General features: G+C 70.5%; 185 protein-coding genes and 3 pseudogenes. 103 read left to right on the top strand and 85 right to left on the bottom strand.

From position 1 onward, the window contains the following. The 3 genes from FGD71_RS33395 to purU form a co-directional block, all read right to left on the bottom strand. Positions 1-524 (bottom strand): serine dehydratase beta chain (locus FGD71_RS33395; RefSeq protein WP_276147171.1); only part of this gene is annotated, 524 nt, incomplete at its 3' end. Positions 525-581: 57 nt separating this feature from the next. Then, on the bottom strand, positions 582-1,847 hold the full coding sequence (gene glyA, locus FGD71_RS33390; protein ID WP_119104307.1) for a serine hydroxymethyltransferase: 1,266 nt from the start codon (positions 1,845-1,847) through the stop codon (positions 582-584). 97 nt (positions 1,848-1,944) lie between these two features. After that, positions 1,945-2,817 (bottom strand): formyltetrahydrofolate deformylase, encoded by an 873-nt coding sequence (gene purU, locus FGD71_RS33385; RefSeq protein WP_119104306.1) that lies wholly within the window; start codon positions 2,815-2,817, stop codon positions 1,945-1,947. A gap of 277 nt (positions 2,818-3,094) precedes the next feature. On the opposite strand from purU, the gene FGD71_RS33380 reads away from it, so the two are divergent. After that, positions 3,095-5,407, top strand: a complete 2,313-nt coding sequence (locus FGD71_RS33380; protein WP_119104305.1) for an FdhF/YdeP family oxidoreductase — start codon at positions 3,095-3,097, stop codon at positions 5,405-5,407. Positions 5,408-5,545: 138 nt separating this feature from the next. On the opposite strand, the gene FGD71_RS33375 is transcribed toward FGD71_RS33380, so the two are convergent. The 4 genes from FGD71_RS33375 to FGD71_RS33360 form a co-directional block, all read right to left on the bottom strand. After that, positions 5,546-6,892: a glycoside hydrolase family 43 protein gene (locus FGD71_RS33375; protein WP_420878371.1), complete on the bottom strand. Its 1,347-nt coding sequence runs from the start codon at positions 6,890-6,892 to the stop codon at positions 5,546-5,548. 189 nt (positions 6,893-7,081) lie between these two features. Next, the gene (locus FGD71_RS33370; protein WP_119104303.1) at positions 7,082-8,299 is read right to left on the bottom strand and encodes a right-handed parallel beta-helix repeat-containing protein; all 1,218 of its coding nucleotides are present in this window, start codon (positions 8,297-8,299) and stop codon (positions 7,082-7,084) included. A gap of 280 nt (positions 8,300-8,579) precedes the next feature. Next, complete coding sequence (locus FGD71_RS33365) at positions 8,580-9,656, bottom strand: mechanosensitive ion channel family protein (protein ID WP_119104302.1); 1,077 nt, start codon at positions 9,654-9,656, stop codon at positions 8,580-8,582. A gap of 335 nt (positions 9,657-9,991) precedes the next feature. After that, positions 9,992-10,966: a lysylphosphatidylglycerol synthase transmembrane domain-containing protein gene (locus tag FGD71_RS33360; protein WP_119104301.1), complete on the bottom strand. Its 975-nt coding sequence runs from the start codon at positions 10,964-10,966 to the stop codon at positions 9,992-9,994. Positions 10,967-11,119: 153 nt separating this feature from the next. On the opposite strand from FGD71_RS33360, the gene FGD71_RS33355 reads away from it, so the two are divergent. Further along, positions 11,120-13,105, top strand: coding sequence for an ABC transporter ATP-binding protein (locus FGD71_RS33355; protein ID WP_240436885.1), 1,986 nt, complete (start codon positions 11,120-11,122; stop codon positions 13,103-13,105). A gap of 43 nt (positions 13,106-13,148) precedes the next feature. On the opposite strand, the gene FGD71_RS33350 is transcribed toward FGD71_RS33355, so the two are convergent. Next, positions 13,149-13,940 (bottom strand): IclR family transcriptional regulator, encoded by a 792-nt coding sequence (locus FGD71_RS33350; RefSeq protein ID WP_119104300.1) that lies wholly within the window; start codon positions 13,938-13,940, stop codon positions 13,149-13,151. A 77-nt stretch (positions 13,941-14,017) separates the two neighbouring features. On the opposite strand from FGD71_RS33350, the gene FGD71_RS33345 reads away from it, so the two are divergent. The 16 genes from FGD71_RS33345 to FGD71_RS33270 all read left to right on the top strand — a co-directional run bounded on the left by FGD71_RS33345 (position 14,018) and on the right by FGD71_RS33270 (position 31,386). Further along, on the top strand, positions 14,018-15,193 hold the full coding sequence (locus FGD71_RS33345) for a cupin domain-containing protein (protein WP_119104299.1): 1,176 nt from the start codon (positions 14,018-14,020) through the stop codon (positions 15,191-15,193). After that, positions 15,190-16,053, top strand: a complete 864-nt coding sequence (locus FGD71_RS33340; RefSeq protein WP_240436884.1) for a fumarylacetoacetate hydrolase family protein — start codon at positions 15,190-15,192, stop codon at positions 16,051-16,053. Before FGD71_RS33345 ends, FGD71_RS33340 begins: the two co-directional genes overlap by 4 nt. Continuing rightward, the gene (locus FGD71_RS33335; RefSeq protein WP_119104298.1) at positions 16,050-16,694 is read left to right on the top strand and encodes a maleylpyruvate isomerase family mycothiol-dependent enzyme; all 645 of its coding nucleotides are present in this window, start codon (positions 16,050-16,052) and stop codon (positions 16,692-16,694) included. The genes FGD71_RS33340 and FGD71_RS33335 overlap by 4 nt, the downstream gene beginning before the upstream one ends. Positions 16,695-16,731: 37 nt before the next feature. Continuing rightward, positions 16,732-18,015, top strand: a complete 1,284-nt coding sequence (locus FGD71_RS33330) for an FAD-dependent monooxygenase (protein WP_119104297.1) — start codon at positions 16,732-16,734, stop codon at positions 18,013-18,015. Between the two features lie 104 nt (positions 18,016-18,119). Further along, on the top strand, positions 18,120-19,319 hold the full coding sequence (locus FGD71_RS33325) for an ABC transporter substrate-binding protein (protein WP_119104296.1): 1,200 nt from the start codon (positions 18,120-18,122) through the stop codon (positions 19,317-19,319). 9 nt (positions 19,320-19,328) lie between these two features. Continuing rightward, positions 19,329-20,201 (top strand): branched-chain amino acid ABC transporter permease, encoded by an 873-nt coding sequence (locus tag FGD71_RS33320; RefSeq protein ID WP_119104295.1) that lies wholly within the window; start codon positions 19,329-19,331, stop codon positions 20,199-20,201. Beyond that, complete coding sequence (locus FGD71_RS33315) at positions 20,198-21,337, top strand: branched-chain amino acid ABC transporter permease (protein WP_119104294.1); 1,140 nt, start codon at positions 20,198-20,200, stop codon at positions 21,335-21,337. Before FGD71_RS33320 ends, FGD71_RS33315 begins: the two co-directional genes overlap by 4 nt. Beyond that, positions 21,334-22,131, top strand: a complete 798-nt coding sequence (locus tag FGD71_RS33310) for an ABC transporter ATP-binding protein (RefSeq protein WP_205571172.1) — start codon at positions 21,334-21,336, stop codon at positions 22,129-22,131. Before FGD71_RS33315 ends, FGD71_RS33310 begins: the two co-directional genes overlap by 4 nt. Further along, positions 22,128-22,895 carry an ABC transporter ATP-binding protein gene (locus FGD71_RS33305; protein ID WP_119104293.1) on the top strand — a complete coding sequence of 256 codons (768 nt, stop codon included), beginning with the start codon at positions 22,128-22,130 and terminating at the stop codon, positions 22,893-22,895. The genes FGD71_RS33310 and FGD71_RS33305 overlap by 4 nt, the downstream gene beginning before the upstream one ends. A gap of 376 nt (positions 22,896-23,271) precedes the next feature. Further along, a complete protein-coding gene (boxC, locus tag FGD71_RS33300) occupies positions 23,272-24,936 on the top strand; it encodes a 2,3-epoxybenzoyl-CoA dihydrolase (protein WP_119104292.1) in 1,665 nt (554 codons plus the stop codon). A gap of 4 nt (positions 24,937-24,940) precedes the next feature. Next, positions 24,941-26,362 (top strand): benzoyl-CoA 2,3-epoxidase subunit BoxB, encoded by a 1,422-nt coding sequence (gene boxB / locus FGD71_RS33295; RefSeq protein ID WP_119104291.1) that lies wholly within the window; start codon positions 24,941-24,943, stop codon positions 26,360-26,362. A gap of 15 nt (positions 26,363-26,377) precedes the next feature. Continuing rightward, positions 26,378-27,961, top strand: coding sequence for a benzoate-CoA ligase family protein (locus FGD71_RS33290; protein ID WP_119104290.1), 1,584 nt, complete (start codon positions 26,378-26,380; stop codon positions 27,959-27,961). Between the two features lie 278 nt (positions 27,962-28,239). Further along, on the top strand, positions 28,240-29,256 hold the full coding sequence (locus FGD71_RS33285; RefSeq protein ID WP_119104289.1) for an NAD(P)/FAD-dependent oxidoreductase: 1,017 nt from the start codon (positions 28,240-28,242) through the stop codon (positions 29,254-29,256). Positions 29,257-29,278: 22 nt separating this feature from the next. After that, positions 29,279-29,620 (top strand): ferredoxin, encoded by a 342-nt coding sequence (gene fdxA, locus FGD71_RS33280; RefSeq protein WP_119104288.1) that lies wholly within the window; start codon positions 29,279-29,281, stop codon positions 29,618-29,620. Positions 29,621-29,653: 33 nt separating this feature from the next. Further along, on the top strand, positions 29,654-30,511 hold the full coding sequence (locus FGD71_RS33275; RefSeq protein ID WP_119104287.1) for an amidohydrolase family protein: 858 nt from the start codon (positions 29,654-29,656) through the stop codon (positions 30,509-30,511). Between the two features lie 20 nt (positions 30,512-30,531). After that, the gene (locus FGD71_RS33270) at positions 30,532-31,386 is read left to right on the top strand and encodes a 3-hydroxyacyl-CoA dehydrogenase family protein (RefSeq protein ID WP_119104286.1); all 855 of its coding nucleotides are present in this window, start codon (positions 30,532-30,534) and stop codon (positions 31,384-31,386) included. Positions 31,387-31,492: 106 nt separating this feature from the next. Here the strand turns inward: FGD71_RS33270 and FGD71_RS33265 are convergent, their stop codons facing one another. Next, positions 31,493-32,398, bottom strand: coding sequence for a PaaX family transcriptional regulator (locus tag FGD71_RS33265; RefSeq protein WP_119104285.1), 906 nt, complete (start codon positions 32,396-32,398; stop codon positions 31,493-31,495). 143 nt (positions 32,399-32,541) lie between these two features. Continuing rightward, a complete protein-coding gene (locus tag FGD71_RS47630) occupies positions 32,542-32,706 on the bottom strand; it encodes a hypothetical protein (protein ID WP_162931297.1) in 165 nt (54 codons plus the stop codon). Between FGD71_RS47630 and paaZ the strand changes: the two genes are divergently transcribed. The 3 genes and pseudogenes from paaZ to FGD71_RS33250 form a co-directional block, all read left to right on the top strand. After that, positions 32,705-34,297: a phenylacetic acid degradation bifunctional protein PaaZ gene (paaZ, locus tag FGD71_RS33260; RefSeq protein ID WP_119104284.1), complete on the top strand. Its 1,593-nt coding sequence runs from the start codon at positions 32,705-32,707 to the stop codon at positions 34,295-34,297. The genes FGD71_RS47630 and paaZ overlap by 2 nt on opposite strands. 4 nt (positions 34,298-34,301) lie before the next feature. Continuing rightward, entirely contained in the window at positions 34,302-34,961 is a 660-nt protein-coding gene (locus FGD71_RS33255) for a CocE/NonD family hydrolase (protein WP_119104283.1), read from the top strand. Then, a pseudogene (locus tag FGD71_RS33250) lies at positions 34,882-35,667 on the top strand (alpha-L-rhamnosidase-related protein); the annotation flags it as partial. The gene FGD71_RS33255 and the pseudogene FGD71_RS33250, both read left to right, overlap by 80 nt. A gap of 156 nt (positions 35,668-35,823) precedes the next feature. Here FGD71_RS33250 and FGD71_RS33245 read toward each other — a convergent pair. Further along, on the bottom strand, positions 35,824-37,368 hold the full coding sequence (locus FGD71_RS33245) for a fused MFS/spermidine synthase (protein ID WP_119104282.1): 1,545 nt from the start codon (positions 37,366-37,368) through the stop codon (positions 35,824-35,826). A gap of 382 nt (positions 37,369-37,750) precedes the next feature. Beyond that, entirely contained in the window at positions 37,751-39,430 is a 1,680-nt protein-coding gene (locus FGD71_RS33240; RefSeq protein WP_205571171.1) for an FAD-dependent oxidoreductase, read from the bottom strand. Positions 39,431-39,614: 184 nt separating this feature from the next. On the opposite strand from FGD71_RS33240, the gene FGD71_RS33235 reads away from it, so the two are divergent. The 10 genes and pseudogenes from FGD71_RS33235 to FGD71_RS33195 all read left to right on the top strand — a co-directional run bounded on the left by FGD71_RS33235 (position 39,615) and on the right by FGD71_RS33195 (position 49,731). Further along, a complete protein-coding gene (locus FGD71_RS33235) occupies positions 39,615-40,016 on the top strand; it encodes a cupredoxin domain-containing protein (protein WP_119104280.1) in 402 nt (133 codons plus the stop codon). 647 nt (positions 40,017-40,663) lie between these two features. Then, entirely contained in the window at positions 40,664-42,112 is a 1,449-nt protein-coding gene (locus FGD71_RS33230) for an MFS transporter (RefSeq protein ID WP_119104279.1), read from the top strand. Then, positions 42,109-43,452 carry a carotenoid oxygenase family protein gene (locus FGD71_RS33225; protein ID WP_119104278.1) on the top strand — a complete coding sequence of 448 codons (1,344 nt, stop codon included), beginning with the start codon at positions 42,109-42,111 and terminating at the stop codon, positions 43,450-43,452. Before FGD71_RS33230 ends, FGD71_RS33225 begins: the two co-directional genes overlap by 4 nt. A 45-nt stretch (positions 43,453-43,497) precedes the next feature. Next, a complete protein-coding gene (locus FGD71_RS33220; RefSeq protein ID WP_119104277.1) occupies positions 43,498-43,944 on the top strand; it encodes an SRPBCC family protein in 447 nt (148 codons plus the stop codon). Between the two features lie 198 nt (positions 43,945-44,142). Further along, a complete protein-coding gene (locus FGD71_RS33215) occupies positions 44,143-46,194 on the top strand; it encodes an ATP-binding protein (protein ID WP_140936004.1) in 2,052 nt (683 codons plus the stop codon). A gap of 173 nt (positions 46,195-46,367) precedes the next feature. Beyond that, positions 46,368-47,589 (top strand): annotated as a pseudogene (locus FGD71_RS50290) (FAD-dependent oxidoreductase); the annotation flags it as partial. Position 47,590: 1 nt separating this feature from the next. Beyond that, a partial coding sequence (locus FGD71_RS48070; protein WP_219925807.1) for a hypothetical protein occupies positions 47,591-47,863 on the top strand: 273 nt, incomplete at its 5' end. Between the two features lie 268 nt (positions 47,864-48,131). Further along, on the top strand, positions 48,132-48,560 hold the full coding sequence (panD, locus tag FGD71_RS33205; RefSeq protein WP_119104274.1) for an aspartate 1-decarboxylase: 429 nt from the start codon (positions 48,132-48,134) through the stop codon (positions 48,558-48,560). Positions 48,561-48,630: 70 nt separating this feature from the next. Beyond that, positions 48,631-49,041, top strand: a complete 411-nt coding sequence (locus FGD71_RS33200) for a GNAT family N-acetyltransferase (RefSeq protein ID WP_119104273.1) — start codon at positions 48,631-48,633, stop codon at positions 49,039-49,041. Positions 49,042-49,053: 12 nt separating this feature from the next. Further along, positions 49,054-49,731 carry an aspartate/glutamate racemase family protein gene (locus FGD71_RS33195; RefSeq protein WP_119104272.1) on the top strand — a complete coding sequence of 226 codons (678 nt, stop codon included), beginning with the start codon at positions 49,054-49,056 and terminating at the stop codon, positions 49,729-49,731. A gap of 446 nt (positions 49,732-50,177) precedes the next feature. On the opposite strand, the gene gndA is transcribed toward FGD71_RS33195, so the two are convergent. Continuing rightward, entirely contained in the window at positions 50,178-51,617 is a 1,440-nt protein-coding gene (gene gndA, locus FGD71_RS33185) for an NADP-dependent phosphogluconate dehydrogenase (RefSeq protein ID WP_119104270.1), read from the bottom strand. Positions 51,618-51,865: 248 nt separating this feature from the next. Here gndA and FGD71_RS33180 point away from each other — a divergent pair, with 248 nt between their 5' ends. Continuing rightward, positions 51,866-53,089 (top strand): transglycosylase family protein, encoded by a 1,224-nt coding sequence (locus tag FGD71_RS33180; protein WP_119104269.1) that lies wholly within the window; start codon positions 51,866-51,868, stop codon positions 53,087-53,089. A 26-nt stretch (positions 53,090-53,115) separates the two neighbouring features. Here FGD71_RS33180 and FGD71_RS33175 read toward each other — a convergent pair whose 3' ends face one another. Beyond that, complete coding sequence (locus tag FGD71_RS33175) at positions 53,116-54,360, bottom strand: DMT family transporter (RefSeq protein WP_119104268.1); 1,245 nt, start codon at positions 54,358-54,360, stop codon at positions 53,116-53,118. A gap of 239 nt (positions 54,361-54,599) precedes the next feature. Here FGD71_RS33175 and FGD71_RS33170 point away from each other — a divergent pair, with 239 nt between their 5' ends. The 5 genes from FGD71_RS33170 to FGD71_RS33150 all read left to right on the top strand — a co-directional run bounded on the left by FGD71_RS33170 (position 54,600) and on the right by FGD71_RS33150 (position 61,090). Then, the gene (locus tag FGD71_RS33170) at positions 54,600-55,328 is read left to right on the top strand and encodes a (2Fe-2S)-binding protein (protein ID WP_119104267.1); all 729 of its coding nucleotides are present in this window, start codon (positions 54,600-54,602) and stop codon (positions 55,326-55,328) included. Between the two features lie 81 nt (positions 55,329-55,409). After that, positions 55,410-56,570: a glycogen synthase gene (gene glgA, locus FGD71_RS33165; RefSeq protein ID WP_119104266.1), complete on the top strand. Its 1,161-nt coding sequence runs from the start codon at positions 55,410-55,412 to the stop codon at positions 56,568-56,570. A gap of 65 nt (positions 56,571-56,635) precedes the next feature. After that, positions 56,636-57,856: a glucose-1-phosphate adenylyltransferase gene (gene glgC, locus FGD71_RS33160; RefSeq protein WP_119104265.1), complete on the top strand. Its 1,221-nt coding sequence runs from the start codon at positions 56,636-56,638 to the stop codon at positions 57,854-57,856. A gap of 279 nt (positions 57,857-58,135) precedes the next feature. After that, the gene (locus FGD71_RS33155; protein ID WP_119104264.1) at positions 58,136-59,473 is read left to right on the top strand and encodes a wax ester/triacylglycerol synthase family O-acyltransferase; all 1,338 of its coding nucleotides are present in this window, start codon (positions 58,136-58,138) and stop codon (positions 59,471-59,473) included. 102 nt (positions 59,474-59,575) lie between these two features. Next, complete coding sequence (locus FGD71_RS33150; protein WP_181359321.1) at positions 59,576-61,090, top strand: SDR family NAD(P)-dependent oxidoreductase; 1,515 nt, start codon at positions 59,576-59,578, stop codon at positions 61,088-61,090. On the opposite strand, the gene FGD71_RS33145 is transcribed toward FGD71_RS33150, so the two are convergent. The 3 genes from FGD71_RS33145 to FGD71_RS33135 all read right to left on the bottom strand — a co-directional run bounded on the left by FGD71_RS33145 (position 61,069) and on the right by FGD71_RS33135 (position 63,664). Continuing rightward, positions 61,069-61,875 (bottom strand): SDR family oxidoreductase, encoded by an 807-nt coding sequence (locus FGD71_RS33145; protein WP_119104263.1) that lies wholly within the window; start codon positions 61,873-61,875, stop codon positions 61,069-61,071. The genes FGD71_RS33150 and FGD71_RS33145 overlap by 22 nt on opposite strands. Before the next feature lie 71 nt (positions 61,876-61,946). Next, positions 61,947-62,576, bottom strand: a complete 630-nt coding sequence (locus FGD71_RS33140; RefSeq protein ID WP_119104262.1) for an MBL fold metallo-hydrolase — start codon at positions 62,574-62,576, stop codon at positions 61,947-61,949. Beyond that, the gene (locus tag FGD71_RS33135; protein ID WP_119104261.1) at positions 62,576-63,664 is read right to left on the bottom strand and encodes an S-(hydroxymethyl)mycothiol dehydrogenase; all 1,089 of its coding nucleotides are present in this window, start codon (positions 63,662-63,664) and stop codon (positions 62,576-62,578) included. Before FGD71_RS33135 ends, FGD71_RS33140 begins: the two co-directional genes overlap by 1 nt. A gap of 413 nt (positions 63,665-64,077) precedes the next feature. On the opposite strand from FGD71_RS33135, the gene FGD71_RS33130 reads away from it, so the two are divergent. Further along, on the top strand, positions 64,078-64,254 hold the full coding sequence (locus FGD71_RS33130; RefSeq protein WP_119104260.1) for a hypothetical protein: 177 nt from the start codon (positions 64,078-64,080) through the stop codon (positions 64,252-64,254). Between the two features lie 59 nt (positions 64,255-64,313). Then, positions 64,314-64,796 (top strand): GNAT family N-acetyltransferase, encoded by a 483-nt coding sequence (locus FGD71_RS33125; protein WP_119104259.1) that lies wholly within the window; start codon positions 64,314-64,316, stop codon positions 64,794-64,796. A 52-nt stretch (positions 64,797-64,848) separates the two neighbouring features. On the opposite strand, the gene FGD71_RS33120 is transcribed toward FGD71_RS33125, so the two are convergent. Next, on the bottom strand, positions 64,849-66,192 hold the full coding sequence (locus FGD71_RS33120) for an amidase (RefSeq protein ID WP_119104258.1): 1,344 nt from the start codon (positions 66,190-66,192) through the stop codon (positions 64,849-64,851). 298 nt (positions 66,193-66,490) lie between these two features. On the opposite strand from FGD71_RS33120, the gene FGD71_RS33115 reads away from it, so the two are divergent. Further along, a complete protein-coding gene (locus FGD71_RS33115; RefSeq protein ID WP_181359320.1) occupies positions 66,491-67,234 on the top strand; it encodes a DUF4142 domain-containing protein in 744 nt (247 codons plus the stop codon). A 232-nt stretch (positions 67,235-67,466) separates the two neighbouring features. Here FGD71_RS33115 and FGD71_RS33110 read toward each other — a convergent pair whose 3' ends face one another. Continuing rightward, positions 67,467-68,000 (bottom strand): MarR family winged helix-turn-helix transcriptional regulator, encoded by a 534-nt coding sequence (locus FGD71_RS33110; protein ID WP_119104257.1) that lies wholly within the window; start codon positions 67,998-68,000, stop codon positions 67,467-67,469. A 112-nt stretch (positions 68,001-68,112) separates the two neighbouring features. Further along, positions 68,113-68,814: a FadR/GntR family transcriptional regulator gene (locus FGD71_RS33105; RefSeq protein ID WP_119104256.1), complete on the bottom strand. Its 702-nt coding sequence runs from the start codon at positions 68,812-68,814 to the stop codon at positions 68,113-68,115. Between the two features lie 236 nt (positions 68,815-69,050). Between FGD71_RS33105 and FGD71_RS33100 the strand changes: the two genes are divergently transcribed. The 8 genes from FGD71_RS33100 to FGD71_RS33065 are packed head-to-tail and all read left to right on the top strand — an operon-like array spanning position 69,051 to position 77,193. Continuing rightward, complete coding sequence (locus FGD71_RS33100) at positions 69,051-70,127, top strand: sugar ABC transporter substrate-binding protein (protein ID WP_119104255.1); 1,077 nt, start codon at positions 69,051-69,053, stop codon at positions 70,125-70,127. Beyond that, the gene (locus FGD71_RS33095; RefSeq protein WP_119104254.1) at positions 70,124-71,716 is read left to right on the top strand and encodes a sugar ABC transporter ATP-binding protein; all 1,593 of its coding nucleotides are present in this window, start codon (positions 70,124-70,126) and stop codon (positions 71,714-71,716) included. Before FGD71_RS33100 ends, FGD71_RS33095 begins: the two co-directional genes overlap by 4 nt. A gap of 1 nt (position 71,717) precedes the next feature. Beyond that, positions 71,718-72,746: an ABC transporter permease gene (locus tag FGD71_RS33090; protein ID WP_119104253.1), complete on the top strand. Its 1,029-nt coding sequence runs from the start codon at positions 71,718-71,720 to the stop codon at positions 72,744-72,746. Positions 72,747-72,793: 47 nt separating this feature from the next. Beyond that, entirely contained in the window at positions 72,794-74,197 is a 1,404-nt protein-coding gene (locus tag FGD71_RS33085; protein ID WP_119104252.1) for an L-fuconate dehydratase, read from the top strand. Further along, positions 74,194-74,958: an SDR family NAD(P)-dependent oxidoreductase gene (locus FGD71_RS33080; RefSeq protein WP_119104251.1), complete on the top strand. Its 765-nt coding sequence runs from the start codon at positions 74,194-74,196 to the stop codon at positions 74,956-74,958. The genes FGD71_RS33085 and FGD71_RS33080 overlap by 4 nt, the downstream gene beginning before the upstream one ends. Next, entirely contained in the window at positions 74,958-76,034 is a 1,077-nt protein-coding gene (locus FGD71_RS33075) for an aldo/keto reductase (protein ID WP_119104250.1), read from the top strand. The genes FGD71_RS33080 and FGD71_RS33075 overlap by 1 nt, the downstream gene beginning before the upstream one ends. Continuing rightward, on the top strand, positions 76,031-76,345 hold the full coding sequence (locus tag FGD71_RS33070) for an L-rhamnose mutarotase (RefSeq protein WP_119104249.1): 315 nt from the start codon (positions 76,031-76,033) through the stop codon (positions 76,343-76,345). Before FGD71_RS33075 ends, FGD71_RS33070 begins: the two co-directional genes overlap by 4 nt. Next, positions 76,342-77,193, top strand: a complete 852-nt coding sequence (locus FGD71_RS33065) for an amidohydrolase family protein (RefSeq protein ID WP_240436883.1) — start codon at positions 76,342-76,344, stop codon at positions 77,191-77,193. The genes FGD71_RS33070 and FGD71_RS33065 overlap by 4 nt, the downstream gene beginning before the upstream one ends. Here FGD71_RS33065 and FGD71_RS33060 read toward each other — a convergent pair. After that, positions 77,181-78,599, bottom strand: coding sequence for a lipase maturation factor family protein (locus FGD71_RS33060; RefSeq protein WP_119104248.1), 1,419 nt, complete (start codon positions 78,597-78,599; stop codon positions 77,181-77,183). The two genes, FGD71_RS33065 and FGD71_RS33060, sit on opposite strands and share 13 nt — an antisense overlap. A 194-nt stretch (positions 78,600-78,793) precedes the next feature. On the opposite strand from FGD71_RS33060, the gene FGD71_RS33055 reads away from it, so the two are divergent. Both FGD71_RS33055 and FGD71_RS33050 read left to right on the top strand, forming a co-directional pair. Continuing rightward, positions 78,794-80,872 (top strand): SpoIIE family protein phosphatase, encoded by a 2,079-nt coding sequence (locus tag FGD71_RS33055; RefSeq protein ID WP_119104247.1) that lies wholly within the window; start codon positions 78,794-78,796, stop codon positions 80,870-80,872. Positions 80,873-80,922: 50 nt separating this feature from the next. After that, the gene (locus FGD71_RS33050; protein ID WP_119104246.1) at positions 80,923-81,786 is read left to right on the top strand and encodes an Fpg/Nei family DNA glycosylase; all 864 of its coding nucleotides are present in this window, start codon (positions 80,923-80,925) and stop codon (positions 81,784-81,786) included. A 7-nt stretch (positions 81,787-81,793) separates the two neighbouring features. On the opposite strand, the gene FGD71_RS33045 is transcribed toward FGD71_RS33050, so the two are convergent. From FGD71_RS33045 to FGD71_RS33035, 3 genes are all read right to left on the bottom strand, one after another. Beyond that, the gene (locus tag FGD71_RS33045; protein WP_119104245.1) at positions 81,794-82,444 is read right to left on the bottom strand and encodes an anti-sigma factor family protein; all 651 of its coding nucleotides are present in this window, start codon (positions 82,442-82,444) and stop codon (positions 81,794-81,796) included. 154 nt (positions 82,445-82,598) lie between these two features. Then, positions 82,599-83,123, bottom strand: coding sequence for a hypothetical protein (locus tag FGD71_RS33040; protein WP_119104244.1), 525 nt, complete (start codon positions 83,121-83,123; stop codon positions 82,599-82,601). A gap of 135 nt (positions 83,124-83,258) precedes the next feature. Next, positions 83,259-83,804 (bottom strand): sigma-70 family RNA polymerase sigma factor, encoded by a 546-nt coding sequence (locus FGD71_RS33035; RefSeq protein ID WP_119104243.1) that lies wholly within the window; start codon positions 83,802-83,804, stop codon positions 83,259-83,261. Between the two features lie 277 nt (positions 83,805-84,081). Between FGD71_RS33035 and FGD71_RS33030 the strand changes: the two genes are divergently transcribed. Then, on the top strand, positions 84,082-85,272 hold the full coding sequence (locus FGD71_RS33030; RefSeq protein WP_119104242.1) for a CapA family protein: 1,191 nt from the start codon (positions 84,082-84,084) through the stop codon (positions 85,270-85,272). On the opposite strand, the gene FGD71_RS33025 is transcribed toward FGD71_RS33030, so the two are convergent. Beyond that, positions 85,259-86,710 (bottom strand): amino acid permease, encoded by a 1,452-nt coding sequence (locus FGD71_RS33025; RefSeq protein WP_119104241.1) that lies wholly within the window; start codon positions 86,708-86,710, stop codon positions 85,259-85,261. The genes FGD71_RS33030 and FGD71_RS33025 overlap by 14 nt on opposite strands. A 224-nt stretch (positions 86,711-86,934) precedes the next feature. Here FGD71_RS33025 and FGD71_RS33020 point away from each other — a divergent pair, with 224 nt between their 5' ends. Continuing rightward, positions 86,935-87,906 (top strand): polysaccharide deacetylase family protein, encoded by a 972-nt coding sequence (locus FGD71_RS33020; RefSeq protein ID WP_205571170.1) that lies wholly within the window; start codon positions 86,935-86,937, stop codon positions 87,904-87,906. A gap of 49 nt (positions 87,907-87,955) precedes the next feature. Here the strand turns inward: FGD71_RS33020 and FGD71_RS33015 are convergent, their stop codons facing one another. Further along, the gene (locus FGD71_RS33015; protein ID WP_119104240.1) at positions 87,956-88,618 is read right to left on the bottom strand and encodes a class F sortase; all 663 of its coding nucleotides are present in this window, start codon (positions 88,616-88,618) and stop codon (positions 87,956-87,958) included. Between the two features lie 335 nt (positions 88,619-88,953). Here FGD71_RS33015 and FGD71_RS33010 point away from each other — a divergent pair, with 335 nt between their 5' ends. After that, on the top strand, positions 88,954-89,442 hold the full coding sequence (locus FGD71_RS33010) for a hypothetical protein (RefSeq protein WP_119104239.1): 489 nt from the start codon (positions 88,954-88,956) through the stop codon (positions 89,440-89,442). Between the two features lie 153 nt (positions 89,443-89,595). On the opposite strand, the gene FGD71_RS33005 is transcribed toward FGD71_RS33010, so the two are convergent. Continuing rightward, entirely contained in the window at positions 89,596-90,360 is a 765-nt protein-coding gene (locus FGD71_RS33005; protein WP_119104238.1) for a bestrophin-like domain, read from the bottom strand. Positions 90,361-90,375: 15 nt separating this feature from the next. Then, positions 90,376-90,504 (bottom strand): hypothetical protein, encoded by a 129-nt coding sequence (locus FGD71_RS49765; protein WP_276147170.1) that lies wholly within the window; start codon positions 90,502-90,504, stop codon positions 90,376-90,378. A 691-nt stretch (positions 90,505-91,195) separates the two neighbouring features. Here FGD71_RS49765 and FGD71_RS32995 point away from each other — a divergent pair. From FGD71_RS32995 to FGD71_RS32985, 3 genes are all read left to right on the top strand, one after another. Continuing rightward, positions 91,196-92,179 carry an SCO0930 family lipoprotein gene (locus FGD71_RS32995; RefSeq protein WP_119104237.1) on the top strand — a complete coding sequence of 328 codons (984 nt, stop codon included), beginning with the start codon at positions 91,196-91,198 and terminating at the stop codon, positions 92,177-92,179. 229 nt (positions 92,180-92,408) lie between these two features. Beyond that, complete coding sequence (locus FGD71_RS32990) at positions 92,409-93,221, top strand: SAM-dependent methyltransferase (protein ID WP_119104236.1); 813 nt, start codon at positions 92,409-92,411, stop codon at positions 93,219-93,221. Continuing rightward, on the top strand, positions 93,218-95,362 hold the full coding sequence (locus tag FGD71_RS32985) for a putative bifunctional diguanylate cyclase/phosphodiesterase (RefSeq protein ID WP_119104235.1): 2,145 nt from the start codon (positions 93,218-93,220) through the stop codon (positions 95,360-95,362). Before FGD71_RS32990 ends, FGD71_RS32985 begins: the two co-directional genes overlap by 4 nt. A gap of 153 nt (positions 95,363-95,515) precedes the next feature. Here FGD71_RS32985 and FGD71_RS32980 read toward each other — a convergent pair whose 3' ends face one another. Continuing rightward, positions 95,516-96,412 (bottom strand): LysR family transcriptional regulator, encoded by an 897-nt coding sequence (locus FGD71_RS32980; RefSeq protein WP_119104234.1) that lies wholly within the window; start codon positions 96,410-96,412, stop codon positions 95,516-95,518. A 120-nt stretch (positions 96,413-96,532) separates the two neighbouring features. Between FGD71_RS32980 and FGD71_RS32975 the strand changes: the two genes are divergently transcribed. The 5 genes from FGD71_RS32975 to FGD71_RS32955 all read left to right on the top strand — a co-directional run bounded on the left by FGD71_RS32975 (position 96,533) and on the right by FGD71_RS32955 (position 101,904). Then, positions 96,533-97,204 (top strand): succinate dehydrogenase, encoded by a 672-nt coding sequence (locus tag FGD71_RS32975; protein WP_162931296.1) that lies wholly within the window; start codon positions 96,533-96,535, stop codon positions 97,202-97,204. A gap of 3 nt (positions 97,205-97,207) precedes the next feature. Then, the gene (locus FGD71_RS32970; RefSeq protein ID WP_119104232.1) at positions 97,208-99,154 is read left to right on the top strand and encodes a fumarate reductase/succinate dehydrogenase flavoprotein subunit; all 1,947 of its coding nucleotides are present in this window, start codon (positions 97,208-97,210) and stop codon (positions 99,152-99,154) included. Next, positions 99,151-99,900, top strand: a complete 750-nt coding sequence (locus FGD71_RS32965; RefSeq protein ID WP_119104231.1) for a succinate dehydrogenase/fumarate reductase iron-sulfur subunit — start codon at positions 99,151-99,153, stop codon at positions 99,898-99,900. Before FGD71_RS32970 ends, FGD71_RS32965 begins: the two co-directional genes overlap by 4 nt. Before the next feature lie 229 nt (positions 99,901-100,129). Next, a complete protein-coding gene (locus tag FGD71_RS32960) occupies positions 100,130-100,900 on the top strand; it encodes a GNAT family N-acetyltransferase (protein WP_119104230.1) in 771 nt (256 codons plus the stop codon). 134 nt (positions 100,901-101,034) lie between these two features. Further along, positions 101,035-101,904 carry a lysophospholipid acyltransferase family protein gene (locus FGD71_RS32955; protein ID WP_240436882.1) on the top strand — a complete coding sequence of 290 codons (870 nt, stop codon included), beginning with the start codon at positions 101,035-101,037 and terminating at the stop codon, positions 101,902-101,904. 19 nt (positions 101,905-101,923) lie between these two features. Here FGD71_RS32955 and FGD71_RS32950 read toward each other — a convergent pair whose 3' ends face one another. Further along, a complete protein-coding gene (locus FGD71_RS32950; RefSeq protein ID WP_119104228.1) occupies positions 101,924-102,946 on the bottom strand; it encodes an LLM class flavin-dependent oxidoreductase in 1,023 nt (340 codons plus the stop codon). A gap of 185 nt (positions 102,947-103,131) precedes the next feature. Between FGD71_RS32950 and FGD71_RS32945 the strand changes: the two genes are divergently transcribed. Together FGD71_RS32945 and FGD71_RS32940 are read left to right on the top strand one after the other, a co-directional pair. After that, positions 103,132-105,606: a SpoIIE family protein phosphatase gene (locus FGD71_RS32945; protein ID WP_119104227.1), complete on the top strand. Its 2,475-nt coding sequence runs from the start codon at positions 103,132-103,134 to the stop codon at positions 105,604-105,606. Positions 105,607-105,677: 71 nt separating this feature from the next. Further along, on the top strand, positions 105,678-106,166 hold the full coding sequence (locus FGD71_RS32940; RefSeq protein ID WP_119104226.1) for a phosphatase domain-containing protein: 489 nt from the start codon (positions 105,678-105,680) through the stop codon (positions 106,164-106,166). 24 nt (positions 106,167-106,190) lie between these two features. Here the strand turns inward: FGD71_RS32940 and FGD71_RS32935 are convergent, their stop codons facing one another. From FGD71_RS32935 to egtA, 5 genes are all read right to left on the bottom strand, one after another. Then, a complete protein-coding gene (locus tag FGD71_RS32935) occupies positions 106,191-106,406 on the bottom strand; it encodes a dodecin (protein WP_119104225.1) in 216 nt (71 codons plus the stop codon). A gap of 78 nt (positions 106,407-106,484) precedes the next feature. Continuing rightward, entirely contained in the window at positions 106,485-107,447 is a 963-nt protein-coding gene (gene egtD / locus FGD71_RS32930) for an L-histidine N(alpha)-methyltransferase (protein WP_119104224.1), read from the bottom strand. After that, complete coding sequence (egtC, locus tag FGD71_RS32925) at positions 107,444-108,235, bottom strand: ergothioneine biosynthesis protein EgtC (protein ID WP_119104223.1); 792 nt, start codon at positions 108,233-108,235, stop codon at positions 107,444-107,446. The genes egtD and egtC overlap by 4 nt, the downstream gene beginning before the upstream one ends. Continuing rightward, positions 108,235-109,572, bottom strand: a complete 1,338-nt coding sequence (egtB, locus tag FGD71_RS32920) for an ergothioneine biosynthesis protein EgtB (RefSeq protein WP_119104222.1) — start codon at positions 109,570-109,572, stop codon at positions 108,235-108,237. Before egtB ends, egtC begins: the two co-directional genes overlap by 1 nt. Next, positions 109,569-110,903, bottom strand: a complete 1,335-nt coding sequence (gene egtA / locus FGD71_RS32915; protein ID WP_119104221.1) for an ergothioneine biosynthesis glutamate--cysteine ligase EgtA — start codon at positions 110,901-110,903, stop codon at positions 109,569-109,571. Before egtA ends, egtB begins: the two co-directional genes overlap by 4 nt. 235 nt (positions 110,904-111,138) lie before the next feature. Between egtA and FGD71_RS32910 the strand changes: the two genes are divergently transcribed. Then, complete coding sequence (locus FGD71_RS32910) at positions 111,139-112,071, top strand: TIGR02452 family protein (protein ID WP_162931295.1); 933 nt, start codon at positions 111,139-111,141, stop codon at positions 112,069-112,071. On the opposite strand, the gene FGD71_RS32905 is transcribed toward FGD71_RS32910, so the two are convergent. Together FGD71_RS32905 and FGD71_RS32900 are read right to left on the bottom strand one after the other, a co-directional pair. After that, positions 112,056-112,514 (bottom strand): type II toxin-antitoxin system PemK/MazF family toxin, encoded by a 459-nt coding sequence (locus FGD71_RS32905; protein WP_119104219.1) that lies wholly within the window; start codon positions 112,512-112,514, stop codon positions 112,056-112,058. The two genes, FGD71_RS32910 and FGD71_RS32905, sit on opposite strands and share 16 nt — an antisense overlap. Positions 112,515-112,596: 82 nt before the next feature. Continuing rightward, positions 112,597-114,054 (bottom strand): amidase, encoded by a 1,458-nt coding sequence (locus tag FGD71_RS32900; protein WP_119104218.1) that lies wholly within the window; start codon positions 114,052-114,054, stop codon positions 112,597-112,599. Between the two features lie 188 nt (positions 114,055-114,242). Between FGD71_RS32900 and FGD71_RS32895 the strand changes: the two genes are divergently transcribed. Continuing rightward, positions 114,243-115,277, top strand: coding sequence for a LacI family DNA-binding transcriptional regulator (locus tag FGD71_RS32895; protein WP_119104217.1), 1,035 nt, complete (start codon positions 114,243-114,245; stop codon positions 115,275-115,277). 104 nt (positions 115,278-115,381) lie between these two features. Beyond that, positions 115,382-116,818, top strand: a complete 1,437-nt coding sequence (locus FGD71_RS32890) for a benzaldehyde dehydrogenase (RefSeq protein WP_119104216.1) — start codon at positions 115,382-115,384, stop codon at positions 116,816-116,818. Between the two features lie 52 nt (positions 116,819-116,870). On the opposite strand, the gene trxA is transcribed toward FGD71_RS32890, so the two are convergent. After that, positions 116,871-117,257 carry a thioredoxin gene (gene trxA / locus FGD71_RS32885; RefSeq protein WP_119104215.1) on the bottom strand — a complete coding sequence of 129 codons (387 nt, stop codon included), beginning with the start codon at positions 117,255-117,257 and terminating at the stop codon, positions 116,871-116,873. A 119-nt stretch (positions 117,258-117,376) separates the two neighbouring features. Here trxA and FGD71_RS32880 point away from each other — a divergent pair, with 119 nt between their 5' ends. Further along, on the top strand, positions 117,377-118,807 hold the full coding sequence (locus FGD71_RS32880) for a dihydrolipoyl dehydrogenase family protein (protein WP_119104312.1): 1,431 nt from the start codon (positions 117,377-117,379) through the stop codon (positions 118,805-118,807). Between the two features lie 58 nt (positions 118,808-118,865). Next, positions 118,866-119,393, top strand: coding sequence for a hypothetical protein (locus FGD71_RS32875; RefSeq protein ID WP_119104214.1), 528 nt, complete (start codon positions 118,866-118,868; stop codon positions 119,391-119,393). A gap of 68 nt (positions 119,394-119,461) precedes the next feature. On the opposite strand, the gene FGD71_RS32870 is transcribed toward FGD71_RS32875, so the two are convergent. Continuing rightward, the gene (locus FGD71_RS32870) at positions 119,462-120,115 is read right to left on the bottom strand and encodes a peptide deformylase (RefSeq protein ID WP_119104213.1); all 654 of its coding nucleotides are present in this window, start codon (positions 120,113-120,115) and stop codon (positions 119,462-119,464) included. Positions 120,116-120,302: 187 nt separating this feature from the next. On the opposite strand from FGD71_RS32870, the gene FGD71_RS32865 reads away from it, so the two are divergent. Beyond that, complete coding sequence (locus tag FGD71_RS32865) at positions 120,303-121,700, top strand: PepSY-associated TM helix domain-containing protein (RefSeq protein ID WP_119104212.1); 1,398 nt, start codon at positions 120,303-120,305, stop codon at positions 121,698-121,700. 107 nt (positions 121,701-121,807) lie between these two features. On the opposite strand, the gene FGD71_RS32860 is transcribed toward FGD71_RS32865, so the two are convergent. From FGD71_RS32860 to FGD71_RS32850, 3 genes are all read right to left on the bottom strand, one after another. Beyond that, complete coding sequence (locus tag FGD71_RS32860) at positions 121,808-122,155, bottom strand: tetratricopeptide repeat protein (protein WP_119104211.1); 348 nt, start codon at positions 122,153-122,155, stop codon at positions 121,808-121,810. A gap of 112 nt (positions 122,156-122,267) precedes the next feature. After that, on the bottom strand, positions 122,268-122,714 hold the full coding sequence (locus FGD71_RS32855) for a MarR family transcriptional regulator (protein WP_119104210.1): 447 nt from the start codon (positions 122,712-122,714) through the stop codon (positions 122,268-122,270). Next, positions 122,711-123,193 (bottom strand): MarR family winged helix-turn-helix transcriptional regulator, encoded by a 483-nt coding sequence (locus FGD71_RS32850; RefSeq protein ID WP_119104209.1) that lies wholly within the window; start codon positions 123,191-123,193, stop codon positions 122,711-122,713. The genes FGD71_RS32855 and FGD71_RS32850 overlap by 4 nt, the downstream gene beginning before the upstream one ends. 132 nt (positions 123,194-123,325) lie before the next feature. On the opposite strand from FGD71_RS32850, the gene FGD71_RS32845 reads away from it, so the two are divergent. Continuing rightward, entirely contained in the window at positions 123,326-124,291 is a 966-nt protein-coding gene (locus FGD71_RS32845; protein ID WP_119104208.1) for a pirin family protein, read from the top strand. Between the two features lie 77 nt (positions 124,292-124,368). On the opposite strand, the pseudogene FGD71_RS49285 reads toward FGD71_RS32845, so the two are convergent. The 3 genes and pseudogenes from FGD71_RS49285 to FGD71_RS32835 form a co-directional block, all read right to left on the bottom strand. Next, positions 124,369-124,625 (bottom strand): annotated as a pseudogene (locus tag FGD71_RS49285) (class III lanthionine synthetase LanKC N-terminal domain-containing protein); the annotation flags it as partial. A 301-nt stretch (positions 124,626-124,926) separates the two neighbouring features. Further along, positions 124,927-125,199, bottom strand: coding sequence for a hypothetical protein (locus FGD71_RS32840; protein ID WP_119104207.1), 273 nt, complete (start codon positions 125,197-125,199; stop codon positions 124,927-124,929). A gap of 32 nt (positions 125,200-125,231) precedes the next feature. After that, positions 125,232-127,403, bottom strand: coding sequence for an MMPL family transporter (locus FGD71_RS32835; protein WP_119104206.1), 2,172 nt, complete (start codon positions 127,401-127,403; stop codon positions 125,232-125,234). A gap of 296 nt (positions 127,404-127,699) precedes the next feature. Here FGD71_RS32835 and FGD71_RS32830 point away from each other — a divergent pair, with 296 nt between their 5' ends. Together FGD71_RS32830 and FGD71_RS32825 are read left to right on the top strand one after the other, a co-directional pair. Next, a complete protein-coding gene (locus FGD71_RS32830; RefSeq protein WP_205571169.1) occupies positions 127,700-128,926 on the top strand; it encodes a sensor histidine kinase in 1,227 nt (408 codons plus the stop codon). Further along, a complete protein-coding gene (locus FGD71_RS32825; RefSeq protein ID WP_119104204.1) occupies positions 128,923-129,600 on the top strand; it encodes a response regulator transcription factor in 678 nt (225 codons plus the stop codon). Before FGD71_RS32830 ends, FGD71_RS32825 begins: the two co-directional genes overlap by 4 nt. Before the next feature lie 48 nt (positions 129,601-129,648). On the opposite strand, the gene FGD71_RS32820 is transcribed toward FGD71_RS32825, so the two are convergent. Further along, entirely contained in the window at positions 129,649-130,653 is a 1,005-nt protein-coding gene (locus FGD71_RS32820; RefSeq protein WP_119104203.1) for a LacI family DNA-binding transcriptional regulator, read from the bottom strand. Between the two features lie 232 nt (positions 130,654-130,885). Between FGD71_RS32820 and FGD71_RS32815 the strand changes: the two genes are divergently transcribed. After that, complete coding sequence (locus FGD71_RS32815) at positions 130,886-131,230, top strand: ArsR/SmtB family transcription factor (RefSeq protein WP_119104202.1); 345 nt, start codon at positions 130,886-130,888, stop codon at positions 131,228-131,230. Between the two features lie 59 nt (positions 131,231-131,289). Here FGD71_RS32815 and FGD71_RS32810 read toward each other — a convergent pair whose 3' ends face one another. Both FGD71_RS32810 and FGD71_RS32805 read right to left on the bottom strand, forming a co-directional pair. Then, entirely contained in the window at positions 131,290-132,420 is a 1,131-nt protein-coding gene (locus FGD71_RS32810; protein WP_119104201.1) for a PP2C family protein-serine/threonine phosphatase, read from the bottom strand. 347 nt (positions 132,421-132,767) lie between these two features. Then, a complete protein-coding gene (locus tag FGD71_RS32805; protein WP_162931294.1) occupies positions 132,768-134,846 on the bottom strand; it encodes a SpoIIE family protein phosphatase in 2,079 nt (692 codons plus the stop codon). A gap of 590 nt (positions 134,847-135,436) precedes the next feature. Here FGD71_RS32805 and FGD71_RS32800 point away from each other — a divergent pair. Next, positions 135,437-137,896, top strand: coding sequence for a SpoIIE family protein phosphatase (locus FGD71_RS32800; RefSeq protein ID WP_119104311.1), 2,460 nt, complete (start codon positions 135,437-135,439; stop codon positions 137,894-137,896). A 246-nt stretch (positions 137,897-138,142) separates the two neighbouring features. Then, the gene (locus FGD71_RS32795; RefSeq protein ID WP_119104199.1) at positions 138,143-139,906 is read left to right on the top strand and encodes a DUF6055 domain-containing protein; all 1,764 of its coding nucleotides are present in this window, start codon (positions 138,143-138,145) and stop codon (positions 139,904-139,906) included. A gap of 27 nt (positions 139,907-139,933) precedes the next feature. Here FGD71_RS32795 and FGD71_RS32790 read toward each other — a convergent pair whose 3' ends face one another. The 4 genes from FGD71_RS32790 to FGD71_RS32775 all read right to left on the bottom strand — a co-directional run bounded on the left by FGD71_RS32790 (position 139,934) and on the right by FGD71_RS32775 (position 144,057). Beyond that, entirely contained in the window at positions 139,934-140,980 is a 1,047-nt protein-coding gene (locus tag FGD71_RS32790; protein WP_119104198.1) for a LacI family DNA-binding transcriptional regulator, read from the bottom strand. A gap of 73 nt (positions 140,981-141,053) precedes the next feature. Beyond that, complete coding sequence (locus tag FGD71_RS32785) at positions 141,054-141,887, bottom strand: ATP-binding cassette domain-containing protein (RefSeq protein WP_119104197.1); 834 nt, start codon at positions 141,885-141,887, stop codon at positions 141,054-141,056. After that, on the bottom strand, positions 141,884-142,879 hold the full coding sequence (locus FGD71_RS32780) for an ABC transporter permease (protein WP_119104196.1): 996 nt from the start codon (positions 142,877-142,879) through the stop codon (positions 141,884-141,886). The genes FGD71_RS32785 and FGD71_RS32780 overlap by 4 nt, the downstream gene beginning before the upstream one ends. Positions 142,880-143,031: 152 nt before the next feature. Then, a complete protein-coding gene (locus FGD71_RS32775) occupies positions 143,032-144,057 on the bottom strand; it encodes a sugar ABC transporter substrate-binding protein (RefSeq protein WP_119104195.1) in 1,026 nt (341 codons plus the stop codon). A 427-nt stretch (positions 144,058-144,484) separates the two neighbouring features. Here FGD71_RS32775 and FGD71_RS32770 point away from each other — a divergent pair, with 427 nt between their 5' ends. After that, positions 144,485-144,778 carry a putative quinol monooxygenase gene (locus tag FGD71_RS32770; protein WP_119104194.1) on the top strand — a complete coding sequence of 98 codons (294 nt, stop codon included), beginning with the start codon at positions 144,485-144,487 and terminating at the stop codon, positions 144,776-144,778. A 113-nt stretch (positions 144,779-144,891) separates the two neighbouring features. Here FGD71_RS32770 and FGD71_RS32765 read toward each other — a convergent pair whose 3' ends face one another. The 4 genes from FGD71_RS32765 to FGD71_RS32750 form a co-directional block, all read right to left on the bottom strand. Then, positions 144,892-145,776, bottom strand: a complete 885-nt coding sequence (locus FGD71_RS32765; RefSeq protein WP_119104193.1) for a hypothetical protein — start codon at positions 145,774-145,776, stop codon at positions 144,892-144,894. 98 nt (positions 145,777-145,874) lie between these two features. Further along, positions 145,875-146,558 (bottom strand): GntR family transcriptional regulator, encoded by a 684-nt coding sequence (locus FGD71_RS32760; protein ID WP_119104192.1) that lies wholly within the window; start codon positions 146,556-146,558, stop codon positions 145,875-145,877. Beyond that, positions 146,522-147,322 (bottom strand): cysteate racemase, encoded by an 801-nt coding sequence (gene cuyB, locus FGD71_RS32755; RefSeq protein WP_119104191.1) that lies wholly within the window; start codon positions 147,320-147,322, stop codon positions 146,522-146,524. The genes FGD71_RS32760 and cuyB overlap by 37 nt, the downstream gene beginning before the upstream one ends. Then, entirely contained in the window at positions 147,319-148,713 is a 1,395-nt protein-coding gene (locus FGD71_RS32750; RefSeq protein WP_119104190.1) for a dicarboxylate/amino acid:cation symporter, read from the bottom strand. Before FGD71_RS32750 ends, cuyB begins: the two co-directional genes overlap by 4 nt. 691 nt (positions 148,714-149,404) lie before the next feature. Here FGD71_RS32750 and FGD71_RS32740 point away from each other — a divergent pair. Both FGD71_RS32740 and FGD71_RS47625 read left to right on the top strand, forming a co-directional pair. Continuing rightward, positions 149,405-150,448, top strand: a complete 1,044-nt coding sequence (locus FGD71_RS32740; protein WP_119104310.1) for an alpha/beta fold hydrolase — start codon at positions 149,405-149,407, stop codon at positions 150,446-150,448. Between the two features lie 240 nt (positions 150,449-150,688). After that, the gene (locus FGD71_RS47625) at positions 150,689-150,847 is read left to right on the top strand and encodes a hypothetical protein (protein WP_162931293.1); all 159 of its coding nucleotides are present in this window, start codon (positions 150,689-150,691) and stop codon (positions 150,845-150,847) included. A gap of 78 nt (positions 150,848-150,925) precedes the next feature. Here the strand turns inward: FGD71_RS47625 and FGD71_RS32735 are convergent, their stop codons facing one another. From FGD71_RS32735 to FGD71_RS32715, 5 genes are all read right to left on the bottom strand, one after another. Further along, entirely contained in the window at positions 150,926-151,990 is a 1,065-nt protein-coding gene (locus FGD71_RS32735; protein ID WP_119104188.1) for a hypothetical protein, read from the bottom strand. Between the two features lie 276 nt (positions 151,991-152,266). Next, positions 152,267-152,995, bottom strand: a complete 729-nt coding sequence (locus tag FGD71_RS32730) for a GAF and ANTAR domain-containing protein (RefSeq protein ID WP_119104187.1) — start codon at positions 152,993-152,995, stop codon at positions 152,267-152,269. A gap of 105 nt (positions 152,996-153,100) precedes the next feature. Next, positions 153,101-154,765, bottom strand: coding sequence for a cellulase family glycosylhydrolase (locus FGD71_RS32725; protein ID WP_119104186.1), 1,665 nt, complete (start codon positions 154,763-154,765; stop codon positions 153,101-153,103). A 197-nt stretch (positions 154,766-154,962) separates the two neighbouring features. After that, positions 154,963-156,156 (bottom strand): GDSL-type esterase/lipase family protein, encoded by a 1,194-nt coding sequence (locus tag FGD71_RS32720; protein ID WP_119104185.1) that lies wholly within the window; start codon positions 156,154-156,156, stop codon positions 154,963-154,965. Positions 156,157-156,334: 178 nt separating this feature from the next. Continuing rightward, positions 156,335-159,538: a glycoside hydrolase gene (locus FGD71_RS32715; protein ID WP_119104184.1), complete on the bottom strand. Its 3,204-nt coding sequence runs from the start codon at positions 159,536-159,538 to the stop codon at positions 156,335-156,337. A 380-nt stretch (positions 159,539-159,918) separates the two neighbouring features. On the opposite strand from FGD71_RS32715, the gene FGD71_RS47620 reads away from it, so the two are divergent. Then, positions 159,919-160,107, top strand: a complete 189-nt coding sequence (locus tag FGD71_RS47620) for a hypothetical protein (RefSeq protein WP_162931292.1) — start codon at positions 159,919-159,921, stop codon at positions 160,105-160,107. Here FGD71_RS47620 and FGD71_RS32705 read toward each other — a convergent pair. From FGD71_RS32705 to rhaI, 8 genes are all read right to left on the bottom strand, one after another. Further along, positions 160,104-160,952, bottom strand: coding sequence for an SAM-dependent methyltransferase (locus FGD71_RS32705; protein ID WP_162931291.1), 849 nt, complete (start codon positions 160,950-160,952; stop codon positions 160,104-160,106). The genes FGD71_RS47620 and FGD71_RS32705 overlap by 4 nt on opposite strands. A 113-nt stretch (positions 160,953-161,065) precedes the next feature. Then, a complete protein-coding gene (locus FGD71_RS32700; protein WP_119104182.1) occupies positions 161,066-161,992 on the bottom strand; it encodes a lytic polysaccharide monooxygenase auxiliary activity family 9 protein in 927 nt (308 codons plus the stop codon). 164 nt (positions 161,993-162,156) lie between these two features. Then, positions 162,157-162,825, bottom strand: a complete 669-nt coding sequence (locus FGD71_RS32695; protein WP_119104181.1) for a LutC/YkgG family protein — start codon at positions 162,823-162,825, stop codon at positions 162,157-162,159. Then, positions 162,822-164,309, bottom strand: a complete 1,488-nt coding sequence (locus FGD71_RS32690; RefSeq protein WP_119104180.1) for a LutB/LldF family L-lactate oxidation iron-sulfur protein — start codon at positions 164,307-164,309, stop codon at positions 162,822-162,824. The genes FGD71_RS32695 and FGD71_RS32690 overlap by 4 nt, the downstream gene beginning before the upstream one ends. After that, complete coding sequence (locus FGD71_RS32685; RefSeq protein ID WP_119104179.1) at positions 164,306-165,094, bottom strand: (Fe-S)-binding protein; 789 nt, start codon at positions 165,092-165,094, stop codon at positions 164,306-164,308. Before FGD71_RS32685 ends, FGD71_RS32690 begins: the two co-directional genes overlap by 4 nt. 111 nt (positions 165,095-165,205) lie before the next feature. Continuing rightward, a complete protein-coding gene (locus tag FGD71_RS32680) occupies positions 165,206-166,645 on the bottom strand; it encodes a rhamnulokinase (protein ID WP_119104178.1) in 1,440 nt (479 codons plus the stop codon). A gap of 5 nt (positions 166,646-166,650) precedes the next feature. After that, positions 166,651-168,690 carry a bifunctional aldolase/short-chain dehydrogenase gene (locus tag FGD71_RS32675; protein ID WP_119104177.1) on the bottom strand — a complete coding sequence of 680 codons (2,040 nt, stop codon included), beginning with the start codon at positions 168,688-168,690 and terminating at the stop codon, positions 166,651-166,653. A 127-nt stretch (positions 168,691-168,817) separates the two neighbouring features. Beyond that, positions 168,818-169,978: an L-rhamnose isomerase gene (gene rhaI / locus FGD71_RS32670; protein WP_119104176.1), complete on the bottom strand. Its 1,161-nt coding sequence runs from the start codon at positions 169,976-169,978 to the stop codon at positions 168,818-168,820. 310 nt (positions 169,979-170,288) lie between these two features. Between rhaI and FGD71_RS32665 the strand changes: the two genes are divergently transcribed. The 10 genes from FGD71_RS32665 to sigJ all read left to right on the top strand — a co-directional run bounded on the left by FGD71_RS32665 (position 170,289) and on the right by sigJ (position 181,125). Continuing rightward, a complete protein-coding gene (locus FGD71_RS32665) occupies positions 170,289-171,806 on the top strand; it encodes a sugar ABC transporter ATP-binding protein (protein ID WP_119104175.1) in 1,518 nt (505 codons plus the stop codon). After that, the gene (locus FGD71_RS32660; protein WP_119104174.1) at positions 171,803-172,843 is read left to right on the top strand and encodes an ABC transporter permease; all 1,041 of its coding nucleotides are present in this window, start codon (positions 171,803-171,805) and stop codon (positions 172,841-172,843) included. The genes FGD71_RS32665 and FGD71_RS32660 overlap by 4 nt, the downstream gene beginning before the upstream one ends. Further along, positions 172,836-173,810 (top strand): ABC transporter permease, encoded by a 975-nt coding sequence (locus FGD71_RS32655; RefSeq protein ID WP_119104173.1) that lies wholly within the window; start codon positions 172,836-172,838, stop codon positions 173,808-173,810. The genes FGD71_RS32660 and FGD71_RS32655 overlap by 8 nt, the downstream gene beginning before the upstream one ends. Positions 173,811-173,910: 100 nt before the next feature. Next, positions 173,911-174,993, top strand: a complete 1,083-nt coding sequence (rhaS, locus tag FGD71_RS32650) for a rhamnose ABC transporter substrate-binding protein (RefSeq protein WP_119104172.1) — start codon at positions 173,911-173,913, stop codon at positions 174,991-174,993. A gap of 29 nt (positions 174,994-175,022) precedes the next feature. Further along, the gene (locus FGD71_RS32645; protein ID WP_119104171.1) at positions 175,023-175,343 is read left to right on the top strand and encodes an L-rhamnose mutarotase; all 321 of its coding nucleotides are present in this window, start codon (positions 175,023-175,025) and stop codon (positions 175,341-175,343) included. A gap of 80 nt (positions 175,344-175,423) precedes the next feature. Continuing rightward, positions 175,424-176,851: a BNR repeat-containing protein gene (locus FGD71_RS32640; protein ID WP_119104170.1), complete on the top strand. Its 1,428-nt coding sequence runs from the start codon at positions 175,424-175,426 to the stop codon at positions 176,849-176,851. A gap of 77 nt (positions 176,852-176,928) precedes the next feature. Beyond that, positions 176,929-177,954: a LacI family DNA-binding transcriptional regulator gene (locus tag FGD71_RS32635; RefSeq protein WP_119104169.1), complete on the top strand. Its 1,026-nt coding sequence runs from the start codon at positions 176,929-176,931 to the stop codon at positions 177,952-177,954. 55 nt (positions 177,955-178,009) lie between these two features. Continuing rightward, entirely contained in the window at positions 178,010-179,311 is a 1,302-nt protein-coding gene (locus tag FGD71_RS32630; RefSeq protein ID WP_119104168.1) for an alpha/beta fold hydrolase, read from the top strand. A 65-nt stretch (positions 179,312-179,376) separates the two neighbouring features. Beyond that, positions 179,377-180,120, top strand: coding sequence for a PIG-L deacetylase family protein (locus FGD71_RS32625; RefSeq protein ID WP_119104167.1), 744 nt, complete (start codon positions 179,377-179,379; stop codon positions 180,118-180,120). Between the two features lie 93 nt (positions 180,121-180,213). Continuing rightward, positions 180,214-181,125 carry an RNA polymerase sigma factor SigJ gene (sigJ, locus tag FGD71_RS32620; RefSeq protein WP_119104166.1) on the top strand — a complete coding sequence of 304 codons (912 nt, stop codon included), beginning with the start codon at positions 180,214-180,216 and terminating at the stop codon, positions 181,123-181,125. A gap of 30 nt (positions 181,126-181,155) precedes the next feature. On the opposite strand, the gene FGD71_RS32615 is transcribed toward sigJ, so the two are convergent. Further along, complete coding sequence (locus FGD71_RS32615; protein ID WP_119104165.1) at positions 181,156-181,365, bottom strand: DUF5999 family protein; 210 nt, start codon at positions 181,363-181,365, stop codon at positions 181,156-181,158. 206 nt (positions 181,366-181,571) lie between these two features. On the opposite strand from FGD71_RS32615, the gene FGD71_RS32610 reads away from it, so the two are divergent. Further along, positions 181,572-182,408, top strand: a complete 837-nt coding sequence (locus FGD71_RS32610; RefSeq protein WP_119104309.1) for a pentapeptide repeat-containing protein — start codon at positions 181,572-181,574, stop codon at positions 182,406-182,408. Positions 182,409-182,489: 81 nt separating this feature from the next. Further along, entirely contained in the window at positions 182,490-183,215 is a 726-nt protein-coding gene (locus FGD71_RS32605; RefSeq protein WP_119104164.1) for a DUF2470 domain-containing protein, read from the top strand. Here the strand turns inward: FGD71_RS32605 and FGD71_RS32600 are convergent. From FGD71_RS32600 to FGD71_RS32585, 4 genes are all read right to left on the bottom strand, one after another. Then, entirely contained in the window at positions 183,183-184,421 is a 1,239-nt protein-coding gene (locus FGD71_RS32600; protein WP_119104163.1) for a lactonase family protein, read from the bottom strand. The two genes, FGD71_RS32605 and FGD71_RS32600, sit on opposite strands and share 33 nt — an antisense overlap. Before the next feature lie 149 nt (positions 184,422-184,570). After that, positions 184,571-185,674: a hypothetical protein gene (locus FGD71_RS32595; RefSeq protein WP_119104162.1), complete on the bottom strand. Its 1,104-nt coding sequence runs from the start codon at positions 185,672-185,674 to the stop codon at positions 184,571-184,573. A gap of 58 nt (positions 185,675-185,732) precedes the next feature. Beyond that, complete coding sequence (locus tag FGD71_RS32590) at positions 185,733-186,983, bottom strand: aromatic acid exporter family protein (RefSeq protein WP_119104161.1); 1,251 nt, start codon at positions 186,981-186,983, stop codon at positions 185,733-185,735. A gap of 145 nt (positions 186,984-187,128) precedes the next feature. Further along, the gene (locus FGD71_RS32585) at positions 187,129-187,623 is read right to left on the bottom strand and encodes an FBP domain-containing protein (protein ID WP_119104160.1); all 495 of its coding nucleotides are present in this window, start codon (positions 187,621-187,623) and stop codon (positions 187,129-187,131) included. 134 nt (positions 187,624-187,757) lie between these two features. On the opposite strand from FGD71_RS32585, the gene FGD71_RS32580 reads away from it, so the two are divergent. Beyond that, positions 187,758-188,600, top strand: a complete 843-nt coding sequence (locus FGD71_RS32580) for a DUF3626 domain-containing protein (RefSeq protein WP_119104159.1) — start codon at positions 187,758-187,760, stop codon at positions 188,598-188,600. A 32-nt stretch (positions 188,601-188,632) separates the two neighbouring features. On the opposite strand, the gene FGD71_RS32575 is transcribed toward FGD71_RS32580, so the two are convergent. The 3 genes from FGD71_RS32575 to FGD71_RS32565 are packed head-to-tail and all read right to left on the bottom strand — an operon-like array spanning position 188,633 to position 190,873. Then, a complete protein-coding gene (locus FGD71_RS32575; protein ID WP_119104158.1) occupies positions 188,633-188,992 on the bottom strand; it encodes a hypothetical protein in 360 nt (119 codons plus the stop codon). Between the two features lie 55 nt (positions 188,993-189,047). After that, positions 189,048-190,301: an MFS transporter gene (locus tag FGD71_RS32570; protein WP_119104157.1), complete on the bottom strand. Its 1,254-nt coding sequence runs from the start codon at positions 190,299-190,301 to the stop codon at positions 189,048-189,050. Further along, positions 190,298-190,873, bottom strand: coding sequence for an ArsR/SmtB family transcription factor (locus FGD71_RS32565; RefSeq protein ID WP_119104156.1), 576 nt, complete (start codon positions 190,871-190,873; stop codon positions 190,298-190,300). The genes FGD71_RS32570 and FGD71_RS32565 overlap by 4 nt, the downstream gene beginning before the upstream one ends. 128 nt (positions 190,874-191,001) lie before the next feature. Between FGD71_RS32565 and FGD71_RS32560 the strand changes: the two genes are divergently transcribed. Continuing rightward, positions 191,002-191,976 (top strand): phosphotransferase family protein, encoded by a 975-nt coding sequence (locus FGD71_RS32560; protein ID WP_119104155.1) that lies wholly within the window; start codon positions 191,002-191,004, stop codon positions 191,974-191,976. Between the two features lie 125 nt (positions 191,977-192,101). Here FGD71_RS32560 and FGD71_RS32555 read toward each other — a convergent pair whose 3' ends face one another. The 3 genes from FGD71_RS32555 to FGD71_RS32545 all read right to left on the bottom strand — a co-directional run bounded on the left by FGD71_RS32555 (position 192,102) and on the right by FGD71_RS32545 (position 195,335). Further along, entirely contained in the window at positions 192,102-193,316 is a 1,215-nt protein-coding gene (locus FGD71_RS32555) for an FUSC family protein (RefSeq protein WP_420878370.1), read from the bottom strand. 97 nt (positions 193,317-193,413) lie between these two features. Then, entirely contained in the window at positions 193,414-194,079 is a 666-nt protein-coding gene (locus tag FGD71_RS32550; RefSeq protein WP_119104154.1) for an HAD family hydrolase, read from the bottom strand. A 218-nt stretch (positions 194,080-194,297) separates the two neighbouring features. Beyond that, positions 194,298-195,335, bottom strand: a complete 1,038-nt coding sequence (locus FGD71_RS32545) for a PHP domain-containing protein (RefSeq protein WP_119104153.1) — start codon at positions 195,333-195,335, stop codon at positions 194,298-194,300. A gap of 180 nt (positions 195,336-195,515) precedes the next feature. On the opposite strand from FGD71_RS32545, the gene FGD71_RS32540 reads away from it, so the two are divergent. Continuing rightward, positions 195,516-195,752, top strand: coding sequence for a hypothetical protein (locus tag FGD71_RS32540; protein WP_119104152.1), 237 nt, complete (start codon positions 195,516-195,518; stop codon positions 195,750-195,752). A 91-nt stretch (positions 195,753-195,843) separates the two neighbouring features. On the opposite strand, the gene FGD71_RS32535 is transcribed toward FGD71_RS32540, so the two are convergent. After that, complete coding sequence (locus tag FGD71_RS32535; protein WP_119104151.1) at positions 195,844-196,383, bottom strand: VanZ family protein; 540 nt, start codon at positions 196,381-196,383, stop codon at positions 195,844-195,846. Positions 196,384-196,611: 228 nt separating this feature from the next. Between FGD71_RS32535 and FGD71_RS32530 the strand changes: the two genes are divergently transcribed. The 6 genes from FGD71_RS32530 to FGD71_RS32505 are packed head-to-tail and all read left to right on the top strand — an operon-like array spanning position 196,612 to position 200,408. Continuing rightward, complete coding sequence (locus FGD71_RS32530) at positions 196,612-196,818, top strand: hypothetical protein (RefSeq protein WP_119104150.1); 207 nt, start codon at positions 196,612-196,614, stop codon at positions 196,816-196,818. Beyond that, positions 196,815-197,273, top strand: coding sequence for an MrpF/PhaF family protein (locus FGD71_RS32525; RefSeq protein WP_119104149.1), 459 nt, complete (start codon positions 196,815-196,817; stop codon positions 197,271-197,273). Before FGD71_RS32530 ends, FGD71_RS32525 begins: the two co-directional genes overlap by 4 nt. After that, positions 197,266-197,526 carry a Na(+)/H(+) antiporter subunit B gene (locus tag FGD71_RS32520; protein WP_119104148.1) on the top strand — a complete coding sequence of 87 codons (261 nt, stop codon included), beginning with the start codon at positions 197,266-197,268 and terminating at the stop codon, positions 197,524-197,526. Before FGD71_RS32525 ends, FGD71_RS32520 begins: the two co-directional genes overlap by 8 nt. Further along, positions 197,523-198,281: a hydrogen gas-evolving membrane-bound hydrogenase subunit E gene (mbhE, locus tag FGD71_RS32515; RefSeq protein ID WP_119104147.1), complete on the top strand. Its 759-nt coding sequence runs from the start codon at positions 197,523-197,525 to the stop codon at positions 198,279-198,281. The genes FGD71_RS32520 and mbhE overlap by 4 nt, the downstream gene beginning before the upstream one ends. Before the next feature lie 7 nt (positions 198,282-198,288). Further along, positions 198,289-198,639, top strand: a complete 351-nt coding sequence (locus FGD71_RS32510) for a sodium:proton antiporter (RefSeq protein ID WP_119104146.1) — start codon at positions 198,289-198,291, stop codon at positions 198,637-198,639. Further along, entirely contained in the window at positions 198,639-200,408 is a 1,770-nt protein-coding gene (locus FGD71_RS32505) for a complex I subunit 5 family protein (protein WP_119104145.1), read from the top strand. The genes FGD71_RS32510 and FGD71_RS32505 overlap by 1 nt, the downstream gene beginning before the upstream one ends. Before the next feature lie 11 nt (positions 200,409-200,419). On the opposite strand, the gene FGD71_RS32500 is transcribed toward FGD71_RS32505, so the two are convergent. Continuing rightward, positions 200,420-201,070 carry a DUF4230 domain-containing protein gene (locus FGD71_RS32500; protein WP_119104144.1) on the bottom strand — a complete coding sequence of 217 codons (651 nt, stop codon included), beginning with the start codon at positions 201,068-201,070 and terminating at the stop codon, positions 200,420-200,422. A gap of 142 nt (positions 201,071-201,212) precedes the next feature. On the opposite strand from FGD71_RS32500, the gene FGD71_RS32495 reads away from it, so the two are divergent. Then, entirely contained in the window at positions 201,213-202,406 is a 1,194-nt protein-coding gene (locus tag FGD71_RS32495) for a cytochrome P450 (protein WP_119104143.1), read from the top strand. 10 nt (positions 202,407-202,416) lie between these two features. Here FGD71_RS32495 and otr(A) read toward each other — a convergent pair whose 3' ends face one another. The 3 genes from otr(A) to FGD71_RS32480 all read right to left on the bottom strand — a co-directional run bounded on the left by otr(A) (position 202,417) and on the right by FGD71_RS32480 (position 205,542). Continuing rightward, complete coding sequence (gene otr(A) / locus FGD71_RS32490; RefSeq protein WP_119104142.1) at positions 202,417-204,357, bottom strand: tetracycline resistance ribosomal protection protein Otr(A); 1,941 nt, start codon at positions 204,355-204,357, stop codon at positions 202,417-202,419. 219 nt (positions 204,358-204,576) lie between these two features. Beyond that, on the bottom strand, positions 204,577-204,993 hold the full coding sequence (locus tag FGD71_RS32485; RefSeq protein ID WP_240436881.1) for an STAS domain-containing protein: 417 nt from the start codon (positions 204,991-204,993) through the stop codon (positions 204,577-204,579). Between the two features lie 120 nt (positions 204,994-205,113). Beyond that, the gene (locus tag FGD71_RS32480; protein WP_119104140.1) at positions 205,114-205,542 is read right to left on the bottom strand and encodes a MarR family winged helix-turn-helix transcriptional regulator; all 429 of its coding nucleotides are present in this window, start codon (positions 205,540-205,542) and stop codon (positions 205,114-205,116) included. A gap of 106 nt (positions 205,543-205,648) precedes the next feature. Here FGD71_RS32480 and FGD71_RS32475 point away from each other — a divergent pair, with 106 nt between their 5' ends. Together FGD71_RS32475 and FGD71_RS32470 are read left to right on the top strand one after the other, a co-directional pair. Beyond that, a complete protein-coding gene (locus FGD71_RS32475; protein WP_119104139.1) occupies positions 205,649-207,106 on the top strand; it encodes an aldehyde dehydrogenase family protein in 1,458 nt (485 codons plus the stop codon). Positions 207,107-207,141: 35 nt separating this feature from the next. Then, positions 207,142-208,248, top strand: coding sequence for an NAD(P)-dependent alcohol dehydrogenase (locus tag FGD71_RS32470; protein WP_119104138.1), 1,107 nt, complete (start codon positions 207,142-207,144; stop codon positions 208,246-208,248). Positions 208,249-208,358: the final 110 nt, after the last annotated feature.

The raw sequence follows: 208,358 nt of genomic DNA, 5'->3' as shown, positions 1-208,358 counted from the left end.
ACGGTGTCGTCGAGCTTGATCCGGTCCGCGCCGACCGCCTCCTCGTCCACGACGAAGCCGCCGCCCACCGAGTAGTACGTCTTCGAGAGGAGTTCCGTCCCGTCGGTGTCGTACGCCCAGAGCGTCATGCCGTTCGCGTGGTACGGCAGTGCCTTGCGCCGGTGCAGGACCAGGCTGTTGTGGAAGTCGAAGGCGATCTCCTGGGCGTCGCCGATCTCGACGCCCAACAGCCGCAGCCTTCCGGTCGACTTGATCCGCTCGACATCGTCCTCGGCCTGGGCGACGTCGACCGTGTGCGGCTCGTTGCCCTCCAGTCCCAGCAGTACGGCCTTCGGGGTGCCGTGGCCGTGGCCGGTGGCACCGAGGGAGCCGTACAACTCGGCGCGCACTGTGGCGGTCTGGGCGAGTACGCCGTCCTCCTTCAGCCGGCGGGCGAACATACGGGCCGCGCGCATCGGGCCGACCGTGTGGGAGCTGGACGGGCCGATGCCGATCGAGAACAGGTCGAAGACCGAGATGGCCACGGGGACTCCTCACTACGGGGGTGGTGGGGCAACCGGTCCGGGTGCCCCACCGGGGACTTACTTGTTCAGACCGGGGTACAGCGGGTGCTTGTCCGCCAGCGCCCTGACCCGGGCCTTGAGCGCCTCCACGTCGTACGACGGCTTGAGCGCCTCGGCCATGACGTCCGCGACCTCGGCGAAGTCCTCGGCCGTGAAGCCGCGGGTGGCCAGGGCCGGAGTGCCGATGCGCAGGCCCGACGTCACCATCGGCGGGCGTGGATCGTTCGGGACGGCGTTGCGGTTGACCGTGATGCCGACCTCGTGGAGGCGGTCCTCGGCCTGCTGCCCGTCCAGCTCGGACTCGCGCAGGTCGACCAGGATCAGGTGCACGTCGGTGCCGCCGGACAGGACGTTCACGCCGGCTTCGCGGGCGTCCGGCGCGGTCAGGCGCTCGGCGAGGATCCGCGCGCCCTCGACCGTACGGCGCTGGCGCTCCTTGAAGTCCTCCGAGGCGGCGACCTTGAAGGAGACGGCTTTGGCCGCGATCACGTGCTCCAGGGGGCCGCCCTGGAAGCCCGGGAAGACGGACGAGTTGAGCTTCTTGGCGAAGTCCTTCTTGGCCAGGATGATGCCGCCGCGCGGGCCGCCCAGCGTCTTGTGGGTGGTGGAGGTGACGACGTCCGCGTACTCCACCGGGTTGGGGTGGAGGCCGGCCGCGACCAGGCCGGCGAAGTGCGCCATGTCGACCCACAGGTACGCCCCGACCTCGTCCGCGATCCGGCGGAACTCCGCGAAGTCCAGCTGACGCGGATACGCCGACCAGCCCGCGATGATCACCTTCGGCCGGTGCTCCTTGGCCAGCCGCTCCAGCTCGGCCATGTCGACCAGGCCGGTCTCGGAGTCCACGTGGTAGGCGACCACATTGAACTGCTTGCCGGAGAAGTTCAGCCGCATCCCGTGGGTCAGGTGGCCGCCGTGGGCCAGGTCCAGGCCGAGGAGGGTGTCGCCGGGCTGGGCCAGCGCGAAGAGCGCGGCCTGGTTGGCGGAGGCACCCGAGTGCGGCTGGACGTTGGCGTACTCGGCGCCGAACAGCTCCTTGAGCCGGTCGATCGCGATCTGCTCGGCGACGTCCACGTGTTCGCAGCCACCGTAGTAGCGGCGGCCCGGGTAGCCCTCGGCGTACTTGTTCGTGAGGACCGAGCCCTGTGCCTCCATGACCGCTACGGGCGCGAAGTTCTCGGAGGCGATCATCTCGAGGGTGGACTGCTGGCGGTTCAGCTCGGCGTCGACCGCGGCGGCGACCTCCGGGTCGAGCTCGTGCAGGGGCGTGTTCAGAACGGTCATCTGCGGCTTCCTCGTGTTGGGGCGCAGGGTGCGCCGTACGCCTCGGCGGGGAGTTGTCGGGCTGCGGTGACGACAGTGGGGGCGCGGGACAGGGCCCTCAGCGGAAGACCACGGTGTGGTGGCCGTTGACCAGGATGCGGCTCTCGCTGTGCCACCGCACGGCCCGCGCCAGTACCCGGGCCTCGACGTCCCGGCCCACGGTGACCAACTCGTCGGGGTCGTGGGAGTGGTCCACGCGGACGACGTCCTGCTCGATGATGGGTCCCTCGTCCAGGTCGGGAGTGACGTAGTGGGCCGTGGCCCCGACCAGCTTGACTCCTCGTTGGTGGGCCTGGAGGTAGGGGCGGGCTCCCTTGAAGCTGGGGAGGAAGGAATGGTGGATGTTGATGGCCCGGCCGTCGAGCCGTTTGCACAGGTCGTCCGAGAGGATCTGCATATAGCGGGCGAGGACCACGAGGTCGATCTCGAACCGCTCCATCAGCTCCAGGAGTTCCGCCTCCGCCTCCGCCTTGGAGTGCGGCGTGACGGGGATGTGGTGGAACGGGATGCCGTGGCTCCGCGCGAGCGGCTCGAAGTCCCGGTGGTTGGAGACGATCGCCGGGACCTCGATGTTGAGAGCGCCGGTGCTCTTGCGGAACAGCAGGTCGTTCAGGCAGTGACCGTACTTGGAGACCATGATCAGGGTGCGCGTGGGGGCGGCCGCGTCGTGCAGCCGCCAGCCGATCCGGTACGCCTCGGCCACCGGGGCGAAATCGGCGCGCAGGCGCTCCAGTGATGTCTCCGGGTCGGCGACGTCGAAGTGCACGCGCATGAAGAAACGACCCTGCAGGCGGTCGTCGAATTGCTGGCTTTCCAGGATGTTCCCGGAGTGGCTGACGAGGAAGCCGCTGACGGCGTGGACCAGCCCGGCCTGGTCGGGGCACGAGAGGGTGAGGACGAACTCGCGGCCGGGGTGGGGGCGAGGTGGCATGGCATGCTCCAGCGGTGCGTAATGAGCAACAAGGCGAGCGATACGCAACATGGTCCAAGGGGGACGGGTTCCGGTCAAGGGTGCTGTCTTGACAGAAGGCGGCCAGGCGGCTTTCTTTGACGTGTTGCGCAATGAGGAATACTCAGCGTAATGAGAAACGTGCCGCCATCGCGGCCGTGCCACCGCCGCCCGGGCAGCGACGTCTGAAGCGGCGTGGTCCGTGGAGCCCAGCGGCAGCCGGCTTCCCTCGATTCCCACACACCGCGGAGCGCCATCGATGACCCGCAAAGCACCCGCTGAGGATCCCGGCGACGCCCGACTGCGGGTGGGTTCACCGAAGAACTACGCCGCCGGAATTCCGGCGGTCACCTCCTCACTGCGCCACGCGGGCACCCAGATGGGCGCGCGTCGTGGCCTGCTCACCCTGCTCCGGGTCAATCAGAAGGACGGCTTCGACTGTCCGGGCTGCGCCTGGCCCGAACCGGAACACCGGCATCGTGCGGAGTTCTGCGAGAACGGGGCCAAGGCCGTGGCGGAGGAGGCCACCCTGCGCCGGGTTACCCCGGAGTTCTTCGCCGAGCACGCTCTGGAGGAGCTCGCCGGCCGCAGTGACTACTGGCTGGGACAGCAGGGGCGCCTCACCCGTCCCATGTACCGTCCGGCGGGCGGTGCGCACTACCAAGCGATTTCGTGGGAGGACGCGTTCGCGGTCGTAGCCCGGGAGCTCGCATCCCTGGACCACCCCGACCAGGCCGCCTTCTACACCTCCGGCCGGGCGAGCAACGAGGCCGCCTTCGTCTATCAGCTGTTCGTCAGGCTGCTGGGCACCAACAACCTGCCGGACTGCTCCAACATGTGCCACGAGTCCAGCGGTTCGGCCCTGGTCGAGACCATCGGGATCGGCAAGGGCAGCGTCAGCCTGGAGGACCTCTACGAGGCGGACCTGATCCTTGTGGTCGGCCAGAACCCCGGCACCAACCATCCGCGGATGCTTTCCGCTCTGGAGCGGGCCAAGCATCGCGGCGCCCGCGTCATCGCCGTCAACCCGCTGCCCGAGGTGGGCCTGCTCCGGTTCAAGAACCCCCAGCGGCCGTCCGGCATGGTCGGCGGCGGTACGCAGCTGGCCGACCTCTTCCTGCAGATCAGGCTGGGCGGCGACCAGGCGCTGTTCCAGGCCTTCAACCGGCTGCTGCTGGAAGCCGAGGACGACGCGCCCGGCACCGTCCTCGACACCCCCTTCATCACCGCGCACACGCACGGCTTCGAGGAGTTCACCGAGCCGGCTCGCAAGACCTCCTGGGAGGACGTCCGGGAGGCCACCGGGCTGTCCGAGGAGGAGATCCGGGCCGCGTTCCGGGAGATACTCGCCGCCGAGAAGATCGTCGTCTGCTGGGCGATGGGCCTCACCCAGCACCGCCATTCCGTCCCGACCATCCGGGAGGTCGTCAACTTCCTCCTCCTGCGCGGCAACATCGGCCGTCCCGGCGCCGGGCTGTGCCCGGTGCGCGGCCACTCCAACGTGCAGGGGGACAGGACGATGGGCATCTACGAGAAGCCGAGCGAGGACTTCCTCGACGCACTCGGCGCCGAATTCTGTTTCGCACCACCACGTCACCACGGGCACGACGCGGTCGAGACCATCCGCGCCATGCGCGACGGCCGAGTGAAGGTCTTCGTGGGGCTGGGCGGCAACTTCGTCGCCGCCGCCCCCGACACCGAGTTGACGGAACGGGCGCTGCGCGGCTGCCGACTCACCGTGCAGATCTCCACCAAACTCAACCGGTCACACGCGGTCACCGGAGAACAGGCGCTCATCCTGCCCTGCCTCGGCCGCACCGAGGCGGACCTCCGGCCCTCGGGGCCCCAACTGGTAACGGTGGAGGACTCCATGGGTATGGTGCACCTCTCGCGAGGACGACTGGCCCCCGCCTCCGATCACCTCCTCAGCGAGGTGGCGATCATCTGCGGGATGGCCCGGGCCGCCCTCGGGGCCCACGACCCCCAGGTGCCCTGGGAGGAATTCGAAGCCGACTACGACCGCGTCCGCGACCGCATCGCCCGTGTGATTCCCGGCTTCGAGGAGTTCAACGACCGAGTGCGGCAACCGGGCGGCTTCACCCTGCCCCACCCGCCCCGCGACGAGCGCCGCTTCACCACCGCTACCGGCCGGGCCAACTTCACCGTGAACCCACTGGAGATCCTGCGCGTACCGGAAGGCCGGCTGCTGCTGCAGACGCTGCGTTCGCACGACCAGTACAACACGACCATCTACGGACTGGACGACCGCTACCGGGGCATACACCAGGGACGCCGGGTGGTGTTCGTGCACCGGGACGACCTCGCCGCCCGGGGCCTGGCCGACGGCGACCTCGTCGACATCGTCAGTGAGTACGAGGACGGGGTGGAGCGCAGGGCACCGGGCTTCCGCACGGTCGCCTTCCCGACGCCCCGCGGCTGCTGCGCGGCGTACTTCCCGGAGACCAACGTCCTGGTGCCCCTGGACTCCACGGCAGCCATCAGTAACACCCCCACCTCCAAGTCCATCGTGGTCCGGCTGGAATCGGATGCCGGGGCGTCCAGGGACCAGTGAGCTTTCGCGCTCCAGGATGCCGTCTGCGTCGTACCGCTGGCCCTTGAGCTTCGCGCGTGACCACCGACCTGGTGCACGAGGGAATCGTGCACCAGGTTGATGTGCGACGGCTCCGGTCAGACGAGGTTTCCGCGCAGGTCAGAGGGGATTTACGGGTACGAACGAGCTGTCCTGGCGGAACAGGGCGGTGCCGTCGGAGGGGTCCACGCGGAGCTGGTAGCTGTAGTGGCGCAGGTAGTAGCCCGGGTAGTTGTACGACTCGAAGCGGACGGAACCGCTCGCCGTGCCGGTGCGGGCGATGTACGTAGCGTCCCTGGCGAACGTGGACGAGCCGTTGTTCGCGTCGAAGCGGGCCCGGAAGTCCCAGTGGCGCAGGTAGTTCCCGGCCGCGTTCCGGAAGGAGTAGCCGTTCGCGTCGGCGAGGCCAGGGACGACGGTGAACGTGGAGGCCTGCTTCTCCGCGGCGCTGCTCGAGCCGCTCACCACCGGGAGGTTGAGCAGGGAGGACTGCTCCTGCCAGTAACGGGTGGTGAAGTTGGCCGACCGGAACGAGCGGGTGATGTTGGTCGACAGGTTCACGCCCCCGGAGACCGTCTCCTTGAGCACGGTGAAGTGGCGTGCCGTGCCGGAGATTCCCGGCAGCTTCTTGGGGGCGCTCCAGGTGGCGAACGTGTCGTAGCTGTCGCTGAAGTAGTAGCTGCCGTCGCCGTAACCGTCGAAGAAGATCCGCCATGCGCCGTTGTCGAGCTGCATCAGTGCGGCGCCCTCGCGCGTGCTGCCCCAGCCCGCCCAGTTGCCGGTCTTGCGGATCGTGTACGGGCCGGTGAGGGCGGTGGCGGTGGCGTACTCGATGTACTTCGCCGTCTCGTTCTTCGTGAAGGCATGGTAGGTGGAGCCGATCTTCACGATGAACGTGTCGATGTGGTTGGCGCCGATGCCGGACAGGGCCACGGGCGCGGACCAGGCGGTGAGCGCGGAGTTGGTCGCCCTCAGCAGGTACGGAGTGAAGATCCACTGGTCGTTGGCGGTCGAGCAGGACACGATGATGTTCACGCTGCCATCGCTGTCGACGAACCACTCGGGCGCCCAGGCACGGGACAGGTTCGCGATGGGAACGGTGTAGTCGTACAGGAAAGTCCAGTTGACCCGGTCCGAGCTGCGGGCGAAGCCGATGGTGGTGCTGGTGTCCTGCCAGGTGTGCGTGGTGTAGGTGAGGTAGTAGTTGCCGTCGGAGTGCCGGAAGATGCTGGCGTCACGGATCCGGTTGGCGGGTGGGGTGTAGGCGGACGCTTTCACGAGCCGGAAGTCGGTGGCGTCGTCGGACTCGTAGACGTTGACCGTGGCGTCGCTGCTGTTGAGGAACGGCACGATGGTGTACCGGGTGGCCGAGCCGCGGGGCGGTGCCGCCGCCAGGGCGGTGCCGAGCGTTCCGGGCAGTGCGCCCAGTCCGCCCAGGACGAAGCCCGCAGCGGGGAGGCCGGCCATCGCGCGCAGCACGCCGCGGCGGGACGGTGGCCGAGTGTCCGAGGGTCTGGTGCTGTGCGGTACGGCGGCGGGTCTGTCCGGTGTGTTCATGTGCGGCTCTCCTTGGTGCTCTCTTCTCGTGGTACGGCCCGTCCCCTGGGCCCTACGGTGGTTCAGGCCCAGGGGAACGGGCCGTTCGGAACGGTCAGTTCACAGTCGGGCCCCGATCGCGGTGCCGTCGCGCGGGACGAGGAACGCCGGAGCGGACGGCAGGGACCCGTCGGCGTCGCGGGGATTTGTGATCGCGCCCGTATCGGTGCTCTGGACGGACGATTCGCCCCAACTGCCGCCCAGATTCCAGGAGTTCCCCTGGGAGACGGTCGCCGAGCCCAGGGCGACGGCCCGCCCGTCCGCGATGGACAGGTTGCCGCTCAGCACCGCACGCGATCCCGAGCCGTCGGCGTCGAAGCCGGTCCCGGTGTTACGGAACGTGGAGTTCCGGCTCAGTGCGAGGGCACCCGGGTTGCCGTTGTCAGTGATGCCGTGCTTCGCGTTCTTGAACGCGACGCTGTTGCGCAGAGTGTGGGCCACCGCCGGGGCCGGGCTGCCGCCGCCCATCTTGAAGCCGTTGCCGTCGCCCGCGAAGTCCGGGAAGTTCCAGCGGTTGAAGCCGTTGCCGTACGTGATCGTGTCCTCGATGACGATCGGCGAGGTGAACTTCCAGGCGTCGAACCCGTCGTCGACGTTGTTCCACAGCCGTGCGCCCCGCACCACGTTGCCGGTCCCGCTGCCCTCCTTGATGGCGAGGCCGTCCGCACTCTCGCCGTTCTTGCGCGGATCGCGGTTGCCGTAACTGTCCAGGTTCAGGATCTGGTTGTTGCTGGAGGCGCCCTGCAGTTGGAAGCCCGACTCGTAGTTGTCGTGGGTGGTCAGGCGCGAGAAGACATTGTTGTTGCAGCCGTCGCAGTAGATGCCGTAGGGACCGTTCACGATCTCCAGTCCGGACATCCGCCAGTAGGACGCCTCCTGGTGGACGGCACCGCGCTCGGCGCGCGGGATGCTGCCGCCGACCGGCGTGTGGCTGGCGGGCAGCTTCTCCCCGTCGATGACGACCCGTTCACCCTGGTACGCCTCCAGGGAGATCGGCTGGGACGCCGTGCCCGAGGTGGTGACGGTGATGTTGTCGGTCAGGCCGTACGTACCGCCGCGTACGGCGATGACGTCTCCGGGCCGCGCCTTGTCCACGGCCTTCTGGATGGTTCGCAGCGGACGCGCGAGCGTACCGGGGGCGGAGTCGTCGCCGCTCACGGCCACCACGATGGTCGGCGTGGCGGAGACCGAAGCCTCGTCGGCGGTCGCCGTGGCCGACGTGGCCGGCACCACGGCGCCCAGCACGACCAACCCGGTGAGCACTCCCACTGCGCGCATGAGGCTTCCCTCTTCCCTGTCCGGACGCTGTCGCGGGTCTGTGGTCGCCCGAGGCGCGAACGTTGCCGCGCGACCGACGGACCGGTGCCGGGTGCTGCAGGGAATCCGCCACGCCGGTGACACCACATCGAACGCTCGATATTTCGAACGGAGTTCGGTAAACCGGTCAGACGCTAAGGGGCAGGTGGGGACACGTCAATAACTTGGGCACTCAATAACCTGGGCGCTCGATAACGTCGGCGGGGCGGCGTCATCGCACGCCGCCCCGCCCCACTCGCGCCTACGAAACCGAAGTGACGCCGTCCCACTGCTGTGGAATGGCCGCCGCCCCACTCTGCTGCAACGCGATCGTCCGCGCGGGGGAGGGAATCCTGATGCCCTCGACCCGGTAGCGCGTGTGCAGCCGCTTGATGAACTCGTGCTTGATCCGGTACTGGTCGCTGAACTCGCCGACACCCAGGATGACGGTGAAGCTGATCCTGGAGTCCCCGAACGTGTGGAAACGGATGGCGGGTTCGTGCTCGGGGACGGCCCCCTCGATCTCCGTCATCACCTCGGACACCACCTCGGAGGTCACCCGCTCGACATGCTCCAGGTCACTGTCGTAGCCGACCCCGACCTGAACGGTGAGCGTCATCTCCTGTTCCGGACGGCTGAAGTTGGTCATGTTGGTGCTGGAGAGCTGGGCGTTGGGAATGATGACGAGGTTGTTGGAGAGGTTGCGTACGACGGTGTTGCGCCAGTTGATGTCGACGACGTAGCCCTCCTCACCACTCGTCAGACGGATGTAGTCGCCGGGCTGGATCGTCTTCGAGGCGAGGATGTGAATGCCCGCGAAGAGGTTGGCGAGGGTGTCCTGGAGGGCGAGAGCGACCGCCAGGCCGCCGACGCCCAGGGCGGTGAGCAGCGGGGCGATGGAGATGCCCAGCGTCTGCAGGACGACCAGGATGCCGATCGCCAGCACGACGACGCGGGTGATGTTGACGAAGATCGTGGCCGATCCGGCGACGCCCGACCGGGACTGGGTCACGGCCCGTACCAGGCCCGTGATCACGCGCGCCGCCGTCACGGTGGAGGCGAGGATGAGGAGGACCGTCAGGACCTGGTTGACGTTGTGGTTGACCGGGCCCGTCAGCGGCAGTGCCGCCGCGGCGGCCGCCAACCCCCCGGTGAGGGCCGCGAGCGGCACCAGGGTGCGCAGCGCGTGGACGATGACGTCGTCCCCGCTCCATCGCGTGCGGGTGGCGTGCTTGCCCAGCCAGCGCAGGAGCATACGCAGCAGGAAGCCCGCCACGAGCCCGATGGCCACCCAGACGCCGGCGATGATCATGTCGTGCGCTGTGAGGTCGCGGTTCACCAGCTGCCTCCCGTCGATCTGAGAAGGGGGCGTACGCCCGGTATGTGATGTGTCGTCACCTTGCCACCTGCTGCTCGATTCCGAGATGTGCGTGCCCGCCGGGACGTCGACCGCCCAGCGGCAGGCTCGCTCATCCTGCCGCATGCACGGCGGTGCCTCGTCCCACGCCCGCTCCGGTCCGGCCAACTCGGCACGCCCAAGCGCTGCCTCGGACCTCGTCCGGCGCCCCGGCGCGACACGTCGTGGGACCTGGACGGACTATCCGTCGACTCCGACTTGGCCGGGCCCAAGATGGCCTGGATACGCCGTCGTACTCAAGCCGGACCGCGGGAGATTCAGATCACCTTCAGACGGACGAGCGCGCCCAGCGTCAACGCCCCCGGCAGCAGCGGCAACCACACCGTGATGATGCGGTAGGCGAGCACCACCGCCGTCGCCACGGCCACCGGGCCGCCCGCCGCCACCAGCGCGACGATCAGCGCGGCCTCCACCGAGCCGATGCCGCCGGGCGTGGGGATGACGGCGACGGCGGCGGTCGCCGCCAGATACACGAGCACCATGTGCAGCGGCGGCACCGGCAGCCCCAACGCCCGGCCCACCGCGGCCAGTCCGGCCGCCTGCAGCATCGGGAACGAGAGCGCGCCGCCCCACAGAGCGAGCGCGCGGATCGGCCGGGTGTGCACGGAGCGGGCCTCGCCCAGGGCGGTCCGCAGGAACGAGAGGACTACGGTACGCAGCCGCCGTACGAGCAGCAGAACCGTTACTGCCGCGCATGCCACCACGCCTGCGCCGAGCAGCAGGGGACCGGCCGCTCCGTCCGGGACGAGCGGGCCGATCTGCAGGGCGTCGGGAAGGGCGACCAGCATGACCAGCAGCAGGCCGATCCGGGCGACGAACCCGGCGAGCATGTAGAGCGCGAGCGCCGCCGAGGAGCGGGCCGGCGGAACACCGCAGACCGTCATGAACCGCAGATTCACGGCCGTCGCGCCCAGCCCCGTCGGCAGCAGGTGGTTCGCGGCGCCCGCCGCGAACTGCGTGGCCAGCAGCCGGCGCCTGGGAAGCCGTTCGACGAGCGCGCCCTGCCGGGTGACGGCCGCCGCGACCCACGTCAGGCAGGTCGCCGTCACGGCCGCCAGGAGCCACGGCCACTCGGCCGTCCCCAGGTGAGCGAAGCCCTCCACCAGTACGGACCGGTGGCGCGCCGCGACCCAGAGGACGAGCACGAGGGGGAGCAGGCAGAGGATCCTGCGGACCGCGAGGCGCCCGGAGAAGGTCCGGAGGACTCGCCTGGGGAGTCGTACGTCCGTCATATGGGGAGAGGTTCTCCGCGCCGCGCCAACAGCGGGTTGCGGGCGCGCGGACGGCGATTGACGTGGCGGGTACGTCCTCGGGCTGTTGGCCTCGGTGCAGGCCGTGAATCGTTCCTTGAGCTCAAGTCTGCTTGAGGTTCTACCGTGTCCCTCATGAGTATGGAGACCACAGCCTGGACGCAGCTGCACAGCGTCATGACCGCCCAGACGGAGCGGCGTCCCTTCGCCCGCGTGACGCTGCGCCGCATCGCCGGATTCGCCCGTCCGCACCGGCGTCGCATCGCGCAGTTCGTGCTGCTCAGCGTGGTGACCGCACTGCTCGCCGTCGCGACACCGGTCCTCGCCGGAAGTGTCGTGAACGTGATCGTGTCCGACGGCGACGAGGGCACCGTCGTACGGCTGGCCCTGCTCATCGCCCTGATCGCGCTGGCCGAGGCCGTGTTCGGGCTGGCGAGCCGCTGGCTCTCGGCGAACCTCGGGGAGGGACTCATCCTCGATCTGCGGACGGCGGTCTTCGATCATGTGCAGCGCATGCCGGTCGCGTTCTTCACACGTACTCGTACGGGCGCGCTCGTCAGTCGTCTCAACAACGACGTGATCGGCGCGCAGCGTGCGTTCAGCAACACACTGTCCGGAGTGGTCGGCAACGTCGTGACGCTGCTGCTCACCCTCGCCGTGATGCTCGCCCTGTCCTGGCAGATCACGCTGCTCGCGCTGGTGCTGCTCCCGGTGTTCGTGGTGCCGGCCCGCCGGATGGGCAGCCGGATGGCGAAACTCCAGCGCGAGGCGGCCGATCTGAACGCCGCGATGGGCACGCGGATGACGGAGCGCTTCTCGGCGCCCGGCGCCACACTGGTCAAGCTCTTCGGGCGGCCCGACGACGAGTCCAAGGAGTTCGCGGCGCGGGCTCGGCGGGTGCGGGACATCGGGGTCCGCACGGCTATGGCACAGACGGCGTTCATCACGGCCCTCACCCTCGTCTCCGCGCTGGCGCTCGCGCTGGTCTACGGACTCGGCGGCTGGTTCGCGCTGCGCGGCAGCCTGGAGCCGGGCGCCGTCGTGTCGCTGGCGCTGCTCCTCACCCGACTGTACGCGCCCCTGACGTCCCTGGCGGGAGCCCGAGTCGAGGTCATGAGTGCCCTGGTGAGCTTCGAGCGGGTCTTCGAGGTGCTCGACCTGAAGCCGCTGATCGAGGAGAAGCCGGGCGCACGCGAGGTGCCGGACGGCCCGGCCTCCGTCGAGTTCACCGACGTCCGTTTCGCCTATCCGTCCGCCGACAAGGTCTCCCTGGCCTCGCTGGAGGAGGTCGCCGCCCTCGACACCCGTGGCGGCGCCGAAGTCCTGCACGGCGTCTCCTTCCGCGCCGAACCCGGCCAGACCGTCGCGCTCGTCGGCTCCTCCGGCGCCGGAAAGTCGACCATCGCGCAACTACTGCCGCGGCTTTACGACACCGACGAGGGCGCCGTACGCATCGGGGGCGTCGACGTGCGCGACCTGAGCGCCGAGTCGATGCGGGCGACCCTCGGCATGGTCACCCAGGACGGGCACCTCTTCCACGAATCGGTCCGCGCCAACCTGCTGCTCGCCCGGCCCGAGGCCGGCGACGACGAACTGTGGGACGTCCTGCGCCGCGCCCGCCTCGACGACCTCGTCCGCTCGCTGCCCGACGGCCTCGAAACGGTGGTGGGCGAGCGCGGCTACCGGCTCTCCGGCGGTGAGCGTCAGCGCATGACCATCGCGCGGCTGCTGTTGGCCCGCCAGCGGGTGGTCATCCTGGACGAGGCGACCGCCCATCTGGACAACACCTCCGAAGCCGCCGTCCAGGAGGCGCTCACCCAGGCTCTGGAGGGGCGTACCGCGGTCGTCATCGCACACCGGCTGTCGACGGTACGGGCCGCCGACGCGATCCTCGTGGTCGAGGCGGGCCGGATCGTGGAGCGCGGCACTCACGAGGAACTCCTCGCGGCGGGTGGGCGGTACGCGGAGCTGTACCGGACGCAGTTCGCGAAGACCCCGCACGGCCCGGAGGCCGACGTGAGCGAGATCGCGGTGGGGGAGGAGCCACTGGGGAAGGAGCCGGTGGGGAAGGAAAAGGAAGCGGTGGGGGCGGAGACGGTGGGGAAGGAAGCGGTGGCGTAGGCGGCGTGCGGGTGCCGCAGCCGTGGAGTGGGCCGGTGTTTCGTCAGGCGCGGGTGGGGTCGGGGTTTCCGTTGCCGAGGGCGGTGGAGATCGCCCCCGCCGCGGTGGTCAGTGCCGCCACGACCTCGTTCAGCCGGTGCGGTGAGTGGCGCACGCTGGGCATGGAGACCGAGACGGCGGCGACCGTGTGCCCGCCGGAGTCGGTCACGCCACGCCCGACGGCGACGACACCCCGCTCGGAACGTTCCAGGTTGAGAGCCACGCCGCTCTGCCTGACCGCGCGGAGCTCGGTGCGCAGTCTCGTCAGGTCAGGGCGTTCCTCGGATCCGCCGGTGGGGGAGGGGGCGTAGAGCGCGGCCAGCTCCTCGTCGTCGAGGGCTGCCAGCATGACCAGACCGCCGGTCACCTGGTGCGCGGGGAACACCATGCCTTCGCGGCTCCCGACCCGGAGTGCCTGCGCGCACTCGACCGAGGCGATGAACCGTACGGTGCGGCCGGTGCGGATGCTGAGGTTCACGGTCTCGTCGAGGGTGTCGACCAGGGCCCGCATCGGGCCGAGGGCGGCGGCCCGGACGGCCGCGACGTTCGACTGTGTCCGGTCGGCGATCTCGAGGACGGGGCCGACGCGGTAGGTGCGGTCCTCGTTCCGGACCGCGAAGTCCCGGTACACCAGCGTGGAGAGCAGGCGGTGGGCGGTGGAGCGGGCCACGCCGAGCCGCTGAGCGGCCTCGGAAACCGTGAGAGGGCCCTCCACCTGCAGGATCACCGCGAGCTGCAGCGCGTGGTCCACGCTGGTGACGCCGTACGTCGGCGGGTTCTTCATGGGCTTGGCCATGACGACCTCTCGCTGGGTGTGTTCCGCTGTGCAGAATCTACTGTTCCCGAGCGATCCGTACGGCGCACGGTTCCCGTATGACCGACCACGACCCGCACGTCGTCTCCCCCGTCAAGCTGACCGCCGAGGACCGGCCCGACCAGCCGCCGGTGACCCCCGAGCTCGAGGACCTCTACCGGGGCTTCGAGAGCGCCCTGCTGGTGCCGCTGTGGACCCGGATCGGCGACCTGATGCCCGAGCACCCCCGGTCCAAGGCGCGGCCGCACCGGTGGGAGTGGAAGACGCTGCTGGACCTGGCCGGCCGGGCCGGCGACCTCGTGCCGGTGGGCCGCGGCGGCGAGCGGCGCGCGATAGCGCTGGCCAACCCGAGCCTGGGCGGCAGGCCGTACGCCACCCCGACACTGTGGGCCGCCATCCAGTACCTGATGCCCGGCGAGGACGCGCCCGAGCACCGGCACACCCAGAACGCCTTCCGGTTCGTCGTCGAAGGGGAGGGCGTGTGGACCGTCGTGGAGCGCGACCCGGTGCCCATGCGCCGCGGTGACTTCCTGCCGCAGGCGGGCCTGAACTGGCACGCGCACCACAACGCGGCCGACGAGCCGATGGCCTGGATCGACGGCCTCGACATCCCCTTCCAGTACGACGTCGAGGGGCAGTTCTTCGACTTCGGGCGTGACGAGCTGTCCGAGGAGGAGCACCAGGCGCCCGCCCGCTCCCGCGCGGAGCGGCTCTGGGGGCACCCGGGGCTGGTCCCGGTCTCGCAGTTCGAGTCCCGCCAGGGCACTCCGCTGCTGCGCTACCGCTGGGAGGACACCGACGCCGCCCTGACCGACCAGCTGGAGCTGGAGCGAGAGGGGCACCCCGGCACCGTGGAGCCCGGTCACGCGCTGGTGCGCTACACCAACCCCACCACCGCCGACGACGTCCTGCCGACCATCCGGGCGCAGTTCCACCGCGTCCGAAGCGGTGCGGAGACCGCTCCCCGCCGCGAGACGGGGTCCTCGGTCTACCAGGTGTTCGACGGTTCCGGCCGGGTGACCGTCGGCGAGGTCTCCTGGTCGGTCCAGCGCGGCGACCTCTTCGTCGTCCCTTCATGGATGCCGCTGTCGATCCGGTCCGAGGCGTCCCCGTCCGACTCCGACTCCGGAGCACTCGACCTGTTCCAGTTCAGCGACGCGCCGATCCTCACCAAGCTCAACCTGTTCCGCACCCATGTCACCCACGTCGCCCACGTCGAGGAGAAGCACGCGTGAAGCTCGCCACCATCCGTCTCGGTGAACCCGGTGAACCCGGTGAACCCGGTGACCGCACCACAGCGGTCCGCGTCGAGGGGGACTTCCTGGTCGACCTCGGCCTGCCCGACGTGGGCGCCGTCCTCGCCTCGGCCGGCGGTCTCACGGCCGCGGAGACCGCCGACGGTCCCCGGTACCCCGCCACCGGCGCGGAATTCGCCACGCTCGTCCCGCGCCCCAGCAAGGTGGTCTGCGTCGGCCTGAACTACCAGAACCACATCAAGGAGATGGGGCGCGACCTGCCCGAATACCCCACCCTGTTCTGCAAGTTCGCCGACACGCTCATCGGTGCCCACGACGCCATACAGCGCCCCGCCGAGACCGACGCGTTCGACTGGGAGGCCGAGCTGGCCGTCGTCATCGGGCGACAGGTCCGGCGTGCGGACGAGGCGGCGGCCAAGGCGGCCATCGCGGGCTTCACGGTGCTCAACGACGTCACCTGTCGCGACTGGCAGTTCCGTACGCGCGAGTGGCTGCAGGGCAAGAACTGGGACTCCACCACGCCGGTCGGCCCCTGCCTCGTCACGGCCGACGAGATCGGCGGCCCACGCCCGGCGCTCGACATCCGCTGTGAGGTCAACGGCCGCGTGATGCAGCAGGACAACACCGGCGACCTGCTCTTCGACCCCGTCGACCTGGTCCGCTACGTCTCCACGATGGTGCGGCTCAACCCCGGCGACATCATCGCCACCGGCACCCCCGGCGGCGTCGGCCACGCCCGCAAGCCCCCCGTCTTCCTGCAGGCGGGCGACCTCGTGGTCACCGAGATCGCGGGCCTGGGGCGACTGGAGAACCATGTGGTCGCGGAGGCGGCGCGATGAGAGACCTCCGCACGACGCTCGCCTGGGTCGTCGAGGGCACCGCGCTGTGCCGCCTGGCCATCGACGGCCTCGACGCGACCTCCTACGGCGCGCCCTCGCTGCTCCCCGGCTGGACCCGGGGGCATGTCGTCGCCCATCTCGCCGGCAACGCGGAGGCCATCGGGAACCTCCTGCACTGGGCGCGCACCGGTGAGCCCACACCGATGTACAGCTCGCCGGAGCAGCGCGGCGCGGTGATCGAGTCGGGCGCCGCTCTGCCCGGCGACCGGCTCACCGCGTGGTTCGAGCAGTCCGCGCAGACCTTGGCCGAGTCGATGGCCGCACTGACCGAACAACAGTGGAAGGCGGAGGTCGTCACCGCCCAGGGGCGGACCGTGCCGGCGAGCGAGACCCCGTGGATGCGCGGCAGGGAGGTCATGGTGCACGCCGTCGACCTCGGCACGGGGGTGCGCTTCGCCGACCTGCCCAAGGAGTTCCTCGCCGAGCTGCGCGACGACATTCTCGCCAAGCGCGGCAGGGACGGCGTGCCCGCCGTGCACGGCAGCCCCGCGGAAGTCACGGCGTATCTCGCCGGCCGTCCCTTCACGGGCGTGACGACCTCCGACGGTGCCCTCGCCGAGCCCCTCGCGCCGTGGCTGTGACGGCTGCGACCGCCGAGGAGTCACCGAGGAGAAGGCCATGAGCACCGTGGACACGAACCGCCCGAACCGCCCGAACCGCCCGGACGTCCTCGTGATCGGCGGCGGGATCGGCGGCCTCTCGGCGGCGCTGGCTCTCACCCGCACAGGGCTGCGAGTGCGCGTGTACGAGCGGGCCGCGGAGTTCGGCGAGGTCGGCGCCGGCCTCCAGATCGCGCCCAACTGCACGCGCATCCTGGACGACTGCGGGCTCCTCGACGAGGCCACCTCGCTCGGCGTGCGGCCCGAGCACATGGTCATGAAGGACGCCGTCGACGCCGGCGAACTGACCCGCCTGGACCTGACGGACCTTCAACACCGTTACGGCTTCCCGTACATGGTGATCCACCGCAGCGACCTGCACGGCATCTTCCTGCGCGCCTGTGGGCGGGCGGGCGTCGACCTGGTGACCAGCTCCCACTGTGTGGCGTACGAGAACACCGGGGGCGGGGCGCGCGTCAGGTTCGCCGACGGCAGGACCGACGAGGCCGAGGTCGTCATCGCCGCCGACGGCCTGCACTCGGTCGCGCGCACGCTCCTCGTCCACGACGATCCGGTCAACTCCGCGTACGTCGCCTACCGCGCCGCGATCCCCTTCGACCACGTACGCGGCAACGGCGTGCACGAGAAAGACGTCGTGGTGTACGTCGGCCCGCGCTGCCACTTCGTGCAGTACCCGCTGCGTGGCGGCCGGATGGTCAACCAGGTCGCCGTCTTCGAGTCGCCGAAGGCGCTGGCCGGCGCGGCGGACTGGGGCACTCCGGACGAACTCGACCGGGCCTTCGACGGCATGTGCGCCCAGATCCAGAAGGGTCTGCCGCTGATGTGGCGCGACCGCTGGTGGCGCATGTTCGACCGCGACCCGATCACGAACTGGGTCACCGGCCGGATCGCCCTGCTCGGCGACGCCGCCCACCCCCCGCTGCAGTACATGGCCCAGGGCGCCGTCATGGCCATCGAGGACGGCTGGGTGCTGGCCGAGCATGTCGGCGCCCAGCGGGCGGCGCGGTCCGAGCGCACGTCCGGTGTCGACTGGGAGGCGGCCCTCGCCGCCTATGAGGCCGTACGCCCCGAGCACTGCCGCCGCGTGGTCACCACCGCACGCGCGTGGGGGGAGCTCTGGCACCACGACGGCATCAAGCGACTACGACGCAACACGTTGCTGCGCTCCCGCGACCCCTATGACTACACCTTCACCGACTGGATCTACGGCCCCACGGCCCTGACGCCCGAGCAGGAGCCCGAGCTGTACCCGACGATCCCTCTGGGCACGGAGAACGGCTGACACGACCAATGCCAGACTCATCTATTACAGACTATTGACGTTACGCCAAAGACTTGTAGATTCTGAGCCCACCTTCCCACCCCAGGCCCACCTCAGGAGCTGCCATGGGTGTTGTCTCAGTCTTCTCTCTGTCCAGAACGATCGCGGGACTCGCGCTGGGTGCCCTGGTGCTGTCGGGCTGCGGGTCGAGCCTCGGCGAGTCCGACACCGCCGAACCCGGAGGGGGCCGGTCCGGCGGCGACGTCAAGATCGGGCTGCTGGTGCCGCTGTCGGGGGTCTACGCGCCCGTCGGCGAGGACATGAAGGCCGGCTTCGAGCTCTACCTCGACCAGCACGACGGCAAGCTCGGCGGGCACGATGTCGATCTCGTGACGGCCGACGAGGGCGAGGGGCCGCAGACCGGCGTGCCCGCCGCCCAGAAGCTCGTCACCCAGGACCAGGTCACCGCGGTCGCCGGAGTGGTCAACTCGGCCACCGCGCTGGGGCTGCGCGACTTCTTCCACGAGTCCAAGAAGCCGCTGCTGATCGCCAACGCCGGAGCCGACGCCATCACCGGAGCCCGCAAGTCCGACTACGTGTGGCGGACGAGTTTCAGCAACGGCGGGGTGTCCGGCGCCCTGGGGCCGGCCGTCGCCGAGGAGGCCAAGGGCAGCGTCTACCTCATGGCCGCCGACTACGCCGCAGGGAAGGAGATGGTCGCGGGGTTCCGCAAGAGCTTCGAGGCGGCCGGCGGCAAGGTCGCGGGCGAGAAGTACACCCCGTTCGGCAAGACCCAGGACTTCCAGCCCTATCTGTCGGCGATCCGCAAGTCCGGCGCCGATGCCGTCTTCGCCTTCTACGCCGGCGCCGAGGCGGTGAACTTCGTGAAGCAGTACAAGCAGTTCGGTCTCGCCGACAAGACACCGCTGTACGGCACCGGCTTCCTCACCGAGGGCGGGGTGCTCGCCGCCCAGGGCAAGGCCGCGGCCGGGGTGAAGACCTCGTTGCACTACTCGACGGAACTGAAGTCCGCGCGCAACAAGGAGTTCGTGGACGCCTACCGACAGAAGTCGGGAAAGCCGCCGACGGCCTACGCGGTGCAGGCCTACGACGCCGCCGCCGTCCTCGACAAGGCGCTGGCCAAGGCGAGCGGCGACAGCGGTGAGGACCTGGTGAAGGCACTGGGCGGAGTCGGCTCGATCGACAGCCCCCGGGGCGCATGGAAGTTCGACGCCGACCACAACCCACAGCAGCAGTTCTACCTGCGCGAGGTCCGTGCCGACGAGGGACCGGCCGTCAACGCGGTCGTCCGCGAGCTGGACTGAGGCGCCGGGATGGCTACCTATCTGGTGAGCGTCCTCAACGGGCTGGCGATGGGCTCCCTGCTCTTCGCCATCGCGCTGGGGCTGTCCCTGGTGTTCGGCATGATGGACGTGCTGAATCTGGCCCATGGCGCGGTCTACCTGGTCGGCGCCTACGTCGCGGTGGCGCTGGTCGCCGACGGCGCGGGGGTCGCGGCCTTCGTCCTCGCCGTACTGGCCGCCGCGGTGGCCGGAGCCGTACTCGGGGGACTGCTGGCCGCCTTGACGCGGGCCACCGCGCACCATCTCGACCAGGCCCTGCTCACGCTCGGCGTGGCCCTGGTGGTCGGTGAAGTGCTGACGCTGGCCTTCGGCACCGACGTGCACTCCATCGCCGCTCCCGAGCCGGTCGGCGGCGGCGTCACGGTGCTCGGCGAGACGTACCCGGTCTACCGGTTGCTCGTGATCGGGTTCGGCATCGTGCTGGCGGTGGCCGTCTACTTCCTGGTGGAGCGCAGCCCGCTGGGCTCGCTCATCCGCGCGACCGTCGCCGACCGCGCCATGGTGGCGGCACTCGGCGTCAACACCGGCCGGGTGCTGGTCGGGGTCTTCGCCGCGGGGGCGGCGCTGGCCGCGGTCGGCGGGGTCCTGGCCGGTCCGATCCTCGGGGCGCAGCCCGGCCTGGACGAGAAGGTGCTGCTGCTCGCGCTGGTCGTGGTCGTGATCGGGGGTCTGGGCTCGGTGCGCGGAGCGCTGCTCGGCGCCGTACTGATCGGGCAGGTGCAGGCGCTCGGCACCGCCCTGCTGCCCCAGTACGCGTCGTTCCTCGTCTTCGCGGCGATGGCCCTGGTGCTTCTGCTGCGGCCCACGGGTCTGCTCCCGGCGCGGACGGCGGTGCATGCATGAACATCAAGGCGGTGAAGGCGATGCGCGGTGGCACGCACGTGCCATCGGGCACGACCCCCGTAAGCGAACCGCTCGACGGCGACAGCGCCTGCGATAGCGGCAGCGGCAGCGAGCGCCGAAGCGGTGGACACGAAAGCGGAACCGGTGACAGTGCGAAGGGCCCGGGACGCCGACGGGCCGTGGTCGCCGTAGCGGTCGTCGCGTTGCTGGCGGCGGCCCCAGTGGTGCTCGCCCCCTATCCGGTGTCGGCCATGAGCCGGATGCTGGCGTTCGCGGTGCTGGTCCTCAGCGTCGACCTGCTCACCGGGGTCACCGGACTGCCCGCGCTGGGGCAGGCCGCGTACTTCGGTGCCGGCGCCTACACGGCGGTGCTCATCGGCATCCACATCACGTCGGACGCGCTGGTGCAGACGCTGGCGGGCCTGGTCATGGGCCTGGTGGCGGCCGCGGTCACGGGATGGGTCGCCGTACGTGCCAGCGGCATCGTGTTCCTCATGCTCACCCTGGCGATCGGCGAGTCGGTGCACCAGGTGGCCGACACCTGGCAGGCCGTCGGCGCCAGCAACGGCCTGGCCGGGATGCCCCCGATCACCCTGTTCGGCGGGCCGCCGCTGCTGGCCGCCGGGTTCGTCCACTGGTGGGTACTGGCCGTGGCGGTCGCCGTGTTCGCGGCGGTCGCGCTGGTCGTCCGTTCCCCCTACGGCCGGACACTGCGGGGCATCCGTGACAACGAGGCCCGGATGAGGGCGCTCGGCTACCGCCCGGCACTCGCCCGGTACGGCGTCTTCTGCCTGGCGGGGGCGGTCGCCGGCGCGGGCGGCGCCCTGTGGGCGCAGCAGGCCCGGTTCTTCTCGCCCGGGGACATGGGGTTCGAGGTCGCGGCGCTGGCTCTGCTCAGCGTCGTCATCGGAGGGCCGGGCAGCCTGTGGGGGCCCTGCCTGGGCGCGGCACTGGTGCTGCTCGTGCGCGACAACCTCTCCGCGTCGATCGGCGGGCACGGCCCGCTGGTGCTGGGCGCGGTGTTCATCGCCGTCGTCTTCCTGATGCCACGCGGCCTCGCGGGCCTCACCGGCGCCCGCCTCCGGGGCCTCATCGCTGCTCGTGGCGCCCGTCTCCGGAAGGAGAACGCCTCGTGACCCCTCAACGCGTGACCCCTCTGCTCGAACTGCGGGGGCTGACCCGCTCCTACGGCTCCCTCACCGCTGTCGACTCTGTGGATCTGGCACTCGCCCCGGGCGAGCGGCACGCGCTCATCGGGCCCAACGGCGCCGGTAAGTCGACCCTGTTCGCGACCGTGGCCGGGACCCTCCGTGCCTCAGGCGGGAGCGTCCTGCTGTCCGGTCAGGACGTCACGTCGCTGCCGGAGGGGGAGCGGGCCCGGCGCGGCATGGTGCGCACCTACCAGCACTCCAGCCTGTTTCTCGACTGCTCCGTGCTGGACAACGTCGCGCTCGCGGTGCAGCGCGTCCACCGGGTGGCCCACCGGTGCGACCGGGCGGCCCGGCGCTTCCGGCACATCGATACCGAGGCACGCCGCCACCTGGACTCGGTCGGGCTGTTGGGGCGTGCGCAGGACATGGCGGCCGCTCTGTCGCACGGCGAACGGCGACAGCTCGAAGTCGCGATGGTGCTCGCCACGGAACCCGCGCTGGTGATGTTCGACGAGCCCACCGCGGGGATGTCCGCCGCCGAGACCGAACGCTTCGTGGCCTTGATGGAGAGGCTCCCCGAGCGCCTGACCGTGCTCATCGTCGAGCACGACCTGGATGTGGTGTTCCGGCTGGCCGAACGGGTCACCGTGCTGCATCTGGGCAAGGTTCTCGCCTCCGGACCGCCGGAGGCGATCCGTGCCGACGAAGCGGTGCAGCGGGCCTATCTCGGTTCGGCCAGGACCGAGGACCTGTTCGCCGAGGCGGGAGGAGAGCGATGACCGACCTGCTCAGTGTGCGCGGCCTGCGCGCGGGATACGCGGGCACCACCGTGCTCGACGGCGTCGAGTTCACCGTCCCCGCCGGCACCGTGGTGGCGCTGCTCGGCCGCAACGGCGTCGGCAAGTCCACGTTCATCCACACGGTGATGGGCATGCTCAAGCCGTACTCCGGCAGCATCCGCGTGGATGGACGCGAACTCGCCGGAGCGGCGGCGCACACCGTGGCCCGCAGCGGCGTCGCCATCGTGCCCCAGGGCCGCCGCGTGTTCGCACCCCTCACGGTCGACGAGAACCTGCGCATCGCGGCCCGAGGGGCCAAAGCACCCACAGGCAAAGCGCCCACAGGCAAGGTGCCTACAAGCAAGGTGCCTACAGGCGCACGTGATCCCTGGACCCCGGAGCGCGTCTACGAGTTGATACCCCGCCTCGCCGAACGGCGGGCCCACCGGGGCGATCAGCTCTCCGGCGGGGAGCAGCAGATGCTGGCCATCGGCCGGGCGTTGCTGAGGAATCCGCGGCTGCTGCTCCTGGACGAGCCGTCGGACGGCCTGGCGCCCGCTGTCATCGACCGGATCGCCGAGGTACTGGAGGGACTGCGCGGCGAGGGAATCGCGGCCGTGCTGGTGGAGCAGGACCTGCACCTGGCGTTCCGCCTGGCCGACGAGGTGGCGGTGATGCAGAAGGGCCGCATCGTGCACCGGAGTTCCACCGCCGACTTCCGCCAGGACCGGCACCGGGCCCACAGCCTCCTCGGCGTGGGCTGACCCGGGCGCGCGGACGCACGGAGGCGCGGACGCACGGGGGGCACGGACCGTGGCCAGGGCCCGCCCGCCCTGGCCACCGTCCGCGCGCCCTCACGCCGCCCGACGTCGCCCGACGCCGTCACGAAGACGGCCTACGACGGCATCCTCTCCGCGGCCTGCAGGGCCCGAACCGGAACCTCACCCGCCCCCTGCGCCGCGCACCTGCCGTACCCCGTTGCGCGGGCAGCGGCAGCACGGACGATGCTGCCGACTTACCTTGCCCGCGACATACGGCGGCCCACCTCTCGCTATAGTTCTACAGAACCTTGACGCGCTGCGTGTCTTCTGTAGAAGATTCGTCTATCGGTACCTGCGCTAGCGCGAGGAGGCGCTCGTCATGGTGGTTTCCTTCGACCGAAGTCCGGACGCGTACCGGCACTGGAAGCTCCGTACGGACGGGCCGGTCGCGTGGCTGGAGTTGGACGTCGACGAACAGGGCGGCCTGGTCCCCGGCTACGAGCTGAAGCTCAACTCCTACGACCTCGGCGTGGACATCGAGCTGTACGACGCGCTGCAGCGGCTGCGGTTCGAGCATCCCGAGGTGCGGTCGGTGGTGGTGACCAGCGCCAAGGAGAAGGTCTTCTGCGCGGGCGCGAACATCCGGATGCTCGCGGCCTCGCCGCACGAGTGGAAGGTGAACTTCTGCAAGTTCACCAACGAGACACGCAACGGCATGGAGGACGCCTCGGAGCACTCGGGGCTCACCTTCATCGCCGCCGTCAACGGCTCCTGTGCGGGCGGCGGTTACGAGCTGGCGCTGGCCTGCGACCGGATCCTGCTGATCGACGACAACTCCTCGGCGGTGGCGCTTCCCGAGGTCCCGCTGCTGGGCGTACTGCCGGGCACCGGCGGCCTGACCCGGGTCACCGACAAGCGCCGCGTACGCAAGGACCTGGCCGACCTCTTCGCCACCCGCAGCGACGGCGTACGCGGCAAGACGGCGGTGGACTGGCGGCTGGTCGACGAGGTCGTCCCGCGCCGGGACTTCCGTACGATCGTCGAACAGCGCGCCCTTGAGGCGGCCGGGCACAGCACCCGCCCGACGGACGCCCAGGGCATCGAACTGACCCCGCTGGAGCGCGAGGTCACCGACGACGGCATCGCCTACCGGTACGTGCGCGCCGAGCTCGACCGCTCGCTCGGCCTGGTCCGCGTCACCGTACAGGGACCCTCGGAGCCCGCCCCCGCCGACGCCGCCGCGATCCACACCCAGGGCGCCGAGGGATGGTTGCTGGCCCTCACCCGCGAGCTCGACGACCTGATCCTGCGGCTGCGGACCAACGAGACCGAGCTGGGCACCTGGGTGCTGCGCACGGAGGGCGACCCCGATCTCGTACTGGCCCATGAGCGGGCCGTGCTGGGCGCCGCCGCCGATGGCGACTGGCTCGGCAACGAAATCGTGCACTACTACAAGCGCACCCTGAAGCGGCTCGATGTCACCAGCCGCAGTCTCATCGCGCTGATCGAGCCGGGCAGCTGCTTCGCCGGGCTGCTGCTGGAGCTGGCCCTGGCCTGCGATCTGCAGTACATGCTGGACGGCCCGCCGATCGAGGACCCGGACAGCGACGACCGGGCGGTCCTCACCCTCTCCGAGGCGAACTTCGGCACCTTCCCCATGGGCAACGGCCTGTCCCGCCTCCAGTCCCGCTTCTATCAGGAGGACGACCACCTCGACTGGCTGCGCCGCGAGGCCGGGCAGCCCCTGAGCCCCGCCCAGGCCCGCGAACTCGGACTCGTCACCGACGCACCCGACGACATCGACTGGGAGGACGAGATCCGCATCGTCCTGGAGGGCAGGGCGGCGCTGAGCCCGGACGCACTGACCGGCATGGAGGCCAACCACCGGTTCGTCGGCCCGGAGACCCTCGAGACCAAGATCTTCGGCCGGCTCACCGCCTGGCAGAACTGGATCTTCATACGCCCCAACGCCGCCGGCCCGGAGGGCGCGCTGCGCCGCTACGGCACCGGTCAGAAGGCGGTCTACGACCGGAAGCGAGTGTGAACCGATGCCCACGAACATCGACTACGACTCCAAGATCCCCAACAATGTCGCACTCGCCGACGACCGCCGACTGCAGCGGGCGCTGGAGGGCTGGCAGCCCAAGTTCCTCAACTGGTGGGGCGAGATGGGCCCGGAACTGGAGAACCAGGGCGTCTACCTGCGCACCGCCGTGTCGGTCGGGCGCGACGGCTGGGCCCACTTCGACCACGTCAACGTGCCCGACTACCGGTGGGGCATCTTCCTGGCCGAGCCCACGCCCGACCGCCGTGTCGCCTTCGGCGAGCACAAGGGTCAGCCGGTCTGGCAGCAGGTGCCCGGCGAGTACCGCGCCGATCTGCAGCGGCTGATCGTCGTCCAGGGCGACACCGAGCCGGCCTCCGTCGAGCAGCAGCGCCTGCTGGGGCTGAGCGCACCGAGCCTGTACGACCTGCGCAACCTCTTCCAGGTCAACGTGGAGGAGGGCCGGCACCTGTGGGCGATGGTGTACCTACTGCACGCCTACTTCGGACGGGAGGGCCGCGAGGAGGCCGAGGCGCTGCTCTACCGCAACTCCGGCAGCCCCGACTCACCGCGCATCCTGGGCGCCTTCAACGAGGAGACCGCCGACTGGCTGGCGTTCTACATGTTCACGTACTTCACCGACCGGGACGGCAAATACCAGCTCGGCTCGCTGAAGGAGAGCGCCTTCGACCCGCTGTCACGGACCTGCTCGTTCATGCTGAAGGAGGAGGCGCACCACATGATGGTCGGCACCACCGGCGTCGACCGCGTGGTGACCCGCAGCGCCCAGCTGATCCGCGAGCACGACACCCTGGACATCGCCGCCTGCGGTGGCATCCCGCTCGACATCATCCAGAAGTACATCAACTTCCACTACACGGTCTCCCTGGACCTCTTCGGCAGCGAGACCTCCACAAACGCGGCCAACTACTACACCGCCGGGCTCAAGGGCCGCTGGCAGGAGGAGCGCCGCAAGGACGACCACCGGCTCACCGACGACAGCGTCTTCATGGACAAGCCGGAGGGCGACGGCACCTGGTCCCAGGAGGAGGTCCCCACGCTGCTCGCCCTCAACCTGGACCTGCGCGACGAGTACATTTCCGACTGCAAGAACGGCGTCACCCGCTGGAACCGGATCCTGGAGGACCACGGGATCGACTTTCGGCTGAGGCTGCCCCACCCTGGCTTCAACCGGAACGTCGGCTTCGCCTCCGGCCACCACATCACCCCCGACGGCACGATCGTCGACGAGCAGACCTGGGAGGCCGGCCGTCACCACTGGCTGCCCACCACGGAGGATCTGGCGTTCGTCCGGTCGCTGATGCAGCCGGTGTACGAGCGCGGCAAGATCGCCCAATGGGTCGCGCCACCGGTCAACGGCATCAACGGCAAACCGTTCGACTACGAGTACGTCCGCCTGGTGTAAGGGTGCGTGAGCCACATGACTGAGGTGTTCAACACGGCGGACTACCTGGTCGACCGGCACCTGCGGGAGGGCAACGGCGCCCGCACGGCCGTCGTCACTCCCGGTCGGACGCTGACCTACGAGCAACTGTCCGCGGAGGTCCGCGCCGTGGCTGCCGGGCTGCGTGCCCTCGGCGTCAGGCCGGAGGAACGCGTCCTGCTGTGCATGGTGGACGACATCGAGCTTTTCACCGGCATCCTCGCCGCCTTCCACATCGGCGCCGTGGCCGTCCCCGCCTCGACCATGCTCACCGCTCCCGAGCTGGGCAAGCTGGTGGCCGACTCGCGCTGCCGGGTGGTGCTGGGCTCCGCCGAGTTCGCCCCGGTCATCCGGTCGGCGCTCCAGCAGGCACCGGAGGTCGAGCACGCCGTTCTGACCGGGGACCACGGCACGGGACTCCCGGGGCACGTCGAGGGCCACACCTGGGATCGGCTGTGGGACGCCGGCGCCGGCACGGACGACGGGCCGTATCCGACCTGGCCGGACTCGCCCGCCCTGTGGCTGTACACCTCGGGCACCACGGGCATGCCCAAGGCGGCCATGCACCGGCACATCGACATCAAGGTGGTCGCCGAGAACTACGGGCAGCGGGTGCTGGGCATCGGGCCCGAGGACCGCTGCCTGTCGGTCGCGAAGCTCTTCTTCGCGTACGGCATCGGCAACTCCCTGTTCTTCCCGCTGGCGGCGGGCGGGACGGCACTCCTGGAACCCTCCAGACCGTCGCCCGCGCTCTTCGTGAAACGGGCGGCCACCGACCGGGCCACGGTCCTGTTCGGCACGCCCAGCTTCTACGCGCCCCTGCTCGCGAGCGCCGACATCCCGGACGACGCCTTCGGCACGGTGCGGCTGGGCGTCTCGGCCGGAGAGGCACTGCCCGCGCGGATGTACGACGGGATGCTGAAGCGGTTCGGCGTGGAGGTGCTCGACGGCATCGGGTCCACCGAGATGCTGCACATCTTCATCTCCAACCGGCCGGGCCGGGTCCACCCGGGCTCCTCCGGTGAACCCGTCCCCGGGTACGCGGTGGAGCTGCGTGACGTCGAGGGCCGCGTGGTGGAGGGCGAGGGCACACCCGGCGAGCTCTACGTCCGCGGTGAGTCGGCCGCCATCGGCTACTGGTGCCGGGCCGCGACCACCCGCCAGGTCTTCCTCGGCGACTGGGTACGGACCGGCGACACCTACATACGCAACGCCGACGGCACCTACACCTGTATGGGCCGCACCAACGACCTGCTCAAGGCCGGCGGCATCTGGGTCTCGCCCGCCGAGGTGGAGGAGCGTCTCCTCGCCCATCCGGACGTGGCCGAGGTCGCCGTGGTCGGCGCGCCCGACGCGGACGGGCTGGACAAGCCGGTCGCGTGCGTGGTGGCGAAGCCCGGGGCCGAGGTTGATCCTGAGGCGCTGGTGGCCTGGTGCCGGGAGGGCTTGGCGGCCTTCAAACGGCCGCGCGGAGTGATCGGACTGCCCGAGCTGCCGCGGACGCCGACCGGCAAGATCCGCCGCAATGTGCTGCGCGCGATGGTGCGCGACGGCTCCTGGGCAGAGACCCCGTCGGGCTGAGCCGCAGGTTTTTCGCCCCTGCCGCCCCAAGGCGAACCTCCGCACCAACAGCCCGTCCGGCGTTCGAGGACGAGGCCGTTCAGGCCGAAGCGGGGGTCTGGGGGCGCAGCCCCCAGCGGGGGTCCGGGGCAGCGCCCCGGGGATGGGACGGGTAGGGGCGGCGGGGGCGAACAAACCCGGCCCGCACCCCGTGCACCCCACGGGAATACAGCTCCGCCGCGAAACGCCGCTCCTCAAACCCGGGAGGAGCCGAACCCAACAGCGTCAGGAGGACGTACATGCCCCCGCCCCCCGCGGATCACGACACGGACCTGCTCATCGTGGGAGCCGGCCCGACGGGCCTGTTCGCGGCCTACTACGCCGGCTTCCGCGGTCTGGCCGTCACCGTCATGGACTCGCTGCCCGAGCCCGGCGGCCAGATCAACGCCATGTACCCGGAGAAGCAGATCTTCGACATCGCGGGCTTCCCGGCGGTACGGGGCCGCGAACTCGTCGACCGGCTCCTGGAGCAGGCGGCACCGTACGACCCGTACCACCTGCTCGGCCACCGGGCCGAAACGCTGGAACGGACTGCGGAGGGCAGCTTCGCCGTGACTACCCAACAGGGCGTACGGGTGCGCGCCAGGGCCGTGCTCATCACCGGCGGCATCGGCACCTTCACCCCCCGCCCGCTGCCGGCCGCCGCCGCGTACGAGGGGGCGGGGCTGGCGTACTTCGTGCGCCGGCCGGACGACTACGCGGGCCAGGACGTCGTGATCGTCGGTGGAGGTGACAGCGCCTTCGACTGGGCCCTCACCCTGCACCCGTTGGCCGCCTCCGTGACCCTGGTCCACCGCCGCGACAGTTTCCGCGCGCACCCCACCACGGTGGCCGCCGTACGAGCGGCAGGCGTGGAGATCATCACCGAGGCGGAACTGACGAAGGTCGCCGACGACGGGCGCGGCATGGATGCCGTGGAGATCACCCGGCGCGACGGGCGGACGCACCGCCTGCCGTGCCGGCGGATCATCGCCGCCCTCGGCTTCACCGCCAACCTCGGCCCGCTCCTCGCCTGGGGCATCGACATCGCGAACAGGCGGCACATCCCGGTCGACTCCGCGATGCGGACCTCCGTGCCGGGGATCTACGCGGCCGGGGACATCAACGACTACCCCGGCAAGGTCCGGCTGATCGCGGTCGGCTTCGGGGAGGCCGCGACCGCCGTCAACAACGCAGCGCACCACATCGACCCCGAGCAGCCGGTCTTTCCCGGCCACTCCACCGACGTACCCACGGCGGCGCCCGCCGCCGCGTAGCACCGAAGAGGACCGAACGCCCATGCCCTACGTCATAGCCGAGCCCTGCATCGACATCATGGACCGCTCCTGCATGGAGGAGTGCCCCGTCGACTGCATCTACGAAGGCGACCGCAAGCTCTACATCAACCCGCTGGAGTGCATCGACTGCGGCAACTGCGAGCCCGTCTGCCCGGTCCAGGCGATCTCGCAGGACCGCCGGGTGCCGCCGGAGCTGAAGGACTTCGTCGCCGACAACAAGCGGTTCTTCACCGAGCCGCTGCCGGGCCGCGACGAGCCGGTCGGCACACCGGGCGGCGCCGGAGGCCACGGCCCGGTCGGCTCGGACACCGCACTCGTCGCCGCGTACGACCCGCGCGGCTGACCCGCCGCCACAACAGCACACTGAGGAGCCGCAGTGATCGACGGCGAGACCGTGGTCGACGCCCATGTCCACGTCCCGAGGCTGTCCACGCTCAAGCCTGCCTGGTTCGAGTGGGCGGAGACGTTCTCCGGCACCCATCCGTGGCGCGATGCCTACGACGAGCGGGGCGATCCCGTGCCCGAGCGGCTGGACGCCCTGCTGGAGGCCGAGGGCGTCGACCGTGCGCTCCTGTTCTGCGAGTACAGCCCGCGTGCCACCGGGATTCAGCCGATCGAGGACCTGCTGCCGATCGTCGCGTACAACCCGGTCCGCTTCCGCCTGGTGGCGAACGTCAACCCGCATCTGCACCATCCGGTGGTGACGGAGGCAGAGCGCCAGCTGGACCTGGGTGCGGTCGCGGTCAAACTGCACCCCGTGCACGGCGGATTCGACCCGGCCGACAAGGAGTTGTACCCCCTGTACGCACTGTGCGGCGAACGCGGTGTCCCGGTCGTCGTGCACTCCGGCACCTCCAGCTTCCCCGGCGCCCGCGCCCGGTTCGGCGACCCGCAGCTCCTGCTGGACGCCGTGGAGGACTTCCCCGACGTGCAGTTCGTCTTCGCCCACGGCGGGCGGGGATGGTGGTACGACACCGCGGCGTTCCTCGCCCTGGCCAGGCCCAATGTGTGGCTGGACCTCGCGGGACTGCCTCCGAGGAAACTGCCCGAGTACTACGCCCGGTTCGACCTGCCGAGGCTGGCCACCCGGTGGATCTTCGGCACCGACTGGCCGGGTGTGCCCGGCGCCTCCCGCAATATCGCCGCGCTACGCGCACTGGATCTGCCCGGGGACACCATGCGTGCCGTGCTGTCCGGCAACGCGGCCAAGATCTTCCCCGGCCTCGGTGTGTGAGGCGGTTCCGAGTTGCAGACATGACGATACGTCAGCAGGTCGGTGTCATCGGCGCCGGCACCATGGTAGTGGGCATCGCCTATGTCTTCGCCGCCCGTGGCTGCGAGGTCACGCTGGCGGAACCCGAACCGGCCCGCGCCGAGAAGGCGTTGGAGACCGTCCGGGCCCAGGCGGCCCGGGCGCGCGAGCGGGGAAGGCTCACCTCCGCGCAGGCCGGCCAACTGCCCGGCCGTGCCCGCACCGTCAGCGCGGTCGACGAACTGCCGGAAGAAATGGACCTGGTGGTCGAGGCGGTTCCGGAACGCCCGGAACTCAAAGGCCAGGTCCTCGCCGCTGCCGAGGAACGGCGGCCGCTGGTGCTGGCCGGCAACACCAGCGGGCTGAGCATCGACGACCTGGCCGCGCCGCTGCGACGACCCGGCGACTTCCTGGGCCTGCACTTCTTCAATCCGGTGTGGTCGATGCCGTTGGTCGAGATCGTTCGCGGGACGCGCACCGCGGAGCGGACGCTGAAGCGGGCACGCGAGGCCGCGGGTCTGATCGGCAAGGAGACCATCGTCGTCCGCGACTCACCCGGGTTCGCCACCAGCCGCCTGGGCGTGGCGATCGGCCTGGAGGCCATGCGGATGCTTCAGGACGGCGTGGCCTCGGCCGAGGACATCGACCGTGCGATGGAGCTGGGCTACCGCCACCCGATGGGGCCGCTGCGCCTGACCGACCTCGTCGGCCTCGATGTCCGGCTGGACATCGCCAGCCACCTCGCCGAGACGTACGGCCCCCGCTTCGAACCGCCCCGGATCCTGCTGGACAAGGTCGCGGCGGGGGACCTCGGCCGCAAGACCGGCAGAGGCTTCTACGACTGGGGCGAGACGTGACCGCGGCGGCCCCGCGCCTGCTGCCTTGCGGACCGGGACGCCCTGACGACCCGTACCGCATCGCACCGTGAAGCCGGGCGCGCCGGTACGGCGCGTCCGCGCGATCTCACCTCTTGCCGTGTCCCTCGGCCAGTTCCTCCCAGCGCCGCAGCGCCACCGGGCCCCATTCGGCGTGCCTGTCGTGGAAGAGTTCGGCCGCCTTGGCGCCGCTCCAGCCCGCCGGCAACAGCTTCGACGGAAGCCGCGGGTCGAGGAAGGGGAAACGGCGCCACTCGTGCACCAGCATGGTCTGGTCATGCAGGACGGCGTCGCCGTCGGCCGGGCGCAGCCCGGTGAACTCGTCGATGAACGTCTCGTAGCGGTCTTCCACCTCGCTGAGGTCCCAGGCGCGGGCCACCATGGCCGCCTCGCTGCCCACAGCACCGTAGGTGGCGGTGAAGGACATCGCGTCGTCGGCGAGCCCGAGTTCCTTCAGGACACCGAGCGCCTCCGCCTCGCGATCGGCGTGGGGCGTGATCCAGACCCCGGGCTCCGGGGAGCCGAAGCCGGCCCAGGTGAGCTGGGTGCGCACCCGGTGGCGCAGGTCCCGCTTGGCCTCCGGCACCGAGACGAGGACCACCAGCCAGGTGCCGTCCCAGGTGCGCTCGCCGCTGCCGAAGTCGTAGATGCGCTGGGCGCCTTCGGTCAGCAGCCGCCGCCCCGGCGGGGTGAGCGCCCAGCGCACCCGGCGGCCCACCCGCTCCGAGGCCAGCCAGCCCTCCGCCGCGATCCGGGCGAGCGACTGACGGGCCGACTTCTCCTCGACTCCGAACATCGCCAACGCGTCCACCAGCACCGAGGTCCACACCGGGCGGCCCTGTGGCAGTACGTACTCGCCGAGCATGGTCATCAGCAGCGACCGCGCGCTGACGTCACCGACTTCCCGGCGCCTGCTGACCACCGGCCGTGTGCCCCCGGCGGCCCGGTCGGCGCGTGTGCTCCGGCCCGGTCCGCGCGACGCACCATCGCTCATGGTCCTTCACTTCCCTTGCTGCCGGCCGATCCGATGTACCACGCCGTCGCGCGACACGGATGGCATCAGCGTATCCAGGTGCTCCGGCACTGCGGCGCGGACCCCGGCTCTCCTTACACAATATCTTGTCGTTGCGGAAAATATCAGTAGAGTGTCGACGCGTCGACGGCGGGGCCGCCGACCAGGACGAGCGAAGTGGCTGCCATGTCCGGGCCGGGCGCAGCCCTGCGCACAGGCTCGGACGCGGGGCCGGACACATGGCCGGGCACCGGCCGTATCCGGAAGCCGACGAAAGGTGGGCCGCTCATGGCCGCGACACTGCACAGCTACATCGCCGGTGACTGGTACGCCGCGCCCGACGAGGGCCGCCCCTTGCCGGACGCGACGACGGGCGCCGAGGTGGCCCGGATCTCGCGGCAAGGCATCGACGCCGCGGTCGTACTGCGACACGCGCGACAGGTGGGCGGCCCTGCTCTCCGCGACCTGACGTTCCACCAGCGTGCCGGTCTGCTGAAGGCACTGGGCAAGCACCTGGCGGCGCACACGGACGAGTTCCACACGCTGTCCACCCGTACCGGCGCCACCCGCCGCGACTGCGCACTCGACGTCGACGGCGGCATCGGGGTGCTCTTCGTCTACGCCAGCAAGGGCGCCAAGGAACTGCCTGAGGGTCGCTTCCTGCCCGACGGCGACATGGAACCGATCGGCAGACAGGGCACCTTCGCGATACGTCATGTCCATGTGCCGCGGCAGGGTGCGGCCGTACAGATCAACGCGTTCAACTTCCCCGTGTGGGGCATGCTGGAGAAGCTCGCGCCGGCTCTGCTGGCGGGCATGCCCTCCGTGGTGAAACCAGCAGGGCAGACGGCCTACCTGACGGAACTGGTGTTCCGCCGCATCGTCGAGTCCGGCATTCTCCCCGAGGGCTCCGTGCAGCTGGTCTGCGCCCCGCCGGACGGCATCCTCGACGCGCTCACCGGCCAGGACCTGCTCAGCGTCACCGGCTCCGCCGCGACCGCCCGCACCCTGCGCGGCCACCCGAACGTCGCGGGCCGCGCCGTCCGCTTCAACGCCGAGGCCGACTCCCTGAACTGCGCGGTCCTGGGACCTGACGCGATCCCCGGCACTCCCGAGTTCGACCTGTTCACGCGGACCCTGGTCACCGAGATGACCGTCAAGGCCGGGCAGAAGTGCACGGCGATCCGCCGCGCCCTGGTCCCCGCCGGCCTCATCGACGACGTACAGGAAGCGGTGTCCGCCGAGCTGGCCGGTGTACGCGTCGGCAACCCCGCCGATCCCACGGTCACCATGGGCCCGCTGGCAGGGCTCGGGCAGCGAGAGGAGGTGCTGCGCGCGCTGAAGGAACTCACGGCCGCGGCACGTGTCGTCCACGGCGACCCGCACCGGTTCGAGGTGGTGGACGCCGACCGGGAACGCGGCGCCTTCCTGCCGCCCCTGCTGCTGCGCTGTGACGACCCCGACCGGGCCGAACCGCACGAGATCGAGGCATTCGGCCCCGTCAGCACCCTCCTTCCGTACGACGGGACTCCCGCCCACGCGGTCGCCCTGGCCGCGCGCGGCGAAGGAAGCCTCGTCGGCTCGATCGTCACGCACGATCCCGGCTTCGCCCGCGAGACCGTGCTCGGGGCCGCCCCCTGGCACGGCCGTCTGCTTCTCCTCGACCGCACCGACGCAGCCGAGTCGACGGGCCACGGATCGCCGCTCCCGCACGCCGTGCACGGCGGCCCCGGCCGGGCCGGCGGCGGCGAGGAACTCGGCGGCATCCGCAGCGTCCTGCACCATATGCAGCGCACCGCCGTCCAAGGGCCGCCCGCCACCCTCTCGACGCTCACCGGGCCCGACCCGATCGCGACCACCGACCTTCAGGGCGGGGAGTGACACCATGGCCGATCTCGACGAGTGTGCTGCGGCCGCGCGGGAAGCGGCCGCCCCACTGCTGGCGGCGAAGCAGGCCAGATGGGGCAGCCGCCTCGTCCCGAGGCTGCTGCGTCTGCGGCCTCCGCTCACCAGGGATGTCGTCGTCCAGCGGGACATTCGGGTGCCGATGCCCGACGGGACGGTGCTGCTGGCCGACCGGTGGGCGCCGCGGAAGGGCGGCGACGCGCTGCCCACCGCCCTGATCCGCACACCGTACGGGCGCAGGGGCCCCATGGCGGCGATGTCGGCTCCGCCGCTGGCCGAACGCGGCTTCCAGGTGGTGGTACAGAGCACGCGCGGCACGTTCGGCTCCGGAGGCGACTTCGACCCGTTCCGGCACGAACGCGAGGACGGACTCGCCACACTCGACTGGCTGGTGAAGCAGCCGTGGTGCGGTGACTCGATCGTGCTCACCGGTGGCAGCTACCTCGGCTATGTGCAGTGGGCGGTGGCGGACGAACTGCCCCCGCAGGTCAAGGCCATGATTCCGGTGGTGACCGAGTCCGCGCTCACGCTGGACTTCCTCCGCGAGGACGCTTTCTCGCCCCGCCATGACCCGCTACCTGGACTGGATCCGGCAACAGACCGGCGACACCTACGCCGGACAAGGGTCACTCACCGGTGACTGGCTGGCGCCGCAGAAGACCAGCGCCCAGCTCATGAGCGACGTCTACTACGGCTACTCCGCGCGGCTGATGGCGCAGATGGCCCGCGCGATCGGCCGGACGGCAGAGGCCGAGGCGTACGAGCGGCTCTTCGGACGCATCAAACAGGCTTTCATCACCAAGTATCTGAGCACTGAGGGAGGCCGGGTCACGGTCAAGTCCAGTCGTGGCGACGCCTCCCCGATCGAACCGGGCGCCGATCCCATCCAGAAACACTCGTATGCCAAGGACGACGGGTTCGGCCCGGTCAGCATGAACTCCTTCAACCACTACGCCTACGGCGCGATCATGGAGTGGATGTACGCGTACATGGCCGGCATCGCCCACGACCCGGACAGCCCCGGCTTCAAGCGCTTCCTGCTGCAACCCCACATCGACCCCACCGGCAGGATCACCAAGGTGTCGGGCGCCTATGAGTCGCCGTACGGCGAGATCAGAAGTGAGTGGGATGTTGACGACGCGCGCCGGACCCTCGGGTACTACGCGGTCGTGCCCGCCAACAGCGAGGCGACCCTGCGCCTTCCAGCCGCCTCCGCCGATTCGGTCCGTGAGGGACGTACCCCGTTGGCGCGCGTGGACGGGGTGCGTTTCCTCGGCCACGCGGACGGTGTGTGCTCGTACCGGTTGCTGTCCGGCCAGTACCGCTTGACCGCCCTGCTGCACTGATCAGCGCATCCCGCACAGCGGAAGTGACCGGTCTGGGCACGCGTGCGGTACCGCAGACCGGTCACCTCGGCGGACGGGGCCCACCCGATGCGCCGGAGGGCTGGCTCGATGGGCAGCTTGTTCAGGTGCGTCGGCAGGGCTTGGACGTGTGTCCTGTCACTGGCTGCTCCGTGGGCTGTAGGGCTGGAGGAGCTGGTCGACGGGTGCGTAGTCGTCGGTGAGTAGTTGGGCATCGCCGATCCAGGAGGTGAGGTCGTCGCCGGTGGCGATCTTCCAGCTGGTTTGCCGGGCGTCCAGCGCTTCCTGGGTCGCGGCTAGGTCGACTGGTCGGTTGGAGGCGAGCACCACCAGATTGCCGCCCTCGGAGGTGGCGGTCGGGTCGAGACCGATATCGGCGGGTTCGCCGACGACGGCGACGTGCTCGAAGGTCTCGCTGAGGGTGGCTGCTTCGGCACGTGCGAAGGCCATACCACCGTGATCGATGAGGTTGGCAACGTACAGGCCGTCCTCGTTGAGCACCCGCCGTACGTCAGTCATCGCTTCCACCGTAGTGAGGTGCCACGGCACGCTGACGCCCCCGAAGGCGTCGCCGACGACGAGGTCACGACTGTCGGCGTCCAGTCGCCGCAGGCCGAGCCTGCCGTCCTCGGCGCGTACGTCGATACCGGCTTCTGATCTCAGACCGAGTTGGTCGCGGTTGATGCGCACGACCCCGCTGTCGATCTCGGACACAAGGCTGCGCGTCCCGGGCCGCGTGGCCGCGAGGTAACGGGGAAAGGTGAGCCCGCCGCCGCCCAGGTGGTGGGCAACAAGCGGCTCACGTTCGGGAAAGGCGGCATCGGCCACCGACGCGATGGCGCGCACATACTCGAACTCCAGGAAGGTCGGGTCGTCGACGTCGACGTAGGAGTGCCGCAAGCCGTCCAGAACGAGTGTGCGGCCGCCGTCCCGGTCGGGGTCTGCGACGACCCGTGCGCAGTGGTACTTGGTCTCCGTGTCGCAGCCACCGGGCGCGACCGTGGTGGCGAGGCCGCCGGCAACGACCACGAGCGCGAGGGCAGGGGTGCCGCTCCACCCACGCGTTCGCCATTCAACCAGGGCCGCGCCGACCACCAGAAGTGTTCCGAGGCCGATCAGTATGCCGCTGACCGGCAAACGCGATACGAGGACGAAGCCGGTGAGGACGGTGCCGACGATGGCGCCGACGGTGCCGACGCCGGACAGCCGGCCGACAACCGCTCCGGTCTCGGCGAGGCTGGTAAGACGCAACTTGGTCACGATCGGCGTCACCGCGGAGAGCAGCGCGCCCGGCACGAGGATGGTCAGCGCCGCGATCAACAAGAGCATCGCTGGTGCCCACTCCGCCGTGGTGCGCAGCACGGCAGGGGTGAGCGCCACGACCGCTCCCGACACCCCGAGCGAGGGGCCTATGAGCCGACGTGGATCGACCTGGTCGGCGATGCGCCCACCCAGCCAGGAGCCGACGGCGATCGCGGAGAGGGCGATGCCGATCACCATGGTGCTCGTCTCGAGGGTGAGGCCGAGATAGGGAGCCAGCAGCCGCAAAGCGACGATCTCGACCACCAGGACTGCGGCCGAGGACCCGAACACAAGCACGGCAGCGGCACGGGGACCCAGGCCGTCGTTGCGAGGCGTGCCCTCGTCGACAAGCGAGGAAGACGATTTGGTCACGGGCGACATCCTTGCACGCGACTCATCGACCATGGCTTGCCTGAAACCCTCGGAGCGAGCAGGCGTTCAGCGGCAGGCAGCCAGGTTCACAGCCGTCTCCCTGATCAGTTCGCGGACCAGGAGAAGGGCCTGGTCGCACATCTGAAGTACATCCTGTTGAGCGCGGATCAGGGGCTTCCGCGACCGCCTTGGCCACCTGGGCAGTAACCGCGACGCCGGGACCCGGCATCGTGACCTGTGCTGTGGCAACGGCAGTGCCGGCGTTCGCGGCTACCTCTTCCGGCTCAGCGGGTTCAGCGTTCATGGGCCGCCTCACGACGTACCGATCACCTCAGCGAACACCCTCAAGTCGCGCTCTGGGGACGGATGGTGTGCTTGCCGGCCGGGCCGGTCAGTTCGCAGGGGCATTCGGGCCGGCCGCGGCGTCGCGGGAACCGGCGTGTCGTGCCGCGCGGTAGCCGAACACGACGGCCGGCGCGATGGTCGACCCCGGCCCGGGGTACGTGCGGCCCATCACGGAGGCGCTCGTGTTGCCCGCGGCGTAGAGGCCGGGGATCGGCCGGTCCGACGTGTCGAGGACCCGCGCGTCGGCGTCGGTGAGCAGGCCGCCCTTGGTGCCGAGATCGCCCGGCACGATCTGGACCGCCGTGAACGGCCCCTTCTCAAGCGGGCCGAGATTCGGGTTGGGCCTGACCCGGGGGTCGCCGTAGTAGCGGTCGTACGCGGTACGTCCGCGGCCGAAGTCGTGGTCGGTGCCTTCTCGCGCGAAGGTGTTGAACCGGTCGATCGTGGCACTCAACCGGGCGGGTTCCATGCCGAGTTGGCGCGCGAGCTCTTCGATCGTGTCGGCCTTGCGGAGAATTCCGGCGTCCCGGAGTCTCTTCCCGCCCTGCAGAAGGGGGTTGAACAGGTACCGGCGGCGGTGGCGGGTCTCGACGATGAGCCAGGAGGGGATCGCGGGCACGGTCTTGTTCCGCTCCAGCATGGCGTGCCCGACGTCGACGTAACTGGCGGACTCGTTGGTGTACCGATCGCCTTGCGAATCGACGACGAGGCTGAACGGGAAGGACCGCTCACCCAGTACGAACATGGCCTTGCCGTCGGCGTCAGGGCTGGGCACCGAGGCTCCCCACCACGCGTCGTCCATCAGCGCGAGTTGCGCGCCGATCGCCTCGGCGAGGGCGATCACGGAGCCGAGGTCACCGTCGGCGGCCGAGCTGTACCCCGGAATCCCGTGGTACTTCTCGCGCCACTGCCGATTGTTGGCGAAGCCACCGGCGGCCAGCACCACACCGGCGGCGGCACGGACGCGGAACGTGGATCCGTCCGGACGGGAGGCGACCACGCCCGTCACGGCGCCCTCCTCCACGACAAGCCCGGTCAGCGGTGTGCTGAGCAGAACCTCGGTCCCCTGCCGTCGCACGATGGCCATCAAGCTCGATATCAAGGCGGAACCCAAGCCGTACAAGCGCTTGCCCCGCAGGAACCCGCCGAGGGTCCTGAAGACCAGGCGTGCTCCCCGGACGAAACCGGACGGCGTCGACCAGGCACGCGAGACCAGCCAGACGTCGTCGGTCTTCAGCGGGATGAGCGGCAGGCTCTCGTCGCTGCGCGACTTCTTGAACCAGTCGCCGAGGACCTTGGTGTCGAACGGCTCCACCTCGATGCCGCGGCCTGTCTTCCCGCCGGGGAGGTCGGGGTAGTAGTCGGGATAGTCCTTCGCGGCCGTCCACCGGACGCCGTACCCCTCCAGAAACCGGAACACCTCCGGGACGGTCTCGACGAACGCGCGCCTGCGTTCCGGAGAGCTTGCCGGTCCCGCATCGCCGATCGCGGCCCGCATATATGCCAGAGCCTCATCGACCGAGTCCGGGACACCGAGGGCCTCCATGAGCGGGTTCGTGGGCATCCACAGTCCGCCGCCACTGAGGTTGGTCGTACCACCCCATCTGTCGGTGCTCTCCAGCACCAGCGTCCGCAGTCCCGCGTCCACCGCCGTGATGGCCGCCGACAGCCCCGCCGCCCCCGATCCGACGACGAGGACGTCGACGTCCCTGTCCCACTCGTTCACGGCGCCCTCCCGGGGACGACCGGACCATGTTGTCCAGTCACTGTAGAGGGCCCTCGCGGGTGAGTCGGGGAAGCAGATGGCGGTACGACGCGCCCAAGCACCGCCAGAGGCGGCGAACCTGAATGCAACCGCCGACCACCGGCCGCGCTGACCACGCAGTCCTCGCCCGAAAGGCTCGCGCCGCATGACGTTCACCTCACTGCACCGGGGCCGCACCGCTGTTGCCCTGGGAGGAGCCTGCACTCTGCTCGCCCTGGTCAGCTGCTCGAACGGCGGCAACGGCAATGGCCCAGCCCCGACCAGCACCCCGCCTGCCGCAACCAGTGCCAGCCCCGCCGCGGCGCGCATCGTGATCGAGAACTTCGCCTTCACCCCGGCGAACCTTCGCGTCCGCCCCGGAACGAAGATCACCGTCGTCAACCGCGACTCCGTCCCGCACACCGTCACCGCCGGGGACAAGGCGTTCGACACCGGCAACATCGCGGGCGACGCAACCGCCACCTTCACCGCACCGTCCGCATCCGGCAGCTACTCCTACATCTGCACGATCCACCCGAACATGAAGGGCACGCTCACCGTGAGCTGACACCCAAGCGGCACACCCGCCCGCTGAGCCCAGGCCATGCCCCACGACGCTGCAGACGGCGCAGGGTGGGGATGTCGAGCATTACCCGTCGCCCCACCGGGGGCCGCCGGGGCGCTGGACGATTCGACAGGGCAGCGGTTGTCGCACGCGAACACGGCGGACACCCGCCAGCCAACACGGTGAGCACCCGCCTTGGCCCCACGGTGTCTCGTACACCGGCCCGTGCCCTAGGTGGGACATCAGGGAAGTCCACAGAGCGGCGTCGGGGCTGACGCCTCGGCAGCGCAGACCTGCCGACCTGCCGGTCTGCCGGTCTGCCGGTCTGCCGACCCTTTCGGGACCGTGCACGTAGAAGAAGGCCCCCGCCCCGGCTGCTGCGGCAGCGCGGCCAGGAAGCACCCCAGCGCCCCAGCGCGGCGGACCGTCCGACGAACGTCCAGTCCCGCGCGGAGTTCAGCCGCTCCGCCGGACTGCCGGACACCCGCTCCATCGCCCTCCAGCGGCGAGCACTACTGAGCACCAGTGAGCACCCGACTGACCTGGGGCCCGCCCCACGAGCCGGGACAGCATGGCAGCGCCGACGCGATCGACAGCCCGGGAGCCCGACCGGTGGCCCGTCTGTCCGGTCAGCCGACTGAAAGGCCGTCATGCGTGCTCTCACACCACTGCCGTACCCACCCGCACGGCGCTCCGGTGCCGTACTCGCCCTGCTCACCGCAGCGCAGTTCCTCGTCGTTCTCAACACGTCCGTCGTGAACGTGGCGTTGCCCGCCATCGGGAGTGATCTCGACGCCGGGCAGGCCGGGCTGACCTGGGTCGTGGGCGCCTACGTTCTCGCCTTCGGCGCCCTGCTGCCGGTGGGCGGACGACTGGCCGACCTGTTCGGCAGCCGCGGGGTCTTCCTCGCCGGGCTGGCCCTGTTCGCCGCCGGATCGCTCGCGGCGAGCATTCCCACGGGGGCGGGCCCGCTCATCGCCGCGCGGGCGGTGCAGGGAGTCGGCGCCGCCGCTGCGTCACCGGCCGCCCTGGCCCTCCTGCTCGCACAGTCCCCGCCGGGACCGGTCCGCGGCAGGGCGCTCGGTCTGTGGGGAGCTGCCTCGGCGGCGGGCGGCGCGGCGGGAGTGCTGCTCGGCGGGGTGCTGACCGACGCCCTGGGCTGGTGGTCGGTCTTCGCGGTGAGCGCGATCGCCACCGTTCCCGTGCTGCTGTGCGCGCCGCGCCTCGTTCCTCGCGACAGTCGCGGCCGCACCGGCCCGCTCGACCTGCCGGGGGCTGTCGTCATGACCGCCGGCCTGGTCCTGTTGGTGTACGGCCTCGGCACACGGGACGGGTCCACCGTCCTCGGCTTGTTGCTGCCGGCGGCCGGGGTGTTCCTGCTGCTGAACCTCGGCTCGATCGAACGCCGTGCGAAGAACCCGCTGATCCCTCCCGCGCTGCTGCGCAACCGGTCGGTCGTGGCGGGCAACCTGCTCATGCTGCCGCTCGGCATGGTGTGGCTCGGCACCTTCTTCTTCCTGCCGCTCTACCAGCAGAAGGTCCTCGGGCACGGGCCGGTGACGGCCGGGCTCACCCAACTCCCTCTGGCCGCGGCCCTCATGGGGGCCTCCGCCCTGGCCGGACGGTTACGCGGAACGCTCGTGCCCGGCTTCATGCTCCTTGCCGTGGGACTGTTCTGGCTGGCCCGCCTTCCGCTCGACGGAGCCTTCCTGACCGATCTGCTCGGCCCGACCGTGCTGATCGGCCTCGGCCTCGGTCTCGCCTTCGTGCCCCTGACCGCGCTCGGCGTGACCGGCGTCGACCCGGATCACGTGGGCGTGGCGGGCGGGCTCGTCAACACCACGCGGCAGGTCGGCGGAGCACTGGGCCTCGCGCTCCTCGGCTCCCTCGCCGCACCGGCGGTCGGCACCGCCGCGGCCGGCCCGGCAGCCCTGGCGTACGGCTACCGACGCGCGCTCGTCGGCGCAGCCGTCATCGCCGTGCTGGCCGCCATCGGCGCCGGCGCCCACCGAAGGATCGACGCCCGCGCTGACCAAAGGATCGACGTCGGCGCCAACACCCGTACCAGCAAACCGATCGCAGAGAAGGAACCGTCATGAAGCCCTACCTGACCGGCCACTACACCCCGCACGTCGACGAGATCACCGCCCATGGCCTGCGCGTCGAGGGGCATCTGCCCCCCGAACTGTCCGGGCGGCTGATCCGCAACGGCCACAACCCCAAACCGGGCGTCACCCCCACCCACTGGTTCAAGGGCAGCGGCATGGTGCACGGCATCCGGCTGCGCGAGGGGCGCGCCGAGTGGTACCGCAACCGCTGGGTCCGCACTCCGGCGCTGGACGGAGCGCCCTACATGACCGAGCAGGGACCCGACCTGACGGCCAGCACCGCGGGCACCCATGTCATCGAGCATGCCGGCCGGCTGCTGGCGCTGTGCGAGTCCAACCTGCCCTTCGAGCTGACAACGGAGCTGGAGACGGTCGGGCCGTACGACTTCGACGGAAAGCTCACCAGCGTCATGACCGCCCATCCCAAGCACGACCCGACCACCGGCGAACTGCACTTCTTCAGCTCCTCGCCCCTCCCGCCGTACCTGACCCATCACGTCGCCTCGGAGAAGGGGGAACTGATCCGCAGCGAGGACGTGCCGGGCGCCAGTGCGTCGCTCAAGCACGACTTCGCCCTCACCGAGCGGTACGTGGTCTTCGTCGAGGGCACGGTGACCTTCGACCCGACCGAGACCTCGGGCATCCCCTACGCCTGGAAGGACGAACAGCCGGCCCGGATCGGTGTGCTGCCGCGCGGGGAGGACGGGGCCGCACAGGTCCGGTGGTTCGGCATCGAACCCGGATCGATGCTGCACGCGGCCAACGCCTACGAGGACGACCGGGGCCGCGTCGTGCTGGAGGGGCCCGCCGTGGACCGGGAGGGCTTTGAGCGGTCCTGGAGCTGGTGGGTGGGCGCACCGGGGCGAGGGGCCACCCCCAACTCCCGTTCGTTCAACCGGCAGTGGGTCGTCGACCTGACAGCGGGCACCGTTCGCGAACGGACCGTAGACGACCTGGTCGTGGAGTTCCCCACCATCAACGAGGAGCTGACCGGCCGTCGGCACCGCTACCAGTACGCGATCTCCTTCCCGGACGACCGGGGCGTCGGGAACTTCGGCGTCGTCAAGTACGACCGGAGCACCGGAGCCCGTTCGGTCAGGAACGTCGGCGACGGGCGGCTTCCCAGCGAGGCCGTATTCGTGCCCGCCGAGCACGGCACCTCGGAGGACGACGGTTATCTGCTGACCGTCGTCAGCGACCTGCACGCGGACGCCTCCCAGCTCCTCGTCCTGGACGCCACCACCATCACGGCCGCGCCCGTCGCCATCGTGCACCTGCCGCGCCGGGTCGCCGCCGGAATCCATGGTTCCTGGATCGCTGACCGGGACTGACGCCTCGTAAACGAGCACGCCACACCACCTGGAGAGAAGGAAACCGTGAAGGACATCGACCGCTCGGCCCCCGTCATCGTCGAGCTGACCACCACGATCGACGCCGCTCCCGAAACCCTCTGGGCCCTGCACACCGACGTCAACGCCTGGCCGGTCTGGAACGCGGGCATCGACAAGGCCCATCTGCCCGGGGACTTCGCCGAAGGCCGCGTCTTCGACTGGGAGACGGCGGGCCTGAGCATCAGCTCGACGATCATGGAGGTACGGCCGCTGCGCCGCACCGTGTGGGGCGGCCCGGCCCACGGCATCGAGGGCGTCCACGTCTGGATCTTCGAGCCGACCACCGACGGTGGGGGCCCGACGGCTGTCACCACCCTCGAATCCTGGGCGGGCGCCCCCGTGGAGGCCGACCCGGAGGGGATGCGGGCGGCCCTGGAGAGGTCGCTCCTGGCGTGGCTGGAGGCCCTGAAGACCGCCGCCGAGCGGTCATGACCGAACTCCGCTGCCCGCGCGGCCAGTTCGGCAATCTCGGCCATCGCGGCAATCTCGGCCGGTTCGGCCAGTGACCATCGCGAAGTCGCCTGTTTCCAGCCATCTCTGAGGTGCGAGGGCCCGTCAGTTTGCTGACGGGCCCTCGTGGTGTGAGTCTTCCGCTGGCCGTACGACAGGCGGCCGGGGAGGGGGGGCTCCATGAGTGGCGGACCGAGCAGGGTGGGGGACCGGGTACAGCAGGCGCGGGACCGCGTCTTCGCGGGGAGGGCGGCCGAGTTGGGCGTCTTCCGATCCGCGCTGTCCGGTGATGAGAAGGCGCCCGCAGTGCTGTACGTGCACGGGCCCGGCGGCATCGGGAAGTCCATGTTGCTGCGCCGGTTCGCCGCCGAGGCGCGGGCGGCGGGACGTGAGGTGGTCGAGGTCGACGGCCGGCTCGTGGAGGCGGCGCCCGAGTCGTTCGAGAAGGAGGCCGGGGCGGTGCTCACCGACGAGCGGGCCGTCCTGCTCGTCGACACCTTCGAGCGCTGCCAGGGGCTCGAAGGCTGGCTGCGGGACCGGTTCCTGGTCCGGCTGCCGGTCGGGGTGCTGGTGGTCATCGCCGGGCGGCAGCCACCGGACGCCGCGTGGACGTCCGACCCGGGGTGGGCGGATCTGCTGCGCACGGTGGCTCTGCGCAACCTCGCCCCGGACGAGGCCACAGCATTCCTGCGCGCCCATGGGGTACCGCAGGGTACGCGGTCCGCCCTGCTGGCCTTCACCGGTGGCCACCCGCTCGCCCTGGCGCTCGCGGCGGCGGTGGCGGTCCGGGACGCGGCGGGGTCGGCGGGCTGGGAGCCCAGCCGGGACGCGATCGCCACCCTGCTGCCCCGGCTGATCGGTGAGGTCCCCTCTCCGGTGCACCGCCGGGCCCTGGAGGTGTGCGCCCGCGCGTACGTGACCACCGAGACGCTGTTGCGTGCCGTACTCGGGGACGAAGCGGCGCCCATGTTCGCCTGGCTGCGGGATCTGCCCTTCGTCGAGTCCGCCCGGCACGGCCTGTTCCCGCACGACGTGGTGCGAGAGGTGCTGGAGGCGGACCTGCGCTGGCGGGACCCCGAGGGGTACGCCGAGCTGCACGGCCGGCTCAGCCTCCATCTGCTCGAACAGATCCGGTCGGCTCCCGAGAGCGGGATGCTCCCCGCCGTGGGCGCGTTCATGTACCTGTACCGGACCGATCGGTACATGGCCGACTACAACAGCTGGCGCGGCGGCGAGGTGGTGTCGAGTACCTGCGAACCGGCCGACCATGCCACGGTTCTGGACCTGGTGACCGAGGTCGAAGGAACCGCTTCGGCGACCGCCGCCCGTTTCTGGCTGGACCGGCAGCCGGAGGCGTTCCGGGTCTGCCGCTCCACGCGGGACGGCGAGATCGTGGGCTTCTCGGCCTGGCTGCGGCTGACCGAACCGTACGGCGAGGACGTCGAGGACATAGACCCCGTGGTCGCGGCGGCCTGGTCGCACACCCGGAGCACGGCCGCGCTGCGCGACGGGGAGCATCTGGCGATGGCCCGCTTCTCCGTGACCTCGCCGCGCTACCCGAAGATCTCACCGGTCGAGGACCTCCATCAGTGGCGGGCAGTGGCCGAGGTCGCCCGCGCCGACGGGCGGCTGGCCTGGATGTACGTCGCCATACGTTCCGGGGACTTCTGGCGGCCCTATCTGACGAGCCTCGGCCTGACCACGATCGCGGACCGACCGAGGGTCGGGCACCTCACGTACGACCTGTACACGATCGACTGGCGGGCTCATTCGATACGGACGTGGGCGGAGGAGAAGACCCGGCTGATGCTGTCGGGCGTGTCCGGTGCCCCGGGGAAGCCGCCGGCCGCGGTCTCCGGGCAGAGCGCCGAGTACGCCGTACTGTCCCGGCCGGAGTTCGACACCGCCGTACGGGACGCACTGCGCGAGCTGTCACGGGCGGAGGATCTCGCGCTCAACCCGCTCGCCCGCAGCAGGCTGACCGCCGGGCCGGGAGCCGAACTGGCGGACCTGCTGGCCGAGGCCGTCGACGCGCTGCGCGCGGAGCGGGGTGGTGAGAAGTACCACCGGGCGGTGGCGGCGACGTATCTGCGTGGCGCGCCCACCCAGGAGGCGGTCGCCGCGCGGCTGGGGCTGCCCTTCAGCACGTATCGCAGACACCTGAGCGTGGGGATCGCGCGAGTCTGCGACGCGTTGTGGCGTCGGGAGATCTACGGGACGGACGCCCGCTGACACCGGAGTGGCGGGGTGACCGAGGCGATGGGGGTGACCAGGGCGACCGGGCGACCGGGGTGAGCAGCAACGAGCAGCAGCGAGCAGCCGCGGGCAACGGACCTGTCTGGTGGGTGAGCAACGAGCAGAACGAGGGTGGCTCCTGTCGCTGATCGACACCAGGAGGCACTGAGATGGACATAGTTGTGGTGGGAGCCGGGCCCGTCGGTATGACGGCCGCGCTGCTGCTGGCCCGTGAGGGGCACCGGGTCACGGTGCTCGACCGGGATCCGGGCGCTCCCCGGGGCGGTGCGGAAGAGGCGTGGGACGCGTGGGAGCGGCCCGGGGTCGGCCAGTTCCGGCATCCCCACATCCTGCTGCCGGCGGCGTTCCGGACGCTGGTGAACGAACTGCCTCAGGTGGTGTCCGAGCTGACGGCGCTGGGCGGCGTCCCGTGCAATCTGCTCAGTGGCGCGTGGGGTCTGGACGCCATCGGCGGGCGGCGTCCGGGCGACGAGCGGTTCGCCATGATGGCCGCCCGGCGCCCGGTCGTCGAGGCCGCGCTCGGTGCCGTGGCCGCCCGCACCCCGGGGCTCACCGTCCGCAGTGACACGGCCGTCTCCGCACTCCTCATCGGCCACGAGCGGGTGCCCGGGCGGCCTCATGTCGCCGGGGTGCTCACCCGGGGTGGCGTGGCCGTGCACGCCGACCTGGTCGTCGACGCGGGCGGCCGCAACTCGCCGCTGGGCGGGATGCTCCGGGACCTCGGCGCGCCCGGGCCGCTGGAGGAGCGGGCCGAGACCGGATTCCTCGCCTACACCCGGTACTTCCGCTCCGCCGACGGCAAGCTGCCCAGGATGCCGGTCTGGCGGGTGGGCCACTACGACAGCGTGACGACCGTCGCCATCGAGGGCGACGCGGGGACGTGGGCCTTGTCCGTGGGGGTGTCCCGCCGCGACCGCGCACTGCGGGGGCTGCGCGACGTGGGCGCCTGGCACCGGGCGGTGGCGCTGTTCCCCGACGTCGCGTATCTGGCCGAGGAGGGCGAGCCGATCAGCGGGATCATGGCCATGTCCGGCATGGAGAGCAGGCACCGGCGGTTCGTGATCGGCGGCCGGCCGGCGGCGACCGGAGTGCTGAGCATCGGCGACGCCTGGGCGACCACCAATCCGCTCTTCGGCCTGGGCATGTCCATGGGCGCCCTGCACGCCACGGCCCTGCGTGACCTCCTGCGCACGGCGGACCCCGACGAGCCGGAGAAACTCGCCCTGCGGTTCGACGAGTTCACCCGGACCTCCCTGGCCCCCATCCAGCAGGGCCTGGCCGACTGGGACCGGCACCGGCTCGCCGAGATCGACGCCGCCACGGGCGACGTCCCGGTCCCGTACGAGACCGACGACCGCGACTGGCACTTCANGACGCCGCCACGGGCGACGTCCCGGTCCCGTACGAGACCGACGACCGCGACTGGCACTTCAGGCGGGCGCTCGATTCCGCCAAGCTGCGGGATCCCGAGCTGCTGCGGGCCTTCGCGGACATCGGCTCGCTGCTGGCGACCGCCGAGGAGACCTTCACCGACCCCGGCCTGGCGGGAAAGGTCGCCGAACTCGGCCGCAAGGCGCCGCACTACTGCGATCCGGGCCCCTCACGCGCGGAACTCCTCACCGCGGTCGCCGACGCGGCGAAGTGAACCCCTGAGTCGCTCAGGGCCGGGGCGGCGCCCGCCGGGAGACGCCGGCTGAGGACCGGCAACGCCACCGAGGCACGGCCTCGGTGGCGTCGCCCAGGAAGCGGTCCCGTATCGACCTGATCGTTCATCAGGAGAGCCGGCGACGGGTCAGTGTGAGTCCTGGAACACCCAGGGACAGCTGACCGAACATGCGAATCGTTGTACGCTCCGGAGACGGCCCTTGACCTGCAACAAGCAGGCAGGGAGCAGACGATTCGGGAGTTTCTCCGTGTTTCGAACCATGTTCAAGTCCAAGATCCACCGTGCCACGGTGACCCAGGCCGACCTGCACTACGTCGGGTCCGTGACCATCGACGCCGACCTCCTCGACGCCGCCGACCTGCTGCCCGGCGAGCTGGTCCACATCGTCGACATCACCAATGGCGCCCGGCTGGAGACGTACGTCATCGAGGGTGAGCGCGGCTCCGGTGTCATCGGCATCAACGGTGCGGCAGCCCACCTGGTGCACCCCGGCGACCTGGTGATCATCATCAGTTACGCTCAGGTCCCCGATGCCGAGGCCCGTGCGCTGCGGCCGCGGGTCGTGCACGTGGACGCCGACAACCGGATCGTGGCACTCGGCGCGGACCCCTCGGAGCCGGTGCCCGGCTCGGACGCGCGGCGCAGCCCGCAGGCCGTGGCGGCCGCGACCGTCTGACCCCGACCGTCTGACCTCGACTGCCTGACCCCGACCGTCTGCCCCTCAGCCCCGAACTCACGGAGAGCCCATGCGCGAGATCACGATCCGCGACGACCGGGGCCGGGGGCGCCTGGAGGCGTACGCCGACGCCGGCTCCGCGGATTCCGGCTCCCCGGATTCCGGCCCTCCGGGCACCGGCTCCGCGGACGCGAGTGCCGAAGTGGTCGGCCATATCGCGTACTTCGTGCTCGACGCACCGGAACGGGCACTCGTTCCGGTCCACACGATCGTGGAGCCCGCCCATGAGGGCCGGGGCATCGCCGGTTCCCTCGCCCGCGAGCTGTACGCCGTCGCCGCTCGCGAGGACGTGCCGGTCGCTCCGCTCTGCCCGTACGTCGAGAAGTGGGCCGAACGCCACCGAGACGAGGCTCCGGCGCCCGACCCGGGACTGATCGACGCGGCGAAGCAGTGGCTGCGGGCGCATCCGGATCGATTCTGAGGACTGGTACCGATGGGACCTCTGAGGGGATCTCAACCGAAGGTGCCGCTCGCCCTGCTGCACACCTCGCCACTCCACATCCCCGTCTTCGACGCCCTGCGTGACGCCGCCCACCCGGACCTGGAGCTGCGGCACATCGTGGTCGAGGAGCTCCTGCAGCGGGCGCGGGACGAGGGGCCGGATGCCGTGGCCCACGAGGTGCGCGCGGTGCTGGACAAGGCGGTCGCGGACGGGGCGGGGGCCGTGCTCTGCACCTGCTCCACGATCGGCGGGGTGGCGGAGGCCGCCGACGCCGGGGTGCCGGTGCTGCGGGTGGACCGCCCGATGGTGGCCGCCGCGGTGGCCACCGGACCGCGCGTCGTCGTGATCGGCACCGTGGAGAGCACACTGGTGCCGACGCTCGCCCTGGTCGAGGAGGAGGCCGCCCGCGCCGGGGCCTCCGTCGACGCACGCACCCTGCTGGTGGCCGACGCCTGGGACCACTTCCGGGCAGGCGACACCGACGCCTATGTACGCGCGGTCGCTGCCGCCGCCGACACGGTCACCGACGCCGACGCGATCATCCTGGCCCAGGTCTCCATGGCCTCGGCCCAGCAGCTCACCACGACCGCCGTACCGGTTCTGTCGAGCCCTCGTCAGGGCCTGGCCGCCGGCGCGGCCGCCGTGCTGGGGACGGCGGGCAAGGCGTAGGCCCACCTGGTCCCGCCTCGGTCCCGCGCCGGGGTGAGTGTGCGCGCCGCCCACGGGTACGCGTGGGAGGAGTCCAGGGCCGACGTTTCGCATGGCTGGAGGACACCATGACGCACCCGAACCCCGATCCCACGCGACCGGGGCCCCCGCCAGGCCCGGGCCCCGAGCCGCCAGGCCCGGGCCCCGACCGTCCGGAGCCCCTCCCCGACCCGGTACCGAACCCGAAGCCCCACCCGGTTCCGGACCCGAGCCCATCCCCGGTCCCCGAGCCCCCGGGCCCCGAACCGCTCCCGAAGCCGGGCCCGCTGCAGCCCTGAGGGTGAACACAACAGTGACCCGCTCCCCGTGAGAGGGGGGCGGGTCACCGCGTGATCAGCCACGAACAACCTGCGGGTTGACGCACCGCACTACCCGCGGAACGCTCGGCGGAGCATCTCGCGAAGCGATCAGCCCGCCACCTCGGACCGGTCCCCGCCCCACAGCGTGTGGAACGACCCCTCCCGGTCCGTCCTCCGGTAGGTGTGCGCCCCGAAGAAGTCCCGCTGCCCCTGCGTGAGCGCCGCGGGCAGCCGCTCGGCGCGCAGGGCGTCGTAGTAGGCGAGGGCCGCGGCGAAACCGGGTGTGGGAACGCCCTGGTGGACGGCCGCGGCGAGGACCGCGCGCCAGTCGTCCTGGGCCGCGCCGATCTCCTGGGCGAAGGTGTCGTCGGAGAGCAGGCTCGGCAGGTCGGGCCGGGTGTCGTACGCGGCGCGGATGCGGTCGAGGAACGCCGCGCGGATGATGCACCCGCCGCGCCAGAGCGAGGAGACCGCCCCCAGGTCGATGTTCCAGTCGTACTCGGCGCTGCCCGCGGCGATCTCGTGGAACCCCTGCGTGTACGACACGATCTTCGAGGCGTACAGCGCCTGTTCCACCTGGTCGGCGAAGGCCGCCGCCTCGGACTCGCCGAGCGGCGTGGCCTTCGGCCCGGCGAGCGAGCGCGAGGCGTCACGCAGTTCCTTGTGGCCCGACAGCGACCGCGCGAACACCGCCTCCGCGATGCCCGACACCGGCACACCCAGGTCGAGCGCGATCTGCACGGTCCAGCGGCCCGTGCCCTTCTGCTCGGCCTGGTCCTGGACCACGTCCACGAAAGGCTTGCCGGTGGCCGCGTCCACGTGGGAGAGAACCTCGGCGGTGATCTCGATCAGGTAGGAGTCGAGCCGCCCGGTGTTCCAGGTGCGGAAGATGTCCGCGATCTGCGCGGGGGAGTAGCCCGCCACATCGCGCAGCAGCTGGTAGGCCTCGCCGATCAGCTGCATGTCCGCGTACTCGATGCCGTTGTGCACCATCTTCACGAAGTGACCGGCCCCGTCCGGGCCGACGTGCGAGACGCAGGGCGCACCGTCCGCCGCCTTCGCGGAGATCTTCTCCAGCATCGGACCGAGCGATGCGTACGACTCGGGCGAACCGCCCGGCATGATGCTCGGTCCGTGCAGTGCGCCCTCCTCACCGCCGGAGATGCCCGCGCCGACGAAGTGGATGCCCTGCTCGCGCAGTTCGCGCTCCCGGCGCCGGGTGTCCGCGAAGTGGGCGTTGCCCCCGTCGATGATCATGTCGCCGGACTCCAGGAGCGGGGCGAACTCCTGGATCACCGCGTCGGTCGGCTCACCGGCCTTCACCATGATCACCAGGCGGCGCGGACGCTCCAGGGCGGCCACGAACTCCTTGGCCGTCTCGGTCGCGATGAAGTCGCCCTCGCTCCCGAACTCCTCGACCAGCGCGTGCGTTCGCGACGCCGTGCGGTTGTGCAGAGCGACGGCGTATCCGTTGCGCGCGAAGTTGCGGGCGAGGTTGCGCCCCATGACCGCGAGACCTGTGACGCCGATCTGCGCTGAAGTGCTCATTCGGTTGGCTCCTATAGGTCCTGAAAATACGGTGGTGCCCGTCAGTATTGCCCCACTGACCATCCTGACTTGCCGAGGGTGTGTACGCACGGCGAGCCGTTCTGCCTCAGCCGACATGGGACCGAACACAGGAACAGGGGTGCATTCCTGGTCACTTGGCGGGACAGAGCGGCTGATTGCCGTCTTGTGGTGGCCTGTTCGCTGCGTTTACTTTTGCCGCTGCTGACGCATGTCGAGGGGGATTCTCCATGGCCGTACGAGGCCGGCACCGCCGGTATCAGCCGAGCAGGATCAACCGCGCCTCACTCACGGTCACGGCGGGCGGCGCCGGCATGGCGATGCCCCTCGTCGTCACGGGGGTCTCCCACGCGGCCGACGTGGACACCTGGAACAAGGTCGCCGCCTGCGAGTCCACCAACAACTGGAGCATCAACACCGGAAACGGCTACTACGGCGGCCTGCAGTTCAGCCAGTCCACCTGGGAGGCGTTCGGCGGCACGGTCTACGCGGCTCGTGCCGATCTCGCCACCAAGGACCAGCAGATCGCCGTTGCGGAAAAGGTCCTCAAGGGCCAGGGCCCCGGTGCCTGGCCGACGTGCTCCGTGCGCGCGGGCCTCACGCGGGGCGGCGACACCCCCGACATCAATCCGTCGGGCGCCTCGACGCAGACCACCAAAAGGACCGTCCGCGACGTCCAGCCGCAGACCACGCCCCAGTCCCGGGCGGGCACCGCGGAGATGTACACGGTCGTCCGCGGCGACACGCTCTCCGGCATCGCCGACTCCCGCCGTGTCCCGGGTGGCTGGCGGCAGTTGTACGACACCAACCGCGAGGCCATCGGCACCGACCCGGACCTGATCGTCCCCGGCCAGCGTCTGAACCTCCGCCCGAAGGCCACACCGGACGACAAGCCCGCTTCCGAAACGACCTCCACCGAGAAGAAGACCGAGAGGAAGACGGAGAGGAAGACCGAGAGGAAGACCGAGAGGAAGACCAAGGAGAAGGTCGAGAGGAAGACGGAGGAGAAGGCCGAGGAAAAGGCCGACAGGAAGACCCGCTCGTCGGCGCAGACCTTCACCGCCCCGGTGAGCGCCGGTACCGGGACGCCCTACCGTGCCGCAGGTTCCTCCTGGTCGAAGGGCTACCACACGGGCGTCGACTTCCCGGTCCCCACCGGCACGTCGGTCAAGTCGGTCGCCGCGGGCCAGGTCGAGACCGCGGGCTGGGGCGGTTCGTTCGGCTACCAGGTGGTGATCCGGCATGCCGACGGCCGGTACACGCAGTACGCCCATCTGTCGGCGATCTCGGTGAAGGCCGGGCAGCACGTGGTGAGCGGCCAGCGCATCGGCCGCTCGGGCTCCACGGGCAACAGCTCGGGCCCGCATCTGCACTTCGAAGTGCGGACGGGGCCCGGTTTCGGCAGCGACATCGACCCCGTCGCCTATCTGCGCGCGCGTGGCGTCAGGATGTGACGCGCGTCGTCAGGAGACGCGCGAGGTCAGGATTTGACGCGGGAGCCGACCACGAGCGGCGCCGGGAGCAGCGGCAGGAAGGGACCGCCGTAGTACGGACGGTGCAGGGGTGATTCGTCCCCGCCGTCCTGCGCATCGCCGCTCCCCGGCGGCCCGGTCGGCCCGGTGCGAGCCAGGCGGGCGTGGGCCCGTACGGACACCGGCGTCGGCACCAGCACCGGGGCAGGAGCCTCTTCCCGCGCCCCCGCCGGGGCCTCCTCCCGCACAGCTGCTGCGGTGATCAGCGAATCCACCACGGCAGTCTGCGCGGGCAGCAGCACCGGCTCCTCGGTCACCAGGCCCGAGTGGTCCTGGAGGTCCGGGTGGTCCTGGAGGTCCGGGTGCATGACCGGGACGGGCTCGGCCGCGACCGGCTCGGCCGAGACCGGCTTCGTACGCTCCGTGCTGCTGATCCGCTCCGTCGTCAGCAGGATCAGGCCACCCGCGGCCACGACCCCGCAGCCGAGCGCGAGGGCGGTGCCCGTCGTGCCGTAGCGGAAGCTCTCGCCGAACATCGTGATGCCCACCGCGGCCGCCACGACAGGGTTCACGACCGTCAGCGTGGCCAGCGGCGCCGCGAGACCGGCGCCCCGGTAGGAGGCCTGCGACAGCATCATCCCGGCCGTCGCCAGCACACCGATCGCCGCCAGGCTGGGCAGCTGACCGGGCGAGACGCCGCCCGTCCAGTCCACCGCGACCGTCTTCGTGAACACCGACGACATACCGAACGCGACACCGGCCGCCACCGCCAGCAGCACACTGCGCACCGCCGGGTGCCGGTGTGCCGCGCGGGCCGCGGTCATCAGCGCCACCACCGCGCCGCCCGTGACCAGGGCCGCCACCATGCGCTGGGTGTTGTCCAGGGACTGCGAGTCGGCCGTGCCGACCAGGGAGAGCAGTCCGGCCAGACCGATCGTCGCCATCAGCGCGCCTCGCCAAGCGGTCGCACCGGCCTTGCGGCCGACGAAGAGCGCCGCCATGGGGAGCGCGAACACGATGGTCAGCGCGCCCAGCGGCTGCACCACACTCAGGGGTCCGTAGGCCAGCGCCACGACGTGCAGCAGCCCGCCGAGGCCGTTGAGCCCCACAGCCGCCCACCAGGCGGGCTGGCGCATGGGTGCGTACGGCTGGTCCGGATTCGTCGCCGCGACCCGCTCCTGCACGATCGCGCCGCCGGCATAGGCAACAGCGGACACGAGCGAGAGCAGCACAGACAGTGCGAGGGCGCTCATGAGTCCCTCCTCTGTATGTGGCGGGCACGCTCCGGTCGGCAGGACGCCCGGCGCGGCGATCGGTCGGTTTTCATGGTTATTACGATGCCTGTCGAGCGCGTTCGTGTCGTCGTACCTGAGCAGGCATTGGGTCCTACTGCCGATGGAGTACGACTCGCGCCCGCTCATCCCCAAGTCGGGTGACACGGTGTACAACCCTCAGGGTCGGTCCCCTATGCCCAGTTGGTCTACTTGGTTTCGTGGACCCCGGCACCGACCCTGATCTCGACCCCGCCCTCGCCCGCCTCGCCGCGCTCGGCGGATTCTTCGCGCTGCGTACCGGCCTGCCGCCGCTGCCGACGCTGGAAGAGGCGTACGCGACACGGAGCGTCACCGACGCGCCGGATCCGCTCGCTTTCCGTGTCGACAAGGTCGTGCGGCTGCTCCGTGCCCCCGAGGTGCGGATCGGGGTCTCCGTGGCGCAGCAGGGGCTCGCAGCCCGCTTGTGGTCGGTGACGCTGGGTGCCGCCGTGCTGTACGGGCAGGTGCCCGACCTCGATCCGCGGCTGCTGCGCTGGGACGCGGACGGCAGCGCGCCTGACGACCTGTGGCTGGCCGAGGTGCGCTCCCTGCCCGGTGACGCGACGACGATCCGGCAGGTCGTACAGCACGGTCACCTCGAGGCCCTGTCGGCGGCCCTGCGAGCCCGCCACCTCGTCTCCGCGGGTCTGTTGTGGGGCAACGCGGGCTCCGCGCTCGCAGGCGCCGCGCGCGAGCTCGACCGGTGGGGCCGGGCCAGCGGGCGTGAGGATGTGGGCGAGCGGGCCCGCGAGCTGGCCGCCGAACTCCTCGACCACCCCGACCTGCGCGGCACCGGCACGCTCGAGGGCACGGCGTTCCGGCGGCGCAGCTGCTGCCTCTACTACCGGGTCCCAGGTGGGGGCGTGTGCGGCGACTGTTGTTTCACGCGTCCGCCGAGCCGATCTTGACCGGCTGCCCCTGCGGTCTTCCCCAGGAGGCCGCTTCTGGGTGACCATGAGAGAACCAACCGCTGAGACAGGGGGTTCCGGGTGCGTGTGGGACTGTTGACCCGGGAGTACCCGCCGGATGTGTACGGCGGAGCCGGCGTCCATGTCGAGTTCCTCGCCCGGGAGTTGAGGCCTCTCGCGGACCTGGACGTGCACTGCTGGGGCGAGGGCGCCGCGGACGGCGTCGTCCGCCATCGGCCCTGGTCCTCGCTCGACGGCGCCAACGACGCGCTGCGCACGTTCTCCGTGGACCTCTCCATCGCCGCCGCCCTCGAAGGCCGCGAACTCGTCCACTCGCACACCTGGTACGCCAACCTCGCCGGCCATCTCGCGAAACTGCAGCACGACATTCCGCACATCATGACCGCCCATTCCCTGGAGCCGCTGCGCCCCTGGAAGGCCGAGCAACTCGGCGGCGGGTACGCCTTGTCGAGCTGGGCGGAGCGCACCGCCATCGAGGCCGCGGACGCCGTGATCGCCGTCTCCGGAGCGATGCGCGAGGACATCCTCGGCTGCTATCCGGCCCTGGACCCGGCGAAGGTGCGCGTCGTGCACAACGGTATCGACACCTCCCTGTACCAGCCGGACCACGGCACGGACGTCCTAGAGCGGGTGGGCCTGGACCTCGACCGCCCCTACGTCCTGTTCGTCGGCCGCATCACCCGCCAGAAGGGCGTGCCCCAACTGCTCCGCGCGGTACGGGACATCGACCCGGCCGCCCAAGTCGTCCTGTGCGCGGGAGCCCCCGACACGCCGGAGATCGACCAGGAGTTCCGCTCGCTCTTCCAGGAACTGAGCCGCGTCCGCGCGGGCGTGTACTGGATCCCGCAGATGCTGCCGCGGCCCGACGTGATCCAACTCCTCACACACGCCGCCGTGTTCGTGTGCCCGTCGGTGTACGAGCCGCTGGGCATCGTCAACCTGGAGGCGATGGCGTGCGGCACGGCCGTCGTGGCCTCGCGCGTCGGCGGTATACCCGAAGTCGTCGAGGACGGCGAAACAGGCCTTCTCGTACCGGTGGAGGAGAACGCCGAGGACAACGTGGCGCGGCTCGCGCGCGCCCTCGACTTACTTCTCGCCGACCCCGCGGCCGCCCGACGTATGGGCGAGGCCGGAAGGGAGCGGGCGGTACGGGAGTTCGGCTGGGATGCGGTGGCCCGGCGAACGGTCCAGCTGTACGAGGAAATCCTCAAACCGGGGTGACCCTCGGACAGGCTGGCGGATGAAGTTCAGGAAAGTAGCTCAACCGGGCGTAAAGGGGCGGCAGCATGCGACGCGGTGGACCTTCGGTGCTGGGAATCGTACTGGCGGGCGGAGAGGGCAAGCGACTGATGCCTCTGACCGCCGATCGCGCGAAACCCGCGGTCACCTTCGGCGGAACGTATCGCCTCGTCGACTTCGTGCTATCCAACCTCGTCAACGCGGATATCCTGCGCATCTGCGTGCTGACGCAGTACAAGTCGCACTCGCTCGACCGGCACATCACCACGACCTGGCGGATGTCCAGTCTGCTCGGCAACTACGTGACGCCGGTCCCGGCCCAGCAGCGGCTCGGCCCGCGCTGGTACCTCGGCAGCGCCGACGCGATCCTGCAGTCGCTGAACCTGGTGAACGACGAACAGCCCGACTACGTCGCGGTGTTCGGCGCCGACCACGTCTACCGCATGGACCCGCGGCAGATGCTGCAGCAGCACATCGAGAGCGGAGCCGGCGTCACCGTCGCGGGGATCCGGGTGCCGAGGGGTGAGTCGTCGTCCTTCGGTGTCATCGCTCCCGGGTCCGACGGCCAGACCGTCCAGAGCTTCATGGAGAAGCCCGCCGACCCGCCGGGACTCCCGGACGACGCGGAGTCCGTCTTCGCCTCCATGGGCAACTACATCTTCTCCACCAAGGCGCTGGTGGAGGCGCTGCACCGGGACGCTGACGACGGGGACTCCGTGCACGACATGGGCGGTTCCATCCTGCCCGCGCTCACTGAGCTCGGCGAGGCCCAGTTGTACGACTTCAGCGCCAACCACGTACCCGGGGAGACCAGCCGGGACCGGGGGTACTGGCGGGATGTCGGCACCCTCGACGCGTATTACGACGCCCACATGGACCTGATCGCCGAGCGGCCCGCTTTCAACCTCTACAACCGCAGCTGGCCCATCTACACCCACTCCGGCCAGTTGTCGCCCGCCCGTTTCAACGCCGGCGGCATCGCGAGCGAGTCGATCATCAGCTCCGGCTGCCTCATCCGCGGCCAGGTCACGCGCTCGGTGCTCTCGCCGGGTGTCGTCGTCGACCCGGGTGCCGTCGTCCAGGGCTCGGTCCTGCATGACAACGTCCACATCGGGCGGGGTGCGGTCGTACGCGGTGCTGTCCTCGACAAGAACCTCCAGGTGCCGCCGGGAGCGACGATCGGCGTCAACCCGGACCGGGACCACGAGCTCTACACGGTCTCGAAGGGCGGCGTGATCGCGCTGGGAAAGGGCCAGCAGGTGTCTTAGGGGCACGTCCGGCGGACCAGGGCCGGGAGGGCCCTGGCTCCGCCGGGTGGCCCCCGGACGCACTCGGATGGCCCATGCGGATGGGCCGAATGGGCTCATCCGGCGGCGGATGTCGCTCCGACTGCTGTGAAATGACCTCATAGGTCACATGAGTCCCGCCCCTCTCGCGGGATCAGACTTAATCTGATGTTTACTGTGTGTAACGTGATCGTACTTGACCGTAATCACTAATCGGCGGTTGACTGCTTGCTCACCCGTCGTCGACGCGAGAGCAAGCCATTGACTTCTGACCTGCTTGCACCACTCGACCTGGCGTTCTGGAACATCGAGTCCTCCCAGCACCCGATGCACCTCGGTGCCCTCGGCGTGTTCGCGTCCCATTCGCCGGCCGCGGGCGCCCATGCCGCCGACCTGCTGGCGGCCCGCGCCGCGGGCGTACCAGGGCTGCGCATGCGAATCCGTGACGTGTGGCGGCCGCTGGCCTTCGGGCAGCCGCTCGCCTTCGGCGGCGCGGCCCGTGAGCCCGCACCCGACTTCGACCCGCTCGACCACGTCAGGCTGCACGCGCCGACCGCGGACTTCCACGCGGCCGCGGGCGCGCTCATGCAGCGCCCGCTGGAGCGCGGCAGGCCGCCGTGGGAGGCGCATGTGCTGCCCGGCGTGGACGGCACCTCGTTCGCCGTGTTCTTCAAGTTCCACCACGCCCTGGCCGACGGACTGCGGGCGCTGACGCTCGCCGCGGCGGTCATGGACCCCATGGACATGCCCGAGCCCCGTCCACGCCCCCAGGAGCCGCCACGGGGCCTCTTCCCCGACGTGCGCAAACTGCCGGGCCTCGTCCGCGACGCGGTCTCCGACGTGAACCGGGCCCTCGACATCGGCGCCTCCGTCGCCCGCGCCACCTGGGGCGTGCGCTCCTCGTCCGCTCTGGTGGCCGTGCCGACCGGCACCCGCCGCATCGCGGGCGTGGCCATCGAGCTCGACGAGGTGCACAAGATCCGCAAGAGCGTGGGCGGCACCGTGAACGACGTCCTGATCGCGGTCGTCGCGGGTGCCCTGCGCCGCTGGCTGGACGAGCGCGGTGACGGCAGCGAAGGCGTCGCACCCCGTGCCCTGATTCCCGTCTCCAAACGCCGCCCGCGCACCGCCCACCCACAGGGCAACCGGCTCTCCGGCTACTTGATACGGCTCCCCGTCGACGACGCGGACCCGCTCAGCCGGCTCGAAACGGTGCGTGCGGCCATGAACCGCAACAAGGACGCGGGCCCCAACCGTGGCGCGGGCGCCGTCGCCCTGCTCGCCGACCATGTGCCGCCGCTGGGGCACCGGCTCGGCGGTCCCGTCGTCGGCGCGGCGGCCCGGCTGCTCTTCGACATCCTCGTCACCAGCGTGCCGCTGCCCAGCCTCGGCCTGAAGCTCGGTGGCTGCCCGCTCACCGAGGTCTATCCGCTCGCCCCGCTCGCCGCCGGCCAGTCCCTGGCGGTCGCCGTCTCGACCTACCGCGGACGCGTCCACTACGGGCTCGTCGCCGACGCGGAGGCCGTGCCGGACCTCGACCGGCTGGCCAAGGCGGTGTCCGTCGAGATGGAGGAACTGGCCGTCGCCTGCGCTCCTTGATCACCGCGGGTTTGGTGCCTTCGCCCCGCGCTCCGTAAAATTCCGCCTTCGAAAGCGAGCGCGGTTCGAGCGCGGCGCGGAACCCGAGGAACGGCAACGGCGATGACGGTGACAGAGGACAGCCCGGCGACCCCCGCCGTGGACACGGCAGAGGTGGCAGAGGCCTCGTACGGTCCCGGTATCGACCCGGAGCGGCTGGCCCTCTGCCTCAGCGTGCTCGAGGAGATCGACAAGCTGGAGGTCGACCACCCCGACGCCATCGCCGTGCGCCGCGCCACGGCGGGGATCTACCGCACCGTGAAGCAGCGCCGCCGTCAGGAGCGCCGGGCCGCCAAGACCGCCCACGACAAGGCGGTCACGGAGGCCACCGCGACGGGCTCCGCCCAGCGCATCGACGACGAGACGGAGGGCATCCTGCCCTCGTCCGTGACGGACGCCGGAGAGATCGCGGGGATACTCCAGCGCCCGCGCTCCTGCTACATCTGCAAGACGCGGTACGTCGAGGTCGACTACTTCTACCACCAGCTCTGCCAGAAGTGCGCCGCCGAGAACCGCGCCCGCCGCGACGCCCGCGCCGACCTCACCGGCAAGCGGGCGCTGCTCACCGGCGGCCGCGCCAAGATCGGCATGTACATCGCGCTGCGGCTGCTGCGCGACGGCGCCCACACCACGATCACCACGCGCTTCCCGAACGACGCGATCCGTCGCTTCAAGGCCATGCCCGACAGCGCGGACTGGATCCACCGGCTGAAGATCGTCGGCATCGATCTGCGCGACCCCGCCCAGGTCGTCGCGCTCGCCGACTCGGTCGCCGCCGCGGGCCCGCTCGACATCCTGATCAACAACGCGGCCCAGACGGTACGCCGCTCACCGCAGGCCTACAGCGAGCTGCTCGCGGCCGAGTCGGCGCCGCTGCCCGCCGGTGAGCTGCCGCCGGCCGAAGTGATCGGCACCTTCGGGTCCGGCGCCGTGGCCGCGCTGCCGGTGGCCGGAGGCGGCGCGCTGACCGCGCAGGACGTCACCGACCTCGCCCTGGTCTCCGGTTCGGCCTCGCTGGAGCGCATCGCCGCCGGTACGGCCATCGACGCGGGCGGTCTCGTGCCCGACCTGCACGACACCAACAGCTGGATCCAGTCCGTCGAGGAGGTCACTCCGGTCGAGCTGCTCGAGGTCCAGCTCTGCAACTCCACCGCGCCGTTCATCCTCATCAGCCGGCTGCGCGCCGCCATGTCCGCGGCAGGCGCCGGGGCCGGGTCCGGGGCCGGGCGGACGTACATCGTGAACGTGTCCGCGATGGAGGGCGTCTTCAGCCGCGGCTACAAGGGCGCGGGGCACCCGCACACCAACATGGCCAAGGCCGCGCTCAACATGCTGACGCGCACCAGCGCCCAGGAGATGTTCGAGAAGGACCGCATCCTGATGACCGCCGTCGACACCGGCTGGATCACCGACGAGCGCCCGCACCCGGACAAGGTGCGCCTCGCCGACGCGGGCTTCCACGCCCCGCTCGATCTGATCGACGGTGCGGCCCGGGTGTACGACCCGATCGTGCGGGGCGAGCAGGGCGAGGACCTGTACGGGGTGTTCCTGAAGGACTACGCGCCCGGCAAGTGGTGATCTCGTAGGCGGTCGTGGACCGCGTACGCGGCGGAGCTGTACGCGGCCCGTACCCGGGTACCCCCGTCTACCAGCAGGTCCGTCCCGGTCACCCATTCGGCCGCGTCGGAGGCCAGCCACACCACGGCCCGGGCGATGTCCTCCGGCTCGCCGATACGGCCGAGGGGCAGCCCGGAGGCCACCTCGTCCTCGGCACGCTCCCATACGAAACGGGCCATCTCCGTGCGTACGAGGCCGGGGGAGACGGAGTTGACCCGCACCGTCGGCGCCAGCTCGCCCGCCAGCTGTTGCGTGAGATGGATCAGCGCCGCCTTGCTCGTGCCGTAAGCGCCCACGTTGGGCCCCACGTGGGCGGCCCCCTCGGTGCAGACGTTCACCACCGCGCCGCCGTGCTCGCCCATCCAGGCCCGCCAGGCGCACTGCACCAGCCGGAGCGGTGCCTCCACGTTGACGGTGAACGCCTCGCGCCAGCGGTCCGGGTCGGCGTCCATGAGCGGGCCGTACGGCTCGTTCGTCGCGGCGTTGTTCACCACGACGTCGATCCGCCCGAACGAGCGCAGTGTCAGCTCCGTCAGCTCCCACAGATGCGCCGGGTCGGCGACCGAGCCCGAGAGGCCGACGCCTCCGAGTTCCTCGGCGACCCGGCTCACCCCACCGGGATCACGGGCGGTCACGCACACCCGCGCGCCCGCCTGGACGAGTGCCTTTGCGACCGCCCGCCCGATCCCGCGCGAAGCTCCCGTGACGATCGCGGCCTTGCCCGCAAGCCCGTACGGCGAAGTCATCCGCGTACCGTCTCATGGCGGGCCGTCAGCCACCAGGCATCAGGCGACGGCTGCCTCGATGACTCTCCGCTTCAGTGGCCCCGGTCGATCCACTTCTGCAGGTGGGGGGCTTCGGCGCCGATCGTCGTGGAGTCGCCGTGTCCGGTGCGGACCTCCGTCCCGGGCGGCAGGGCGAGCAGCCGCTCCCGGATCGACGCGATGATCGTCGGGAAGTGGGAAAAGGATCGTCCCGTCGCGCCCGGTCCACCCTGGAACAAGGTGTCTCCGGTGAAGACGGTGTCCAGCTGCGGGGCGTGCAGGCAGACCGCGCCCGGGGCGTGGCCCGGGGTGTGCAGGACGGTGAGATCGGTGCCGGCCACGGACAGCCGTTGTCCGTCGGCCAGTTCACCGTCCGGCAGGCGGCCGGGGTGCGTCTGCTTCCACAGCGGGAGGTCGTCGGGATGGAGGAGGATCGGCGCGCCGGTGCGTGCGGCCAGGGCCGGGGCCGCGTCGATGTGGTCGTTGTGGGCGTGGGTGCAGACGATCGCCGTGAGCCGGCGGTCGCCGAGTGCCTCGGCGATGGCGTCGGCGTCATGGGCCGCGTCGATCACCAGGGCTTCGGAGTCGTCGCCCACGATCCAGACATTGTTGTCGACGTCCCAGGTGCCGCCGTCCAGGCTGAACGTGCCGGAGGTGACCAGGTGCTCGATACGGGCGGCCATCACAGCACCACCACCGAACGCAGCACATCGCCCTGGTGCATCCGGTCGAAGGCCTGCTCCACCGCGTCCAGCTCGATCGTCTCGGTGACGAACGCCGCCAGGTCGAGCCGCCCCTGCTGGTGCAGATCGATCAGCATCGGGAAGTCACGCGAGGGCAGACAGTCCCCGTACCAGGAGGACTTGAGCGCGCCACCGCGGCCGAAGACGTCGAGCAGCGGCAGTTCCAGCTTCATCTCCGGCGTCGGTACGCCGACCAGGACGACCGTGCCCGCCAGGTCGCGGGCGTAGAACGCCTGCTTGTACGTCTCGGGGCGGCCCACCGCCTCGATGACCACGTCGGCCCCGAAGCCGCCGGTCAGTTCGCGGACGGCCTCGACCGGGTCGGTCTCCTTCGAGTTCACCGTGTGCGTGGCGCCCATGGTGCGTGCGGTGGCCAGCTTCCGCTCGTCGATGTCGACGGCGATGATCCGCGCCGCGCCGGCCAACCGGGCCCCGGCGATCGCCGCGTCGCCCACGCCGCCGCAGCCGATGACGGCCACCGAGTCGCCGCGGCCCACCGAACCGGTGTTGATGGCCGCGCCGATGCCGGCCATCACCCCGCAGCCGAGCAGCCCGGCGACGGCCGGGGAGACGGACGGATCGACCTTGGTGCACTGCCCGGCCGCGACCAGCGTCTTCTCGGCGAAGGCGCCGATCCCCAGGGCGGGGGAGAGCTCCGTGCCGTCCTCCAGGGTCATCTTCTGCTGCGCGTTATGGGTGTCGAAGCAGTACCAGGGGCGGCCGCGCAGACAGGCCCGGCACTGGCCGCACACCGCACGCCAGTTGAGGATCACGAAGTCGCCGGGCGCCACATCGGTGACGCCCTCGCCGACCGACTCCACGATCCCGGCGGCCTCGTGGCCGAGAAGGAACGGATAGTCGTCGCTGATGCCGCCCTGCTTGTAGTGCAGGTCCGTGTGGCAGACCCCGCAAGCCTGAACCTGCACCACGGCCTCACCCGGACCCGGGTCCGGGACCAGGATCGTGCGGACCTGAACCGGCTCGTTCTTCCCTGGGGCGATGACACCGCGTACCTGCTGGGCGGCCATATCGGGCTCCTTCGCGTGACAAATGGGTGCGCGGATCATGTTGGCACAGGGCCGGAGGAGCGGATCCGTGCCTGTGGACAACCAAAGGGAAACCGGCGCCATCAATAGCCGGAATAGGCGAGACTGCCCATGTATGTCGCAGTATGACTTGAGACAGTTACCTCTTGTTTTCGGCCCCATCGAGCGGAGGGCCGCTCATTTGGTTACTCTGTACCGGACGGACAGCCTATATGGGTCCCACCCACACCCACGGTCCGTCCCGGGACAAGCCGGACACCACGGCCTGCTCTCAGATGAGTTGTCGGCGCCACCGCGTCCGTACTGCTTCCAATCAGACCCATGCGGACGTCAGGTGACCGGCAGCAGACTGGCCCGCCCGTCCCGAGGGTGACCCGACACATAAGGAGTGCGCGGTGACACCGGAGAAGACGAACAGCGATGACCGCCCCAAGGAACGCAAGGACCGGGCCGGCCGCCGGCCCGACGAGGCGCTCGGCAGCCTAGACGTGTGGGCCAGGTCCGCCCCGATCCGCCTGGCGGGTTACGAGGAAGACCTCGCGGAGCCCCACATCCTGCCCAGCGTGGACTGAGACGTTCACCGAGGGGTCATCGTGATCGCTGACGGCATGGGCGTGTCAGACTCACGTCCATGCTGATCAGAGAAGGCGCGGCCGACGACTGGCCGCGCATCTGGCCTTTCTGGCACCGCATCGTCGCCGCCGCCGAGACCTACGCCTGGGACCCGGACACCTCCGAAGAGGACGCCCGGGCCCTGTGGATGGCGCCGGGCAAGCGCGTGTACGTAGCCGAGGACGACACCGGAGCGGTCGTCGGCTCCGCCTACGTCACGGCGAACTACGGCGGCCCCGCCGGCCGTATCGCCAACGCCGGCTTCATGGTCGACCCGGACCACGCCGGGCGCGGCCTCGGCCGCCGCCTCGCCGAACACGTCCTGGCCGTCGCCAAGTCGGAGGGGTACCGGGGCATGGTGTTCAACGCCGTCGTGGAGACCAACCCGGCCGTGCGGCTGTGGACCTCGCTCGGTTTCAGCATCCTGGGCACGGTGCCGGACGCGTACGAACACCCGCGACACGGCCGGGTCGGCCTGCACATCATGTACCGGGCGTTGTGATCCCGGAGCGGCCCGGGCGGCACCGGCCCGCACCTCGGCATCGAGCCGCCCGCTACGCCAGGGGCGCGGTGCGCCGCCAGGGGCGCAGCTGCTCCAACTGCCCCGCGAGCTCCAGAAGGTCGGCCTCCGCGCCGGGCCGCCCCACCAGCTGTACAGCGCAGGGCGCACCCGACGGCAGTGCCCCGAACGGCACCGACATCGCCGGCCAGCCGGTCAGGTTCCACGGCGGCGTCAGCGGCGAGTAGTTCGTGTTGGCCAGCAGATTGCGAAGCCAGCCGCGGTCGTGCCAGGCCGCGGCGGCCGGACCCCGCCGGGCGAGGGCCGGAGTGAGCAGCACCTCGTGCTCGGCGAAGAACGGTTCCATGCGTCTGCGCAACTGCTCCCTGCGCGCGCCTTCGCGTACCGACCCCACGAAGCGGCGTCCCACGGCCGCGTGGACGCGCGTCCTTCGCGTGAGCGCTCGCCGGTCGAGGTCCTCGGCGTCCACCGCCGTCCCCGCCGTCCAGTGCGCGAGCGCGGTCGTTCCCAGCCACAGCGGGTACGGCGGGTCGGCGCGCCGCACCCGATGCCCCGCCCCGGCCAGCAGCCGAGCCGCCTCCCGGGCCGCGGCCGCGTAGGGGCGGCCGATCGTGACACCGACCAGCGGGCTGCGCACGGAGACGGCCACCTCGCGGGTGACGGGCTCTGCCGCCGGGACGACATCGGTGGCGGCCAGCACCGAGAACATCAGCCGGGCGTCCTCGACCGTCGTCGCGAGCGGACCGTTCTCCGACATGCCGAACCAGTCGCCGTGGCCGATGTCCGCCGGAACCGTGCCATGGCCCGGCTTCAGGCCGACGAGGCCGCAGTTGGCGGCGGGTATGCGCAGGGAACCCATGCCGTCGTTGCCCAGCGCCAGGGGCACCATTGCGGCGGCGACCGCGGCCGCGCTGCCGCCGGAGGAGCCGCCCGCCGTGCGTCTGGTGTCCCACGGGTTGCGGGCGGTGCCGTGCACGCCGTCCGTGGTGCCGAAGACACAGAGTTCCGGCACGTTCGTCACGCCAACGACGACGGCGCCCGCCGTGCGCAGCCGCGCCACCGTGACATGGTCGTGCTCGGCCGGGGTGTCCGGGGTCGCGGCGGAGCCGTTGCGGGTGGACTCGCCCCGTACGGACAGGTTGTCCTTGACCGCCACCGGCACGCCCGCGAGGGGGAGTTCGGCCAGGTCGGCCCGGGCCGCCACGTCGTCCGCCTCGGCGAGTGCCGCCGCCGCGCGCAGTCGGCGGAAGGCGCCCACTCGTGCGTCGAGCAGCTCGATCCGTGCGAGGTGCTCGGCCACCACCTCGCGGGGCGTGGCCCGCTTCTCGCGTACGGCTGCGGCGATTTCGGCGGCGGTCCGGCCGGCCCAGCTGGTCACGGGGTGCTCCTTGTCGGTGGTCCGGTACGAGCGGTGCGTGGCCCCACTCGTGAGTACCTGCTCAATTCGCCTGCCCGCACACCCCATTGAAGCCTCCCGTCGCCGGTTCCGGCCGGACTACTCTGGGAGCGTCAAACGGGCGTCATACGGGCGTCCCCCAACGCCCCATGAGCGCCACGGTCGTTCAGTGTGTGACACAAAACACACGGCTGGGTGCAAAATTTACCCGGTGCAATGATTGCCGCGCGTTGCGCATCCGTATCTCCTGGCGACCGCCCCAGTCACGCCAGGAGGAACCATGGGCATTTCGCAGAAAACCGCGGGCAGCGTCTTCGTGATCGGCGGCCTCACGTTGACCGTCGCCGCGCTCGCCTACCCGGCCATGCTGGGGGTGGAGAACACGGCCACGACCGGGGATCGCGTCATCGCCAACACCCGGTACGGCCCGCTGACCGAAGCCGACCGTGACTTCGTGGTGAAGGTACGTGCGGCCGGTCTGTGGGAGTACCCCCTCGGCGAGATGGTCATGGAGCGGGGCACGACCCCGGCCATGAAGGAGGCGGGCGAACACCTGATCGTCGGCCACGCCGGCCTCGACGAGATGAGCCGCAAGATCGCCCCGGAGTTGGGCATCACCCTGCCCAACCAGGCGTCCCCGCAACAGCAGCAGTTCGTGGCCACGATCGACTCCAAGACCGGCAAGGAGTTCGACTCAACCGCGGTCAACATCATGCGTGTCACCCACGGCCAGATCTACTCGACCATCGCGAAGATCCGTGCCTCCACGCAGAATTCCATGGTGCGTCAGCTCGCCAACCTGGCCAACTCCACCGTCCTCGACCACATGACCATCCTGGAGAACACGGGGATGGTGAACACCGATCAGGTCAACTTCCAGCAGACCGCCCCGCCGAAACTCCCCAAGGAAGAGATGACCCCGCCCGCGCCCCAGCCGGGAACACCAGTCACCGTTCTCAAGCCCCGCCCGGACCTGAACGTGAAGACTCCCGAACCGACAGGCAAGCCGACCACGTCGCAATGACGGGACGTCAGCCCCCCCCCGGGGACCGGGAGCGGCACGGCCACGCCGGCCGGCGCGCGTGCGCGCCAGGGCCGGCGCATGCGTACCTCTGCTCCCGGCGTCCACCGCTCTCAGATGGTCAGGAGGCTGTGCGGCTGGTCCGGAGACAGTGCTGGTCCCGGAGGCAGCGCGGCGGCTGGTCCGGCGGGGCGGCGCGGCGGAACCGGTGACCGCCGATGGGCGGCGCGGAAGGTCAGGCTTCCTGTCCCAGTTCGGCGTCCGTCCAGCCCAAGTGATGCGGCTCGGTGTCGTCCGCCGCTGCGGCAGACGGTTCCCCGCCCGCCTCGTTGAAGGCCGTGAGCGCGTCGATGAGCGCCGATCGCTGCTGGGGAGCGAGCCGTTCAACGATGGCGACGATCTCGGCACGGCGCCGGGCCATGACTTCCTGAACGGTGCGTCTGCCCTCTTCATTCAGCCGTAGCAGGGTCTCCCTGCGGTTGTCGGGGTTGGTCTGCCGGTCGGCGAGACCGGCCGCGATCAGCCGGTCCACCATGCGCATGGCGGTGGACGGTGCCACATGGAGCAGCTCTGCCAGCGTGACGAGATTGGTCGCACCCCTGGTGGACAGCGCCACCAGCATCCGGAACTGCGGGAGCGTCACCCGCTCTTCGACCGCGGACAGCGAGCGAGCGCAGACAGAAACCAGCAACCGCGACGCGGTCAGCACCGCGCGGGTCACCTCATCAACATCGTCCACGCCCCCTGCGGGGGGCTCGCGCTCCGGCATGGGTCCTTTCTATCGCGCCGAAGTGTCCGCGGACTCAACCGATGGGAACAGATTTTCTTTTCCATCATGTCCATCATGGCGGCGTTGCCATGAACCCTGAATCGTGCGCCGGTCACGAGCTCAGTTGGGTCCGCAGCCATTGCTCCACCTCGCCCACGTGCGCGGCCGCCGCCGCCCGCGCCGCCTCCGGGTCGTGGGCGACCAGGGCGCGGTGGATGGCCGCGTGCTCGCGGCGGGTGCGTTCGAAGGCGTCCTCCTGCTGGTAGCCACGCCACACGCGGGCGCGGAACGTGCGGGAGGACAGGCCCTCCAGGATCGCCGCCATCGACCCGTTGCCCGCGGCCGCCACGATCGCGCGATGGAACGCCAGGTCGTGGGAGAGGATCTCCTCCGGGTCGTCCGTCTCGTTCATCGCGGCCAAGTGCTTCTCCACCTCGGCGAGTTCACCGGCGGTGATCCGTGCGGCCGCCAGCCCGGTCGCCGTCGACTCCAGGATCCGCCGCACCTCCAGCAACTCCACCAGCTGCGGGCCGCGGGACAGGTCCGCGACCACACCGAAGGTCTCCAGCAGATCGCCGGCCTCCAGCTGCGTGACGTAGATACCGGACCCGTGCCGTGCCTCCAGCACGCCCATGACGGTCAGCGCGCGGATCGCCTCGCGCATCGAACTGCGTGAGATACCCAGCCGCGCCGCCAGATCACGCTCGGTCGGCAGCCGCTCGCCCGGCTCCAGCCGCCCCTCGGCGATCAACGCCTTGATCTGCTCAATGGCGCGCTGCGTCACAGTGCCCTTCTGCGGGGCGGTCTCGTCCACGCCACCATCTCCTGTCGCCCGGGTGCGCCGCAGTCTAACCACTCGGGTGGTCGGACCACTACGGCTGAGAATCGCGAAAAGTTCCCGTGGAGGGGTGTTGTGACCCCGAAGTGGTCTGATAAATATTCGTCCGCCGGGCGCGGCACATCCGGCCGGGGCCTGTGGGGCCAAGCCCTCACAGCAGTCACGATCGCTGCTTGATCATTGCTCTATCTCGCTCGATGAGGAGCCGTCAGATGGCCGTCAGAACAGTGCGGAACGGGAGAATCACGTCAAGGGCGGTACGTGCGGCGGCTGTGGCCGCCTGCGCCGGCCTCGTGCTCACGGCGTGCGGCAGCACCAAGGACACCGTCGCCTCCGGCGACAACGGCGGCGACGGCGACGGGAAGGTCGGGGTGATCCTGCCCCTGCTGACTTCGCCGTTCTGGCAGTCGTACAACGACTACGTGCCGAAGATGGCGAAGTCCGAGGGCGTCGACGCCCTCAAGACCGTCAACTCCAACAGCGACCCCTCGCAGCAGATCACCGACATCAACAACCAGCTCAACCAGGGCGTGAAGGGCCTCGTCGTGGCCCCCCTGGACAGCGCCGCGATCTCCGCCGGGCTCGACCAGGCCGAGCGCAAGGGCGTGCCCGTGGTCGCCGTCGACGTGGCGCCCGAGAAGGGCAAGGTCGCGATGGTCGTCCGCGCCAACAACGTCGCGTACGGCGAGAAGGCCTGCGAATACCTCGGCAAGCAGATCCCCTCCGGCAAGGTCGTGCAGATCATGGGCGACCTCGCCTCGGTCAACGGCCGTGACCGCTCCGAGGCGTTCCGCGCCTGCGTCAAGAAGAACTACCCGAAGCTGAAGGTCCTGGAGATCCCCGCCAAGTGGGAGTCCGACACCGCGGCCTCCAAGCTGGACACGCTGCTCAACGCGAACCCCGACATCAAGGGCATCTACATGCAGGCCGGCGGCGTCTACCTCGCGCCGACGCTGCAGACCCTCAAGTCCAAGGGGATGCTGAAGAAGACCGGCGAGAAGGGCCACATCACGATCGTCTCGAACGACGGAATCCCGCAGGAGTACGACGCCATCCGCAAGGGCCAGATCGACGCCACCGTCTCGCAGCCCGCCGACCTGTACGCCAAGTACGGCATGTACTACATCAAGGCGGCGATGCAGGGGAAGAAGTTCAAGCCGGGCCCGACCGACCACGATTCCGAGATCGTGAAGCTGCCCAGCGGGATCCTCGAGGACCAGCTGCCCGCGCCACTGGTCACCAAGGAGAACGTCGACGACCCCAAGCTCTGGGGAAACACGGTCGGATGAGCACACCACTCGTTCAGGCGCAGGGAATCACCAAGCGGTACGGCCCGACCGTCGCACTCCAGGACGGTCGGCTCACCGTGCTCCCCGGCGAATCCCACGCCCTCGTGGGCCGTAACGGCGCTGGCAAATCGACGCTCGTCACCATCCTCACCGGACTCCAGGCCCCCGACGAGGGAACGGTCCGCTTCGACGGCGAGCCCGCGCCCGCGCTCGCCGACCGGGACGCCTGGCGGCGCAAGGTGGCCTGCGTCTACCAGAAGCCCACGGTGGTCCCCGAGCTGACGGTCGCCGAGAACCTCTTCATCAACCGGCAGCCGACCGGGCGCGGCGGCTTCATCAGCTGGCGCCGGCTGAAGGCCGAGGCAGCCGCGGTCCTAGAGACCTGGGACGTCCACGTCGATCCGGAGGCGCGGACCGCCGATCTCAAGGTCGAGGACCGTCAAATGGTCGAGATCGCCCGGGCGTTGAGCTTCGGCGCCCGGTTCATCGTCCTCGACGAGCCCACCGCGCAGCTCGACAACCGGGAGATCGAGCGCCTCTTCGTCCGTATGCGCGCACTCCAGGAGTCCGGCGTCACCTTCCTGTTCATCTCGCACCACCTCCAGGAGGTGTACGAGGTGTGCCAGACGGTCACCGTCCTGCGCGACGCCCGCTGGATCACCACGGCGCCGGTCGCCGAGCTGCCGCGGGCGGCGCTGGTGGAGGCCATGGCGGGGGAGGCGGTCGCCGAACAGCAGGCGGCCGCCGCGGACGCGGTGCTGGAACACGCGGACACCGTGCTGGAGCACGCCGGTGCCGACGCGCCGGTCGTGCTGGACGCGCGGAGCCTGACCTCGGACACGTACGAGAACGTCGACCTGACGGTCCGGCGCGGCGAGGTCGTCGGCCTCGCCGGCTCCAGCGCCAGCGGGAAGATCGCGCTCGCCGAGTCCTTCGCCGGGCTGCACACCCCGACCTCGGGAACCGCCCTCGTGGACGGCAGGCCGCTGCCGTTCGGCGATGTCCAAGGAGCCCTGAAGGCCGGCGTCGGCTGCGTCCCGCGCGACCGGCACGGCCAGGGGCTCGTCTTCGGCATGTCCATCGGCGACAACGCCACCATGAGCATCCTGAACCGGCTCGGGAAGTACGGGTTCGTCGGAACCGCCCGCAAACGCGGCGTAGCCACCGAGCTGATCGAACGCCTCGACATCCACACCGAGGGCCCCGACCAGCCCGTCTCCGACCTGTCGGGAGGCAACGCGCAGAAGGTCGTCATGGCCCGTGCCCTCGCCTCCGACCCACGGCTCCTCGTCCTCATCAACCCCACCGCGGGCGTCGATGTGAAGTCCAAGGAGTCGCTGCTCTCCCGGATGGATTCCGCCCGTGACGACGGGACCGCCGTCCTCGTCGTCTCCGACGAACTCGACGACCTGCGCCGCTGCGACCGCGTCCTGGTCCTCTTCCACGGCCGCGTCGTGGCCGAGCACCCGGCCGGCTGGCGCGACCACGAGCTCATCGCATCCATAGAAGGAGTGGACCATGGCTACGGCATCTCCCCGGGGGACAACCCCCGGACCCCCGGCCGGGAACAGCGAGGCCGGGGTGACTGAGATGAAGGCGCCGACGTCCTCGCCCGCCACCCCCGTAGAGCCGGAGAAGAGCACGGGCACCGCCAAGTCCGTGCTGCTGCGACGGGCACGCGAACTCGCCCTCGTACCGGCGCTGTTGCTGCTTCTCGTACTCGGCGCGTTCGTCAACGACTCGTTCCTCACCGAGCGCAACCTGATCTCGATCCTCGGTGCCTCCGCCGCCCTCGCGATGGTCGTGCTCGCCGAGTCGCTCGTCCTCATCACCGGCAAGTTCGACCTGTCCATGGAGTCGGTCGTCGGCATCGCGCCCGCCGTGGGCGCGCTCCTCGTCCTGCCCGCCGCGCAGTCCGGCTGGGGCACGGACCTCCCGGCGGGGCTCGCCCTGCTCGCGATCCTCGGGGTGGGCGCGGCCATCGGCGCCTTCAACGGCTTCCTCGTGGTGAAGTTCAAGCTCAACGCGTTCATCGTGACCCTCGCGATGCTGATCGTCCTGCGCGGTCTGCTGGTCGGCGCCACCAAGGGCAAGACCCTGTTCGGCATGCCCGACGCCTTCTACACACTCGCCACCACCACCTTCCTGACCGTGCCCATCTCGGTGTGGCTGGCGGCGGCCGCGTTCGGCGTCGCGGGCTTCGTCCTCAAGTACCACCGCTGGGGACGCGCCCTGTACGCGATCGGCGGCAACACGGACGCGGCGCGCGCGGCCGGCATCCGGGTCGACCGCGTGATGCTCGGCGTGTTCATCATCGCCGGCACACTCGCCGCGGTCGGCGGACTGATGCAGACGGGCTACGTCGGCGCGATCAACGCCAACCAGGGCCAGAACATGATCTTCACGGTGTTCGCAGCCGCCGTCATCGGCGGCATCAGCCTCGACGGGGGCAAGGGCACCATGTTCGGCGCCCTCACCGGCGTCCTGCTCCTCGGTGTCGTACAGAACCTGCTCACCCTCGCCCAGGTCCCGTCCTTCTGGATCCAGGCGATCTACGGAGGAATCATTCTGGTAGCCCTGATGATCGCCCGCGTGACGACCGGCCGCGCCCAGGACTGACCCAGCCGTCGCCGTACGACCCCTGTCCCGGACCGAAAGGCACTTCTGTGTCCGCATCTGCCGCCCCCTTCATCACCGCGGTCGACACCTACGACATCCGCTTCCCCACCTCGCGCGAGCTCGACGGCTCCGACGCGATGAACCCGGACCCCGACTACTCGGCCGCGTACGTCGTGCTGCGCACCGACGCGGCCGACGGCCTGGAGGGGCACGGATTCACCTTCACCATCGGGCGAGGCAACGATGTCCAGGTCGCCGCGATCGACGCGCTGCGTCCGCATGTCCTCGGGCGGCCGGTCGAGGAGCTGTGCGCGGACCCGGGATCGCTGGGCCGGGACCTGATCGGGGACAGCCAGCTGCGCTGGCTCGGACCCGAGAAGGGCGTGATGCACATGGCGATCGGCGCCGTCGTGAACGCCCTCTGGGACCTCACCGCCAAGCGCGCCCACAAGCCGCTGTGGCAGCTGCTCGCCGACGCCACCCCCGAATGGCTCGTGGCCCAGATCGACTTCCGCTACATCGCGGACGTTCTCACGCCCGAGGACGCGCTTCAGCTGCTGAGACGGGGGCAGGAGGGCGCGGCGGAGAGATCCGAGCTGCTGAAGGAGCGCGGCTTTCCCGGCTACACCACGTCGCCGGGCTGGCTCGGCTACTCCGACGAGAAGCTCACCCGGCTGGCCCGCCAGGCCGTGGACGAGGGCTTCACCCAGATCAAGCTGAAGGTCGGCGCGGACCTCGCCGACGACGTGCGCCGCTGCCGCGTGGCCCGTTCCGTCGTCGGCCCCGGCATCCGGATGGCCATCGACGCCAACCAGCGGTGGAACGTCGGCGAGGCCATCGAGTGGACCAAGGCGCTTGCCGAGTTCGACCCGTACTGGATCGAGGAGCCCACCAGCCCCGACGACATCCTCGGCCACGCCGCCGTCCGGAAGGCCGTCACGCCGGTCAAGGTCGCCACCGGCGAGCACGTGCAGAACCGGATCGTCTTCAAGCAGCTGCTCCAAGCCGGGGCCATCGACATCCTGCAGATCGACGCGGCCCGCGTCGGCGGCGTCAACGAGAACCTCGCGATCCTGCTCCTCGCAGCGAAGTTCGGCGTCCCCGTCTGCCCGCACGCGGGCGGCGTCGGCCTGTGCGAACTCGTCCAGCACCTCTCGATGTTCGACTACGTCGCCCTCTCCGGGACCACCGAGGACCGCGTCATCGAGTACGTGGACCATCTGCACGACCACTTCCTCGACCCGGTGGTGATCCGGGAGGGTCACTACATGCCCCCCACCGCGCCGGGTTTCTCGGCCACCATGCGACCCGAGTCCCTCACGGAGTTCACGTTCCCCGACGGCACCTTCTGGGCCGCCGACCTCGCCCAGCAGGCAGCCGCCGATCCGAAGCCCACCGATGACAAGCCCACCGATCACAAGCCCACCGGCAAGAAGGGGGAAGCGGCGTGAGCGACACACAGGACTTCGCCGGGCTCAAGGCCCTGGTCACCGGCGGCGCGTCCGGTATCGGCCGGGCCACCGCGGAACTCCTGGCGGCCCGCGGCGCCCAGGTCGCCGTCCTCGACCTGGACCCGTCGAGCGTGGACAAGCCCCTGCTCGGACACCAGGCGGACGTCACCGACGACGCCTCCGTACGCCGGGCCGTCGCCGCCGCCGTCGCGGACCTGGGCGGACTCGACGTACTGGTCAACAACGCGGGCATCGGTGCCCAGGGCACCGTCGAGGACAACGACGACGCCCAGTGGCACCAGGTCCTGGACGTCAACGTTCTCGGCATGGTGCGCACCACCCGCGCGGCCCTGCCCCACCTGCGCGAGTCCTCGCACGCGGCCATCGTGAACACCTGCTCCATCGCCGCCACCGCGGGCCTGCCGCAACGCGCCCTGTACTCCGCTTCCAAGGGCGCCGTCCTGTCGCTCACCCTCGCCATGGCCGCCGACCACGTCCGCGAGGGCATCCGTGTCAACTGCGTGAACCCCGGCACCGTGGACACCCCGTGGGTCGGCCGCCTCCTGGACGCAGCGCAGGATTCCGCCGCCGAACGGGCCGCCCTGGAAGCCCGCCAGCCCACCGGCCGCCTTGTCTCGGCGCCCGAAGTCGCGGGCGCCATCGCCTACCTGGCGAGCCCGCTGTCCGGCGCGACCACCGGCACGGCGCTCGCGGTTGACGGCGGCATGCAGGGGCTGCGGCTGCGCCCCGTGGGGCAGTGATGGGAACCCCGGTACGGTCCGGAGCCCTGGGGCGGTCCGGAGTCGAGGTCACCGAGCTGGCCTTCGGCGCCGCGGGCATCGCCGGCCTGTACAGGCCGGTGAGCGAGGAACAGGCGTACGCCGCCCTGGACACCGCCTGGGACGCGGGGATTCGCTACTTCGACACGGCACCGCACTACGGGGTCGGCCTGTCCGAGCGGCGCCTAGGCGCGATGCTGCGCGGCCGGTCCGGGTACACGGTCTCCACCAAGGTGGGGCGCCTTCTGGAGCCCTTCAGCGGGGGAGGCGACGACCTCGACAACGGCTTCGCCGTGCCCGCCACCCACCGCCGCGTCTGGGACTTCAGCGCCGACGGCGTGCGCCGCGGTCTGGAGGAGAGCCTGGAGCGGCTCGGCCTGGACCGGGTCGACGTCGTCTATCTGCACGACCCGGACGACCACGCCTCCGAGGCCTTCGGCGAGGCCTACCCCGCCCTGGAACGGCTGCGCTCCGAAGGGGTGGTCGGCGCGATCGGCGCCGGCATGAACCAGGCCGAGATGCTCACGCGCTTCGTCCGCGACACCGACGTCGACGTGGTGCTGTGCGCGGGCCGCTACACCCTCCTCGATCAGCGGGCCCTCGCCGAACTGCTGCCGTCCGCCGAGGAACGCGGCACGTCCGTCGTCATCGGCGGTGCCTTCAACTCCGGTCTCCTGGCGGACCCGAAGCCGGGAGCGACGTACAACTACGCGTCCGCGCCCCAGGATGTGCTGGAGCAGGCCCTGCGGATCAAGGCCGTCGCCGAACGCCACGGAACCACCCTGCGCGCCGCCGCCCTCGCTTTCCCCCTCGCCCACCCGGCCGTCGCGAGCGTCCTCGTCGGCACCCGATCGGCGGACGAAGTCCGCGACGCCGTACGGCAGTTCGCGACGGCCGTACCCGCGGACTTCTGGCAGGAGCTGCGGGAGACGAGGCTGCTGCCCGAGGAAGCACCAGTCCCCGACCCCGTCCCCGACCCCGACCCCGTCCCCGTCCCCGATCCCAGCTCTGTCCCCGATCCCAGCCCCGCCCCCGGCACCGGAGAGGAGCCGTCGTGAGGATCGCCCTGCACACCAAGGTCCGCGCCGACCGCATCGCCGAGTACGAGGCCGCGCACCGCGAGGTCCCCGAAGAGCTCACGGACGCCATCCGCGCCGCCGGTGCCACCTCCTGGACCATCTGGCGCAGCGGCACCGATCTCTTCCACGTCCTGGAGTGCGAGGACTACTCGCGACTTCTCGCCGAGCTGGAGAAGCTGCCGGTCAACATCGCCTGGCAGGCACGGATGGCCGAACTCCTCGACGTGATCCACGACTACTCGGCCGAGGGTGGCGATGCTGGGCTGCCGGTCGTCTGGGAGCTGCCGTGACGGAACGTACGACCGTCGACGCGCATCACCACGTGTGGGACCTCTCCGTACGCGACCAGGACTGGATCACGGGCTGCGAACTCCAGCCGATCCGACGGAACTTCACCACCGCGGACCTCGAACCGGAGGCGCGGGCCGCCGGAGTCGACCGCACCGTTCTCGTGCAGACCGTCACCGTGCCCGAGGAGACCCCGGAGTTCCTGGCCCTCGCGGAGGAGACCGAACTCATCGGGGGAGTGGTCGGTTGGACCGACCTGACCCGGCCGGATGTCACCGACGAGCTGGCGCGGCTGCGGGAACTCCCGGGTGGCGCGTACCTGCGCGGCATCCGTCATCAGGTGCAGGGCGAGCCCGACCCCGAATGGCTGCTGCGCCCGGACGTACGCCGCGGGCTGGACGCCGTCGCGCGGGCCGGCCTCGTGTATGACCTGGTGGTCGTGCCCCACCAGCTCCCCGCCTGCGTCAAGGCTGCCGCCGACCACCCGGGGCTCACCTTCGTCCTCGACCACCTGGGCAAGCCGCCCATCGCCTCGGGCACGCCGGAGCCCTGGGCCGGCGCCGTCAGGGCGCTCGCCGAACTCCCCAACACCGTCTGCAAGCTGTCCGGCATGGTCACCGAGGCGGACCACGCCACCTGGAGCGTCGACGACCTGCGGCCGTACGCGGCCACCGTACTGGAGGCGTTCGGCCCGTCCCGGCTGATGTTCGGCTCGGACTGGCCGGTGTGCACACTGGCCGCGACGTACGCAGAAGTCCTGGGCGCGGCCGACGCGTTGACGGCGGAGTTGAGCGGCAGCGAGAGGGCGGAGATCTTCGCGGCGACGGCCACCCGCGTCTACGCCCTCTGAACGGTGACCTCCAGCCGGGTCGGCGGCAGGAACTCCCGTACGTACGTCCGCTGCCAGCAGGCGCCCGTCTCCCGCAGCTCACGCCAGGTCGTGTACCGGTAGCGGTAGAGACGGGCGCGCACAAACCGTGGCGGGGCGTCCGCCGGGAACGGGGAGCGGCGCAGCAACCGCAGTGTGTCCCGGTCGTTCTCCAGCAGCCGCTGCATCAGCACGCCGAACCAGGAGCCGGCGTACGCGGGGGAGAGCGCCACGAACCACATCAGCCAGTCGAGCCGCAGATGGTACGGGGCGTACTGGCGCGGCCAGCGCCGGGGATCGCCCGGCTTGCCCTTGAACTCGTACTCGCGCCAGTCGGCATCCTCGCGTGGCACCTCGTCCGCCGTGCCTTCGATCACCACCTCGTACCTGAGGCGGCTGACGCTGCCGAAGGCTCCGTAGGTGTTGACCAGGTGGAGCGGGTCGAAGGAACGGTTCATGACCTGGCGGCGGGAGATCAGATTGCGGGCCGGACGGTAGCTGAGAGCGACCAGCCCGGCGGCGACGGCCAGTACGAGGACCTCGTACCAGAGCGGGGCGTCCGACGGCCCCCGCGGTGCCCCGTAGTCCACGGCCGACAGCGCGACCACGATCGTGATCCAGTTCAGCCAGGCGAAGTTGCCCGACAGGACCAGCCACAACTGGGTGACGATCATCAGCGACGCGGCGGCCGTCGCGATGGGCTGCGGGGCGAAGAGGAAGAAGGGGACGACGAGTTGGGTGAAGTGGTTGGCCGCCACCTCGACCCGGTGGAAGGGCTTCGGCAGATGGTGGAAGAACCAGCTCAGCGGGCCCGGCATCGGCTGCGTCTCGTGGTGGTGGTCGAGGCAGGTCAGCTTCCGCCAGCACGCGTCGCCGCGCATCTTGATCAGGCCGGCCCCGAACTCGACGCGGAACAGGATCCAGCGCAGCAGGAAGAGCACCACGATCGGCGGGGCGACCTCGTCATTGCCGAGGAAGACGGCGAGGAAGCCGACCTCCAGGAGAAGGGACTCCCAGCCGAAGGAGTACCAGGTCTGGCCGACGTTGACGATCGACAGGTACAGCGCCCACGGGACGAGCCACAACAGCATGCCGCCCCAGAGCGGCAGCAGTCCGTCCAGGCCCGCGAGGAGCGCCACCGACACCGCACAGCCGGCCCAGGCCCAGGCCGCGAAGAAGCGGTCGGAGTAGTGGAGGTGGAACACGCTCGGTGCCTGCCGGAACGGCACCCGCGCCACGAAACGGGGCACCGGCAGCATGCCGCGCTCGCCGATCAGCGCGCGACACTGCATCGCGGCGTTCAGGAACGCGAAGAGATACAGGGCAGCCAGCGCCCGCTGGAAGACCAGTCGGCTCGTCCAGTACTCGGGGGCTGTGAACCACTCCACGTCTGGGGCTCCCTTCCCTCCCATTGTGACGCTGCGTGTTGATGTCGTTGCCTGTGTGGGTTCCCAGAATCGGCGTGAACAAGGGGAGGAAGCAGGAGGAGTAGCAGGAGGAGAAGCACGGGGAGAAGCAGGGGGAGAAGTATCTGAATCGGCCAAGACTCGAAGATTCGGCCAAAGCCTGGCAAGGTAGGCCCATGGCTGATCGGGGAGCGAGCGCCCCGTCACTCCCGGACGACTGGCCCACCCACCCGGACCCGATCCTGGCGCTCAACCGCATGGGCAGCTTCGAATGGGACCTCGACGTCGGCATCTTGCAGATGGACGCGACGGCCCACGAAGTCTTCGACGTGCGCCCCGACGAATTCAACGGCCGCCCCGAGAACCTGTCGACGCGGATCCCCCACCCCGAGGCCGTCCGCCTCGACCTCCACGTCTCCCAGGCCCTCAAGGACGGCAGCGAGAACTACGGGGCGTACTTCCGTGTCCGTCGCCGCGACGGCACCCTTCGCTGGGCCCACACCCAGGGCTATGTCCTGCGCGACGAGACGGGCCGGCCGCGCCGCATCATCGGGATCGTCCGCGACGCCACCCAGGAGCTGAGCGAGAGCGAGGAGGCACAGCGCGAGCAGGCGGCCCTTGACGAGGCCCGCCGCCGGCAGACCAACGTCGTGCAGATCACCACGGCGGCCCTCGCGCACGCCCGCACCGTCCAGGACGTGATCGACGTCCTCAAGGACACCCACGGGCTGATCCACCTCGGCGCGACCAGCCTGGTCATGGGGCTGGTGGAGGCCGGTCGCATCCGGCTCGTCGCGGAGGGCCCCGAGGGCAGCTTCGTACCCGGCACCCGGGTCACGCGCATCGACGAGAAGTACCCGATGAGCGAGGTCGTGCGCACCCTCACCCCGCGTTTCATCGAGTCCCCGGAGGACTTCGCCGAGTCCTACCCGCAGCTGTGGCCGCACCTCACCGAACTGAACATCACCTCGGCCGCGTATCTGCCGCTCATCGCGCAGGCCAGGCCCATCGGCGCGATGGGCCTGCTCTACAACGACCGGCGCGGCTTCTCGGCGGAGGAGCGCAACGTGCTCGTCGCCCTGGGCAGCAGCATCGCGCAGAGCCTCCAGCGGGCCATGTTCTACGAACAGGAGAAGGACGTCGCCCAAGGCCTCCAGCAGGCCATGCTGCCGCGCTCCATCCCCAGCGTCCCGGGCGCCGACATCGCCGTCCGCTACCGCTCCGCCTCGCTGGGCCGGGACATCGGCGGCGACTGGTACGACGTCATACCGCTGCCGGGCGGCCGCGTCGGCGCCGTGATCGGCGACGTCCAGGGCCACGACACCCATGCGGCCGCCGTCATGGGGCAGCTGCGCATCGTGCTGCGCGCCTACGCCGCCGAGGGCCACACGCCCGCCACCGTCATGGCCCGCGCCTCCGTGTTCCTGCACGAACTCGACACCGAACGCTTCGCGACCTGCCTGTACGCGGAGGCCGACCTGTCCACCGGGGTGGTCCAGGTCGTCCGGTCGGGCCACATAGACCCGCTGGTGCGCGACACGGACGGCACCTGCCGCAGGCTGCCCGTCGAAGGCGGCCTGCCGCTCGGTCTGTCCGCCGAGTTCGGGCGCCTGGAATACCCCGTCAACACCATCGAACTCGACCCCGGCCAGACCCTGTTGCTGTGCACCGACGGTCTCGTCGAACAGCCCGGAGTGGACCTCGACGAGGGCATGCAGACTCTCCGGGCGCTCATCTCCACGGGCCCGGACGATGTGCGCGACCTCGCCGACCGGCTCATCGACGTGGCCGAGGAGCGCGGTGGCGAGGACGATGTCGCACTGCTCCTGCTGCGTCGCCTCAGCCCCGACGTGCGGCAGCCCGGCGGCCGGCTCCAGCAGCACGTGGGGCCGGGCGACCCGGAGGCGCTCACCGAGTCCCGGCACATGATCCGCGCCGCGGTCGGCGCCTGGGGCGCCGACGAGCGCGCCGACGAGGTGGAGCTGGTCGCCGACGAACTGATCACCAACGCCCTGATGCACACCGAGGGCTCGGCGATCGTCACCCTCCGGATCCTCACCGGCTCGGACCGTCGCCTGCGCGTCGAGGTCGAGGATTCCTCCAGCGCCCTGCCGCGCCGCCGAGAGGCGGGGGAATGCGGGGTCTCGGGGCGCGGACTGCTTCTGGTGGACCGTCTCGCGGACGTGTGGGGCGTGGAGGCGCGGGGCGGCGGCAAGTGCGTGTGGTGCGAGTTCCTGGTGGCGGAACAGCGCTGAGTACGGTTGCGCGCCTGGCGTCGTCGGTGCCGGGTGGGCACTCTGGACGTATGCCGGAACTGCCCGAGGTGGAAGCGCTCAAGGACTTCCTCGCCGATCATGTGGTCGGCCATGAGATCGTGCGCGTGCTGCCCGTCGCGATCAGCGTTCTGAAGACGTACGACCCGCCGCTCGCCGCCCTCGAAGGCCGCGAGGTCACGGCCGTGCACCGGCACGGCAAGTTCCTGGACCTGGAGACCGATGGCGGCCCGCGCTTCGTGACGCATCTGGCCCGGGCCGGCTGGCTCCACTGGAAGGACCGTCTGCCCGACGGCCCGCCCCGCCCCGGGAAAGGCCCTCTCGCGATGCGTGTCGCCCTGGAGACGGGCGAGGGCTTCGACCTGACCGAGGCGGGCACCCAGAAGCGGCTGGCCGTGTACGTCGTGCGGGACCCCGGCGAGGTGCCCGGCATCGCCCGCCTCGGCCCCGATCCGCTGGCCGACGGCTTCGACGAGACCCGCTTCACGCAGCTGCTCCAGGGTGAGCGCCGCCAGATCAAGGGCGCGCTGCGCGACCAGAGCCTGATCGCGGGGGTGGGGAACGCCTACAGCGACGAGATCCTGCACGCTGCCCGGATGTCACCCTTCAAGCTCGCCTCCGCCCTGACGCCCGAGGAGACAGCACGGCTGTACGAGGCACTGCGCACCACCCTCACCGAGGCCGTCGGGCGCGCTCAAGGGCTCGCGGCGGGACGCCTGAAGGCGGAGAAGAAGAGCGGGCTCAGAGTGCACGGCCGCACCGGCGAGGCCTGCCCGGTGTGCGGCGACACCATTCGCGAGGTCTCCTTCAGCGACTCGTCACTGCAGTACTGCCCCACCTGCCAGACCGGCGGCAAACCCCTCGCGGACCGCAGGATGTCCCGGCTCCTGAAGTAGCGGTCGATCACGAGGAGGGCTTGAGCGTCACCAGCCGCTGGCCGCCCGATGTGCGTACCTCGTACTGGACGATCTCGTCGGGGTGCATCGCCGCCGAGCCCTGCATGGGGCTGGGCTTCGCGCTGCCCGGCTGCCAGCTCAGCACCGTCTCCTCCGAGCCGTCGCGGCCGATGACGACGAGCTGGCAGGGCCGGGGACCGGGGGCGCCCTTGACCATCAGGTCCACATCGCTGCCCCAGGCACGGTTCCGTGTGGTGACCTCGGCCCATACCCCCGTCCCGGGGTCGGTCGCGGCGATCGGCTCACCGTCCGAGCCCGAGCCGCCGGCGAGCATCGCGACCGCGGGCCCGGCCACCGCGAAGACCACCGCTGCGGCGACGGCGCTCAGCCACCGCCTGCGCCCGCTCCGGCGCACCGACACCACATTCTCGAGCAGCCGGTCCAGCAGCGCGGGGCCGGGCCGGGTCATGGCGGACACCGTGCGCGGAGTCGCCTGGGCGTAGGCCCGCAGCGACCGTGTCGTGGGCGCCAGCTCGCGAATCTGCATCGCGCACTGAGGGCACTCCATGAGGTGGTCCTCGAAGCGGAAAGCGTCCGCAGGGTCCAGCACGCCGAGCGCGTAGGCGCCGACGTCGCGATGGCGTTCCAGGGACCTCATACCTAATCCTCAGGGCGATGGTGAGTGGGTGGACTGGCGGTAACTGCTGCCCACCGGTACGCACCAGACCGCGGAATCACTCAAGTCCTGCCGGAAACCAACCAAGAGATTCGGAGCGAGAGGGCCCGCGGATTGGTCGAGGCTCAGAAAAATCTCAGAAGAGATGGATGGCCAGGTGCCCCAGCGGCAGCCCCAGTCGCCAGGCCGGGGTCCACACCTTCGGGCCGTCTTCTTCGCCCGGCACCGGACCACCGCCCGGCACCGCGTCGAGGTCGGGTGCGAGGAGTTCGGTCTCCTCCAGCCAGCGCCAGGCCGCCGCGGCCAGCTCCAGGTCCGGGTCGGGCGTGCCCGCTTCGACCGCTTCGGCCGCCTCGGCCGCCAGTACCGCCATGCGTTCGCGTACCCAGTCCTGCCACGGCTGGTCGTACGCCGTCAGCGACAGCCAGGTCTCCAGCTGCGAGACGACGCGTATGCCGGAGAGCTCACCGCTCGTGTCCGACAGGAAGATGGTCAGCGCCAGGGCGTCGCGCCCGGCGCGGAACTCGAAGGACGTCGGCGGCATGAGATCCCCGGTGCGCAACAGCTCATCGGCGATGTACTCGGCGTACAACCACGCCATGGGGACAGCGAGTTCCCCGCCGCCGGCGCCGTCCGTGCTCTCCTGGCCTCTGTGCAGCATCCCTTCCTGCCTTCCTCCGGTACGTGAGCGTCGCCCGACCCCGGGCCCCATTCCGGAACACGGATGGGGACAGCCGATTACTCAACCGAGGTCCTCGGCAAGGCGCTTTACGGAGGTTTGACTCGGCCATTGGTTTTACCGCAGGTCGGCCGCATATCCCGGAAGTACCCGACGCAGGGCGCGCAGTGCGTAGTACGCGCGGGACTTCACGGTACCGGGCGGGATACCCAGCACGGCGGCGGCCTCCGCCACACTTGCCCCGCAGAAGTACACCTGCACCAGGACTTCCCGGTGCTCCGGAGTGAGTGTCTTCACAGCCTCGCGTACATCGAGGGTCTCCACCGACCTTTCGGCGTGATCGGCACAGACCCGTGCGTTTTCCAGTACGGCGTCCCCGACCTCGGCGGGCCGTGCCTGGCGGGCCCGGCGCGCGTCGATGGCCAGCCGCCGCGCGACGGTCAGCAGCCAGGGCCGTACGGAGTCGAAGTTGTCGGCTCGTAGCGCTTCGGGGTGCTGCCAGGCGCGTACGAGTGTCTCCTGCACCAGGTCCTCGGCGCGCTGCCGGTCTCCGTCGGAGAGCCTCAGCAGCAGGGCGAAGAGTGGTGCGCCGTGCTCCCGCTGCAATTCGGCCAGCTCGTGCTCGGCGGTCGTCCTGCTCGTGATGGTGGTGGCGGCCGTCATGGCCGTATGTCAACGCAGGGCGGTCCGCCGGGACAGGCCACACACACGGATCGTCGGCAGACGGTCGAACCTGTCGACGAACGGTGCGATGAACGGTCGATCCGGTGCTGCCGTGGCTCCGCCCCCGCACCCGTATTGGCCTGAACGGCCTTGTCTCCGCACGTCGGACCGGCTGAATCCGGCCACCTGTGCCGGTAAGGCGCCTTGACTCCCGTTTGCCCCTGTATGTGCATTCGTATCACGTCATGTATTCATACGAACACAACGGGGTGCATTGATGACCGTACGCGGGCGACAGACGGCCGTGGCTCTGACAGCGCTGCTTCTCGCGGCGACCACCGGCTGTCAGGCGCAGGATCCGCCCGCGCGGCCGAGGGACCCCGCGCCCTCCTCGAAAGCCGCCGGGCAGTCGTCCGGAGCGCCCGCGCCGTCCTCCGGAGGCGCCGGCTTCACGCTGGTCGCCTCCGGCGACGTCCTTCCGCACAGCTCGATCATCCGCCAGGCGAGCGCCGACGCGGGCGGCCAGGGATATGACTTCCGGCCCATGCTCGCGGGCGTCAAACCCGTCGTGACCGGTGCCGACCTGGCGATCTGCCACATGGAGACGGTGTACGGCGCGGACGGCGACTACACCGGCTACCCCACCTTCAAGTCCCCGCCCCAGGTGGCCGAGGCCCTCGCCGCCACCGGCTACGACGCCTGCTCGACCGCCTCCAACCACACCCTGGACGACGGCGCCGCGGGCATCCACCGCACCCTCGACGCGCTCGACCGGGCGGGCGTACGGCACGCCGGCTCCGCCCGCACCGCGGGCGAGGCGGCCGCGCCCACCCTGCTGCAGGCGGGCGGGGCGCGGGTCGGCCACCTCGCGTACACCTACGGCACGAACGGAATCCCGCTCCCCGAGGGCCGGCCCTGGGCGGTGAACCTGATCGACCCCGACAAGATCGTCGCCGATGCCCGGGCCGCACGCCGGGCGGGCGCCGACGTCGTGGTCGTATCCATGCACTGGGGCAGCGAATGGCAGGACGAGCCCGACGCACAGCAGCTGCGGCTGAGCAGGCAGCTCACCGAGGCCCGCACCAACGGCCGCCCCGACATCGACCTGATCCTCGGCACCCATGCCCATGTCCCACAGGCGTACGAGAAGGTCAACGGCACCTGGGTCGTCTACGGCATGGGCGACCAGGTGGCCGGCCCGATGGTCAACCACTCCGGCGCCCACGACCCGCGGGGCAACCAAGGCACCATCGGCCGCTTCACCTTCGTTCCTGCCGACGACGGCGGCCGTTGGCAGGTCGAGAAGGCGGAGTTCGTCCCCCAGTGGTTCGACGTCGGCCCCGGCCGTGTCGTGAACCTGAGCGACGCCCGCGTCCAGAGCACCGGTGTGACCGCCGTACGCGACCGCATCCGCCAGGTCGTCCTCAGCCGGGGCGCGGCCGAGGACGGGCTCGTCATGGCGAAGTAGTTCCACTCTCCGGCTCCGTCACCCGCTCCGTCTTCGCCAGCTCGGACCGCCGGCGTGAGTACCCGAAGTAGATGACGAGTCCGATCGCGAGCCATCCGGCGAACCGCACCCACGTCTGCCACTGCAGGAACGTGATCAGCCAGATCGAGAAGACGACGCCTACCGCGGGCACCACCGGCATCCACGGCGTACGGAAAGTGCGCGGCAGGTCGGGCCGCCGGTAGCGCAGCACGATCACCGCGACACACACGACCACGAACGCCAAGAGGATCCCGATGTTGGTCAGTTCGGCCGCCTCACCGATCGGCAGGAACCCGGCGATGGCCGCCGACGCGACCCCCACGATCCAGGTCACGCGCGTCGGCACATGCCGCGTCGGATGCGTCTTCGCGAACCACTTCGGCAGCAACCCGTCGCGCGACATGGAGAACCAGACACGCGTGACGCCCAGCATGAACGTGAACATCACCGTGAGGATGCCGACGATCGCGCCGACCGCGATGATGTCCGCGAGCCCGCCCAGGCCCACCGACTTGAAGGCCGACGAGAAACCGCTCTCGGGGTCGATGTCCTTGTAGTCCTGCATGCCCGTCAGGACCAGGCAGGCGGCCACGTACAGGACCATCGAGATGACGAGGGAGTAGATGATCGCCTTCGGCATGTGGCGCTGCGCGTCCTTCGACTCCTCGGCCGCCGTCGACATCGCGTCGTACCCGAAGACCGCGAAGAAGACGGTCGCCGCTCCCGTGAACGCCCCGCCGACCCCGTACGGGAAGAACGGGTTGTAGTTCCCGGTGTCGATGTGGAACACGCCGACACCGATCACGAGAAGCACGACGAGGACCTTCAGGACCACGACGACCATCTCGAAGCGGGCCGCGTTCTTGATGCCGAGGTTCAACAGATAGGCGACGAACAGGCACAGCACGACCGCGAACAGGTCGACCTTGTGTCCGTCGCCGGTACTGGGCGCGCCCAGCATCCAGTTCGGCAGGTCGGCGCCCATCTCCCCGACCAGGAAGCTGAAGTACCCGGATATGCCGATCGCGACCACCGCCACGATCGCGGTGTACTCCAGGAGCAGGTCCCAGCCGATGAACCAGCCCGCGAGCTCGCCCAGCACCGCGTACCCGTAGGTGTAGGCGGAGCCCGCCTTCGGTATGAGGCCCGCGAACTCGGCGTACGACAGCGCGGCCGCGGCGCTCGCGACGCCCGCGATCAGGAACGAGATGAGAACGGCGGGGCCGGCCGTGCCGTTGGCGACCGTGCCGGCGAGTGTGAAGATGCCCGCGCCGATGATGCCGCCGACCCCGATCGCGGTTAGCTGCCACAGGCCGAGCGAGCGCTCGAGGCCGGTTCCCTCGCCGACCTCTGTCTCCTCGATGTGTTCGATGGGTTTGCGGCGGAGAACGCCCTCGTTCATACGGAGCCCGGCCATGAGCCTCACCTCTTCGCAGACGGCTGTCGGCTGATGGCGGATCATGATGGCCCAGGGGTGGCGGTGGCGAAAGGTGTTACGCGCGGTTCACGCCACAACGGTCACAGGCCTCTCTCGTCCTTCACATGCGAGCAGCGCCGGTAGCTGGTCCCATCGGGTGCTTTCACGCGTCCGGACCGGTGGCGGGGCGCTGTTCAGGGCGCCGTTCGGGCGACTGATAAATCATGAATAGGGATTATGTGCTCTCACGGCGCCGGGCGCTGCTCGTCGGCGCCGCCGTCCTGGGAGCGGCGGGAGCGACCGGCACCGCACGTTTCCTGACCGCTGGTCCAGGGTCACCGCCGGTCTCATCCGCCTCTGCGTCATCTGCCTCGGCGTCAGGTACTCCGAGGTCATCTGCCTCTGCGTCACGTGCCGCGACGTCATCGGCTTCGGCGTCACCGTCCTCGGCCTCACCGACGTCGTCCGTCCGTGCCTCCGCCACTCCCGCCGCGGGGGCCAGGGGCGGCCGTCCCGTCAGGCCGTCCACCTACCGGCTCCAGCCCATCACCGGATACGGCCCGGCCCGTGCCATGCCCCGCCGGACCCTCGTACGGCGCGAGCCGTTCCTGCGCATCAAGGGGCGCGGCCGCAGCGTCGTGCTCACCTTCGACGACGGTCCCGACCCCCGCTACACCCCGGAAGTCCTGCGCACGCTCAAGGCGCACGACGTACGCGCGATGTTCTTCGTGTGCGGCGAGATGGTCGTCGAGAACAGGGACATGCTCCGGAAGATGGCCGACGAGGGGCACGTCATCGGAAACCACACCTGGTCGCACCCGCTGCTGACCGAGCTGACCCGGTCCGCGATCCGCTCCCAGATGGAACGGACCAGCGACGTCATCGAGCAGACATGCGGAGCGCGGCCCGGCTGGTTCCGGGCGCCGTACGGGGCCTGGAACCGTGCGGTCTTCGAGATCGGTGCCGAACTCGGTATGGAGCCGCTCGCCTGGAGCGTCGACACACTCGACTGGACGGCGCCCAGCTCCCAGTCCATCGAGCGCCGGGTCCTGAAGGGCGCGGCGGAGGGAATGGTGGTCCTCGCACACGACGCGGGCGGCGACCGCTCACCGAGCGTACGGGCCCTGCGCCGCTATCTGCCCCGGCTGCTGGATTCGGGCTATCACATCACCGTGCCCAGGTGGCAGACCAGGTAATTTCCCGGGCCGAGTTCCACGGGCTTTCGCCCGCCCGGTCGGGGAACGCTCAGCGAACCTCGACCAGGCGGGCGAACACGACGACGTTACCGTCGTAGCCGTTCTGCTTGGAGAAACCGCCACCGCAGGTAATGACACGCAGTTCGGGAGTTCCGGTGTTGCCGTAGACGCGCTCGCCCGGGAAGTTGTTCTTCTCGAACACCTCGATGCCGTAGGTCTGGAATACGGCGAACTTCCCGTCCTGGCGGCGCACCTCGATGAAACTACCCTTCTTCGTGGCCCCGAGGCCGAAGAAGACGGCGGGGCCATGTTTGTTGTCCACATGGCCCACGACGACGGCCGTTCCCACTTCGCCGGGTGTGACCGAGCTGGAGAACCAGCCCGCGAGATTCGGGTCCTCCGGCGGTGGAGCGGCCACCCAGCCCATCTCGTCGATGCCCACCGGCATGACGGGCGCGTCGACCTGGATCGAGGGGATCCTGATGCGGTCGGCCACGGAGAACGGCAAGGGAGCCGGCGCCCTCGGGCGGGTCTTCGGGGTGGTGTGGTTGTCCGCGGCGGCGGCCGTCGCGGGCTGCGGAGGACCGATGTCGAACTCTCCGGAGCCATTTCGAACGAGAGCGAGGCCGGTCAGCAGCACAAGCGCTATCACGCCCCACGGAGCGCGCCTCCTCTGCCTCTGCTCCTCTTCGGCCAGCTCGGACGCAGACATTCGCAAACCCCTCTCGACGCGGCCGTCGCCGCATCCGTCGCGCATATGAGAACGCTAAGTGCAGTGCGCGCGGCGGGCGACGGGAGAAGCTCCGAACGGGTGGTGGTCCCCGCGCGCGTGCGCCATCCGAGTCGCCACGGACCAGGAATTTTTCTATCGTCCGTGACCTGCGGCAATATGCGATTGTGTGTCTTTATTCGGCGTGTTCTTTCACCAGGACGGACCATTCTCGAAATGCGGCTCCCCGATCGGCGTCTGAGGGTCTCTCTGGGAGGCGTTTTCTCGCCGATCGGACCCGGGGACGGTTCCCGGGGGCGCCTTCCCCGGAGGATCACATGCGTACCACTCGTGCCCTGGCCGTCTCCGCGACGGCGGTCGCCACCCTCGGACTCGCCGCACCCGTGGCTCTGGCCTGGAACAGTCCGAGCAACATCGTCGCTTCGCCCAGTGTCGTCGCCCGTGGAGGGCAGCTGACGATCACGGTGGACGGGTGCCCACAGGGCGGCCACGCGACGTCGAACGCGTTCGCGAAGACGACACTCTCACCCATCAACGACAGCCGGGGGACGTCCAAGGGTGTTGCGACCATCAACCAGACCGCCACTCCCGGCTCTTACGACATCACCGTCAACTGCACCGGCAAGGGCAGCCTTACGAAGCCCGCCGCCTTCACCGTGATCGGAGGTGTCCAAGGTGGCCTCGGCGGCAGCAACTCCAGCGGTGCCACGCCGACCGACATGGCGATCGGCGGGGGTCTGGTGGCCCTCGCGCTGATCGGCGGCGGGGTGTTCTGGATGCGCCGTCGCTCCGAGAACAAGTTCTGAGGCCCCGTCTTTCCCAGACGGTCGACGTCTTGTCCTTCGGAGACGATCGCACGTGACAGCCCTTCGCGCCGGACCCTCCCCCAAGCTCTCGGCTTCGCTCGAGCAGCGGGGACCCTCATGGTTCCGGGGCGAAGGGCTGTGCGCCGGGAGGCGTCACCCCCGCGCGTTCGGGAACAGCGACAGGAACGGCTCGGGCGACGCCGTGATCCCACGGCCGTAGGGCGCGTCGAAGTCCCAGATCAGGAAGAGCAGGAAGCCGATCAGGGCGGAGAACAGCCCGGCGAGGATCAGTTCGCGCAGGGTGCGGCGGATCTGCAACGCGAAGACCATCCCGACGGTGACGACGGCTCCGGTGATCAGTCCGAACCAGACGACGCCCGGCATGGTCGGCTCCGATGCCTCGGCGCGGGCGCGCCGCGCCTCGTCGGCCGCGGTGATCTGGTCGAGGAGCGGCTGATAGGCCTGGGCCTCGAAGTCGGTCTTGGGTTCATAGTCGGTGACGTCGTGGCGCATCCGCTCGAAAAGCCGGGTGCCGCGGTCGGTGACCCGGCCTTCGTCGGCCATGGCTTTCCACTCCGTCGTGACGACGTGGCCGACATAGGCGTTGACGTCGTCCCGGATCTGTTCGCGGATGTCCGGCGGGTAGACCCGTACGCGCTCCGAGACCTCGTGCAGCGCGTACGCCTCGGTCCGTACGTGGTCCTCGGCGACGCCGCGCGCCTCCCAGACACCGGCGATGGCGAGGCCCAGCACGATGGCGTACACCACTCCGATCATCATCGTCATGTACTCGATCACGTCCGGGGTCTCGGACGGGTCGTCGTCCTCGGTGGCCGTGTGATGCCGTACGACGGCCACGGCGAGGACGACGCAGCACGAAGCCGCCATCGCGAGGGCGAGAACAAGCCATTCCGACAAAGAGGCCTCCAGGGATCAGCGCGGGCGCAGCGCGGCGACGGCGAGCACCGCGGGCGCGGTGATGAGCAGGGTGAGCGAGACCAGGGACGGGCCGCCGCGAGGCGGCTGCCGTCGGGACGCCGTGCGGTACGGGGGATAACTCACCGGAGTCGGTGAGGGTTTGATCCGCGCGGTGGGTGTCGGAGACGGTGGGAGAGGTGCCGCTCGCGGCGGGAGCGGTGCCGGTGCGGGTTCGGGAGCCGCCGGTCGTGGCGCGGCGGGAGTCGGCCGTGGCGTCGGTGGAAACGTCGACGGTGGGGGAGAGGGCGACGGCGGCCGTGGGGCAGGTGGTGGTGAAGGTGGTGGGGTCGGGGCCGGTGGCGGCACCGGCTCCGGGGTGGGTGTCGGCGTCGGGCTCGGCGGTGGTGGTGTCGGGCTCGGTCCGCAGGGGACGCCGGTCCCGGCGACCGCCACCGCGTGGGAACCGTCCGGGCCCGCGGAGGCCGACGCGCAGGTGTCCGCGGCCGCCGGGATCGGTGCGCCGATGAGCAGCCAGACCAGCGTGAGTAGCGCCAACAGCCGTATGGCGAGGGCGAATCGGGTCCGTTGTGGTCCATGCACGACGGAGATCCTGGGCCTCGGTCGAGCCCTGTATGCCGGAGCCCGCAGGGATTGCCCCGAAGGAGGGACCAAGGGCCTCACGGGGTTGCCGAGCCGCACCCCGAACTGGCTCACCGGCAGTTTTCTCAAAGAATCTTGTGAGCTGGTTGAACACTCTCGGCGCTTTCGCCCGTACCTAGGGCTGCGCGGCGCAGTAGTGCGCCGCAACACCTAAGCGAACAGCGGGGAGTTGGTTATGAAGACCTCCTGGCGGAGCGCCTCACTCGTAGCGGCAGCTGCGGCCCTGGCGCTGACGACGGCGTGCGGTCAGGACAACGCCCAGTCCACGGGGAGCCAGAACGTGGGCGCGGCGCCCGCGGCCAACGGTGTGGGATCGGGCAATGACTACGATATCGGTACGAGCAATCCCACCGCTGGTGCCCAGGGTGCGCAGGAGGGCGCCGGGGCCAAGTCGGAGACCGCCGGCCGGCTTGCCGTGGCGGATAACGCGAAGCTCGGCGAAGTGGTGACGGACAGCGCGGGTATGACGCTCTACCGCTTCGACAAGGACACGGCCGAACCGCCGAAGTCGACCTGTGACGGCGACTGCGCCACGACCTGGCCGCCCGTTCCGGCCTCGGGCGCCAGCGCCCCGGCGGGTATAGACAAGTCGCTGCTCGGTGAGGTCACCCGCGCTGACGGTACGAAGCAGCTGACCCTCGACGGCTGGCCGATGTACCGGTACGCCAAGGACACCAAGGCCGGTGACACCAAGGGCCAGGGCGTGGGCGGCACTTGGTACGCATCTGCCCCGACCGGTAAGAAGGCGACCGAGGGTGGCGGCGGCGCGGCCGCCGCCGAGCTTCCCGGTCTGTCGACCCGTAACGACCCCGAACTGGGCGAGGTCGTCGTCGACAAGAACGGTATGACGGTCTACCGCTTCGAGAAGGACGTCCCGTGGCCGATGAAGTCGAACTGCGTCGGTGAGTGTCTGGAGAAGTGGCCGGTCGTCGAGCCGGTCGACGCCGCCGACACCAAGGGCATCGACAACAAGAACGACGGCCGCCGGGGCTATGTCGTCCTGAACCGCCCGGACGGCCTCAAGCAGCAGAGCATCGACTGCTGGCCGCTGTACACCTTCGCGGGCGACAAGAAGCCCGGCGACACCAACGGCCAGGGAGTGGGCGGTACTTGGTACGCGATCTCGCCGGAGGGCAAGCCGCTCGGCAAGCCCAAGTAGGCAGAGAGCGCACGTTTCACCGGTCCACCCCCTCCGTGTCGCACGGAGGGGGTAGGCCCGTTTCGCAAGGCTTTGGAGCGCTTCGGACGCTTTCGTATGACGTTAATTCGGCACGTGCCGCGGGCAGAGACCGGGAACGGATGGTCAATTTCCGTTTCCGCTCGCTCGTTTGGCGGGCGATCAGTAGCCTCAGCTCGAACACCGGATCGCCTACGCCTTGGAGAGATAGATGGAGCGTCCCGCCTGGGCCCCACGCAGTATCGACATCTCGGTGCCGAGTGTGAGCCGGATCTACGACTACTACCTGGGCGGATCGCACAACTTCGAAGTCGACCGGGTGGCGGCCCGCAAGGCGATGGAGTTCATGCCGGGACTTCCCAAGATCATGCAGGCGAACCGGGCGTTCCTGCGCCGTGCGGCGCGTTTCGCGGTGGACGAGGGCATCACCCAGTTCCTCGACATCGGCTCGGGCATCCCCACCTTCGGCAGCGTCCACGAGGTGGTCCAGAGCGCCAGTCCCGGAGCACGCGTCGTGTACGTCGACAACGACCCGGTGGCCGTGGCGCACAGCAAGGCCGTCCTGGAGGGCAACGAGGACGCGGACGTCGTCGCCGCCGATCTGCGCAAGCCCCAGGAAATCCTGACGAGTCCCGAGGTTGGGCGTCTGATCGACCTGAATCGGCCAGTCGCCCTGCTCCTCGTTGCCATACTTCACTTCGTGGAGGAAGAGGACGACCCGTTCGGGGCTGTGGCGGAGTTGCGCGAGGCGCTGGCACCCGGCAGCCTGCTCGTCGTCACGCACGCCTCGTACGAGGGAATCCCGCTCCCACAGGAGCGGGTCGAGGGAGCGGTCGATGTCTACAAGGACATCCGCAACCCGCTGATCATGCGCACGCGTGACAACATCGCGCGGTTCTTCGAGGGGTACGACATGGTGGAACCCGGCCTGGTGGCGATGCCGAACTGGCGGCCCGAGACAGCACCGGAGGACGAGGATCCCTTTGCCTACTCCGGTTTCGCGGGAGTGGGGCGTTCGGCGTGATGGCGGAGCCGGACGGACCGGAGGACAGACTGCGCCGGTTCACGACGATCTGGAGCCGGGCGGTCTACCCGGCCTCCGCGACGTCGCTGACCCGGCCGGAGTTCGAGCTGAAACTGGTACCGCTCGCCCGGCGGTTGAGCGAAGCCTTGCGGGCGAGGACGTTCGACGCGGCCGAGGGGCAGGCGGTCGGCGCCGCGCTGATCGACGCGCACTGCACCGAGCCGGAGGCGCTCAGCCGCTCGCTCGACTGCGTCGACGCCTACCTGGTGCTCTACTGCGGCGAGGACGGACCCCAGGAAGACCTGCGCAACCGCTCGGCCCGGCTGCAGCACGCCATGGCTGCCGGGTTCGCGCACGCGCTGCGGGAAAGGACGCTGGCGGAGCAGGAGGCCATCGCCCAAGCCGCGCTCGAGGCCCAGGGCGTGGTCGCGGAGGCGCTGCACTCGAGCGAGGCCCGGTTCCGCGCGGTGTTCGAGGGCGCGGCCATAGGCATCGGCATCGCGGACCTCGACGGCAACGTCCTCCAGGTGAACAACGCCCTGCTGCGGATGTTCGGCGGCACCGAGCAACTGGTGCGCGGACGCAAGGTCGTCGAGTGGACGCACCCCGACGACGCTCCTCAAGTCTGGCGCCTGTACGAGGAACTTGTACGGGGCGAGCGCGAGCACTATCACGTGGAGAAGGCCTTCTACCGCCCTGACGGAACGGTTCTGTGGACCAACCTGACGGTCTCCCTGCTGCGCGACGCGGACGGCTGCCCGCAATACCAGCTCGCTCTCATGGAGGACACCACCGAACGCCGGCTGCTCAACCTGCGGCTGAGGTACGAGGCGACGCACGACGCGCTCACCGGACTGCCCAACCGGACGCTGTTCTTCGAGCGCCTCGACAAGGCACTGTCCGCGCGCGAGGGCATGCGCTTCGGGCTCTGCTACCTGGACCTCGACGGCTTCAAGACCATCAACGACAGCCTGGGGCACGCGGCCGGCGACCGGCTGCTCGTCGAGGTCGCCGACCGGCTGCAGTCCTGCGCGACCGCGCCCGGTGAGATGGTCGCGCGAATCGGCGGCGACGAGTTCGTGGCGCTGACCACCGGGCCCGACACGGAGCGCGAGGTCGACGCGCTGGCCGACCGCATCATGAACGCCCTCGTCACCCCGGTCCGTATCGACGGCCGCGAGCTGACGGTCCGCGGCAGCATCGGCATCGTCGAGGGGCCGACGGGCGAGCGCGGCCCGGCGGAGGTGCTGCGCAGCGCCGACATCACGATGTACCGGGCCAAGTCGGCGGGCGGCAACCGCTACGAACTCGCCGACGCCGAGGCCGACGCTCGCGCCATCACCCGGCACGGGCTCACCACGCAGCTGCCCGCGGCCCTGGACCGGAACGAGTTCTTCATCGAGTACCAGCCGCTCGTCCACCTCGGCGACGGCAGCGTGCACGGCGCCGAGGCCCTCGTCCGCTGGCTGCATCCGCAGCACGGCGTGCTCACTCCCGACCGGTTCATCCCGCTCGCCGAGCACACTGGTCTGATCGTCCCGCTGGGCCGCTGGGTCCTGGAACAGTCCGTTCGCCAGGCCCGGGAGTGGCAGGAACGACACGGCGGAAAGGCGGCCGCGGGCCCGCTGCGCATCAATGTGAACCTGTCGCCCTGCCAGCTGACCCATCCCGGCCTGGTCTCCGACACGGTCGACATCCTGGAGCGCGCCGGTCTCGAACCGGCGTCCCTCTGCCTGGAAGTCACCGAGTCCGCGCTGATCGGCGCCGACGACGACCTCCTCAAGCCGTTGCGCCGCCTCTCCGAGATGGGCGTCGACATCGCCCTGGACGACTTCGGTACGGGCTACTCGAACCTCGCCAACCTGCGCCGCCTCCCGGTGAGCATCCTCAAGCTCGACCGCTCCTTCACTCAGGGCATGCAGCAGTTCCCCGCCGATCCCGTCGACCTCAAGATCGTCGAAGGGATCGTTTCTCTGGCCCACAGCCTCGACCTCGCGGTCACGGTGGAGGGCGTGGAGACGGGCGCGCAGGCCGAACAGCTACGCATCCTGGGCTGCGACACGGCCCAGGGGTGGTACTACGCCCGCCCGGGCCCGCCGGACCGCCTGCACGACCTGGCACTGGTGGACGCGACGGGCTGATACGACGGCGAGCGGGCGCGCCCCGAAGGGCCGCGCCCCTTCGGGGCGCCCCGAAGGGGCGCGGGGAACTGCGCGCTCAGCCACAGACAACCCGCAGCCCCGGACGGTGCTTCACAATGCGGCGCTTCCGGGACCGGAGCCTCCGACAAAGGGTCACCGTTCGAACAACATCCGCTGCAACTCCCTGGCGGCCCGAGGCGGAGCCACATCGCTACGGTGCGCCAACGCGATCGTCCGGTGCATCCCCGGAGGGGCCAGCGGAGTCACCCGCAGCCCGCGCCCGGACCGTGCGGCCACCATGCGCGGGACCACGGCCACACCCAGTCCCGCCCGGACGAAACCCAGCACCGCGTCCATCTCCCCGCCCTCCACCGCGAAGTCCGGCTCGAACCCCGCGGAGCGGCACGCGGCGACCGTCAGCTCGCGCAGGTCGTAGCCGTGCCGGAACATGACCAGCCGCTCGCCCTCCAGATCCGCGACCTGTACCGTCCGCCGCCCCTGCCCCTGCCCCTGCCCCGGAGCCGGTGAGTCCGGGGACGACACCACCACCAGGTCCTCCCGCAGCACCTCGACCGTGGTCAGCGCGGGCGACGGGCTGGGCAGGGGCAGTACGACGAGGGCGAGGTCCAGGGCTCCGCGGGCGAGCTCGCGTACGAGATCGTGCGAGCCGCCCTCCTCGATCAGCAGCCGAATGCCCGGGTAGCGGTCGTGGAAGGCCCGGAGCACGTCGGGCAGCAGCCCCGTGCACAGGCTCGGAGTCGCCCCCAGACGGACCCGGCCGCTGCGCAGTTGCACGAGTTCCTGGACCTCGTGCCGGGCCGTGTCCGCGTCGGCCAGGATGCGGCGGGCCAGCGGCAGCAGCGCCTCGCCCGCGTCCGTGAGCGTGATGTTGCCGCGCGCCCGAAGGAAGAGATCCGCGCCCAACTCCCGCTCCAGCGCCTTGATCTGCTGGGACAGAGACGGCTGGGCGACATGGACCAGGTCCGCGGCGCGGGTGAAGTGCCGGGTCTCGGCCACCGCGACAAAGTACTGGAGCTGCTGGAACTGCATACCGCCACGATAGGCCGCACCTATCGAATCCAGCCACACCATGTCTTGGACCGATGGGGTCATTCGGCTCTAGCGTCCTTGTCCATGGCTCTGGCAACGCGGACGGTCCGAAAATCGTCCATGACGCGCACCATGTGGGACTCGTCCGTCGGCAAGAAGACGGTGATGGCCGTGAGCGGCCTGATCATGCTGGCGTACCTGGTCGTCCACATGCTGGGCAACCTGAAGATCTTCTTCGGATCCGACGAGTTCAACGACTACGCGCACTGGCTGCGCACCCTCGGCGAACCCTTCCTGCACTACGAGTGGGCGCTGTGGATCATCCGTGTGGTCCTGGTCGCCGCCGTCGTCGCGCACGCCACCTCCGCGTACCAGCTGAGCCGCCGCGACATCAGGGCGCGACCGACCAAGTACGTGCACAAGAAGCCGCGGGCCAGTTACGCGACGCGGACGATGCGCTGGGGCGGGATCATCCTCGGCCTGTTCATCGTCTGGCACATCCTCGACCTGACGACCGGCACCGTGCACCCCGACGGCTTCCAGACCGGACATCCGTACCAGAACGTGATCGACACCTTCTCCACCTGGTACGGCAACGTCATCTACATCGTCGCGATGCTCGCGCTCGGCCTGCACGTCCGGCACGGCTTCTGGAGCGCCGCGCAGACCCTCGGCGTGGGCAGCCGCGCCCGCGACCGCGCCCTCAAGGTCACCGCCAACGTCCTCGCGCTGGTGCTGACGGTGGGCTTCGTCTCCGTACCCGTGGCCGTGATGACCGGAGTGGTGAGCTGACACATGACGTACACGGACTACGCGACCGGTGAGCCGGTCGTCGACACCAAGGCGCCCAAGGGCCCGGTCAACGAGCGCTGGGACACCCGCCGCTTCGAGGCCAAGCTGGTCAACCCCGCCAACCGCCGCAAGCACACGGTGATCGTCGTCGGGACTGGTCTCGCGGGCGGCTCGGCCGGCGCCACGCTCGCCGAACAGGGCTACCACGTCGTGCAGTTCTGCTACCAGGACTCGCCGCGCCGCGCCCACTCCATCGCCGCGCAGGGCGGCATCAACGCCGCGAAGAACTACCGCAACGACGGCGACTCCGTCCACCGGCTGTTCTACGACACCGTCAAGGGCGGGGACTTCAGGGCCCGCGAGTCCAACGTCCACCGCCTGGCGCAGATCTCGGTCGAGATCATCGACCAGTGCGTCGCCCAGGGCGTGCCCTTCGCGCGTGAGTACGGCGGCCTCCTCGACACCCGGTCCTTCGGCGGCGTACAGGTCTCCCGGACCTTCTACGCCCGTGGCCAGACGGGCCAGCAACTGCTGCTCGGCGCCTACCAGGCGCTGTCCCGGCAGATCGCCGCCGGCAACATCGAGATGCATCCGCGCACCGAGATGCTGGACCTGATCGTGGTGGACGGCCGGGCACGCGGCATCGTGGCCCGCGATCTGATCACCGGCAGGATCGACACGTACTTCGCGGACGCCGTCGTCCTCGCGTCCGGCGGCTACGGCAACGTCTTCTACCTGTCGACGAACGCCATGAACTCCAACGCCACCGCGATCTGGCGGGCGCACCGACGCGGCGCGTACTTCGCCAACCCGTGCTTCACCCAGATCCACCCGACCTGCATTCCACGCACCGGGGATCACCAGTCGAAGCTCACGCTGATGAGCGAGTCCCTGCGCAACGACGGCCGGATCTGGGTCCCCAAGGCGAAGGGCGACAACCGTCCGGCGAACGAGATCCCCGAGGACGAGCGCGACTACTACCTGGAGCGCATCTACCCGGCCTTCGGCAACCTCGTGCCCCGTGACATCGCCTCCAGGGCCGCCAAGAACGTCTGCGACGAAGGGCGTGGCGTCGGCCCCGGCGGGCAGGGCGTCTACCTCGACTTCGCGGACGCCATCCGGCGGATGGGCCGCGCCAAGGTCGAGGAGAAGTACGGCAACCTCTTCGACATGTACGAGCGGATCACCGCGGAGAACCCGTACGAGGTACCGATGCGGATCTACCCCGCCGTGCACTACACGATGGGCGGCCTGTGGGTCGACTACGACCTCCAGACCACGATTCCGGGTCTCTTCGCGATCGGCGAGGCCAACTTCTCCGACCACGGGGCGAACCGGCTCGGCGCGTCCGCCCTGATGCAGGGCCTCGCCGACGGCTACTTCGTGCTGCCGTCGACGATCAACGACTACCTCGCACGCAATCCGCACCACAACGAGGTGACGGTCGACCACCCCGGCGTCCAGGAGGTGCTGGCCGAGACCGAGGACCGCCTGAACCTGCTCCTCTCCGTCGACGGCGACCGCACCCCCGACTCCTTCCACCGTGAACTCGGCGAGCTGATGTGGGAGTTCTGCGGCATGGCCCGTACGGAAACCGGGCTGCGCAAGGCCCTGGAGCGCATCCCGCAGATCCGCGAGGAGTTCTGGCGGCGCATCAAGGTGCCCGGTACCGGCGAGGAGTTCAACCAGTCGCTGGAGAAGGCGAACCGCGTCGTCGACTACCTGGAGCTCGCCGAACTCATGTGCCTCGACGCCCTGCAGCGCAGCGAGTCGTGCGGTGGTCACTTCCGTGAGGAGTCCCAGACCCCGGACGGCGAGGCGGCCCGCAAGGACGAGGAGTTCTCGTACGCGGCGGCCTGGGAGTTCACCGCCACCGGTGACGCGCCGGTGCTGCACAAGGAAGACCTCGTCTTCGAGTACGTCCACCCCACCCAGCGGAGCTACGCATGAAGCTCACCCTGCGCGTCTGGCGGCAGAAGAACGCCGACGCCGACGGAGCGATGTCCACGTACGAAGTGGACGGCATCTCGGCCGACATGTCCTTCCTGGAGATGCTGGACACCCTCAACGAGGAACTCATCCTCAAGGGCGAGGACCCGGTCGCCTTCGACCACGACTGCCGTGAGGGCATCTGCGGGGCGTGCTCGCTCGTCATCAACGGCGACGCGCACGGGCCCGAGCGCACCACCACCTGCCAGCTGCACATGCGGTCCTTCGAGGACGGCGACACGATCGACATCGAGCCGTGGCGGGCCTCGGCGTTCCCGGTCGTGAAGGACCTCGTGGTCGACCGGAGCGCCTTCGACCGGATCATCCAGGCCGGCGGCTACATCACCGCGCCGACCGGGGCCGCACCCGAGGCCCATGCGACGCCCGTACCGAAGCCGGACGCGGACTTCGCGTTCGAGCACGCCGAGTGCATCGGCTGCGGCGCGTGCGTGGCGGCCTGCCCGAACGGCGCCGCCATGCTCTTCACCTCGGCGAAGATCAACCACCTCAACGTTCTGCCGCAGGGTGCGCCCGAACGCGAGACGCGGGTGCTGGACATGGTGGGGCAGATGGACGAGGAGGGCTTCGGCGGCTGCACGCTCACCGGCGAGTGCGCCACCGCGTGCCCGAAGGGCATCCCGCTGGTCTCCATCACCAGCATGAACAAGGAGTGGCTGCGCGCGACCCGCACGTCGGGCAAGCGTTAGCCGTACGTCGTTCGCCGGAAAGGTGCGGACGGGCGGGACCGGAGGTGGTGCTCAGCTCCGGTCCCGTCTCGCATCGACGGCGCCCCCTGGCATTCAACAACCGCACATCCTGACTCCTGTCGCAGGTCACGCTGACGCCAATCGGCATCGGAAGAACAGGAGCGCGCAGACCGTAACGGTATCGGTCTGCCGCCGCTCCGCCGAACCGGCCCGCGACCAGGAGAGTGCCATGACCGGCGTTTCCACCCTCGACAGCCCCCCACTGTCGACTGCCCCCACCCGCTACACCGTCACCCTCGCCCGCGACGAGGCAGACGTCCGGGCCGCACAGCGGCTGCGTCACGACGTCTTCGCCGCGGAGATGGGCGCCCTGCTGTCCTCCCCGCAGCCGGGCCTCGACATCGACGCCTTCGACGCGTACTGCGACCACCTGCTGGTCCGCGACACCACGACGGGACAGGTCGTCGGCACCTACCGGCTGCTGCCGCCCGAGCGCGCCGCGATCGCCGGACGGCTCTACTCGGAGAGCGAGTTCGACCTCGCGCCACTCGACGGGATCCGCTCCGGGCTCGTCGAGGTCGGCCGCTCCTGTGTGCACCCCGACCACCGGGACGGCGCCGTCATCGGTCTGATCTGGGCCGGGATCGCGCGCTACATGGTCGACGGCGGTCACGAGTGGCTGGCCGGCTGCTGCTCCATCCCGCTGGCAGACGGCGGCGCACTCGCCGCCGGCACCTGGGACCGGGTCCAGGCCAAGTACCTGGCGCCCGAGGAGTACCGCGTACGGCCGCGACTGCCCTGGAACCCCGACGGCGTCACCCGCTCCGGGCGCACCGAACTTCCCCCGCTGCTGCGCGGCTATCTTCGCCTCGGCGCCTGGGTCTGCGCGGAACCGGCCCACGACCCCGACTTCGGCGTCGCCGACCTGTACGTCCTGCTGTCGATGCGGCGGGTCAGCCCGCGGTATCTGCGGCACTTCCTCTCGCTCGTGCCGGCGTGATGAACACTCCCCGTATCGCAGTGATACTGCGTCCCCGCCGCGGCGCGACGGCCCTCGCGGGGCCGGGCGCGAGCGCGGCGGCGCTCCCGGGCACCCGGAAGGTGCCACGCCCGCGCCTCGGCAGCGTGCGGCCCGTGTCCCGGAAGCGACACCGCGCGACGCCCACCCTCACTGCCCCGGCGAGCGCCTGGCTGCCCAGCGCCCCGTGCTCCCCGCGGGCCTGCGTGGAGTCCCTGGGGTCGCCGGCCGCCGTACCGCGTGCCGCGCTGCGGCTGACCGCCGTCGTGGCCGTGCTTCTCTTCGGGATCATGCTGATCCCGGTCATGGGACGGCTCGCGGGTGTGCGGCGCGACCGTGCCGTCCGGCTGTGGTGCCGGACGATCGTGCGCGCGGTGGGCGTGCGCCTACGGATCACCGGCGCCGCCCCGCCCACCGGCGGCCTGCTGCTGGTCGCCAACCACATCTCCTGGCTGGACATCCCGCTGCTGGCGGCCGTCCGCCCGGGCCGGATGCTCGCCAAGGCGGAGATACGGCAGTGGCCGGTGGCGGGCCCGCTGACCGCGAGCAGCGGCGCTCTGTTCATCGAGCGCGACCGGCTGCGCGCGCTGCCCGGGACGGTTGAGCGGATCGCGGACAGCCTGCGGGGCGGCGCGGCGGTCGTCGTCTTCCCCGAGGGGAGCACCTGGTGCGGCCGGGCCCAGGGCCACTTCCGCAGGGCCGTCTTCCAGGCCGCCCTGGACGCGGCCGTGCCCGTCCAGCCGGTGCGTCTGCACTACCGGATCGACGGGGGAGCGGCGACCACCGCGCCCGCGTTCGTCGGGAGCGAGTCGCTGCTCGCCTCGGTGTGGCGGGTCGTGTCGGCACGCGGTCTCGTGGCGGAGGTGCACGTACAGCCGGTGCTCCCGCCGGGCGGCGCACCCGACCGGCGGGCCCTCGCCCACGCCGCCGAGGCAGCCACCACCCATCGGACCTGCGCGAACTCGGAGGCATCCGCACACATCTGACGGAACCCGCGATGGCGCACTACGGCCGACTCGAAGAGCCCCGACCAGTCCCCGTGATCCTGGCCAGCCTCTCGTACGAGTCCAGCAGCGCCTCACGGTCGTACGTGCTCGTGGTGACCAGGACCTCGTCCGCGCCGGAGTCCTTGAGCACCGTCTCCAGTTCGTCGGCGACCTCGTCCTCGGTGCCCACGATGTGGCCTCGGAGCCCGGACTCGTAGAAACCGCGCTCCTTGCCGCTCATGCGCAGCGCCTCGACACGCTCGGCGGGCGGCAGCGGCGGGAAGGTGCCGTGCGTGCGGGAGTGGGCCATCGACCAGGCCTCGGGGAGCAGCAGTCGGCGGGCCTCCTGAGGGGTGCCCGCCACCGCTATGGTGCCGGAGATGACGACGTACGGTTCGCTCGCCCACGCGGACGGCCGGAACGTCTCACGGTAGTGATCGATACCGCGCAGCATCTTCTCGCGGTTCCTGAGGTCGCCGATGACCATCGGCAGACCCGCCCGCGCCGCGATCGTGGCGCCCTCGCCCATGGCCAGCACGAAGGGCGGCACGACCATGCCCTCGGCGGGGCGCGCGTGCACCCCCGTCGCCGACGTCCCGCCGAACCAGCCCAGCAACTCCTCGAGCTGTCCCGCGAAGTCGCCGGCGTCGTCCTTGTCCCGGCCGAGCGCCTTCCGTACACCGTCGGTGAACCCCACGGAGCGGCCCAGCCCCATGTCGATGCGCCCCGGGAAGAGCGACTCCAGGACGCCGAACTGCTCGGCCACCACCAGGGGTTGGTGGTTGGGCAGCATCACCCCGCCCGTGCCCACCCGGATCGTGCGCGTCGCGGCGGCGACCGCGGCGGCCAGCACCGTCGGCGCGGAACCCGCGACCCCGGGCACGCCGTGGTGCTCCGACACCCAGATCCGGTGGTAGCCGAGCCGCTCCACCTCCTGCGCCATCCGCACGGTGTCCCGCAGTGCCTCGGGGCCCTCGTGCCCCTCCCGGGTGCGCGAGCGGTCGAGAACGGAGAAGCGGGCGGCCGCGATCACTGAACTCACATGGCTTTCAACGCTCACCGGGCGCCAGGATTCCCGGCCCTCCCGCCGTGGGCGGTTTCAGGGAGGTTACGAACTCCTCATCACATGTGACCAGAAGTGGGGAGCCCCGTTGAGTCCGCCCTGCTGTGGGGCCATGCTGAGGGCAGACGCGGGGTTGGCCCGTGGTGTGCGTGAGAGACGGGTGCATGGACGCAGACGTATTCGGTTCGGCCTGGGCAGCGACCGCCGTCGTGGACGGAACGGGGAAGGTCACCGCCTGGAGCGAGGATGCCCGCCGGATGCTCGGCTACGACTCCGTGGACGCCGTGGGCCGCGACGCCCGGGAGCTGCTGGCCGCCGAGCTTCCGTACGCGGCCCGGACCGCCTGCGCCGCCCGGGCGCCCTGGAGCGGTGGCGCGGTGGTCAGGACCCACGAGGGGCGGCGACTGGAGCTGCTGGTCGACCTCCGGCCGCTGACCGGCGCCGACGACGACCCGCTGTGGATCGTCACGGCCTCGGCGGCGGCCGAACCCGCCCCCGCCACCCTGAACCGATGGGCGATGGAGCAGCTACCCATCGCCGTGGTCGTGTGCGACGACGACGGGAAGGTCGTGCGCGCCAACGACGCCTTCGTCACGCTGTCGGGAGCGACGGAGGACCAGCTGCGGGGCCTCGGCATCGCCGAGCGGCTCTCCGGCGAAATCCTCGACGGCGCCGAGGAGGTCCCCCGCCTGGCCGAACAGGCCATGCGGACCGGGAACGTCGTACGCCACCAGGCCTATCTGCGGATCCCGGGGGTCAGTCGCGAGCGCTCCTGGTCCTCCCTGCTGTTCCCCCTCAAGGACCCACAGGGGCGGGTACGGGGTGTCGCCTCCGCCGTCTACGACACCACCGAGCAGTACTGGGCGCGCCGACGGATGTCCCTGGTGAGGGAGGCGGGCCTGCGCGTCGGGACCACGCTCGACGTCACCGTCACCGCCCAGGAGCTCGCCGAGATCGGCGTCTCGGGGTTCGCCGACTTCGTCCTCGTGGACCTCCTGGACGGCCTCTTCCAGAACGCCGACACGGACACCGTGCCGGGCGTGGGGCCGCTGGTCTTCCGTCGGTCCGCGCAGGCCTCCGTACTGGAGGGCTGCCCGGAGGCGACCTTCGGTGTCGGACAGCGGCATGTCTATGCCGACGACTCACCGCAGGCCGACGCCCTCACCGGCGACCGCCCCTTCCTGCATCGTTTCGACAGCGCCCGTCTCCCCGCGTGGCTGACCGCGATACCCGATCATGCCGACAGCTTTCGGACGCACGGAATCCACTCGTTGCTGATCGTTCCTCTGCAGGCACGGGGCATCACGCTCGGGCTGGCCCAGTTCCACCGCCACCGCACGGCGGAGCCGTTCGACGAGGAGGATCTGTTCCTGGCGCGGGAGATCGCGAACAAGGCGGCCCTGAGCATCGACAACGCCCGCCGCTACAGCCGTGAGCGGGCCACGGCGGTGACACTGCAGCGCAGCCTGCTGCAGCGGAGCACACCGGACCAGTCCGCCGTGGAGGTGGCCACCCGCTATCTGCCCGCCGGCACGCGCGCGGGCGTGGGCGGTGACTGGTTCGACGTGATCCCCCTGTCCGGTGCCCGGGTGGCGCTCGTGGTCGGCGACGTGGTCGGGCACGGGCTGCGCGCCTCGGCCACCATGGCCCAGTTGCGCACCGCGGTGCGCACGCTGGCCGACGTCGACCTGGCGCCGGACGAGTTGCTCACCCATCTCGACGACGTGGTCATCCGCCTGGCCCGGGAGGAGCCCGACGATCCCGGCTCCTTCGCGGCTGACCCGCCGACCGGGGAGGTCTCGCCGTCCGGGGAGGTCCGGCCGTCCGGGGAGGTCCGGCCGTCCGGGGAGGTCCGGCCGGTCGGGGAGATGCGGGCCACGTGCCTGTACGCGGTCTACGACCCGGTGGCCCGGCGTTGCTCTCTCGCCAGCGCGGGGCATGTGCTGCCCGCCGTGGTGACGCCCGACGGCGAGGTCGACTTTCCGGACCTGCCCGTCGGCCCCCCGCTCGGTCTCGGCGGACTGCCCTTCGAGATCTCGGAGTTCGACGTCCCGGAAGGCAGCCTGCTCGCCCTCTACACCGACGGGCTGATCGAGGGGAGCGACCAGAACGTCGATGCGGGCCTGGCCCTCATGGGCCGCGTCCTCGGCCGGCCTGCCGGATCGCTGGAGAAGCTGTGCGACGACCTGCTGGAGGAACTGCTGCCCGGGCGCCCCGTGGACGACGTGGCCGTTCTCCTGGCCAGGACCCGTGGCCTCGATGCCGCTCAAGTGGCGACCTGGGAGCTGCCGGGCGATCCTCAGGTGGTCGCCCAGGCTCGCAAGTACGCGACCGGCCAGCTCGCGGCCTGGGGCCTGGACGAGGCCGCCTTCGTCACGGAACTGGTGGTCAGCGAACTCGTCACCAACGCCATCCGCTACGGCGACGCCCCCATCCGGCTGCGCCTGATCCGTGACGCCAGGCTCATCTGCGAGGTCTACGACGGCAGCGAAACCGCACCTCATCTGCGCCGCGCCCGCGTCTTCGACGAGGGCGGACGGGGCCTGCTCCTGGTCGCCCAGCTCACCGAAAGCTGGGGTACGCGCCATGCCCCGGGCGGAAAGATCATCTGGGCGGAACTGGACGTGGCCCAGGAGTAGAACCGGCCGGGCGCCGGGTGGATGAGCAGGGCTGTGCCGGGGGCGGGGCGGTCGGCTCTAGGGTTGGCGACGTGACGGACAACAACAGGCAGCTCGCGGTGTTCGACCTCGACGGCACGCTCGCTGACACCGCGCACCGGCAGTGCTTTCTGGAGCGTAAGCCGCGGGACTGGGACGCCTTCTTCGCGGCGGCCACGAACGATCCGCCGTTGGCCGAGGGGGTGGCGCTGGCGCTGCGGCAGGCGCAGGAGTGCGAGGTCGTCTATCTGACCGGACGGCCCGAGCGGTGCCGCAAGGACACGGTGGCCTGGCTCGCCGCGCAGGGGCTGCCCGACGGGCGCATCTGGATGCGCCGCAACGACGACCGCAGGCCCGCCCGGCGCACCAAGCTGGAGATCCTCCGCGGCCTCGCACGGCACCGCGAGGTGAGGGTGCTCGTGGACGACGACGAGCTGGTGTGCGAGGACGCCGAGCGGGCGGGCTTCACGGTCGTACGGGCGCGCTGGGCGGTCACGTCCGCGGCGCTGAAGGTGGCGCAGGAGCGCGAGGGCCGCACCTGAGCGGCCTCGCCTAGCGGGGAGGAGTCACTCCCCGTCCTCCAGCCGGAAGCCGACCTTCAGGCCGACCTGGTAGTGCTCGATCTGCCCGCCCTCGATCTGGCCGCGGACCTGCGTGACCTCGAACCAGTCCAGGTTGCGCAGGGTCTGCGAGGCCCGGTCGATCCCGTTGCGGATCGCCTGGTCGATGCCCTCCGGCGAGGTCCCGACGATCTCGGTGACCCGGTACGTGTGGTTGGTCATGCGAATGCTCCTCTCCGCGGTGGCGGGTGTGCCACGCGTCATTCCACGGTGCCGCACGGTGCGGACGTCCGCGACCCGTCACCGGGCCACGCTGAGCGACAGTGCGAACCGACCCTCCTCATCCATCCACCAGTGCGTCAGCTCCAGCCCGGCCGCGGCCAGTTCACCGCGTACCCCTTCTTCACGGAACTTCGCGGACACCTCGGTCCGCATCTCTTCGCCGTCCGCGAAATCCACGGCGAGGTCGAGCGCGGGGACCTTCACGGTCAGCGGCGCGAGAGCGCGCAGCCGCATCTCGATCCACTCCCGCTCCGGGTCCCAGAGGGCCACATGGGCGAAGTCGTCGGGGTCGAAGCCGGCGCCGAGTTCGCGGTTGACGACGGTCAGCACGTTCTTGTTGAACGCGGCCGTCACCCCGGCCGCGTCGTCGTAGGCGGCGACCAGCACGGACTCGTCCTTCACCAGGTCGGTGCCGAGCAGCAGGGCGTCGCCGGGGGACAGGAGCGACCGTACGGAGGCCAGGAACGTGGCGCGTTCGTCGGGCAGCAGATTGCCGATCGTGCCGCCCAGGAAGGCGACCAGCCGCGGACCTGGGGTGCCGGGCAGCGCGAGGCCGCTGGTGAAGTCGGCGATCAGCGCGTGCACGGCGAGCGACGGGCGCTCGGCGATCAGTGCCTGCCCGGCCTGTGTGAGCGCGCTCTCGCTGACGTCGACCGGCACGTACGTGTGCAGGTCGGGCAGCTCGTCGAGCAGGTGCCGGGTCTTGTCGGACGAGCCGGAGCCGAGCTCGACCAGGGTGCGTGCCCCGGTCGCCCGGGCGATCTCCGCGGCGCGCGCGACGAGGATCTCGCGCTCCGCGCGCGTGGGGTAGTACTCGGGCAGTTCGGTGATCTTCTCGAAGAGTTCACTGCCGTGGGCGTCGTAGAACCACTTCGGCGGCAGCGTCTTGGGGGTGCGGGTGAGGCCGTGCAGGACGTCGGCGCGCAGCGCGGCGTCGGTGGCGTCCTCGGGCAGGGTGCGGGTGACCAGGAACGGGCTCACGAGGTGGGCTCCTCGGGTGGGTCGGGTGCCAGGTGCTCTTCGACGTCCTTGAGTGGCGTGAGCAGGACGTCCGTGCGGCTCGCGGCCAGCAGGGTGCGGTCGGGTACCTCCTGCCAGTGCGGATCGTCGTCGTACGGTTCGGACGCCACGACCGTGCGCCGGCCGGGCTCGGTGAGATACCAGAGGGTGTCGCCCCAGGCGGTCGCGGCGATCGTCTCGCCGTTGGTGAGCAGGAGGTTGAGCCGCGAGCCGGGCGCCGCCGCCGCGACGTCCAGCACCGTGTCGGCGAGCGCCTGCCCCGCCTCGTCGCCGCCGCTCAGCCGGTTCAGGACCAGGGCCCATACGAGGGCCGAGTCGCAACGCGCCTCCAGCGACAGCAGTTCGGCGGGCGGCAGGGTCCGTGCGAGCGGTGCCAGGGAGCGCGGCCAGCCGCTGATCGCGCCGTTGTGGCTGAACAGCCAGCGCCCCGCGGCGAACGGTGCCGCCGCGGCCTCCCCGTCCGCGCCCGCCACGGTCGCGTCGCGCACCGCGGCGAGCAGCGCGCCCGAGCGCACCACCCGCGCCAGGTCGGCGAAGGACTGATCGCCCCAGATGGGCCCGGTACGCCGGTACCGCGCGGGCACGGGATCCCCTTGCGCGTACCAACCGACCCCGAAACCATCGGCGTTGACCGTTCCGTGCCGCTGCCGGCGCGGCGCCCACGACTGGCGGAACAGACTGTGCGCCGGTTCCACGAGGAGCCGGCCGAGCGGCTCCTCGGGTCCCAGGTAGGCGAGGTGACGGCACATCAGGACGTCTCCGTCCCCGGAGCGGCGTCCCGTGCCGTACGGAAACCGGAGAAGATCTGCCGCCGGATCGGATAGTCCCAGTTGCGGAACGTCCCCCGGCAGGCCACCGCGTCGACGGCGAACGAGCCGCCGCGCAGCACCTTGTGCTCCGGCCCGAAGAACACCTCCGAGTACTCCCTGTACGGGAAGGCCGTGAAGCCCGGATACGGCAGGAAGTCGCTGGCCGTCCACTCCCACACGTCACCGATCAACTGCCGTACGCCGAGCGGCGACGCACCCTCCGGGTAGCTTCCGGCGGGGGCCGGGCGCAGATGGCGCTGGCCGAGGTTGGCCTGCTCGGGAGTCGGATCGGCGTCACCCCACGGGTAGCGCGTGGAGCGGCGGGCCGCCGGGTCGTGGCGGGCCGCCTTCTCCCACTCGGCCTCGGTGGGCAGCCGTCGCCCCGCCCAGCGCGCGTACGCGTCCGCCTCGTACCAGCTGACGTGCAGCACCGGCTCGTCGGGCGGCACGAGCTCGGTCACCCCGAAGCGCCGCCGCAGCCATTCGCCGCCCTCGCGGCGCCAGAACAGTGGGGCCTCGACGGAGTGCGCGCGGATGTGGGACCAGCCGTCGGAATCCCACCAGCGCGGGTCGGTGTAGCCGCCGTCCGCGATGAACGCCTGGTACGCGGCGTTCGTCACCGGCGTGGTGTCGATGAAGAACGGCGGTACGAATCGCTGGTGCGCGGGTCGTTCGTTGTCCAGCGCCCATGGCTCGGCCGAGGTGCCCATGGTGAACGGGCCGCCGGGGACCAGGACTTCGGCCGGCCCGGTGAACGGCGGCGCGGGCGCGGGGTCCGGCGCGGTGAGGGCCGCGGGCCCCTTGCGCAGCTGATGGGTGATCAGCATGGTCTCGTCGTGCTGCTGTTCGTGCTGCGCGATCATGCCGAAGGCGAAGCCCGCCTCGGTCAGCCGCGTGCCGCGGAACGCCGTGCTCTCCAGGACGTCGAGCGCCCTGCCGCGCACCTCGGCGGCATAGCGGCGGGCCTCGTCCGGCGGCAGCAGCGGCAGGGAGGGCCGCTCGGCGCGCGGGTGCTCGAACGCGTCGTACAGGCCGTCGATCTCGGGCCGTATCGCCTCACGGCCCGCGACCTCCCGCAGCAGCCACATCTCCTCCTGGTTGCCGATGTGCGCGAGGTCCCAGACCAGCGGTGACATCAACGGCGAGTGCTGCGCGGTGAGGTCGGGATCCTCCACGCAGGAGGTCAGCAGCGCGGTGCGGTCGCGTGCCCGGGTCAGCGCCGCCAGCGCACGCTCCCGGAGCGTCTCCGGATCGGTGAGGAAGGCGGGGTCGGTCATGTGCGGATGTCCTTCCGGTGAAGCAGGTGTTCCGTGCCGTGGTCTCGATCGATCGGGCCGGGGGTGTCGGCCCGCCCGTGGACGTCGATCAGGTCGTCGGCGGGGCAGCGGCCCCGGGCCACGTAGCGGTCGATGAACTCCGCGACGGCGCCCTGCACTTCGGGGGTGGCGCCGAGCCTGGGCAGGGCCTCGGCCGCCGCCTCGAAACAGGTGATCGCGGCCTCGCGCAGTTCGGGATCGGCCGGCCCCGAGCGGGCGGCCGCGAGCCACAGCGGATTGCGCGGAGCCGCCAGCGAACCGGCCCGCTCCGCAAGGGGTTTGACCGTCCGGTAGGCGATCTCGGTCGCCTCCGCGTCGTCGAACAACGCCGTCGTCACGGCGAGCGGCACGATCCATCCGTCGTCGCCCGGCTGTGCGTCGATCATGCGGAGTTCCAGATGGCCCCGCGGACGCACGGGCGGAAACAGGGTCGTCAGGTGGTAGTCGAGATCCTCCCGGTCCGGCGGCGCGCCGGACCGGGTCCACGCACGGAAACTCATGGCTTCCGGTACGTCCCAGGCGCCGCCGTTCGGCGCCCGTACGCACATCACCGGCGCGTCCAGCACGTGGCGCGCCCAGGCCGCCCGTGGATCGCCGTCGAGAGGCGGGGCGCAGGCGCGGCCCGGATCCATCGCGGTCCACAGGGACTGCCGGGTCGAGCGCCAGCCGGTGGGCCGGCCCTGGGCCATCGGCGAGTGTGCGAACGCGGCCACCAGGACCGCGCCCAGCAGGTGCGCCAGCCACCAGCGCCGCACATGCCCGAGAGGCCCCGGCTCCTCGTACCCGGCGTCCAGGCACACCTGGACGGAGGCCGAGCTGCACATCATGGCCCGGCCCTCGGGACCCGTGCGGTCGAGGTAGCTCTCCATGGCGTCGTAGCGCGGCTCATGGAGGAAGCGGGTGGGCGGGTGCCAGGGGTCCTGGCCCATTCCGGTGAGTCCGAGATCCGCCTCGCGCAGTACCGCGCGTACGGCGTCGAGGTCGGCGGAGACGGAGCCGATGCACTCCATGAGGGAGGCGGCGGGTGAGGAGCTGAGCTCCAGTTGGCCCCCGGGTTCGACCGTGAGTCTCGACCGCAGGGGCAGCATTCGCAGTGCGGCGTAGGCCGCTTCGAGTCGTTCGGGTGGTACGGGGAGCCGCGGTGAACGCAGCTCGCGGACAAGCCATTCCACTTCGACACCGAGGAAACGGGGCGGCCCCGTCTTGAAGCAGATGCCCCGTATCAGGGCCTCCACTTCGGCTTCGGTGACGGCGGAGCGGGACTCCGTACAGTCACTTACCGAATCTGACATGTCGGGATCCTCCTGAGATTCCACCATGCCGCCGGCCCGGGTGTCGGATGGGCCGGGTCGACAACCATCCGTCCACCCAAAACCCTCGCGTCGATTCGCACAAGGGTGCGTATGGGTGCTCTTGGGGCCGGGAAACTCTGTTGCGGCGCAGTACAAGGATCGCTCACGATGCGTTCATGAGCACGACGGGGGAGATCGCGTGGGGCGCGATCGCGGCGTCCACGGGGGTGACGCCATGAGCGCGCGCCTGCGGGGCATCGCACGGCAGACGGAGGAGATCGTCGCGGCGGGTTCGTACCAGGCGCCCGACGGGCGCGAGGTCTCGATCGCCGCGGCGGTGGCCGCCGCCCAGGAGGGCACGCGCATGTACGGGCCCGGTCCGGTGGACATTCCGCGGGCCGCTCCCGTACCCACGTTCTTCGAGGTCACAGGCGAGAGCAGCCTGGAGGCGGCCCGTCGGCTCACCGGCTCCGAACGGCACACCGGCCCGGTCGCGGTCTTGAACTTCTCCTCGGCACGCAACCCCGGCGGGGGCTACCTGAACGGCGCCCAGGCCCAGGAAGAGGCCCTGTGCCGGGCCTCCGCGCTGTACGCCTGCGTGCTGCGGGCACGCGAGTTCTACGACCATCACCGCACACACCGCGACGCGTTCTACAGCGATCGGGTGATTCACTCGCCGGCCGTGCCGGTCTTCCGCGACGACCGGGGCCGCCTGCTCGACGAGCCGTACACCGTCGGCTTCCTGACCGCCGCCGCACCCAACGCCGGTGTCGTCCGGCGCACCACGCCAGAGCGCGCGGCCGAACTCCCGCGCGCCCTCGGAGCCCGGGCCGAGCGGGTTCTGGAGACGGCCGTGGCGGGCGGCTATCGGCGGCTGGTGCTCGGCGCCTGGGGATGCGGAGTGTTCCAGAACGATCCGGAGCAGGTCGCGGGCGCGTTCCGCGCCCTGCTGGGCGACGGCGGCCGTTTCTCCGGCTCCTTCGAGCACGTCGTGTTCGGCGTGCTCGACCGTACGCCGGGAACGGTGGTCCGGGGCGCTTTCGAGCGAGCGTTCGCCGGAGCCGGAGCCGGAGCCGGAGCCGGAGCCGGAGCCGGAGTCGCGACCGGCGCGGGGGTGGTGGCGGTGGCGGGCACGGAGGCCGGGCAGGGCGATCAGCGCCAGCCGTAGCGCTCCCGCAGCCGGTGCACCACCAGGTTGAACCGCATCCGGTCCAGCGCGCACGCCTCCCGGCGCATCCCCGTCTCGTGCAGCCGCAGCACCCGGTCCACGGCCACCCACGAGTCGCGCCCCGACCGGTCCCACGGGCCGCTGCCGATCGGCACCCACTCCCGGTCACCGTCGTGCCGCTTGCTCGACAGCTGGACGGCGAGCAGGGTCCCGGCCGCCTCGCGGGCGACGACCAGCACCGGGCGGTCCTTGCCCCGCCCGTCGTTCTCCTCGAAGGGCACCCACGTCCAGACGATCTCGCCCGGGTCGGGGTCGCCGTCGTGCGCGGGCGAGTACTCCGTGCGGACGCGGCCCACCTCGCGGGGCTCGGCCTCGGTGGTCGCCGACGGGCCGTGGCGGCCGGGGACTTCGGAAGCGTGCGCGTCATCGGTGAAGGCAGTCACGCGGGTCACGTTAGGGCTTGCCGTCTTCCGTCCGCCGAGCGGGGCGGCCGATGACACCCAGGGTAGATCCGAACGACACCCCCTATGCCTCAGCGGGCGGCCTGAACTCCTCTGCGGCGCCGTCGAATTGAGCGGTCGGCCACTGTTCGTGCCACCGCAGGTCCGCCTCCAGCTGAGCGGCCAGCGAGACCAGAAGTGGTTCGCTGTTCGCCGGGCCGAGGAGCTGCGCGCCCACGGGCAGCCCATCGCCCACAAGACCCGCGGGGACGTTCACTCCGGGCCACCCCAGCACGTTCCACGGCCACGCGTACGGGCAGGCCGCGATCATGGCGCGGTCGGTGCCCAGTCCGTTCAGCTGCGCGAGGGCGCCGATGCGCGGCGGGGGAGTGGCCGTGGTCGGCGCGAGGACCACGTCGTACGTGTCGAAGAGCGCGCCGACGCGCCGGTGCAGCGTCGCCTCGGCGCGCCGGGCCACCCGCAACGGGGCGCCACCGAGAAGTCGGCCCAGGCGGGCCGCGCCGCGCGTGCGCCGGTCGAGCAGTTGGGGGTGGGGCGCCTCGCGGACCCGCTCGGCGATCCCGGCCGTGGCGCGCGGGACGAACGTCAGCCCGATCGGCCCGTATGGCGGGTCGGCCTCCTCGACCTCGTGCCCGAGCGAGGCCAGCCGCTCCGCGAGCGCGACGACCCGAGCCCGTACATCGGGCCGCAGCCGTGCGGGCAGCGCGGTGAACGGGGGCTTCAGTGAGAGGGCGATCCGCAGCCGGCCCGGCTCCCGGCCCACCGCGTCCGCCACGCGCAGCGCGGGCGGGCGGTGCACATCGCCCTCGTGCTGGCCGCTCGCCGCGTCCAGGAGCAGCGCGGCGTCCTCGACGGTGCGCGCGAGTGTTCCGTTGACCGTGATGCCCTGGAACGACTCCGGGCGCGGCCAGGTCGAGATCCGGCCGCGCTGCGGCTTGATCCCGATCAGATGGGTCCAGGAGGCCGGGATCCGCACCGAGCCCGCGCCGTCCGAGCCCAGCGCGGCAGGGACCAGGCCCGCCGCGACCGCGGCCGCCGAACCGCCGGACGAGCCACCCGGCGTGTACTCGGTGTGCCACGGGTTGCGGGTCTCACCGAAGGCGGGTCCCTCGGTGAACGGCCACTGCCCGAACTCGCATGTGTTCGTCTTGCCGATGATCACGGCCCCGGCCGCCCGCAGTCGGCGTACCGCCTCGCCGTCGCCGGCCACCGGCGGAAACTCCCCGCAGCACCCGAACGCGGTCGGTTCGCCCGCCACGTCCATGTCGTCCTTCACGGCCACCGGCACCCCGAGCAACGGCCGCTCGCGGTCGGCGCGTCGCGCGGCCGCGGCCAGCTCCCGGTCGGCGGCGTCGGCCTCGGCGAGTGCCGCCTCGGCGCGCACCAGACGAAAGGCGTTGAGCGTGCCCTGTGTCGCCTCGATCCTGGCCAGCGTCTCCTCGACGAGCGTCCGCGACGACACCTCGCCCTCGGCGAGGGCGCGAGCGCACTCGGCCAGTCCTGCGGCACGGTCGGGAGCCATACGGGACACCTCCGGAAGCACATAGACTACCGAACGGTAACCTCCTGGGAACAGATGCGGTACGAGATCCGGGACTTCCCCGCGCACACCTGGATTCGGCCGCGGTACACCCCTGGATTCGGCCGCGCCGAGCGGAGGCCGACCCGGCCCTGTCCTCACACCGGGCCTCTGCAAAGATGCGATACGTCATGGTGCAGATACCGGAACATCCCGCCCCGACCTCGACCCCGCAGTACTCCGTGCCGACGAGCGCGGATGTGGCCCGTCTCGCGGGGGTCTCACGCGCGACCGTCTCCTACGTCCTGAACAACGCCAGCGCCGTACGGATCAGCGAGCCCACGCGCCGCCGTGTCCGCCAGGCAGCCAAGGAACTCGGATACGTCCCGCACGCGGCCGCCCGCAGCCTGCGCGCCGGGCACAGCCGGATGGTGCTGATGCCCGCGCCGGCCGTGCCGGTCGGCCCGCTCTACAGCCAGTTCTTCAACGAACTCCAGTGGGCGCTCAGCCGTTTCGACTACACCGTCGTGCAGTACGGCAGTGTCGGCCTCCAGGGCGACGAGGCGGCCCGCGCCTGGGCTGAGCTGCGGCCGGTCGCCGTGCTGGTGCCCGGCAGCGGGCTCGGCCCGCAGGGCGTGGCCGTCCTCAAACGCTCAGGCGCCCGCGCCGTCCTCACCTTAGGACCCGAGCGCGTCGAGGGCGCGCACGCACTGCTCATGGACCACAGTGTGGTCGGCCGCAGCGCCGGCGCGCACCTGCTGGCCAGGGGCCGTCGCCGGATCGGTGTGGTGATGCCCGAGGACCCCGGCCTGAACATCTTCGCCAAGCCCCGGCTCGAAGGCGTACGCCAGGCGCTGCAGGGTACGGACGCGACGCTGACCGAGGTACCGCTGGCCTACGAGGAGCAGTCCGCGGCCCAACTCGCCGCGCGCTGGCGGTCGCTGGGCCTTGATGCCGTGTTCGCGTACAACGACGAGTACGCGATGCTGCTGATGAGGGCTCTTCAGGACGAGGGCATCCCCATCCCGGACGAGACGGCCGTCATCGGCGCCGATGACCTGATGCTCGGGCGACTGCTGCGCCCGCGTCTGAGCACCGTCCACATCGAGCTGCCGTCCGGACAGGAGCTCGCCGAACTGGTCGACCGCGCGGTGCGCGACTTCGGTGCCCCGCCCGAGACGCACGAGGTACTGGGGGCGACGGTCCTGCACCGCGCATCGAGCTGAGTACGCGTTCTCGCCCGTGCCGTCGTACGACATGACTAAGATGTTGCATGCTCAACTACATGGGGGTTCCGCATCCCCCGTGAGTCATCGATCGGAGATCAGGCATGCCGCTGCTCGACCCGAAGACCTGGCAGTCCCGCACCCTGTCGGGGGCTGAGTACGCCGTCACGGAGCCGGCCACGGGCGACACGCTCGGCGCCGTCACGCTCGCCACCGGCGAGGATGTCCGGGCGGCCACGCGGGCGGCTCACGCCGCCCAGCACGACTGGGCCCGCACCCCTCACTTCGTGCGCGCCGCCGTGCTGCGCAAGGCCGGTGACCTGTTCACCGCGCACGCCGACGAACTGCGCGACTGGATCGTGCGCGAGTCCGGCTCCATACCGGGCAAGGCCGACTTCGAACTGCACGTCGCCGCCCAGGAGTGCTACGAGGCCGCCGCACTCGCCTCCCGTCCGGCCGGCCAGGTGCTGCCCTCCGAGGCACCGCGCCTTTCCTACACACGACGCGTTCCGGTGGGCGTCGTCGGCGTGATCTCCCCGTTCAACGCCCCGCTGATCCTCTCCATACGCTCCGTCGCCCCGGCGCTCGCGCTCGGCAACGGCGTCGTCCTCAAGCCCGACCCGCGCACCGCCGTCTGCGGCGGACTCTCACTCGCGGCGATCTTCGCCGAGGCGGGCCTGCCCGGGGAACTGCTGCACGTGCTGCCCGGCGGACCCGACGCGGGCGAGGCACTCGTCGCCGACCCCCAGGTGCCGGTGATCTCCTTCACCGGCTCCACCGCCGCCGGACGCGCCGTCGGCGAGGCCGCCGGGCGCCACCTCAAGCGCGCACACCTGGAGCTGGGCGGCAACTCCGCCCTCGTCGTCCTGGAGGACGCCGACATCGACGCCGTGATCTCCACGGCGGCCTGGGGCTCCTTCTTCCACCAGGGCCAGATCTGCATGACGACCGGCCGCCACCTGGTGCACGCCTCGCTGTACGACCAGTACGTGGAGCGGCTCGCCGCCAAGGCCGACTCGCTCGCCGTCGGCGACCCGCACCGCGAGCAGGTCCACCTCGGGCCGATCATCGACCGCGCCCAACTGGGGAAGATCCACGGCCTGGTCGAGTCCAGCACCGCCCTCGGCGCGAAGCTGGCGGCCGGCGGCACGCACGAGGAGCTGTTCTACCGGCCGACCGTCCTCGCCGACGTCGACGACCGGATCCCGGCGTACTCAGAGGAGGTCTTCGGCCCCGTCGCGCCCGTCCGCTCCTTCAGCACGCTCGACGAGGCCGCGGCCCTCGCCGCGACGGGGCCGTACGGGCTGTCCCTCGGCATCGTGACCGCCGACAGCGCGCGCGGCCTGGAGCTGGCCGAGCGCATACCCACCGGGATCGTCCACATCAACGACCAGACCGTCAACGACGAGGCCGTCGCACCCTTCGGCGGACTTGCCGCCTCCGGCACCGGCGCCCGGTTCGGCGGCGAGGCCAACCTCGAGGCGTTCACCGACGTGCGGTGGACGACGGTGCGCGGTGACGTGGCGGGGTACCCGTTCTAGGCGGGCACCCGTTCCACTCACCACCCCTGTCCGGCCACCGGCCCCGCTGGTCCTACTCCGCCTGCTCGGCCTGCTGGCCCTGCTCCTGCGCGATGGACTTGCGGACCTCGTCCATGTCCAGCTTCCGGGCCTGCCCGATGACGTCCGTCAGGGCGGACTCGGGCAGCGCCCCGGGCTGGGCGAAGACGGCCACCTGGTCACGGACGATCATCAGCGTCGGGATCGACTGGATGTTGAAGGCCGCTGCCAGTTCCGGCTGCGCCTCCGTGTCCACCTTGCCGAAGACCAGGTCGGGATTGGACTCCGCCGCCTTCTCATAGACGGGCGCGAACTGCCGGCACGGACCGCACCAGGACGCCCAGAAATCGATCAGGACGAACTCGTTGTCCGTGACCATCTGATCGAAGTTGTCCTTGGTGAGCTCCACGGTGCTGCTCATGGCGTTGATTCCCACTTCCTGGTGTCGGGGCTCCGCTGGCGACAACGGAGCCGTCCGGCGGCGTATTCCGCGCACGTACCCGTGTGGAAACGACGCACACCAACAACCAGACTGAGCCCATGACGGAATCGGAATCCATCGCGTACGACGTAGTGGTACTAGGAGCCGGACCCGTGGGGGAGAACGTCGCCGACCGCGCTCGCGCGGCCGGCCTCGCCACGGCGGTCGTGGAGAGTGAGCTGGTCGGCGGCGAATGCTCGTACTGGGCGTGCATGCCCAGCAAGGCGCTGCTGCGCCCGGTCCTCGCCCGTGCGGACGCCCGCCGTCTGCCCGGCCTGAGCCAGTCCGTGCAGGGGCCCCTCGACGCCACGGCGGTCCTCGCCCGCCGTGACTCCTTCACCTCCCACTGGAAGGACGACGGCCAGGTCCAGTGGCTCGAGAGCACAGGAGCCGTCCTCTACCGCGGCCACGGACGCCTCGCGGGACCGCGCCAGGTCACCGTCGACGGGCCCGAGGGCGAGCGGCACGTGCTCACCGCCCGGCACGCCGTGGCCGTCTGCACGGGAAGCCGCGCCGCCGTGCCGGACCTGCCGGGCATAGACCGGGTCAAGCCGTGGACCAGCCGCGATGCCACCGGCGCCCAGGCGGTACCGGGCCGTCTCGTGGTCGTCGGGGGCGGTGTCGTCGGTGTCGAGATGGCCACCGCCTGGCAGGCCCTCGGCTCCGAGGTCACCGTCCTCGTCCGCGGCAAAGGCCTGCTGCCCCGTATGGAGCCCTTCGTCGGAGAGCTGGTGGCCGAAGCGCTGGCGGAGGCCGGCGCGAACGTGCGGACCGGCACATCGGTGGAGTCGGTCACGCGGGAGGGCCCGACGGTCGTGGTCACGACGGACCGGGGCGACCGGATCGAGGCCGACGAGATCCTCTTCGCCACCGGCCGCGCTCCGCGCACCGACGACATCGGGCTCGACACGGTCGGCCTGGAGCCCGGCTCCTGGCTCACGGTCGACGACAGCTGCCGGGTGACGGGCAGCGAGTGGCTGTACGCGGTGGGCGATGTCAACCACCGTGCGCTGCTGACCCACCAGGGCAAGTACCAGGCTCGTATCGCGGGCGCCGCGATCGCGGCCCGCGCCGCCGGTGTACCCCTCCTGGAGTCCGACCGGTGGGGCGCCCACGCCGCCACCGCCGACCACGCCGCCGTCCCCCAGGTCGTCTTCGCCGACCCGGAGGCGGCCGCGGTCGGCCTCTCCCTCGCCGAGGCGGAACAGGCCGGCCACCGCGTCCGCGCCGTCGACTTCGACCTCTCCTCGGTCGCCGGCGCCAGTCTCTACGCCGACGGCTACCGCGGCCGTGCCCGCATGATCGTCGACCTCGACGAGGAAATCCTCCGCGGCGTCACCTTCGTCGGCCCCGGAGTAGGCGAACTCCTCCACTCCGCGACGATCGCGGTCGCCGGAGAGGTCCCGCTGAACCGGCTCTGGCACGCGGTACCGGCATATCCGACCGTGAGCGAGGTGTGGCTGCGGCTGTTGGAGACGTACAGGGGGTAGGTACGTACAGGAGGTACGTACAGGGGACAGGGACGTACTGGGGATAGGGGGAACAGCATTGATCGACGCCGGTCAAGTCCTGCTCGCCGAATACGACCAGGTCAAGCAGGAACAGCGGGCCCGCATCGGCTTTCGCGACAACCTTCTGTACGCCACCCTCGGCGTCATGGCAGCTGTCATCGGCTCCACGCTGGCCCGCGGCGGTCACGTCGAAATGCTGTTGCTGCTGCCCCCGCTCTCGGTGCTCCTCGGCTGGACCTACCTCGTCAACGACGAGAAGATCTCGGCGATCGGCCGCTACGTACGGGACGAACTGGCCCCGAGGCTCAAGGAACTCGCGCCGGGCAACCCCGAAGTCTTCGGCTGGGAGTCGGCACACCGCAGCGACGACCGCCGCCACTCCCGAAAGCGGATCCAACTCGCCGTGGACCTGCTGGCGTTCTGCGTGGCCCCGTTCGCCGCCCTCGTCGTGTACTGGCTGTTCGGGCCGCTGTACTGGCTCCTGCTGCTGGTCTCGGCGGCCGAGCTGGCCGCGGTCAGCGCACTCGCGCACCAAGTCGTCCGCTATGCCGACCTGGGCCGGTGAGGCCCCTTGCGGACGGTGCCTTGAGGAGTTGAGGGCTTGAGGGCACCGGGCATGTGGGCCCGGTGCCCTCACCTCTCCTCGTCCCAGGCGAAGCCGAGTTCCGCGGCCGCCCGCCGGGGAGTCGGCTGTGTCCACCGTTGCACCATCGCCTCGTTCGAGGACAGGGAGCGCAGCTCCGCACGGTCCAGGTAGAGCGTGCCGTTCAGGTGGTCCGTCTCGTGCTGGACGATGCGGGCGGGCCAGCCGGTGAACAACTCGTCGACCGGTCGGCCGAGTTCATCCAGGCACCGGAGGCGTACGCGGTGGGGTCGGGCCACCACCGCCTGCCAGCCCGGGACGCTCAGGCAGCCCTCGAAGAACGCGGCGCGGCCGGCACCCTCGGGCTCGTACTCCGGGTTGACCAGAACGCGGAACGGCTGCGGTACCCGGCCGCGCGCCTCGCGCACCTCGTCCGGCACCGGCGCCGGATCCTCGATGACCGCGAGGCGCAGGGGTACGCCCACCTGCGGCGCGGCGAGGCCGACGCCCGGCGCCGCGTACATCGTGTCGCGCAGGGCGCTGATGAAGCGCCTCAGCAGCGCCGGGTCCAGCTGCCCGTCGAAGGGTTCGGCGACGCGACGCAGCACCGGATCGCCGGCACTGACGATGGGCAACGGGCCGGTACCCGCGAGGAGTTCCTCGACCTGGTCCCTGAGGGATGTGCGATCAACGGGAGATGCCATCGCGCCAGCATGCCAACACGGATCGCCCCACGCGAGCCCGTACCGCACGCGGAGCGTCGGGACGACCGGAGCCCCAGTGTGACGCACGCCACGAAAATGCCCGGGAACTCGCCGCCTCCGTGACCCGACTTCTGGATCGCCACGGCCGAGCACGGCCCGTCCCCTGTCCGACCGGAGAAGCCAGCTGATGACCACCGCTCCCTCGACCGAGACGGATGATTCCCCCGAGGCCCCGCAATCCGTCAGGGCCGCGCCACCGCGCGGCCCTTGGGCGGCGCTGCGCCCCTTGGTGCTGCGGCTGCATTTCTACGCCGGGATCCTCGTCGCCCCCTTCCTGCTCGTCGCGGCCACCACCGGGCTGCTGTACGCGGCGTCGTTCCAGGCCGAGAAGATCATGTACGGGCATGAGATGACCGTCCCGGTCGGCGACCGCGAGCTGCCCATCTCCGAGCAGGTCGCCGCCGCCCGCAAGGCCCACCCGAAGGGCACGGTCTCCGCCGTACGCCCCTCGCCGGAGGCGGACGCGACCACCAGGGTGCTGCTGTCCGGCGTGCCGGGCGTCGAGGAGGACCGCACTCTCGCGGTCTTCGTCGACCCGTACACCGGGAAGGTGCGCGGCGCACTGGAACAGTACGGATCCACCGGCGCGCTCCCGCTGCGCACCTGGATCGACCAGTTCCACGCGAACCTGCACCTCGGAGAGACCGGCCGCCTCTACAGCGAACTGGCGGCCAGCTGGCTGTGGGTGATCGCGGGCGGCGGCCTGGTCCTGTGGTTCAGCCGCCGCCGTACGCAGCGGAAGCTCCGCGGCACCAGCGGCCGCCGCCGCACGCTGGGTCTGCATGGCACGGTCGGCGTCTGGGCGGCGGCCGGGTTCTTCTTCCTGTCGGCGACGGGCCTGACCTGGTCGGCGTACGCCGGGTCCCACATCGACACGTTGCGTACCTCGCTCCACCAGGCCACCCCTTCGGTGTCGGCGGCGGGCGGCGAGCACGCCGGCCACGGGTCGGCCTCGGCCGGGGGAGGCGTCGAGCACGGTGTCGGCCTCGACAAGGTCCTTGCGGCCGCGCACGCCGAGGGCCTGAGCGACCCGGTGGAGATCGTGCCGCCGGCCGACGCGTCGTCCGCGTACGTCGTCAAGCAGATCCAGCGCAGCTGGCCCACCAAGCAGGACGCGGTCGCGGTGGAGCCGACGACCGGCGAGGTGATCGACGTGGTGCGCTTCGCCGACTATCCCGTGCTGGCGAAGCTGACCCGCTGGGGCATCGACGCACACACCGGAGTCCTCTTCGGCGTCGTCAACCAGCTTGCCCTGATAGCCCTCGCCCTCAGCCTGATCCTGCTGATCCTGTGGGGCTACCGCATGTGGTGGCAGCGCGGCCGCGACTCCGCCTTCGGCCGCCCCATCCCGCGCGGTGCCTGGCAGCAGGTCCCCGCCCACGTCCTCGTCCCGTTGATGGCCGCCATCGCCGTCCTCGGCTACTTCGTGCCACTTCTGGGCATCCCCCTGGCGCTCTTCGTCGCCGTGGACGTGACCCTCGGCGAGATCGCGTACCGCCGCGGCAAGCGCACGTACGCCCAGTAGTCGCCGGCGCTGTCGTGGGCGGTACGGGTGCGGGCGGGGCGATTGCACTCACCCCGCCCGTACGCGCCGCACACCTGTAGCGCCCAGGGACTCGCGGTGGCAGGTGCTCACAGTGACTCGAAGTCCCCGGCGAGAGCCGAGGCGAGCTTCATGTGCGGCTCGGCCTCCTCGTGCCGCCCCTGCCGCTGGAGCGTGCGCCCGAGCATCAGGCGGGCGTAGTGCTCCGCGGGGTCGCGCTCGACGAGCACCCGCAACTGGGCCTCGGCTCGGCGCAGTTGGGCCGAGTGGTAGTACGCGCGGGCCAGCAGCAGCCGTGGTCCGACCTGCTCCGGCACCTCCTCGACCAGGCCGTCCAGGGTCCGTGCCGCCGCGGCGTAGTCCTTGGCGTCGAAGAACATCCGCGCACGCTCCCAGCGCTCCGCGGCCGTTCCGTGGTCGTAGTACGTCGTGTCCACCGTCGACCTCCTTCGACGGCCACAACGGCCCAGTTTTGTTGAATATTCCACGACTGTGTCGACCGTGGCGACTGTGCCGACCGTGTGGGATGTCCGCGACCTCGCCTGCAGGCTATGTGCGAGCCAGTTCGGCGTTCGCCCGCTCGGTGACAAGTGCCAGTACGCGGCCCGCCGTCGCCAGGTCCTCGGGCGGGATGCCGGCGTAGATGCGGGCGGAGGCCTCGGCGGTCTTGGAGGCGACGCACTCGTAGAGTCGTCGGCCGGCGTCCGTGACGCGCAGCCGGGAGTTCTCCGTGCGAGCCCCTTCGAGCAGGTGAGTGGTCGTCAGCTCGTCGACGGCGGCCTGTATGGCCGGTGCTTCGATCTTCAGCGCCCCGGTCACGCCGTCCACCAGCCGGTCGCGCTCTACGAAGTCGCCGGCGACCGCGGCGGCCCTGAGCGTCACGAACTGGGTGAACGTGTGGCCGCTGCCGGCCAGTACGCGCTCGAGGACGGCGCGGCCCGCGTAGTGGGCCAGGCCTATGACCCGGCCGTCGACGGTGGGTGTGCTGGTGGTCATGACTGCTCCGTCTCGTTCTCGGTGAGTGGATCAAGAGGTGCGTCGAGCAGGGTCGCCAGCTCGCGGCCGAACGTCTGGACGCGCTGGCTGTCGAGACCCCCGAGGGGGGTGAGCAACTGCTCCAGGAGCCCGTGTACGACCTTGATCGCGCGGCGAGTGACCTCCTGGCCCTGCTCGGTCAGCGACAGCCGCACCGCGCGGGGGTCGGCGGGATCCCGGGCGCGCTCGACGAGACCGGCGGCCTCCAGGGCCCGGGCGAGCTTCGACACGTACAGCGGTTCGAGTCCGGTGTGGTCGGCGAGTTGCCGCTGGCTGGGGCGGAGTCCGGCGCGGTGCATGCCGTGCAGCGACGCCACCAGCGAGTACTGCGCGTGGGTGAGGCCCAGGGGCGCCACCGCCCGGTCCACGGCAACCCGCCACTTCATCGACAGGCGCCAGACGAGGAATCCGGGCGTCGCGCCCTCGGGTGGAGTGCTCATGAGAGATACGGTACATGGCTACTATATCCATGGCTAGTATCGGGCGCGTGCGCCGGTTCTGCGCCATGTGGCGCTCGGCGGTCCGGGGGACGGGCCTGACGGAGAGGCCTTCACGGGGCTAGGTTGAGCGTCATGAGCAATCTTGAGCGTGAGGCGGTTCCCGCTCTGTGCGGCGGCCGGGGTTTCGTGGTGGCCGAACCGGTGCGCGAGCTCCTCAGCCCCCGCAAGGTCAAGCTCGGCGAGTCCACCGAAGTCCGCCGCCTGCTGCCCAACTTGGGCCGACGCATGGTCGGTGCCTGGTGCTTCGTCGATCACTACGGCCCCGACGACATCGCCGACGAGCCCGGCATGCAGGTCCCGCCGCATCCGCACATGGGCCTGCAGACCGTCAGCTGGCTGCACGAGGGTGAGGTGCTGCACCGCGACTCGACCGGCAGCCTCCAGACGATCCGTTCGCGTGAGCTGGGCCTGATGACGTCCGGCCGGGCCATCGCCCATTCGGAGGAGAGCCCGAAGTCGCACGCCCGCTTCCTGCACGGGGCACAGCTGTGGGTCGCCCTGCCCGACGGCCACCGCCACACCGACCCGCGCTTCGAGTACCACGCCGAACTGCCCGTCGTCACGGCTCCCGGTCTCCGAGCCACGCTCATCCTCGGCTCCGTCGACGGCGCCACCTCACCCGGTACGACGTACACCCCGATCGTCGGCGCCGACCTGGCCCTCGCCCAAGGCGCCGACGTACGCCTTCCGCTGGAGCCGGACTTCGAGTACGCCGTCCTGTCCATGTCCGGCGAAGCCCGTGTCGACGGGGTGCCGGTCCTCCCGGGCTCCATGCTCTACCTCGGCTGCGGACGCTCCGACCTGCCCCTGCGCGCCGAGTCGGACGCGGGCCTCATGCTCCTCGGCGGCGAACCCTTCGAGGAGGAACTGATCATGTGGTGGAACTTCATCGGGCGGTCGCAGGAGGACATTGAACAGGCCCGTTCGGACTGGATGGACGGGGCGCGGTTCGGTGAGGTGAAGGGGTACGACGGGGCGCCGCTGCCTGCTCCCCAACTGCCGCCGGGGGCGCTCAAACCTCGGGGGAGGGTGCGCTGAACTGCGGGGATGTGCCGTGGGCGCGTCGCCGTTCGGTGTCTCCTCCGCTCCTCGCGGCAGGGCCGGCCGAGGAGCGAAATGTACGGTCCCGGCTCGCCGTCCAGCAGCTCGCCCAACTCCTTGAGGGCGTGGTGGAGTTGTTCCTCATCGCTCGGATAGAGGGTGGCGAACTTCCCGCTGGCGCCTCGCCCGGCATACTTCGAGGCCCGCGCCAGCCGTCCGGCGTGGGCCGGTGGGCGGGTTCGTAGAACTGCGGTGTGCCGTCGACGGCACCGAAGAGGCGATCCGGGGTCTCGTAGAAGGAGTCATCGGCGAGACAGAAGACCTCGTATCTCTACTCCATGTGTCACCTCCCGCTGGGTCGTCACCAGACTCCGACAGGCATACGGCGGCGTACAGTCACGCCTGTCACCGGTCGCCCATGACAAACGCAGCACCCGGGAGGCAGATCTGCCACCGCGCGAAAGGTGTTGAGGACCACGACGGCCCGTTGCTTGGTTGCGAGTGCCGTGCACCCCAACTCGTTGTGGTGATCGTGCAGCTGACAGAGCCCGCTCGGGGCGAGGGGGTTCGCGGTCGTGGCCGCGCATTTCCAACTCGCAGAGGAGCCGCCTTCTTCGCGCTGTAGATTTCCGTCACGGCGCCGGAGGATCTGCCCATGGGTCGGTGAACTCACCGCGCTGGATGGCGGCACGTGATTCGTCGTCGTTCCGGTACCGCAGCGGGATCACCGTCAACGGCAACATCTCACCGGTCAGCCGTGACCGTGCTGCCACGGGCCGAAGCCCCCTTCGGGGGCCGGGGCCGCGGTCCATCCATGTGGCGAGCGTGGGCCAGAGATCGCCGAACGGATGCTGAATCAGTACCAGCACATCTTCGGCCCGGACGTCCGGTTCCTCACCGTCCATTGGCCCAGGGTAAGCCGCCTTGTTCTCATGCCTCAGCGGCTCCCGGCCGCGGGAGCGAGTACCGGCTCGGGGTGCGGCTGCCGGTCGGCGTCCTCGACGCCGATGCGGGGCAGCCGACGGTCGAGCCAGCGGGGCAGCCACCAGGTCGCGCGTCCCAGCAGCGCCATGGTCGCGGGTACGAGCACCATGCGGACGATGGTCGCGTCGAGCACGATCGCGGTCGCCAGGCCCAGGCCCATCATCTTGACGAGCGGCGACGGGTTGGCGACGAAGCTGAGGAACACCACCGTCATGATCAGTGCGGCAGAGGTGATCACACGGCCCGTGGCAGCCATGCCGCGTGCCACCGACTCACTTGGGTCGCCCGTGGCGTCGTACTCCTCGCGCACGCGCGAGAGCAGGAACACCTCGTAGTCCATGGACAGGGCGAACAGGACAGCGAAGAAGATCGTCGGCATGGGCGAGGCGATCTGGAAGGTGCCCTCCAGGTTGAACAGGGCCCCGAGCCAGCCCCACTGGAAGACGGCGACCACCACGCCGTAGGCCCCGCCGATGGACAGGAGGTTGACCACAACGGCCTTCAGTGGAAGTGCGACGGAGCGGAACATCACCATCAGCAGCAGGAACGACGCTGCCAGGATCGCGGTGATGAAGGCCGGCAGGGTGTGGGCGAGTTGCTCGGTGAGGTCGTCGGTCATGGCGGTCAGGCCGGATACGGAGACGTTGTCGGGGACGAGGTCACGGACCCGCTGAAGGGTCCGGGAGGTCTCGGCGTCCGCGGGGGCGGTGGTGGGGAGCACGGGCAGCACGACGGTGTCGCCGGCCGCCGAGGTCTGTGGCTCGCCGACCGTGGCGATGCCGGGGACGGCGGCGATGCGCCGGGACAGTGCGGGGACGTCCTCGGCGTCGGCGCCGGGGCGGGTCAGGTCGGCGACGATCAGCAGGGGGGCGTTGAAGCCCGGGCCGAAACCCTCGGCGAGCAGGTCGTAGGCGCGGCGGTGGGTGGTGCTCGTGGAGTCGTCGCCGGCGTCGGGGAAGCCGGTCTCCATGCGCAGCGCCGGGGCGGCCAGCGCGAGCAGGACGGCGGATGCGGCGAGCAGATGGCGCCACGGCCGGCCGGACACACGGTGGGCGAAACGCCACCATGCCGTGTCCTCGGGCTTCTTGAGAGTGCGCTTGCGGCCCCGGCGGCGTGCTCTGCGTCCTTGGTGGACTCGGTCGCCGAGGAGCGACAGCAGGGCGGGCAGCAGCGTCAGGGCGCTCGCCACGGCGAAGAGAACGACCAGGGCGGTACTCAGGCCGATCGACGTCAGGAAGCCCAGGCCGGTCAGTGTGAGAGCGGCCATCGCCACGACGACGGCGCCACCGGCGAACAGGACGGCCGCGCCCGAGGAACCCATGGCGTTCGACAGTGCGGTGGCGTTGTCCTGGCCGGAGGCGTGGTTCTCGCGGTGACGGGCCACGATGAACAGGGCGTAGTCGATGCCGATGCCCAGGCCGATCATCGCGCCGATCGTGGGGGCGGCGGTGGAGACGTCCATCGCGTTGGCCAGCAGCACGACGCTGCCCAGGCCGGCGGCGACGGCCACCAGGGCGAGCGCGATCGGTACGAGTGCGGCGACGATCGTGCCGAAGGCCACCACCAGGATGACGAGTGCGGTCAGCAGGCCCGCCGCCTCCGCACCCGATGTCTTGGTCTCGGCGTTGATGAAGACGGCGTCGCCACCCAGTTCGGCGACGACACCGTCCCCGCGTGCGGGGCCGATCGCGTCGGTGAGGGCCGAGATCTCCTCGGGGTCCACGTCCATCGCGGGTACGTCGAACGTGATCCGGGCGAAGCCGATGCGTCCGTCGGGTGAGAGCGTGCCGGCGGTGAAGGGATCGGCCGCGGTGGCGACGTGCTCCACGTCGGCGATCCGGGCGACCGCGGCGTCGACGGCAGAACGGTGGCGCTCCAGTCGCTCCCCTTCCGGCGCGGCGAAGACCGCCATGGCTTCGCCGCCGGACGCTTCCGGGAAGCGCTCTTCGAGCAGCTCCATCGCCTTCTCGCTCTGGCTGCCGGGAGCGACCAGGTCGTCGACGAACGAGCCGCCCACCGTTCCGGCCAGGGGCAGTACCAGGAGGAGGGCAACCACCCACGTGGCGATGGTGACCCAAGGCCGGCGGGCGCTCGCGCTGCCGATGCGACGGGTGATTCGGTTCATGGCTGTGTGGGCTCCCCCGTGAGATGGCCGACGTCCGCCGCCGGTCCGTGGCGCGCCGGAAGCGGGAATCGTGAGCGGTTCCATCGTGGGTTCGGGCGCCGGTGCTGTCCCCCGCCACCGGACGGGTTCGGTGCTCCCGCGCGGGACGGGGACAACGCGGCGGCACCACCCCCTGACGGGGGAGCCCGGGATCCGCCCACAGGTGGGTGACTGCGCCCGCGACCTGGGCCTACGATGGCTTGCCCGGTGCACCCTGATGACCAACGCCAGGGCGCCGGAATCCTTTTGACGGAGCGATGATGAAGCGCACGGCGCTGCCCTCCCAGACGCCGGTCTCCGGCGTGCCGGGCAGGTTCCGCGGGCCCTTCGCCCGCTGGCCGCGGGGCGCGGACGCCGTCCTCGCCGCCGCCATGTTCCTGGCCACGGTGTTCCTGGAGGAGGCACCCGGAGACGCGCTCCGCGTCCGCCCGATCACCGAGGTGCCCGTCCCGGTCCTGCTGCTGTACGCCGTGGCCGCCGGGGCGCTCTACCGGCGTCGCCGTGAACCTCTCGCGGTCCTGGCCGTGGCACTCGCCGCCTGGGGCCCGACGCTGGGGAGCATCTACTCCACCGGGGGCGGGTTCGTGATCGTCGCGCTGTACAGTGCCGGGCGATACGCCGCGGACACCCGGCGGAGCCGCCTCGCCGCCGCCGCGGGCTTCGCCGCGGCCATCACCGCGCTCGTGACCGACGGCCTGCTGCACTCCTCCCCCTGGGGGGATGTCGGCTTCGGCGCCGTAGTCATGTTCGTGGCCTGGTACATCGGTCGGCGGCTGCGGTTGCGTGCGGAGCGCCGCGCCCGACGCGGCGAGGAGCAGGCCGCCGAGGCGCGCCGGATCGTCGCCGAGGAGCGCACTCACATCGCCCGCGAACTGCACGACGTGGTCGCCCACCGGGTGAGCATGATGACCGTGCAGGCGGGCGCGGCCCGGATGGTGGCCGCCCAGGATCCCCAGGAGGCCCTCGACGCGATGGCGGCGGTGGAGGAAGCCGGGCGCCAGGCGCTGGACGAATTGCGTCACCTGCTGGGAGTGCTGCGGCCGGACGCCGACCGCGACCGGCTGGGCCCCCAGCCCCGGCTGGCCGACCTCCACCAACTCGTCGAGCAGGTCCGCGAGGCGGGGCTGGACGTCTCGGTCACCGGCGATGTCCAGGCTGCTCTCCCGGCACGCGTGGAGCTGTCGGCGTACCGCATCGTCCAAGAGGCGTTGACCAACGTGCTGAAGCACAGTGGACCGCGGACCCGAGCCGAGGTGCGCCTGAGCTTCGAGAGCGGCGGCCTCACCATCGAGGTGCTCGACGACGGTCGTGGAGCCGCCGTTCAGTCCGTGTCGGCCGGCGCCCACGGCGGTGTGCCCGGCCATGGGATCGTCGGCATGCGGGAGAGAGCACTCCTCCTCGGCGGCAGCCTCGATGCGGGGCCGCGTCCCGGCGGTGGATTCCGGCTGGCCGCACATCTGCCTACCGGAGGAGAGCCCGCGTGAGCATTCGTGTCGTCGTGGTGGATGACCAGGCGCTGGTCCGCCGGGGCTTCGTCATGATTCTGCGGGTCCATGACGACATCGAGGTCATGGCCGAGGCCGGGACCGGACTCGAGGCCGTCGACGCGGCACGCAGGCATCGTCCGGACGTGATCCTCATGGACATCCGCATGCCCGGCATGGACGGCATCGAGGCCACGTCCCGGATCCTGCGGGAGTCGGACTGGGACGTGCGGGTGCTGATCCTGACCACGTTCGATCCGGACGAGTACGTCTACAAGGCGCTGCGTGCCGGTGCCAGCGCCTTCGTGCTCAAGGACATTCCTCCCGAGCAACTCGCCATCGCCGTGCGCACCGTGGCCGAGGGCGGGGCACTCCTGGCACCGTCGATCACCCGGCGCCTCATCGACCAGTTCGCGGAGCGACGTGTCGTCAACGCGACCGTGGCGGGCCGCCTGCAGCGGCTCACCGACCGCGAACGCGAGATCGTGGGCGCCGTCGCGCGGGGCGCGAGCAACTCGGAGATCGCCGCCCAGCTCTTCATCGGACCCGCCACCGTCAAATCACATGTGTCGAGCATCCTCACCAAACTCGGTCTGCGGGACCGCATCCAGATCGTGATCTTCGCCTACGAGAGCGGACTCGTTGAAGCGGGCGACCACGACGTCGGTCACTGAGACGACCGTTGTGCGGCCGTCCCGCAAGGCTGAGCGGTGGCGTCCGGGTCAGTGCGCAGCGAGCGCCGCTGTCGAGCCGCGGACGACGAGGTGCGTCGGCAGCACCCGCTGCAGGGGCTCCTCTCCTTCGACCTCGGGAGTCCTGAGCGTGCGGAACAGCAGGTCCACGGCGGCCCGCGCGGCGTGCGCCTTGGGCACCGACACCGTGGTCAGCGGCGGGGCGGCCATCCCGGACAGGGCGATGTCGTCGCAGCCCACCACGCTCATGTCGTCCGGGACCCGGACCCCGCGCGCGGTGAAGCGGCTGATCAGTCCGAAGGCGACGATGTCGTTGAAGGCGACCACCGCGGTCGCCCCGCTGGCCAGTACCACGTCCGCCGCTCCCGTGATGCCGCCGTCGAAGTGGGGTGCCACGCTGCCCACCCGCACGAGATCGATCGTGCCGGTCTGTGCCATCGCCTCGACGCCGGCCGCCCGTTCCCGCGCCTCCCAGGTGCTGCGGGGGCCTCCCACATAGGCGATCCGGCGATGGCCGAGTGCGTGCAGATGGGTCAGGGCGTCCGTCATCCCCTCGGCCAGGTCGGCCGTGACGCTCGGGAAACCGGGCTCCCTGCGGTGCAGCAGCACCACCGGCTTGGCGGTGAGCCCGCGCAGCGAGCCCAGTTCCTCGGCGCTCAGCTGGGACGCGGTCAGCACGATGCCGTCCACCTCGGGGGCGAGCGTGCGGATCGCGTCCATTTCGAGGCCCTCGTCGCGCTCGGCGTCGCTGACGATCAGGGAGTGGCCCAGACCCCGGGCACGGGCCTGCGCCCCCTTGCAGGCTTCCGCGAAGAACGGGTTCAGCAGATCCGGCACGATCAGGCCCACGGCCCCGGTACGCCCGGTGATCAGGCCCCGGGCGGCGCGGTTCGGCTGGTAGCCGAGACGGTCGGCGGCCGCCAGCACGCGGTCCCGGGTGGCCGCGCTCACCGTCCCGCCCGGCGTCAGCGCCCGGGACACGGTGGAGGGGGAGACGCCGACCGCCTTCGCGACCTCTCGAATGGTGACCTGCACGCCCCGAGGTTTGCATCCCGTTTCATTCCCGTCAATGAGAGGGATCTGGCTCGTGCTCTGCCTGGGGTGTTATGGCAGCAAACCTTTCCGTCGACGTTGCACACAGCCGGTGCGGCAAGTGTTCAATGGAAACCGAAAACCCGGACTGTAAGATATTCGTCGAACAGTCAGCAAGTGGCCGGAACACTCCACGCGGTGTCCCGTCGGGGATGCGCGTGGCGACGGGAGGGGCATGTCGAACCAGGTCGCGGGCGGCAGTCACCGTGCGGCGCCGGTGCATACGGATCCCGAGGAGGTTTCCGTTCTGACCGCGCTGTCCGCGCTCGCTGATCCCGTGCGCATCCAGCTGATCCGCGAATTGGCGGGCTCCGCCGACTGGACGCGCAGCTGTGGCAGCTTCGACGTGCCGGTCGGCAAGGCCGCGCTCAGCCACCACTTCTCGGTGTTGCGCGGCGCGGGCCTGGTCGAACAGCGTGACCAGGGGCCCAAGCGGGTCAACCGCCTGCGCCGCGAGGAGTTCGACGCCCGCTTCCCCGGGCTGCTCGACCTGCTCCTCCGCGCCGACGGCGCCGATTGAGGCAGTACTGCGGCGCCATCGCGATCCGCCGGTGGCCAGCCAGCACAAATGCTCGTCGGCTACGCCGGATGTTCCGCGACCCGGTGCTCCGGGCATCGCACGGCGAGCGCGGCGATGTCGTCGTCGAGCCTTCCGCCGCTGAAAACGAGCAGGTCCCGGTGAAGCCGGTCGAGCAGCCCCGGGGGCGCGGCCGGACCTTGGCGGCGCATCCAGTCCGGCAGCGGGAAGAACTCGCCCGCGCGGTCCCGGGTCTCCGTTACGCCATCGGTGTAGAGCAGCAGCTGGTCTCCCGGGGCGAAGGCCACGGTGTCGATGTAGTAGCGGTCTCCGATGAGCGCCGCGAGGTTGAGCGGCGGAGAGGGAGCGGTGGGCTCCAGAACGCACATTTTCCCGTGGTGCACGAGCAGTGGCGGGGGGTGCCCGCAGTTGAGAAGTCTGAGGTGGCTGCCGTCGTGCGGGATCTCGGCGATCAGAGCGGTGGCGAAACGCTCCGGCAGGTCCGGGGAGGGGAACGCGGCACCATGGCGGGCCATGCTGGTCTCCAGGCGGTGGATGACGCCCCGCAGGTCGGGCTCGTCGTGCGCGGCCTCTCTGAAAGAGCTGATCACCGCTGACGCCGTTCCCACAGCGGAGAGGCCCTTGCCGCGCACGTCACCGAGGAGCAGCCGGACCCCGTACGGTGTGACGGCTGCCTCGTAGAAGTCACCGCCGATCCGAGCCTGCGCCTGGGCCGCCACGTACAGAGACTCGATCTCGATGCCCTCGAGGCGGCTGGGCAGGGGCCGCATCAGCACCTTCTGCGCCGTGTCGGCGACGAGCCGGATCTGGAAGAGCGCCTCCTCCCGTCGAAGCCGGACGTGGCTTGCGTATGCGGCCGCCAAGGTGACCGCGACGATCGCAGCCGCCGTGTAGGGCGTCCCCAGGTCGGTGTAGACGAAGCTCAGTCCGACCATGACCAGCAGGCAGAACGTCCCCAGCAAGATCGTGGGGAGCACGGGCCACATCGAGGCGGCCAGGGCCGGCGCGGCAGGCAGGAGGCGGCTTATGGCGATCTCCCTCGGTGTGGAGAACGCCAGCGCGGCGATGAGGATGGTGAGGATCACCGGTGACAGCCGGACAGCTTCCCACCGGCCGCCGTATGGACGACGACGGCGCCGCAGTCGCCTCAGGACAAGCACAAAATGCATCATATCTGTAAAAAACTGGCGCGCCTGAGCGCGGTAAGGAGGCCCGTCTTCCCAGGTGCGATGCAGAACCTGGTCGTGGCCGTCCTGGTCTCGGCCTCGGGCGGTACGAGCTCGGCGAGCGGGCGCAGGTGGTCGGCGACCTACGCATCCGGCCGAGGACGCGGGCCGGCGGAGCGCGGGTGCCGCCGCTGCCGCTGCCCGCGTCCAGCGGCCGCCCGGTCAGCCCTGGGTGGGGGGCCAGGTCGGTGTTCATGTCCTTCAACAGAAGGTTTCCTGCACCGAGCCGCTGACGGCGCCGACGCGTTGACCGTCGAAGTCCGGCAACGTGGTCTGCTTGCGGGTCTTGAGTGTCACGACGTCGGTGAAGCCCCAGTAGTACGGGGCGGGTCGTCCGGGAGACCCACGAGTCGGGCCAGGAGCAGTGCCACGTCGTCGCGTTCGGTACCGGGCTCGACGAGGCTGAGCACGCTGTCGCAGGCCGCCTCCAGCGAGGCGTGCGGCTGGGCCAGTTGTGAGCTGAGGCGCCGGAGTCCCTCGCCGATGTCCTCGCCTCGGGTCTCGATGAGACCGTCGGTGTAGAGAGCGAGCACCGAGTCGTCCGCCACGTCGAAGCCCACCTCCTCGAACGTCACACCGCCGACGCCGAGCGGGGCCCCGGCCGGCACGTCGAGGATCCGGACCCTGCGACCGCCCTCGGCGAGGGGTTCGGGATCGACGATCATCGGCGGTACATGTCCCGCTCGCGCGATGACACAGCGCCTGCGCGCGGGGTCGTACACGGCGTATATGCAGGTCGCCACGAGGGACTCGTCCGGACCGTGGGCCAGGTCGGCGGCGATGGCGTCGATGTGCTGCAGCAGCCCGGCCGGCGGGAGATCGAGGATGGAGAGGGTGCGTACGGCGGTACGCAGCAACCCCATCGTGGCGGCGGCGCGCAGCCCGTGACCTGTGACATCACCGATGACCAAAGCCACCTGCCCCCCGGCGAGCTGTGTGACGTCGAACCAGTCGCCGCCCGCCTCGTTGCGGGCGGTGCCCGGAACGTACCGGAACGCGATGCGCACCCCGGGCGGTTCGGGCACGTGCTGGGGCATGAGGGCACGCTGCAGCATGAGCGCGCCCTCACGCTCGCGTGCGTAGAGCCGGGCGTTGTCCAGTGAGGTACTGGCACGGCCGGCCAGCCGCATGGCGAAGGCCAGGTCGTCATGGTCGAACGGCGGGCTCTCGTCGGCGCGATAGACCACCAGCAGGCCGAGCACGATGCCCCCGACGCGCAGCGGCAGCATCATCATTGAGTGGACGCCCAGTTCCAGGGCGGCACGGGTCTTGGGATCGTCCGGGTAGGTGGCGGACCGCAACTGCTCGGGTGAGTCGATGAGTTGGGGGAGTCCGGTGCTGAGCGCCTCACTGACGGCCGAGTGCTCCGCGACGCCGACCGACTGGCCGAGCCGCAGCATCCGTTTCACCGGCGGCTTGTCCTGTCTCGCGGCGACGCCCAACTGGATCAGTGGGGTGCGGTGGGTGGGCGGATGCCGGGGGAGTTCACTTTCGGTGACCACGGATTCGAGGACGATGACTCCGGCGTAGTCGCTGAACCTGGGGACCAGGGTGGCGGCCAGCCGTTCGGCGATTCCGGGGATCTCGAGCAGGTCGGCGAGGCGTGAGCCGAGATCGTTGAGCAGGGAGAGCCGTTCGCGGGCGATCTCGTTCTGCCGGGCGATACGGCGTCGTTCCGTTATGTCCATGACCGTGCATCCGACGCCGATCACCCTGTGATCCGTGTCCTCCAGGCGGCTGCAGGACACGGAGCGGAACCCGTTCCCGTCCGGCCCCGGCAAGGTCATGTCCAGCACTGCTCTGCCGGTCCTGAGTACCTGCCGCTGCACCTCGGCGAGCCGGCGGCCGACCGGCTCGCCGATCAGCTCGTCCACGGTGCGGCCCAGGTGGTTCACCAGCGGACGACCGTCGAGCCGGGCCAGGGCCTCGTTGGCCCTGAGGCATCTCAGGTCGGTGTCGAAGATCGCGACACCCAGCGGGGACGAGTCGAAGTGCGATTCCAGGGCCGCCAGGCCGGCCGGCCCGGTGCTCGGCCCGCTCGTCTCGGTGAGCGCGGCGTGGACGAAACCCCTGCCGTCGCCGTCGACGAGGAGGGACGCCTGTACGTGGACGTGGACGCGGTGGCCGTCGCGGTGACGCAGGCACAGGGAGCCGCTCCAGCACTCGGAACTCAGCAACTCGGCGAGGATGTCAGCCGGCTTCTCCGGGGCTGTGCCGCCGGTGTCCATCAGGTGGTCGAAGCGGCGGCCCAGGACGTACTCGCCCGTCCAGCCCAGCATGTCCTCGACCGACCGGTTCCACAGTGTGATGTGGCCGGTGGCGTCCAGCACGATGACCACGCCACCCGGCCCGGGGACCGGAGGCTCCGGCACGCCGAGAGAGCGGCCCACGTCACGCGCTGGAACGCCGGAGGGAGAGGGTGGAAAGGTCACCCGTCACCTCCCTCCACGAGGATTCCCGGGCTCAAGTCTCGATTATCGACCCATATGCAGGGGAATGATAAAAATATTCGACTTGCGAACATTTATGGACGCCACCCGAAAGGGGAGTCCGTGGTGAAGCGTCCGCTCGGCGTCGAGATGGGCGTCGACGAGCTGAGGTGGGCGCTGATCGTCGAGGACTCGATCGAGACCAAGGGCAGCGCCAGGACTCCTCGCGCGGGGCTGTCGCACGCGATCGACGCGGTGGCCCGGACCACCCGGGAACACCTCAGGACGAACTGGCGTGCCGGGTCGGGTGCCCGACCTGGATTCTCAATGACGCCCGCGCGTTCGAGCACGGCGAGCTTGTGCTGGGCGCGGCAAGGGGCTGGACAACGTGTTCTTCATCAGATGCCCCGGCTGCCGCGGCCACCAGTGGTGCTTCCCACCCGAGCAATAGGCTGGAAGGTGTGGGGCTTCGGAGACGACCGGTTTCGTACGGGGAGCAGGGCCGTCGGCGCCCCGCGACGAGGTGAATGACGATGGATCCGTTCGATGAAACCCCTCGGGGCGGGGGCGAGGGTCTCGTCGAAACGACGGAGGCGGTGGCCGCGGTCGACGCACGTGGCCTGGTCGCTGCGTGGAGCCCGGGTGCCGGGAGGTTGCTCGGTTACGGACCCTCCGATGTGATCGGCCATCCCGCGTCCCTCCTGCTGGCGGACGATCCGCCCGCGGCCGACCTGCGGCACGCGGCCGCGGCGCAGAGCTGGAGCGGGAGGGTCGCGCTGCGGCACCAGGACGGCCGCCGCCTGGACGCGGACCTGCGGGCATGGTCGGCACTGGACGCCGACGGACAGCCCCAGTGGTTCCTGATGCACTCGCCGGACGAGGCCCAGCTGATGAAGTGGGCGTTCGAGCTGTCCCCGCTCACCCTCGCGATCTACGACGCCGACGGACGGACCGTGCGGATCAACGCCGCGACCCGCAGCCTGCTCGGCCTCGAAGCGGACGACCAGGCGCTCGGCCGGGTCGTGGAGGAGCTGTACGGGGACGCCCGGGAGCAGGGAGTACCGTCCGCCCCCGCGTTCTCCGAGCATGTGACCGAGACGATGCGCCGCGTGGCGGCGACCGGCCAGGGGGTCTGCTACGAGGTCTCCGCGCCGACGGCGCCCGGGGCCCGGGAGCTGACCTGGGCCGTCAACATGTCGCCCGTGGCGGATCCGTCGGGCAGGGTCCACGGAGTGTTCACCGCGGGATGTGACATCACCGAGCAGTTCGAAGCACGGCAGCGGCTGGCCTTGCTCAACGAGGCGGGCGCCCGGATCGGCACCACACTGGACGTAAGGCGTACAGCCGACGAGCTGGTGGGCATGGCTGTCCCGCGGTTCGCCGACTTCGTCAGCGTCGATCTGGTGGATTCCGTACTGCACGGCGGCGAACCGCTGCCGGGCCCGGTCGACGGCACCATCGCCCTGCGCCGTGTCGCGCATCAGTCCGTGATCGAGGGCGTCCCCGAGGCCGTGGTCGCGCTGGGCGCGGTGGACACCTACCCGGACTACTCACCGCCTGCCCGCGCCCTGGCCTCCGGCCGGCCCGTCGTGAGCTCGCTGGGAGACAGCGACTTCGACCGGTGGGCTCTGTCGGATCCCGCCCGGGCCGCCCGGGTGCGCGACTACGGCTTCCACTCGGTGATGTCGATACCGGTACGTGCCCGCGGCACCACACTCGGCGTGGCGGTCTTCGTTCGTCGGCGCCCGGCGCCCTTCGCGGCGGACGACCTGGCCCTGGCCGGCGAAATGGTGGCCAGGGCGGCGGTCTGCGTCGACAACGCCCGCCGCTACACCCGCGAGCGGCACGCCGTCCTGACCCTCCAGCGCAGCCTGCTGCCGAGGCAGCTGCCGCAGCAGGCTGCCGTGGAGGTCGCCACGCGTTATCTGCCGGGCAGCTCGCAGGTCGGCCTCGGCGGCGACTGGTTCGACGTGATCCCGCTGCCCGGCGCCCGGGTCGCCCTGGTCGTCGGCGATGTCGTCGGTCATGGGATCCACGCGTCGGCAGCCATGGGGCGGCTGCGCATCGCCGTACGGACCCTGGCCGACGTCGACCTGGCCCCCGACGAACTACTCACCCAGCTGGACGACCTGGTCATCCGACTGTCCGCGGACGGCAGCAGTGCCGACGGCAGCGGCAGCTACGAGGGCAGCACCGACGAGGGCGCCGAGCGCACCGAGACCGCCGACGACATGGGCGCCACCTGCCTGTACGCGGTGTACGACCCGATCTCCCGCCACTGCACCATCGCCCGTGCCGGTGGCCCGGAGCCCGCCCTGGTCAGGAGCGACGGCACGGTCGAGCTGCTCGCCCTCCCGGCCGGCCCCAGGCTCGGCGTGGGCGGCCTGCCCTTCGAGGCCACGGAGCTGGAGCTGCCCGAAGGCAGCCTGCTCGCCCTCTACACCGACGGCCTGATCGACGCCCGGCCCGGCAATCTCGACGAACTCTGCCGTGTGCTGGCACGCCATTCCGGCCACTCCTTGGACAGCACCTGCGGCACGGTTCTCGAGCGGCTGCTTCCCACGGTCCCCAACGATGACGTCGCCCTGCTCATCGCCCGGACCCGTTCCCTCGGCCCCGGTCAGGTCAGCAGCTGGGATCTGGCCGCGGATCCCTCCGTCGTCGCCGAAGCCCGAAAGGTGGCGTCCGACCAGCTGAGCCGCTGGGGCCTCGAAGACCTCACCTTCACCACGGAACTGGTGGTCAGTGAGCTGGTGACCAATGCCATCCGGCACGCCGAGGCCCCGATCCGGCTTCGGTTGATCCAGGACCAGTCCCTGATCTGCGAGGTTGCCGACGGCAGTAGCACCACACCGCACCTGCGCCGGGCCCGCGCGTTCGACGAGAGCGGCCGTGGTCTCCTGCTCGTCGCCCAGCTCACCGACCGCTGGGGCACTCGACAGACCCCCACGGGCAAGATCATCTGGGCTGAACAGTCGCTCCGCGAGACCTGATCGCCGCCGGGTGTCACTGGGTGCCCCGGGTTGCGGCGGCAGCCGACGAGGCATCCGGCCCTCGCCCTGCCCCAGCGGTCAACGGCGTTTCCCGCGGCCGCAGTCGACTGGTCACGGGAGCGCTCCCATGGCACCATGGCGCGGCTTCGTGAGGGAAGCGGAGCCGAGTCGATTCGTCGAACAGAGGGCCTCCACGTGACGATCACTGTGCGAGGCTTATTGACATGTACGCGACGCTCGGGCGTCGTGCTGGCGGTATGGGCGCTGGGCGCGGCCCTGGCGATCACACCCGTATCGGCCCACCCGGACGCCGCGCCGCCCGCGGAGGCGCGGACCGCGGCGGCGGCGAAGAGCGTCTACGTCCCGCCCAGTTGGGCCGCGACGGGTGAGGTTCCGTGGAAGCCGGAGCGCACCAAGGAATCGGCGAACTTCATCCTGCTGTGGGGCGAGAAGTCGGGTACCAACCCGAAGAACGCCCCCTCGGACTACCGGTTCGACCCGGACAGCATCCTGAGTCAGCTGGAAAACCTGTACTCCTTCTACGTGAACACCATGAAGTTCACGCCGGAGACAGGCCTGTTGGCCCAGCACAAGATCAACGTGATCGTCACGCGAACCTGGAACCGCGCTGAACTCGACGCCTGGGCCACCGGCGGCTCGGCCGACGGCAGGGTCGGCGTCATCAACATCGCGCCCGCCGCGGCCGCGCCCGGTTCCTGGGGACTGGCCCATGAACTGGCCCACGTCTTCCAGAACTACACGTTCCTCGGCAAGGGCGGCGGCGTGGGTCTCACCGACCCGTCGGCCGGCACGTTCTGGGAGAGCAGCGCCGAGTTCATGGCGATGCAGGTGTACCCGGACGGCGGCGCGGGCGACCTGACCCGGTTCCTGCGCACCGAGAGCCTGGCCTACTCCTCCAGTCGCCACCACTACGGCAACTGGATGCTGATTCAGTACCTCGTCGACAAGTACGGCGGCATCAAGACCTTCAACGACACCTGGAACCAGGCGAGAAGCACCGAGCACCCGTTGGAGACGTACCGCCGCATCAACAACCTGACACAGGCTCAGCTCAACACGAGAGTCGCCGAGTACGCCCAACGCCAGGTCACCTACGACTACTCCAACCGCACCCACATCATGCCGTTCATCAACAACGTGTACGGCGCGGGCTTCATCAACGCCTACAACGGCGTCCCCGTGAACGCGGTGAACCAGTCGGCAGGCCACTACGCGATCCCGGACGCCCTCGCGCCCTCCGACTACGGCTACAACAAGATCAAGCTGGTGCCCGCCAGTGACGGAGCCCTGATCAAGCTGCACCTCAAGGGGCACGTCAACGCGGCCGCGGGCTCCGGCTGGTCGTACGGTTTCGTGGCCGTCAGGAACGGCACCCCGCGCTACGGGACCGTCTCCAGCAGCTCCGACGGCCAGATCAGCTTCCAGACCCAACCAGGGGAGAAGGAGGTCTACCTGGTCGTCACCGGCACCCCGAACACCGTGCACCACTACGGCTTCCTCGACGGCTACCCCAAGAACCACCGCTATCCGTACGAGTTCCGTATCAGCGGCGCCACCCCCTCCGGCCACGAACCCGGCCACCAGAAACCGGCCGCGACGGGCGGCGGCCACTGGCACTCCAACGGCGGCGGCTGGGTCGACAACCGGGCCAGTGTCGCCTCCACCGTGTACGTCGGCCCACGCGCCGCGGTCTTCGGCAGCTCGACCGTGACCGGCAACGCCCGTGTCGAAGGCTTGGCCTGGGTCAACTCCGGCGCCCGGATCAGCGGCAACGTGGTCGTCAAGGACAACGCCATCGTTCAGGGAGGCGCCAACCTCTCGGGCAGCACCGTGCTCGGCGGAGACGCCGAGATGTGGATCACCTGCTCGTCCGGCACGTACCTGATGTTCAACCCCGACCGCGGTTGCGACGGCAGGGGCGGCGAGAGCGACGTCAACCCACCGCATCGCACGTTCACGGACGAGGAACTCGCGATCACCATCCAGTAGGTGCGTCGATCCACCCACCGCCGCACGTCAGTTGGGGGCAGCGCCCTGCATCGCGAGGGCAGGGCGCTCGCCCGAGCCTCGGACGATCAGCCTGGTGGGGACGGTGATCGTGCGGGACCGGGTGCCGGAGCGGTCGCCGTCCAGCCGTGCCAGGGCGGTGGCCGCGGCTGTCCTGCCGATTTCCTCGGGGTCCTGCGCGACGACGGTCAGGGCCGGTTCGAGTGCCTCGGCGAGCGGCAGGTCGTCGAAGGCGACGACGGCGATGTCCTTCCGCTTGCTACGGGAGAGTTCGGCGACGATTCCCAGCGCGACCATGTTGTTTCCGGCGAACAGGGCTGTCGGGGGATCCGCCAGGGCCAGCAGCCGGGAGGTCGCGTTGGCCGCCGCATGCTGGTCGTGGGCACTGGTGATCAGGGAACGGTCATGGGGGAGACCGGCTTCCCGCAGCGCCGAGCGGTATCCGCTCAGACGTTCGCGGCGGGTGTAGAGCTTGGTGGGAAGATCGCCGACGAAACCGATACGCCGGTGACCGTGGGCGATCAGGTGGGCGACACCGTCGTGGGCGCCCGCACGGTTGGAGCTGACAACGCTGTCCGCGGACAGGCCGACCGCCGGCCGGTCGATGAAGACCACGGGCAGGCCCGTGGAGCGATGGGTCCTGAGGTGGGAGTGGTCGGCGCCGACGGACGGCACGACCATCAGGATGCTGACACGGCGGGCCAGGAACTTCTCCGTCAGGTCACGTTCACGGTCGGGATCCTCGGCGGAGGAGCCCATGAGCAGGGTCAGGCCACGGTCGCGGACGGTGTCCTCGATACCGCCGGCCACGGCTCCGAAGAAGGGGTTGCCGAGGTCGGGGACGACCAGTCCTATCGTGGTGTCGGGTCCGCCGACGCGGATGTTGCGTGCCATGAGGTTCGGCTGGAAGCCGAGTTCGGCCACGGCCGCGAGAACCTGTTCCCTGGTCCGGGGTGAAACGGGTCCGTCCCCGTTGAGGACACGGGAGACCGTCTTGGCGCTGACGCCTACTTCTCGGGCGACGTCGGCCAGGGTGGGGCGGCGGTTCGCTGCCATGTAGAGCCGTTTCCTGTGTGCTCATCGGTTCCGGCCGCTGCGCCGGCCGGAACCGATAAGTGCTGAGTGGTGGTCAGTTGGCCTGGACTCCCGCGGCCTTCGCGGCATCGGAGTCCGCGACGACAGTACCTCCGGCGTCGTCGACCGTGAGCGCGCCGGTCATGATGGCGACGACCTCCGCCATGGAGTAGTCGGAGGGCTTGATCACGGCGGCGCGCCGGCCCAGCCGGTGGACGTGGATCCGGTCGGCGATCTCGAAGACATGAGGCATGTTGTGGCTGATCAGGACGACCGGCATGCCCTTGTCGCGGACGCGGCGGATGAGGTCCAGAACCTGGCCGGACTCCTTGACGCCGAGGGCGGCGGTGGGCTCGTCCATGACGACGACGCTGCGCGCCCACGCCACGGCGCGGGCGACCGCGACGGCCTGGCGCTGGCCGCCGGAGAGCGTCTCGACCGCCTGGGTGAGCGAGCGCAGGCCGATCTTCAGGTCGGCCATGTGCTCGGCTGCCTCTTGACGCATGCGCTTCTTGTCGAGCATGCGGAAGGCGTTGCCGAGGAGGCCGGGGCGGCGCAGTTCGCGGCCGAGGAACATGTTGGAGGCGATGTCCATGGAGGCGGCCACCGCGAGGTCCTGGTAGACCGTTTCGATGCCGTGGCTGCGAGCACTCTGCGGCCCGGAGAACTGGATGGGTTCGCCGTTGAGTCGTATCTCGCCCGCGTCGGGGACCAGAGCGCCGGTGAGGGCCTTGATGAGGCTGGTCTTGCCGGCTCCGTTGTCGCCGATGACGGCGAGGACCTCGCCGGGCAGCAGGTCGAAGTCGGCGCCGTCGATGGCGGTGACGTGGCCGTAGCGCTTGACCAGACCGCGGGCCTGCAGAACGGGGGAGGGAGCGGTGGCGGTCATCGGGCCTTCTTCCGGGAGATCTGGTCGACGGTCACCGCCAGGATCACCAGCACTCCGGTGATCAGGGTCTGGTAGATGGAGGCGACGCCCATCAGCTGCAGGCCGTTACGGAAGACGCCCACGATGAGCACGCCGATGAAGGTGCCCAGGACCGATCCGCGTCCGCCGAAGAGGCTGGTGCCGCCGAGGACCACGGCGGTGATGCTGTCGAGGTTGTCGGTCTGGCCTGCCTGGGGGTCGCCGACTCCGGTGCGGGAGATGAGCAGCAGCGCGGCGATTCCGTACAGGACGCCGGCCGTGGTGTAGATGCCGATGGTCAGCGGGGAGGTGCGCAGGCCGTTCAGCCGCGCGGCTTCCTTGTTGTTGCCCAGGGCGTAGACGTGCCGGCCCCAGGAGGTGTTGCTCAGCGCGTACGCGAAGAGGAGGAACAGGGCGATGGTGAACAGGGACCCGTAGGTGATGTCCGTGTAGCCGAGCGGGAAGGTCTCCCCCAGTGCGGTCACCGGCCCGGGTAGGTTGCTGATGGTCTGCTCTTCGGAATAGATGTGCGTCAGCGCGAACGCCACGTTGAGCATGCCGAGGGTGACGATGAACGGGGGCAGCGGGATCTTCTGCACCAGCAGTCCGTTGGCCAGGCCGAAGCCCCCGCAGACGGCCAGACCCAGAGCGATGGCGACGAGGGGCGGCACGGAGCCCTCGGCCGCCATCTTGGCGATCACGATGCTGCCGAACGCCATCACGGTCCCGCAGGACAGGTCGATGCCCGCGGTGAGGATGATCAGGGTCTGTCCGATGGCGAGGGTGCCGACGACCATGACCTGCTGCACGATCAGGGAGAAGTTCCCGCCGGTGAGGAACTGGTCGGTCGTCAGGGAGAAGAACAGACAGGCAATCAGGAGGGCGGCCAGCGGGCCGGCGGTCGGCGCCGTGAGCAGCCTGCGGGCCGTGGTCGGCGCCTTGATGTCGGCGTACGGCGTGGACGTGGCAGTCATGCGAAGTCCTTGTCGGAAGACAGAAGCCCTTGTCACTCCTTGCCGGAGGACAAGCAGACGAGGGGGCGGCCGTCCCAGGTCGGGGGAGGGGTTGGGGCCGGCCGCCCCGCTTAAGGGGAGAGGCGGTGTCGAACGGGCCTCGGAAACGCGGTTCAGCCCCAGCAGTTGTCCAGGCCGTAGGCGGTGTCCTTGGACGTGACCCCGTCCTGCGGCTTGTCGCTGATCAGGGTGACGCCGGTGTCGGTGTAACCGGACGCCTTCTTGCCGTCCTTGGCGAACGTCGCGACGGCCTTGACGCCCTCGGCGGCCATCTTCAGCGGGTACTGCTGCGACGTCGCGGCGATCTTGCCGTCCTTGACGGCCTGGGTGCCGGTGCAGCCGCCGTCGACGGAGACGATCAGAACGTCCTTCTCCCGGCCCTTGGCCTTCAGCGCGGTGTACGCACCCAGCGCGGCAGGCTCGTTGATGGTGTAGACGACGTTGATGCCGGGCGACTTCTGCAGGCAGTTCTCCATGGCGGTCTGCCCCTTGGACTGGTCGCCCGCGGTGTCCTGGGAGCAGACGACCGCCGGGTCCTTCTCGTCGATGCCGAACCCCTTCAAGAAGCCGTCGTGCCGCTGGACCCCGACGGCGACACCCGGCGCCAGGTCGAGCGTGGCTATCGTGGCCTTCTTGCCCTTCATGGCCGCCTTGGCGTACTCGCCGATCAGCTCGCCGGCCTTGAAGTTGTTGGTGGCGAAGAGGGCGTCGACCGCCTCCTCCGGCTCGGTCGGGCTGTCCAGGGCGATGACCAGGATTCCCTTGGCCCGGGCCTTCTCGATCGCGGGCAGGATCGCCTTGGAGTCGCTCGGGGTGATCAGGATGCCCTTCACCCCGGAGGCGACCATGTTCTCGATGGCGGTGACCTGCCCGGCGTTGTCCCCGTCGAACTTGCCCGCCGCGCTGACCAGCTTGACGCCGTTTTCCTTGGCGGACTTCTCCGCGCCTTCCTTCATCTTCACGAAGAACGGGTTGGTGTCGGTCTTGGTGATCAGACCGACCTTGACGTCCTTCCCCGAGCCGGAGCCGGTGGAATCCGACCCTGAGCCGGGCCCACAAGCCGTCAGGGAGAGGGCCGCGATGCCCAGGCATGCGGCGGATCTGAGGAGGAAGGCGGTCGAACGAGTGGTGCGCAACATGGAGGGGCTCCTGCTGGGTTGCGGATGAGGCGGCCGGCATCGAAGCATGCCGTCCCCTGGTGTCATCGTTGACTTATGTCATCGTTGACACTTGCCGAGGATGATGGACCCGGCTCCCGGGAACGTCAATGCCTTGTGCCCGTCACAATTCGGCAACGTACCGGCGTCGCGGGACGGCCCGACGCACGCAGGTCGTCGCAGCTGCCGACGGCCGCATCGCAGGCGCGGACGCGGCGGCCGGGGACCCGCGGGGGCTTGCCGTGCGGCCGCCTCAGGAGCAATCACGTTCGCACGGTTGACGCATCGACGAGCTTCCGCTCATCATCGGTTCCCGTCGATGTCATCGCTGACATAAGTCAACGATGACATCGCTTGGTCGAGCGCCGTGGACAATCGTCCGCACCCCACAACGCGAGGACGCGACACCGTGACGAAGACCCTGTTCGCCGAATTCACCGCCCGCAAGGGGGAGGAGGACGATGTCGCCCGCCTGATGCGGGACTACGCCCGCAAGGTGCGCGAGGAGGACGGCAACCTCGCCTTCGACGTCTACACCAAGGCGTCCAACCCACGCGCCTACTGGATCTTCGAGGCGTACCGGGACGAAGACGCCTTCCAGGCGCACCTGAACGCCCCGTACGGCGTGCCGTTCAACACCGCGCTCGCCCCGCTGATCGAAGAGGACGCCTCGGTACTGACCTTCGTCGACCCGCTGCCCTGATCCGGGCGGATTGTCCCCTCTCTGGTGGCCCTGGTGGCCCTGGTGACCCTGGTGAACTTCGGGCGCCGTAGAGCGTTTCTCCCCCTGGAACAGGGGGAGTTGGGGCGGGACGACTACATGTCGCCGGACAGGCGCTTCAGGCGGGCTGCTGCGGCGTCGGCTCGGCGCTGGGCCTGGCGCGCCGCGCGGTCGCTGTCGCGCTGCCGGTCGCGGACCCGGCGCTCCTCGGCCTCCGCCTCGCGGGCCTGTGCCGCCAAACCCTTGCGCTGCTCGGTGAGTTCGCTGATGCGCTGGTGCAGGTCGGCCACCCGTTCCTTGGCGTCCTGGGCGGCGCCGTGGTCCCGCGCCGCACGCTCCTGGCTCTCGCGCAGTTCCTGTTCGGCCGCCTCGGCCTCCTGGCGGACTTCCTCGACCTGCCTGCGCCGCCGTTGCTCCGCCTCGGCCCGGCCGGTCTTCTTGTCCTGGTCCCGGCGTTCGGGCTGTGGGGCGGGGGGAGTCACCAGGCGCAGCCGGCGGCCGCCGGCCGCCGCGAAGCCGGTGGTGGGGTCGAGCGGCTTGGTCAGCCGGCCCTTGGCCCACTGCTGGGCCGCGTCAGGATCGGCGAGGACCGCACGCAGGGTCTGCTCGACCTCCTGCCGCACGTCCTCACTGACGTGCTGTCCGGCCTCGGCGGCCAACTGCCGCGCCTGTCGCGACATGGCGGCGATCAGGGCGTGCTGCTGGCGGGACAGCGCCCGCAGCTGCTCACCGTCCAAGTCCCGGTGGGCCTGACGCAGGCCCTCGCCGAGGCGGATCAGCGGTTCGACCACTTCGGGCTGCTCGCGCACCAGCAGGTTGCTGGCCCAGGCCGAGAGGGTCGGCCGACGCAGGGCCTTGATCTGGTCGGCCAGCTGGCGGTCCCCGTCCTTACGCGCTGCTGCCGCGCGCTGGTTGCGGGCGGCGGTGAACTCATCCGGCCGCACCCCGTACAGCTCCTCGGCGACAGCATCGAGTTCCACAGGCGCCCTTCCGCTGTCTCGCATGTCTTACATGCCGACCTTCTCGCTCTTTAGTCGAGTATGCGCATCGATCCGGGCCTCGCATCTTCGGTGGAGCTTCAGCCGGCGGTGTCGGCGAGTTGGTTCGTGTCGAAGAGCCTGTTGATGTGTCCGCCGAGCTCCGACCAGTGCTGGCCCGACAGGTCGGCGGCGGCCCGGCTGTCACCGGTCGCACAGACGGTGATGAGCTGCTCGTGGTGTTCGATGGTGTTGCGGCCGCCGAGCAGGGTGGAGAACTTCCGGTAGAGGATGCGGTGGATCTGGGGGTGCAACTGCTCGATGATCCGGCTCAGTACGGGATTGTCGGCGACGGTGATGGGTACCGCGTGGAAGCGGTCGTCGGCCTCCAGGGCGGCGGAGGTGTCGTTCGCGGCGACGGCCCTCTCGAAATCCCGGTTCGCCGCCCGCATCTGCCCGAGGTTCTGTTCGGTCATGAGGGGCACGGCGGTTTCGACGGCGAGTTGGTCGAGGGAGCGCAGGACGGCGAGGGTTTTCTCGACGTCACGCCGGTTGAGGGTGGTGATGCGGGTGTATACGCCGGGTTTGGCTTCGACCAGTCCGATGTCGGCGAGCCGGGCGAGCGCTTCGCGCACCGGGGTGCGGCTGAGCCCGAGGCGCTCGGCCAGTTCGCCGTCCTTGACCTTTTCTCCCGGGTCCAGTTCGCCGCGCACGATGGAGTCGCGCAGACGCTGGAAGACCTCATCGCTCAGGAGGCGCCGGGAGACTGGGCTGTCGAGTGACATATTGCATACGATACATCGCTGTTGCGTGAAGCCGGCAGGCCTGGCGCTTCACGGGTACGGGAGCGATGCACCAGGGCGCCGGCCAGTACGGCGGCCGGGTCGACGAGCGGGACGGGGACGAGCCGGGGAGTGAGTCCGAGAGGGATCTCGGTGCACCCCGCGATGATGGCCTGAGCCCCGTTGCCGACCAGTTGTCGTGCGGCCCGGGCGAGCGGTCCGGACACGGCGGTACCCCGCTGACCGGCCTTCACCGCCCGGATCGCGGGCATCACCTGGTCGTCCTGGCCGGCTTGGTCGGGCAGGACGAGGTCGATGCCGGCGCGGGCGAGCCAGTCCTGATACAGGCCCGCCCGGATGGTGCCGGTGGTGGCGAGCAGTCCGGCGACACGCACCTGCGGGCGCAGCCGAGTCAGGTGCCGGGCCACCTCGCCGATCATGTGAACGATGGGCAGGCCCACACGATCGGCGATCTCCGGGATGAACGCGTGGGCCGTATTGCACGGGATCGCGATCACAGTGGCCCCCGCCTCCCGCAGCACCCGGCTTCCGTTCAACAGCCACGGGGTGGGGTCGGGGCCGCGGCCCATGAGTGCCTCGGTTCGGTCGGGCACCGTCGGATCGGACCAGATCACCGTCTTGAGGTGGTCCTGGTCGCTGCGGACCGGAGTCAGCGACACCAGCTTGGTGTAGAAGTCCGCAGTCGCGGCCGGGCCCATGCCGCCCAGGATGCCGATGATCTCCGAAGCCCCGGTGGAGCCGTTCACCGTGCGGTCTCCTCCTGCAGGGCCCGCGCACTCGGGTGGTCTTCGTGCCCGGCGGCGTCCGGTGCTTCGTGCCCGACGGGGTCCGGTGAGCCGTGCCCGGCCCTTCGTTTGGCCTCACCGCGGGCTTCGGAGCGGTCCACCACGGCGGCCGCGAGCGAATTGCCGATGACGTTCACACCCGTACGTGCCATGTCGACGATGAAGTCGACACCGAGCAGCAGCGCGATGCCCTCCGCGGGGAGGCCGACGGTGTTGCCGGCCGCGATGAGGACCACGATCGAGGCCGAGGCCACCCCTGCCATGCCCTTGGAAAGGATCACCAGCACGCCGACCATGACCAGCAGAGCCGGGATGGAGGTGTCCGCGCCGTAGGCGTTGGCGAGAAAAACCAGGGCGGCTGCCTGGTAGAGGACGGAGCCGTCGCTGTTGAAGGAGTAGCCGAGGGGGACGACGAACGACGACGTCGAGCGGCTGATCCCGAATGCCTCCAGCTTGCCCATGAGCGGAGCCAGTACGGCCTCGGAACTGCGGGTCACGAACGCGATGCCTGCCAGCCCGCCGACGGCCTTGAGCAGGGCCACGTAGCGGACGCGGTAGATCGCGGCGATGAGCGGGAAGATCACACCCAGGACGATGGCCAGGCCCGCGTAGACCACCGTGATGAAGCCGAGCAGGCTCTTGAGGTTCGCGAAGCCGTAGTGCGCCACGTCATAGCTGATGAAGCCGAGCACGCCCAGGGGCGCGACGCGGATGACGTAGCCGACGACTTTGAACATGACGGATGCGACGGAGTCCAGCAGGGTGGCGAACGGGGCCGACTTCTCGCCGATGGCGGCCATGGCCACGCCGAGCAGCAACGCGAAGACGATCGCGCCGAGCAGGTTGCCCTCGGTGAACGCGGCGAAGATGTTCTTCGGAACCGCGTGCAGGATCAACTCGTGGAAGTCGATGCCCTGCTCCAGGCTCTGAAGGCTCTTGGGGTCGGCATCGGCGACGGGGGCGCCCTTGCCGATGCCGGTCACTTTCGCCAGTCCCACGGCGATGAGAAGGATCACCGTGGTGACGATCTCGAAGTAGAGGATGGCCTTTCCGGCGATCCGGCCCACCTTCCTGACCGATTCCATGCGGGCGATACCCAGCACGATCAGGGGGAACACCAGCGGCAGGACGACCACCTGCACCAGATTCAGGAACAGGTCGCCGAAGATCTTCATCTGCTCGCCGGCGGAGGGGGCGAGCGAGCCGATCAGCGCGCCGAGGCCGACAGCGATGATCGACTGCACGCCGATCGCCAGTCGCCACCAGCGTCTTGACCGCTCGGCGGATGCCGATCCGGCAGGGTTGCCGTCGTGCCCGTCCGCGGTGGCGGCGCGGGCGTGGGGTGTCTCCATGCGAGCTCCAATATATTGCGTTCTGCGTATTGGAGCGTAAGGTTGGACCCCGTCACGGAGACCTGTCAAGGGGATCCACCGGAAGAGGGCGCACCTGTGGGTGGACGGAGGACGGACGAATGCGGAGCTTGCTCAGCGGTCCCGAAGGGCCCGCGCCGCGGCTCGGTCCTTCTGAGGTTCTGCCTCGGCCGACTTCGGTCCGCTTCGGCTGGACGGCTCATCAACGCCGCCGGGTGGTGTCGGTGGGACCTCGGGAGGGCGGAAGAGGAAGTCCTCGAACGCCTCCATTGCGAGCATCAAAAGCATCATGAGTACCGGTACGAGCAGGGCTATCAAGATCACGGAACCTCCCGAAGGAAGGAGTGATCGGGCTCCCGGTCTGGATGGATCCCGCTGGATGCGCTGGAGAACGTCTGTCTCACCAGCCGCGCATCTGCCGGTCGCCCCGCAGGGACTGCCTGTGCGGCAACCGACCTCCCTCAGTCTGGGCCCGAACGGAGTAACCCGCATGCCGAGGGGCCGCGCCACAGCGGCGCACCCGGACAGCACGACGTGCGCCGCGCCCGATGATGCGCTGCCCTTGCAACAGGGAATTACCGCCACTTCGTCCGGAGTTGAGACTATTGCGACTCAAGTGCAGAAACTGCGCCTCTGTGGCGTAATGGGTCGTGGAGTGTGTGAGGTGTTCGCGATGGCCTGGTTGTCTGAGGTTCTTTCCATAGCCGGCCAAGGCGGGGACCGTGCCCTGCGGGTCGCGGTCGGCCTACGTGGTCTCCTGCTGGGTGCCCTCTGGCTGCGGCGGGAGCCCGCGGCAGGGCCCGACGGTGAGCGGGGACAGGTCGTCGTCCCGCCTCGAGCGGCTTGGTTCGTCCAGGGCCAGGCGGCGGATCTGAGTCCGGTGACCGTGGCGTACGAGCGGCAGGGTTCCGGCGATCCGGTGGTGCTGCTGCACGGGCTGGGATGCCACCGGCAGGCCTGGGATCCGGTCGTGCCACTCCTGACAGGACAGCGAGAGGTCATCGCGATGGACCTGCCGGGCTTCGGACAGTCCCCCGACCTGGACCCCGGTGTGCCCCGTGACCTGCAGACGGCCGTTGCGTGGCTGGGCTCCGTGTTCGCGGCGCTGGGCGTGGAGCGGCCGCACGTGGTGGGCCACTCACTGGGCGGGCTGATCACGCTGCGCCTGGGGCAGGCGGGGCTGGCGCGCAGTGTGACGGCGCTGGCCCCCGCCGGCTTCTGGACCAGCGCCGAGCGGCGCTACGCCTACGCGGTGCTGACCGGAGCCCGACAGGGTGTGCGGCTGCTGCCCGAGGCGGCCCTGGCCCGGCTGGTGGGCACTGCCCCCGCCCGCGCCGTGCTGACCGGCACCTTGTACGGGCGGTCGGACCTGTGCCCACCGGAGAGGGTGGTCGCGGCCTTGCGGCCGCTGCGGGACTCGGCGGCATTCCAGGCCACCCTGCGGGCCGGGCGCGCCCCGGACCTGTTCGCGGGCGACATCCCCGATGTCCCGGTCACCATCGCCTGGGGCACCCGCGACCGCCTGCTGCCGCCGAGACAGGCCGTCAGGGCCCGCGCCATGATCCCGAACGCCCGCCTGGTGGCGCTGACCGACTGTGGCCACGTACCCATGCTCGATGCGCCCGAACTGGTCGCCCGCACCATCCTGCACGCCACGGAACCCGGGCGGCAGGAATGGGAGGGGCAGGCGGGGATCGTGCCCACCGACGAACTCTGAGCATGGTGCGTCGGCCGCGGTCGGTTGCACTGTCCGGGTGGCGGCGAGACGGCCGTGGCGGCGCGCACGAGGAACACAAGGGCCGGTGTCGTTAGCGTGGCGAGGGCAGTTCCGCGTGGTGTGTCAGCGACCGGCCACAGGGTCGAACAGGCCCCCTACTGAGGGAAGTGGAAGCCCGTGTTGGGAGGTTCAGTTCGCCGGGTCGATCCGCCTCGTCCCGATGACCCGAGGACGGTGCCTGTGCCGCGGTACCCCGAGGCCGCGGAGGAGGAGAGCGCAACGGGCTCCCTCGGCGACGCGACCGCCTGGGAGCTGTTCCGCGTGATCTTCACGTCCGTAGGGCTCGCGGGGACGGGGGCTCGCACGCTCCTCGACAAGACGGACGGCGGTCACTCGTGACCTGCCCGCCCCGGAGAGCAAGGGGCGGGCAGGGGAACCGGGCAGGGAACAGGGGGCAGGGAACAGGGGACGGCGGAACTACGCGGGAACGCGTGCTTCGGCGGCGGAGATGATCGTCTGCCGCCGGCGGTGGCGCCGCTCGTGCTCCAGCACCTGGCGGGCCACGCTGAGCGGTTCGTTCTGCAACCGGTCCATGATCCGGCTGGGTTCCATGGCGTCGTAGCCGGGCCAGGGCTCGCCGCCGCGCAGGTGCTCGATGGCGTCCAGGACACCGGGCCGGTTGGCATGGCTGCGCTCGTAGCCCTCGATCACCGTCAGCTCCGACTGGGACAGCGAGCGGAGCCGCCGCTGGATCTCATCGGCGCTGAGCTGGCTGAAGCGGGCGATGGGCAGATCTTCTTCCCGGGTCACCGCGCCTTGGACCTGCTCGGCCACGCGGGTCGCCTCGGGCATCTCCCGCATCGCCCCCTCAGCGGCACCTCGGGTTCGCCGTCCCCCGGTCCGGGCCGCGTCCCGCAGCCGGTCCGCGGCGGTCAGCACCGTGCGGGTGGCCGCCTCGACCAGGCCGCGATACCCGCTCTGCTCCGGGCGGAATCCGTTGCCGTTGCCCGCGGCGGCCACGGACCGGGCCTGCGCGGCGACGCTGTCCTCCAGCGTGGCCAGCAGCTCCTGGTTCTGGCGGCGGAGCGTGGTGAGCAGATCGATGGTGGCCTGGTCCTGGACCTGCTCGGCGAGGACCTCGCCGGCTCGGGAGACGGCCAGCGCCCGGGCCGCCGTCGCGTACTCGTCCTCGGTGTTCCTCAGCAGCCGCCGCTCATCGGCCGGGCCCTGGCCCTGCAGCACCCCCGTGACGAACCGCTGCCCGATCGTCACCGGCAGCATGGCCGCCCGGACGGTGGTACGGGCGGCGAGCCTCGCCACGTCGGTCGTGCCGCCGAGCAGCCCGCGGGGCCGCAGCTCGCGCACATGGTGCTCGATGCGCTGGACACTGTCCTGCACGTCGTCGGCCTGGCGCTCCAGCATCTGCCGGTACGGGCCGGGCGGCGTGACGGCCGCATCTGCCCGCAACCGGTCGAGCACGGCCGCATGGGCCTGGCGGGCGTCCTCCAGCGCCGGTACCAACGTCTCCGTCATTACTGCCATTTCTTGCTCCTGAGTGGGGGATCGGGCGGCAGTTCGCCGCAGGAGAAACAGCTGCCCCGCCCTGCTGTCCCTGCGGTTGGGCAACCGGCACCATCCTGCGCGACCCGCATCAAGATCACCCGCTGAGCGGGGCCCGGGCAGGACCGGCCGTGAGCCCGGGCGCAGCAGGAGCAGGCCCTTCTACATGGGGCGGCGGCGCGGGCGTTCCGCCATCCGGGTGAACCCCGTCCGAGAGACCCTGGCGGCGCGTTCGAGCGACAGACCAGGGTCCGTGTGTCAGGGGCGGGGAGGCAGTGTCCTGCCGCCGGAGGGCGGCTTACCGCTGATGTTGGTGATGAGTTCGGTGCACAGGTCGCGGAGTTTGATGTTGCGGTGCTGGGAGGCACGGCGCAGGGTCGTGAACGCTTCCTCGGCGGTGCAGCGCTGCCGGCCCATGATGATGCCGATCGCCTGGTCGATGATGCTGCGCGACCGCAGCGCCCTCAGCAGATCCGCGACGTATTCGTCGGTGTCGGCCATGCGCTGGGCCAGGGCGATGGCGCCGGTGGCCTGGGAGGCGAGCGCGCGCAGACCGGTGAGGTCGGCGTCGTCCAGGCCGGCGGGCTTGGGCGCGTACAGGTTGAGGGCGCCTACGGTGCGGGTGCGAGCCGCGATCGGCAGGGAGATCGAGGAGCGCGTACCACGGGACACGGCGTACGCCGGGTAGGGGCCCCAGCGTTCCTCGCTCAGCATGTCCTCCACCATGACTTCCTCGCCCGTTCGCAGCGCTTCGAGGCAGGGACCGTCGTCCTGCCCGTACTGCGCCTCGTCGAGTTCGGGGGCGCTGATGCCGGCACTGACCACGGTCAGCGGACGGTTGGGCCGCTCCAGGGTGACGCCGCATCCGTCCGCGGCCGGATACAGCGCCAGCGCGCTGTCGGCCAGGGCACGGAGGAAGTCCTCGACCGTATGGGTGCTCAGCAGCAGGGAGGTCGCATCCGGTGATGCGGACGCCTGGTGGGCCATGATCCCCATTCCTTCCGGGCTCGCGCCCGTCCTCTCTCCACTATGCGCCGAACCGCGTACTCCTCGCCCCGCGAGGAGTACGCGGTTCGTGACGCCGGCCGGTCCTCAGGTCAGGGAGCAGGTGGAGCCGTTGAGGGTGAAGGCGGTGGGGCTGGGGTTCGCGGTCGACCGGTTGGCCGTGAAGCCGAGGGTGACGGAGCCCCCCGCGGGGATCGCCGCGGTGTACGAGGCGGAGCTGACGTTCACCTCGGCGCCGGTCTGGGTCGCGGTGCCGCCCCACAGGTTGGTGATGCGCTGGCTGTCGGGGAAGGTCCAGCGCAGACTCCAGCCATTGATCGCGGAACTGCCGGTGTTGCGGATGACGATCTCGCCCTGGAACCCGCCCGTCCACTGGTTCGTCACCCGGTAGCCGATGCCGCAGGCCGCCTGCGATCCGCCGGAGGACGTGGTGACCGCCACTGTCCCGGAGCGCCCGGATCGGTTGCCGGCGGCGTCGCGGGCGTAGACGGCGAAGGTGTACGAGGTGGACGGGCCGAGGCCGGTGAGGTTGGCGGAGGTGCGGGCGGTCGTGGTGACCACGGTTTCGTCTCCGCCGCTGACGCGGACGACGTCATAGCCCGTGACGCCGGTCGCGTCGGTGGCCGCGGTCCAGTTCAGGGTGACGGACGAGGAGGTCACCGCCGAGGCGGCCGGTGTCCCGGGGGTGGTCGGGGGAGTGGTGTCCTGGCCGCCGGAGGAGTAGATGTCAGCCTCTTCGGAGGTGGCGGCGATGCCGTTCGCGCCGTTGAAGAGCCGCTGACCCCAGGTGGTGAGCTGGTTCGGGTCGAAGTTCGTGACCATGTCCAGGTATTCGACCCCGCCGCCGTTGCCGCTCCAGGACCAGCCGAGGTAGCCGAGGCCGAGCTGCTGGGCGGCGGCCAGGATGGCGTCCTCGTCGGGATTGCCGTCGGAGTGGTCGTGTCCGAACTCGCCTATGACGAGGGGGAGTTTGGCGGCGACAAAGCGGTTCAGGTAGTCGCTGATCTCCGCGGCCGTGTCGAAGACGCCGTACATGTGGATGGAGAAGACGGTGTTGGCGTCCGGGTCGGCGGCGAAGACCGAGGCCGCGTTGTCGCGCATGGTGAACGCCCAGTCCTGGCCCCAGTTGGGTGCGTCCACCATGAGGGTGTGGTCGAATCCGGCGTTACGGAGCTTCTGGATGGCGGCCTTGGTGTCAGCCGTCCAGCTTGCGTAGTTGTTGTTGCCGTAGGGCTCGTTGCCGAGGTTGACGATGACGTAGTTCTCCTGGCCGGTCAGCGCGCTCTGCACGCTGATCCAGTAGTCGGCGGCGCGGGAGAGGGTGACGGCGCCGCTCTGTTCGCCGTAGCCCGTGGTGTCGTGGACTTCCAGGACGCAGATGAGCCGGTTCTGCTTGCACTGGGCGACGACGTTCGCCACATCGGCGGTGTCATTGCGGGTCCAGCGGTCACCGCTGGAGAGGACCACACGTACGGTGTTGGCTCCCTTGGCCTTGATGTGGGCGAGGGAGCTCATGCGGTCCGGATACCAGGTGTGCGCGTGGTTGACGCCGCGCATCACGAAGTCGTTCCCGGACGCCTCCGTCAACCGGCCGTTCTCGATACGGAAGCCGGTCGCCGCCGCGGCGGCCGGTGTGCCGAAGGCGAGCAGGGGGAGGAGGAGCCCCAGGAGGGCTGCGGCGACGGCTGCCACCCGTGGGACGGCGGGGGTACGGGGACGAGTACGGATACGGGTGGGGGGACGGGATCTCATGGCGGCTCCAGGAGAGGACGGAAACGGGGGAGGGAAAGCGTTCGGGGCGGGGCGGGGGCAGGAAGCGAGGGGACGGGGCTCGAACGGGCGGCACGGAACCGGCGAAACGGAACGGGCGACGCTGAGTGAGCGATGCTGAAGGGCGATGCTGAACGACCCACGCTGGAAGGGGCGTTGGCCCCTGTCCGCGCCGGGGCTCAGGGGGAGGAGACAGCGGCGGCCGCAGCCGTCGCCGTGCACTTGACGGTCGCCGACGGGGTACCGGCCGTGGCCGGAGCCGCGGTGATGAAGCCGAAGGCGGCGCTCGCTCCGGGCGCCAGGGTGCCGTTCCACGTCGCGTTGGTGACGGCGGCGGAGCCGTCGGCGGCCGTGGTGAGGGTGCCGTTCCAGACCTGGCTGAGGCGTGCGCCGTCGGCCGGTACGACCGTCACGGTCCAGCCCGAGACGGAAGCGGCGGACGTGTTGCTCACCGTCACCTCGCCCTGATAGCCGCCCTGCCAGGAGGAGACGGCCCGGAAGGAGACGGTGCAGGCGGGCTGACCGCCACCCGGGTCACCGGGATCGCCGGGATCTCCCGGCGGGCCCGCCTCGAGGAGGGCGGCCAGAGGCGGATACCAGCGGGCGGCGATCTTGTCGTCGCCGGAGGCGGAGGGGTGCACGCCGTCGTAGGTGTCGGTGGCCGTGTTGAAGCCCGTCCACTGGTCCACCACGGTCACCGGGGAGCGGCTCGTGCTCGTGGCGCGGGCCCAGTCGGGGATCCGCGCGTTGAAGTCGACGACGCGCTGCGCGCAGCCCGTACAACTGCTGGGGTTCAGCGGGATGAGCTGCGCGACGAGGATCTTCATGTCCGGGTTGTCGGCCCGCATCTGTGCCACCAGCTTGGTGTAGGCGGCGAGGATGCGGTCGGGGGCGATGCTGCTCCATACGTCGTTCGTGCCGAAGTGCATGACAACGATGTCGGGATGGGTGGCGGCCAGCCTGCCGGGGAGCAGGTTCCGGTCCGCCACGTCGGTCACCAACTCGCCGCCGTGGCCCTCGTTGTCACCGTCGTGCGGCTGTCCGCAGCCCTGAGGGCCGAGGGTGCCGACGAAGTCGATGTCCGTGTATCCGGCGCTCTGCAGCCGGTTCCACAGCACCGCCCGCCAGCAGCCAGGCGAGCCGGTGATCGAATCGCCCAGCGGCATGATGCGTATGGCGGCCGCCGCTGCTGCACGCTCAGTTGCCGGTGCCGCCGCCGACTCGGCTGCCTGTGTCGCCGGGGGCTCCGCCGCCGGTGCGGCCGCGGCGCGCGGCGCGAGGGTTGCTCCCATGATCAGGAGCGCGGCGAGCAGGGTGGCCAGAAAGGTGAGAGCCGGAATGATCCGTAAGCGTAAGCGGGGGGTGCTGCGCATCATGTTCCCTTCTCCGAACGAGGTGGGAGCGCTCCCATTACGCCATCAAGCCATCGTTGTCGCTGACACGTCAAGGGGTCGGCAAAGGCTCAGATGCCGGTTGCCGAGCCGACGGCTGGTCCGGAGAAAAGTCCGGGGAGGGGAGCCAACTGCTGCGGCTCCCCTCCCCGATGCCGGCTCAGCGCCGCACGAGTTCGATCTGGTACCGCCGTTTCTGTGACCCGTCCTCACTGGTCACGGAGACGACGGTCACCGTCCGGCCGGACTCGTCGGCCCGGTCGATCGCCACGGCCGCATAGGGGTCACGTGCTGTCGCCGTGACCTTGCTCCGTTTCGGATCCTCGGTGACGACCCGGTAGGTGGCCGTGTCGGGGTCGAACGAGGCGACCGGCACGCCGGCGACCTCGATCGACGCGGCCGCGGCGTCGGAGGAGGCCCCGGGGCTCTTGGCGAACACCTCGATCTCGCTCATGGTGATGTAGCCGCCCGGACGGGCGGTCATGACCACACGCACTCCGGTCGTCGGCCCCGCCGTCAGCGGGACGTCGACCACCGGCGTGCCCTCGGCCCCGACCTCGACGGCGTCGCTCGCGTCGACCCAGGCACCGTCGCCGGCCGCCCGTACCTGCACCTTCAGGCTCGCGGGGAAGGAGGCCGTGCTCCCGTCGCGGTGGAAGTGCGCCACGACCCGGTCCAGATCGCGTGCCGCCGGCAACGTGAACGTGACGGTGTCGGACGGGTTCTTGGTGTTCCCCGGCTTCCAGTTGGACCAGGCCTTCTCGGACAGGTTGCCGTTGCGCAGCCGCTCCGCGGAGTATCCGCTTTCGGTGAACGTGGCGTCGACCGAGACATCGTCGTCGGGCGCGATATTGGTCTGCGCCGGTTCGGTGACCTGCACGCGTACGCTCGCGTCGACCGTACTTCCGTCGACGATCTTCGCCGTGCCGTGCAGGGTCACCACCCCGGCCTTGTCGAACGCTCCGTCAGGTGCCCGGTCCCAGGTCACCGGCAGATCCGCCCTGCCGCCGTTCTTCCCGACACCGACGACCGTTCGCGGCAGTTCCGGCGTTCCGCCCACATAGGTCTTGGCGCGACCGGGGAGGGCCGAGGCGATCGTGTCGACGGTGACGACCGCCTTCGCGGGAATCTGCCGCCCGAGCGGATCCGTCGCCCGGCCCGTGACCCGTACCGTCCCGGGGTCGCGCCACTTCCGGTCCGAGGGCAGCTTCCACATCACGGGGAGCGAGCCTCGCGCGCCGTCCCGGAAGACCGGCGTCACCGTATCGGGAAGCTTCGGGGCCAGGCCGGGGACGGTGAACGCCTCGGCCGTCTCGGTGCGCAGCACCGTCTCGTCGGTCACGGCCCAGCGCTGGTTCGCCGCCGAGGTCGGGGTGTACGTGGCCACCTTGGCGCCGTCCGTGGAGGACTGCCCGGTGACGTCGATCAGGCGGCCGGTGGCGGCGTTGACGAACGTCCAGGTGCCGTCGCCGGTCGTCGACATGATCCATTGGGCGGTGTCGCCGGCCGGACCGTCTTCCGGGTCCTCGAGGACGGCTGCGTTGTCGCGTACGGTGAGTCGCTTGCCGGTCGTGGCGTTGATGAGGGCGTAGCGCTCGCGGTTGTCGTCACCGGAGGTCAGCTTCTTCACGGACCACAACTGCCGCGCGCTGCCGGGGTCGGTCGTGCGGATGACGACTCCGCTCCCGTCGTCCGACGGGGCCAGCGACTTGCCGCTCTGTGCCCCCTGCAGCCGGTAGACGTGGCCGGGCTGTACGAGTGCGGCGTCCTTCGCGACACCGCTGACGCCCTTGACCAGGAAGGTCGTGACCGATTTCGCGGGCACGGACAGCGTGGCCGACCGTCCGGTGACACGGACCGGCGTCCCCCGGACGAGTGCGCCGTCCGCGCTCGTCACCACGGGTGTCACGGTGGCCTTCCGCGTCACCATGCCGAAGCGCGAGAGGTCGAGGGTCACGGTGCGCGAGGAGGCGCCGTCGTTCACATGCACCACCGTTGCCGCGTGGCCGGACTTCTTCACCGCGGCGACGCTGGACGGGTCGCTGACCTTCACGAAGTGATCGCCGGGGCGGATGTGGTGGGTGAAGTTCCGGATGGTGTTGAACTTCGAGTTGGTCCGGATCGGACAGGTCTCGAGCGTGTCCTCTGCTTCGCAGTTGAACGGGACGTGGATGCTGCCCCAGTTCTTGCCCGCCGCGGCCTGCGGTATCGCGTCCTCGACGGGCTGCCAGAACACCCAGGCCGACGGCTCCAGTTCACGCATGTCATCGACCATGCGGGTGGCGATCCCGAGCCCCGGTTCCATGCTGGTGAAGTCGGTGCCGGTGCCCCACGTGCCCTCGACCTCGCTCATCCACAGCTTCTTGTCGGCGCCCTTGGCGATGTCGCGCGCGCTGGTACGCATGCCCGTGCCGTAGGTGTGGACGTTGAGCTGATCGACGGCGGCCCGCGCCGGGGAGCCGTAGGCGTTCCAGTTCTGGGTGAAGATGCCGGGATTGGTCTCGTCCATCGCGGAGACCTCGGCGTGGGTCGTGGTCTTTCCCTCGAGCGCCTCGCGGAGTGCCAGGACCACCTTCTGCTGAAGCTCCGGTCCGGCGTGCGCGCCCTCCTGGCGGCCGCCCGTGGGCTGGCCGTCCGGTCCGAGCTGGGTGCCCCAGTACGGCGTGTTCGGCTCGTTGAGCGGGGCGATGGTGTCGAACTTGATGCGGTGTTTCTTCTCCAACTGCTCGGTCACACGCACCAGATAGGCGGCGAAGTCGTCGACGCGGTCGGCCCGGATCTGGTCGGTACTCGCGTCGAAACCTCCGGAGACGTACCCGCTGACCGTCTGGAACCACGGCGGCGAGTTGCTGAACGCCTCCCAGCGGGTGACCTTCTTCTTGACCTGGTCCACCCACCAGCGCTGGCCCGCGTCGGCGTTCCAGTCCCAGTGGTCGGGGTTCTCGGGGTCCCACCAGTCCTGTTCCTTCTGAGTGGTCCCCTCGGGGGCCTTCCAGAAGCCGTCCATCGTCGCGCCCGCCTTCATGTAGTCCTTGCGGACGTCAGGGGCGTTGCCGCCGCCGATGTTGTAGCGCGCGATGTTGAGGCCGAGACCGTCCTTGCCGAACAGCATGTCGACGAGCTTCTTGCGGATGGGGTCCGGGTAGTCGCCCGTGGCGTTGGCGAACCAGACGAGGCTCGTCCCCCATCCCTCGAACTCCTGCTGCTGGTAGGACGGATCGATCCGCACCGTGACCGCGCTCCGCGGCGTCTGTGGCGGCGGTTCCGCGGTGGCGGCGGGCGCGGTGACGAGACCCGCGCAGAGCACGGGGGGAACTGCTGACACCAACGCCCGGACGAGGCGATGTCTGCTGGACAACGGCATTTCCTTCCGCAACACAGAGGCGAACAGAAACAACCAGAACCAATCGGGTTGAAGGCATGGTTTATGACGGAAATGAACACGTCAAGACATTGCGCATGCTCGGTGTTGGGCAGGGGACCACCAAGTGGGACTTGGGTCCTGGCGCAAAAGCCGGTGGCCTGCAGGGTGTTTCACCCGGCAGGCCACCAGCCCTGTTCCTGTTGCTCCGTGAGGTCAGCCGCACCGGCCCGTCGGCCGGGTGCGGGTCACCACGTCGGTGATGCCGGTCGTCGAGTCCAGCCACGTGCCGGCCGCCGAGGACGGGCACGCCCCGTGCCTCTGCTTCCAGGTAGGTGCGGGCCGCACCCGCCGCGCCGCCCGTGGCCGGGGCCTGCTCCCGGATGCCCCGCACCAGCACCGGGGTCTCCGTCTCCTGCCCGGGGATCACCTTCCCCGGGCTCGGCGCCGGTGCCGCCGCTGCCGTCGCGGCGCCGGCGGGAGCCGCCGAGACGACGGGTGCGGCGACGCTGAACAGCGCCGCCGCACCCGATGATCCGCAGGCCTGCAACCCTCAGGTCTACAACGCCTAGGCCTTGTGCGCGACGCCGCCGAAGCTGTCCACCTCCTGAGGGTCGACCTCCGCTTTCCGCAGCTCGTCCTCCGACTCGGGCTCGTCCTCGACGGCCGTGCCGGACTCGGACTGCGCAGGGCGCCACTGGGCGACGGACACCAGGCCGGGCTCGAGGAGTTCGAGGCCGTCGAAGAAGCGGGCGAGCTGCTCGGGACTGCGGTTGACGCGGGGATTGTCGCTGGCCTGGTTCCACTGCGCGACCATGGCGCGCATCTCCTGGGGATGGAACACCTCGGTGCTGTCGCAGAACACGAGGTAACTGCCGGACGGCAGGGCATCCACCAGGCGCTGGACGATCCCGTAGGCGCTGTCGTCGGGCACATGGGCGGCGATACCGAGCAGCATCAGCGCGATGGGCTGGTCGAAGTCCAGCATCCGGGCGGCACCTTGCAGGATCGCGGCCGGGTCGCGCAGGTCGGCGTCGATGTAGTCGGTGGCGCCCTCGGGGGTGCTGGTGAGGAGCGCCGTGGCGTGGGCCAGCACGATGGGGTCGTGGTCGACGTACACGATCCGCGCCTCGGGTCTGATCCGCTGGGCGACCTCGTGGGTGTTGTCGAACGTGGGCAGTCCGGTACCGACGTCGAGGAACTGGCGGATACCGACCTCACCGGCCAGATACGTGACCGCGCGCTTGAGGAACGCCCGCTGGGCGCGGGCGATGTGGACGATCTCCGGGTTCAGCTCACGGATCTGGTCACCGACCTCGCGGTCGATCTCGTAGCAGTCCTTGCCACCCAGCCAGTAGTTCCAGATGCGCGCCGAGTGCGGCACGCTGCTATTGATCAACGGAACGTCATGAGGCATGGAGCATCTCCGAGTTGGCCGGGCTGTTGCCACCCAACATAGAGCCGGAGGGCGGCGTACGTGGTCGGTCGCGTGATCTTCCGAACGTACGGCACATGCCGGTGGTTCCGTACTCAGCGATGTCGACGCAAGGTGAAGGCCGCGCCCGCCGTGATGAGGAGCCCCGCCGCGCCGCCCGCCACGAGGGGCAGGGCTGTACTGCCGTCGTCGGAGCTGTCGGAGGCCACCGCCTCACCGGGCGCGCTGGTGACGTCGGAAGGGGAGTCGCCCGCGGGCGTGCCGGTCACGTTCGTCGAGGACTTCGTCGGAGTGCTGGTGGCATCCGCCCGGCCCTGGGCACCCGGCTTGTCGTTCGCGGGACCGGCGCCCGTCCCGCCCCCGCCTGCGGCGCCGGACTCGTCCTCGGCCGCCGCCCCGTCCTTCCCGCCCGGGAAGACGACGTCGGAGCAGGAGTAGTACGTGTCAGGCGTGCTCGTGTTCTGCCAGATCGTGTAGAGCAGATGGCGACCGGTCCGGTCGGAGGGCAGCTTCGCCTTGATGCGGTAGGAGCCGTTCACGAGCGACGGGTCGGTGACGGTCGCGAAGGGCCGCGACGGCAGGTCCGACCACTTGAGCGGCTTCGTGGGGTCGTAACCGTCCTTCGTGAGGAACAGCTTGAAGGTGCCCGTGTGCGGAATCGTCGACCGGTACGTGAGCGTCAGGTCCGCCCCGGCGGACAGCTTCGTCGCGGGCCAGTCGGCACGGGCGAGGTCGAGACCCCGGTAGGCGTCGAGGCCCCCGCTGCACAGCTCGCCGTCGGGGACGACCTGCCGGTCCCGGCCTCCGACATCGGCGAGGCGCAGGTTGTCGAAGGCGGCGACCCCGGAGGCGACGGCCGCCTCGCAGGCCGCGCTCTTCGCCTGTTGCCCGCCCGGGGAGCAGGCCACCACCCGGCTGACCGGATTCGTCGGTGCCCCGTGCGCGGTGGCGGGCGCGGCGGCCCACACCGTGAGCAGAAGCGGAGCCACTCCGACGAGGGCGGCGGTGCGGTGTGCGGACATCCGTCGGGTTCCTCCTTGGCACGGCAAACGGGGTCGGCCCGCTGTTCCGCGACGGATGAGCCGCGGGCCACGGGCCGGCCCGGTGTTCCCGTGAAGTACGGGACACACGCGATGTCCGTTCAACGCCCCCTGGACGAGCCGCCGATACGCGCCACACCCGTTCCCTACGGCGCGACCTCCGCGCCGGCCCGCCCCCTCACCAGCACCACCTCCAGGGTGCGCGGACCGTGCACCCCCTCGACCCGGTCGAGCTCGATGTCGCTGGTGGCGGAGGGGCCGGAGATCCAGGTCAGCGGGCGTGTCGGGTCGATGCGCACCAGGGCCTGGGGGACGGACGACACGACCTGCTCCGGAACCCGTACGACGCAGATGTGATGGTCGGGAACGAGGGTGATCCGGCGGCGGCCCTGGTCTGGGGAGCCGTCGAGGACGATCGTGCCGGTCTCGGCGACGGCGACCGCGCAGCCGGTGATCACACTGTCGACGCGGTCCAGTTCGTGGGCGGTGCTCGCGCCACGATCCTGCACGCGCGTCGGGTCGGCCGCCTCGAGCCAGTACGAAGGCAGCCCGGGCGGGACCAGCACGGTCTGAGAGCCCCGCTCGGCCAGGAGTCGCATGAGCAGCTCCGACAACTCCTCGTCCGCGCAGCGGTGGACGATCGCCCGGTAGTCCGCCAGGTTCTCGGCCAGCAGATCCACCGTCTCCTCGACGCTCCGCTCGCCGTGTTCGCGGAGATAGCCCCGCTGAACCGCCTGCTCGTAGGGCGTGTCGTCCCGTTGTACGTCGGAGAGCGCGCGCCGTACGCGGCCCAGGACCAGGTCCCTGCTGCTCACTTGCCGGTGTCCTTTCCGCCGTTCGTACGCTGCCACCAGTCCCGGAACGGTTCCGCCGGCACCACCGGCAGATCGCGGCTCCCGCTCCACGCCTTGCCCGGGCCCGGCAGCGTACGGGGATGGAAGCGGCGGCTGCGCGAGGCCAGCCGCTGGCCGGTGCGCAGGGCGCCCGGGTGACGGAACGCCCAGCTCGCCGCGCGCATCGCGGCCCGTTCGGCGGCGTGTCCCTTGGCGGGTTTCAGCTTGACCTTGTTGCCCCCCTGGGTCACCACACCCCCCTGGACGACCCGCTCCCGCAGATGCACCAGCACCTCCGGGATGTCGATCGCCACCGGGCACACGTCGTAGCAGGCGCCGCACAGCGACGACGCGTACGGCAGTGAGGCGTCGATCTCGCTTGCTGTGCCCCGGAGTTGAGGGCTGAGGATGGCGCCGATCGGGCCCGGGTAGACCGAGCCGTAGGCGTGGCCGCCCGCCCGCTCGTACACCGGGCAGACGTTGAGACACGCCGAGCAGCGGATGCAGCGAAGGGCCTGGCGTCCGACCTGGTCGGCGAGCGTGTCGGTGCGGCCGTTGTCGATGAGGACCAGGTGGAAGGTGCTCGGCCCGTCAGCCGTCTCGGAGTCCGTCGTACCCGTCCACATGGAGGTGTACGGGTTCATCCGCTCGGCCGTCGAGGAGCGGGGGAGCGTCTGGAGGAAGACCTCCAGATCCTGCCAGGTGGGCACGATCTTCTCGATGCCGACGACCGAGATGAGGGTCTCGGGGAGGGTGAGGCACATACGGCCGTTGCCCTCGGACTCGACGACCACCAGGGTTCCGGTCTCGGCGACCATGAAGTTGGCGCCGGAGATGCCGACCTTGGCGCGCAGGAACTTCTCACGCAGGTGCAGACGGGCCGCCTCGGCGAGTTCGGCCGGGGTGTCGGTGAGGCCCTCGGGAGCCGGGCGGCCCCACTCGCCCATCTCGGAGCGGAAGATGTCGCGGATCTCGCCGCGGTTGCGGTGGATCGCCGGGACGAGGATGTGCGAGGGCCGGTCCTTGCCCAACTGCACGATGAGCTCGGCCAGATCAGTCTCGTACGCGTGGATGCCCTCGGCCTCCAGCGCTTCGTTGAGGCCGATCTCCTGCGTGGCCATGGACTTGACCTTCACGACCTCGGTCTCACCGGTCATCCTGACCAGATCCGCGACGATCCGGTTCGCCTCGTCGGCGTCGGCGGCCCAGTGGACGATCCCGCCGGCCGCCGTGACCGACTCCTCCAACTGCACCAGATAGCGGTCGAGATGACGCAGTGTGTGGTCCTTGATCTGCTTGCCCGCCTCGCGCAGCTCCGCCCAGTCGGACACCTCCGCCACCGCGGTGGCGCGCTTGGCGCGGATGGTGTGTGTGGCGTGCCGCAGATTGCCGCGCAGGGTCTCGTTGTGGACGGCGTCGTGCGCGGCCTTCGGGAAGGCCGGCATGCCCACGAAGGTGCCGCTCATGCCTTCGACTCCTCTGCCGTGCTCCCGCTCATGCCCAGGGGCTCCTCTTCCGTGCTCGCCAGGATCTCCGCGATGTGCACCGGCCGCATACCCGTCCTGAGGCGGGCCATCGTGCCGCCGATGTGCATCAGACAGGAGTTGTCCGCGGCACACAGCGCGTCCGCGCCCGTCGACTCGGCGTTGCGTACCTTGTCGGCCCCCATCGCCGCCGAGACATCGGAGTTCTTCACGGCGAACGTGCCGCCGAAGCCACAGCATTCGTCGGCCCCGGGCAGCTCCCGGAGCTCAAGTCCCTTGACCGCCTTGAGGAGTCGCAGCGGCCGGTCGCCGAGCCCCAGAGAGCGCAGGCCGTGACAGGTCGGGTGGTACGTGACGGTGTGCGGGTAGTACGCGCCCACGTCCGTCACACCCAGGACGTCCACCAGGAACTCCGTGAGCTCGTACGTCTTGGGCACGACCGGAGCGAGCGTGCGCGCGAGCGTGTCACCGCGACCCTCCGCGCGCGCCCGCTCACCCATCCGCGGATACAGCTCCCGCACCATCGCGCCGCACGATCCGGACGGCGTCACGATCGCCTCGTACTCGCCGAATACATCGGAGAAATGCTCAGCCAGCGGCTCCGCCTCATGGCGATAGCCGGTGTTGTAGTGTGCCTGCCCGCAGCAGGTCTGGCCCATCGGGAAGTCGACGTCGACGCCCAGTCTGGTCAGCAGTTTCACCACGGCGCGCCCGGTTTGGGGATACAGCGTGTCGTTGACACAGGTCAGGAACAGGGCGACACGCATCGCGGCTCCTCGTGATCGGACATCGGATGGATGCAGGGTACGCGGGACGTGCGCGGGACGGGAGACGTCACGCGCCGCGGCCTCCCGCGCTGTCCCGCCCCGGCGCGCGCCTCACTGCCGGGCGAGCCGTTCTTCGGCCGCCTGCCAGACGGCGGTGGAGCCCCGCGGCTCGTACCGCGTCAGCGGCTGCGTACGAGCCAGCAGTTCACGCATCGCCGCACGGTCACCGACCAGGCCGTCGGCCCGGGCCTGGACCAGGACGTTGCCGAGGGCGGCGGCCTCCGGCGGGCCCGCCACGACCGGCAGTCCGCACGCGTCGGCCGTGAGCTGGCACAGCAGGGCGTTGCGGGTGCCGCCGCCGACGATATGGACGACGTCGACGGGGCGGTCGGCGAGGGCCTGGGCCTCGGTGATGGCCCGGCGGTGGGCGAGGGCGAGCGAGTCGAGGATGCAGCGGGTGACCTCGGCGGGGGACTCGGGCACGGGGAGGCCCGCGTCCCGGCACGCGTCGGCGATCCGCGCGGGCATCCGGCCGGGAGCCAGGAACGCGGCGTCCCCGGCGTCCACGACGGACCGCAGCGGCGGCACGTCGGCCGCCTCGCCGAGCAGCGTGGCCAGGTCCGGGTTCCCCCAGGACCGTACGCACTCCTGCAGCAGCCACAGCCCCATGATGTTGCGGAGATAACGGACCGTGCCGTCCAGCCCCAGCTCATTGGTGAAGTTGGCCGCCCGGCTCGCCTCGGTCAGGACGGGCGCGTCCAGTTCGAGGCCCGCCAGCGACCAGGTGCCGGTGCAGATGTACGCGAAGCGCTCGCCGCCGGTGGCCGGGACGGCGGCGACCGCGGACGCCGTGTCGTGCGAACCGACCGTGGTCACCGGGACCGGGCCGGTCAGCCCGGTCTCCTCCAGCACCTCCGGACGGAGCAGGCCCGCCGGATCCCCGGGCCGCCGCAGCGGCGCGAACAGCGTCAGATCGATACCCAGCCGCGACGTGACGTCGTACGACCAGTCGCGGGTGCGCGGATCGATCAGCTGGGTCGTCGAGGCGTTGGTGAGCTCCGTGCCCGCCCTACCCGTGAGCCAGTACGACAGCAGGTCAGGAATCAGCAACAGCCGCTCGGCATGTGCGAGTTGCGCCGACGAGCGGGCCGCCGCCAGCTGGTACAGCGTGTTGAAGGGCGCGTACTGAAGACCCGTCCGCGCGTACAGCTCGTCCGCCGGGACCGTCGCCCACACCTTCTCCGCGACACCCTCGGTGCGGGCGTCGCGATAGTGCACCGGGTTGCCGAGCAGCGCGCCGTCCGCGTCCAGCAGCCCGTAGTCCACGGCCCAGCTGTCGATCCCCACGGAGTCGGCCTGCCCGGCCGCGCGTAGCCCGTCGAGGACGCCCGCGTACAGCGACAGAATGTCCCACCGCAGCCCCTCGGGGGTGCGCACCGGCCGGTTCGGAAAGCGGTGCGCCTCGGTGAGGTCGAGCGAGTCCGGCCCCAGGCGGCCGACCATGACGCGCCCGCTGGACGCGCCGAGGTCGACCGCCACGTACGACTTCACAGCCGTCACCGGAGGAACGCGGCGGCCACGCCGGCGTCGACCGGGACGTGCAGGCCGGTGGTGTGCGTGAGCTCCCCGCCGGTCAGGGCGAAGACGGCGTTCGCGACGTGCTCGGGGAGCACCTCCCGCTTGAGGATGGTCCGCTGGGCGTAGAACTCGCCGAGCTTCTCCTCCTCGATCCCGTAGGTGGCTGCGCGCTGCGCGCCCCAGCCGCCCGCGAAGATCCCCGAGCCGCGCACCACACCGTCCGGGTTGACGCCGTTGACACGGATGCCGTGCTCGCCCAGCTCGGCGGCCAGCAGCCGGACCTGGTGGGCCTGGTCGGCCTTGGTCGCGGAGTACGCGATGTTGTTCGGGCCCGCGAAGACGGCGTTCTTGGAGGCGATGTAGACGATGTCGCCGCCCAGCCCCTGCTGGATCATCACCCGGGCCGCCTCGCGCGAGACGAGGAAGGAGCCGCGGGCCATGATGTCGTGCTGCAGGTCCCAGTCGCGGGCCGAGGTCTCCAGCAGGGACTTGGAGATGGAGATGCCGGCGTTGTTGACCACGAGGTCGACTCCGCCGAAGGCGAGCGCCGCCGCCTTGAAGGCCTCGGTGATCTGCTCCTCGGAGGTCACGTCGACGGTGACCGCGACGGCCTTGTCCGGACCGCCGAGCTCCTCGGCGACCGCGGCCGCGCCCTGCGCGTTCAGGTCCGCGACCACGACACACGCCCCCTCGGCCGCGAGCCGCCGCGCGATCGCCTTCCCGATACCGCTGCCGGCACCCGTCACCAGCGCGACCCGCGTGGCCAGCGGCTTGGGCTTCGGCATCCGCTGGAGCTTGGCCTCCTCGAGGGCCCAGTACTCGATGCGGAACTTCTCCGACTCCTCGATCGGCGCATACGTCGAGACGGACTCGGCCCCGCGCATCACGTTGATCGCGTTGACGTAGAACTCGCCGGCCACGCGCGCGGTCTGCTTGTCCTTGCCGAAGCTGAACATGCCGACACCGGGGACCAGCACGATCGCCGGGTCCGCGCCGCGCATCGCGGGGGAGTCGGGCAGCGCGTGCCGCTCGTAGTAGGCGGCGTACTCCTCGCGGTACTCGGCGTGCAGCTCCTTGAGGCGGGTGATCGCCTCCTCGACGGAAGCGGTCGGCGGCAGGTCGAGGACCAGCGGCCTGACCTTCGTCCGCAGGAAGTGGTCGGGGCAGGAGGTGCCGAGGGCCGCGAGGCGCGGGTGCTCGGCGCTCGCGAGGAAGTCGAGGACGACCTCGGAGTCGGTGAAGTGGCCGACCTGCGGACGGTCCTGCGAGGCGATGGCGCGGATGACCGGCGCCAGCGCCGCGGCCCGCTCCCGCCGCTCGACGGCGCCCAGCGCCGCGTACCCCTCGAGCACCGGCCCGAACGGCTCGGCCTTCCCGTGCTCGGCCAGGAACTTCTCGGCGGTGCGGATGATGTGCAGCGAGTTGCGCTCGCACTCCTCGGCCGTGTCACCCCACGCCGTGATGCCGTGGCCGCCGAGGACGCAGCCGATCGCCTGCGGGTTGGCCTCCTTGACGGCGGCGATGTCCAGACCGAGCTGGAAGCCGGGCCGGCGCCACGGCACCCACACCACCGTGTCGCCGAAGCACTCGGCGGTCAGCTTCTCACCGTCGGCCGCGCAGGCGAGCGCGATACCGGAGTCGGGGTGGAGATGGTCGACATGGGCCGCGTCCACCAGGCCGTGCATCGCCGTGTCGATGGACGGCGCTGCACCGCCCTTGCCGTGCAGGCAGTAGTCGAAGGCGGCGACCATCTCGTCCTCGCGCTCGACGCCCGGATAGACATCGGTGAGCGCCCGCAGCCGGTCCAGCCGCAGCACGGCGAGCCCGCCCTCGGTGAGCGTGCCCAGGTCGCCCCCCGATCCCTTGACCCACATCAGCTCGACGTCGCCGCCGGTCACAGGGTCGGTGTCGGTGCCCTTCGCGGACGTGTTCCCGCCCGCGTAGTTGGTGTTACGGGGGTCAGCGCCCAGCCGATGCGAACGAGCGAGGAGAGCGGCGGCTTGGGGGTGGGGTGCCATGGTGTGATCAGTCCTTCATCAAGAATGGGTACGACAAGTGCCCCGAAGGGGCGCGGGGAACTGCGCGACCAGCCGAACTCGACCCGCAGACTGCAACCGGCCTCACCCGGCAGACGAGACACAGCGGCTACGCCCCCCAACCCGCTTGCTGTCCGCCAACCCGCTCCTCAGCGATCCTCTGCGCCCAGCCGGAGGCGCGATACGCGGCGATCGGGTCGGCATCCAGCCCCACCTCCTCGCGCACCTCGCGCAGCAGCGGCCGTACGTCCGTGTTGTACGCGTCCATCAGCACGGCGTTCGCCTCCAGCACGTCACCGGAGCGCTGGGCGGAGGCAAGAGCGTCGCGGTCCACGAGGAGCGCCTTCGCCGTGGCCTCCTGCACGTTCATCACGGAGCGGATGATGGCCGGGATCTTGGCCTCGATGTTGTGGCACTGGTCGAGCATGAAGGCGACGTCGGGCGTGAAGCCGCCGCCGCGGATCACCTCGTACATGATCCGGAACAGCTGGAAGGGGTCGGCGGCGCCCACCATCAGGTCGTCGTCCGCGTAGAAACGGGAATTGAAGTCGAAGCCGCCGAGCTTCTGCTCGCGCAGCAGCGTCGCGACGATGAACTCGATGTTGGTGCCCGGAGCGTGGTGCCCGGTGTCCACCACGACCTGTGCCTTCGGACCGAGCTTGAGGCAGTGCGCGTACGCCGTGCCCCAGTCCGGGACGTCCGTCGTGTAGAAGGCGGGCTCGAAGAACTTGTACTCCAGGAGCATCCGCTGGTCGTCGCCGAGCCGCTCGTAGACGGCGCTCAGCGCCTCGGCGAGCCGGTCCTGGCGCTCGCGGATGTCGTCCTGGCCGGGATAGTTGGTGCCGTCCGCGAACCACAGCTTCAGGTCCTTGGAACCCGTCGCGTCCATGATGTCGACGCATTCGAGCAGATGGTCCAGGGCCTTGCGGCGCACCGCCGCGTCGGCGTGACAGACACTGCCGAGCTTGTAGTCGTCGTCCTGGAAGGTGTTGGAGTTGATCGTGCCGAGCTTCACGCCCCGGTCCTGGGCGTGCTTGGCCAGGGCCGCGTAGTCGTCGACCTTGTCCCATGGAATGTGCAGCGCGACGCTCGGCGCGGCACCGGTGAACTCGTGGACCTTCGCCGCGTCGTCCAGCTTCTCCTGCGGCGTGCGCGGGACTCCGGGCTGCGCGAACACCTTGAAGCGGGTCCCCGAGTTCCCGTACGCCCACGACGGCGTCTCGATGGCCTGGGTCTTGAGGGCGGCCTTCACCGCGGCGAGCTCGGTCACTTCGGGACTCCTGTGACTTCGGGTCTGGAAGACGTCGGTCTTAAGGGCATCAGTCTGAAGAGCATCGGTCTGGGCGAAGCACATCTGCTGAAACGATTCAGGGAGCGAAGCTATGAGCCTCCCGAAAAGCTGTCAACCCCCGGGGTCAAGACCTTTGGCCGTGATCTGGTTGTGACCTCCGGCTACCGAAAATTTTCGTTCGGCACCCATTGACGTGACCTGGGTTACGTGCCTAACGTCCCGGCCATCCAGTTGAAACCTTTCACGACGTCATGAGGCCGCCCCGCCCCCGCGTCGCTGAGGAGCCCTAATGACCCACCCGTCCGACACGGGACCGACCCCGGTGCTGGCGCTCAGGGACATCTCGAAGTCCTTCGGCGCCGTCCGCGCCCTGCGGGACGTGTCCCTGGAACTGTTCCCCGGCGAGGTGCACGCACTCGCCGGAGAGAACGGCGCGGGCAAGTCGACTCTCATCAAGACGCTCGCCGGCGTGCACCGACCTGACGCCGGCCAGGTGCTCCTGGACGGTGAGCCCACCGTCTTCCACGGCCCGGCCGACGCCCGGGACGCGGGCATCGCCGTGATCTACCAGGAGCCCACGCTCTTCCCCGACCTGTCGATCGCCGAGAACATCTTCATGGGCCGCCAGCCCAAGCGTGCTCTCGGCCGTATCGACCACAAGTCCACCCACGCCGCCACGGTGGCCCTGATGCAGCGCCTCGGCGTCGAGCTCGACCCCGAGCGCCCGGCGCGCGGCCTGTCCATCGCGGACCAGCAGATCGTGGAGATCGCCAAGGCCCTCTCCTTCGACGCCCGCGTCCTGATCATGGACGAGCCCACCGCGGCCCTGACGGGCAGCGAGGTGGCGCGCCTCTTCGGAGTCGTCCGCACCCTGCGCGAACAGGGCGCCGCGGTGCTGTTCATCTCGCACCGCCTGGAGGAGATCTTCCAGATCTGCCGGCGGGTGACGACCCTGCGCGACGGCGCCTGGATCTCCAGTGAGCCGCTGGACGGCATGACCGAGGACGATCTCGTACGCCGCATGGTCGGACGCGATCTCGAGGAGCTGTACCCCAAGCAGGAGGTCCGGGCGGGCGAAGTGGCCCTGAGCGTACGCCGGTTGACCCGCGAGGGCGTGTTCACCGACGTCTCCTTCGACGTCCGGCGCGGCGAGATCGTCGGTCTCGCCGGACTCGTCGGCGCGGGTCGCACGGAGGTGGCCCGGGCCGTCTTCGGTGTCGACCGGTGGGACGCCGGCGAAGTCGAGATCGACGGCCGGGCACTGACGAGCGGCGCGCCGTCCACCGCCATGGCCGCCGGACTCGCCCTCGTCCCCGAGGACCGCCGCGCCCAGGGCCTGGTGATGGGCATGTCCATCGAGCGCAACATCGGGCTCACCGGACTGCGCAAGACCGTGAAGGCGGGGCTGATGGACCGGGGAGCCGAGCGCAGCCGCTCCCTCGACTGGGCCGTCAAGCTCCAGGTCAAGTACGCGCGGATCGCCGACGCCGTCTCCACGCTGTCCGGCGGCAACCAGCAGAAGGTCGTCCTCGCCAAGTGGCTCGCCACCGGCCCGAAGGTGCTGATCGTCGACGAGCCCACCCGCGGCATCGACGTCGGTACGAAGGCCGAAGTGCACCGGCTGCTCGGCGAGTTGGCAGCCGACGGGGTCGCCGTCCTGATGATCTCCTCCGACCTGCCCGAGGTCCTCGGTATGGCCGACCGCGTGCTCGTCATGCACGAGGGCCGGCTCACCGCCGAGATCCCGCGCTCCGAAGCAACCGAGGAAACGGTGATGGCCGCAGCCACCGGGAGGGCCGCCGCGTGACGGTGACTGCCCCCAACCCCGCCCCCGCCGCCGAGGTACCCAAGTCGAGCGGCACCCGCCTGGTCGACCGCGTCTTCAAGATGCGCGAACTCGCCATCCTCCTCGTCTTCCTGGTGATGATCGTCATCACTCAGATGGGCAACAGCGAGTTCCTCACCGAACAGGGCATCAAGGACCTGCTGCTGAACGCGACGATCCTGGTCCTGGTGGCCACCGGCCAGTCCCTGGTCGTGATCAGCCGCAACGTCGACCTGTCGGTCGGCTCGACGCTGGGCATCAGCGCGTTCGCCGCCGGTACGTATCTCCAGGGCGGCGGCAACCCGGTCGTGGCCGTGGCCCTGGCGGTCCTGCTCGGTGTCGGCTTCGGACTGCTGAACGGACTGCTCGTCAGCCTCGGCCAGGTGCCCGCCCTGGTCGTCACCCTCGGCACGCTCTACATCATCCGCGGCATCGACTCGATCTGGGTCGGCTCGCGCCAGATCACGGCGGCCGACCTGCCCGACGGCTTCGTGGACTTCGGCTCCGGCGGCATCTCCGCGGTGCCGTACCTCGCGCTGATCGCACTCGCCGTGGTGATCGCCACCGCCTACTACCTCAAGCACTTCGGCAGCGGACGCGAACTGTACGCGCTCGGCTCCAACCCCGAGGCGGCCCGGCTCGCCGGCATCCCCGTGCGCAAGCGGATCCTGGTCGCGTACACCTTCTGCGGAGCCCTCGCGGGTCTCGCGGGCGCGCTGTACCTGGCCCGGTTCGGGAACGTCGACTCCGGAACCGGCAACGGCTACGAACTCACCGTCGTCAGCGCGGTGGTCGTCGGCGGCGTCGTCTTCACCGGCGGCTCAGGCAGCGTCTACGGCGCCGCGCTCGGCGCGCTGCTGCTGACCTCCATCAACAGCGTGCTGCCGGCCCTGGGTGTCAGCTCCGTCTGGGTGCTCGCCATCAACGGCATCCTGCTCATCCTCGCCATAGCCGTGGACCGTGTGGTCGCAACTCGGGTGGCGTCCGCCCTGAAGAAGAGGAACGCCCGCCATGGCTGACTCGCCCCTCGCGCGCGCCGTCCGCTGGGACACTGTCGTCGGCGCCCTCCTCATCGTCGTACTGCTGCTGTCCTTCGGCACCGTCGACGGTTTCGGCAACGCCCTCAACCTGTCGTTCCTGATCGGCAACACGCTGCCGATCGCGCTGATCGCCCTGCCGATGACACTGCTCGTGGTCTCCGGTGAGATCGACCTGTCGGTCGCCTCCACCGCCGGTCTGTCGGGTGCCGTGATGGGCGCGCTGTGGAACCAGGGGATGACGATCGAGACGATCATCCCGATCTGTCTGCTGCTCGGTGTGGTCTGCGGGCTGATCAACGGTCTGCTCGTGACCCGTCTCGGGCTGCCCTCCCTCGCCGTCACCATCGGCACCCTCGCCGCCTACCGGGGCATCGCACAGATCGTGCTCGGCTCGGACGCGGTGACCGACTTCCCCAGCCAGTACCTGGACTTCGCGGCCGGACGCATCGGGGACACCTTCATCCCGTACGCCTTCCTGCCCTTCCTGGTGCTGCTCGCGATCGCCGTGGTCGCGCTGCACGCCACCCCGTTCGGGCGGTCGCTGTTCGCGATCGGCGCGAGCGAGGAGGCCGCCCGGTTCGCGGGCATCCGTGTGAAGCGACAGAAGCTGATCCTGTTCACGCTGACCGGTCTGATGGCCTCGCTCACCGGCATCTTCTGGGCGCTGCACTACGCCAGCGCCCGCTATGACAACGCCACCGGGCTCGAACTCTCCGTCGTGGCCGCCGTTCTGCTCGGCGGCATCGACTTCGACGGAGGCAGGGGAACGCTCGGCGGCGCCATCGCGGGAGTCTTCCTGCTCGGCGCGTTGCAGAACGTGATGAGCCTCGTGAATGTCTCCGCGCAGTCGCAGATCGTCGTCACCGGCGTTCTGCTCGTCGTCTCCGTGCTCGGCCCGCGGGTCGCACGGCAGATCTCCGTCGCGAGGGCGCGTGCGCTCCGCTGATCAGGCCGTCCAAAGCTGCGGGTCGTCCGTGGCTGGTCGCGCAGTTCCCCGCGCCCCTTACGGGGCGCGGCACCACTCATCCCCGTAAAGGACCACCGCCATGCGCAAGTCATCCCTTCGCCGTACCTGTGCGGCCCTCGCCGCCGTCACCTCTCTCGCCCTCGCCGCCACCGCCTGCGGCGGTACCACCAAGGAGGACGTCGGCAAGGACAGCGCCTCCGCCGCCTCGGAGGGCAAGGCCGACCCCAACGCCGAACTGAAGAAGGGCCTGACCGTCGGCTTCCTGCCCAAGCAGGTCAACAACCCCTACTTCACCTCCGCCGACAAGGGCGGCGAGGCGGCCCTCAAGGAGCTGGGCTCCACCTACAAGGAGGTCGGCCCGAGCAGCGCCACCGACACCTCCGGCCAGGTGAGCTACGTCAACACGCTCACCCAGCAGCAGGTCGACGCGATGGCCGTCTCCGCGCAGGACCCGGGCGCCCTGTGCACCGCGCTCAAGCAGGCCATGAAGAACGACATCAAGGTCGTCACCTACGACTCCGACACCAAGGCCGACTGCCGCAACGTCTTCGTGTCGCAGGCCAGCGCCGAGGACCTGGGCCGCACCGAGGTGCAGCTGCTCGCCGAACAGCTCGACTACAAGGGCGAGATCGCGATCCTGTCCGCCGCGCAGACGGCGACGAACCAGAACACCTGGATCGACTTCATGGAGGACGAGCTGAAGGACCCGAAGTACAAGGACATGAAGCTGGTCAAGGTCGCGTACGGCAACGACGACGCCCAGCAGTCCTTCCAGCAGACCCAGGGCCTGCTCCAGGAGTACCCGAACCTGAAGGGGATCATCTCCCCGACCACCGTCGGCATCAAGGCGGCGGCCCAGTACCTGTCCGGTTCCAAGTACAAGGGCAAGGTCAAGCTGACGGGCCTCGGTACCCCGAACGACATGCGCAAGTACGTCAAGAACGGCACGGTCGAGGGCTTCGAGCTCTGGGACCCGGCGAAGCTCGGCGAGCTGGCCGCGCGTACCTCCGTCGCGCTGGTCTCCGGGCAGATCACCGGCAAGGAGGGCGAGACCTTCAAGGCCGGCGACATGGGTGAGTTCACCATCGGCAAGGACGGCGTGATCAACCTCGGCAAGCCGACCGTGTTCAACGCCAAGAACATCGACCAGTTCGACTTCTAGTTCAACTTCCAGGGCCTGGAGGGTCTTTGATGCAGCGCGTGTGCTTTCTGCTGAAGGTCCGTGAGGACCGGATCGACGAGTACCGCGAGCGGCACGCCGCCGTGTGGCCCGAGATGCTCGAAGCGCTCTCGGCCACCGGCTGGCACAACTACTCGCTCTTCCTGCGCGACGACGGTCTGCTCGTGGGCTACTTGGAGACCGAGGACTTCGCGGCGGCCCAGGCCGCCATGGAGGCCACTGACGTCAACGCCCGCTGGCAGGCCGACATGGCGCCGTTCTTCGAGTCGCTGGACGGCGCCAGGCCCGACGAGGCCATGAAACCGCTCACCGAAGTGTTCCATCTGTCCTGACCCCCGACTCAGCTCGTCTCTTGACCCCCTCAGCCCGTCCCCTCCCTCGTTCGCCCCCTCCCGCACAGGAGCCTCCGGACATGAAGAGACGCACTCTGCTGGCGACCGCCCTGCTGAGCACCGTGGCGACCCCCGGCCTCGCCGGCACTGCCCGGGCCGCCGACCCGGGCCCCTCGCTCACCCTGACCGGCAGCACCACGCTCGACACCCAGGCCATCTACTTCGTCTCCTACGACGGCCTGGTCAACAACAACTCGTTCCAGAAGAACGGGCTGTTGACGTACAAGGGCTACCAGTACGCCGTCTGGTACACCGCCGACCGCAATGCCGTCGTCGGCCGCCGCGTGTTCGGTTCGAACACCTGGTCCACGGTCAAGGTCGGCCACACGCTCCGGTACAACGACTCCCACAACGTCATCTCCATGGGCATCTCCAAGGTCGACGGCCGACTGCACCTCAACATGGACTCCCACAGCGACGGCTTCACCTACGTCAAGTCGGTGGCCGGCCTCATGGACAACCCGGGCGGACTGAGCTGGACCGCGAGCCGCTTCGGCGCTCCCCAGTCCACCCTCGACGGCCTCGCGCTCACCTCGCAGTTCACCTACCCGCAGTTCATCTCGACGCCCGAGGGGCGGCTCCAGCTGAGCTACCGCGTCGCCGTCTCCGGCAACGGCCGCAACGCCCTCGCCGAGTACAACGGCACGTCCTGGACCAACCTCGGCGAGTGGACCAGCTCCACCGGCACGTACACCAGCGAGCACGGCTCCAGCACGGCCCGCAACATGTACCTGCACGGCATCGACTACGACAGGAACGGGCGCCTGCACTCCTTCTTCACCTGGCGCGAGCAGAACGGCGCCGTGATGTGCAGCGGCGGCGGCATCACCAACCACGACACCGGCTATGTCTACTCGGACGACCGTGGCCGCACCTGGCGCAACAACGCGGGCACCGTCGTCGGCACCACGGGCGGCTCCGACAAGGTCTCCGTCACCGACGCCGGGCTGGTCGTGGACGCGCTCAACCCGGACCACTCGCTGATGAACCAGGAGAGCCAGTTCACGGACTCGGCGGGCCGGCCGCACGCCATCATCAGCTATGTGCCCGGCCGCTTCGGCCAGTGCACCACGAACTACGTCACCGACCGGACGAACAACGGCCGGGCCTTCCACGTCCGCAAGAACTCCTCCGGCGCCTGGCAGAAGACCGAGATACCGGTCCCGCTGAACTCCAGCCAGCGCACCAAGCTGATCCTCGACAAGTACGACAACGCGTACGCGATCTTCCCGTTCTGCCGTATCGCCGGAGCCTCCAAGGCATCCGGGTACACCGACTGGTCGATCCTGTACGACGGCGTCGGCGCCGGGCTGAACGCCTTCGGCGAGGTCGTGATCGACGAGACGCGGATCGCACAGGACAACTTCCTGTCGATCATGTACCAGGAGAAGTCCAGCGGTACGACGCCCTCGGCGCTCCGCAACCTCAACTTCCGCCTGCCCGCCTGACCGCGGTCCCGGTGGCGGACATGCCGGTAATGTGAGGGCCTGCCCGCCACCCTGTCCCCTTTGGAGGTCCCTGTCCGATGTCCCAGTCGGTGGGTATCAAGGACGTCGCCCGCGTCGCCGGAGTCTCCGTGGGCACGGTCTCGAACGTCATCAACCGGCCGGACACGGTCGCCTCCGAGACCCGCGCCCGTGTGCAGTCCGCGATAGACCGGCTCGGCTACGTCCGCAGCGAGTCGGCACGGCAGCTGCGGGCCGGGCGCAGCAGGATCATGGGCCTGCTCGTCCTCGACATGGGCAACCCCTTCTTCGTGGACGTGGCGCGTGGTGCCGAGCGGGCCGCGCGGGACGCAGGACTCGGCGTGATGGTCTGCAACAGCGCGCAGAGCCCCGGCGAGGAGGCCGACTATCTGTCGCTCTTCGCGGAGCAACGGGTGCGGGGAGTGCTGCTCACGCCCGCCGACGCGACGGGGCGGAACATCGAGGCGTTCCGCCGTCACGGCATCCCGTTCGTGCTCGTCGACCGGGTCGCCGAGGGCACCACCGAGTGCTCGGTCTCGGTCGACGACGTGGCGGGCGGCGCACTGGCCGTACGGCATCTGATCGACGCGGGTCACCGCTCCGTCGCCTATGTGAGCGGACCGCCCGGACTGAACCAGGTCAGGGACCGGCGGACGGGCGCCCTGAACGCGCTGGAGGAGGCGGGGCTCGGCCCCGACTGCCTGCGCGAACTGCCCACCGAGCGCCTCGACGTGGCCGCCGGACGCGACGCAGGCGCACGGCTTCTCGGCCTCGCCGAGCGCCCGACCGCTGTCTTCTGCGCCAACGATCTGCTCGCGCTCGGCGTGCTGCAGGCCATGTTCGCGGCCGGCGTCTCCGTCCCGGACGAGCTCGCGATCGTCGGCTACGACGACATCGAGTTCGCGGCCGCCGCGGCCGTTCCGCTGACCTCCGTAAGGCAGCCCGCCGTGACCATGGGTGCTCTCGCCGCGGAACTCCTGCTGGAGGAGACGGAGGCCGAGACGGCTCCCGTCCCGCATGAACACCGCCGTGTCGTCCTCCAGCCCGAACTGGTCGTACGCCGTTCCAGCCTGCTGCCCCGCTGACCCATGTGTTGAACTGGGACGCGCAGCCTGGAAGTCCGTACGTCTCGGGAGCCTCATGAGCGTCAGCTACCGCCAGCCGGGTGTCGTCCTCACCGACCGCCACTTCACCGTGCCCCTCGACCACGACGACCCGTCGGGGGAGACGATCGAGCTGTACGCCCGCGAGGTGGTCGCGGGCGACAAGGCACAGTGGGACCTGCCCTGGCTGGTCTATCTGCAGGGCGGCCCCGGGTTCGGCGCCAACCGCTTCATCGGGAAGCAGGCCTGGCTCGGCCGCGCCCTCAAGGAGTACCGGGTGCTGCTGCTCGACCAGCGTGGTACCGGCAACTCCACGCCCGCAAACCGCCAGACCCTGCCGCTGCGCGGCGGCCCCCGGGAGCAGGCCGACTATCTCGCGCACTTCCGTGCCGACTCCATCGTCCGCGACTGCGAGACGATCCGCCCCGCCGTCACCGGCGGCGCCCCCTGGACCGTGCTCGGCCAGAGCTTCGGCGGCTTCTGCACGGTGCACTATCTGTCGACCGCGCCAGAGGGCCTGAGCGCCGCACTGATCACCGGCGGCCTGCCCTCCCTGGACGCCCACGCGGACGACGTCTACCGGGCCGCGTACCCGCGCATCGAGCGCAAGGTCGCGGCCCACTACCGGCGTTACCCGCAGGATGTCGAGCGGGCGCGGCAGATCGCCGAGTATCTGCTGCGGCACGAGCCCGTGCTGAACGGCGGTTACCGGCTCACCGCCGAGGCCTTCCAGTCCCTCGGTATCCTGCTCGGCGGCGGCGAGGGCAGTCACCGGCTGCACTACCTCCTGGAACACGCCTTCGTCCGCACGGCCCAGGGCCCGGCCCTCTCCGACGCCTTCCAGGAGGACGTCCGGTCCGTCCTCTCGTACGCGGGCCACCCGCTGTACGCGCTGGTGCACGAGGCCTGTTACGGCCAGGGCGACCGCCCCACCGCCTGGTCCGCGGAGCGGGTCCGCGCCGAGTTCCCGCAGTTCGACGCGGCCAAGGCCCTCACCGGCGACGGGCCCGTGCTGTTCACCGGCGAGTCCGTGCACCCGTGGACCTTCGACTGCGACCCGGCGCTTCGGCCGCTGCGCGCGACGGCGGACCTCCTCGCCGAACGCGACGACTGGGCCCCGCTGTACGACCCCGTCCGCCTCGCCGCCAACGAGGTCCCGGTCGCCGCGGCCGTCTACCACGACGACATGTACGTCGACACGGAGCACGCGCTGCGCACGGCTCGCGGCATCCGGGGACTGCGGACATGGGTCACGGACGAGTTCGAGCACGACGGGGTACGGGCGGGCGGTCCGCGCGTACTGGACCGGCTGATCGCCCTGGCGCGGGACGAGATCTGAATGGCTGACGCTCAGCCCCGGTTATCGCTCTGCGGGCACGACGGGCTCGCACTAAGGTGCGGACCATGACGGAGGCGACGAAAGACCAGCTCAAGCCCATGCCTGACGACTGGCAGCGAGCTCTCGCGGTGGTGGCGCACCCGGACGATCTCGAGTACGGCTGCTCGGCGGCCATCGCCGCGTGGACGGACGCCGGCCGGGAGGTCACGTATGTGCTGGCGACCCGCGGTGAGGCGGGGATCGACACCCTGGAGCCGTCCCGGTGCGGCCCGCTGCGGGAGCGGGAGCAGCGGGCGAGCGCGGCCGTCGTCGGGGTGTCCGAGGTGGAGTTCCTCGACCACGAGGACGGTGTCGTCGAGTACGGGACCGCGCTGCGGCGGGACATCGCGGCGGCCATCCGCCGCCACCGGCCCGAGCTGGTGATCACCCTCAACCACCGGGACACCTGGGGCGGGGTCGCGTGGAACACGCCTGATCACGTCGCCGTGGGACGGGCCACGCTCGACGCGGCCGGAGACGCGGGGAACCGGTGGATCTTTCCGGAGCTGGTCGAGCAGGGGCTCGAACCCTGGAACGGCGTCCGGTGGGTCGCCGTCGCCGGTTCGGCGACCCCCACGCACGCGGTGGACGCCACGCCAGGGCTGGAGCGGGCCGTGCGATCCCTGCTGGAACACCGCACCTATATCGAGGTGTTGACGGACCAGGACCCGGAGACGTACGTCCGCGGTTTCCTGACCGGCTACGCGCGGACCACGGGCGAACGCTTCGGCGGGAAGCCCGCCGTGGCCTTTGAGCTCTTCAGCCGCTAGACCGCGCCGCACGCGCTGAGCGCCGATGACCGATGACCGATGACCGATGAAGGCACGAGGGACAAGACGGTACGTGGGACAAGGGGGAGAGGCATGACGGGGATGGACGGGAACGGACGCCAGCGGGACCTGGCGGAGCGATTCGAGGAGCACCGCGGCCACTTGAGGGCGGTGGCGTACCGGATGCTCGGCTCGCTGAGCGAGACGGACGACGCGCTCCAGGAGGCCTGGCTGAAGCTCAGCCGTGCCGACGCGGACGAGATCAGGAACCTGGCCGCCTGGCTGACCACCGTGGTCGGCCGGGTCTGCCTGGACATGCTGCGCTCGCGCACCGCACGGCGAGAGGAGCCGATGGACACTTACGTCCCCGACCCGGTCGTCGGCTCCCTGGACCGGATCGACCCCGAACAGGAGCTGCTGCACGCGGACTCGGTGGGTCTCGCGCTCCTAGTGGTCCTGGAGACACTGGAGCCCGCGGAGCGGCTCGCGTTCGTCCTGCACGACATGTTCGCGGTGCCCTTCGACGACATCGCACCGATCGTGGACCGCTCCTCGGCCGCGACCCGGCAGCTCGCCAGCCGGGCCCGCCGCCGGGTGCGTGGCGCCGCCCCGGTGCCCGACCCCGACCTCGCCCAGCAGCGCAAGGTCGTCGACGCCTTCCTCGCCGCCTCGCGCGGCGGCGACTTCGAGGCGCTCCTCATGGTCCTCGACCCGGAGGTCGTGCTGCGCGCCGACGCCGGTGCCCTCGTCGGCCGCGGCGCGGCCACGTCCAAACTGGTCCGTGGCGCCGCGTCGGTGGCCGAACAGGCCTTCATGTTCCGGCAGTTCGCCGCGTACGCCCGGCCCGCGCTCGTCAACGGCTCGGTGGGTGTCGTCACGGTGGTCAACGGTCGGCCGATGTCCGTCACGGGGCTCACGATCGCGGACGGGAAGATCGTCGGCATGGACATCCTCGCCGACCCCGAGCGGCTCGCGGGACTAAATCTCGCGGTGTTCGTGAGCTGACCCAGCTGACCCAGCTGACCCGGTGGGGCTTCAGGCGGCGACAAGCTCCGGGCGGGCCGCGGGGGTCGTGCGCTGCGGGCTCACGATCCGTCCGTCCGGGAGGAGTTCGCCCGTGTCGTCGAAGGCGATGGTGCCGTTGCAGAGCAGATACCAGCCCTGTTCCGGGTGGGCGGACACGATCACCGCGGCGTGGTGGTCGGGGCTGTCGGCGATCGGGCACGGGGGGCGGTGAGTGCACATGATGTCTCTCCTGGCTGCGTCGGGGCTCGTTCCTCAGTGGTAGCGAAGTCTGTTTTCGGTTTGTTTTCGGCTGTATTAGTGACCTCGCAGGGGGCGCGAACTCATCGGCGAGTCCTTTCCTCGCAGGGGAGTTGGGCGCTGAGGGGTCCCAAGCGACCGTCAGACCGCCGCCGGTGCGGGGGAGCGCGCTGCGTAGGGTGGACGGCATGCGAGAACAACCCGGCACGGCCGTGCCCGACCGTCCCGATCTGCGAGCCGACTGCAGCCGGTGCTTCGGGCTGTGCTGTGTCGCGCTGCCCTTCTCCGCCTCGGCGGACTTCGCGATCGACAAGGATGCGGGAAAGCCGTGTCCGAACCTCCTGACGGACTCCCGGTGCGGCATCCACACGGAGCTGCGGCAGCGGGGGTTCACCGGCTGCACCGTCTACGACTGCTTCGGCGCCGGACAGAAGGTCTCGCGGATCACCTTCGGCGGCCAGGACTGGCGGTCGGGTTCGCGCGCGGACGCCCGGCGGATGTTCGATGTGTTCCCGGTCGTACGCCAGCTCCACGAGCTGCTCTGGTATCTCACCGAGGCCCTGGAGCTGCCCGCCGCACGCCCGGTCCACGCCGAGCTGCGCCGCGCGCACGACAGGACCGAGGCTCTCACGCTTGGCACCCCGGACGAACTGGCCGAGTTGGACGTGTCCGCCGTCCGCGCCGACGTCAACGTTCTGCTGCTGCGGACCAGTGAACTGGCCCGCGCCGGCATCGGCCGGGGCAGGAAGAAGGAACGCCGTGGCGCCGACCTCATGGGCGCCCGGCTCAAGGGCGCCGACCTGAAGGGCGCCAACCTCCGCGGCGCCTATCTCATCGCCGCCGATCTGACGGGTGCCGACCTGCGTGGCGCGGATCTGATCGGTGCCGACCTGCGCGACGCCGACCTCACGGACGCCGATCTGACCGGCGTCATCTTCCTCACCCAGCCTCAGCTCAACGCCGCCAGGGGCAGCCATGGCACCAGGCTGCCGCCGTCACTCACGCGCCCGGTCCACTGGAATTAGTGGGCAGCGAAGCAGGCCTGCTGGTTGGCGTGAGCCCTGATCTTCGATAGGTTAGGCAAGGCTTACCTAAGGGAGGTTCTGATGGGTGACCGTCACACCTGGACCGCCGTGCCGTCCATGGCGCAGCGTGCCCGCACCGTGCTGGCCACGGCATGGTCCTGCGCGGTGACCGCGGAAGGCGGTCGCGAGGAGTTCATCGGAGCGCACACCGTCGCCGAGGACGGCCGCGTGCTGCTGCGTCTGCCCGACGACAGTCTGCTCGCCGCGGCCGCGGTCTGCGCGCCACGCGGAGAACCGTCCGCCGTCCTCGAGTTCGCGGACGTCGCACCCGTCCCCGTGCGGGGTCGCATCCGCGCCCGGCTCTGGCTGGCCGGCTGGTTCGCGCCCGAGAGCGGGGATCTGGCCTTCCGGCCGACGCGGGTCGTGCTGCGCGAGGCGGGCGGTGCGGTCGTGGTCGACCTCGACGAGTTCGCCGGCGCCGAACCCGACCCGCTGGCCACGGCCGAGTCCCGGCTGCTCACCCACCTCGCCGACGCTCACCCGGACGCGGTCGAGCGGCTCACCCGTCTCGTCGAGCCCGACAGTCTGCACGGCGCGGTACGCGTCCAGCCGCTCGCCGTCGACCGGCACGGACTGACGCTGCGCATCGAGCGGGCTCGCGCCCACGGCGACGTACGACTTCCCTTTCACCGGCCCGCCGACGACGTCGCACAGCTCTCGGAGCGCATGCACGTCCTGCTCGCCCAGGCGAGCGCCGCCAACCGCCCTCGCGCGCTACAGCGGCAGCGCACAAACGGCGACGGGTGATGCGAACGGCTTGCCCGCGAGCCGGAGTTCGCCGGAGTTCTGGTCGACACGGAAGACGCTGACCGTGCTCGACTTCTGGTTCGCCGCGAACATCAGGTTCCCGCCCGGCGAGAGGGCGATCTGGCGAGGGAAGTCGCCCTCCACCGGCACGGTGTCCAGCAAGCGCAGCCGGCCCCCGTCCGCCTCGACGGCGTACCGGGTCAGGCTGTTGTGGCCACGGTTGGCGAGATACGCGTGCGAGCCCTTGGGCGTGACGACCAGCTGCGCCGGGTAGTTCGTGCCCTCGCCCGTGCCGGTCGGTTGCGGATCGCCCGGCGTGAGACGGCCGGTGGCCGGGTCGTAGGCGCACACCGTGACCGTGTTGTCGAGCTCGTTCGCCAGATAGGCGAAGCGGCCCCCGGGGTGGAAGGTGAGATGGCGCGGGCCCGCGCCCGGGCGCGTGTGTGCCTGGGAGACCGGCTTGAGCGTGCCCGCGGACGCGTCCAGACGATAGGTGTAGACGGTGTCCGCCCCCAGGTCGACCGCCAGCACATGGCCGCCGTCCGGACTGGTGATGAACTGGTGTGCGTGCGGCCCCTCTTGGCCCGGCCCGGGCGGCGGGCTGGAATGCGTCACCAGATCCGTCCGCTCGCCGAGCGCGCCCGAGGCGTCCATGGGATGCACGGCCACACTGCCGGAGCCGTAGTTGGCGCTCAGCAGCCACCGTCCACCGGGGTGTACGGACAGATGACAGGGACCGGAGCCTCCCGTACCGCGCGTACCAAGTACCTTGTGGCGCCCGCTCGTCGACAGCCGCACCGCTGTCACGCCGCCGTCCTCCCGCTCGTTGACGGCGTAGAGCACGCGCCCGTTCGGATGCACGGCGAGATAGGACGGGTCGCCGACGCCCGTGAGCGTTCCCTTGCCGGTGATCCGGCCCGTCGTGCTGTCGTACGTCGCGAGACCGATGCCCGTGCCGCCGCCCTCGACCGAGGTGTACGTGCCGAGGAACAGGGGGCGGGGGCCGGTGCGGCGGGACGGCGTCGGGGTGGCCGCCGTCGGAGTGGTGGCCGCCGTCGGGGTGGACGTGGCCGCGGAGTCGGTCTCGGACGCCGCGCACGCCGGTACCGTCGTCACCGCGGCCGCGCCCGCGAGCGCGCCGAAGAAACGGCGCCTGCTCCAGCCGCCGCCGCGCGTTCCCCGCGACGGTTCCTCACCACTGCTCATGCCTGCACCTCTGGTGTCGGTCGCCTCAGCTGTGATCTCAGCCGAGAGCTCCACCTTGGCAAGTAGCGGTGGTGAAGAGCAAACATCGTTCAAGGGCAGGTGCGCACAGTGCGGCGGCGGCACCCAGCCCACGTAGCCCTCCCCGGCGGCTACCAGTCGCCGTCCCCGACCGGTTTCCCCGGTGCGTCCCCGAGTGGCTTCACCTGGTGGGGCGACGGCGGCTCCCAGGGAGTGTGGTCGTCGCCCAGCCAGTCGCCGACCGGGTTCACCGAGCCGAGGGCGTCCGTGGGGGACAGATCGTCGGCGTCCTGGTCGTAGTAGTCGAACCACGGCAACCCGGCCCGTGTGTAGGCCGCGCGATCGACGGGCGAGGGCGGGGCCGCCTCGCCGGTGATGCGCCGCCACTCGGGAGGCGTGACCAGGTGCACGAACACGCGCCCCGCCGCCGTCCGCGCCCAGTCCGTGAGGGGGCGGTCGTCGCGGTAGACCTCCTGGCGCATCGAACCACCGACCCCGAGCCCCATCGCCGCCGCGGGCCGCGGCGCGCCGCCCGCGGGGGATGACGACCCCTGCGGGCGGCCCGACCGGGCCGGCATCGGAGCGGCCATCGGGGGCGGGGGAGGAGAACCGGGCGCGGCCATGGGGAGCGCGGCTCCATAACCGCCGGTCGCCGTCATGCTCCGCCGCCGTGCCGCCTGCTCCGCCGCATGCCGCTGCGCCTCCCGCCATTCGGCCAGGGCGGTGTCATTGAGCGGGAACGACTGCAGCTGTACGCCGCCCCACACCTCCTCGCCGGTGACCTGTCCCTCGACCGTGGCGCCGAGCCCGAGCGGAACCGCCACGAACTGACGGACCGTGCCCTTCCCGGAGTTGATGCCGTCGAGCCACGGCTGGCGTGGCAGCACCACATAGTTCTGCGGATCCCGCACCAGGCGGGAGCTCCACGGCTTACCCGAGACCGCGCACACCTTGCCGACGCCCACCTGCAGGGCGGCCGGCTCCGACGTACCGGCGAAGCTCAGCCACATGGCCTCACGCAGATACACCGGCAGCATCACACCGCCGCGCGCCAGCCACTCCGGGGGCACCGTGTCCGGAAAGTCCTCGACGCGCCGTATCGGGAACTCGCCGAGCCCCGGCGGCAGCGGATGGGTTCCCGTCTCCGGCAGGCGCAGGGTACGGATGAACCGGACCAGCACGCCGCCCGGCAGCCGCAGCGTGTTCCCGTCGATCCGCACGGTGTCGTCGGTCATGCGCACTCCCCTTGTCCGGGCGTTCTCGTCGTGCGGTCCCGCGCCGTTGTCGTGTTCGTCACGTAGCACGATTCGACGGGGTGCGACGGTTCCGCCGTGACGAGCGCAGGCCCTGGCGCAAGCGGGTCAGCCGGGGCATGCGTTCGCGCTCTTCCCGCGTGCACCGGTCCAGTTCCTCGAGGAGTCGCTGGGAACGGTGCTCCATGTCGAGTTCGTCGAGGATCCGGGTGACCTCCGTGAGGACCGCGCCGTGCAGCTGCCACGAGCGCACGTCCCGCTGGACCTCGTCGAGGAGCAACTGGGCCAGCTTGTCGCGGGTGGCGGTCGCCGCGGCCAGTTCGGAGGCGAGCCGGGCCTCCGCGGACTCCGCGCTGCGGCTGACGTCGGTGGTGACCAGCACGGCGAAGCTGACCACGGCGTCGGCGACCTCGCCCAGGAGCCGCTCCAGTGCCGCGCCGGTCTCCCGGTCGAACAGCGGCTGCGGATCGCGTTCCTTGGCGAGGTCGGTGAGGGTGCGCGCGAGAACGCGCAGGACCACCGTGCAGATCTCCAGTGTGTCGAGGCCGGTGCGCAGGACGACCCGGTGCAGCAGCCCTTCGCGTACGCGGGGATTGAGGCGCAGGCTGTCCTCGGCCTGTTTGAGGGCCGCGTCCACCTCGATGATGTCGTGGTCGAGGCGGCGCGCCTCGTGCAGCCGCTCGGTCGCGTCCGCCACCACGGGGGCGCGCCCGCCCGCCTCCTCGCCGAGCAGCAGCATCAGCTGCCGCATCCGGCGCGCCAGACCCTCGATGGACTCACCGGCCACGCCCACCCACACCGGAGGAGCGAAAAGCAGGTTGAAGCCGAGCCCGACGACGGCTCCGATGAAGGTCTCCAGCACCCGGGCCCAGGCGGTGTCACCGACCCTGGTGACGCCGAGGACCAGCATCGCGCTGATCGCCACCTCGGGCACGAACTCGCTGACCCGCACCAGATGCCCGACGGCCAGCGACGCGAGGATGAGCAGGGCCAGGCTCCACCAGGTCAGTCCGACCAGGACGCTGAATCCGATGGCGAGGACGACACCGGCCACCACCGAGTTCACCCGGCGTATGCCGGTGGTCAGTGTGGCGTAGAGGGTGACCTGTACGACGAGGAGCGCGGTCAGCGGAGCGGTGAGTGGCGCGGCCTCGGGGCTGAAGCGCAGTGCGACCACGTACGCGATCGTCGCGGCCGCCGCCGACCTTAGGGTCTGGACGACGACGGGCTCCTGGCGCCACTTCCGGGCCTGGGCCACGCCGATGGCCCACGTCTCACGTACATCGCGCATCCTTGGGCACTTCCCGTTTCACAGCCGCACCGAACGTGTTCAGTCGGCGCAGCTCACCCGAGACGACGGCAAGGACGCACAGGCCGAGCGGCCAGTCTGACACGGCCGAGAAGGCAAAGGACGAGCCCCTGGCCTGCGGGCGGGCTCAGGCGTACAGCTTGTCCAGAAAGGCGGACAGATGGCCGGTCGTCCGGGCGATCTGCTCCTCCGTCGTGAGGCTCTCCTCCATGCGGGACCCCGACTCGGGCGTCTTCTTGCCGCGTACGTACAGGGAGCAGGCGAGGTCGGTGCACATGTACACACCGACGGAGTTGCCCTCGCGGCCGGCCGCACCCGCCTTGCGGGCCGTCATCAGGGAGACACCGTTGCCCGGGTGCGTCGTCAGGCACAGCGAACACATGCTGCGGTGCAGGAAGCCGCGCCGCGAGGACGGAAAGCGCAGGGTGACGCCGACGAGGCCGTCGCCCCGCTCGGTCACGAGGTAACTGCGGTCGGGCGCCCCCGGATCGCGCCAGCCGAGGAAGTCCAAGTCGTCCCAGGGGCGTTCGGCCAGGTCGCGCGGTATCGCCAGGCGTTTGGCCTCTCCCTTGGAGCAGTTGACAAATGAGTTGCGGATGTCCTGCTCGGTGAGTGCTCTCATCTTGAGGGGTCTCCTGGGAGTCGGGTGGTCGCGAACCGGTCCCGGGTCGGGCCGACGCGCAACTGAGAGCCTCACAGCTACCTAGAGGCTCTAGCTTTCCATCTAGGCTACCTAGTCAACCGGAAGGAGATCGAATGAATTTCGGGAACCCCCGTTCGCCACGGGGGCGTGCGCTGCGCCATGTGGCGACGCTGTCGTCCGGGCCCGCCGTGGATCCGGCGCTACGGGTGACCCTGAACTTCCACCCGGACCGACTGGTGCGCGGGCTGCCGATCCTGGAGGCACTGGCCGAGGACGGCACGTACCACTCGCAGTTCGTCACCGGTACGAGCAACGGCGGGCTGACGGCACATCCCGGCGGCGACCGCTGGCGCTGGGAGAGCCGGATCTTCGCCGGGGCGTACGACGCCGCGGACGCGCACGAGCGTCCGGTGTACGGCGCGCTGAACTTCCGGCACCAAGTGGTGGGCGCCGCACCGAGGTTCGGCTCCGCGCACTTCCGGCTGACCGGAGAAGCGCTGCGGCGTGCCACGTTCTGTTACCCCGACAGTTCTGTCGATCCGACGGCGTTCGGAGTCGCCGACGGCATGTCCCTCATACGGCTGGCCGAGGAGGACGACCGGGACGCCCTCGACGACTACATCGAGGCCCAGGTGCACGGACTCGTCGTACTGGACCGGGACGCGGAGGCCCTGGTTCTCGACCCCTGCTACTGCGGCACCCCGGTGGAGGCCGCGGCCAAGCTGCTGCCGTGCCCGGTCGAGTGGCATCCCGGATACCGGCTCTCCGTCGAGGAACTGCGGCGCCACCCGGACTTCCGCGGTCCGGAGTACGTCGAGTTGGGCGCGCGGATCTCCGAGGACGGCCGCCTCGACCCACGGGTCATCGGCGACGCGGCCCGCACGGGCCGCCACGACCCGCAGGACCTGAAGAAGGTGTGGCACTGCCTCGCGCGCTTCGGGGCCCCTGCCGTCTGATTGCTGCCGGCTGTTCCTCTTCTCTTTCCCGTCTACTCCTCGTCGCTGTCCCTGTTCGACAGGCGAAGCGCGAGCGTCCGCAGGAGTTCGGTGCTCGTGATGTCGGACCGGCCCGTGTCGTGAACTTCGGCGAGTTCGGAGAAGACGAACGCGAAGGCGCCCACCAGGGAGATCGCGGCGGGCATCAGTGCGTCGACGACGGCCTGGCCCGCCTCGGCCGGAGTCGCGTCGACAGGCACTTCCACCGGCGGGAACACCTCCGTGACCAGCCTGCCGAGCTGGGCGTCGCCGACGTCCGCGTCGACGTCCGCGTCCCCGTTGATCCTGCGCACCATCTCCTGGGTCTCGGTCAGGACGCCGATCGCACGCAGGATGATCTCGCTCTGTTCCATGCGCGGAGCCTAATTCCTGCGTGTCGGCTCCGCTTGTGGTCCACCGTCTTGTCAGTCAGGCCGACTCGTCAGGTGAGGGCAGTGGCGGGGCATGCCGGACGGCCGGGCTGGCGGTGGCGATGACCGCAGTGACGAGCATGACCATGGTCAGCACCAGTACGGAGCTGGTCGGTCCGAGGGCGGTGAGCAGGTAGCCGGCGCCGAGGGAGGCCGGCGGCATGACGCCCCAGGACAGGGTCATGGCCGCGCTGGTGACGCGTCCCAGCAACTCGTTGGGAACCAGGACGGTTGTGTAGGTGATGATCACGACGTTCCACAGCGGTCCGATGAAGGCGCAGGCGGCGCCGACAACACCGATCAGCAGAGGGCTGGACGCGAGTGCGAACAGGGGCAGAAGCGCAGCCCAGATCCAGTTGACCCCGATGATGACGGTTCTGGGCGTGAAGCGATGATGGAATCTGCTCGCCGCGAGCGCCCCGATGAAACCGCCGCCGCTGTAGATGCCGAGCATCATGCCGATGGTGGTGGATGTGGCGCCGTGCTGCTGGGCGAGGACGACGATGATCAATACGAGGGCGTGAAAGACCAGGTTGCTGACGGCGATCAGCAGGATCGCGGCGCGGATGAGGGGATGGCGCCAGATCCAGCGCAGGCCTGCGGTGGTGGCTTGCCACAGTGGTTCCGGTGGTGTCGTCGTCCGATTCTGCAGGTCGCTTCGGATGAGCAGCAGTCCGATGGAGGCGATGACGTAGGAGAGCGCGTCGGCCAGGAAGGGTATGGCGCGGCCGATGCCGAAGAGCAGGCCGCCCAGGGGAGGACCGGCCAGAGCCGCGCCGCGGCTCCTGGCCTCGTTGTGGGCCACCGCGGTGGGCAAAAGCGCCGCCGGGACGATCTTGGGGAGGGCGGCGCGCTCAGCCAGCCCGAAGAAGACGAAGCACAGTCCCTGTAAGAAGGAGACCGCGGCGAGGTGAGCGATCGAGAGTGTGCCCCACCACATGGCGACCGGGACGGTGGCCAGTGCCAGGCCCGCGACGAGTTCGCTGATCAGCAGGATCCAGCGGCGGTTCCACCGGTCCACCAGCGGTCCGGCCGGCAGGTGAGCGACGAGGAAGGGCAGCGTGCCCGCGGCTCCGACGATTCCGGCGTCAGAGGGCGATTCGGTGGTCGCGAGCACGAGCAGCGGCATCGCCGTTCCGCTGATCTGGGCGCCCAGGGTCGAGACGACCTGACCGCTCCACAGGGCGACGAACTCGCGGTTGCGCCAGAGCGAGGGACGTTCGGTGGTCCTCTGTCTGACGGGGGCGGTCACGACGCGTCCCCGGGGCCCGGCGTGGGGAACGCGTGGAACACCACGGAGACATGCCGACTGCCGGGTGGCGCCTGACTGGGTTCCCGGTGCCAGCGGGAGAGAAAGGCAACGTACTCCTCTCCGAACTGGGCCAGCTCCTCGGCGGTGAGCGTGGTGCCGCCGTAGGAGTGCATGGCGGCGGCGGTGAACTCGCCGAACGTTTCCCTGCTGGACAGATAGGCGGTCAGGTCGCGCTCAGCACGTTCCATCCACTGTCGATGGACCTCATCGGCGGCGACAGCGATCTCGGGGTCTGCCGGGCGGCGCGGCAGGCGCACGTCCTGCGGGATGGCTCGCCAGTATCTGCGACGCCCGGACGAACGGTCCGTGTCCTCTTCGATGAACCCGAATCGGGCGAGTTGCCGCAGGTGGTAGCTGGTCGCGCCGCGGTCCTCGCCGAACTCGGCGGCCAAGTCGGCGGACGTGGCCGCGCCATGGCGCTGAAGCCATGCCAGCAACTGTTGCCGCAGAGGGTGAGCAAGGGCCTTGAGCGCGTCGATGTCGGACAGCATGCGCGGTTGCGAGGGAGGCATAGTGAGAAGATATCTATGCAAAGATTTCTTCTCAACCCTCGACGCGCCCCGGAGTACGCGGGTTCTCTCGTACGCTGAACCGGTTCAGGGTGGTGTCACGGCGACGAACGGAACGGGGTGGGCGCGGGATGCCTCAGGAGCGGGTCCGACTGATCCTCGAAGCGGCCGGGCTGCCGTCGGAGCGGCCGGCCCAGTGCCGGTCGTTGAGCGGCGGGACGTACAACGATGTCGAGGAAGTCGTCCTCACCGATGGCAGCCGCTACATACTCAAGACCCCGCCACCTCCCACCGCGCCCGGTCTGAGCCATGAGCGCGAACTCCTTGTCTCCGAGGCGGAGTTCTACCGCTCGGCCGCCCCGGCCGACGTACCCGCGCCGCGTGTGGTGGCCCTCTGTCTCGACGCGTCCGCTCCCACCGGCCGTCATCTTCTGATGACGGCCTGTCCGGGCGATCCGTGGGGTTCCTTCCCGGACGGCGAACAGGCGGAGCTTCGCCAGGAGTTGGGGCGGCAGGTGGCCCGTCTGCACCGAGTGTCCGGGCCCGGGTTCGGCTATCCCTCAGGCGCGCTGGGGCCGTTGGCCGCCGACTGGCGTACGGCCTTCACCACGATGTACGACGCTGTCCTGGACGACGCCCGCCGCTACCACGCCCGGCTGCCGCTCCCGGTGGACGAGGTGGCACGGGCCGCGAAGTCCGCGTACGACGCCCTCGACGAGGTCGTGGAACCGTGCCTGGTGCACTTCGACCTGTGGCGGGGGAACATCCTCGTCGAGCGCCCGGAGAGCACCGGCAGCCCCAGGATCGGGGGTCTGATCGACGGCGAGCGCATGTTCTGGGGCGACCCACTGGCGGACTTCGTCTCCCTGGCCCTGCTCGGCGACATCCAACAGGACGGGGCTTTCCTGGCGGGCTATCAAGAGGCGGGCGGCCGGGCCGATTTCACTCCTGCGGCCCGCCGGCGCCTCGCCCTCTACCGCAGCTACCTCTACCTGATCATGCTCGCCGAAACGGTCCCGCGCGCCCTGGGTGCCGACCACGAGTCCTGGCTCCATGAAGCCGTCGCTCCGGAACTCGTGGCTGCCCTGAACGAGCTCGAGGAGTGATCCTCGGCGCGGCCCATGACGAAAAGGCCCCGACCGGACGGGGGAATCACGGTCGGGGCCTTCTGATTCAACGGTAAATTACCGACGGGTGTTCCCAGGCCAGGACCGTCCAACCGTGAGCCGTATCACGACCGGCGCACCCGTACCGCACTGTCGAGGTTCCCGTCCTCTCCCGGCCGCTCGATCTCCGCCCAGATGTTCTCGGCCTGGAGCAGCAAGGTGCCCAGGACGGCCGTGCGGGCGGCGCTGAGGCCGGCGTGGTCGCGCAGGCTCGTCTGCAGGGTCCTGTGCAGTTCCCGCATCGCCGCCTCCGCCCGGCGGCGAGGGTCGTGGGAGTGCGACTCCTGCCGTGCCGTGCGTCCGCACGATTCCAGCAGCGACCGGCTCTCGCGGCGGCACGCCTCCCCGAGCAGGGCGAGTAACCGGGCATAGCTTTCCCCCGTCGTGCCGTCCGGCGGGCCGGCGATCCGGTTGTCGTCGACCGCGGCCGTCAGGGCCCGGGTCAGCGCGGCCACATGCCCGGTGATCCGGCTCCACCGCTCGTCCTCGCCGCCCGCCGGGACATCCAGCGGCACCCGGTGGAACGCCCTCAACCAGCCCCGCGTCAGTCGCAGGCTCTCCTCGCTCCAGCCACGCGCCGCGCGCAGGCCGTCGAGCCGGCGCGCCAGGCGCGTGGACGCGTGCGACCAGTTCGCGGCCGTCGACGCGTCCCAGTCGCCCTGCCGCAGGTCCTCGGCGATGCCGGTCAGCACGTCGCCCGCCTCGTGGGCGAGGGCCGCGAGGTTCTCGCGCACGTCCCGCAGGTGGATCGGGGGCAGTACCAAGGCGTTGACGGCGACCCCGATGACGGCCCCGAGGGCGGCCTGCGCGAGCCGATGGCCGATCGCGGAGCCCGACACGGCGCCCGTGGTGAGCGTGAACAGGGCGACGGTCGTGGCGTAGATGCCCTGGTCGCCGAGGCGAGGCCAGTTGCTCAGCAGCATCAGTACCGGGACGGACAGCGCGAGGGCGACCAGGGTGTCGCCGGTGACCACCTGGGCCACCGACGCCAGCAGCGTGCCGACGCAGATCGCCGCGAACTGCTGGGCCGCCCGCCGCAGCGAGCTGTAGACCGTGGCCTGAACCAGGACCACCGCCACCCATGGCGCCATCAGCGCCATCGGGTCGCCCAGCCACTCACGCGCCACCATCCATGCGAGCAGCGCCGCCGCGGCGGCCTTGAGCGACTGCGCGACAAGGTCCCGTTCTCTGCCCGGTCCACTCCCGGCCCGCCGCGCCGCACCGACGACGGCCCGCGCCTCGTCCCGCATCCGGTCCCCGACCTGACTCACACGGATCATGCGGGGCGAGTAACCGGAGAAACGGGGGGCTCATGCCTCCCGGCACGATTCCGCTTCCGGCGCGATTCCGCTTCGCCGGCACCGCCGCCGGTGCGGTTCATTCGCCCGATGCCAGGGGGCTGTCGGTCAGCGACGCCAGCAGATGACCCGGGTCCCGGTAGACGGCACGAGCACCGGCCTCCTCCAGGTCGGCCCGCGGAATGCCACCGCACAGGACGCCCACGCAGAGGACACCCGCCAGGCTTCCCGCGCGCATGTCCCAGACCGTGTCGCCGACGAACACCGATCGCTCGGCGGGTGCCCCGGCGAGTTCCAGGGCGCGCTCCACCGGCTCGGGCGCGGGCTTGCCCGCCTCCACCTCGTCTGCGCTAGCCGTGGCGCGGATGGCCTCGTCGGCGTCGAGGGCGCGGCGCAGCGCCGCGAGCTCCGGCCCGCCGGCGGAGGTGGCGAGCACAACACTCCAGCCGTCGCGGTCCAGGCGCCGCAGCAGGTCCCCGGCATCCGGCAGGGGTGGCAGCCGGTCGAAGTACGTGCCGTAGAGGGTCTTGTGCGCGGCGCTGAGCGTGTCGTCCTCGTCCGTGTCCCGGTCGTCGCCCAGCAGATGCGCGACGAGATCGTGGGCGCCGAGGCCCACCGCCCGGTGGATGGCGTGCATCGGCACCCTGTGCCCGGCCTGCCGGAAGGCCTCCCACCAGGCCGTCACATGAAGGTGGTTGGTGTCGACGAGTGTGCCGTCGACGTCGAACACGGCCGCTCGTCCCATGGGCTGTCCCTTCGCCACTCGCCAGACTTCCCGCGTACCCGCGTACCCGCGTACCCGCGTACCCGCGTACCCGCGTACCCGCGTACCCCGTGTACCCGCGTACCCCGTGTACCCGCGTACCCCGTGTACCCGCGTACCCCGTGTACCCGCGTACCCCGTGTACCCGCGTACCCCGTGTACCCGCGTACCCCGTGTACCCGCGTACCCCGTGTAAGTCGTCACGGACCGCGCACGCCGTGCGGCGTCTCGCGATGCCGCGTCCAGGCCAGCAGTTCGTCCGCCGACCAAGTGGTGACCACGCGTCCGGCGGGTACCCCGCACTCCTCGGCTCGCGCGCACCCGTACCCCTGCCAGTCGAGCTGGCCGGGTGCGTGGGCGTCGGTGTCCACGGAGAACAGGACACCCGCGTCGACCGCCCGGCGCAGGAGCCGGCGCGGCGGATCGAGCCGTTCCGGACGGCTGTTGATCTCGACCGCCGTTCCCGAGTCCGCACAGGCCGCGAAGACAGCGTCCGCGTCGAACTGCGACTCGGGCCGCCCGCGACCGCCGACGAGCCGGCCCGTGCAGTGCCCCAGCACGTCGGACAGCGGGTTGCGGACGGCGGCGACCATACGGCGCGTCATGGCCGCCGCGTCCATACGGAGCTTGGAGTGCACCGACACGACCACGACGTCGAGCTGCTCCAGCAGCTCCCGTTCCTGGTCGAGCGAGCCGTCGTCGAGGATGTCGCACTCGATGCCGGTCAGCAGCCGGAAAGGAGCCCATCGGGCGTTGAGTTCCGCCACCACGGCGAGCTGCTCCCGCAGCCGCTCGGGGGTCAGCCCGTTCGCCACCGTGAGGTGCGGCGAGTGGTCGGTGAGCACCGCCCACTCGTGTCCGAGCCCGGCCGCCGCTCGCCCCATCTCCTCGATCGGGCTCCCGCCGTCCGACCAGTCCGAATGCAGATGGCAGTCGCCGCGCAGCAGTGCCCGCAGCCGCTCACCGCCCTGAGACAGCGGATCCGGGCTCTCCCGCTCCAGCCGTTCCAGATAGCCCGGCACCTGCCCGGCCAGCGCCTCGCGCACCACCTGCGCGGTCTTCGGCCCGATGCCCTTCAGCGACTCCAGCGACCCGGCGGCCGCCCGTCGGGTCAGTTCGTCGTCCGGTAGAGCGGCCACCAGGGCCGCCGCCGTGCGGAACGCCCGTACGCGATAGGTGGGAGCCTGCGACCGTTCCAGCAGGAAGGCGATCCGGTCCAGGGCCTCGATCGGGTCCATGCCTCCACCTTCGCGCGGCTCGGACCGGCCCGCGCGGCAGCCACCGGATCCTCCCTGTGCCACCATGAAGTGCGCCCCTCGTTTCGGGCGCCGACCACGTCGGCGCGGCCTGGGCCACGACGACCGACATCGCCGCCTTGGCAGGCTTACCGGCGGCATGCATGTGGAACCGGTGGGATCATGACCGAAAGCGCAAGCCCCTACATCTCGCACCCGCGGATCACCGTGCTGGGCGTCCAGCCCGGGAATCCGCCCTTCCGCATCGTGGAGATCGACGGCTATGTCATCGGCGAGGCCAAGGCCCTGACGGACGTCCTGATGGCCGCCGCGGCGTACGGCATCCCGGTCCACGACGCCGACGACCCGGAAGTAGTCCGCTGGGTGGGCGGCGACAAGCTCACCTGGACGGTCCACTAGGGCCTGCGTCGGAGCCTGGGGCGGCCGTACGGCCGTACGCCCGAGCCGCCGCCCGAGCCGTACGCCCGAGTCGCCGCCCGAGCCGCCGTGCTCAGGCCGCGCCGCGGCGCTCGCGCGGATGCACGGCCCGGCCCAGCCGTCTGCCCAGGAGCAGATGACCGACCATCGCCCCGGTGATGTTGAGCAGCACGTCGTCTATGTCGAAGGCGCGCCCGGTGATCAGCGCGCCCTGCACCAGCTCGACCAGCAGCATCACCGCCGCGGTGAGGGCGACCACCCACAGAAACCGGCGGGCCCCGGGCAGCAGCACGGGCAGCAGGACCCCGAAGGGGATGCCGAGGACGAGATTCCCACCGATCTGCTTGACCGCGTCGCGGAGTTCGGGCTGGTCCAGGTAGGCCCGCAGCGAATGTCCCGGGCGCAGATTGCTGTGCGTCAGCGACTCGGAGGCCGGAGACGGCTGCAGCGTGAGCCGGGCCAGCGCGGCGGCGAACGCCACCATGGCCGCGACGGCGACCAGCAGTACCAGTAGGCGAACGAGAAAGGGAAGTGGTCGTCGGCCAGGCGGTGCTGTGGTCCGCCGACGGACCGACTTCGCCGTACGCGAGCGTGACGTCGGGGCACGGGCCATACAACCCTCCAGCGTTCAACTGACGCCTTGTCATGGATGGTTACCCCCGAACCGGACGACGATGCCCACGACCGACAGGTCCGACACGGGGTCGGCCGGTTTCCTGGGCGACGGCGGGGCACTCCGGGCGGAAACGTGTCGCGCGCCGCCGCCGGACGGCCGTCGGACGGTGTTTGGATGACGTATCGGATATATCGACTGAAAAAGGCCAGAGCTTCGGAGGTGCGCATGACGCGGCGTACGACTCTCCTCCACGCCTTGTCCGACTTCCTCCTGGCGCTGTTCGAAGTCCTCGCGTGGTGGGCCGTCCTGGCCGTCCTCTGGCTGGTGCTCATCTCGGTGGTGGATGCCCTGGAACTGGTGCTGGGAGCCGCCGTCGCCCTGGTCGGGGCAGTCGCGGCGCGCGCCGCGCGCCGGGCGGTGGGCGCGCGGTGAACGGCTGGACCGTCACGGCGACGGTCGCGCTGGCCGGGGGAGGCGCGGCGGCGGTGTGGGGCGTGGCCACGGGCCCGCTGCGGCGCCGGGTCGTGGCGCAGAACCTGTCCACCACGCTGGCCTGTCCCGCACTGCTCCTGCTCGCCCAGGGCTACCGAAGGCCTTCGTACGTCGATGTCGCCCTGGTCCTCGCCCTCCTGGGCCCCATCGGCACCCTCGTCTTCGCCCGGCTGCTCGCCGAGGACCTCCACGAGGACCCGCCCATCGGCCTGACGCTCACCTGGGTGGCCGTGGCCTTCTCCGCGGCGGTCGTCGCGGCGGTGTGCGCGGCCACCGGGCCGGGACGGGCGATGGTGAAACTCCTGGTGACCGGCGCGCTGATGATCAGCGGCAGCCTCGTCGCGTCCCGCGCGCTGGCCCGCGGCATGCCCAAGGGCGGTGACCGCCATGAATGACATGCTGATCGCCGTCACCCTGCTGCTGGTCGCCGCCACCGCGACCGCGGCCGTCGCCGCCCGCGACCCCGTACGCCAGGCGCTGGTCCTCGCGGTGCTCGGTGTCGCGCTGGCCCTGCTGTTCACCGTGCTCCAGGCGCCCGACGTGGCCCTGTCCCAACTCGCCGTCGGATCCGCCCTGACCCCGCTGTTGCTGCTGCTCTCCGTGCGCAAGGTGCGGCGCCGAGGCCGGCGCAAGGGGCGTACGGAGTGAGCCGGCGCGTACGGCTGTGGCTCCTGGCCCTCGGCGGTGCGGGCCTCGCCGCGCTCCTCTTCGCCGCCTGCCTGGAACTGCCCGGCTTCGGCGGCGACCGGCACCCGTACGGGGAGCGGGCGGTGCGCGAGTCCCTTGCCCGGCGCACCGCCAACGCGGTGTCGTCCGTCAACTTCGACCAGCGCGCCTTCGACACGATGGGCGAGATGACGATCCTGTTCGCGGCCGTCCTCGGCACCGTGGTGCTGCTCCGCCAGACCCGCGACGAACACCGCGCGCAACCGGCCCCCGCCCACGTCGCCCCGCCCGTCCGCCGCTACGCGCTCATCACCCTCCCCGTCGCCCTCCTCGTCGGCCTGTACGTCGTCGCCCACGGACAGCTCAGCCCCGGCGGCGGCTTCCAGGGCGGCGTGGTCGCCGCGACCGCCCTGCACCTGCTGTACCTCGGCGCCGACTACCGCGCCCTGGAACGGGTGCGGCCGGTCGGCCTGTACGAGGTCGGCGACGCCCTCGGGACGTCCGCGTACCTCGTCCTGGGGATCGCGGGCGTGCTGGCCGGCACCGCGTTCCTCGCCAACACACTGCTGCCGTACGGCACGTTCAACACGCTGTCGTCCGGCGGCACCGTCCCGCTGCTCAACGCGGCCGTGGGCATGGAGGTCGCCTGTGCGGCAGTCGTCCTGCTCGCCCGCTTCCTGGACCAGGCCGTCGAGATCGAAGAGAACGCCGTCGGGACCGAAGAGAGCGGGGAGTGAGCCGACCATGATGTCCGTGCTGCCGTATCTCGTCGCCGTCTGGATCTTCCTGGCCGGCTGCTACGGCCTGGCCACCAGCCGCAACCTGATCCACGCCGTGGGCTGCCTGGCGGTGTGCCAGGCGGCGACCTACGTGCTGCTCATCGCCGTCGGGTACCGCGACGGCGCCACCGCCCCCGTCCACTCCGACATCGAGCCCGGTTCGCGGCCCCTGGTGGACCCCGTCGTCCAGGCCCTGGCCCTCACCGATGTGGTCGTGGGCGCCACCGTCACCGCCCTGCTGCTCGCCCTCATCCTGCAGATCTCCAAACGCCACGGCACGGTCGACCCGGACGAACTCTCCGAACTGCGCGGCTGATGAATCATCCGAGCCACCTGCTGCCGCTGCTCGTCGCCGGACCGCTCCTCGGCGCCGCCCTCCTCGTCGCCTGCGGCAGCAGACTGCCGCGCGCCGCGGCCGAGCCGGTGGGCTGCGCCGTGTCGGCGGCCACCGCGGCCCTCGCCATCCACCTTGCCCTCCAGTCCTCGCCGCCCCTGGTCGAGTGGGTGGGCGACTGGGTGCCCCGCGACGGCGTGAGCGTGGGCATCGTGCTCGTCGGCGACGGACCGGCCCTCGGCATGGCGGCGCTCGCCTCACTGCTCACTCTCGCGGCACTGGCGTACTCCTGGCGCTACTTCGACGAACCGCCGCGTCGCCACACGGGCTCCTACCCGGCGCTCATGCTGCTCTTCCAGGGCGGCATGTGCGGCTTCGCGATCGCGGGGGACCTCTTCAACGCCTTCGTCTTCTTCGAGCTGATGAGCGTCGTCGCGTACGCCCTGACGGGCCACCGGGTCGAGGAGGCAAGGGCCGTGCAGGGCGCGCTGACCTTCGGCGTCGTCAACTCGCTCGGTGCGTACGCCCTGTTGATGGGCATCGTGCTGCTGTACGCGCGCACCGGAGAGCTCGCCATGACACAGATCGGGCGGCGGCTCGACGCGTACGGCCCACCCGACGCGCTGGTCCTCGCGGCCTTCGTGCTCGTGCTGACCGGGTTTCTCGTCAAGGCCGCGGCCGTGCCCTTCCACTTCTGGCTGCCGGACGCGCACGCGGTCGCGCCGACACCGGTGTGCATGCTGCTGTCGGGTGTGATGGTCGAGCTCGGCGTGTACGGAGTCTGGCGTGTGTACGGGGACGTCTTCGCGGGCCCGGGCGGCATCCCGGCGGCGGACCTGCACCGGGCGCTGCTCGTGCTCGGCGTGCTGACGAGTGTGGTCGGCGCGGTCATGTGCTGGTACCAACGGCACATCAAACGGCTGCTGGCGTATTCGACGGTCGCCCACACAGGGCTGTTCCTCATCGGCGTCGGTGTGCTGACCCCGGCGGCGGACGGAGGTGTCGCGCTGTACATCCTCGGCCACGCCGGGGTGAAGGCCGCCCTCTTCGCCTGCACGGGCATCGTCCTCGACCGGTACGGCAGCGTCGACGAGCACGCGCTGCACGGGCGCGGCCGTGAGCTGCGCGGGGTCGCGGTGCTCTTCCTCGTCGGCGCCCTGGGGCTGGCCGGGCTGCCGCCCTTCGGCACCGCGCTGGGCAAGGCGCTCACCGAGGAGGCGGCTGGGCCCGCGTTGACCGTGCTGTTCGTCCTGGTGTCGACGGTGACGGCGGGCGCGGTGCTGCGGGTCGCCGCACGGGTGTTCTTCGGCCTCGGCCCCCGGCCCGAGGAGCACGCCGCGTACGAGACGACCGGCGCCGGCGAGCGGCCGGAGACCCGGCGGCGGCTGAAGCGCGTGCCGGACACCATGAGCGCCGTCCCCGCGCTGCTGCTCGCCGCCTCGCTCGCCGTCGGCGTGGCGCCGGGTTTCGCCGCCGCCGTGGAGCACTCCGTGAGCGAGGCCGGATCCGCCGGGGCGTTCACCTCGGCCCACTGGACCCTGGCGGGAGTGCTCCTCGGTCTCACCTCGACCCTGCTGGCCGTGGCCCTCGCCGCCCTCGCCGTCACGCGACGGGAGGGGCTGCCCGGCGGGGCCTGGGCCGGACCGCTGCGACGCCTGCAGTCCGGGCACATCGGCGACTATGTCGCCTGGCTGCTCGCGGGCGCGGCCCTGCTGGGCGCACTGACCCTGCCGGGCGTGATCAACGGCTGAGGGCGGCTGCCTCACGAACCGTACGTCACGTGGACCTCCTTGAAACCCAGGGAGTGCAGCAGGCCTTCGAGCATGCCGGTCGTGTTCTCCTCGGCGCGGGCTGTCAGTTGACTCTTCTCCGCGGCGTCCCCGATGTGCCGGGCCGCCAGCCGCTGTACGGCCCGTTCGTCGTTCGGGTTGTCCGAGAAGATGTCGCCGAGCCGGTCGAGCAGCCCGCGCTGTTTGGAGACGGCGTAGGAGTGGTCGGGGTCGAGCGCGGGCTTGCCCAGCGCTGCGTGCGGGAGCTTCAGCGTGGCCGACGTGCGGTCGTCGTTGACCGTCACGTCCTTCTCGCCGATCTTGCCGAGGTCCACATAGGCGTCCACGGTGCCGGCGCCCACGTACAGCGTGCGCGTGCCGCGGAGTGCGTCCGGCAGGAACCTGGCGTCCTTCTCCAGGTCCACCACGACCTGGAAGTTGCCGGAAGCGGCGTCGTAACGGCTGATGTCCTGGATCGACTTGAGGAGCGTGGGCCCCGACCGGTCATGGGTGTCCTCGCGGAACACGTCGCGCAGCCCGGGCAGCAGACTCAGCCGCAGCCCGGCGAGGAGTACCACCAGTACGAGGAGTACCGCGCTCAGGATCTTCGCCCATCCGGGCAGGCGCTTCAGGGAAGTCGTCATGTCGACCGCCCTCCTTCCCATCTGCCGGATACCCCTCAATCGCCGTGCCAGACCGCATCGTTGGCCGAATGAACCGGTGACGGGGGCATTTGCGGCGCACTAGCGTGGGGACAGGCCCACCGGCGCGCCAGGGGAGAACCGGATGACACCACACAGCACCTCCCGGCACCTCGTCCCCATGCATCGCGTGAGCCTTCCCGAGTCCGGGCCGCCCCGTCGCGGCACACTCGCGACCGGCACACCCGTCTGGCTGATCAGCCGGCACGCCGACGTGCGCCAGGTGCTCATGGACCCCCGCTTCAACCGGAGTTCGCTGTACGGCGACGACCCACCGCGCCTGCTCGCCGTACCGAACCTGCTCGACAATCCCGACGGGCTGCTCAACCAGGACGGTCCGGCCCATCAGCGGCTGCGCCGGACGGTGCAACGGGCGTTCACACCACGGGCGATCGCACGCTGGCGGCCCTGGGTTGCCGGGGTGGTGGAGACGCTGCTCGACCGGTTCTCCGAGCAGCCCCGCCCCGCCGACATCGTCGAGGGGTTCACGCGTCCGCTGCCGGTGTCGGTGATCTGCCGTCTCATGGGCCTTGACCACGTGGACGGCGAGAGCATCCGCCACTGGTCCGACCACGCGCTCTCCGGCGGCGCGCACACGGCCGAGGAAGTCGGCCGCGCCATGCGGGAGTTCGGCGAGTTCGCCGCGCAGCTGATCGCCGAGCGGCGGGCCGCACCCGGTGACGACCTGGTCAGCGAGCTGGTGGCGGCCGGGGACGCGAGCACCGGCGTCGAGGACCCGCAACTGGTGTCCCTGGTCTGCGGGTTGGTCGTCGCGGGACACGAGACGACCATGACAGCGCTCGGCAACGCGGTCGTCTACCTCCTCACCGACGGCCACGCCGCCTGGCAGGGCCTCGCGAAGGACGAGGCGGCCGCGGCCACCGCGGCCGAACAGCTGCTGCGTACGGTCCCGCTCAGCGAGGGACGCATCCTGCCCGGACTGATCCGGCGGGCCGTCGAGGATGCGGAGATCGGCGGTGTGACGATCCCGGCGGGCAGCGTGGTCGCCGTCCAGACGAATGTCGCCAACCGCGACCCCCACGTCTACCCGCCGGGCCCGCCCGACCTCTCTGCCCCACTCCCGACCCCCAGCGTGGTGTTCGGCGCCGGCCCCCACCACTGCCTCGGTGCGTGGCTCGCCCGCCTGGAACTCGAACTCGCCCTGCACCACCTCGCCGCCCGCTTCCCGCTGTTGAGCGCCGGTTTCACGCCCGACACCATCAGCTGGCGGGAGGGCCAGATGACACGCAGCCCGCTGCGGCTGCCCGTCACCTGGTAACGACACCGCCCTAGCGCGACACTCGCAGTTCACGGTCCCCCGACGGGCGTGACCACCAGACGCCCTCGCCGTGTGTGAGGCCCGGTAGCCGCAGCTCGACGTCGCGCACGTGCCGGGCCGGGAGCTCGCCCGTGACCAGCCATGCGGTGCGGCCTCCGGTCGTCTCCTTGAACTCCGAGCCGCACGCGGCGAGTCGGGCCGTGACCGGGGCGAGCGCGTCGAGCGGCAGCTCCGCCTCGAAGGCGTGGTACGGCTCGTACATCCGCGTCCCCGCCCGCTCCAGGGCGCGCCGCAGTACCACCGGCGTGAGCCCGCGGAAGTCGGCGGCCGTGCTGATCGGCGCACAGAAGCCCGAGCGGATCAACGTGACCCGGCAGTCCGTCACGGCCCAGCCGCTGAGGCCGCCGTCGAGCAGGGTCGCGTGGACCGTGTCCTCGATGGCCTGGTGGAATGCGCGCGGGAGAGCGCCGAGTTCGGTCTCGTACGTGAAGACCACGCCGGAGTCGCGCGGTCCGGGATCGACGCGGAGCCCGATCGTCGCCCAGAACCCGGTGTGTCCATGCCGCTGGATCTCCTCGTACGCCTCACCGGTGCCGGCCGGGCGCTCCAGGTACCGGACTCGGCTCGGCTCGAACTCGGCCTCGATGCCGAAGTCCTGCGCGAGCGTCGCCGCCAGGACCTCCTTCTGGACCTCGCCGTACAGGAGCAGCGCGGTGCTGCCCAACGGCCCGGGCCCGGCGTGGAGGAGCGGGTCCTGGTCGGCCAGGGTCAGCAGAGCGGATCGCAGCGGCGCCGCCTGCGCGGGCTGCCGGGCGTGGACCAGGGTTTCCAGGGTCGGGGCGGCGAACTGCGGTGCGCGATCGGGTGTTTCGCCGAGCCGGTCGCCGACGCGAATGCCGTGCAGGCCGGTCAGGGCGGCGATGTTGCCCGCGGTGAGCGGCCCCTCGCGGCCGACCACGTCCAGTCCGGTGACCCGGCCGGACACCTCCGTGGTGCGCCCATCGGCCTCGCGCCGAAGGAACGTGAGCCGCTGACGTCGCGTCACTTCGCCCTCGAACAAGCGGAGATAAGCCGTCCGCTCGCCAGTGGGTCCGGTCCGTACGGCGAAGACCGTGCCGCGCGGCTCGGGCATCCGGCCCGCCTGATTCACCTCCTGATTCACCTCCTGATTCACCTGTGGTGTCCGACCCGTCGGAGTCGCTTGTGGCGGCCGTGGCGTGGGGATCAGCCGGGGCAAGGCATCGACGAGTTCGGCGACGCCCTGGCCGCCGAGTGCGGAGCCGAAGAGGACAGGGTGTACGGAGCCGTCGGCGGTGCGCGCGGCGAGGGCGGCGCGCAGTGCGGCGCCGGTGGGCGCAGGGCCGTCCACGACCGCGGCGAGAATGCCCGGGTCGACCTCGGCCAGCGCCTCGGCCGTACGGGCCTCGTTCAGCGGGCGCGGCAGGCCGCGGGCGTGCGGGGTACCGATGTCGCGTACGCCCGTGAGCGGCACGATGTGCGGGGTCAGCCTGTGCCGGATGTCGTCCAGCAGGTCCTCGTCCCGGGCGCCCGCGCGGTCGATCTTGTTGATGAACACGAGCGTGGGCAGGCGCAGCCGGCGCAGGGTCTTCATCAGGACCCGTGTCTGGGCCTGTACGCCCTCCACGGCGGACAGCAGCAGCACCGCGCCGTCCAGGACCTCCAGGGCACGCTCGACCTCCGCGATGAAGTCGGAGTGCCCGGGGGTGTCGATGAGGTTGATCTGCACGTCCCCGGCGGTGAAGGCGGCGACGGCCGAGCGGATGGTGATTCCGCGCTGCCGCTCGATCGCGCCGTCGTCCGTACGGGTGTCGCCGGAGTCGACGCTGCCGAGCCGGTCGATGGTGCCGGAGTCGAAGAGCAGCCGCTCGGTGAGGCTGGTCTTACCCGCGTCGACGTGCGCCAGGATGCCGATGTTCAGGGTGGTTCGCATGAGTGGTCGAGTCCTCGAGAACTGTCGTCCGGTGGGGGCGAGGGGTTTCGAGGAATCGGCGCATTCGGGGCTCCTGCGATCGACGATGTGGGCGCGTTTGGGCGCCGGGCCATCATGGCGTGGTCCGGCTACGCGGGCGCAAGCGAATTTTCCCGCCGCGGACGCGGCGTGCGTGAACGGAAGTACCGAAGAGCCGGCGAAGGTATGCCGGAAGGTGGGTCAGGCGGATCCGCAGGCGGCCCCGGAGCCGGCTTCGGAGATCGCCTCGGAGACGGCCTCGGACCGCTCCAAGGCCTCGTCCAGGGTCGTCAGCGGGGGCAGGACCCCCGCGAGTCCGGTCGCATGGAGGATGCGCAGGGTCGGCGGGTGAGCGCAGACCAGCTGCAGCCGCCCGTCCCGGGCGAGGATCCGGCGCCGGGCCCGGTACAGCAGACGCAGGCCCGAGCAGTCGAAGAACTCGACGTGCCGCAGATCGAGCACGACCCGTGCGCAGGGGCGCCCCGTCGCCGCGTCCAGGTACGGGGTGATCTCCAGTGCCGCGATGATGTCGATCTCGCCGTGGAACGCCAGCACGAGGTGCCCGCGCTCCCGGTGGACGCGCAGATGAGGCGTGAGGGGTTCGGATGCGTGGCTCACGACGACATCACCCCCTCCTCGTGGCTGGAGGCCCCAAAACCCTGCCCCAGCCCGCGACTTACCCTCGATGAGGTGAATTTCAGCATGTTCGATTGACATATGTCTTCGATTTACGGGGTTCTACGACAGCGCGTGCCACGCCTTTGACAGGGCCAGCCGGAACTGGTCGGTCTGGTGCGCCGTGAGGTTGGAGACCATGCGCTCCTCGAGGTCCCGTACGGGTTCGGCGTGCCGCGCGAGCAGATCCCGGCCAGACTCGGTGAGAAGGATGAGTAGCTCTCGGCGGTTGCGAGGGTTGCGCTCGCGGCGCACCAGGCCCCGGCTCTCCAGCGCCCGGACCACGTCGGCCACGGACTGCGCGGTGACGAAGGAGTCGCGTGCCAGTTGCGCCGCGGACAGGCCGTCGTGCCGCTCCAGGACGGTGAGCGAGGTGTACTGCAGCGCCGTGATTCCCGACGGTCTCAGCAGGTCGTCGAGATGGGAGCGCACGACGAGTTCCACCTGCTTGATCATGTACAGGAGTGAGGGGGACGTCTTGGTGGCGACCATGCGGGTCAGCGTAAGGCATTGACAGGAAACCTGTCTGTAATGAGACTGCGAACCAACAGGAATCCTGTTGGTTGAAATCTTAGCGATCAAGGCTGAGGAGTGGGCAATGACGACCACCTTCGAGAGCGGGCCCGGGCGGCTGTTCATCGGTGGACAGTGGCGCGAGGCGGCCGACGGGGCACGCATGGACGTGATCGACCCGTCCACGGGTCAGGTGGTCACGACGGTCGCCGAGGCGGGCGCGGCCGACGTCGACGCCGCCGTACGGGCCGCGCGCGACGCCTTCGACAACGGCGCCTGGTCCGGGCTGAGCGGCCGCGAGCGCGGCCGGATCCTGCACCGCGTCGCCGAGCTGATACGCGAGAACGCGGACGAGATAGCCGCCCTGGAGAGCCGCGACGTCGGCAAGCCGATCACGCTGTGCCACGCCGTCGACGTGACGAACGCGGCCAACGACTACGAGTACTACGCCTCCCTCGCCTGGACGCTGGACGGCGCCACCCGCGACATCCCCCTCAACGGCCTCGCCTATACCCGGAGCGGCCCGCTCGGCGTGGTCGCCGCGATCACGCCCTTCAACTTCCCGCTGATCCTCGCCGGATCGAAGATCGCCCCGGCGCTCGCGGCCGGAAACACGGTGGTGCACAAGCCCGCCGAGGAGACCCCGCTCAGCGCCCTCTACATGGCGGGCCTGCTCAAGCAGGCCGGTGTCCCGGACGGCGTCTACAACGTCGTCACCGGTACGGGACCGGTCGCGGGCGAGGCCCTGCTGCGCAACCCCGGCGTCGACAAGATCGCCTTCACCGGCTCCACCGCGGTCGGCCGGCACGCCGCGAGCGTCGCCGGCGAGGGCCTGAAGCCGGTCACCATGGAGCTCGGTGGCAACGCGGCGCACATCGTCTTCGAGGACGCCGACGTCGAGAAGGCCATCGGCGCGATCATCAAGGGCTTCGTCTTCAACACCGGCCAGTTCTGCATGGGCGGCCCGCGCCTGCTGGTCGCGCGCCCGCTGTACGAGACCGTGCTCGGCATCCTCTCCCAGGCCGTGCCCGGCGTGCCCGTCGGTGACCCGCGGGAGGCCGAGACCGTGGTCGGGCCGATGGCGGGGGAGAGGCATCTGAAGAAGGTCGAGGAGTACGTCGAGCTGGCCCGCAAGGAGGGCGGCCGCCTGGTGTGCGGCGGTGAGCGCCTCGACCTGAACGGCGGCTTCTACTACAAGCCCACGGTCATCGCCGACCTCGGCAACGACTCCCGGGTCGTCCAGGAGGAGATCTTCGGCCCGGTCCTCACCGTGCAGCCCTTCGACTCCGAGGACGAGGCCGTCGAGATGGCCAACTCCACGCCGTACGGCCTGGCTTCGGGCCTCCAGACCACCGACCTCGCCCGCGCGCACCGCGTCGCCGACCGGCTCCAGGCCGGCATCGTCTGGGTCAACGAATGGGCGATGCTCGACCCCGCCGTCCCGTTCGGCGGGGTGAAGGCCTCCGGCTTCGGCCGCGAGTACGGGCCCGAGGCGCTCGCCTCGTACACCAAGGTCAAGTCCGTCGTCATCTCGCTCGACTGAGCGCCCCCGCCTCTTCAAAAAAGGGAGTTCGGAGTATGTCCACCACTCGCGCAGCCGTGGTCGAGTCCGGGGGAGCGCCGTTCACGCTGTCCGCCGTCGAGCTCGACGAACCGCGCCCCAACGAAGTGCTCGTCCGGATGGTCGCCGCCGGGCTGTGCCACACCGATCTCGGTGTGGCCGGCGGCGGTCTGCCGTTCCCGTTGCCCGGAGTCCTCGGGCATGAGGGCGCGGGCGTCGTCGAGGCCGTCGGCTCGGGTGTCACCGGGATCGAGCCCGGCGATCACGTCGTGCTGTCCTTCACCTCCTGCGGCGACTGCAAGAACTGCCGCGACGGCCACCCGGCCTACTGCGCCAGCTGGCTGCCGCTGAACCTGCTCGGCGGGCGCCGGCCCGACGGCACCAGCACCATCAGCCGCGACGGCGAACCGCTCGGCGGACACTTCTTCGGCCAGTCCTCGTTCGCCGAGCGGGCGCTGGTGGACCAGCGAAGCCTGGTCAAGGTCGACCGCGACGTACCGCTGGAGTCCATCGCGCCACTGGGCTGCGGGGTGCAGACCGGCGTGGGCGCCGTGTGGAACGTCCTCCAGCCCAAGACGGGGGACACGCTGGTGATCCTCGGTGCGGGCGCGGTCGGTCTGTCGGCCGTGATGGCCGCGGCGCTGACGCCGGCGACCACGGTGATCGCCGTCGACAAGGTGGCCGAACGGCTGGAGCTCGCCCGCGAACTGGGCGCCACCCACACCGTGAACGCCGGTGAGGGGGACATCCTCGAGGCGATCCAGACGATCACGGACGGGGCAGGGGCCGACGGGGTCGTGGAGACCACCGGAAGCGTCGCCGTCCTGCGCAAGGGCGTGGACGCGCTCGCTCTGCGCGGCACGTTGGTGATCGTCGGCGCACCGCCGTTCGGCTCGGAGGTGGCTCTGGACGTCAACGGCATGCTCGGCGGCAAGCGGGTGGTCGGCCTGACCCTCGGCGACCACGAGACCCAGAACGCGATCCCGGCCCTGGTCAAGCTGGTCCGCGAGGGCCGGCTGCCGCTGGACAGGCTGATCAGCAAGTACGCGTTCGAGGACATCGGCCAGGCGGTGCAGGACATGGGTGCGGGCAAGGCGATCAAGCCGGTACTGACGTTCGGCTGACGTCCCCCGAAGGGTCCTGGGCGGACCCCACCGGAAGGCAGGACCCCCGCCTGGCCCCCGCCTGGCGTGACCAGGCCGATGCCGCCGCGCGCTCGCGCGCGGCGGCATCG

This window comes from Streptomyces sporangiiformans (genome assembly GCF_005768555.2).
GTDB lineage: Bacteria > Actinomycetota > Actinomycetes > Streptomycetales > Streptomycetaceae > Streptomyces > Streptomyces sporangiiformans.
This window is presented reverse-complemented; position numbering and strand designations above follow the sequence as displayed.

Excerpts from the sequence above, each read along its gene's own strand:
- FGD71_RS33290 (WP_119104290.1), top strand. The coding sequence starts at position 26,378 with ATGACTGAGGTGTTCAACACGGCGGACTACCTGGTCGACCGGCACCTG.
- FGD71_RS33360 (WP_119104301.1), bottom strand. The coding sequence starts at position 10,966 with ATGACGGACGTACGACTCCCCAGGCGAGTCCTCCGGACCTTCTCCGGG.
- FGD71_RS33350 (WP_119104300.1), bottom strand. The coding sequence starts at position 13,940 with ATGGCCAAGCCCATGAAGAACCCGCCGACGTACGGCGTCACCAGCGTG.
- FGD71_RS33115 (WP_181359320.1), top strand. The coding sequence starts at position 66,491 with ATGGGCATTTCGCAGAAAACCGCGGGCAGCGTCTTCGTGATCGGCGGC.
- FGD71_RS32600 (WP_119104163.1), bottom strand. The coding sequence starts at position 184,421 with ATGAGCAGTGGTGAGGAACCGTCGCGGGGAACGCGCGGCGGCGGCTGG.
- FGD71_RS32935 (WP_119104225.1), bottom strand. The coding sequence starts at position 106,406 with ATGACCAACCACACGTACCGGGTCACCGAGATCGTCGGGACCTCGCCG.
- FGD71_RS32775 (WP_119104195.1), bottom strand. The coding sequence starts at position 144,057 with ATGTTGCGCACCACTCGTTCGACCGCCTTCCTCCTCAGATCCGCCGCA.
- FGD71_RS33150 (WP_181359321.1), top strand. The coding sequence starts at position 59,576 with ATGACGGTGACAGAGGACAGCCCGGCGACCCCCGCCGTGGACACGGCA.
- FGD71_RS33035 (WP_119104243.1), bottom strand. The coding sequence starts at position 83,804 with ATGACGGCCGCCACCACCATCACGAGCAGGACGACCGCCGAGCACGAG.
- FGD71_RS33330 (WP_119104297.1), top strand. The coding sequence starts at position 16,732 with ATGAGCACCGTGGACACGAACCGCCCGAACCGCCCGAACCGCCCGGAC.
- boxB (WP_119104291.1), top strand. The coding sequence starts at position 24,941 with ATGCCCACGAACATCGACTACGACTCCAAGATCCCCAACAATGTCGCA.
- FGD71_RS33075 (WP_119104250.1), top strand. The coding sequence starts at position 74,958 with ATGGGAACCCCGGTACGGTCCGGAGCCCTGGGGCGGTCCGGAGTCGAG.
- glgC (WP_119104265.1), top strand. The coding sequence starts at position 56,636 with ATGCGACGCGGTGGACCTTCGGTGCTGGGAATCGTACTGGCGGGCGGA.
- FGD71_RS32690 (WP_119104180.1), bottom strand. The coding sequence starts at position 164,309 with ATGAGCGGCACCTTCGTGGGCATGCCGGCCTTCCCGAAGGCCGCGCAC.
- egtA (WP_119104221.1), bottom strand. The coding sequence starts at position 110,903 with ATGTCAGATTCGGTAAGTGACTGTACGGAGTCCCGCTCCGCCGTCACC.
- FGD71_RS33100 (WP_119104255.1), top strand. The coding sequence starts at position 69,051 with ATGGCCGTCAGAACAGTGCGGAACGGGAGAATCACGTCAAGGGCGGTA.
- FGD71_RS32730 (WP_119104187.1), bottom strand. The coding sequence starts at position 152,995 with ATGGCCCACCAGGCGTCCGCATCACCGGATGCGACCTCCCTGCTGCTG.
- FGD71_RS32640 (WP_119104170.1), top strand. The coding sequence starts at position 175,424 with ATGAAGAGACGCACTCTGCTGGCGACCGCCCTGCTGAGCACCGTGGCG.
- FGD71_RS32840 (WP_119104207.1), bottom strand. The coding sequence starts at position 125,199 with ATGGACGGTGAGGAACCGGACGTCCGGGCCGAAGATGTGCTGGTACTG.
- FGD71_RS33055 (WP_119104247.1), top strand. The coding sequence starts at position 78,794 with ATGGCTGATCGGGGAGCGAGCGCCCCGTCACTCCCGGACGACTGGCCC.
- FGD71_RS32475 (WP_119104139.1), top strand. The coding sequence starts at position 205,649 with ATGACGACCACCTTCGAGAGCGGGCCCGGGCGGCTGTTCATCGGTGGA.
- FGD71_RS33140 (WP_119104262.1), bottom strand. The coding sequence starts at position 62,576 with ATGGCCGCCCGTATCGAGCACCTGGTCACCTCCGGCACGTTCAGCCTG.
- FGD71_RS32545 (WP_119104153.1), bottom strand. The coding sequence starts at position 195,335 with ATGGACCCGATCGAGGCCCTGGACCGGATCGCCTTCCTGCTGGAACGG.
- paaZ (WP_119104284.1), top strand. The coding sequence starts at position 32,705 with ATGGCCGCGACACTGCACAGCTACATCGCCGGTGACTGGTACGCCGCG.
- FGD71_RS33145 (WP_119104263.1), bottom strand. The coding sequence starts at position 61,875 with ATGACTTCGCCGTACGGGCTTGCGGGCAAGGCCGCGATCGTCACGGGA.
- FGD71_RS32845 (WP_119104208.1), top strand. The coding sequence starts at position 123,326 with ATGAGCAATCTTGAGCGTGAGGCGGTTCCCGCTCTGTGCGGCGGCCGG.
- FGD71_RS33040 (WP_119104244.1), bottom strand. The coding sequence starts at position 83,123 with ATGCTGCACAGAGGCCAGGAGAGCACGGACGGCGCCGGCGGCGGGGAA.
- FGD71_RS32590 (WP_119104161.1), bottom strand. The coding sequence starts at position 186,983 with ATGCGCGATGTACGTGAGACGTGGGCCATCGGCGTGGCCCAGGCCCGG.
- FGD71_RS33135 (WP_119104261.1), bottom strand. The coding sequence starts at position 63,664 with ATGGCCGCCCAGCAGGTACGCGGTGTCATCGCCCCAGGGAAGAACGAG.
- egtC (WP_119104223.1), bottom strand. The coding sequence starts at position 108,235 with ATGTGCCGTCACCTCGCCTACCTGGGACCCGAGGAGCCGCTCGGCCGG.
- FGD71_RS47620 (WP_162931292.1), top strand. The coding sequence starts at position 159,919 with ATGCCCCGCACCAGCACCGGGGTCTCCGTCTCCTGCCCGGGGATCACC.
- FGD71_RS33230 (WP_119104279.1), top strand. The coding sequence starts at position 40,664 with ATGCGTGCTCTCACACCACTGCCGTACCCACCCGCACGGCGCTCCGGT.
- FGD71_RS32645 (WP_119104171.1), top strand. The coding sequence starts at position 175,023 with ATGCAGCGCGTGTGCTTTCTGCTGAAGGTCCGTGAGGACCGGATCGAC.
- FGD71_RS32780 (WP_119104196.1), bottom strand. The coding sequence starts at position 142,879 with ATGACTGCCACGTCCACGCCGTACGCCGACATCAAGGCGCCGACCACG.
- FGD71_RS32665 (WP_119104175.1), top strand. The coding sequence starts at position 170,289 with ATGACCCACCCGTCCGACACGGGACCGACCCCGGTGCTGGCGCTCAGG.
- FGD71_RS32970 (WP_119104232.1), top strand. The coding sequence starts at position 97,208 with ATGACGTACACGGACTACGCGACCGGTGAGCCGGTCGTCGACACCAAG.
- FGD71_RS33110 (WP_119104257.1), bottom strand. The coding sequence starts at position 68,000 with ATGCCGGAGCGCGAGCCCCCCGCAGGGGGCGTGGACGATGTTGATGAG.
- FGD71_RS32990 (WP_119104236.1), top strand. The coding sequence starts at position 92,409 with ATGGAGCGTCCCGCCTGGGCCCCACGCAGTATCGACATCTCGGTGCCG.
- FGD71_RS33215 (WP_140936004.1), top strand. The coding sequence starts at position 44,143 with ATGAGTGGCGGACCGAGCAGGGTGGGGGACCGGGTACAGCAGGCGCGG.
- FGD71_RS32655 (WP_119104173.1), top strand. The coding sequence starts at position 172,836 with ATGGCTGACTCGCCCCTCGCGCGCGCCGTCCGCTGGGACACTGTCGTC.
- FGD71_RS32530 (WP_119104150.1), top strand. The coding sequence starts at position 196,612 with ATGACGCGGCGTACGACTCTCCTCCACGCCTTGTCCGACTTCCTCCTG.
- FGD71_RS32685 (WP_119104179.1), bottom strand. The coding sequence starts at position 165,094 with ATGCGTGTCGCCCTGTTCCTGACCTGTGTCAACGACACGCTGTATCCC.
- FGD71_RS32580 (WP_119104159.1), top strand. The coding sequence starts at position 187,758 with ATGAATTTCGGGAACCCCCGTTCGCCACGGGGGCGTGCGCTGCGCCAT.
- FGD71_RS32470 (WP_119104138.1), top strand. The coding sequence starts at position 207,142 with ATGTCCACCACTCGCGCAGCCGTGGTCGAGTCCGGGGGAGCGCCGTTC.
- FGD71_RS33375 (WP_420878371.1), bottom strand. The coding sequence starts at position 6,892 with ATGGCCGGCCTCCCCGCTGCGGGCTTCGTCCTGGGCGGACTGGGCGCA.
- FGD71_RS33225 (WP_119104278.1), top strand. The coding sequence starts at position 42,109 with ATGAAGCCCTACCTGACCGGCCACTACACCCCGCACGTCGACGAGATC.
- FGD71_RS32520 (WP_119104148.1), top strand. The coding sequence starts at position 197,266 with ATGAATGACATGCTGATCGCCGTCACCCTGCTGCTGGTCGCCGCCACC.
- FGD71_RS32555 (WP_420878370.1), bottom strand. The coding sequence starts at position 193,316 with ATGATCCGTGTGAGTCAGGTCGGGGACCGGATGCGGGACGAGGCGCGG.
- FGD71_RS32815 (WP_119104202.1), top strand. The coding sequence starts at position 130,886 with ATGTCGAACCAGGTCGCGGGCGGCAGTCACCGTGCGGCGCCGGTGCAT.
- FGD71_RS47630 (WP_162931297.1), bottom strand. The coding sequence starts at position 32,706 with ATGAGCGGCCCACCTTTCGTCGGCTTCCGGATACGGCCGGTGCCCGGC.
- FGD71_RS32610 (WP_119104309.1), top strand. The coding sequence starts at position 181,572 with ATGCGAGAACAACCCGGCACGGCCGTGCCCGACCGTCCCGATCTGCGA.
- FGD71_RS33255 (WP_119104283.1), top strand. The coding sequence starts at position 34,302 with ATGGCCGATCTCGACGAGTGTGCTGCGGCCGCGCGGGAAGCGGCCGCC.
- FGD71_RS33020 (WP_205571170.1), top strand. The coding sequence starts at position 86,935 with ATGAATAGGGATTATGTGCTCTCACGGCGCCGGGCGCTGCTCGTCGGC.
- purU (WP_119104306.1), bottom strand. The coding sequence starts at position 2,817 with ATGCCACCTCGCCCCCACCCCGGCCGCGAGTTCGTCCTCACCCTCTCG.
- FGD71_RS32625 (WP_119104167.1), top strand. The coding sequence starts at position 179,377 with ATGACGGAGGCGACGAAAGACCAGCTCAAGCCCATGCCTGACGACTGG.
- FGD71_RS32575 (WP_119104158.1), bottom strand. The coding sequence starts at position 188,992 with ATGGAACAGAGCGAGATCATCCTGCGTGCGATCGGCGTCCTGACCGAG.
- FGD71_RS33315 (WP_119104294.1), top strand. The coding sequence starts at position 20,198 with ATGAACATCAAGGCGGTGAAGGCGATGCGCGGTGGCACGCACGTGCCA.
- FGD71_RS32720 (WP_119104185.1), bottom strand. The coding sequence starts at position 156,156 with ATGCGCAGCACCCCCCGCTTACGCTTACGGATCATTCCGGCTCTCACC.
- sigJ (WP_119104166.1), top strand. The coding sequence starts at position 180,214 with ATGACGGGGATGGACGGGAACGGACGCCAGCGGGACCTGGCGGAGCGA.
- glyA (WP_119104307.1), bottom strand. The coding sequence starts at position 1,847 with ATGACCGTTCTGAACACGCCCCTGCACGAGCTCGACCCGGAGGTCGCC.
- FGD71_RS33095 (WP_119104254.1), top strand. The coding sequence starts at position 70,124 with ATGAGCACACCACTCGTTCAGGCGCAGGGAATCACCAAGCGGTACGGC.
- FGD71_RS33305 (WP_119104293.1), top strand. The coding sequence starts at position 22,128 with ATGACCGACCTGCTCAGTGTGCGCGGCCTGCGCGCGGGATACGCGGGC.
- FGD71_RS33030 (WP_119104242.1), top strand. The coding sequence starts at position 84,082 with ATGACCGTACGCGGGCGACAGACGGCCGTGGCTCTGACAGCGCTGCTT.
- FGD71_RS32725 (WP_119104186.1), bottom strand. The coding sequence starts at position 154,765 with ATGAGATCCCGTCCCCCCACCCGTATCCGTACTCGTCCCCGTACCCCC.
- FGD71_RS32715 (WP_119104184.1), bottom strand. The coding sequence starts at position 159,538 with ATGCCGTTGTCCAGCAGACATCGCCTCGTCCGGGCGTTGGTGTCAGCA.
- FGD71_RS32975 (WP_162931296.1), top strand. The coding sequence starts at position 96,533 with ATGACGCGCACCATGTGGGACTCGTCCGTCGGCAAGAAGACGGTGATG.
- FGD71_RS33125 (WP_119104259.1), top strand. The coding sequence starts at position 64,314 with ATGCTGATCAGAGAAGGCGCGGCCGACGACTGGCCGCGCATCTGGCCT.
- FGD71_RS33320 (WP_119104295.1), top strand. The coding sequence starts at position 19,329 with ATGGCTACCTATCTGGTGAGCGTCCTCAACGGGCTGGCGATGGGCTCC.
- FGD71_RS33025 (WP_119104241.1), bottom strand. The coding sequence starts at position 86,710 with ATGGCCGGGCTCCGTATGAACGAGGGCGTTCTCCGCCGCAAACCCATC.
- fdxA (WP_119104288.1), top strand. The coding sequence starts at position 29,279 with ATGCCCTACGTCATAGCCGAGCCCTGCATCGACATCATGGACCGCTCC.
- trxA (WP_119104215.1), bottom strand. The coding sequence starts at position 117,257 with ATGAGCAGCACCGTGGAGCTCACCAAGGACAACTTCGATCAGATGGTC.
- FGD71_RS32560 (WP_119104155.1), top strand. The coding sequence starts at position 191,002 with ATGCCTCAGGAGCGGGTCCGACTGATCCTCGAAGCGGCCGGGCTGCCG.
- egtB (WP_119104222.1), bottom strand. The coding sequence starts at position 109,572 with ATGACCGACCCCGCCTTCCTCACCGATCCGGAGACGCTCCGGGAGCGT.
- FGD71_RS32895 (WP_119104217.1), top strand. The coding sequence starts at position 114,243 with ATGGTGCAGATACCGGAACATCCCGCCCCGACCTCGACCCCGCAGTAC.
- FGD71_RS32870 (WP_119104213.1), bottom strand. The coding sequence starts at position 120,115 with ATGGCATCTCCCGTTGATCGCACATCCCTCAGGGACCAGGTCGAGGAA.
- FGD71_RS32595 (WP_119104162.1), bottom strand. The coding sequence starts at position 185,674 with ATGACCGACGACACCGTGCGGATCGACGGGAACACGCTGCGGCTGCCG.
- FGD71_RS32855 (WP_119104210.1), bottom strand. The coding sequence starts at position 122,714 with ATGACCACCAGCACACCCACCGTCGACGGCCGGGTCATAGGCCTGGCC.
- FGD71_RS33345 (WP_119104299.1), top strand. The coding sequence starts at position 14,018 with ATGACCGACCACGACCCGCACGTCGTCTCCCCCGTCAAGCTGACCGCC.
- FGD71_RS33285 (WP_119104289.1), top strand. The coding sequence starts at position 28,240 with ATGCCCCCGCCCCCCGCGGATCACGACACGGACCTGCTCATCGTGGGA.
- FGD71_RS33010 (WP_119104239.1), top strand. The coding sequence starts at position 88,954 with ATGCGTACCACTCGTGCCCTGGCCGTCTCCGCGACGGCGGTCGCCACC.
- FGD71_RS32565 (WP_119104156.1), bottom strand. The coding sequence starts at position 190,873 with ATGCCTCCCTCGCAACCGCGCATGCTGTCCGACATCGACGCGCTCAAG.
- FGD71_RS32585 (WP_119104160.1), bottom strand. The coding sequence starts at position 187,623 with ATGAGAGCACTCACCGAGCAGGACATCCGCAACTCATTTGTCAACTGC.
- FGD71_RS32995 (WP_119104237.1), top strand. The coding sequence starts at position 91,196 with ATGAAGACCTCCTGGCGGAGCGCCTCACTCGTAGCGGCAGCTGCGGCC.
- FGD71_RS32495 (WP_119104143.1), top strand. The coding sequence starts at position 201,213 with ATGACACCACACAGCACCTCCCGGCACCTCGTCCCCATGCATCGCGTG.
- FGD71_RS33370 (WP_119104303.1), bottom strand. The coding sequence starts at position 8,299 with ATGCGCGCAGTGGGAGTGCTCACCGGGTTGGTCGTGCTGGGCGCCGTG.
- rhaS (WP_119104172.1), top strand. The coding sequence starts at position 173,911 with ATGCGCAAGTCATCCCTTCGCCGTACCTGTGCGGCCCTCGCCGCCGTC.
- FGD71_RS32965 (WP_119104231.1), top strand. The coding sequence starts at position 99,151 with ATGAAGCTCACCCTGCGCGTCTGGCGGCAGAAGAACGCCGACGCCGAC.
- FGD71_RS32535 (WP_119104151.1), bottom strand. The coding sequence starts at position 196,383 with ATGGCCCGTGCCCCGACGTCACGCTCGCGTACGGCGAAGTCGGTCCGT.
- FGD71_RS33355 (WP_240436885.1), top strand. The coding sequence starts at position 11,120 with ATGAGTATGGAGACCACAGCCTGGACGCAGCTGCACAGCGTCATGACC.
- FGD71_RS32890 (WP_119104216.1), top strand. The coding sequence starts at position 115,382 with ATGCCGCTGCTCGACCCGAAGACCTGGCAGTCCCGCACCCTGTCGGGG.
- FGD71_RS32505 (WP_119104145.1), top strand. The coding sequence starts at position 198,639 with ATGAATCATCCGAGCCACCTGCTGCCGCTGCTCGTCGCCGGACCGCTC.
- FGD71_RS32945 (WP_119104227.1), top strand. The coding sequence starts at position 103,132 with ATGGACGCAGACGTATTCGGTTCGGCCTGGGCAGCGACCGCCGTCGTG.
- FGD71_RS32760 (WP_119104192.1), bottom strand. The coding sequence starts at position 146,558 with ATGTCACTCGACAGCCCAGTCTCCCGGCGCCTCCTGAGCGATGAGGTC.
- FGD71_RS32480 (WP_119104140.1), bottom strand. The coding sequence starts at position 205,542 with ATGGTCGCCACCAAGACGTCCCCCTCACTCCTGTACATGATCAAGCAG.
- boxC (WP_119104292.1), top strand. The coding sequence starts at position 23,272 with ATGGTGGTTTCCTTCGACCGAAGTCCGGACGCGTACCGGCACTGGAAG.
- FGD71_RS33090 (WP_119104253.1), top strand. The coding sequence starts at position 71,718 with ATGAAGGCGCCGACGTCCTCGCCCGCCACCCCCGTAGAGCCGGAGAAG.
- FGD71_RS33270 (WP_119104286.1), top strand. The coding sequence starts at position 30,532 with ATGACGATACGTCAGCAGGTCGGTGTCATCGGCGCCGGCACCATGGTA.
- FGD71_RS33015 (WP_119104240.1), bottom strand. The coding sequence starts at position 88,618 with ATGTCTGCGTCCGAGCTGGCCGAAGAGGAGCAGAGGCAGAGGAGGCGC.
- FGD71_RS32850 (WP_119104209.1), bottom strand. The coding sequence starts at position 123,193 with ATGAGCACTCCACCCGAGGGCGCGACGCCCGGATTCCTCGTCTGGCGC.
- FGD71_RS33245 (WP_119104282.1), bottom strand. The coding sequence starts at position 37,368 with ATGTCGCCCGTGACCAAATCGTCTTCCTCGCTTGTCGACGAGGGCACG.
- FGD71_RS33265 (WP_119104285.1), bottom strand. The coding sequence starts at position 32,398 with ATGAGCGATGGTGCGTCGCGCGGACCGGGCCGGAGCACACGCGCCGAC.
- FGD71_RS32735 (WP_119104188.1), bottom strand. The coding sequence starts at position 151,990 with ATGGCAGTAATGACGGAGACGTTGGTACCGGCGCTGGAGGACGCCCGC.
- FGD71_RS32830 (WP_205571169.1), top strand. The coding sequence starts at position 127,700 with ATGATGAAGCGCACGGCGCTGCCCTCCCAGACGCCGGTCTCCGGCGTG.
- FGD71_RS32550 (WP_119104154.1), bottom strand. The coding sequence starts at position 194,079 with ATGGGACGAGCGGCCGTGTTCGACGTCGACGGCACACTCGTCGACACC.
- FGD71_RS32630 (WP_119104168.1), top strand. The coding sequence starts at position 178,010 with ATGAGCGTCAGCTACCGCCAGCCGGGTGTCGTCCTCACCGACCGCCAC.
- FGD71_RS32740 (WP_119104310.1), top strand. The coding sequence starts at position 149,405 with ATGGCCTGGTTGTCTGAGGTTCTTTCCATAGCCGGCCAAGGCGGGGAC.
- FGD71_RS33325 (WP_119104296.1), top strand. The coding sequence starts at position 18,120 with ATGGGTGTTGTCTCAGTCTTCTCTCTGTCCAGAACGATCGCGGGACTC.
- FGD71_RS32635 (WP_119104169.1), top strand. The coding sequence starts at position 176,929 with ATGTCCCAGTCGGTGGGTATCAAGGACGTCGCCCGCGTCGCCGGAGTC.
- FGD71_RS32675 (WP_119104177.1), bottom strand. The coding sequence starts at position 168,690 with ATGGCACCCCACCCCCAAGCCGCCGCTCTCCTCGCTCGTTCGCATCGG.
- FGD71_RS33200 (WP_119104273.1), top strand. The coding sequence starts at position 48,631 with ATGCGCGAGATCACGATCCGCGACGACCGGGGCCGGGGGCGCCTGGAG.
- FGD71_RS33175 (WP_119104268.1), bottom strand. The coding sequence starts at position 54,360 with ATGAGCGCCCTCGCACTGTCTGTGCTGCTCTCGCTCGTGTCCGCTGTT.
- FGD71_RS32880 (WP_119104312.1), top strand. The coding sequence starts at position 117,377 with ATGACGGAATCGGAATCCATCGCGTACGACGTAGTGGTACTAGGAGCC.
- gndA (WP_119104270.1), bottom strand. The coding sequence starts at position 51,617 with ATGAGCACTTCAGCGCAGATCGGCGTCACAGGTCTCGCGGTCATGGGG.
- FGD71_RS32790 (WP_119104198.1), bottom strand. The coding sequence starts at position 140,980 with ATGGCAGCGAACCGCCGCCCCACCCTGGCCGACGTCGCCCGAGAAGTA.
- FGD71_RS32785 (WP_119104197.1), bottom strand. The coding sequence starts at position 141,887 with ATGACCGCCACCGCTCCCTCCCCCGTTCTGCAGGCCCGCGGTCTGGTC.
- FGD71_RS33380 (WP_119104305.1), top strand. The coding sequence starts at position 3,095 with ATGACCCGCAAAGCACCCGCTGAGGATCCCGGCGACGCCCGACTGCGG.
- FGD71_RS32810 (WP_119104201.1), bottom strand. The coding sequence starts at position 132,420 with ATGATGCATTTTGTGCTTGTCCTGAGGCGACTGCGGCGCCGTCGTCGT.
- FGD71_RS32510 (WP_119104146.1), top strand. The coding sequence starts at position 198,289 with ATGATGTCCGTGCTGCCGTATCTCGTCGCCGTCTGGATCTTCCTGGCC.
- FGD71_RS32540 (WP_119104152.1), top strand. The coding sequence starts at position 195,516 with ATGACCGAAAGCGCAAGCCCCTACATCTCGCACCCGCGGATCACCGTG.
- FGD71_RS32605 (WP_119104164.1), top strand. The coding sequence starts at position 182,490 with ATGGGTGACCGTCACACCTGGACCGCCGTGCCGTCCATGGCGCAGCGT.
- FGD71_RS32500 (WP_119104144.1), bottom strand. The coding sequence starts at position 201,070 with ATGACGACTTCCCTGAAGCGCCTGCCCGGATGGGCGAAGATCCTGAGC.
- FGD71_RS32705 (WP_162931291.1), bottom strand. The coding sequence starts at position 160,952 with ATGCCTCATGACGTTCCGTTGATCAATAGCAGCGTGCCGCACTCGGCG.
- FGD71_RS32865 (WP_119104212.1), top strand. The coding sequence starts at position 120,303 with ATGACCACCGCTCCCTCGACCGAGACGGATGATTCCCCCGAGGCCCCG.
- FGD71_RS32835 (WP_119104206.1), bottom strand. The coding sequence starts at position 127,403 with ATGAACCGAATCACCCGTCGCATCGGCAGCGCGAGCGCCCGCCGGCCT.
- FGD71_RS32960 (WP_119104230.1), top strand. The coding sequence starts at position 100,130 with ATGACCGGCGTTTCCACCCTCGACAGCCCCCCACTGTCGACTGCCCCC.
- FGD71_RS33335 (WP_119104298.1), top strand. The coding sequence starts at position 16,050 with ATGAGAGACCTCCGCACGACGCTCGCCTGGGTCGTCGAGGGCACCGCG.
- FGD71_RS33045 (WP_119104245.1), bottom strand. The coding sequence starts at position 82,444 with ATGAGGTCCCTGGAACGCCATCGCGACGTCGGCGCCTACGCGCTCGGC.
- FGD71_RS33050 (WP_119104246.1), top strand. The coding sequence starts at position 80,923 with ATGCCGGAACTGCCCGAGGTGGAAGCGCTCAAGGACTTCCTCGCCGAT.
- FGD71_RS33195 (WP_119104272.1), top strand. The coding sequence starts at position 49,054 with ATGGGACCTCTGAGGGGATCTCAACCGAAGGTGCCGCTCGCCCTGCTG.
- FGD71_RS32980 (WP_119104234.1), bottom strand. The coding sequence starts at position 96,412 with ATGCAGTTCCAGCAGCTCCAGTACTTTGTCGCGGTGGCCGAGACCCGG.
- FGD71_RS33235 (WP_119104280.1), top strand. The coding sequence starts at position 39,615 with ATGACGTTCACCTCACTGCACCGGGGCCGCACCGCTGTTGCCCTGGGA.
- FGD71_RS32910 (WP_162931295.1), top strand. The coding sequence starts at position 111,139 with ATGAGCGCGCGCCTGCGGGGCATCGCACGGCAGACGGAGGAGATCGTC.
- FGD71_RS33180 (WP_119104269.1), top strand. The coding sequence starts at position 51,866 with ATGGCCGTACGAGGCCGGCACCGCCGGTATCAGCCGAGCAGGATCAAC.
- FGD71_RS32800 (WP_119104311.1), top strand. The coding sequence starts at position 135,437 with ATGGATCCGTTCGATGAAACCCCTCGGGGCGGGGGCGAGGGTCTCGTC.
- FGD71_RS32750 (WP_119104190.1), bottom strand. The coding sequence starts at position 148,713 with ATGGAGACACCCCACGCCCGCGCCGCCACCGCGGACGGGCACGACGGC.
- FGD71_RS32615 (WP_119104165.1), bottom strand. The coding sequence starts at position 181,365 with ATGTGCACTCACCGCCCCCCGTGCCCGATCGCCGACAGCCCCGACCAC.
- FGD71_RS32900 (WP_119104218.1), bottom strand. The coding sequence starts at position 114,054 with ATGGCTCCCGACCGTGCCGCAGGACTGGCCGAGTGCGCTCGCGCCCTC.
- FGD71_RS32700 (WP_119104182.1), bottom strand. The coding sequence starts at position 161,992 with ATGTCCGCACACCGCACCGCCGCCCTCGTCGGAGTGGCTCCGCTTCTG.